187 protein-coding genes, 3 tRNA genes, 2 other RNA genes and 2 pseudogenes (2 of these 194 only partly in view) are annotated in these 230686 nt (G+C 57.0%); 186 read left to right on the forward strand and 8 right to left on the reverse strand.

Translation table 11 applies throughout. From position 1 onward, the window contains the following. The 29 genes from hemW to E0E20_RS03025 form a co-directional block, all read left to right on the forward strand. Nucleotides 1-701, forward strand: the 3' portion of a protein-coding gene (gene hemW / locus E0E20_RS02890) for a radical SAM family heme chaperone HemW (RefSeq protein ID WP_130836586.1). The gene continues 538 nt to the left of window position 1, outside the view; the window shows 701 of its 1239 coding nt (coding positions 539-1239); its start codon lies beyond the left edge, outside the window; it ends in the stop codon at nucleotides 699-701. A 215-nt stretch (nucleotides 702-916) separates the two neighbouring features. Further along, a complete protein-coding gene (locus E0E20_RS02895) occupies nucleotides 917-2233 on the forward strand; it encodes a glycoside hydrolase family 25 protein (RefSeq protein ID WP_165443948.1) in 1317 nt (438 codons plus the stop codon). 432 nt (nucleotides 2234-2665) lie between these two features. Next, nucleotides 2666-4237 (forward strand): YifB family Mg chelatase-like AAA ATPase, encoded by a 1572-nt coding sequence (locus E0E20_RS02900; protein ID WP_130836588.1) that lies wholly within the window; start codon nucleotides 2666-2668, stop codon nucleotides 4235-4237. Between the two features lie 14 nt (nucleotides 4238-4251). Continuing rightward, nucleotides 4252-5442: a DNA-processing protein DprA gene (gene dprA, locus E0E20_RS02905; protein ID WP_165443949.1), complete on the forward strand. Its 1191-nt coding sequence runs from the start codon at nucleotides 4252-4254 to the stop codon at nucleotides 5440-5442. Nucleotides 5443-5585: 143 nt separating this feature from the next. Beyond that, the gene (locus E0E20_RS02910) at nucleotides 5586-6713 is read left to right on the forward strand and encodes a sodium ion-translocating decarboxylase subunit beta (protein WP_442911471.1); all 1128 of its coding nucleotides are present in this window, start codon (nucleotides 5586-5588) and stop codon (nucleotides 6711-6713) included. Between the two features lie 96 nt (nucleotides 6714-6809). Further along, nucleotides 6810-6947: an OadG-related small transporter subunit gene (locus tag E0E20_RS13835; protein ID WP_165443950.1), complete on the forward strand. Its 138-nt coding sequence runs from the start codon at nucleotides 6810-6812 to the stop codon at nucleotides 6945-6947. A gap of 144 nt (nucleotides 6948-7091) precedes the next feature. After that, nucleotides 7092-9434 carry a carbamoyltransferase HypF gene (hypF, locus tag E0E20_RS02915; RefSeq protein WP_165443951.1) on the forward strand — a complete coding sequence of 781 codons (2343 nt, stop codon included), beginning with the start codon at nucleotides 7092-7094 and terminating at the stop codon, nucleotides 9432-9434. Between the two features lie 5 nt (nucleotides 9435-9439). Beyond that, entirely contained in the window at nucleotides 9440-9733 is a 294-nt protein-coding gene (locus tag E0E20_RS02920) for a HypC/HybG/HupF family hydrogenase formation chaperone (RefSeq protein ID WP_130836591.1), read from the forward strand. Next, complete coding sequence (gene hypD, locus E0E20_RS02925; RefSeq protein ID WP_130836592.1) at nucleotides 9714-10766, forward strand: hydrogenase formation protein HypD; 1053 nt, start codon at nucleotides 9714-9716, stop codon at nucleotides 10764-10766. Before E0E20_RS02920 ends, hypD begins: the two co-directional genes overlap by 20 nt. A 4-nt stretch (nucleotides 10767-10770) precedes the next feature. Further along, entirely contained in the window at nucleotides 10771-11805 is a 1035-nt protein-coding gene (hypE, locus tag E0E20_RS02930) for a hydrogenase expression/formation protein HypE (RefSeq protein ID WP_130836593.1), read from the forward strand. 136 nt (nucleotides 11806-11941) lie between these two features. Then, nucleotides 11942-13210 (forward strand): histidine--tRNA ligase, encoded by a 1269-nt coding sequence (gene hisS / locus E0E20_RS02935; protein ID WP_130836594.1) that lies wholly within the window; start codon nucleotides 11942-11944, stop codon nucleotides 13208-13210. Between the two features lie 30 nt (nucleotides 13211-13240). Then, on the forward strand, nucleotides 13241-15028 hold the full coding sequence (gene aspS, locus E0E20_RS02940) for an aspartate--tRNA ligase (protein WP_278045053.1): 1788 nt from the start codon (nucleotides 13241-13243) through the stop codon (nucleotides 15026-15028). 67 nt (nucleotides 15029-15095) lie between these two features. Next, nucleotides 15096-17411 (forward strand): protein translocase subunit SecD, encoded by a 2316-nt coding sequence (gene secD / locus E0E20_RS02945; RefSeq protein ID WP_130836595.1) that lies wholly within the window; start codon nucleotides 15096-15098, stop codon nucleotides 17409-17411. 101 nt (nucleotides 17412-17512) lie between these two features. Continuing rightward, complete coding sequence (gene recJ / locus E0E20_RS02950) at nucleotides 17513-19375, forward strand: single-stranded-DNA-specific exonuclease RecJ (RefSeq protein WP_130836596.1); 1863 nt, start codon at nucleotides 17513-17515, stop codon at nucleotides 19373-19375. A 35-nt stretch (nucleotides 19376-19410) separates the two neighbouring features. Next, entirely contained in the window at nucleotides 19411-20385 is a 975-nt protein-coding gene (locus E0E20_RS02955; protein WP_165443952.1) for a 1-phosphofructokinase family hexose kinase, read from the forward strand. 189 nt (nucleotides 20386-20574) lie between these two features. Continuing rightward, the gene (locus E0E20_RS02960; RefSeq protein ID WP_130836598.1) at nucleotides 20575-22101 is read left to right on the forward strand and encodes a UDP-N-acetylmuramoyl-L-alanyl-D-glutamate--2,6-diaminopimelate ligase; all 1527 of its coding nucleotides are present in this window, start codon (nucleotides 20575-20577) and stop codon (nucleotides 22099-22101) included. Between the two features lie 57 nt (nucleotides 22102-22158). Next, a complete protein-coding gene (priA, locus tag E0E20_RS02965) occupies nucleotides 22159-24477 on the forward strand; it encodes a replication restart helicase PriA (protein ID WP_242622633.1) in 2319 nt (772 codons plus the stop codon). A gap of 50 nt (nucleotides 24478-24527) precedes the next feature. After that, a complete protein-coding gene (def, locus tag E0E20_RS02970; protein ID WP_130836599.1) occupies nucleotides 24528-25073 on the forward strand; it encodes a peptide deformylase in 546 nt (181 codons plus the stop codon). 18 nt (nucleotides 25074-25091) lie between these two features. Further along, nucleotides 25092-26027 carry a methionyl-tRNA formyltransferase gene (gene fmt, locus E0E20_RS02975; protein WP_130836600.1) on the forward strand — a complete coding sequence of 312 codons (936 nt, stop codon included), beginning with the start codon at nucleotides 25092-25094 and terminating at the stop codon, nucleotides 26025-26027. 34 nt (nucleotides 26028-26061) lie between these two features. Next, a complete protein-coding gene (gene rsmB / locus E0E20_RS02980) occupies nucleotides 26062-27477 on the forward strand; it encodes a 16S rRNA (cytosine(967)-C(5))-methyltransferase RsmB (protein ID WP_130836601.1) in 1416 nt (471 codons plus the stop codon). An 18-nt stretch (nucleotides 27478-27495) separates the two neighbouring features. After that, complete coding sequence (gene rlmN, locus E0E20_RS02985; RefSeq protein WP_130836945.1) at nucleotides 27496-28530, forward strand: 23S rRNA (adenine(2503)-C(2))-methyltransferase RlmN; 1035 nt, start codon at nucleotides 27496-27498, stop codon at nucleotides 28528-28530. Nucleotides 28531-28539: 9 nt separating this feature from the next. Next, nucleotides 28540-29283 carry a Stp1/IreP family PP2C-type Ser/Thr phosphatase gene (locus E0E20_RS02990; RefSeq protein ID WP_330508763.1) on the forward strand — a complete coding sequence of 248 codons (744 nt, stop codon included), beginning with the start codon at nucleotides 28540-28542 and terminating at the stop codon, nucleotides 29281-29283. Between the two features lie 68 nt (nucleotides 29284-29351). Further along, nucleotides 29352-31532, forward strand: coding sequence for a Stk1 family PASTA domain-containing Ser/Thr kinase (gene pknB, locus E0E20_RS02995; RefSeq protein WP_130836602.1), 2181 nt, complete (start codon nucleotides 29352-29354; stop codon nucleotides 31530-31532). A 9-nt stretch (nucleotides 31533-31541) separates the two neighbouring features. Continuing rightward, nucleotides 31542-32444 (forward strand): ribosome small subunit-dependent GTPase A, encoded by a 903-nt coding sequence (gene rsgA, locus E0E20_RS03000; protein WP_130836603.1) that lies wholly within the window; start codon nucleotides 31542-31544, stop codon nucleotides 32442-32444. Nucleotides 32445-32683: 239 nt separating this feature from the next. Beyond that, nucleotides 32684-33064 carry a GntR family transcriptional regulator gene (locus tag E0E20_RS03005; RefSeq protein ID WP_130836604.1) on the forward strand — a complete coding sequence of 127 codons (381 nt, stop codon included), beginning with the start codon at nucleotides 32684-32686 and terminating at the stop codon, nucleotides 33062-33064. Then, nucleotides 33039-33725, forward strand: a complete 687-nt coding sequence (locus E0E20_RS03010; RefSeq protein ID WP_130836605.1) for an ABC transporter ATP-binding protein — start codon at nucleotides 33039-33041, stop codon at nucleotides 33723-33725. The genes E0E20_RS03005 and E0E20_RS03010 overlap by 26 nt, the downstream gene beginning before the upstream one ends. Before the next feature lie 31 nt (nucleotides 33726-33756). Then, the gene (locus tag E0E20_RS03015) at nucleotides 33757-34521 is read left to right on the forward strand and encodes a hypothetical protein (RefSeq protein ID WP_130836606.1); all 765 of its coding nucleotides are present in this window, start codon (nucleotides 33757-33759) and stop codon (nucleotides 34519-34521) included. Between the two features lie 435 nt (nucleotides 34522-34956). Further along, a complete protein-coding gene (locus E0E20_RS03020) occupies nucleotides 34957-36861 on the forward strand; it encodes an EAL domain-containing protein (RefSeq protein ID WP_130836607.1) in 1905 nt (634 codons plus the stop codon). A gap of 144 nt (nucleotides 36862-37005) precedes the next feature. Beyond that, on the forward strand, nucleotides 37006-38031 hold the full coding sequence (locus E0E20_RS03025) for a LacI family DNA-binding transcriptional regulator (protein WP_130836608.1): 1026 nt from the start codon (nucleotides 37006-37008) through the stop codon (nucleotides 38029-38031). 30 nt (nucleotides 38032-38061) lie between these two features. Here E0E20_RS03025 and E0E20_RS14730 read toward each other — a convergent pair whose 3' ends face one another. Next, nucleotides 38062-38289 (reverse strand): hypothetical protein, encoded by a 228-nt coding sequence (locus E0E20_RS14730; RefSeq protein ID WP_442911469.1) that lies wholly within the window; start codon nucleotides 38287-38289, stop codon nucleotides 38062-38064. A gap of 157 nt (nucleotides 38290-38446) precedes the next feature. Here E0E20_RS14730 and E0E20_RS14735 point away from each other — a divergent pair. From E0E20_RS14735 to E0E20_RS03065, 8 genes and pseudogenes are all read left to right on the forward strand, one after another. After that, nucleotides 38447-38506: pseudogene (locus E0E20_RS14735) on the forward strand (hypothetical protein); the annotation flags it as partial. Between the two features lie 139 nt (nucleotides 38507-38645). Continuing rightward, the gene (locus E0E20_RS03035) at nucleotides 38646-39545 is read left to right on the forward strand and encodes a carbohydrate ABC transporter permease (protein ID WP_130836610.1); all 900 of its coding nucleotides are present in this window, start codon (nucleotides 38646-38648) and stop codon (nucleotides 39543-39545) included. Nucleotides 39546-39594: 49 nt separating this feature from the next. Beyond that, nucleotides 39595-40368 carry a carbohydrate ABC transporter permease gene (locus E0E20_RS03040; RefSeq protein ID WP_242622634.1) on the forward strand — a complete coding sequence of 258 codons (774 nt, stop codon included), beginning with the start codon at nucleotides 39595-39597 and terminating at the stop codon, nucleotides 40366-40368. Further along, nucleotides 40368-42329, forward strand: a complete 1962-nt coding sequence (locus tag E0E20_RS03045; protein ID WP_130836612.1) for a glycoside hydrolase family 31 protein — start codon at nucleotides 40368-40370, stop codon at nucleotides 42327-42329. The genes E0E20_RS03040 and E0E20_RS03045 overlap by 1 nt, the downstream gene beginning before the upstream one ends. Nucleotides 42330-42579: 250 nt before the next feature. Then, nucleotides 42580-43344 carry an L-2-amino-thiazoline-4-carboxylic acid hydrolase gene (locus E0E20_RS03050; RefSeq protein ID WP_130836613.1) on the forward strand — a complete coding sequence of 255 codons (765 nt, stop codon included), beginning with the start codon at nucleotides 42580-42582 and terminating at the stop codon, nucleotides 43342-43344. Next, nucleotides 43341-44102 carry a class I SAM-dependent methyltransferase gene (locus tag E0E20_RS03055; protein WP_130836614.1) on the forward strand — a complete coding sequence of 254 codons (762 nt, stop codon included), beginning with the start codon at nucleotides 43341-43343 and terminating at the stop codon, nucleotides 44100-44102. The genes E0E20_RS03050 and E0E20_RS03055 overlap by 4 nt, the downstream gene beginning before the upstream one ends. Before the next feature lie 19 nt (nucleotides 44103-44121). Next, nucleotides 44122-44997, forward strand: a complete 876-nt coding sequence (locus tag E0E20_RS03060; RefSeq protein ID WP_130836615.1) for an MBL fold metallo-hydrolase — start codon at nucleotides 44122-44124, stop codon at nucleotides 44995-44997. Nucleotides 44998-45128: 131 nt separating this feature from the next. Then, the gene (locus tag E0E20_RS03065; RefSeq protein WP_130836616.1) at nucleotides 45129-45482 is read left to right on the forward strand and encodes a hypothetical protein; all 354 of its coding nucleotides are present in this window, start codon (nucleotides 45129-45131) and stop codon (nucleotides 45480-45482) included. 1 nt (nucleotide 45483) lies between these two features. Here E0E20_RS03065 and E0E20_RS03070 read toward each other — a convergent pair whose 3' ends face one another. Next, on the reverse strand, nucleotides 45484-46869 hold the full coding sequence (locus tag E0E20_RS03070) for an ATP-binding protein (RefSeq protein ID WP_130836617.1): 1386 nt from the start codon (nucleotides 46867-46869) through the stop codon (nucleotides 45484-45486). A 311-nt stretch (nucleotides 46870-47180) separates the two neighbouring features. On the opposite strand from E0E20_RS03070, the gene E0E20_RS03075 reads away from it, so the two are divergent. The 54 genes from E0E20_RS03075 (at nucleotide 47181) to E0E20_RS03335 (ending at nucleotide 113660) form a co-directional block, all read left to right on the forward strand. Further along, nucleotides 47181-47726, forward strand: coding sequence for a CAP domain-containing protein (locus tag E0E20_RS03075; protein ID WP_165443953.1), 546 nt, complete (start codon nucleotides 47181-47183; stop codon nucleotides 47724-47726). A gap of 23 nt (nucleotides 47727-47749) precedes the next feature. Beyond that, nucleotides 47750-49804, forward strand: coding sequence for a clostripain-related cysteine peptidase (locus E0E20_RS03080; RefSeq protein ID WP_130836619.1), 2055 nt, complete (start codon nucleotides 47750-47752; stop codon nucleotides 49802-49804). Nucleotides 49805-49942: 138 nt separating this feature from the next. Continuing rightward, a complete protein-coding gene (locus E0E20_RS03085; RefSeq protein ID WP_130836620.1) occupies nucleotides 49943-50422 on the forward strand; it encodes a hypothetical protein in 480 nt (159 codons plus the stop codon). Between the two features lie 41 nt (nucleotides 50423-50463). Next, nucleotides 50464-51495 (forward strand): glycosyltransferase, encoded by a 1032-nt coding sequence (locus tag E0E20_RS03090; protein ID WP_130836621.1) that lies wholly within the window; start codon nucleotides 50464-50466, stop codon nucleotides 51493-51495. Between the two features lie 86 nt (nucleotides 51496-51581). Beyond that, the gene (locus tag E0E20_RS03095) at nucleotides 51582-53003 is read left to right on the forward strand and encodes an exopolysaccharide biosynthesis polyprenyl glycosylphosphotransferase (RefSeq protein ID WP_130836622.1); all 1422 of its coding nucleotides are present in this window, start codon (nucleotides 51582-51584) and stop codon (nucleotides 53001-53003) included. Beyond that, the gene (locus E0E20_RS03100) at nucleotides 52996-54039 is read left to right on the forward strand and encodes a polysaccharide biosynthesis protein (RefSeq protein ID WP_130836623.1); all 1044 of its coding nucleotides are present in this window, start codon (nucleotides 52996-52998) and stop codon (nucleotides 54037-54039) included. The genes E0E20_RS03095 and E0E20_RS03100 overlap by 8 nt, the downstream gene beginning before the upstream one ends. A 3-nt stretch (nucleotides 54040-54042) precedes the next feature. Continuing rightward, nucleotides 54043-55359, forward strand: coding sequence for a glycosyltransferase family 4 protein (locus E0E20_RS03105; RefSeq protein WP_130836624.1), 1317 nt, complete (start codon nucleotides 54043-54045; stop codon nucleotides 55357-55359). A 35-nt stretch (nucleotides 55360-55394) separates the two neighbouring features. Continuing rightward, complete coding sequence (locus E0E20_RS03110; protein ID WP_130836625.1) at nucleotides 55395-56618, forward strand: polysaccharide biosynthesis C-terminal domain-containing protein; 1224 nt, start codon at nucleotides 55395-55397, stop codon at nucleotides 56616-56618. A gap of 45 nt (nucleotides 56619-56663) precedes the next feature. Then, nucleotides 56664-58532 (forward strand): asparagine synthase (glutamine-hydrolyzing), encoded by a 1869-nt coding sequence (gene asnB, locus E0E20_RS03115; RefSeq protein WP_130836626.1) that lies wholly within the window; start codon nucleotides 56664-56666, stop codon nucleotides 58530-58532. 131 nt (nucleotides 58533-58663) lie between these two features. Continuing rightward, complete coding sequence (locus E0E20_RS03120) at nucleotides 58664-59506, forward strand: 6-hydroxymethylpterin diphosphokinase MptE-like protein (RefSeq protein ID WP_165443954.1); 843 nt, start codon at nucleotides 58664-58666, stop codon at nucleotides 59504-59506. Further along, nucleotides 59503-60495 (forward strand): WcbI family polysaccharide biosynthesis putative acetyltransferase, encoded by a 993-nt coding sequence (locus E0E20_RS03125; protein WP_130836628.1) that lies wholly within the window; start codon nucleotides 59503-59505, stop codon nucleotides 60493-60495. Before E0E20_RS03120 ends, E0E20_RS03125 begins: the two co-directional genes overlap by 4 nt. 120 nt (nucleotides 60496-60615) lie before the next feature. After that, on the forward strand, nucleotides 60616-60858 hold the full coding sequence (locus E0E20_RS03130; RefSeq protein ID WP_130836629.1) for an acyl carrier protein: 243 nt from the start codon (nucleotides 60616-60618) through the stop codon (nucleotides 60856-60858). A gap of 23 nt (nucleotides 60859-60881) precedes the next feature. Next, nucleotides 60882-62432, forward strand: coding sequence for an amino acid adenylation domain-containing protein (locus E0E20_RS03135; protein WP_130836630.1), 1551 nt, complete (start codon nucleotides 60882-60884; stop codon nucleotides 62430-62432). Beyond that, nucleotides 62429-63124, forward strand: coding sequence for an acylneuraminate cytidylyltransferase family protein (locus E0E20_RS03140; RefSeq protein WP_130836631.1), 696 nt, complete (start codon nucleotides 62429-62431; stop codon nucleotides 63122-63124). Before E0E20_RS03135 ends, E0E20_RS03140 begins: the two co-directional genes overlap by 4 nt. Next, nucleotides 63121-64152 carry a hypothetical protein gene (locus E0E20_RS03145; protein ID WP_130836632.1) on the forward strand — a complete coding sequence of 344 codons (1032 nt, stop codon included), beginning with the start codon at nucleotides 63121-63123 and terminating at the stop codon, nucleotides 64150-64152. The genes E0E20_RS03140 and E0E20_RS03145 overlap by 4 nt, the downstream gene beginning before the upstream one ends. A gap of 10 nt (nucleotides 64153-64162) precedes the next feature. Further along, nucleotides 64163-64696 carry a thiamine pyrophosphate-binding protein gene (locus tag E0E20_RS03150; RefSeq protein ID WP_130836633.1) on the forward strand — a complete coding sequence of 178 codons (534 nt, stop codon included), beginning with the start codon at nucleotides 64163-64165 and terminating at the stop codon, nucleotides 64694-64696. Next, nucleotides 64650-65759, forward strand: a complete 1110-nt coding sequence (locus E0E20_RS03155; RefSeq protein WP_130836634.1) for a thiamine pyrophosphate-binding protein — start codon at nucleotides 64650-64652, stop codon at nucleotides 65757-65759. Before E0E20_RS03150 ends, E0E20_RS03155 begins: the two co-directional genes overlap by 47 nt. Before the next feature lie 252 nt (nucleotides 65760-66011). After that, on the forward strand, nucleotides 66012-66848 hold the full coding sequence (locus tag E0E20_RS03160) for a sulfotransferase (protein ID WP_165443955.1): 837 nt from the start codon (nucleotides 66012-66014) through the stop codon (nucleotides 66846-66848). A 76-nt stretch (nucleotides 66849-66924) separates the two neighbouring features. Beyond that, nucleotides 66925-68628: an ABC transporter ATP-binding protein gene (locus tag E0E20_RS03165; protein ID WP_165443956.1), complete on the forward strand. Its 1704-nt coding sequence runs from the start codon at nucleotides 66925-66927 to the stop codon at nucleotides 68626-68628. Beyond that, complete coding sequence (locus E0E20_RS13840; RefSeq protein ID WP_165443957.1) at nucleotides 68625-69530, forward strand: YhcH/YjgK/YiaL family protein; 906 nt, start codon at nucleotides 68625-68627, stop codon at nucleotides 69528-69530. The genes E0E20_RS03165 and E0E20_RS13840 overlap by 4 nt, the downstream gene beginning before the upstream one ends. 27 nt (nucleotides 69531-69557) lie before the next feature. Further along, on the forward strand, nucleotides 69558-70574 hold the full coding sequence (locus E0E20_RS03175) for a glycosyltransferase family 2 protein (RefSeq protein WP_130836637.1): 1017 nt from the start codon (nucleotides 69558-69560) through the stop codon (nucleotides 70572-70574). A 32-nt stretch (nucleotides 70575-70606) separates the two neighbouring features. After that, nucleotides 70607-71680, forward strand: a complete 1074-nt coding sequence (locus E0E20_RS03180) for a glycosyltransferase family protein (protein ID WP_130836638.1) — start codon at nucleotides 70607-70609, stop codon at nucleotides 71678-71680. Beyond that, entirely contained in the window at nucleotides 71677-72837 is a 1161-nt protein-coding gene (locus E0E20_RS03185; protein WP_130836639.1) for a glycosyltransferase, read from the forward strand. The genes E0E20_RS03180 and E0E20_RS03185 overlap by 4 nt, the downstream gene beginning before the upstream one ends. A 192-nt stretch (nucleotides 72838-73029) precedes the next feature. After that, nucleotides 73030-73806, forward strand: coding sequence for a DUF2971 domain-containing protein (locus E0E20_RS03190; protein WP_130836640.1), 777 nt, complete (start codon nucleotides 73030-73032; stop codon nucleotides 73804-73806). Nucleotides 73807-74008: 202 nt separating this feature from the next. Beyond that, nucleotides 74009-75304: an ATP-binding protein gene (locus tag E0E20_RS03195; RefSeq protein WP_130836641.1), complete on the forward strand. Its 1296-nt coding sequence runs from the start codon at nucleotides 74009-74011 to the stop codon at nucleotides 75302-75304. A gap of 90 nt (nucleotides 75305-75394) precedes the next feature. Next, nucleotides 75395-77191, forward strand: coding sequence for a phosphotransferase (locus E0E20_RS03200; protein ID WP_130836642.1), 1797 nt, complete (start codon nucleotides 75395-75397; stop codon nucleotides 77189-77191). Between the two features lie 15 nt (nucleotides 77192-77206). Continuing rightward, nucleotides 77207-78727, forward strand: coding sequence for a BCCT family transporter (locus E0E20_RS03205; RefSeq protein WP_130836643.1), 1521 nt, complete (start codon nucleotides 77207-77209; stop codon nucleotides 78725-78727). 22 nt (nucleotides 78728-78749) lie between these two features. Further along, a complete protein-coding gene (locus E0E20_RS13845) occupies nucleotides 78750-78926 on the forward strand; it encodes a hypothetical protein (RefSeq protein WP_165443958.1) in 177 nt (58 codons plus the stop codon). Further along, entirely contained in the window at nucleotides 78890-80116 is a 1227-nt protein-coding gene (wecB, locus tag E0E20_RS03210; protein WP_130836644.1) for a non-hydrolyzing UDP-N-acetylglucosamine 2-epimerase, read from the forward strand. The genes E0E20_RS13845 and wecB overlap by 37 nt, the downstream gene beginning before the upstream one ends. Next, on the forward strand, nucleotides 80062-82143 hold the full coding sequence (locus E0E20_RS03215; protein WP_130836645.1) for a hypothetical protein: 2082 nt from the start codon (nucleotides 80062-80064) through the stop codon (nucleotides 82141-82143). The genes wecB and E0E20_RS03215 overlap by 55 nt, the downstream gene beginning before the upstream one ends. A gap of 97 nt (nucleotides 82144-82240) precedes the next feature. After that, nucleotides 82241-83383, forward strand: coding sequence for an acyltransferase family protein (locus tag E0E20_RS03220; RefSeq protein WP_165443959.1), 1143 nt, complete (start codon nucleotides 82241-82243; stop codon nucleotides 83381-83383). Further along, a complete protein-coding gene (locus tag E0E20_RS03225) occupies nucleotides 83368-85128 on the forward strand; it encodes an ABC transporter ATP-binding protein (protein WP_165443960.1) in 1761 nt (586 codons plus the stop codon). The genes E0E20_RS03220 and E0E20_RS03225 overlap by 16 nt, the downstream gene beginning before the upstream one ends. Before the next feature lie 106 nt (nucleotides 85129-85234). Then, complete coding sequence (locus E0E20_RS03230; RefSeq protein WP_130836648.1) at nucleotides 85235-86086, forward strand: LicD family protein; 852 nt, start codon at nucleotides 85235-85237, stop codon at nucleotides 86084-86086. Continuing rightward, nucleotides 86083-87984, forward strand: a complete 1902-nt coding sequence (locus E0E20_RS03235) for a GT-D fold domain-containing glycosyltransferase (RefSeq protein ID WP_165443961.1) — start codon at nucleotides 86083-86085, stop codon at nucleotides 87982-87984. The genes E0E20_RS03230 and E0E20_RS03235 overlap by 4 nt, the downstream gene beginning before the upstream one ends. A gap of 37 nt (nucleotides 87985-88021) precedes the next feature. Continuing rightward, nucleotides 88022-89167 carry a glycosyltransferase family 4 protein gene (locus tag E0E20_RS03240; RefSeq protein ID WP_130836650.1) on the forward strand — a complete coding sequence of 382 codons (1146 nt, stop codon included), beginning with the start codon at nucleotides 88022-88024 and terminating at the stop codon, nucleotides 89165-89167. Then, a complete protein-coding gene (locus tag E0E20_RS03245) occupies nucleotides 89148-90329 on the forward strand; it encodes a glycosyltransferase (RefSeq protein WP_130836651.1) in 1182 nt (393 codons plus the stop codon). The genes E0E20_RS03240 and E0E20_RS03245 overlap by 20 nt, the downstream gene beginning before the upstream one ends. Then, nucleotides 90319-91299: a deacetylase gene (locus tag E0E20_RS03250; RefSeq protein ID WP_130836652.1), complete on the forward strand. Its 981-nt coding sequence runs from the start codon at nucleotides 90319-90321 to the stop codon at nucleotides 91297-91299. The genes E0E20_RS03245 and E0E20_RS03250 overlap by 11 nt, the downstream gene beginning before the upstream one ends. Beyond that, a complete protein-coding gene (locus E0E20_RS03255) occupies nucleotides 91283-92170 on the forward strand; it encodes an NTP transferase domain-containing protein (protein ID WP_130836653.1) in 888 nt (295 codons plus the stop codon). The genes E0E20_RS03250 and E0E20_RS03255 overlap by 17 nt, the downstream gene beginning before the upstream one ends. Further along, entirely contained in the window at nucleotides 92167-93342 is a 1176-nt protein-coding gene (locus tag E0E20_RS03260; protein ID WP_130836654.1) for a glycosyltransferase, read from the forward strand. The genes E0E20_RS03255 and E0E20_RS03260 overlap by 4 nt, the downstream gene beginning before the upstream one ends. Continuing rightward, nucleotides 93339-94265: a glycosyltransferase family 2 protein gene (locus tag E0E20_RS03265; RefSeq protein ID WP_130836655.1), complete on the forward strand. Its 927-nt coding sequence runs from the start codon at nucleotides 93339-93341 to the stop codon at nucleotides 94263-94265. The genes E0E20_RS03260 and E0E20_RS03265 overlap by 4 nt, the downstream gene beginning before the upstream one ends. After that, nucleotides 94258-95943 (forward strand): hypothetical protein, encoded by a 1686-nt coding sequence (locus tag E0E20_RS03270; protein WP_130836657.1) that lies wholly within the window; start codon nucleotides 94258-94260, stop codon nucleotides 95941-95943. The genes E0E20_RS03265 and E0E20_RS03270 overlap by 8 nt, the downstream gene beginning before the upstream one ends. A gap of 50 nt (nucleotides 95944-95993) precedes the next feature. Then, the gene (locus E0E20_RS03275) at nucleotides 95994-97607 is read left to right on the forward strand and encodes a DUF6056 family protein (RefSeq protein WP_130836659.1); all 1614 of its coding nucleotides are present in this window, start codon (nucleotides 95994-95996) and stop codon (nucleotides 97605-97607) included. After that, complete coding sequence (locus E0E20_RS03280; protein ID WP_130836661.1) at nucleotides 97604-98836, forward strand: hypothetical protein; 1233 nt, start codon at nucleotides 97604-97606, stop codon at nucleotides 98834-98836. Before E0E20_RS03275 ends, E0E20_RS03280 begins: the two co-directional genes overlap by 4 nt. Beyond that, nucleotides 98826-100430: an amino acid adenylation domain-containing protein gene (locus E0E20_RS03285; protein ID WP_130836663.1), complete on the forward strand. Its 1605-nt coding sequence runs from the start codon at nucleotides 98826-98828 to the stop codon at nucleotides 100428-100430. The genes E0E20_RS03280 and E0E20_RS03285 overlap by 11 nt, the downstream gene beginning before the upstream one ends. A 143-nt stretch (nucleotides 100431-100573) precedes the next feature. Next, nucleotides 100574-100804: an acyl carrier protein gene (locus tag E0E20_RS03290; protein WP_130836665.1), complete on the forward strand. Its 231-nt coding sequence runs from the start codon at nucleotides 100574-100576 to the stop codon at nucleotides 100802-100804. Then, a complete protein-coding gene (locus tag E0E20_RS03295) occupies nucleotides 100804-102003 on the forward strand; it encodes a diaminopimelate decarboxylase family protein (RefSeq protein WP_130836667.1) in 1200 nt (399 codons plus the stop codon). The genes E0E20_RS03290 and E0E20_RS03295 overlap by 1 nt, the downstream gene beginning before the upstream one ends. A 14-nt stretch (nucleotides 102004-102017) precedes the next feature. Continuing rightward, nucleotides 102018-103304 (forward strand): hypothetical protein, encoded by a 1287-nt coding sequence (locus E0E20_RS03300; protein ID WP_130836669.1) that lies wholly within the window; start codon nucleotides 102018-102020, stop codon nucleotides 103302-103304. After that, on the forward strand, nucleotides 103301-104845 hold the full coding sequence (locus tag E0E20_RS03305; protein ID WP_130836671.1) for an MBOAT family O-acyltransferase: 1545 nt from the start codon (nucleotides 103301-103303) through the stop codon (nucleotides 104843-104845). Before E0E20_RS03300 ends, E0E20_RS03305 begins: the two co-directional genes overlap by 4 nt. 23 nt (nucleotides 104846-104868) lie before the next feature. Next, entirely contained in the window at nucleotides 104869-105276 is a 408-nt protein-coding gene (locus tag E0E20_RS03310) for a hypothetical protein (RefSeq protein ID WP_130836673.1), read from the forward strand. Beyond that, nucleotides 105266-107572 carry a hypothetical protein gene (locus tag E0E20_RS03315; protein ID WP_130836675.1) on the forward strand — a complete coding sequence of 769 codons (2307 nt, stop codon included), beginning with the start codon at nucleotides 105266-105268 and terminating at the stop codon, nucleotides 107570-107572. Before E0E20_RS03310 ends, E0E20_RS03315 begins: the two co-directional genes overlap by 11 nt. A 162-nt stretch (nucleotides 107573-107734) precedes the next feature. After that, nucleotides 107735-109285 (forward strand): ribonuclease Y, encoded by a 1551-nt coding sequence (gene rny / locus E0E20_RS03320; RefSeq protein ID WP_130836677.1) that lies wholly within the window; start codon nucleotides 107735-107737, stop codon nucleotides 109283-109285. A gap of 70 nt (nucleotides 109286-109355) precedes the next feature. Then, nucleotides 109356-110384 (forward strand): 3-deoxy-7-phosphoheptulonate synthase, encoded by a 1029-nt coding sequence (locus tag E0E20_RS03325; RefSeq protein WP_130836679.1) that lies wholly within the window; start codon nucleotides 109356-109358, stop codon nucleotides 110382-110384. Nucleotides 110385-110478: 94 nt separating this feature from the next. Beyond that, complete coding sequence (glgA, locus tag E0E20_RS03330; protein WP_130836682.1) at nucleotides 110479-111924, forward strand: glycogen synthase GlgA; 1446 nt, start codon at nucleotides 110479-110481, stop codon at nucleotides 111922-111924. 41 nt (nucleotides 111925-111965) lie between these two features. Beyond that, nucleotides 111966-113660 carry a putative polysaccharide biosynthesis protein gene (locus E0E20_RS03335; RefSeq protein ID WP_130836684.1) on the forward strand — a complete coding sequence of 565 codons (1695 nt, stop codon included), beginning with the start codon at nucleotides 111966-111968 and terminating at the stop codon, nucleotides 113658-113660. Nucleotides 113661-113701: 41 nt separating this feature from the next. On the opposite strand, the gene E0E20_RS03340 is transcribed toward E0E20_RS03335, so the two are convergent. After that, entirely contained in the window at nucleotides 113702-114838 is a 1137-nt protein-coding gene (locus tag E0E20_RS03340) for an SGNH/GDSL hydrolase family protein (protein ID WP_165443962.1), read from the reverse strand. A gap of 68 nt (nucleotides 114839-114906) precedes the next feature. Continuing rightward, on the reverse strand, nucleotides 114907-116742 hold the full coding sequence (locus E0E20_RS03345; RefSeq protein ID WP_130836688.1) for an Rqc2 family fibronectin-binding protein: 1836 nt from the start codon (nucleotides 116740-116742) through the stop codon (nucleotides 114907-114909). A gap of 123 nt (nucleotides 116743-116865) precedes the next feature. Between E0E20_RS03345 and E0E20_RS03350 the strand changes: the two genes are divergently transcribed. From E0E20_RS03350 to rpsA, 76 genes and pseudogenes are all read left to right on the forward strand, one after another. Next, complete coding sequence (locus E0E20_RS03350; RefSeq protein WP_130836947.1) at nucleotides 116866-117234, forward strand: nucleotidyl transferase AbiEii/AbiGii toxin family protein; 369 nt, start codon at nucleotides 116866-116868, stop codon at nucleotides 117232-117234. Nucleotides 117235-117377: 143 nt separating this feature from the next. Next, nucleotides 117378-118274 (forward strand): YicC/YloC family endoribonuclease, encoded by an 897-nt coding sequence (locus E0E20_RS03355; RefSeq protein WP_130836690.1) that lies wholly within the window; start codon nucleotides 117378-117380, stop codon nucleotides 118272-118274. A 222-nt stretch (nucleotides 118275-118496) separates the two neighbouring features. Continuing rightward, nucleotides 118497-119153, forward strand: a complete 657-nt coding sequence (gmk, locus tag E0E20_RS03360; protein ID WP_130836692.1) for a guanylate kinase — start codon at nucleotides 118497-118499, stop codon at nucleotides 119151-119153. 57 nt (nucleotides 119154-119210) lie between these two features. After that, nucleotides 119211-119621 (forward strand): DNA-directed RNA polymerase subunit omega, encoded by a 411-nt coding sequence (gene rpoZ / locus E0E20_RS03365; RefSeq protein WP_242622637.1) that lies wholly within the window; start codon nucleotides 119211-119213, stop codon nucleotides 119619-119621. A gap of 54 nt (nucleotides 119622-119675) precedes the next feature. Beyond that, nucleotides 119676-121115, forward strand: a complete 1440-nt coding sequence (gene rimO, locus E0E20_RS03370) for a 30S ribosomal protein S12 methylthiotransferase RimO (RefSeq protein ID WP_130836694.1) — start codon at nucleotides 119676-119678, stop codon at nucleotides 121113-121115. 40 nt (nucleotides 121116-121155) lie between these two features. Further along, nucleotides 121156-121692: a CDP-diacylglycerol--glycerol-3-phosphate 3-phosphatidyltransferase gene (pgsA, locus tag E0E20_RS03375; protein WP_130836697.1), complete on the forward strand. Its 537-nt coding sequence runs from the start codon at nucleotides 121156-121158 to the stop codon at nucleotides 121690-121692. A gap of 22 nt (nucleotides 121693-121714) precedes the next feature. Beyond that, nucleotides 121715-122185 carry a GtrA family protein gene (locus E0E20_RS03380; protein WP_130836699.1) on the forward strand — a complete coding sequence of 157 codons (471 nt, stop codon included), beginning with the start codon at nucleotides 121715-121717 and terminating at the stop codon, nucleotides 122183-122185. 420 nt (nucleotides 122186-122605) lie between these two features. After that, on the forward strand, nucleotides 122606-123340 hold the full coding sequence (locus tag E0E20_RS03385; protein ID WP_130836701.1) for a thiamine diphosphokinase: 735 nt from the start codon (nucleotides 122606-122608) through the stop codon (nucleotides 123338-123340). Continuing rightward, nucleotides 123334-125160, forward strand: a complete 1827-nt coding sequence (locus E0E20_RS03390; RefSeq protein WP_130836703.1) for an LIC_10190 family membrane protein — start codon at nucleotides 123334-123336, stop codon at nucleotides 125158-125160. Before E0E20_RS03385 ends, E0E20_RS03390 begins: the two co-directional genes overlap by 7 nt. An 87-nt stretch (nucleotides 125161-125247) precedes the next feature. Then, nucleotides 125248-127038, forward strand: a complete 1791-nt coding sequence (locus E0E20_RS03395) for a hypothetical protein (RefSeq protein WP_130836705.1) — start codon at nucleotides 125248-125250, stop codon at nucleotides 127036-127038. Nucleotides 127039-127040: 2 nt separating this feature from the next. Next, nucleotides 127041-128606, forward strand: a complete 1566-nt coding sequence (gene gpmI / locus E0E20_RS03400) for a 2,3-bisphosphoglycerate-independent phosphoglycerate mutase (RefSeq protein WP_130836949.1) — start codon at nucleotides 127041-127043, stop codon at nucleotides 128604-128606. A gap of 270 nt (nucleotides 128607-128876) precedes the next feature. Continuing rightward, nucleotides 128877-129257: a GntR family transcriptional regulator gene (locus tag E0E20_RS03405; protein WP_130836707.1), complete on the forward strand. Its 381-nt coding sequence runs from the start codon at nucleotides 128877-128879 to the stop codon at nucleotides 129255-129257. Next, on the forward strand, nucleotides 129250-130155 hold the full coding sequence (locus E0E20_RS03410; RefSeq protein WP_130836950.1) for an ABC transporter ATP-binding protein: 906 nt from the start codon (nucleotides 129250-129252) through the stop codon (nucleotides 130153-130155). Before E0E20_RS03405 ends, E0E20_RS03410 begins: the two co-directional genes overlap by 8 nt. Next, the gene (locus E0E20_RS03415) at nucleotides 130127-132379 is read left to right on the forward strand and encodes a DUF6449 domain-containing protein (protein WP_130836709.1); all 2253 of its coding nucleotides are present in this window, start codon (nucleotides 130127-130129) and stop codon (nucleotides 132377-132379) included. Before E0E20_RS03410 ends, E0E20_RS03415 begins: the two co-directional genes overlap by 29 nt. 112 nt (nucleotides 132380-132491) lie before the next feature. Next, a complete protein-coding gene (gene secG, locus E0E20_RS03420) occupies nucleotides 132492-132764 on the forward strand; it encodes a preprotein translocase subunit SecG (RefSeq protein WP_130836712.1) in 273 nt (90 codons plus the stop codon). A 99-nt stretch (nucleotides 132765-132863) separates the two neighbouring features. After that, a complete protein-coding gene (gene rnr / locus E0E20_RS03425; RefSeq protein WP_130836715.1) occupies nucleotides 132864-135029 on the forward strand; it encodes a ribonuclease R in 2166 nt (721 codons plus the stop codon). Next, entirely contained in the window at nucleotides 134974-135444 is a 471-nt protein-coding gene (gene smpB, locus E0E20_RS03430) for an SsrA-binding protein SmpB (RefSeq protein ID WP_130836717.1), read from the forward strand. The genes rnr and smpB overlap by 56 nt, the downstream gene beginning before the upstream one ends. A 105-nt stretch (nucleotides 135445-135549) precedes the next feature. Further along, nucleotides 135550-135914: a transfer-messenger RNA gene (ssrA, locus tag E0E20_RS03435) on the forward strand. Nucleotides 135915-136126: 212 nt separating this feature from the next. After that, complete coding sequence (locus tag E0E20_RS03440) at nucleotides 136127-137428, forward strand: aminotransferase (protein ID WP_130836719.1); 1302 nt, start codon at nucleotides 136127-136129, stop codon at nucleotides 137426-137428. A 248-nt stretch (nucleotides 137429-137676) separates the two neighbouring features. Then, nucleotides 137677-140676, forward strand: coding sequence for an insulinase family protein (locus E0E20_RS03445; RefSeq protein ID WP_165443963.1), 3000 nt, complete (start codon nucleotides 137677-137679; stop codon nucleotides 140674-140676). A 24-nt stretch (nucleotides 140677-140700) separates the two neighbouring features. Further along, entirely contained in the window at nucleotides 140701-141882 is a 1182-nt protein-coding gene (locus E0E20_RS03450; protein ID WP_130836723.1) for a DUF4349 domain-containing protein, read from the forward strand. A gap of 48 nt (nucleotides 141883-141930) precedes the next feature. Next, nucleotides 141931-142887 (forward strand): GTPase Era, encoded by a 957-nt coding sequence (gene era / locus E0E20_RS03455; protein ID WP_130836726.1) that lies wholly within the window; start codon nucleotides 141931-141933, stop codon nucleotides 142885-142887. Beyond that, a complete protein-coding gene (gene recO / locus E0E20_RS03460; RefSeq protein WP_130836728.1) occupies nucleotides 142877-143584 on the forward strand; it encodes a DNA repair protein RecO in 708 nt (235 codons plus the stop codon). The genes era and recO overlap by 11 nt, the downstream gene beginning before the upstream one ends. A 115-nt stretch (nucleotides 143585-143699) precedes the next feature. After that, nucleotides 143700-144509, forward strand: coding sequence for a hypothetical protein (locus E0E20_RS03465; RefSeq protein ID WP_130836730.1), 810 nt, complete (start codon nucleotides 143700-143702; stop codon nucleotides 144507-144509). A gap of 60 nt (nucleotides 144510-144569) precedes the next feature. Continuing rightward, the gene (locus E0E20_RS03470) at nucleotides 144570-145961 is read left to right on the forward strand and encodes a glycine--tRNA ligase (RefSeq protein WP_130836732.1); all 1392 of its coding nucleotides are present in this window, start codon (nucleotides 144570-144572) and stop codon (nucleotides 145959-145961) included. A 53-nt stretch (nucleotides 145962-146014) separates the two neighbouring features. Beyond that, on the forward strand, nucleotides 146015-148717 hold the full coding sequence (gene alaS, locus E0E20_RS03475; RefSeq protein ID WP_130836734.1) for an alanine--tRNA ligase: 2703 nt from the start codon (nucleotides 146015-146017) through the stop codon (nucleotides 148715-148717). A 103-nt stretch (nucleotides 148718-148820) separates the two neighbouring features. Then, nucleotides 148821-148997: a 30S ribosomal protein S21 gene (rpsU, locus tag E0E20_RS03480; protein ID WP_130836736.1), complete on the forward strand. Its 177-nt coding sequence runs from the start codon at nucleotides 148821-148823 to the stop codon at nucleotides 148995-148997. A gap of 96 nt (nucleotides 148998-149093) precedes the next feature. Then, on the forward strand, nucleotides 149094-150161 hold the full coding sequence (locus E0E20_RS03485; RefSeq protein WP_165443964.1) for a metallophosphoesterase: 1068 nt from the start codon (nucleotides 149094-149096) through the stop codon (nucleotides 150159-150161). Between the two features lie 48 nt (nucleotides 150162-150209). Then, complete coding sequence (locus tag E0E20_RS03490; RefSeq protein ID WP_130836740.1) at nucleotides 150210-151034, forward strand: segregation and condensation protein A; 825 nt, start codon at nucleotides 150210-150212, stop codon at nucleotides 151032-151034. Between the two features lie 40 nt (nucleotides 151035-151074). After that, nucleotides 151075-151656 (forward strand): SMC-Scp complex subunit ScpB, encoded by a 582-nt coding sequence (scpB, locus tag E0E20_RS03495; RefSeq protein WP_130836742.1) that lies wholly within the window; start codon nucleotides 151075-151077, stop codon nucleotides 151654-151656. 235 nt (nucleotides 151657-151891) lie between these two features. Next, nucleotides 151892-153310: a carboxyl transferase domain-containing protein gene (locus E0E20_RS03500; protein ID WP_130836744.1), complete on the forward strand. Its 1419-nt coding sequence runs from the start codon at nucleotides 151892-151894 to the stop codon at nucleotides 153308-153310. A gap of 38 nt (nucleotides 153311-153348) precedes the next feature. After that, nucleotides 153349-154101, forward strand: a complete 753-nt coding sequence (locus E0E20_RS03505; RefSeq protein WP_165443965.1) for an OadG family protein — start codon at nucleotides 153349-153351, stop codon at nucleotides 154099-154101. Nucleotides 154102-154203: 102 nt separating this feature from the next. Next, nucleotides 154204-154593 (forward strand): acetyl-CoA carboxylase biotin carboxyl carrier protein subunit, encoded by a 390-nt coding sequence (locus tag E0E20_RS03510; RefSeq protein ID WP_130836748.1) that lies wholly within the window; start codon nucleotides 154204-154206, stop codon nucleotides 154591-154593. A 54-nt stretch (nucleotides 154594-154647) separates the two neighbouring features. Continuing rightward, nucleotides 154648-155799: a sodium ion-translocating decarboxylase subunit beta gene (locus E0E20_RS03515; protein ID WP_130836750.1), complete on the forward strand. Its 1152-nt coding sequence runs from the start codon at nucleotides 154648-154650 to the stop codon at nucleotides 155797-155799. A 58-nt stretch (nucleotides 155800-155857) separates the two neighbouring features. After that, nucleotides 155858-157273 carry an oxaloacetate decarboxylase subunit alpha gene (locus E0E20_RS03520; protein WP_130836752.1) on the forward strand — a complete coding sequence of 472 codons (1416 nt, stop codon included), beginning with the start codon at nucleotides 155858-155860 and terminating at the stop codon, nucleotides 157271-157273. A 282-nt stretch (nucleotides 157274-157555) separates the two neighbouring features. After that, a complete protein-coding gene (locus E0E20_RS03525; protein WP_130836951.1) occupies nucleotides 157556-159640 on the forward strand; it encodes a glycogen debranching protein in 2085 nt (694 codons plus the stop codon). A 21-nt stretch (nucleotides 159641-159661) separates the two neighbouring features. Next, entirely contained in the window at nucleotides 159662-160351 is a 690-nt protein-coding gene (locus E0E20_RS03530; protein ID WP_130836754.1) for a response regulator transcription factor, read from the forward strand. Between the two features lie 13 nt (nucleotides 160352-160364). Then, nucleotides 160365-161963, forward strand: coding sequence for a sensor histidine kinase (locus E0E20_RS03535; RefSeq protein WP_130836756.1), 1599 nt, complete (start codon nucleotides 160365-160367; stop codon nucleotides 161961-161963). A gap of 150 nt (nucleotides 161964-162113) precedes the next feature. After that, nucleotides 162114-162743 (forward strand): imidazole glycerol phosphate synthase subunit HisH, encoded by a 630-nt coding sequence (gene hisH / locus E0E20_RS03540; RefSeq protein WP_130836758.1) that lies wholly within the window; start codon nucleotides 162114-162116, stop codon nucleotides 162741-162743. 1 nt (nucleotide 162744) lies between these two features. Then, entirely contained in the window at nucleotides 162745-163557 is an 813-nt protein-coding gene (gene hisF / locus E0E20_RS03545) for an imidazole glycerol phosphate synthase subunit HisF (protein ID WP_130836761.1), read from the forward strand. 89 nt (nucleotides 163558-163646) lie between these two features. After that, a complete protein-coding gene (locus E0E20_RS03550) occupies nucleotides 163647-165107 on the forward strand; it encodes an aminoacyl-histidine dipeptidase (protein ID WP_130836763.1) in 1461 nt (486 codons plus the stop codon). 40 nt (nucleotides 165108-165147) lie between these two features. After that, nucleotides 165148-165843: a uracil-DNA glycosylase gene (gene ung / locus E0E20_RS03555; protein ID WP_130836765.1), complete on the forward strand. Its 696-nt coding sequence runs from the start codon at nucleotides 165148-165150 to the stop codon at nucleotides 165841-165843. A 30-nt stretch (nucleotides 165844-165873) separates the two neighbouring features. After that, nucleotides 165874-167145, forward strand: a complete 1272-nt coding sequence (locus tag E0E20_RS03560) for a diaminopimelate decarboxylase family protein (RefSeq protein WP_130836767.1) — start codon at nucleotides 165874-165876, stop codon at nucleotides 167143-167145. 87 nt (nucleotides 167146-167232) lie between these two features. Then, nucleotides 167233-167315 (forward strand) — tRNA-Leu (locus E0E20_RS03565). 120 nt (nucleotides 167316-167435) lie between these two features. Next, nucleotides 167436-168641, forward strand: a complete 1206-nt coding sequence (locus tag E0E20_RS03570; protein WP_130836769.1) for a hypothetical protein — start codon at nucleotides 167436-167438, stop codon at nucleotides 168639-168641. A 95-nt stretch (nucleotides 168642-168736) separates the two neighbouring features. Next, nucleotides 168737-169081: a zf-HC2 domain-containing protein gene (locus tag E0E20_RS03575; RefSeq protein WP_165443966.1), complete on the forward strand. Its 345-nt coding sequence runs from the start codon at nucleotides 168737-168739 to the stop codon at nucleotides 169079-169081. 58 nt (nucleotides 169082-169139) lie between these two features. Next, nucleotides 169140-171869, forward strand: coding sequence for a DNA polymerase I (polA, locus tag E0E20_RS03580; RefSeq protein WP_130836773.1), 2730 nt, complete (start codon nucleotides 169140-169142; stop codon nucleotides 171867-171869). After that, nucleotides 171866-172543 carry a dephospho-CoA kinase gene (gene coaE / locus E0E20_RS03585; protein WP_242622638.1) on the forward strand — a complete coding sequence of 226 codons (678 nt, stop codon included), beginning with the start codon at nucleotides 171866-171868 and terminating at the stop codon, nucleotides 172541-172543. The genes polA and coaE overlap by 4 nt, the downstream gene beginning before the upstream one ends. An 8-nt stretch (nucleotides 172544-172551) precedes the next feature. Continuing rightward, nucleotides 172552-173349 carry an MBL fold metallo-hydrolase gene (locus E0E20_RS03590; protein ID WP_130836775.1) on the forward strand — a complete coding sequence of 266 codons (798 nt, stop codon included), beginning with the start codon at nucleotides 172552-172554 and terminating at the stop codon, nucleotides 173347-173349. A 54-nt stretch (nucleotides 173350-173403) separates the two neighbouring features. Further along, nucleotides 173404-173679, forward strand: a complete 276-nt coding sequence (locus E0E20_RS03595; protein WP_130836777.1) for an ACT domain-containing protein — start codon at nucleotides 173404-173406, stop codon at nucleotides 173677-173679. 15 nt (nucleotides 173680-173694) lie between these two features. Then, nucleotides 173695-175059, forward strand: a complete 1365-nt coding sequence (locus E0E20_RS03600; protein WP_130836779.1) for a PFL family protein — start codon at nucleotides 173695-173697, stop codon at nucleotides 175057-175059. A gap of 79 nt (nucleotides 175060-175138) precedes the next feature. Continuing rightward, nucleotides 175139-175209 (forward strand) — tRNA-Gly (locus E0E20_RS03605). Between the two features lie 67 nt (nucleotides 175210-175276). Then, the gene (gene nrdR, locus E0E20_RS03610; RefSeq protein WP_130836782.1) at nucleotides 175277-175756 is read left to right on the forward strand and encodes a transcriptional regulator NrdR; all 480 of its coding nucleotides are present in this window, start codon (nucleotides 175277-175279) and stop codon (nucleotides 175754-175756) included. Nucleotides 175757-175918: 162 nt separating this feature from the next. After that, a complete protein-coding gene (locus tag E0E20_RS03615) occupies nucleotides 175919-177466 on the forward strand; it encodes an ABC transporter substrate-binding protein (protein WP_130836785.1) in 1548 nt (515 codons plus the stop codon). Nucleotides 177467-177495: 29 nt separating this feature from the next. Next, nucleotides 177496-178437 (forward strand): ABC transporter permease, encoded by a 942-nt coding sequence (locus E0E20_RS03620; protein ID WP_130836787.1) that lies wholly within the window; start codon nucleotides 177496-177498, stop codon nucleotides 178435-178437. A 6-nt stretch (nucleotides 178438-178443) separates the two neighbouring features. After that, nucleotides 178444-179328 carry an ABC transporter permease gene (locus E0E20_RS03625; RefSeq protein ID WP_330508766.1) on the forward strand — a complete coding sequence of 295 codons (885 nt, stop codon included), beginning with the start codon at nucleotides 178444-178446 and terminating at the stop codon, nucleotides 179326-179328. A gap of 54 nt (nucleotides 179329-179382) precedes the next feature. Further along, nucleotides 179383-180975, forward strand: a complete 1593-nt coding sequence (locus E0E20_RS03630) for a dipeptide ABC transporter ATP-binding protein (protein ID WP_130836789.1) — start codon at nucleotides 179383-179385, stop codon at nucleotides 180973-180975. 8 nt (nucleotides 180976-180983) lie between these two features. Next, nucleotides 180984-181616: a YqeG family HAD IIIA-type phosphatase gene (locus E0E20_RS03635; RefSeq protein ID WP_130836790.1), complete on the forward strand. Its 633-nt coding sequence runs from the start codon at nucleotides 180984-180986 to the stop codon at nucleotides 181614-181616. An 18-nt stretch (nucleotides 181617-181634) separates the two neighbouring features. Next, the gene (aroE, locus tag E0E20_RS03640) at nucleotides 181635-182564 is read left to right on the forward strand and encodes a shikimate dehydrogenase (protein ID WP_242622639.1); all 930 of its coding nucleotides are present in this window, start codon (nucleotides 181635-181637) and stop codon (nucleotides 182562-182564) included. Between the two features lie 24 nt (nucleotides 182565-182588). Beyond that, complete coding sequence (locus E0E20_RS03645; protein WP_242622640.1) at nucleotides 182589-183155, forward strand: shikimate kinase; 567 nt, start codon at nucleotides 182589-182591, stop codon at nucleotides 183153-183155. Further along, nucleotides 183152-183598, forward strand: coding sequence for a type II 3-dehydroquinate dehydratase (aroQ, locus tag E0E20_RS03650; RefSeq protein ID WP_130836792.1), 447 nt, complete (start codon nucleotides 183152-183154; stop codon nucleotides 183596-183598). Before E0E20_RS03645 ends, aroQ begins: the two co-directional genes overlap by 4 nt. 217 nt (nucleotides 183599-183815) lie before the next feature. Beyond that, a complete protein-coding gene (gene efp / locus E0E20_RS03655; protein ID WP_130836794.1) occupies nucleotides 183816-184373 on the forward strand; it encodes an elongation factor P in 558 nt (185 codons plus the stop codon). A 151-nt stretch (nucleotides 184374-184524) separates the two neighbouring features. Then, nucleotides 184525-185445: a DUF5688 family protein gene (locus tag E0E20_RS03660; protein WP_130836796.1), complete on the forward strand. Its 921-nt coding sequence runs from the start codon at nucleotides 184525-184527 to the stop codon at nucleotides 185443-185445. 94 nt (nucleotides 185446-185539) lie between these two features. After that, nucleotides 185540-185611: transfer RNA gene (locus tag E0E20_RS03665), tRNA-Arg, on the forward strand. 131 nt (nucleotides 185612-185742) lie between these two features. Then, nucleotides 185743-186810: an SH3 domain-containing protein gene (locus tag E0E20_RS03670; RefSeq protein WP_130836798.1), complete on the forward strand. Its 1068-nt coding sequence runs from the start codon at nucleotides 185743-185745 to the stop codon at nucleotides 186808-186810. An 82-nt stretch (nucleotides 186811-186892) separates the two neighbouring features. Then, nucleotides 186893-187819: pseudogene (locus tag E0E20_RS03675) on the forward strand (Gfo/Idh/MocA family protein); the annotation flags it as partial. A gap of 169 nt (nucleotides 187820-187988) precedes the next feature. Then, entirely contained in the window at nucleotides 187989-188183 is a 195-nt protein-coding gene (locus E0E20_RS03680; RefSeq protein ID WP_130836800.1) for a DUF6472 family protein, read from the forward strand. 34 nt (nucleotides 188184-188217) lie between these two features. Continuing rightward, nucleotides 188218-189309 (forward strand): tRNA 2-thiouridine(34) synthase MnmA, encoded by a 1092-nt coding sequence (gene mnmA, locus E0E20_RS03685; RefSeq protein ID WP_130836802.1) that lies wholly within the window; start codon nucleotides 188218-188220, stop codon nucleotides 189307-189309. Nucleotides 189310-189494: 185 nt separating this feature from the next. Then, the gene (gene gap, locus E0E20_RS03690) at nucleotides 189495-190523 is read left to right on the forward strand and encodes a type I glyceraldehyde-3-phosphate dehydrogenase (protein ID WP_130836804.1); all 1029 of its coding nucleotides are present in this window, start codon (nucleotides 189495-189497) and stop codon (nucleotides 190521-190523) included. A 368-nt stretch (nucleotides 190524-190891) separates the two neighbouring features. Next, on the forward strand, nucleotides 190892-192133 hold the full coding sequence (locus tag E0E20_RS03695) for a phosphoglycerate kinase (RefSeq protein ID WP_130836806.1): 1242 nt from the start codon (nucleotides 190892-190894) through the stop codon (nucleotides 192131-192133). Between the two features lie 39 nt (nucleotides 192134-192172). Next, nucleotides 192173-192925 carry a triose-phosphate isomerase gene (gene tpiA / locus E0E20_RS03700; RefSeq protein ID WP_130836807.1) on the forward strand — a complete coding sequence of 251 codons (753 nt, stop codon included), beginning with the start codon at nucleotides 192173-192175 and terminating at the stop codon, nucleotides 192923-192925. Between the two features lie 178 nt (nucleotides 192926-193103). Then, complete coding sequence (locus E0E20_RS03705) at nucleotides 193104-194471, forward strand: NCS2 family permease (protein WP_130836808.1); 1368 nt, start codon at nucleotides 193104-193106, stop codon at nucleotides 194469-194471. A gap of 125 nt (nucleotides 194472-194596) precedes the next feature. Then, nucleotides 194597-195874 carry an NAD(P)/FAD-dependent oxidoreductase gene (locus tag E0E20_RS03710; RefSeq protein ID WP_130836809.1) on the forward strand — a complete coding sequence of 426 codons (1278 nt, stop codon included), beginning with the start codon at nucleotides 194597-194599 and terminating at the stop codon, nucleotides 195872-195874. Nucleotides 195875-195911: 37 nt separating this feature from the next. Continuing rightward, on the forward strand, nucleotides 195912-196595 hold the full coding sequence (gene cmk / locus E0E20_RS03715) for a (d)CMP kinase (RefSeq protein WP_130836810.1): 684 nt from the start codon (nucleotides 195912-195914) through the stop codon (nucleotides 196593-196595). 44 nt (nucleotides 196596-196639) lie between these two features. Next, entirely contained in the window at nucleotides 196640-197506 is an 867-nt protein-coding gene (locus E0E20_RS03720) for a 4-hydroxy-3-methylbut-2-enyl diphosphate reductase (RefSeq protein ID WP_130836811.1), read from the forward strand. Further along, nucleotides 197484-198632: a 30S ribosomal protein S1 gene (rpsA, locus tag E0E20_RS03725; RefSeq protein ID WP_130836812.1), complete on the forward strand. Its 1149-nt coding sequence runs from the start codon at nucleotides 197484-197486 to the stop codon at nucleotides 198630-198632. The genes E0E20_RS03720 and rpsA overlap by 23 nt, the downstream gene beginning before the upstream one ends. A gap of 89 nt (nucleotides 198633-198721) precedes the next feature. Here the strand turns inward: rpsA and E0E20_RS03730 are convergent, their stop codons facing one another. Then, the gene (locus E0E20_RS03730; RefSeq protein WP_130836813.1) at nucleotides 198722-199840 is read right to left on the reverse strand and encodes a ribonuclease H-like domain-containing protein; all 1119 of its coding nucleotides are present in this window, start codon (nucleotides 199838-199840) and stop codon (nucleotides 198722-198724) included. 258 nt (nucleotides 199841-200098) lie between these two features. On the opposite strand from E0E20_RS03730, the gene rsxC reads away from it, so the two are divergent. The 10 genes from rsxC to queA all read left to right on the forward strand — a co-directional run bounded on the left by rsxC (nucleotide 200099) and on the right by queA (nucleotide 212968). After that, nucleotides 200099-201448 (forward strand): electron transport complex subunit RsxC, encoded by a 1350-nt coding sequence (gene rsxC, locus E0E20_RS03735; RefSeq protein ID WP_130836814.1) that lies wholly within the window; start codon nucleotides 200099-200101, stop codon nucleotides 201446-201448. After that, nucleotides 201445-202569, forward strand: coding sequence for an RnfABCDGE type electron transport complex subunit D (locus E0E20_RS03740; protein WP_130836816.1), 1125 nt, complete (start codon nucleotides 201445-201447; stop codon nucleotides 202567-202569). The genes rsxC and E0E20_RS03740 overlap by 4 nt, the downstream gene beginning before the upstream one ends. 21 nt (nucleotides 202570-202590) lie before the next feature. Next, the gene (gene thrC / locus E0E20_RS03745) at nucleotides 202591-204078 is read left to right on the forward strand and encodes a threonine synthase (protein ID WP_130836818.1); all 1488 of its coding nucleotides are present in this window, start codon (nucleotides 202591-202593) and stop codon (nucleotides 204076-204078) included. 50 nt (nucleotides 204079-204128) lie between these two features. Then, on the forward strand, nucleotides 204129-204476 hold the full coding sequence (locus E0E20_RS03750) for a hypothetical protein (protein ID WP_130836820.1): 348 nt from the start codon (nucleotides 204129-204131) through the stop codon (nucleotides 204474-204476). A gap of 4 nt (nucleotides 204477-204480) precedes the next feature. Further along, nucleotides 204481-206322 (forward strand): aminopeptidase P family protein, encoded by a 1842-nt coding sequence (locus tag E0E20_RS03755; RefSeq protein WP_130836823.1) that lies wholly within the window; start codon nucleotides 204481-204483, stop codon nucleotides 206320-206322. A 3-nt stretch (nucleotides 206323-206325) separates the two neighbouring features. After that, nucleotides 206326-206520, forward strand: a non-coding RNA gene (gene ssrS / locus E0E20_RS03760) — 6S RNA. Between the two features lie 364 nt (nucleotides 206521-206884). After that, nucleotides 206885-207934, forward strand: a complete 1050-nt coding sequence (gene pheS / locus E0E20_RS03765) for a phenylalanine--tRNA ligase subunit alpha (RefSeq protein WP_130836825.1) — start codon at nucleotides 206885-206887, stop codon at nucleotides 207932-207934. Nucleotides 207935-207992: 58 nt separating this feature from the next. Further along, complete coding sequence (gene pheT / locus E0E20_RS03770; protein ID WP_130836828.1) at nucleotides 207993-210413, forward strand: phenylalanine--tRNA ligase subunit beta; 2421 nt, start codon at nucleotides 207993-207995, stop codon at nucleotides 210411-210413. Nucleotides 210414-210457: 44 nt separating this feature from the next. Then, nucleotides 210458-211891 (forward strand): aminopeptidase, encoded by a 1434-nt coding sequence (locus tag E0E20_RS03775; protein WP_130836830.1) that lies wholly within the window; start codon nucleotides 210458-210460, stop codon nucleotides 211889-211891. A 6-nt stretch (nucleotides 211892-211897) separates the two neighbouring features. Then, nucleotides 211898-212968 carry a tRNA preQ1(34) S-adenosylmethionine ribosyltransferase-isomerase QueA gene (queA, locus tag E0E20_RS03780; protein ID WP_278045054.1) on the forward strand — a complete coding sequence of 357 codons (1071 nt, stop codon included), beginning with the start codon at nucleotides 211898-211900 and terminating at the stop codon, nucleotides 212966-212968. Here queA and aroA read toward each other — a convergent pair. Both aroA and E0E20_RS03790 read right to left on the reverse strand, forming a co-directional pair. Continuing rightward, a complete protein-coding gene (gene aroA / locus E0E20_RS03785) occupies nucleotides 212937-214265 on the reverse strand; it encodes a 3-phosphoshikimate 1-carboxyvinyltransferase (RefSeq protein ID WP_130836832.1) in 1329 nt (442 codons plus the stop codon). The two genes, queA and aroA, sit on opposite strands and share 32 nt — an antisense overlap. 118 nt (nucleotides 214266-214383) lie before the next feature. Beyond that, nucleotides 214384-215487, reverse strand: coding sequence for a prephenate dehydrogenase (locus tag E0E20_RS03790; protein ID WP_130836834.1), 1104 nt, complete (start codon nucleotides 215485-215487; stop codon nucleotides 214384-214386). Nucleotides 215488-215832: 345 nt separating this feature from the next. Here E0E20_RS03790 and E0E20_RS03795 point away from each other — a divergent pair, with 345 nt between their 5' ends. From E0E20_RS03795 to E0E20_RS03815, 5 genes are all read left to right on the forward strand, one after another. After that, nucleotides 215833-217926 carry an elongation factor G gene (locus tag E0E20_RS03795; protein ID WP_130836836.1) on the forward strand — a complete coding sequence of 698 codons (2094 nt, stop codon included), beginning with the start codon at nucleotides 215833-215835 and terminating at the stop codon, nucleotides 217924-217926. 235 nt (nucleotides 217927-218161) lie between these two features. Beyond that, entirely contained in the window at nucleotides 218162-220564 is a 2403-nt protein-coding gene (gene leuS, locus E0E20_RS03800; RefSeq protein ID WP_130836838.1) for a leucine--tRNA ligase, read from the forward strand. 231 nt (nucleotides 220565-220795) lie between these two features. Further along, on the forward strand, nucleotides 220796-222208 hold the full coding sequence (locus E0E20_RS03805; RefSeq protein ID WP_130836841.1) for a 2-isopropylmalate synthase: 1413 nt from the start codon (nucleotides 220796-220798) through the stop codon (nucleotides 222206-222208). A gap of 30 nt (nucleotides 222209-222238) precedes the next feature. Beyond that, nucleotides 222239-223000, forward strand: a complete 762-nt coding sequence (locus E0E20_RS03810; protein ID WP_130836843.1) for a GntR family transcriptional regulator — start codon at nucleotides 222239-222241, stop codon at nucleotides 222998-223000. A 36-nt stretch (nucleotides 223001-223036) separates the two neighbouring features. Continuing rightward, the gene (locus E0E20_RS03815) at nucleotides 223037-224257 is read left to right on the forward strand and encodes an NADP-dependent isocitrate dehydrogenase (protein ID WP_207302823.1); all 1221 of its coding nucleotides are present in this window, start codon (nucleotides 223037-223039) and stop codon (nucleotides 224255-224257) included. A 7-nt stretch (nucleotides 224258-224264) separates the two neighbouring features. Here the strand turns inward: E0E20_RS03815 and abc-f are convergent, their stop codons facing one another. Then, nucleotides 224265-226280 (reverse strand): ribosomal protection-like ABC-F family protein, encoded by a 2016-nt coding sequence (gene abc-f / locus E0E20_RS03820; protein ID WP_130836845.1) that lies wholly within the window; start codon nucleotides 226278-226280, stop codon nucleotides 224265-224267. 176 nt (nucleotides 226281-226456) lie between these two features. Here abc-f and E0E20_RS03825 point away from each other — a divergent pair, with 176 nt between their 5' ends. From E0E20_RS03825 to E0E20_RS03840, 4 genes are all read left to right on the forward strand, one after another. Beyond that, nucleotides 226457-227101 (forward strand): redox-sensing transcriptional repressor Rex, encoded by a 645-nt coding sequence (locus E0E20_RS03825; RefSeq protein ID WP_130836847.1) that lies wholly within the window; start codon nucleotides 226457-226459, stop codon nucleotides 227099-227101. 104 nt (nucleotides 227102-227205) lie between these two features. Further along, a complete protein-coding gene (locus E0E20_RS03830; protein WP_165443967.1) occupies nucleotides 227206-228873 on the forward strand; it encodes an NAD(P)H-hydrate dehydratase in 1668 nt (555 codons plus the stop codon). 5 nt (nucleotides 228874-228878) lie between these two features. Then, on the forward strand, nucleotides 228879-230048 hold the full coding sequence (gene alr / locus E0E20_RS03835) for an alanine racemase (RefSeq protein ID WP_130836851.1): 1170 nt from the start codon (nucleotides 228879-228881) through the stop codon (nucleotides 230046-230048). Nucleotides 230049-230136: 88 nt separating this feature from the next. Further along, nucleotides 230137-230686 carry the 5' portion of a YebC/PmpR family DNA-binding transcriptional regulator gene (locus E0E20_RS03840; protein WP_130836852.1) on the forward strand. Its footprint extends 191 nt past the window's final position, so only the first 550 of its 741 coding nucleotides appear in the window; the start codon lies at nucleotides 230137-230139; its stop codon lies off the right edge, out of view.

Genomic DNA, 230686 nt, shown 5'->3' on the forward strand with positions numbered 1-230686 from the left:
CCGACCGCTGGGAGGAAACACTTTGCGGGGCGGCGGAGCTGGAGCCGGATCATATTTCGGCGTACAGTCTCATCATTGAGGAGGGGACTGTTTTCGGCAGCCTCTATGCCTGCCCGGCACCAGGAGGAGACAGCTTTCCGTCGCTCCCGGATGAAGAAACCGAGAGAGAGATGTACCGGCGGACGAGGGAGGTGCTGCGGGAATACGGCTACGAGAGGTATGAGATCTCGAGCTATGCCCGCCCGGGACGTGTGTGCGCACACAATATCGGCTACTGGACGGGGCATCCGTATCTGGGATTGGGGACGGGAGCCGCCTCTCTGGCTGTGGGACCCGGGCCGGGAGCGAGCCGTCTGCGATATGCGAATACCTGCGATATGAATCGCTATCTGGGGAGAAAAAGACTTTCGGAGATCCGTGAGGACCTGCAGGAGCTTACGGACAGGGAGCGCATGGAGGAATTCATGTTTCTGGGGCTGCGCCTTGCTCTGGGGGTCTCGGAAACGGAATTTTTTGCCCGTTTCGGGCGGCCGCTTCCGGAGATTTACGGCGATGTGTTGGCGCGTCACGAAGCGCTGGGACTCGTCCGGCGGGAACGTGGGAGGATCTTTCTCACGGAATACGGAACGGATGTCAGCAACAGCGTCATGGCAGACTATCTTCTGGATCCGGAGAGCGCAGCTTCTGGGCGGGAGGAGTAAAATACGGTAAAATACGGCAGCGAAATACCTGTCTTTTCATTGACGGAAGAGGATTCCATGCATAGAATAAAAAACAGCCTCGTCTGATTTCGGGGCTGCGGCGGCTGTATGCTGCGCCGCATATCGGCATGGCGCTCTGTTTCACAGGGCGGAGCGAAAGACAGGAGAGAGCGGTGATCGCGCTTCGGAAGAAGCGCCCGGCGTGGAGGAGCAGCTTGAGAGACTGGAAAAAGAAACTGAAATACCTGATGATCAGCGCGGCAGCGCTTGTTTTTGCGGCGGCAGGAAAACCGCAGAGCACAGAAGTGCAGGCGGCGCAGAAAGGAATCGACGTGTCGCAGTGGCAGGGGACCATCAACTGGGGCGCTGTCAGAAACAGCGGCATCAGCTTTGCCATGATCCGCTGCGGAAATATCAAATATGGCATGGATGCCAGCTTTCCGTTTAATATGACGGCGGCGAACGCGGCAGGCATCCGCACCGGCGTTTACTGCTATACCTATGCGCTGAATCCGGCGCAGGCCATGCAGGATGCGCAGTTTGTCGTGGCGGCCTGTCAGAATTTTACGGTGTCCTTTCCGATTGCCGTTGATTTTGAGGATAAAACCCAGGTGGGGCTTTCGCCGCAGCAGCAGGCGGAGATTGTCAATGCGTTCTGCGCTGTGATCTATAATGCAGGCTACACACCGATGGTTTATACCAGCCGGAATTGGTTTGTCGAGCGGATGGGGCCGGTGAGCTGGGATCACTGGGTCGCGCAATACAACTCGGTCTGCGATTATCCGGGCGCCTATGCGATGTGGCAGTATACGAGCAGCGGCCTTGTTCCGGGCATCAACGGCCGTGTGGACATGAACTATCTCTACAAGGACTATTTCACACTCATCAAGCAGAACGGCTTTGATACCCGCAATGGAAATACCTATTACTATCAGAACTACAAGAGAGTGGTCGGCCTCCAGAATATAGAGAGCAGACTGTATTTCTTCGATGGAACCGGCGCTATGCAGACAGGCTGGCTCGGCGCGGGCCCGGCGAAGTATTATTTTGATCCGTCGGACGGCGGAGCGGCGGTATTCGGGTGGAAAACCATCGACGGTTTCCACTATTATTTCGGCGCGAACGGTTTCGCGTCTGTCGGACTGACCGCCGTGGACGGCGCCAATTACCTCTTCGACGGAGAGGGCCGGATGACGACCGGCTGGGTGAGCGCGGCGGGAGCGACGCTGTACTTCGCCGAAGACGGGCGGCAGGCGCTGGGACTCACGCAGATCGACGGCAGCAGCTATTATTTCAATACGGACGGCGCGATGGTAGCGGGGCTTTTCACTCTCCCGGACGGAATGACCCGCTTCTTCGGCGCAGACGGCAGGATGGCTGTCGGCTGGCAGGAGATCGGCGGAGGCTGGTTCTTCTTCGGTGAGGATGGTGTGCTGGTGCGTGACGCGATCTTTAACGATAATGCGGGCATCGGCGTGCAGGTCGATGCCAACGGACTTCTGGTGGCTCCGCTCGGGTATGTGCCGCAGTAAGCGCTGCGGGGAGAGGAACGTCCGGGCCGGCGCTTTGAGGACGGCGCTTCGGCGGGCGGCAAATTCGTTCTTGCCGGAACAGGAAGTTTGTTTTATAGTCTCTATATCGGCTGCTCATGCGGGGAGGGTCATCCCCGCATGAGATAAAGCCGGAGCTTTCTCTTTTTCTTTTCTGTTTTCCGTATTTTCTTTATTAATCACTATTTTTTCATTTGGTTTCACTGATTTTGTTCTGTTTTGCTTTTTCTGTTTTTCTCTGTTTTTTCTTTCTCTGTTTTTCTTTTTCGGTTTTTGGCATTTCCCATTTTTGCTGTTATCTGTTTCTCGTTGTTTTGTTTCGCGTCTGCTTTTCTTATTCAGTTCGGACTTTCTGCTTTTTCAGGCAGCTTTTTGAAAAAGCGGCCAGGAGTATATCTCGCGGGAGGATTTTCTATGTTCAGCAGGGTCGTGACAGGAGCGGTATTCGGCATCGTAAGCTACTGCATGTGCGTGGAGACGGACATCTCAAAGGGGCTTCCGGTGTTTTCCATGGTCGGATTTCTGAGCAATGAGATGAAAGAGGCGGGAGACCGCGTCCGGGTCGCTTTGCGCAATGCGGGTGTGGAGCTGCCGCCATCCCGTATCGTGATTAATTTTTCTCCGGCGGATATTCCAAAGCGGGGAATGGTGGTCGATCTTCCGGTGGCGGCGGGAATTCTGGCTGCGCTGGGGGTGGTGCGGCAGTCGGATATGGAAGGGCTCCTGATTGCCGGAGAGCTGGGGCTGGACGGGGAGGTAAAGCCCATACGCGGGGTGCTCCCCATTGTCCGGAGTGCAAGGGAGAGGGGAATCAGAACCTGTCTTCTGCCGGTAAAAAATGCGGCAGAGGGCGCGGTGTTCAGCGATATGCGCATCATCCCTCTCTCTTCGCTCCGCCAGATGATACGCTATCTGCTGGAACCGGCGGAGGGACGGGATGCGCTGATCCCGCCATTTCATATGAAAAGCGGGGCGGCGGCTCCGGCAGGCGGAGAGGCGGGCGGAAATGATTTTTCGGTGATTCACGGGCAGGCCGCCGCAAAGCGGGTTCTCGAGATTGCCGCTGCGGGCTTTCACAACACGCTGCTGATCGGCGCGCCGGGGAGCGGCAAGAGTATGCTGGCCCGCTGTATGCCCGGGATCATGCCCCCGCTCACACAGGAGGAGAGCATGGAGGTTTCGGCGATATACAGCATCGCAGGGCGGCTTCCCCCGGAGCAGCCGCTTATGACAAGGCGCCCGTATCTTTCGCCGCATCACACCATCACGAGGGCGGCTCTCACCGGAGGCGGTGCGGTGCCTGTACCGGGTGCCATCACGCTCGCCAACCGGGGCGTGCTGTTTCTCGATGAGCTGCCGGAGTTCGGCAGGGAAAAGCTGGACCTGCTCCGGCAGCCTCTTGAGGATCATCAGATTCCCCTTTCCCGCCGCTGTGGAAGCTTTGTCTATCCGGCCCGTTTTCTTATGCTGGGGGCGATGAATCCCTGTCCCTGCGGAAGCTATCCGGATCGGAGCCGGTGCCGCTGCACGGAGCCGGAGATCCGCAGGTATCTGGGGAGAATTTCGGGGCCTTTTCTGGATCGTATGGATTTGTGCAGCGAAACCTCGCGCATGGGAGCGGAGGAGCTGATCGGCGCGGGAGCGGAGGAGAACAGCGAGACGGTTCTGGGGCGCGTGATGGAGGCAGCGGAAAGACAGGCGCGGCGCTTTCGGGGAACGGAATTTGTCTTCAACGCCGATATGGATGCGCGTGCGGTAGAGCGGTACTGCATGCTGGGAGATGCGGAGCGCCGGCTGATGCGGCGCATGTTTGACAGGCTCGGACTGACAGCGCGGGGGTATCATCGCATGCTCAGGACGGCGAGAACGATTGCGGATCTGGCGGGAGAAGAGAGAATCAAGGAGATACACCTTATGGAGGCGGCAGGATATCGCGCCGCGGACCGACGATATTGGGGAAAAGAGGGAGAGGAGGCACAGCTTTGACAAGGAGGATGGAAATGAATCGTTATGCCTGCTGGCTGTACAGCATTCCCGGAATCGGCAGAATCCGAATCCATGCGCTGCGGCGCGCCTTTCTTCGCTGTTACCGCGCGGATCCCCGGCTGTTTCCCTCCTCCGTGTTTCGGATGTCGGAGAAAGAGCTCCGCGCGCTGTGCCAAAACGGCGCGGAAGAGGGGGAAGAAGGTGCGCGTGACAGGGAGACGTTGCAGCGCGCCTGTCCGTACTTTCTTGCCGGGAGACAGCGGGAACCGGAGCAGGCGGTTTCCGCGTGTCGGCGAGCCGGATTGTTCTTTGTTTCCTATGATGATCCGGGTTTTCCGGAGCGGCTGAAGAGGATTCCGGAGCCGCCGTATGCCCTTTATTTCCGCGGCAGTCTTCCAGAGGAGCAAAGACCGTCGGCCGGAGTCGTCGGCGCGCGGCTGTGCTCTGCCTACGGGCGGGAGCAGGCAAGGCGCTTTTCTGCGGCGCTTGCGGAGAACGGGATACAGATCGTGAGCGGGATGGCGCGCGGCGTGGACGGGATTGCCCAGCGGGCGGCCATGGATGCGGGCGGCAGGAGCTTCGCCGTGCTGGGATGCGGCGCGGACATCTGCTATCCTGCGGAGAACGGCGCGCTGTATGAGAGGCTCCGGGCAGAGGGCGGAATCATTTCCGAGTACCCGCCGGGAACGCGGGCGGAGCCGGGACTGTTTCCGGTCAGGAACCGGCTGATTGCAGGATTTTCCGATCTCGTGCTTCTTGTCGAGGCAAGGGAGCGGAGCGGGAGTCTTATTACCTGCGCGCGGGCTCTCGAGCAGGGAAAGGAGGTCTATGCTGTTCCGGGGAGAGTGTGCGACGCCCTGTCTGTCGGGCCGAACCGCCTGATCCGGGACGGCGCTGGGATTGCGACGCAGGCGGAGGATGTGATCGAGGTGCTTTTGGGCATCCGGGGAGACGCCGGGGCCGGGGAGCGGAATCCAGAAGTGGAAGAGGAAAAGGCGTTGTCTCTGCCGGAGCCGGAGGCTTCGCTGTACCGCGTGCTGGAGGAAAGAGAGCCCTGCGGACTGAGTGAGATGCTGCAGGGCGCGGGGGAGAGCCTTCGCAGAGAGCTCCGTGCGGAGGAGGCGATGGGCTGCATGATACGGCTTGAGCTGAAGGGCCTTGTGGAGGAGGCCGGCGTGGGGCAGTATATCCGGCGCCGCTCATAGCTTTTGCAGGATCTTAGCGCCGGATTAACGCGATGTTTCATAAAGAGAGCAGATTCCGGTTGACGCATCGATTCCTTATTGGGTAGAATAGGCCCGCACACTGGTGAAACGGTCCGGTCAAGGAGGGGAAAATTATGCAGCAGCTGGCGGGACTTTTGGGAAATGCGGCGGAGACGACGCCGCAGATGGCTGTGATGTGGATCATCGGCGGAATACTGATGTATCTGGGGATTGTGAAAAAGATGGAGCCGTCGCTTCTCGTTCCGATGGGCTTCGGTGCGGTTCTGGTCAATCTTCCCTTTTCGGGGGCCGTCACGCAGACCATTGCGGGTGTTGTGGAGAAAGGACCGCTGGATGTGCTGTTTCAGGCGGGAATCTCGAATGAGCTGTTTCTGCTTCTTCTGTTCATAGGAATCGGGGCGATGATCGATTTCACGCCGCTTCTTTCCTGTCCGCAGATGATGCTGTTCGGCGCGGCGGCGCAGTTCGGCATTTTCTTTACGCTGAGTCTTGCGACGCTGTTCGGCTTTTCCCTGCAGGATGCCGCTTCGGTTGGCATTATCGGCGCGGCGGACGGACCGACCTCCATTTTTGTCGCCAATTATTTTCATTCCGGGTATCTCGGGGCGATCATCGTGGCGGCCTACTCCTATATGGCGCTTGTGCCGATCATCCAGCCGCCGGTGATCCGTCTCGTCACCACCAGGAGGGAGCGCAGAATCCGTATGGAGTACAGCCCCCGCAGCGTATCACGGACGGCAAAGATTCTGTTCCCGGTCTGCATTACGATTGTGGCGGGGCTGATCGCGCCCCGTTCCGTCGCGCTGGTCGGCTTCCTTATGTTTGGGAATCTCATTCGTGAGTGCGGTGTGCTGGATTCGCTTTCCGAGACGGCGCAGAGTTCTCTCGCCAATATCATTACGCTGCTTCTCGGCATCACAGTGGCGTCGCAGATGCGGGCGGAGGATTTCCTGAATGTCCGCACACTGTTTATTCTTCTTCTGGGGCTTGCCGCATTTGTGTTCGATACCATCGGCGGCGTCCTGTTCGCGCGGCTTCTGAATCTGTTTCTGCGCAAAAAGATCAATCCCATGATCGGGGCCTGCGGGATCTCCGCATTTCCCATGTCGGCGCGTGTCATCACGCAGATGGGGCTGAAAGAGGATTCCTCCAATGTGCTGATCATGCAGGCTACAGGAGTCAATGTGTCAGGGCAGATTGCCTCGGTGATTGCGGGAGGGCTGATTCTGAGTCTGATTCCCAGACTCTGACAGCCGGCGGCGCAGCGGATATGATGAAGAAAATGGCCGCGCAGGGTGAGCCGGGCGCGCGCCGTGCCAGGGAGTGGTATGAGAATCAATCTTTTTATGGAATCGTTGAAAATTATGGGACTTGGCATGCTGGGAATCTTTCTGGTCGCGGCGGTGCTGATTGCCGTTATGGTGGTGCTGACAAAGCTCTTTCCGGCAAAGAAAGAGCAGAGCGAAGACAGGCAGGACTCCTGAGGGGGAGGCAAAGCGCGGGGAATTGGTTATTCTGTTGAAAATACGCGCGCCGCGGCGGGAAGCTTTGTTGTATTTTCCGGTTTGCTGTGCTAAAGTATTTCCTGTGAACTGCGGGGGAGCAGGGACAGGATGACAGGAAATCGGATGCTGAGACTACATATCAGAGTAACGGGGGCGGTACAGGGAATCGGGTATCGCCCCTTTGTCGTCGGACTGGCGGAGCGTCTCCATGTGCGGGGGACGGTCCGCAATGCCGGCGGCGTTGTGGAGATCGAAGCGGCGGGCGAGTCCGCCGCGCTCCGTCAGTTCCGTCGGAGCCTTGTGCAGGAGGTTCCGCCGGGCGGCGTCGTGCTGGGAGCAGAGGAGACGCCGGGAGAGGGAGAGCTGCCGCCGGGCTTTCGGATTGAGGAGAGTACGGAGGATACGCTTGAGGAGGGGGGCTCTGAGCTTCCGGTGTTTCCGCCTGATCTGGCGCTCTGCCGCGCCTGTGAGCGGGAGCTGCTCTCTCCTGGAGACCGGCGATACCGTTATCCTTTGATCAGCTGCGTTTCCTGCGGGCCTCGTTACAGCATTCTGAAGCGTTTTCCGTATGACCGGGAGACAACTGCCATGACGCCGTTCTCCATGTGTCCGTCCTGCGGGGCGGAATACCATGCCGCCGGAAGACGGCGGCATGCGCAGACGATTTCCTGCCACGGCTGCGGGCCGCAGATGCTTCTGCGGCGGTACGGCGTCGGGGAGGACATCTCCGGCGAAGAGGCAATGCGGGAGGCGGTTCGCCTGCTGCGGGGCGGGGGGATTCTCGCCGTGAAGGGAATCGGCGGCTATCAGCTCCTGTGCCGGGCGGACGATCGCGCAGCGGTGTTCCGCATCCGGGAGCTCAAGGGCAGGGAGAAGAAGCCCTTTGCCGTCATGGTGCCGGATCTTCGCGCGGCGGAGGCTCTTGCCCTGCTGAGCGAGAGGGAAAAGGAGCTGCTTTCCTCTGCGGCTCGTCCCATTGTTCTCGTTGAAAGAAGCTCCGAGGAGACCGATGAGGCCGACGGCGGGGAGGACGTGGTGAGCAGCGGCAGCCGTTTTCTCGGACTGATGCTTCCCTCTACGGGTGTCCATCGCCTCCTTGCCGGAGAAATTCCGGCCATGGTCGTGACCAGCGCCAACCGCACGGGAGAGCCGATTCCGATCCGGGACGAGACGTTTCTCGGGCCGGTCTGCGCGGTGCGGCCGGACGCTGTGCTGTATCACCGGCGGGAGATTCTGCGTCCGCTCGACGACTCGGTGATCCGGGCGGAGGAGGACGGCGGAATCTGCATGATCCGGAGGAGCCGGGGCTACGTACCCTTTCCGGTCTTTCTCCGGGAGCTGCCCGGAGAGGGGGACGCCCCGCAGAGGAGCAGGCGGACGATCTTTGCGGCGGGAGGCGATCTGAAAAGCGCCTTTGCTCTCCGGCGCGGCGTCCGCGCGATTCTCTCTCAGTATTTTGGCGATCTGGAGCACTATGATATTTTCCGGAATTACAGCCGGGAGGAGAGAGCGATGGAGGCTCTTTTTTCCGCGGAGCCGGAGCTTGCGGTCTGCGATCTGCATTCGGGCTACCACTCGTCGGCCTTTGCGGAGCGCTACGCCCGGGCGCGCGGCATCCCGCTTGTCCGGGTGCAGCACCATCACGCTCACTGTGCCTCGGTGATGGCGGAGCACGGGCTGCTCTCCGCGCTGGGCATCGCCTTTGACGGAACCGGATACGGCACGGACGGCGCGCTCTGGGGCGGTGAGTTTCTCCTTTGCCGCGGGGGGACGATGGAGAGGAGGGGGTCGCTTTCTCCGGTTCTTCTTATGGGGGGCGACAGCGTTTCTTTCCGCGCGTCTCTGGCGGCGGACTGCTACCGCGCGGCGCTGGGAGAGAGGACGGCAGAGCCTCTGACGGCTGCGGCCCTCCGAAGCGGCGAAAATACGATCCGCAGCACCAGCGCGGGACGGCTCTTTGACGCGATGAGCTCCCTCCTCGGGATACGGCAGGAAAACAGCTATGAGGGAGAGTGTGCGTCCGCGCTTGAAAAGGCCGCGTGGGAATATGAAAGCCGCGGACCGGGCGGGGGAGGAAGAGAATATCCGCTTCTTCCGGAGGTGAAGCTTTTTCGTTCTGCGGAGGACGGCCGCTGGCTTCTGGATCAGCTGTCGCTTGTGCATAGGATCCTCTCTCTTCGTGAATCCGGCGCTACGGCCGGCGAGTGTGCTCTCGAGTTTCATGAGGCGCTTGCGCGCGCGGCGGGGGCGCTTGCGGAGCGCATTGCCGGTGAAGCGGGAGAGCGGCGGATTGTCCTTGGAGGCGGGGTGTTCGTCAACCGGCTGTTTTTAAGGCGGCTGTCGGCATATCTGCGGGGGCGGGGATTTTCCGTATACCGGAATGAACAGATTCCGGGAAACGACGGAGGACTGGCGCTCGGACAGGCGTGGCTCGCCGGTTTTTACAGCGGAGAAAAGGGAGAGTAGGACATATGTGCGTTTGTTATCCGGGAATTGTCCGTGAAGTGCGTCCTCACAGCGCGGTTGTGGATTTCACGGGGACGGAGGTGGAGGCCCTCACCGGCCTTGTTCCGGTCCGCGCGGGGGATCGGGTACTGGTGCACGCGGGCTGCATTATGCAGGTTCTTCCGCCGGAGGAGGCGGATGAGACGGAAAAGCTCTTTGCGGAGCTTGCGGCGCTGACGGAAGAGGATATGAAAGAAAGACCGGGACGGTATGGGGACCGGTCGGAGAACGGGGCCGTACATGATGCGTACGCTGGATGAAATTACGGAATTTCTCCGGACGTACGACGGTCCGGAGATGCGCATCATGGAGGTCTGCGGCTCCCACACGGCCGCCATTGCAAGAAACGGGATCCCCTCGCTCCTGTCTCCGGGGATCCGTCTGATTTCGGGGCCGGGCTGTCCTGTCTGCGTGACGGTGTCGTCCTATATCGACCGCCTGACCGAGCTTGCCATGGAGCCGGACACGGTCGTTGTGTCCTTTGGCGATCTTCTCCGGGTGAAAGGCTCGGGAAGAAGCCTTGCGGAGACAAAGGCGGACGGAGGAAAGGTGATCGTGGTCTATTCCCCGGCGCAGATGCTCGATCTTGCGGCGGCGGATCCCGGGCGCTGTTATGTTTTTGCCGCGGTGGGCTTTGAGACGACGGCTCCGGTCTATGCGCTGCTCCTCGAGGAGGCGGAGAGGAGGGGCATACGGAATATCCGGCTTCTGACCTCGCTGAAAACGATGCCGGCGGTCATGGAGCGTGTCTGCCTCGATGCCGGGGTCTCAATCGGCGGCTTTCTCGCGCCGGGACATGTCTGCGCCGTGACGGGCTATGAGCTGTTCCGGGGGACGGCGGAGCGCTTCGGCGTGCCTTTCGTCGTCTCGGGCTTTACGGGGGAGCAGCTTCTGGCCTCGATCTGCCGCCTTGTGCAGCTCCGGGGCAGGGGGACGGTCGAGAATCTGTACCGGACGGTGGTGAAGCCGGAGGGAAACCGGGAGGCGCAGCAGCTTATCCGGCGGTGGTTCCGGCCCTGTGACGCCGTGTGGCGCGGCATGGGAAACATTCCCGGCTCCGGACTCTGTCTCAGGGAGAGCGCCCGGGACAGGGATGCCGGCAGTGCGGGACTCGTGGAGGATCGGGCCGGGAACGGCTGTCAGTGCGCGTCGGTTCTTACGGGACGGATCCCGCCGACCGGCTGCCCGCTGTTCGGCGCGGCGTGTACGCCGCAGGATCCCCGCGGGGCCTGCATGGTCTCGCAGGAGGGGGCCTGCTTCAATTACTTCATTTCGGGAAGAAAGGGGAAATAAGGTCATGCAGGAGCCGGTGATCACCATGGCGCACGGGAGCGGAGGCGATGCGACGGGCCGCCTCATTGCGGAGCTGTTCGCAGAGGCCTTTCACAACGAATATCTTGACCGCATGGAGGATGCGAGCGTTCTTCCCGGCTCTGGCAGGATTGCCATGACGACCGACAGCTTTGTGGTGTCGCCGCACCGCTTTCCGGGCGGCGATATCGGGAGACTGAGCGTCTGCGGCACCGTCAACGATCTTCTGACGAGCGGTGCGGAGCCCCGGTATCTCACGGCCGGCTTTATTCTTGAGGAGGGACTGGCGCTTTCCGAGCTCCGGGCCGTCGTGCAGTCCATGGCGGAGACCGCGAGGGAGGCCGGCGTTCTGATTGTGACGGGGGATACTAAGGTGGTCGAGCCCCGGCGGCAGCGGGGCGGGATTTTGCAGAGCGGACTTATGATCAACACGGCGGGTGTCGGCTTTATCCCGGAGGGACGGACCGAGCTCGGCGCGGCGCATATCGAGGACGGCGACGTCATTCTGGTGTCGGGGACGCTGGGGGAGCATCACGCGGCGATCATGGCCGGACGGATGGGACTGGAGAACGCTTCTCTTTTCAGCGACAACGCGCCGCTCGGGGATATGGCAGGGCGTCTCCTCCGCTCCGGAGTGCGGGTCCATGCGATGCGCGACGTGACGCGCGGCGGACTGGCGACGGTGCTCGGCGAATCGGCACGGGCCGCAGGTCTCCAGATCACGGTGGAGGAAAACCGGCTGCCTGTGCAGCGCGAGGTTGCAGATTTCTGCGGGATCATGGGCCTTGATCCGCTGTATATGGGCAACGAGGGAAAGCTGGTGATCGCCGTCGCTCCCGAGGACGCGGAGCGAGCGCTGGCGCTTGTCCGCGGCAGCCGGTACGGGGAGCGCGCGGAGCGGATCGGCTTTTGCCGTGCGGTCCCCGAGGGAGAGGAGCCGCTTCTCCTCCTGCAGACAGCGATCGGGGGGCGCAGAGTCCTCGGCCCGCTCTACGGGGAGGGACTGCCCCGGATCTGCTGACAGAGTCTGTCCGGAGCTTCCGGCGGGCAGGCGTTGCACCGGCCGGAAAATCATTGTAATATAGTACGGTGTCCGCGGACCGGCGTTGTGCGTAGCGCCGCGGCGGACTGGTTCTGTTTTCTGGAAGAGGGTGGAAATGGCATTGACGAAAAAGCCGGTCACCGGCATGAAAGATATTATGCCCGGAGAGATGGAGATCCGGGATTATTGTATTTCTGTCATCAAGAAAACCTACGCGGAATTCGGCTTTCAGGGCATTGAAACGCCCTGCGTGGAAAGCATTGAGAACCTGACGAGCAAGAGCGGCGGCGACAATGAGAAGCTGATTTTCAAGATTCTCAAGAGAGGCGAAAAGCTGAAGCTCGATGCGCAGCCGACGGAGCAGGAGCTTGTGGACGGGGGACTTCGCTATGATCTCACGGTTCCGCTGGTCCGCTACTTTTCGGCGCATGAAAATGAGCTGCCGTCCCCGTTCAAGGCACTGCAGATGGGAAATGTCTGGCGTGCTGACCGGCCGCAGAAAGGCAGATACCGTCAGTTTATGCAGTGCGATATCGACATCATCGGCGAGCCGACGAATCTTGCGGAAATCGAGCTGATTCTCGCCACGACGACGACGCTCGGGCGTCTCGGCTTCCGGGGGTTCCAGATCCGCATCAATGAGCGCCGCATCCTGAAAGCGATGGCCGGATACAGCGGCTTTCCGGAGGACCGCTGTGACGAGGTGTTCATCATCCTCGATAAAATGGATAAGATCGGACGGGACGGCGTGCGGGAGGAGCTGATCGCGGGGGGCTTCGGCGAGGAGAGCGCGAACCGCTATATCGCGCTGTTCTGCGGGATGGACGGCCTTGAGAGCGCGGCGGATAAGCTCGCTTTTCTGGAGAGAGAGCTCGCGGGCTGCATCGGCGGGGATGTGATACCGAATCTCCGGGAGACCATCGAGACGGTTGAGGCGACCCGGCAGGCGGAGTTTTCGCTGGTATTTGACCCCACGATCGTCCGGGGGATGAGCTATTACACGGGAACGATCTTCGAGATCGCCATGCCGGAGCTCGGCATAAGCTGCGGCGGGGGCGGGCGCTACGACGGCATGGTCGGGAAATTCATCGGGCGGGAGGTTCCGGCCTGCGGCTTTTCCATCGGCTTTGAGCGGATCATCCTGATTCTGATGGAACGGAATTTCAAAATCCCGGGAGCCGCGGAAAAGATCTGCTATCTGCTGGAAAAGGGGCTTCCGGTGGAAAAGCTCCGGGAGGCGATAGCCCGGGCGCAGAAAGAGCGGGAGGCCGGACGGAGCGTTCTGGTTGTCCGCATGAACAAGAACAAGAAGTTCCAGAAGCAGGCGCTCACGGAGCAGGGCTATACCGGCTTTGAGGAATTCTATGCGGATCCGATCCGCTGAAAAACCGCTGTTGTCAAGGAGGAGAAAGCAGTGCAGAGCAGAACACATACATGCGGAGAGCTGCGCATGGCCGATGCGGGAAAGGAAGTCGCGCTCGTCGGATGGCTCGAAAATATGCGTGCCGTCGCGGGAACGCTGGCGTTTATCGTTCTGCGTGATTTTTACGGAACCACACAGATCGTCGCGGAGACACCCGAAATGATGGAGGCGTTCCGCGACATCACGAAAGAATCCACAATTCAGGTGACGGGGACGGTCCGGGAGCGCTCCAGCAAGAATCCGAAGCAGGCGACCGGAGATATTGAGGTGCTGCCCTCGTCCGTAAAGGTTCTCGGGCGCTGCCGCAATGCGGAGCTTCCTTTTGAAATCAATCACAGCCGTGAGGCGGATGAGTCGCTTCGTCTTCGCTATCGCTATCTCGATCTGCGCAACCCGGAGGTGAAGAAAAACATTCTGCTTCGCTGCCGGGTGGTTTCTGCGCTCCGGCAGGCCATGACGGAGCACGGCTTTCTGGAAATCACGACGCCGATTCTCACGGCAAGCTCTCCGGAGGGGGCGCGGGATTATCTCGTGCCGGCCCGCAAGCACCCGGGAAAGTTCTATGCTCTGCCGCAGGCGCCGCAGCAGTTCAAGCAGCTTCTTATGACGGCGGGCTTCGACCGCTATTTTCAGATCGCTCCCTGCTTTAGGGATGAGGATGCGCGGGGGGATCGTTCGCCGGGAGAGTTTTATCAGCTCGATATGGAGATGGCGTTCGCCTCGCAGGAGGATGTCTTTTCCGTGATCGAGGATGTTCTTCCCCCGATCTTTGCGGAATATGGGATTTATGACCGCGCGTCCGGCGCGCCGTTCCGGAGGATTCCGTATCTTGAGGCGATGGAGAAGTACGGCTCGGACAAGCCGGATCTGCGTATCGATCTGACCGTGCAGGATGCCACGGAGCTTCTTTCGGGCTGCGGCTTCGGGCCCTTTGATGAGCCGGGTGCCGTGATCAAGGCGGTCGTCGTCTCCGGCTTTGAGGGGACGCGCAAATTCATTGACAGGACGCTGGGCGAGGTCGAGGTGCAGGCCGGCGCGAAGCCTTACTGGTTCCGTGTGGACGAAAACGGCGTTCTGACAGGGGGCGTCGCCAAATTTGCGGAGCCTGTAAAGGATGCCGTTATTCGGGCGCTCGGCCTGAAAAACGGTGATTTTGTCGCGCTCTCCGCAGGAAAGCGCACGCAGGCGCAGAAGACGGCCGGCGTGCTTGTCAAAACGCTGGGAGCGGCCGTGCCCGGCCATATGGACAAGGAACAGTACGCATTCTGCTGGATCGTCGATTTCCCGATGTATGAAATGGGAGAGGAGTCCGGCGAGCTGGAATTCTGTCACAATCCGTTCTCCATGCCGAGCGGCGGCCTTGAGACGCTGCTGCGGGCGGAGCGCGGGGAAATCGATCCGCTTGCGATCACGGCGGATCAGTACGATCTGGTTGTGAACGGCGTGGAGCTGTCCTCCGGCGCCGTGCGGAACCATGATCCGGAGATCATGGTCAGGGCTTTTGAGATGGTGCGGCTCGGAGAGGAGGATGTCCGGCAGAAGTTCCCGGCCATGTATCATGCGTTCACCTACGGCGCTCCGCCGCACGCCGGCATTGCTCCCGGAGTGGACCGGATGGTCATGCTGCTGGCGGGTGAGGATTCCATCCGCGAGATCATTCCGTTCCCGATGAACAAAAACGCGCAGGATATCATGATGGGAGCCCCGTCGGAGGTTACGGACGAGCAGCTCCGCGAGCTTCATATCCGCTGTGCGGACGACGGAGCAGAGGAGCTTTGAGACGGACGGCGCGGCAGCGCGTCCCATATATCGCATCAACATTTTGTACCGGAAATGGAGACTGGAAATGAAAAAGAGAAATGCAGTCATCGCTCTGCTTCTTGCGGTTGTGCTCTTTATCGGCGCGGGATATCTTGCGCTCGTGGGTATCGGCCTCGAGGGCAGCGGATCCATCTATGACATCAGGCTCGGCCTCGATCTGGCGGGCGGCGTCAGCATCACCTATCAGGCGGTGGGGGAGGAAACGCCCTCGGCCGAGGATATGGATGACACCGTCTACAAGCTCCAGAAGCGTGTGGAGCAGTACAGCACGGAGGCGCAGGTCTACAAGGAGGGTGACGACCGGGTCAATATTGAGATCCCGGGCGTGACGGATGCAAACTCCATTCTGGAGGATCTGGGAAAGCCGGGCTCGCTGTATTTTATCCGGCAGACGGACGCGGACGGAAACGCCAACTACCAGATGAATTCGTCGACCTATCAGTACGAGCTGACGCGAAGCCTTGACGATATCATCGAGACCGGCGACGCCGTTCTCTCCGGGACGGATGTCGCGGATGCGCAGGCGGGATATCAGAACGACTCCATGAGCAATCAGGAAATTGTCGTGGAGCTGACCTTTACCGACGACGGCGCGAAGAAGTTCGCGGACGCGACTACGAGCGCGTACGGAAAAGGCGAATCCATCGGCATTTATTATGATGGGGAATTCATCAGCGTTCCGAGAGTGCAGGCGGCCATCACGAACGGGCAGGCGGTGATCACCGGCGAATCCACCATCGAGGACGCGAGGGAGCTGGCGTCCACCATCCGCATCGGCGGTCTCAAGGTGGAGCTGGAGGAGCTTCGATCCAACGTAGTCGGCGCGCAGCTCGGTCAGAACGCGATTGATACCTCTCTCAAAGCGGGCGTCGTGGGACTCATTCTGGTCGTGGTGTTCATGTGCGTGGTGTACTGGCTGCCGGGACTGTGCGCAAGTCTCGCCCTGCTGTTTTATACGTTCCTGATGATTCTGATTCTCAATGCCTTTGAGGTGACGCTGACCCTCCCCGGCATAGCGGGAATCCTGCTTTCCATCGGTATGGCGGTCGACGCGAACTGCATTATCTTCGCCCGCATCCGCGAGGAGCTGGCAACCGGCAAGACGGTGTCCTCCGCGATGAACATCGGTTACAGCAAGGCGCTGTCCGCCATCATTGACGGCAATGTCACAACGCTGATCGCGGCGGCTGTGCTGGGACTGCGCGGCTCCGGAACGGTCAAGGGCTTTGCACAGACGCTTGCCATCGGTATCATCCTTTCCATGTTCACCGCTCTGTTTGTGACAAAGCTCCTGATGAAAGCCGCTTATGCGCTGGGCTTTAAGGATCTCCGTTTCTACGGCGTCGGCAGAGAGCACGATCCGGTGAAATTCATCGGCAGACGCAGGATATTCTTTGCGGCCTCCGCGCTGGTCATTCTGGCCGGCTTTGCCGGCATGTTCTTCCATGCGGCAAGAGGGGAACGGGCGCTGAATTACAGTCTGGATTTTGTCGGCGGAACCAGCACCAGCGTCACCTTTGACAGACAATACACGCTGGACGAGTTGGATGCCGAGGTTGTTCCGGTTTTCCAGAGCGTGACTGGAGACGCCAATGTGCAGGTGCAGACGGTGGCGAACAGCAATCAGGTCATCTTCAAGACCCGCACGCTGCGTGTGGAGGAACGCGAGAAGCTCGATTCCGCGCTGGAGGAGCAGTTCTCTATTCCGGAGACGGATATCCAGTCCGAGACCATCAGCTCGACCATCAGCAGGGAGATGAAGAGCGACGCACTCTCGGCGGTTCTGATTGCCATGGCCCTGATGCTGCTCTATATCTGGTTCCGCTTTAAGGATGCGAGGTTCGGCGTCTCATCGGTGGCGGCTCTTGCGCATGATGTTCTGGTCGTGCTTGCCTGCTATGCGCTGCTCCGGGTTCCGGTCGGCAGCACCTTTATCGCCTGCATGCTGACCATCGTCGGATATTCCATCAACGCCACGATCGTCATCTTCGACCGTGTCCGCGAGAACCTGCAGATTTACGGCAGCGGAGATCTTGAGACCATCGCGGACAGAAGCATCACGCAGACGCTCTCGCGGAGTATTTTCACCTCGCTGACGACGTTCTTCATGGTCTTTGTGCTGTATATTTTCGGTGTGTCCTCCATCCGTGAATTTGCACTCCCGATCGGTGTCGGCGTGATCAGCGGAACCTATTCCTCCATCTGTCTGGCGAGCGCGTTCTGGTTTGTGCTTCGGCGTCATGCGGCGAAAGTCAGGGCAAAGAAGCCGGCCGCGGTCGCTGCTTCGGGAGAAGCCGGCGCAGGCGGAAAAGACGGCAGGAAAGATAAGAAAACAAAGTAAGCGGAGGCTGCCGGCAGAGAGCAGCGCATCCGCAGAACACATGGACTGTCGGTACGGGGGATGCAGCTTCTGCAGCCCCCTTTTTACCGTAAAGGAGGAGCATGGCCAAATGGTTTATCGCCCGCCGGGGCGGCGACTTTGCGGCGATCGGCGCAGCCTGCGGAATTTCGCCGGTGCTGGCAAGACTGATACGGAACCGGGGAGCGGTCGGTGAGGAGGAAACCCGCCGCTATCTGGAGGGTGGGACGGAGGCTCTGATTGATCCGCTGCGGCTTCCGGACATACCTTCCGCCGTGCGCCTGCTCAGGGAAAAAATAAGCGCCGGGGAGCCGGTCCGCATCATCGGAGACTACGATGTGGACGGGATCTGTTCATCCTACATACTGCTGCGCGGGCTCCGGGAGCAGGGAGCCCGCGCAGACGCAGTGCTTCCGGACCGTATCCGGGACGGCTACGGCCTGAATACGGAAATGATCGAGCGGGCGGCCGGCGAGGGCATACGCATGATCATCACCTGCGACAACGGAATTGCGGCGGCAGAGGCAGTTCATCGGGCAAAGGAGCTCGGCATGACGGTGATTGTGACGGATCACCATGAGATTCCTTTTGTGACCGATGCGGACAGGCAAAGGGAGTACTGTCTGCCGGAGGCCGATGTCATCGTCGAGCCGAAGCTCAAAAAGCCCGGGACCGAAGAAAATCTCTATCCGTTTCCGGAGCTCTGCGGCGCGGCCGTGGCATGGAAACTCATCTGCGCGCTGCGGGGAGAGAGCGCGGGACAGGCGGGAGCCCAGGGACTTATGCGGGAGCTGCTCGCATTCTGTGCGATCGCGACGGTCTGTGACGTCATGCCGCTCCGGGGAGAAAACCGCATTCTTGTCCGGGAGGGGCTGCGGGCGGCGGAAGAGACGGAAAATCCGGGCCTCCGGGCGCTGCTTCGGGCCAATGAGCTGGAGGAGAGCACGCTTCGCCCGTTTCATGCGGGCTTTATCCTCGGCCCCTGCCTCAACGCCTCCGGAAGACTGGACTCGGCGCAGCGCGCCCTCAATTTGTTTGACAGTAAGGAGAGCGGCGTCGATCCGGTGACGGCTGCCGCAGAACTTCGCAGGCTCAATGAGGAGCGTCGTGCCATGCAGGAAAAGAGCATGGAGAGCGCGGAGGAGTACATTAAGAGAAAGCGGCTGCTCCGGGATTTTGTGCTGGTGCTTGTTCTGCCGGACTGCCATCAGTCCCTCGCGGGGATCGTCGCCGGGAAGCTGCGCGAGCGCTACGAAAGACCGGTGTTTGTTCTCACGGACAGTGCGGAGGAGGGAATGCTCAAAGGCTCGGGGCGCTCCATCGAGGCCTATGACATGTATGCGGGAATGCAGGCCTGCAGGGAGCTCCTGATTCAGTTTGGAGGGCACAGAAAGGCCGGCGGACTCACGCTCCGGGCGGAAAACGCCGAAGCGCTCCGCCTCCGTCTGAACGAATGCTGCGGCCTTTCCGAGGACGATCTGTGCACGGAGCTGCATCTCGATCTGGAGCTGCCGCCCGGGCAGGTCACGCCTGCGCTGGCGGAGGAGCTGGGGCGGCTGGAGCCCTGCGGGAATGAGAATTCTCCGGCGCTTTTTGTCTGCCGGAATATCCGTATCATCGGCGCGGCGCTCCTCGGGCACTCCGAGCGGGCGGTGCGCTTCTTAGCCCGGGACGAGGGCGGGGAGGCGAGAGAGTTCATCTTTTTCGGCAATGCCGGGATGCTTGCCGCGCGCTTTGACGGCGCCTGCGGGCAGGGCGCGTGGGAGAGGCTGCTTTCTTTTTCGTCTCCATCCGCTTTCGCTTCGCGCGGGCAGGGAGACGGTGCGGTCTGCGCCGCCAATCTTGCCTATGAGCCCCGCATCAACGAATGGAGGGGGCGCCGATCGGTTCAGCTTGTGGTGAAAGACTTTCAGTTTTTAGACAGGAAACAGGCAGACAGGGTATAATTTCTCTTGAAGACGCCACAGAGCGGGAGAGCGCTATGATTACGACGGTTACGCTGAATCCGGCGATTGACAGAACCATGACGGGAGCATCGCTCCTCCCCGGCAGGGTGAACCGCATGGAAACCGTGCGGGAATATGCGGGCGGCAAGGGAGTCAATGTCACCAAGATGCTCCGCCGGCTCGGGGAGGAGGTCACGGGCGTGGGCTTTCTCGGGGGCTTTACAGGGCGGTTTATTCTGCATTACCTGAGAGAGCTCGGCGTCCTCTGCGACTACACGGAGGTTCCGGGTGCGACCCGGACGACGCTTAATCTTCTCACGGCGGACGGCTACGTGACGGAAATTCTGGAGCCGGGAGCGTCGGTTCCCGCGAACTGCGAGGAGCGCTTTCAGCGCTCCTTCAAGAGAGCGCTTGCCGGTTCGCGGGCGGCGGTTCTGTCCGGGAGCCTCCCGGCCGGTCTTCCGGAGGATTATTACGCGGGGCTGATCCGCTTCGGAAAGGAGCAGGGCGTGCGCATGTTTCTTGATGCGAGCGGCGCGGCGCTGGCAAAGGGCGTGCGGGCGGCGCCGTTTCTCATTAAGCCGAACACAAAGGAGCTGGAATACCTGATGGGAAAGCCGCTCCGGCGGCAGGAGGAGCTGGCGGAGGCCATTGTCACGCTGATGGAGAGAGGACTTCCCTGCGTCGTGGTCTCCCGCGGCTCCCGCGGACTGATGACGGCGGTGAAGCAGCCGGAGGGCTATGAAATCATCACCGCGTCAGCGCCGGAAGTTCCGGTTGTCAACACGGTGGGGAGCGGGGACGTCTCGGTGGCGCTTCTTGTGCAGGAACTCGCGGACGCGCCGGACAGGCCGGACGCGGTGCGGATGGAGAGAGCGCTTCGCCGGGCGGCGGCCTATGCCTCCGCGAATGTGACGACCATGGAGAGCGGTGTTGTTTCAGAGGAGACTGCGGAGCGGCTCATGGGTGACGTGAAGACGGAACGGTTTCCGTTTTGCGGGAAGAGCTGAATACCACGAGAGCCACCCGGAAGTCCGGATGGCTCTCAATGGTTTCTTATGAGGGGGGAGATAGTGAATTTCACTTCAACTATCTGATTAATACAATATCCTATAATTGTGACGCAGTTGTGTACATGAGATAACGATTCCCTAAAATTTCTAAAGTATTTATAAAAATAACACAGGATGGGACGACGGATGAAGAAACTTTCAGAACTGCTTGAGACATTGGAATACCGGCTTGAGAGAGCGGACGGCAGCCCGCTTTCGGGGAGCGCGGCGAAGGAGGCCCTTGGCGCCGGAATCATCGATATCACGAACGATTCCCGAAGCGCTGCGGAGGGCACGCTGTTTTTCTGCATCGCCGGGGCGAACCGGAACGGTCATGATTTTGCCGCCGAGGTGACGGAGCGGGGGGCGAGAGCACTGGTGATCGGGAGGGATGTCGAGCTTGCCTCGGTTTCCGAGGAGAAAAAAAGAGATCTGATTCTCGTAAGAGTACCGGATACCCGCTATGCCATGGCGTTTATATCCGCCGCGTGGTTCGGACATCCGGCGGAGCGGCTGCGTGTCATCGGCGTGACCGGAACCAAGGGAAAGACGACGACGACCTATCTCATCAAAAGCATTCTGGAGAAGGCGGGGCGCCGGGTCGGGCTCATCGGAACCATCGAGACTGTGATTGGGGACAGACATATCCCCGCGGCCAATACGACGCCGGAATCGCTGGTTTTGCAGAGAACCTTTGCGGAGATGGCGGAGGCCGGGATGGAGATTGTCGTGATGGAGGTCTCCTCGCAGGCGCTCATGCTCCACCGGACGCAGGGCTTCCGCTTTGATATCGGCGTATTCACGAATCTGGAGCCGGATCATATCGGGCCGAACGAGCACCGGGATTTCCATGAATATATGCACTGCAAGAGCCTGCTGTTCCGTCAGTGCCGCATCGGCATTGTCAACGGGGACGACGGGCATCTCCCCGGAATTCTGGAGGGACATCTCTGTGAGGTGGAGACGTTCGGACTGGGGGAGGGAAATGATCTGCGGGCAAAAGATCTGCGCCTCCTGCACCGGCCGGGCGAGCTGGGGATCGCCTTTTCTACGGAGGGCCTGCTCGCCCTTTCGGCGGAGGTTCCGACGCCGGGACGCTTCAGTGTGTATAATGCGCTGTGCGCGATCGCCGTGGCGCGCCGTTTCGGCGTCTCGGCGGAGGAGATCCGGGCGGCTCTCCCCGGCGTGAGAGTGCGGGGACGGATCGAGATGATTCCGGTGAGCGATACGTTCACGCTGATGATTGACTATGCGCACAACGCGATGGCGCTGGAGAGCCTCCTCACCACGCTCCGGGCCTATCAGCCGCACCGGCTGGTCTGTCTCTTCGGCTGCGGGGGCAACCGGAGCCGCCAGCGGCGCTATGAGATGGGGGAGGTGAGCGGGCGGCTCTCGGACCTCACGGTCATCACCTCCGACAATCCCCGGAACGAGGAGCCCATGGCGATCATTGCGGATATCCGCACGGGCATCGGGCGGACGGACGGCGCGTTTGTGGAAATTCCCGACCGACGGGAGGCGATCCGCTATGTGATAGAGCACGGGGAGCCGGGAGATATCATCGTGCTTGCGGGCAAGGGACATGAGGATTATCAGGAGATCCGCGGAGTGAAATACCCGATGGATGAAAGGGAGATCATCGCGGAGATCCTTAAGGAAAAGCCGGAGGAGTGAGGGCGGCCCGTTTCCGGGTCCTCCGGGACGGACGCCGGAGCCGGAGAAAGGTGCGGGATGAAGCGGATGGAAGAGCGGGAAGAATTTGCGGATATCATCATTGACATATCGCACGAGCGGCTGGATCATCCGTTTACCTACCGCGTGCCGGAGGCTCTCCGGGGGCGTCTTTCTCCCGGAGACCGCGTCCGCATTCCGTTCGGAAGAGGGAATACGGAGCGGTTCGGCTACTGCATTGAATTAAAGAGCGAGTGCGGATATCCGGCATCCGGAATCAAGGAAATCCTCTCCGTCTGCGAAGACGGCGGGAATGCGCCGGACGGGGCGGGAGCCCGGGATCCGAGAGAGACGGCGCTGCGGCTCGCGCTGTGGATGAAAGAGACCTATGGGAGCACAGCCATCACGGCGCTGAAAACCGTTCTCCCGATCCGGCGTGCGGCCCGCCCCGAGGAGCGCCGCAGGGTGTGTCTCCTCCTTTCCCGAAAGGAGGCTGGGCAGGCTCTGGAGCTCTGCCGCAAAAAACATCAGACGGCAAGAGCGCGTCTTCTCGAGGGGCTTCTCCTGTCGCCGGAGCAGCCGTATTCCCTCCTTGTTTCTCGGCTTCATCTCACTGCGGCGGTGATCCGGGCGGCGGAAAAGGCGGGACTCATACAGATTGAGACGGAGCGGTCGCTGCGGAATCCGGTCCGCGGGATGGAGGCAGCGCGGACGGCGGAGGTGCTGAGCGCCGGCCAGCAGGCGGCGGCGGACGGCGTGCTCGCGGATCTGGATGCGGGAAAGACGACGGTGTCTCTGCTTCACGGCATCACGGGCAGCGGCAAGACAGAGGTCTACATCCGGATCATCGAGGGTGCCGTGGCAAGAGGACGGCAGGCGATCATGTTGATTCCGGAGATCGCGCTCAGCTACCAGACGCTGCTGCGTTTTTACGGACACTTTGGCGACCGGGTCACGGTTATGAACTCCACGCTGTCCGACGGGGAAAAATACGATCAGTTTGAGCGGGCCCGCCGCGGGGAGGTCGATGTCGTGATCGGCCCCCGCTCCGCGCTGTTTACACCGTTTCCGAATCTGGGGGTCATTGTCCTCGACGAGGAGCATGCGGGGAGCTACAAGAACGAGACGATGCCGAAATACCATGCGCGGGAGACGGCGATCCGGCTCGCCGGGCTGTGCGGTGCCTGCGTCGTGCTGGGGTCGGCGACGCCCTCCATGGAATCCCGCTACCAGGCAGAGTGCGGCAGCTACCGGATGTACCGCCTCGGGGAGCGCCTGACGGGAGGGAGTCTTCCGGCGGTCCGGATTGCGGATATGCGGCGCGAGCTGGCGCAGGGGAACCGGACGATTTTCTCGGAGGAGCTGCAATCCCTCATGGAGGACCGGCTTCGCAGAAATGAGCAGATCATGCTGTTTCTCAACCGGAGAGGGGTGGTCGGCTCCGTCTCGTGCAGGGCCTGCGGGCATGTTCTGCTCTGCCCGCACTGCGCCGTCTCGCTTACGGAGCACGGCAGGGACCGGCATCTGGTCTGTCACTACTGCGGCTATACGCAGCCGGCAGTCCGGCGCTGTCCGGAGTGCGGCTCTCCCTATATCGCGGGCTTCCGTATCGGCACGGAGCGCGTGGAGGAGAACGTGCGGGAGCTCTTTCCCGGGACGCGGGTGCTGCGGATGGACGCCGATACGACGGCGCAGAAGCATTCCCATGAGCAGATTCTCTCCCGCTTCGCGGACGGCGAAGCGGATATTCTCATCGGGACGCAGATGATCGTCAAGGGACACGATTTCTCCGGGGTCACGCTGGTCGGCGTTCTGATGGCTGATCTCTCGCTGCATGCGGGCGATTACCGGGCGGCGGAAAGAACCTTTCAGCTTCTCACGCAGGCTGCGGGACGCGCAGGCCGGGGAGAGCGCCCGGGTGAGGTGGTGATCCAGACATACGATCCCGGAAATTATGCGGTGCGCTACGCGGCGAAGCATGACTACGAGGGCTTTTACCGGGAGGAAATGGGCTACCGCAGGCTCCTTGGCTATCCGCCGGTCTGCCATATGCTGGCCGTGCAGGTGCAGGGCGAGGATGCGGATGCCGCCCTCGCCATGGCCGGAGAGATCCGGGCTGCGGCGGAGCGGGAGAGGGAGGAGAGCGGCGGGGCAGATGCCGTGCTGCTCGGGCCGTCGGAGGCCGCGCTCGCCCGTGCGCGCGACCTGTACCGCTATGTGGTCTATATCAAACACCCGAAATATGATACACTTGTTCGGTATAAGGACAGGATTGAGAGCCGTCTGGGAACAGGCGGAGAGGGCGGCAACGTCACGTGCGCTCCCCGCGGCAGAGCCTGCCAGATCCAGTTTGATTTTGATCCGATGAATCCGTTCTGAGGCTTCGGGCGCTCTGCGGGACGGCTTGTTTTGAAAAGGAGAGTATGATTATGGCAATTCGCAGTATCCGTGAGGAGGGGGACCCGGTTTTGTCCAAGCGGGCAAAGGAAGTGGCGGAGATCACGCCCCGCATCCGTGAGATGGCGGCGGATATGCTGGAGACCATGTATGACGCGGGCGGGGTCGGCCTCGCCGCGCCGCAGATCGGCGTGCTGAAGCGCATGGTGGTGATCGACTGCTCGGAGGAGCAGGATCAGCCGCTTGTCCTGATCAATCCCGTGATCGTGGAATCCAGCGGGGAGCAGACCGGCTATGAGGGCTGTCTTTCCGTTCCGGGAAAGTCCGGGGTGGTCACGCGGCCGTCTTATGTCAGGGTAAAGGCTATGGACCTCGAGGGCAGGCCGCTTGAGCTCGAGGGCACGGAGCTTCTGGCGAGGGCGTTCTGTCATGAGATCGATCATCTGGACGGTCATATGTACACAGAGCTGGTCGAGGGTGAGCTCATCGACAATGAGCTGCTTACGCGGCAGAACGAGGCGCAGGAACAGAATTCGGAGCAGAATCAGGCTCAGCAGCAAAATCAGAATCAGGAGTAAGGGCAGAGAGGTCAGCAAATGAGAATCATCTTTATGGGAACGCCGGATTTTGCCGTGGCGCCCCTCGAGGCCCTGATGCAGGCGGGAGAGGAAGTCTGCCTTGTCGTCACGCAGCCGGATCGGGCGCGGGGACGGGGGCGTGAAATGGAGAAGACGCCGGTCAAGCGCTGTGCGGAGAAGTGGGGCATTCCGGTTTTTCAGCCGGACCGCATCAGGAATCCTGAGGCGGCGGCGCGTCTCCGGGAGGAGGACTGCGATCTCATTGTGGTCGCAGCATTCGGTCAGATTCTTTCGCAGGAAATTCTGAATATTCCGCCGCGGGGGGCGGTCAATGTACACGCCTCGCTCCTGCCGAAATACCGGGGTGCGGCGCCGATTCAGCAGGCTGTCATCGACGGGGAGAAAGAGTCCGGCGTGACCATCATGCAGATGGACGCGGGGCTCGACACGGGGGATATCCTGTTTCAGGAGAGGATCCCGCTTGCACCGAAAGAGACCGGTGAGAGCCTGTATGAAAAACTGGCGGCGCTCGGCGGGGAGCTTCTTGTGAAAGCCCTCCCGGCCATCGCCGCGGGGGAGCTTACGCGGATTCCGCAGGATGAAAGGCTCTCGAGCTACGCCGGAATGCTGCGCAGGGATATGGGGACGGTGGACTGGAACGAGTCCGCCGCCGTCATCGAGCGGCGGATCCGTGGGCTCAATCCGTGGCCCTGCGCCTGCACGGTGTTCCGGGGGAAGAAGCTCAAGCTCTGGGCGGGAGATGCGGGAGAGCAGACGGAAGAGGATGCGCTTCTGCCCGGGACGGTCGCCGGAACCGACCGCGGGCACATCTATGTCAGCACCAGCGACGGCGTGCTTGCGCTCACGGAGGTGCAGCTTGAGGGGAAAAAGCGGATCTCCGCGGAGGAGTTTCTGAGGGGATACCCGGTGAAGCGGGGAGAACGGCTCGGCTGACCGCGGGAAACAAGAGAAAGCGGAGAGAGGACTCATGGAACGGAACAGCAGAAATACGGTTCTCCGCATTTTGATGGAGACGGAGCGCGATCCGGTTCGCTTCTCCGCGGAGCTCCGGCGGGCGCTCGATGAGCGCGCGGAGCTGCCGGAGAACCAGAGAGCGTTTCTCAAGCGGCTTGCGGAGGGGTGCCTCGGCGACCGCCTGCGCCTTGATGCGGTGATCGATCGCTTTTCAAGGCAGCCTGCGGCTCGACTCCGGCCCGCCATACGCTGGATTCTGCGCATGGGAATCTATCAGATTCTTTATATGGACGCGGTGCCCGATGCGGCGGCCTGCAACGAGCAGGTGAAGCTCGCGAGGCGGTATGGCTTTGGAAACCTCGCCGGCTTCGTCAATGCGGTGCTGCGGCGCGTGGCCGCCGAAAAAGAGAGCCTGCGCGCGGAACTCTCCTCCGGGCGGACGGATATCCGCTATTCGATTCCGGACTGGATCCTTGCGCTCTGGCGGGAACAGCAGGGCGGGCAGCGCGCAGAGGAGATTGCGGAGATGATGAACCGGATCCGCCCCGTCACGATACGGCTCCGGGAATTTCTGTCTCCCGCCCGACGGGAGCGTCTCCTTGCAGAGCTCGCGGCAGCCGGTGCGGAGCCCGTCCCCTCCCGCTGGCTCCCGTATGCCTTTTCTCTGCGCGGCACAGCGGATATCCGGAGGCTCCCGGGCTTTGCCGAGGGGGCTTTCACGGTGCAGGACGAGAGCTCGCAGCTCTGCGCGGAGGCGGCGGGCATACGGGGCGGGGAGACCGTCTATGACGTCTGTGCGGCGCCGGGCGGCAAAGCCATGCACTGCGCGGATAAGCTCCTTGCCTGTGCGGCGGCAGGCAAGGACGGCGGAGGCCTTTCCGGCGCGGGTGGACTTCCGGCGGGCGCTTTGCATGCGGGCCGGGTGTTTGCCTTTGATCAGTACCCGGGAAAGCTTCGCCGCATCGAGGAAAATCTGGAGCGCATGGGGCTTTCGTCTCTGGTTACGGCGGGAATACGGGATGCGCGTGCCAAAATCCCGGAGAGCGAGAGGAAAACTGCGGATCTTGTGATCTGCGACGCTCCCTGCTCCGGGCTTGGCGTCATGGGGCGCAAGCAGGGTATCCGCTACCGCGTGACGCGGGAGGATCTGGATGTACTGGCGCACCTGCAGAGGGAGATTCTGCGCCGGGCCGCCGGCTACGGAAAGCCGGGCGGCGTTCTGATTTACAGCACCTGCACGATCAACAGGATGGAGAATGAGGAGAACGCGGAGTTTATCGAGCGCGAGCTGGGACTGCTCCCGGATCCGCTGAAAGGGCTGCTGCCGGAGGGACTTCCAGGGATCCGGGGCAATACCGTGCAGCTTATGCCGGATATTCACGGGACAGACGGCTTTTTCATCGCCAGATTCCGTTTTCCGGAACGGTAGGGCCGCTCCGCTGTGGAGATGCGTATGACGGATATCAAATCACTGACGCCCGGGGAGCTCCGGCTCTATCTGGAGAGCTTTCATATGCCGCGGTACCGCGCGGATCAGATTTTTCGCTGGATCCATGTGCAGCTTGCGCGGAATTTTGATGAGATGACCAATCTTCCCGCTACGCTTCGGACGGGGCTCCGGGAGAGCTTTGCGTGGAACACGCTCCGCATGGAGGACAGGCAGATCTCGGCGCTTGACGGTACGCAGAAGTTTCTGTTCGCCCTTCCCGACGGAAATTTTGTCGAGAGCGTGTTCATGCGCTACCGCTTCGGCAACAGCGTCTGCATCTCCTCGCAGGTCGGCTGCCGCATGGGGTGCCGGTTCTGTGCGTCCACGCTGAACGGCTGGGAGCGGAACCTCGCCGCCTCCGAGATGCTGGAGCAGATCTATGAAATACGGCGGATCACCGGGGAGAAAATATCGCATGTGGTGGTGATGGGAACCGGGGAGCCTCTGGACAATTACGACAATCTGGTCCGCTTTCTCCGTCTTCTTTGCTGTGAGGAGGGGATGAATCTCAGCCAGAGGAGCATCACCGTCTCTACCTGCGGCATTGTTCCCCGGATCCGGAAGCTTGCCCGCGAGGGGCTGCAGATCACGCTGGCGCTCTCCCTGCATGCGGTGACGGATGAGAGGCGGCGGGAAATCATGCCGGTCGCGGAGACCTATACCATCGAGGAGACGATGTCCGCGCTGCGCTTTTATTATGAGACGACCGGCAGGCAGGTGACGTTTGAGTACACGCTGATCCGGGGCGTGAACGATTCCGTCTCCGATGCGGAGGGACTGTCCGCGCTGGCGCTCTCCCTGCGGGCGCATGTCAACCTGATCCCGGTCAACCCCGTAAAGGAGCGCGGCTATGTGGAAACGGGCGCAGAGGCCGTGCAGGCGTTCAAAAACAGACTTGAAAAAAGCGGCGTTAATGTTACTATTAGGAGAGAGATGGGCAGAGACATTGACGGTGCTTGCGGGCAGTTAAGACGCAGGCACATTTTGTCGTAACGGAGAATTATGCTGAAATCGGCCGCGATCACCAATATCGGACAGAAACGAAAACTGAATCAGGACAGCTTCTACACCTCGGATGCCCCGGTGGGCAGATTTCCAAATCTGTATATCGTGGCGGACGGCATGGGCGGCCATCGGGCCGGGGACTTTGCCTCCCGCTATGCGGTGGACCGGGTGGTGGAGGCGATCCGCAGCTCCGACCGCGGGGAGCCGCGGGAACTGGTGCAGCGGGCGTTGGCAGAGGCAAACCGCGGACTTCGCGATACGGCGGCCGAGCATGAGGAATATTACGGCATGGGAACGACCTTTGTGCTGTGCACGGTGGACGGGGACCGGATGATGGCCGTCAACGTCGGGGACAGCAGGCTGTACATTGTCTCGGCGGACGGAACGATCCGGCAGGTGACGGTGGATCACTCTCTTGTGGAGGAAATGGTTCTTGCCGGGGGGCTTGATAAGCGGGTTGCGAGAACGCACCCGGACAAGAACATCATCACCCGGGCGGTCGGCGCGGAGGAGGAGCTTATGCTCGACTATTTTTCCGAGACGATCCGCAGCGGCGACACCATACTGATGTGTACCGACGGCCTCACCAACATGGTCGAGGATGAACGGATCGCGCAGATTGTTCATGAGGACGGCACGGAGGACGAGCGGGCCAGAGAGCTGGTGAATGAGGCGAACCGGAACGGGGGACGGGATAATATTACGGTAATTCTGATTGAACCATATCCGATGGGAGAGTAGCCCTGCCGTTTCTGCGGGAGGCAGCAGAAGAGCCGGCGCTGCACAGCAGCCGCGCAATGAGGTTTTGAATGATTAAGATAGGAATGTTGATCGCCGATCGTTATGAGGTTCTTGAAAAAATCGGAACGGGCGGGATGTCGGATGTCTATAAGGCGAAAGACCACAAGCTGAACCGCTTTGTCGCCGTCAAGGTCATGAAGCAGGAGTTTGCGGACAATGCGAATTTCGTCTCCAAATTCCGCGTGGAGGCGCAGGCGGCCGCCGGGCTGATGCACCCGAATATTGTCAATGTCTATGACGTCGGAGAGGAAAAGGGCGTCTATTACATTGTCATGGAGCTGGTCGACGGGATCACGCTCAAAAAATATATCGAAAAAAAGGCCAGACTCTCGGTCCGGGAGGCGGTCAGCATCGCGATACAGGTCTCCATGGGACTGGACGCGGCGCACAGAAATCATGTCATTCACCGGGATATCAAGCCCCAGAACATCATCATTTCCAAAGACGGCAAGGTCAAGGTCACGGATTTCGGCATTGCGAAAGCGGCGACCAGCAATACGATCACATCCAATGTCATGGGCTCCGTTCACTACACCTCGCCCGAGCAGGCGCGCGGTGGGTACAGCGACGAGAAGAGCGACATTTATTCTCTCGGCATCACGCTGTTTGAAATGCTGACCGGGCGTGTCCCTTTCAACGGGGAGACGACGGTGGCGATCGCCATCAAGCACATCCAGCAGCCGATGCCCTCTCCCTGCGGCTTTGTCCCGGAAATCCCCCGCAGCGTGGAACAGATTGTCCTGAAATGCTGCGAGAAGAGTCCGGACCGCCGCTATCAGAGCATGCCGGAGCTCATTGCGGATCTGAAAGAATCGCTCCTCCATCCGGAGGAGGACTTTGTTCAGCGCGTGGATCCCGATGAGGAATCGGCGACACGCATGGCGACGGAGCGCGACCGCAGAGATATCCGCGGACAGTATGACCGGCGTCCCGAGCGTCCCGCTCCGGAGGAGCTGGACGACCCGGAGGAGATCGCACCCAGACGGCCGCGCGAGGGACGGCCGCGCAGCGCAGAGCCGATGCGGCTTGAGCGCGATGTGCGCCGCCGCTACGAAAAGGATGATTACGGGGACGACTTTAATGACGACGAGGACGATTACAGCCCCCGCATGGAGCGGCTTACCACCATTCTTTCCGTGCTGGCGGCGCTTCTCATCGGTCTTGTGATCATTTTCCTCGCGGGCCGCGCCATGGGCTTTTGGGGAAATGCCTCCGGGACGGATGACACCCGTGCGGAATCCGGCATGGTGGTCTTCCCGGACGGGATCGTCGGCAAGGATGTGGAAACGGCGAAAACAGAGCTTGAAAATCTGGGGCTTGTGCCGCAGGTGATCTATGCGCAGTCTTCGGAGTACGAATCCGGGAAAGTCATCTCCGCAAGCGCGGAGGCGGGGGCGGAGCTTGCCTCCGGCACGGCGGTGGAGCTGACGGTAAGCGCCGGGACAGACGGAACCATGGTCGACGTTCCGGATGTAAAGGGACAGGACAAGGCGGTCGCCAAGTCCCAGCTTGCGCAGAAAGGCTTTAAGGTCAATGTGCAGGAGCTGCCGAGCGCGGATGTAGAGGCAGGCATCGTGATATCGCAGGATCCGGAGGGGAACAGCACCGCGCTGAGCGGAACGGTGGTTACGATCACTGTCAGCTCCGGCGAGGATACGACCGGCAAGGTGGCGGTGCCTACGCTCACGGGAATGACGGAGGAGGACGCTATGGCGCTCCTCGTGGAATCCGGTCTGGCGCTCGGCGAGGTCACGGAGGTGGACAGCGACGACAACAATCTGAAAGGGCTTGTGACGGAGCAGAGCGAGAAGCCGCGCAGCTATGTCGAGGAGGGGACGAAAGTCAACATCACGGTCGTCCGGGACAAGGCTGCGACATACAGTTACAGCGGAGACATCGCGGCGCCCTCCGCGGCGGAGAATCCGAATTACCGCCCGGGAACGCCGGTCTATGTCGTGATCATTGCGGCGGACGGTACGACGCTGCTCAATACGACCTACGACAGCTTCCCGCAGGCGTTCAGCATTCTCCATGTCTCCTCCGCCACGGCGACGCTTCAGATGACATGGGCCTATACGGCGGATTCGACGGTGACGACGGATCCCTCCACCGGTGCGGCGGTCACGGCGCCGGGCGGCACCAGTCAGCAGACAATCACCCGGGCGCTGACATTTACACCGGATACCTGAGGAGGCGCTTTGCAGGGAAAGATCATCCGAAGCCTCTCCGGCTTTTATGAAGTGCATACCGGGACGGAGCAGTACCGCTGCCGGGCGAGGGGTGTGTTCCGTTCGATGGGCGTAAAGCCGTTAGTGGGGGACGATGTTCTTTTTGACGTGACGGATCTTGCTTCCGAGCCGAAAGAGGGGAATGTGACGCGCATCCTGCCCCGGAGGAATCAGCTTCTGCGTCCGAGCGTGGCAAATGTCGATCAGGCGCTTCTTGTCTTTGCCATTACCCGGCCTGCGCCGAGCTATAATATGCTTGACCGTTTTCTTATCGCGATGCAGGAGGCGGGGCTGCCCGCCATGCTCTGCTTCAATAAGGCCGATCTCGCCGGTGAGGCGGAGAGGAATGAGCTGCGCGAGATTTATGAGCACTGCGACGCGTCCGTCCTGTTCATGAGCACGCGGGATCCGGCGGACGTAGAGCGGCTCCGGGAGCGGCTCGCGGGAAAGACGACCGTTTTTACCGGTCCCTCCGGCGTCGGAAAGTCGACGCTGATCAATCTTTTGTGCCCTGACGCGCAGATGGAGACCGGCGAGCTCACACGCAAGATTCAGAGAGGAAAGAATACCACGCGTCATGTGGAGATTTTCTCGGCGGGGGACGGCGCCTATGTCTGCGATACGCCGGGCTTTACCTCGCTTTTTCTCGAGGGGATCGGCGCAGAGCAGCTGCGGGACTGCTATCCGGAGTTCGAGGGACCGGCGGCGCAGTGCCGCTTTCACGGCTGCCGGCATCTGGAGGAGCCCGGATGTGCCGTGCGGCAGGCCGCCCGGGAGGGAGCGATTTCAAGAATCCGCTACGAGAATTACCGTGAGCTGTATGAGGAACTGAAAAGCAGAAAACCGGTATACCGGAAAGATGCGCCGCGCTGACCGCCCTGAGGGGGACGCCGTCCGCGCCGGGCTGCGAATGCGAAAATTCTGAATGTAAAAGTTCTAAATATAAAAGCTCTGAATGTGAAAGCTCTCCCTGCGGGGAGGGTTTTTTGCGGCTTACAGGACAAAACGGGCTTATAGGAAAAATGTGCCGGCAATTTTTTACGTATCGCTGTTGACGAATACTTTCCTAGCGCACTAATATAATAGTGCACTAGGAAAGAGAGGAGGACAGAATGAATTATGACGCATCCATTCCGATCTACCTGCAGGTCGTGACCGCGATCCGAAAGGACATTGCATCCGGCGTGCTTCGGGCCGGCGACAAGCTGCCGTCCGGGCGCGATCTGGCAATCCGCTATCGGATCAATCCCAACACTTCCGTCCGGGTATATCAGGTACTCGAGCAGGAGGGAATCTGTCACACAAAGCGGGGGCTGGGAACCTTTGTCAATGAGGATCCCGGTCTGGTCGACAGGATAAGGCAGGAGATGGCGGATGAGCTGCTCGCATACTTCATGCAGAATATGCGGGAGCTCGGCTTTACGACAGAGGAAATTACGGACATGATACGGGAGGAGGAAAACAACGATGCTGGAAAGCAGAGCAATCAGTAAATATTTTTTGAATAAGAGGGCGCTGGAGGATGTGACGCTTCGGATCGAGCCGGGCAGAATCTATGCGCTTCTCGGACCGAACGGGAGCGGAAAAACGACATGGATGAAGATCGCCGCCTCGCTCACAAAGCCGAGCGCGGGAGAGATGCTCTTTGACGGAGATCCGGTCGGGATCTGCAGCCGCCGTTCTGTCGCCTATATGTCCACAGAGCCGTATTTCTATTCATGGATGACAATCCGCGACGTCGGGCGCTACTATGAGGACTTTTTCGAGGACTTTTCCATGGAGCTCTTCCGTGAGCTTTTGGGGAAAATGGAGCTCTCAGAGGAGCTGAAAGTAAAGAATCTTTCTTCGGGAATGATGGCAAAGCTGAAAATCGCCGTCACGATTGCACGGCGTGCGAGGGTATATCTTCTGGACGAGCCGCTGAACGGCATCGATCTGATCGCCAGAGACCGCATTATGGAGACGATTGTCGGCTCTCTCGAAGAGGGCGTCTCGCTGGTGCTGTCGAGCCATCTGGTCGAGGAAATCGAGACGGTTGTGGATACAGCGGTATTTATCCGCGGCGGGAAAATTGTGGAAATCTGTGATACGGAGAATCTGCGCTCGGAGCACGGGCAGTCGCTTGCGGACCGCTACCGGGAAATCATGCAGTGAGACGCTTCGGCGGATACAAAGGAGGATGTTTATGTTAACGCTGTTCAAATATGAGGTTCGGAAAACCCTGTCTCTTAAAATCGCTGTCATCGTGCTGACCTTTGTCATGGAAGCGATCTTTCTGATCGGTTTTCTGTCGGGAAAGGGGACGAATTTTCAGAACGACGGGAGTTATGTGGGATTCCTTATGGCGGGAACCATAGGGCTGATGTTCTGCGGACTGCTGGGGCCGCAGCTCTGGGCCCTGCAGAGTATTCAGCTTCTTTACAGGGAACTGAATTCCAAGCAGAGCTATATGCTGTTCATGACGCCGAACAGCAGCTACTCGATTCTCGGGGCGAAGTTCCTTGAGAGCATGCTTTCTGCTGTTGCCGGCGGTCTTTTCTTCATCGCGCTCGCCGCTGTCGATGTACTTCTTCTTGTTGTGAATACGGCGGGTATTCCGGGAGAGGCGTACCGCATGCTGCGGCTCGAGCTCGCTTCCGAGGGCCTGACGGCAAATGCGGCGCTCAGCGCTGCTCTGGGAATCCTTGTGTGGTGGATCAGCGTCATTGCAGCGGCATTTTTCTCCGTCGTTCTGCAGGCGGCGATTATGAACGGGAAGCGCTTCGGGGCGCTGATCAGCTTTGCCTTTTTTGTGGCCGTGTCCGTGCTCTGGGGATATCTGAAAGGCTTTGTGCTTCCGCACGGAAACGGACTGTCGGGACTGCTTCTTTTCATCGGCTTTGATGTTGTCATTGTGATCGCGCTTTACCTCTCGGCCGGCTGGATTATGGACCGGAAGCTGAGCGTATAAGCGTTCGGAGAACGGCGGTTTGGGCCCGCGCCGGAAGAAGCTGCCGAGAGCCGCCCGAAACAGAAGCTCATCGGCAGCCGGAACCAGAGGCTGCCGCCGCGGCGCAGGACCGCCGTTTACCTCTGCGCGGCGGTAAGACCGGCTGTTGTGCGGAGAGAAAGACTATGTTATTTTATAGACATATGGCAGAGGCGGGGAGACAGCGGTCTGTTTTTCCGCTGTCGGCGGAAAGGAAATCACATAGAATAGATGGAATATCACAGCAGGACAGAGCAGGCAATGGATCATTTCATAAAATGTCTGAATTTTTCGGGGGGGGGGTGGGCAGAATTGTAAGATTTTGCGCCTTGTTTTGTGTCTCTTTCTTTGCGAATCGAAAGCTTCCTGTGCAGAATTTCTGGATGCGCGGAAACAAAGCTGAGAGGGAGACGGGAAATGATCTTTCTATTTGCTGCGATTGATGTTCTGGTCATGCTGGCGCTTTTTGCAGATCGCTTTATGCGCAGAAAGCTGCCGGTCCGCCGCAGCCGGGTTTTTAATATTCTGATGTACAGTCATGTTCTCACCATGACGGCCAATCTGCTGTCCGCGCACATGAATGCCGGGCACAGACAACATTCTGTTGCACTTCTTGTTTTTCTGAATACTCTGTACATTCTCTGCATCGTGTTCAGGGCATACTTTTTTTATTACTATTCCATTCTGCTCTTCGGTCTGACTGCGCGGACGGAACGAATATTTGAACGAGCGGGACAGCTTCTGCTCGTCCTGCCGATTTTTGTGACGCTGGCGGACATGTGGAGGACGAGGGTATTTTATTTTGATCCTCTGGGTTACCGGCGCGGCAGCTTGATGTATCTGATTTTTTCCCAGACGATACTCTATGTTCTGATCTGCATTGTTCTGCTCTGGAAGCAGAGGAAACGCTTTACCGTATTCCAGATATATTTTGCCGCGCTGTATCTGCTGACGCTCTTTGTCGGGACTCTTGTGCGCGCGATGATGGAGCGGAACGTCGGCATGGGAATGTTCGGGAATCTGGCGATCGCCTTTGTATTCATCGCCTTTGAAAACCCGGATATTTATCAGCAGGGCAATACGGAGATGTTCAACGAGGATGCGCTGGAGGAAGCCCTTGAGGAGAGGCTGCCACGGGGCGCATACTGCTTTTTTGCGTTTAAGATAAGTCTCTATTACGAGAATATCGAGATCTGCGGGAAGGCGCAGGTCGACGCCGCCGTCATGGAGGTGGGACGCTTCCTGCAGGACCGCTATCCCGATGTCAGCATGTTCTATGCGGAGGGCAGGTTCTGCCTGCTCGGAGGGGCGGACTTTGATGCGGGAAAGACGGTGACGGAGCTGAAAGAGCGCTTCCGCCGTCCGTGGCGCTTCGGAAACTGGGAGTTTTATCTGACGCCGGTGTTTGCCGTGACCGATGATCGCTGCGGGATAACGTCTCATCTGGAGCTGATTCAGAGCATGAAGTCGATTCTGCTCCGGAGAGAGCGCGCCGGCTGCCGGGGATTCATGGTGACGCCGGAGGAGCTCGCAGAGGTCAAGCGGGACTGGCATGTCAAGCAGCTTCTTGCGGGCGCGGCACGGCAGAATATTGTGGAGATGTTCCTGCAGCCCATTGTGGATGCAAGGACGAGGAAGCTTGCGGGTGCAGAAGCTCTGATGCGCCTGCGTGATACAGACGGGAGCTGTGTGCTCCCGGATCAGTTTATTTCCCTGGCGGAGCAGAACGGAGCAATCGAGAGTCTCGGAAAACAGATTTTTGACCGCGCCTGCGCGTTCTTTGCGGAGCACAGCGAGAGACTCGGACTGCAGTGGATCAACGTCAATCTTTCCCCGGTGCAGTGCCTGAATCCGACGGTGCCCGGCGAGTTCCGCGCGATTGCCGGCCGATACGGGGTTCAGCCGGGACGGATTCATCTGGAAATTACCGAGGAGTCCTGCATTGACCGGCAGCGGCTCCTCCGGTTCATGAAGCAGATGGAGGAGGCGGGATTTATTTTTGCGCTGGATGATTACGGCAGTGGGTATTCCAATGCGTGCCGGATCAAGGAACTGCCTTTCCGTAACATCAAGCTGGATAAAGAGCTGGTATGGGATCATTTCCGGCAGCCGGACGCGATTCTCGAGATGACAATCAGCGCGTTTCGGAGTCTTAGCTACACCGTCACAGCGGAGGGCGTGGAGACGCGGGAGGCCGCGGATGAACTGGAACGGCTGGGCGTCGACTTCCTTCAGGGCTTTCTCTTTTCCAGACCGCTTCCGGTGGAAGAATTTCTGAGCGCCTGTGAGTCGCTTCATGCTCATACCTGTTGTCGTCGCTGATGTCCCTGTCCGCCGGTGAGCAGGGCCTCCGTGGGTCAGGATCATCGCGGCTGGACTTTCACCGTAAATTGCGGCAGCAGTATTGAAATTTGAAGCGGATCGATGTATTATCAATTTAACCGATTAAATAAGTGAGGATACAGCATGAAACGAGCCACACTGAAAGATGTTGCCGAGAGGGCGGGCGTATCGAAAGCGACAGTGTCATATATTCTGAACAATGCCGATAGGCCGATCACGGAAGAGACGAGAGCAAAAGTAAAAAAGGCAGTCGAGGAGCTCCAGTATGTTCCCGACCTCGGCGCGGCCTCGTTGACGAATAAGATGTCGAGAATGGTGGGCGTGGTGATACCGCAGACAGAGCCCGGCAGTCAGCTGATGTTTCAGAACAGCTTTTACAGCGAGATCATCAGCGCGATCGAGTATCACGCCCGAAAGATCGGATATCACATACTGATTTCCGGGACGGATGTGGATGAATCCTACCGGAAGCTCGTGTATGAAAGAAATCTGGACGCGGTGATCGCCATCGGCGTTTATCCCGACGAATTTTTCGAGCAGTTCAAAAAAATAGGGATTCCAGCCGTGCTGATTGACAGTTACTGCAAGGATGAGCATTTTCACAACATCAGGATTGACGATGAGCTCGGCGGGTATATGACCACAAAGTATATGCTGGAAAAGCATCATACAAAAATCGGCTTTTTGTCCGGGAGGATGAAAGAGGACGGCGTGATCAAGAAGCGCCATGAAGGGTATAAAAGAGCGTTGTCTGAGTGCGGGATTCCATATGACGAGGCTCTGATTTTTGAGGGGGAGGTTGACTTTGACAGCGGAGTGGAAGCGGCGGAAAAAATCGTAAGGGACGGAATACCGGTCACGGGGATTGTCACGACGGCGGATGTTTTAGCCATCGGCGCCATCAAGGGCTTTTACCGGATGGGGAAGCATGTTCCCGCTGATTACTCGGTGATCGGCTTTGATGATCTGGAAATATCCGGATATATCACGCCTGGACTGACCACAATCAGGCAGGATATTTATGGCAAAGGGAGAATGGCGGTCGAGATTTTGGCAAGAACTCTCGAGAACAGGTCTTATCCAAGGCAGGATATCGCCATGCAGTTTGAGGTGGTGGAAAGAGAAAGCGTGAGGGAGCCGGTGCGATAAATCCCGCGGCGCCTTTCGGCATGGCGATATTCATGACGGCATGGTGATATTCATGATACGACTCGATACAGGAAAAAGCAGCGAAACAATTAAAACAGGCAAAAGGGACACAGCTGTATCAATCGGGTTGAGGAAAAGTTCTGCAATCAGGGAGAGAAGACTTATTGCAGCATCCCGTTCTTTTTTACGGATTCCGGGTGGGGACTGTTTGTCGAGACGGATTGCGAGACGGCCTTTGCGTTTGACGATGACATTCAATGCAGCGTTCCGCTGAGCGCTTCGCTGCTTTTGTTTCAGGGGGACCCGGCGGATATTGTCAGGGAATTTAACCGCTATATCGGCGGGATAAAGGCGCCCCCCCAAATATGCCTTTGGTCCATGGGTCTCGGCAAATCGGTGGAATTCGCAGAGGGCTGTGGAGGAGGTCGTCAAAAATCTGGGAAAATACGATCTTCCCGCCACGGTCATGGTTCTCGAGGCGTGGAGTGATGAGGCCACATTTTATATATGGAACGGGGCGAGGTATAAAGAAAAATGGACTGCAGGCTCATTTTTTACACGGCTGCCCCGCTGCGTGGTGCCTCTTCGGGGGCACTTCGGCATTGGAGAATACTATGTCAAAGGAAAAGCAAAAAATAGTTCAGGCGATACCGTTCATGCTTCCGAGCATCGTGGGAATGATGATATTCAGTTTTTTCCCGATTCTTATGGCGACCGCGCTCAGCCTGACAGACTGGAGCGGTCTGGAAAAATTCACGATTCACACGATACCGGATCATTTTGTGGGATTTCAAAACTATATCCGGCTGCTGACGCATAAGGAGTTCTGGAATACGCTTCTGCATGTTCTGTATTATATCGTGCTGTATATTCCTCTCGGATTTATTTTTTCCATGATCATTGCGCTTATTTTGCATACGGACAAAAAGCTGACAGGCGTCATGCGAGTCCTTTTTTATGTCCCGGTTTTAACCTCATGGGTGGCGGCCAGTCTCATTTGGAAGTGGGTGCTCAGCTCGCAGTATGGGGTTATCAATTCCATCATAGGGATATTCGGGATGAAAGGGCCGGACTGGCTGACCAATCGATATTGGGCTATGCCCGGCATCGTGCTGGCTTCCGTATGGAAAGACATGGGATATTACGGGTTATACATTTTCAGAGGCCTCAGAGGAATCGATCCGACCTATTACGAGGCGGCCAAGGTGGACGGCGCAGGAAAACTGAGAACCTTGTTCAGCGTGACGATGCCCCTTTTGTCTCCGACGTTATTCTATTGCCTGATTATGTCCCTGATCAACGCCTTTCAGCTGTTCCCGCAGGTGCTGATTATGACGGAGGGAGGACCGAACGGCGCGACGCAGGTAATGGTTGAACGAATCTATACATACGCATTCAGCTATTTCAAAATGGGATATGCCGCGGCATACTCGTGGCTGCTGTTTGTGATCATACGGATATTGACTCTGGCCCAGCTTAAAATGCAGAAAGTGTGGGTGCATTATGAATCGTAAGACACAGAAGGCAGTTTATAATATCTTATTTTACATAGGGGCAGCCGCATTGACGGTTATCGTCACCATTCCTCTGTACTGGATGATTTCGACCTCGCTGAAATCAAAGGGAGCCCTGATGGCTCTTCCCATCCAATGGATTCCCGAGCATCCCTCGCTTAATTCGTATAAGAAAGTGTTTACCCTGTTCCCTTTTGCCAGAGCCATCGCGAACAGCGCGTTCATTACCGTCATGTATGTTGCGATCACCGTGCTGTCCGCGTCTATGGCGGCGTTTGCGATCGCCAAAATCAGATTCCGGGGAGCAAAGCTGATCTTTGCATTATATTTGACCTCGATGATGATCCCGGTTCAGATAACGCTTATCCCGATGTTCATCATTATGAACAGGCTTTCGCTGATCAATACCTATACAAGCGTCATTTCTCCGCCTGTTTTCAAAGCGTTTGCAGTATTTTTGCTTGTGCAGAATATGAGGGCGCTGCCGGATGATTACATGGAGGCCGGCAGGATCGACGGTGCGGGGCTGTTTCAAATCTATAAGGATATTATCATGCCGATGATGCTTCCTGCGCTGGCGACGCTTTCCATTACTACGTTTATGGAAGCATGGAATGATTATTTATGGCCGCTTGTCATGCTGTCCGACAAAAATAAAATGACGCTCACTTTGGCGTTAAATACGCTGAACGGACAGTATGATACGGAGTATAATGTTCTGATGGCAGGCAGTCTGATGTCTATGCTGCCCATCATTATGATATATATCGCCGCACAGACGCAGATGAAGCGGGGAATCACAGTAGGAGGAGTGAAAGGATAATGATCAGAAAATACCGTATTGGGAATCCGATAGAGACAGACTCTGTCGTCGCCGATCTGCCTGTCGAGGACGGGCCGGTTCCTTATTATGAAAAAGTAAACGGAAAGAACGAAATGGTTCTTCCGATGGATAAAAAGGACAGAGTATACGGTCTTGGTGAAACCGTACGGGGAATGAACAAAAGGGGCTTCATTTATACAAGCAACTGCTCGGATGATCCCGTTCATACAGAGGATAAACGGTCCCTGTACGCGGCGCAGAACTTTTTTGTCTTATGGGGAAAGGACAGAGGCTTCGGAATGTATGTGGATACTCCGGGGCAGGTATCCTTTGATATCGGATATACGGCAAAGGATTTCTTTTCCATATGCTTTGAGGATTTCGATGCGTATCTATATGTCATCGAGGGCAGAAGCATACTGGACATTGTAAAACAATTCAGGGCGATCATCGGGAAAAGCTATGTTCCTCCCCTGTGGGCTTTCGGCTTCGGGCAGAGCAGGTGGAGCTACATGAATGAGCAGCAGGTCCGGGAGGTCGTCGATCAGTATGAAAAAGCGGATATCCCGATAGACAGCGTTTACTTGGACATTGATTATATGGACGGCTACAAGGATTTTTCCGTAAGCGAGGAGAGATTCCCTGATTTTGAAGCGTTTGTAAAGGAGATGGCGGAGAAGAATATCCATCTTGTTCCGATTATCGACGCCGGAGTAAAAATTGAAAAGGGCTACGATATTTACGAGGAGGGCATAGCGGGCGATTATTTCTGCAAAAAAGAAAACGGGGAGAATCTGGTCGCGGCCGTCTGGCCGGGCAAGGTTCATTTTCCGGATTTTCTGAATGAAAAGGCCAGACGATGGTTCGGGGATAAGTACAAGCTTCTTTTAGACTGCGGAATAGACGGCTTCTGGAACGATATGAACGAGCCGGCCGTTTTTTACACGGAGGATCACCTGCATGAGGTGTTTGAACAGATCAGGGAGCTTGAGGGAAAAAATCTGGATATCCGGTCCTTTTTCAGGCTGCAGGATATGGTGACCAGCCTTGCGAACAACGAGGCGGACTATAAACGCTTTTATCATGACTACAAGGGCGCAAGATACCGGCATGACAAGGTTCATAATATATTCGGCTACAACATGACGAGAGCGGCGGGAGAGGCGTTTGAGAGGCTGTCCCCTGATAAGAGAATACTGATGTTTTCCCGCTCCTCCTATATCGGGATGCATCGTTATGGCGGCGTATGGTGCGGCGATAATAAGTCGTGGTGGAGCCATCTGCTCCTGAATATCCAGCAGATGCCCGCGCTGAATATGTGCGGATTTCTGTACAGCGGCGCGGATGTGGGAGGCTTTGGAGCGGATGTCACGGAAGACCTGCTGATGCGATGGACGGAATTCGGGATTTTCACCCCTCTTTTCCGGAATCATTCTGCGGAGGGCACACGGAGACAGGAGCTCTACCGGTTTACGGATACGGAGAGCTTCCGGAACATCGTGAGGCTCAGATACTCGCTGATTCCGTATCTCTATTCGGAGTTTATGAAAGCCGTAAGCAATGACGACATGCTGTTTAAGCCGCTGTGCTTTGCCTATCCGGAGGACGATATGGCGTATGAGACGGAGGATCAGCTGCTTGTCGGCGAGAGCCTTATGATAGCGCCTGTCTATAAACAGAATGCCGGCGGAAGATATGTGTATGTTCCGGAGGAGATGAAGCTGTGCCGGTTCAGGAGCTATGACGACTATGATACGGAAATTGTGGAAAAGGGACATCATTACATTGCCGCGGCGTTAAACGAGGTTCTGGTGTTTATCAGAAAGGGACATGCTCTTCCCATGGCGGTTCCGGCGGGCAGAACCGGTCGGATTGATTATTCCGCTCTTCGGTATGAATGCTTTGACTGCGGGAGCGATGCGTACAGCCTGTTTGCGGACGACGGGATTTCCCGGTTATAAATCAGCATAAGAAAGCCACTGTGGCCGCTTCCGGTACGGAACGATGTCCGCAATACTTTTTGAATGCGGCAATAAACTGTTGTTAGCTAAGACAAACCGTGTTATTCTGAAGCATATAGAGACGCTTCACGATAAGGATGCGGCAATATGGGAGCATGGAGAAAGCATCTCTGTGCTCCTTTTTGCGTGGACAGGGCGCGAGAGCGGATAAGAGAGCTCATCGCTGTCAGGTGCGGAGGTGCGCAGACAAATGCTGAGCGAAAAAGAGAAGCAAAGGATCACAAAGAAGTATCAGAGGATGATGGAGCCTGCGTGCCGGAATGCGCTTGCAAAGCGGTATGGAGCGGATAAGGCTGATTTCTACTGGCATAAGACAAAGCAGACGTACAGCCGCATTTTGAGCGAAGCACCGGATATCGGCGGGGCGGCCAACAGGATGAGCCATAACCTGTATCAGGCCGCATGGATGCTTGCTCTCTATGAGGTGATGGAACGAAAGCTCAGCGAAGAGGAAATCAATGCCCTCATGCACGGCGTGATGGATAAGCATTTGAATCTGCTGCGAAAGCTCCCGGGCCGGTTTCTGATCAGCAGAAAGCTCTCGCGGAAGCTGTTTATCAGGCGTCTGGAACGCTACCAGATAAAACTGAAGCCCCATCTTCATAAGGACTGGCATAACACATGGGGGATGGAAGTATACCGCGATACAGGCGAGGGGATTCATTTCGGACTTCGAGGCTGTCCGATCTGCGATTACTGCAGGGAGCATGATATGATGGCAATTCTGCCGTATCTCTGCAACATGGATCATTGGCTGATACAGGCGATGCATCTGTATCTGATCCGTCCGACGACCTGCTCGAACGGGGATGCGGTGTGCGATTACATGATCGTTGCGGACAATAGTCCCTTGGCAGGGACAAATCCCGTCGCGGAGATGGACAACGGACTGCTGCTGACGAAAGAGGACAGAACGCATGTGATTTCAGGAATACGGAGGAGGCCGGCAAAGTGAAAGCGGATTATAAAAACTGGATGCCGAAAGGGATGATTTTGATTGTCGCGGCGGCCGCAGCATTGGCGGCTGTGACCGGCATATGGGTTTCATACGTTCCCGCACGGATCGCGGCAGGTATTCTATGTATTGTTTTTTCGGCTGTACTGCTGTGGATGATTGCCATGTACAGAGCATTTGATTACCGGGGAAAAAGGCAGATGTCCCGTCAGATCATTGAGGGGATTGCGGAATATGTCAACGTGCCTGCCGGCGGAGCCTTGCTGGATGTCGGATGCGGGAGCGGTGCGCTGACAATCGCCTGTGCAAAGAGAAATCCGGCTGCGGTGATCACGGGGCTTGACCGCTGGGGAAAGGACTATGCTTCTTTCAGCCGGGAGCTCTGTGAGAGAAATGCAGAGGCGGAAAGCGTGACAAATACCCGCTTTGTGCAAGGGGATGCCGTCTCGCTGAACTTCCCGGATGAAAGCTTTGATGCCGTCGCCAGCAATTATGTGTATCACAATATTCCCTCAAAAAACCGGCAGGAGCTTCTTCTGGAGGCGCTGCGCATATTGAAGAAAGGCGGTACCTTTGCCATTCATGACATTTTCTCGAAGTCAAAATATGGCGATATGGATGCCTTTGTGGAGAAGCTGAAAGATATGGGCTGCAGCGAAGTGCGGTTGATCCCGACGACGGACGGGCTGTTTATGACCCACTCGGAGTCGCGGTGGATGGGACTTGGCGGCTCGGCTCTTCTGCTCGGGAGAAAATAAGAAAGGGGGGGAAGAGGCCATGTCAAAGAAAGCGACGGAGTTCCAGAGAAAAGCGATGTCCCGCAGCTACCGGGGAAAAGGAATTTTCAAGCCCCTGAATACGGGATGGATCGACGGCCGTGTCTGCACGGTCCGGGAGTGGGTCGCAAATATTTTCTTTTACAGGAAAGGCGGTCAGCTGCTGATGATCGACGCCGGGTACAATTATGACCGGCTGGAAGAAAAGATGGGCTGGCTTGATCTGAAGCCATCCATGGTTCATGAGATCCTGATCACTCATCAGGACACCGACCATGTCGGTGCAGTGGAGCGCGACAGCCCGGGCTTGTTTCGCGGCGCAGCGCTGTATATCGGCGAGACGGAGAACCGATATCTGACAGGGGAAGAGAAGCGCCGGGTTCTGTTTCATCTGTACACGCTTCCTCCGGTTGTCATCGACAACCGCAAGAGCCTTTTGAAAGATGGAGATATATTTCGCATCGGAGACATCAAGGCGGAAGCGATTCTGTGCCCGGGGCACACCAAAGGCCATATGGTTTACCTTGTGGATGACAGCTATCTTTTTACCGGAGATGCGTTATGGCTTGGCGCCGATGGAGGATATGGCTTTATTAATGGGCTGGCCGATGATATAGAGGAACAGAGCCGCTCATTATTCAAGCTGCGGTCTATTCTGCGTTCCCGCAATTTACGGCCGGTCATATGCACAGGCCATACAGGCTGGACGGACGACTTCGATTTTGCCTTTCGCCATATCGACAAGGCCTGCAGCGTATGGAAGAGAAAGCAGAAGCCGATCGATCCGACAGCTCCCTTTGACGGTTACGATGAATCGGACGATACAGAGGAAAAAGCGAGAACCATACGTCTTCCCAAAGCGTATGAAGCCGGGTGAAGCCTATGGCGCGCCGCCGGGCGGCGTACTTCTTTCCGGAGTCGGGTGAGGAGAGGCAAAAAGGTACGTATATGAAAATGCCGAGACAGGATATTCAGAGTGGATCAGAATCCGTAATCAGGCTTGAGGGAATGAGCAGCAAGCAGATAGAGGAAATTTCCCGTCAGGTTGCGGACGCTTTTTATGAATACAGATATAACGAAGAAGATACCGGCCTGATCGGCTTCCTCCCCACAAGAGAGGCCGTGTTTACCTATATCCATGCGATCGTGCAGGCTGCGTATAAGGGCGGCGTTCTCTATGCCGCGTCGGATCATCATGAGGGATATCTCATACTGTCCGGAGAGGGGGCCGGCGGCAGAATCGGCTTTTTTGATGGAATGAGGATGATCTTTGCAGAGAAGAAAGCGCTCGGCGGGTTCAGGAACATGAAAAAGTTCATCCGCGCCTGCTTCAGCGATGGCGGAACGATTGAAACATATTGAATCAGTCTTGATACATTTCCCGCAGTGAAATTAACTTGATTCTGGCATCTTCTGATTCGTCAGCATCATATCCGCTTCGGGAAAAGAAGCCATAACGATACGCTTTTAATCCGCTATGATTCACCTGCTCGATTTCCTTTTTAATGATCTGCTCTGTAATAGGCTTTGTTCTGAATTTTGCTTCATAGAAGAAGTATCCGTTTTTGTCTTCCGTGACTACATCGAATTCCCCGTTCTTTCGTTCTTTTGGCAAATCATAGTAGTATTTGCCGATCCTCTCAAACGATTCTTCTATGGTTCCCATTTTATTCTGCCGGATCAGATATTGCCTGCAGATGATCTCAAACCGGTTTGGTACATATCTGGATTCAAAATCTTCTGAGATATATCTGTCATAAAAAATATCCGGGTTCATAATACTTCTTTGAGAGGCGAAACGAAAAATATAACGGAAGAAGAACAGTGAGAGATTATCACTGATATGGTAACTGGTTTTCTTCCTGTTATTTTCGTCATTGATCGGCGTTTCTTTGACGACGACCTCCATATGTACAAGCCGTTTCAGTACATCGGCAAGAGCAGGTCCGCTGGATACGTGCGACTGGTCAAGAATGTCTTTGTACTTGGAATATCCTTTTGCAAGAGTCTCGAACACTTCGTTCGCATTTTCGATTTTGCCTATTTCTGTCTGCAGATAATTTGTAACCTCATCTTCAAACCGCGATCCCGGCTCTACGATCAGATTCATCATATTCTCACGTACGCTCAGCGAATCATCGATCTGTCTGTTGTAATATGGGATACCGCCAAAGACGCTGAATATGCGAACCTTATCCTCTGGAGAATAGCGCGGATAAAATTTCTGTGTATCAAAGTAGTCCATTGATTTTAGTTCAATGGCAGTCATTCTTCCGTATAGCGGATTTTCTTTTTCAATCATAGAACGCATGATATCTACAAATGAACCGCAGATAATCAGCTTCATTTTTGAAGTATCTTTATATTGATCGATCAGCACCTGAAAGATGCTGTCCAGCCCCTCTGTCTTTGCCCGAAGATAGGGATATTCATCGATCACAAGAATAAATGGGTCGATTTGCGATTTCTGAAAAAGAAAATGCAGAGTATCCTCCATGGTTGCGAAACCGAGCGGCGGCATATTCATTTTTTCAGAAATAATGGATAAAAGGCTTACAATATTGTTCTTCTCGGAAGTCTGTTTGCACTCATAATAAATTCCCATAAGATCTGAATCACGCAATGCCTGTTTGATTAATTCACTTTTGCCTATTCTTCGGCGGCCATAAATTATGAAAGCATCAAATGCATTCTTTTTGAATGCCTTGGATAATTTGGTAAGCTCCTGCGTACGTCCAATAAATTTCATTTTAGTCAATCCTTTCTGACTCAATGAGCTCTGACTAAAGCATACGCTTAGTCCTGCAAAAATGCAAGTTGAGTCAGCCATGGGAACGCTTCGGGAATCATCCGTTTGGCGGATGCCGCCGGGCGCAACGCGATTTTATACTGTATAATGAAGTAGCGTATGTTATAGCCCGCTGCGAGGGGAAACGGATCTGATCTGCGGCGGCTATGAGGGGCATGCAGGCATGACGCTGACCTGCTGCCTGCATGTGAATCAATCGGCATGGCTGCGGCCGGAAAGGTGAAGAGATGAAAACGGCGGGAAAGAGGAGAATGCTTATCATCAGCATCCTTGCGGCGATGTTGATTTTCTTTGCCGCGCTGATCATATGGAATGTGGCCCATGGGAGCGCGGGCCGGGCCGACGATGAGGCGGCCCGCCGGAAAAAGACCAAGACGCCGGGCGCGGTGACGATGGATTCCGGCGCCCTCACCGGCGCCGTCTGGCAGAGCGATGCGTATTACGGCGCCGGAACGGCGGCGCTGACGCTGGTCAATGAGCAGCGGGCTGCGGCGGGACTATCACAGCTTGCATGGAGTGATCCGCTCGCGCAGTGCGGACTGGTGCGCTCGGCGGAGCTGCCGGCGGCATTCTCTCACACACGGCCGGACGGAACAGACTGGTATACGGTGAACAGCGATCTCATGTACGGGGAAAATCTGGCCATGGGATACAACAGTGCGGCGGAGGTCGTCGCGGCGTGGATGGCTTCGCCCACCCATCGGGACAATATCCTCACGCCCGGCTTCAAGACCTGCGGAATCGGCGTAATAGAGATCGGAGGGGTCTGGTACTGGTCGCAGGAATTCGGATATTGAACGCCCGGGAGAAAAATGTGGATATGAGAAAAGCGCAAATGACGGATATACCGGGGATCGTAATGTTTCTGCTGATGATGAGTCTGCTGCTGTCCTCCTGCGGGAGGAGCGCAGGCTCTTTGCATGAAGCGCCGGGGGCGCCGTCTGCCGATGCGGCGGTTTCTTCGGACGGCACAGCGGGGGCGCCCTCCTTTACGCTGCTGGTGTATATGATCGGGTCGGATCTCGAGTCGGAATACGGAGCAGCCTCCGAGGATCTCATGGAGATGCTTGCGGCCCCGGCTCCTGACTTGGGTGCGAATGCGGCCGAGGAGACAGGGGAAGATGAGGGAGGACTGCATATTCTGATTCAGACCGGTGGCGCAAAAAAGTGGCTGTCGCAGGGAATCGCCCCCGAGGTGCAGCGCTATCAGGTCAGAGACGGAAAGCTGGAGCTGCTCGAAACGGTCGGAGACCGGAGCATGGCGGATGCGGAAACGCTCTCGGACTTTATCACATTTTCCAGAGAGAAATATCCCGCGGAGCGCTATGGGATCATACTCTGGAATCACGGCTGCGGCACACTGAACGGCTACGGCTACGATGAGCGGTATCCGCAGGAGATGCTCTCTCTTTCGGCGCTTCGTCAGGCGTTTTCAGACGGCGGCGTGCATTTTGATTTTATCGGCTTTGACGCCTGCCTCATGGGGACGCTGGAGACAGCCATGGCGGTTTCACCCTATGCGGACTATCTGATCGCCTCGGAGGAGACGGAGCCCGGAACGGGATGGAGCTATACCGGTATTCTTGAGGCTCTGCGGGAGAATACGGGGATGGAGACAGAAGCGCTCGGACGGAGGATCGTGAATGATTTTGTCCGCGGAGAGGATGTCAGCATCTGGGACGGGAATACGCTCTCCGTGATCCGGCTGGCGAAGATACCGGCGCTCTGCGGCATGCTCTCGGACTATCTGCAGGAGGCGGCCGGGGATCTGGACGGGGGTTATCCGGCCTACTCGCATGCGAGGGGAACGATCCGGGGCTTCGGAGAGGGAAAGTTTGAGCAGATCGATCTGATCGGCTGCCTTGAACAGATGCCGGGTGAGCCGGAGAAACGGGATGCCGTGATCGAGGCGGTAAAGAGCGCGGTTGTGTACAGCGATGCGCTGGAGGAGGGGATTCACGGTCTGGCATTCTATTTTCCCTATGAACAGCCGGAGCGCTTTGAAGAGCTGACGGGAATGCTGAGAGGGCTGGGCTTTGAAGAAAGCTATTTTGACTTCTACACGCGCTTTCTCAATTCCATGCTTGTAGGACAGGCGGCGGCAGGCGGGGGCAGCGCCTTGGGCGCGGATAGCCCCGCGCAGGCGTTCCGGACGGCGGACTGGTATGATCCGGAGGCCGCAGCGGCGGTCGAGGAAGAGGCGCTTCTTGACGCCGCGGTTCTGCGCATCACGAAAAAGGACGCCGACTACGCTCTTGACCTGCCGGACCGGCAATGGGAATACATCAATGACATCCGCATGGACTGCTATCTCGACAATGGGCAGGGGCTGATCGATATGGGGACGGATGTGCGGTATCATATTGATTACGACGGAGATATCGTGTTCGATTACGACGGGAGGTGGCTGGCGCTGAACGGCCTGAACGTTCCGTTCTATTTTGAATACGAAAGGAGCGAAAGCGAGGGAGGACACTGGTATCAGTACGGCTACGTGCCGGCGATGCTCGGGGAAGAGCATATTCTGATCATGCTCTGCTGGGACGAGGATCACCCGGACGGAACGGTGGCCGGGTACCGAAAGAGCGGCGAGGATATGCCGGAGGTTCCGTCCAAGGGACTCCGTACGTTCAAGGAGGGAGACGAGCTTCGCTTCTACTATTATTTCATTGATTATGAAAACAGCGCTTATCAGGCGTATTACATCAATGACGAGCCGCTGATCTACGACGGGCTGCTTGAGGTTTCCTACGAGCCGGTCACGGAGCAGGAAGCGACGTGCTATCAGGGACTTGCGGGATATCAGGTTCAGTTTGAGCTGACGGATATTTATCGGAACCGGTATGATACGGAGTCGCTGTGGATGGGATTCTGATAAAGCGAAGCAGGCGGGACAGTTCAGCCGCACAGGAGAAGTCTGGCTGATAGCAAGAGTCAGATTCATAAAATGCGGCTGAAATATGATATAATGCTGCAAGTATTGAGTGAAATCCCGGCTTGTGGAGATGAAGCTATGATTGTATTGGAATTAGTCTTGTACTGCCTTTTATTTACCATAATGGTGAGATATGCTGTGAGAGGCGGAGCGATTGATGTGCTGTATTTTTATCCGAAGACGGTGCAGGATCGGGCCATTGCAATAGGCCTGACCACAAAAGAAGCGATGCGGCGCAAACAGAAGATCTTCATGACGGAATTCTGCATTGTTATGCTGGCTGCGCTGGTGCTTATCATCGGTGTGCGGCACAGAGCATCAGATTTCAAAACAGCGTATCTGCTGGCATTGTTGTTTTTAGAGGTGATGAACTGGTATGATGGCATCGTAATTGACAAACTGTGGGTAGGGCACAGCAGGTTCTGGATACTGGCAGGCTGCGAAGAACTGCCGTTTGTTCAGACTTGGAAGCAGGTGTTGAAAAAGCGAGGCTTTCTTACCTTGATTTGGGCTGCCGGTGCAGCAATTGTCGCAGGAATCGTCGTGCTGGTTTTTTAGCATATCGCGGGAATAAAATTGCGGGACAGAGGGGCGGAGCAATGCAGCGGGTCGGCGTAGTGGTTCTTAATTTCAACAATTATGAGGAGACAATCCGCTGCACGGACAGTCTTCTTGCGCAGAGAGGGATTGTGCTGTCCCTCGTCATCGTGGACAACGGCTCGGCCAATGATTCCTGCGGCCGCCTGCGGGAGCGCTATGAAATGCCGGCCGCCCGGGAAGCGCGGACGGATGAAGAAAAGCAGCCTTGTCATGAAATTCCGGCGGAGCACAGGGCGGCTGTCACGCTGATTCATTCCCCGGAGAATCTGGGCTTTGCCGGCGGAATGAACCTTGGAATCGACGAGCTGCGCGGACGCAGAAGACGCACAGATACGGAAATTCGTCAGCTCCGTCTTCCGGAGACGGTACTTCGGGAGAGCGGGGAGCCGGCGGATTTTATTTTTCTGGCCAATTCGGATCTTGTCTTTTCCGATCCGTATATTCTGCAGCAGATGGTGCGCGCATGGGAGCCGGGGGTCGGCGTCGTCAATCCGATGGTGGTGAACACGGACGGCTCGCCGGCGCTGCGCGTGCATTTCAGGGCAAAGTACCTCTGCCTCCGGATGCTGAAGACGTATTTTCCTGTACTGGAAACACTTCGGAGCAGGCGGAGGAGAACGGCGGAAAAGGAGGCCGGAAAAGAGGCCGGAAGAAGCCGGATCGAGCGGGGAGAATATACGGTCGTCGGCTGCGGCTATATGTATGGCCCGGACTTCTTCCGCCATTATGACCGCATGTACCCGGAGACCTTTCTTTACGGGGAGGAATACGCCACGATCCTGTATCTTCATAAGGCAGGTCTTTGCACGATGCTGGCGGAGACCGCGCCGATCATACACCGGCACGGCGCGTCGACGCCCGCTGATCTTCACAGCGACCCGGCATTCCGGGAGAAAATGAGGCGGCGCGGGCATAATGTGCTCGTCCGTCTCATGCTGCGGAGCGAGCAGTCGATACAGAAAAAATACGGCAGCGTATCGCGGAAAGAAAGTGGCGGCGAACGGTGGGAGAGCAGCGGGGAGTGGCGGTGAGTTCCTCGGAGAATAAAAGCGGAATCAGACTTCACGGCGGATTTGTTCTGTCAATTTCAGGACAAAAAAGGTATAGTAATAGAGATATGAAACGGAGAGCCGGACTGGAGGGAAAATATATATATCGTCGGATCTGCTATCTGATCCTTTCCGCGCTGGCTGCTGTCGGCTTTTTTGCGGTATGGTTTTCGTTTGTTGAAGAGAATAACCAGACGGGACATCTTACCGGGACTGGCAACCTTGCAATGGCGGTGGGAATTTACATTGCAACGTATCTCTATATCGGACGCGGACTGAATGCGTTCCGGATCGGGGTGGAAAGAAAGACGAATTTGTTGGCATCGCAGGTGATGACGCTGTTCTGTGTCGATGTTCTGGAGCTGTTCGTCTCGATGGCTATTACCGGTCAGTTCCGTTTTTTTAATGAATTTCTCATTAGATATCTTCCGCTCTGGCTGCTGCAGTCGTTCGTGCTGTGTATTTTGATTCTCCCCATGGTGAACCTCTATCGAAAGCTCTTTCCTCCGCTTCAGGTACTGGAGATCATCGGCGATCATCCAAACAAGCTTTTCGGAAAAATGAACAACCGGCCGGATAAGTATCATATTGCAAGGACGATCAGCTTTCATGAAGAGGAGGCGGAGTTCCGCCGGGAATTTGAGCGGTACGATGCGGTTCTGATCAATGATATCCCGTCGTCGGCAAGAAACCGGCTTCTCAAGCTCTGCTTTGATATGGACAAACGGGTATATTTTACGCCCAAGATATCGGACATCATCGTGAAGAGCTCGGAGGAGCTCAACCTGTTTGATACGCCCCTGTATCTTTGCCGGAACCGGGGAATGGGCATCATACATGCAGGGATCAAGAGACTGTCGGATATCGTGTTGTCCGGGCTGGCGCTGATTGTTCTGAGTCCCGTCATGCTTGTTGTCGCTGCGGCGATATATTTTGAGGACAAAGGCCCTGTATTCTTCCGGCAGCAGAGACAGACGGCCGGGGGCAGGGAGTTTTCGATCATCAAGTTTCGTTCCATGGTTGTGGATGCGGACAAGAGCGGGGGTGTTCGTCCTGCAGGAGCAGAGGACGACCGCATCACGCGCGTGGGTCGCGTGATCCGTCCGGTACGTCTCGATGAGCTGCCGCAGCTTATCAATATTTTCCGGGGAGAGATGAGTCTTGTCGGTCCGCGTCCGGAAGCGCTTCCCATGATGGAGCAGTATACCAGAAGCATCCCGGAGTTCAGCTATCGTCTCAAGGTCAAGGGCGGGCTGACGGGGTATGCGCAGGTGTATGGAAAGTACAATACGCTGCCGCTTGATAAGATTAAAATGGATCTGTTCTACATCATGAATTATTCTGTTCTGCTCGATGTACAGATCATGTTTGAGACGCTCCGCATTCTGTTCCAGAAAGAGAGTACAGAGGGCTTTGCCTCGCAGCAGACGGCAGCAGGTGCGGAAGCCGGCAGAGCGAATGACGAAAGGGAGACGGACGGGAATGAGTGAATTCAGAGGGAAAACACTTCTGATTACGGGAGGAACCGGAAGCTTCGGTCACTGTGTTCTGAAACGCTTTCTTTCCGGAGATATCGGTGAAATTCGGATCTTTTCAAGAGATGAGAAGAAGCAGGACGATATGCGGCATGAGCTGCAGGCAAATTATCCGGATTATTACGGGAAAGTCAGGTTCTATATCGGCGACGTCCGGAATATGCAGAGCCTGCGAGACTGCATGACCGGGGTCGATTATGTTTTTCATGCGGCGGCTCTGAAGGAGGTGCCGAGCTGTGAGTTCTTTCCGATGGAGGCGGTCCGGACGAACATTGAGGGCACGGACAATATGATCCACGCTGCGGTCGAGAACGGGGTCAGGCATGTGGTCTGTCTCTCTACGGATAAGGCGGCATATCCGATTAACGCCATGGGAATTTCCAAGGCGATGATGGAGCATGTGGTTTATGCAAACGCACGGATGGCAGCGCTGAAAGGCACCATACTGAGCTGTACCCGTTACGGTAATGTAATGTGCAGCCGGGGCAGCGTGATTCCTCTGTTTATAGAGCAGATCCGAAACGGGCATCCGATTACCATCACTGACCCGAACATGACGCGGTTTATGATGAATCTGGATGAAGCGGTTGAGCTTGTGCTGTTTGCATTCCGGCACGGCAATCCGGGTGATCTGTTCATTCAGAAAGCAGATGCCAGCAGCATCGGAGATCTGGCCTGTGCAGTGCAGAGGCTTTTCGGTGATACCGGTACCCGCGTCATTGGCTCCCGGCACGGCGAGAAGCTTTATGAAACGCTGATGACGAGGGAGGAAAGGCTTCGGGCCGAGGACATGGGCGGCTATTATCGCGTCTGTGCAGACGGCCGGGATCTCAATTACGACAAATTTTATGTCGACGGAGATGTGCAGACAGCGGCGGAGGAGGCATATACCAGCCATAATACAACGCGGCTGGACGTGGATGGGACGGTGCAGAAGCTCCTTACCGCGGAGTATGTTACGGAGCAGCTGAAACGGATGAAGAGTATCTGATTCATGAGAGAGGAAAGCAGGAAAGCAGACAATCGGACCGGCTCCGCAGCGCTTCGCATTCTTGTCGTTACGGAATGCTTTTATCCGGATATCTATGCGGTTAATGACATTGTGGCGGCTATGGTGCGGCGCGGGCATCGCGTCACGGTTCTCACGGGACTCCCGGATTATACGACCTCCCGGATCCCCGAGGAATATCGACACGGACGTAACCGTCACGAGCATTACAGGGGAGCGGATGTCTATCGTGTTAAAACCATTGCGAGGCGCCGCGGCCCAATCTGGCGAAGCCTCAGCTATCTGTCCTTTGTGGTATCGGGGAGCGTTCGGGCAAGAATGCAGGACTGGCTCCATACGGAAGCATGGGGAATGGAGGGCTCCGAAGAATGTGGAGACTTTGATGTTGTCTATGTCTGGGAGGTTTCTCCCGTCACGATGGCGGTTCCAGCCATTGTATTGAAAAAGCGGTATCATAAGCCTCTGTTTCTGTACTGCATGGATATCTGGCCCGAGTGTGTCAAGGCGATGAATATACGAGAGGGCAGCTTGGCTTATCGCCTGATCCATCAATGGAGCAGTCATATTTACCGTCAGTGTGACCATATTGCCGTATCGTCCCGGCCTTTTTTTCAATATATGGAGGAGATGAACAGAGTTCCGGCGGACCGCATGAGCTACCTGCCGCAGTATGCGGGAGAGGAAATGCTGGAGAGGGATTTCCGGCGCAAAAGATTTCCGAAAGAAGAGGCCGTCGTTTCCTTTCTTTTTATCGGAAACATCGGCAGGGCGCAGAATCTCGATACGCTGATACAGGCCATGACGGTGTTCCGGGATCGGACGGATGCCGTGCTGCATATGGTAGGAGGGGGCTCGGAGTTGGAGCGGATCCGAAAGCTGGTTTGTGACCTGAGGCTTGATCGGCAGGTGTTCTTTTATGGACCGCGACCGGGAGCGGAAGCGCAGAAATTTTATGAAAAGGCGGACGCCTGCGTGCTTACGCTCGACGGGAGCACGCATATCGGAGATACTCTGCCGGGAAAGCTCCAGACCTATATGGCGGCGGGCAAAACGGTGCTGGCGGCGGCAAACGGAGCGGCAGCCGAGGTGATCGCCGAGAGCGGCTGCGGGGCCTGTGTTCCGGCAGGAGACGCCACAGCGCTGGGAGAGCTTCTTCTTGATTATGCGGAGCAGCCGGAGAAATACGAGGCCTGCGGAGAAAAAGCAAGAGAGTATTTCAAAAAGCATTTTACGGAAGAAAAGCATTTCCGGGAGCTGGAACAGAAGCTTTATCAGCTGGCAGAGAACGGACGAGGGCTGTGATCAGGATGCCGCAGAAAATGCGGCGGAGGATGGGGATGAAAATACTGGTGACCGGTGCCAGGGGCTTTGTCGGGAAAAATCTTGTGGAGAATCTGAAGAATATCCGGGATGGCAAGGATCGGACCAGACCGGGTCTGGAAATAGAGGGAATTTTTGAATATGACAAAGATACCGATCCGCTGCTTTTGCAGGACTGGTGCCGGGAGGCAGATTTTGTGTTTCACCTCGCGGGGGTAAACAGGCCTGAGGATCCGAAGGAATTCATGGAGGGAAATTTTGATTTTTCTTCAAAGCTTCTGGACACGCTGCGAAAATTTGGCAGTCAGGCTCCGGTGATGCTGGCGTCGTCGGTTCAGGCATCCCTGACGGGACGTTTTGCAGAGTCTGCATACGGGAAGTCCAAGAGGGAGGGGGAGAATGCCTTTTTCCGCTACGGGGACGAACAGCATGTAAAGGTGCTGGTGTACCGTTTTCCCAACCTTTTTGGGAAATGGTGCCGTCCGAATTACAATTCTGTCATTGCGACGTTCTGTCATAATATTGCGCGCGGGCTTCCGATTCAGATCAATGATCCGGGCACGGTACTTGAGCTTGTATATATCGACGACCTGATCCATGAGATGCTGGATGCCCTGGAGGGGAATGAGCACTGCTGCGAGTATGACGGTGTTCGTGCGCTGCCCAGAGAGGACGGCCGCTATTGCTTTGTTCCGGTGTCTCATGAGGTGAATCTGGGGCAGATTGCAGAGCTTCTGTATCAGTTTGAAGACATGCCGAGAACCCTGATGATGCCCGATATTCCGGAGGGAAGCTTTGCAAAGAAGCTGTATTCCACCTACCTGTCATATCTTCCGGAGGAGAAAGCGCTCTATGATATTCCTATGGCGATCGATGAGAGGGGGAGCTTTAACGAGCTGCTGAAATCAAAGAGCTTTGGACAGGTCAGCATCAATATTTCCAAGCCGGGGAAGACCAAGGGACAGCACTGGCATAACAGCAAGTGGGAGATTTTTATTGTTGTGGCGGGGCATGGCCTGATACAGGAGAGGAAAATCGGCACGGATCCGGAAACGGGAGCGCCCTATCCGGTGCTCAATTTTGAAGTCAGAGGGGAACGTCTTCAGGCGGTGCAGATGCTGCCCGGTTATACGCATAATATTATCAATCTTTCCGAGACGGAAGATCTGGTTACGGTGATGTATGCCAATGAAATTTTTGACCCGGACAGGCCGGAGACGTATCGGGAGATTGTGGAATAACCCGGAATGCAGTATAAAGACGGGATGAGCTGACGAGAACAAAATATGTGTGGAATAGCGGGATATATCAGTAAAGAGCATATAGATCCTCAGATTCTGGTTAGAATGGCGGATCGCCTTGCCCGCCGCGGACCGGATGGGAGCGGATATTATTATGACAGCGATGCGGGCTGTGAGATAGGTATCGCGCACAGACGGCTTTCTGTTATGGATCCCTCAGAAAACGGAAGTCAGCCGATGGTGTCGGAGAACGGCGCGGTCGTACTCAGCTTTAATGGTGAGATATATAATTTTAAGGATCTTCGCAGAGGACAGCAGGCCAGAGGGTGCTCTTTCCGATCCGAATGCGATACAGAAGTTCTTCTGAATTCTTATCTGGAGGATGGGATCCGCAGCGCAGAGAATTTTCATGGGATGTTTGCATATGCTGTTTATGATAAAGAGCAGAAGAAGCTGTTTCTCGTCCGGGACAGAATGGGAGAAAAACCTCTCTATTACAGCTTTTCGAGCCGATATTTTTGCTTTGCGTCTGATTTGAATGCTCTTCGGGAATTTTCTTTGTATCGTCCCGAGTTGAATGTTCAAGCACTTCAAAGCTATATGTGGAATCAGTATATCCCCGCGCCGCAGACGATCTATCAGAATACCTACAAATTACGCTCCGGGAGTATTCTGTCCTTCGATATGAAAACGGGAAAAGTCAAGGAAGAAGTGTACTGGGATCTGCTGCGGCTTCATGAAGAGACAGAGCCATGCAGGAGAGAGAAGAAGAACGAGACATACTATATCGACGGCCTTCATGAAGTTTTGAAAAAAGCGGTAAGAGAGAGAATGGCAGCGGATGTTCCGTTAGGAGTGTACCTGAGCGGAGGCATCGACAGCTCTCTGGTTTCAGCACTGGCCAGACAGCGCGGAAAACAGATCGATACCTATTCCATCGGTTTTAGGGAAGAAGGCTATGATGAAGCGGGATATGCCAGACAAGTGGCCGGGGCCTTGGGAACCAGACATCATGAGCTGTATATTTCCATGCAGGACGCGATGGAACTGGTGCAGCAGACTGCGGAATGTTATTCGGAGCCGTTTGCGGATAACTCGCAGCTGCCGACCATGCTTTTGAGCCGGTTTGCGAGACAGGATGTCACGGTGGCTCTTTCGGGGGATGGAGGAGATGAGCTTTTTTGCGGATATCCGAATTTCATTCAAAAGCAGCGGATGTATCTGACGAGGCATGCGTCAAAATTGCTTCGGGCAACGACAGGCAGAGAGCGGATGAAAAAACCGTATGCCTACCGGGACTGGATTCTGGCCAAAGCGTGTACGGCGTACAGTGCGGAGAATATTATTAATCTTGATTACATAACGGCAGAGCAGATTACAGGCGGGCTTTTTCTTGAAAGAGAGGAGAAAAATCAAAGATATTTTGATGCTATTCCGGATTCCGGGAAGCTGGCGGAGCGTTGCATGACACAATTCATGCAGTTATATCTTCAGGAAGATATCATGGCGAAAGTGGATCGTGCCAGTATGTATTATTCATTGGAAATGCGCGCTCCTTTTTTGGATCAGGATGTTGTGGAATTCAGCCTCGGGATGCCGCTTTCCATGAAATACAGGAAGGGAGAGCTGAAGTATCCGCTGAAGAAAATTTTGTGTCAGTATATTTCAAAAGAGCTTATTGACAGACCCAAGAAAGGCTTTGGCGTCCCGATCAGTCTATGGCTGCACGGGGAATTTCAGAAGCTGCTTTCCGGATTCTTCGACAGGGATTTTCTGCGGAGTCAGAATATTTTCAATGTCGAAGAAATGGAGTGCTTCTATCGTGCTTTTATGGAAAAACCGACGGTGATACTGGACCGTATCATGTGGTCGGTCATGCTGTTTCAGCTTTGGTACGGGAAACAACATTTGTGATGTAATCGACAGGGAGTATAGGTTTGAACGTTCTGCTGATGCAGAACGTTCAAACCCCGACATCGGTGCGGGGTACCGAGTCGCAGATTACATCGGCGAATCCGAAATTCGCCTCGCGGAAAAGAGGAAAAATGAATCTGAAAAGCTGTCTCAGAAAGATTCCGGGACTTATGCAGCTCAGAAATATACAGCTGGCGTTTCATGCGCCGTTATCTGAGCAGATCAGGAGTCACAGGGTAATTTGTCAGTATAGAAATCTGTATGAGGGAAAACGCTGCTTTATTATCGGGAACGGACCCAGCCTTTCTGCTGAGGATCTGGATAAGCTGCGGGATGAGATTACTTTTGGTTTTAATAAGATATATCTGATCTTCCCGAAAACGGAATGGAGGCCCACCTTTTACTGCGTACAGGATGAGCAGGTTCTTTGCGGAATCGAGGATCACATGCTGGCGGAGGTTTCCGGGAGGAGTCAGGCGACCTTTGTCCGGATGCAGTCTTTCGGGAAAATTTCCGGACGGGGCATCCGGGCGGAAAAGCTGATCAGTGTTCCGATTTGGAATCGTATCTCCGGGGATGGCAGAATTCGTTTTTCAAAACGTGCAGATCGTTTCACCTATGACGGCTCCACGGTCTCCTATTTTGCTTTGCAGCTGGCGGCGTACATGGGGTTCCGGGAAATATATCTTCTGGGTGTTGACAACAATTTTCCATATCGGATGAAACGAACAGGGGAGATTGTGGCCAACGATACGAGTCTTAAGGCGCATTTTTTTGATGGAACAAAGGATGATTTTGCCAGGGATTCTCTGATCAATCGATCCAACAATTATGAGGTCGTAAACAGTGCATACCGGTCTGCGGAGGCGTTTAGCAGAGCTGACGGCAATTTCCGGATATTTAATGCCACCAGGGGAGGGATACTCGAGACTTTTGAAAGGGTGGATATGGACGAGGTGCTGAGGAACAGATGAATATCGTCAGGCGAGGTGTATATAAGCTGCTCCGCATCCGGGAGTTTCTAAAAGACAGAGCGGTGTACTGGTGCCTGCTTCATGATGCGGGCAGAAAGTACAGCTTGTCTCACTTTGTGCTGTGGCTGCTCCGCAGAGGCAGAAAGCTGGTTTATTTCTACGGCGAATGCCATATCAATATTTATCGGGAAGCGCTTGGACATAATGCGGAATTCAGAAAGCGCTATCTGATGGTGGGAGCGCGGGACACGGAGTATCTTGCCGCAAAGCACGGGGATCGTCTTCTGCGGAGAGAGTCGTGGAGTAAAGCAGACGTTCTGATTTATAATTTCGGCGTACCGGAGCGGCCGGATGTGCCGGCTCTTTCGTCTGTACTTGAATGGATTCCGGAAACCTGTTTTCAAATTTCCGTTACGAATGCAGTATTTAAGGGATATATGCCGCAGCATACGGAGCGGGTATTTGCAAATGAAGGGTATTTCGTATGGGGTGACAAAAATCTGAACCATATTCTGTCGTCAGAGGAAGATCCGGAGGAGGAGCTCTCTCATCTGGCCGGGGAGGATTTTTATGATCCGGATTATGTCGATCGCTATTTCTCTAAGTCTCTCAGACATTTGAAGCTGTATGAAAAGGGGTGCGATATCGGGATTGCCGATTATATTGAAGAGCATGGAAAAGAAAGGATTCTGTATTATTCCGTCACGCATCCGGAGCAGGAGATCATGCTGGAGATATCGCGCCGTCTCGCGCTGAAGCTGGGGATTGCTCCGGCAGGGAACGGCGGGCCTGACGCGGCGGATATCATGGAGCTGCACAGCCATGGTGAGGTGGTATATCCGAGTGTCTGCAAAGCTCTCGGGCTGCCCGGGGAATGTAAAAAAAGGGCGATCAATCCGGGAAACTATAATGCTCTCTATACATTTTCAGAATATATGAGAGAATATGTTCGGGCATATAGGGAGAGTGCTTTCGTCGGAAGCGAGTGAGACGAAAAACAGGAGAAAAGGAGTACGGAATAAGGATGCGCCGGCCGAAAGAAGCACCGAAGCAAAACATTATGGAACTGCGGACGAGATTGACGCTATAATAAACGGAGCGGATGTACAATGAGCAGAGCGGAGATACTTGAAAAACTGATTCCGATTTTTCGCGATATTTTTGATGATGATGACCTTACTGTCACAGAGGAAACCAGACGGGAGGATATAGAGGATTGGGACAGCATGGGACATATTTATCTGATTGTTGAGATTGAGGATGTTCTTGGTGTCAAGCTGGAAGACAGTGCAGCTGCAAAGATTAGGAATGTGAGCGATATGATTGATTTGCTGTTGAAGCAAGGGATTTAACTGCCGGTCAGCGCGGAGGAAAGATGGCTAGAATCGTGACGGATTATCTGGAGGAGGCGTATAGCCGGTATCCGGATAAGATTGTAATTGCAGAGGAAGGAAGAGCGGTTTCTTTCCGGGAACTCAGGGACAGCGCAATGCGCATGGCTTCTTTTTTTATTTCGGCGAAGATATTCAAGAAGCCGATTGCGGTCTACCTTGATAAAGGTGCGGATGTGGTCTCCTCGTTCATGGGCTGTGCGTACAGTGGAAATTATTATACGGCGATTGATCCGCAGATGCCACCGGCAAGAGTGCAGAGCATTATACATACGCTGCATCCGGAGTATATAATTACCAGTCGGAAATATGCAGATTGTGTCCGGGAGCTTGTTCCGGGAACTTCTCTTTTACTGTTTGAAGAGGCGCAGGAGCTGGAGGCTGATGAGCAGGAAGTAAGGCAGTGTACGGCTCGTATTATTGATACAGACGTGCTTTATGTTTTGTTTACATCCGGGTCTACCGGCGTGCCGAAAGGTGCCATTATCAGTCATCGGGCAGTTATCACTTATATCGAATGGGCCTCTGAGACATTTTCCATTCATTCCGATGAAATTCTGGCCAATCAGACACCGTTCTATTTCAGCATGTCTGTATTTGATATTTATGTGAGTCTCAGGAATGCCTGCACGATGTTTCTTGTTCCGCGACAGCTTTTTTCGGAACCGCTTGCTCTGCTTGAATATCTTGACGTCAATCGCATCAGTCTTCTGTATTGGGTTCCGTCAGCCCTTATTCCGGTCGCGAATTCCGGGGCTTTGAAGCAAAAGTCTCTCCCCTGCCTTAAAAAGGTGCTGTTTGCGGGAGAAGTAATGCCGATGCGGCAGCTCAATCTATGGAGGGAAAGCCTGCCGGAAGTTTTGTTTGCCGATTTATTCGGTCCGACAGAGGTGACAGATATCTGCACTTATTTTGTGGTGAATCGACAATTCGCGGATGAGGAGTCGCTTCCCATTGGTTTCCCCTGCAGAAATTCAGATATTCTGGTGCTTACGGATAAGGACTGTCTTGTGGAGAGCAGCCGGACGGATCTTATCGGAGAGCTGTGTGTGCGGGGGAGTACGCTTGCATACGGTTATTACAATGATCCGCTCAGGACGGCGGAGGTTTTTGTGCAGAATCCGTTGAATCCGTTTTATCCTGAGACAATATACAGAACAGGAGATCTTGTCCGTTATAATGACAGGGGAGAACTGGAATATATCGGCAGGAAAGATTTTCAGATCAAAATAAACGGTTATCGGATTGAGCTTGGAGAAATTGAGACCGCGATATCCTCACTCTCAGAAATTGAAGAAAGCTGCTGTGTTTTTGATGATGAAAATAAGCTTATTATATGTATTTATTCTGGAAAGGCAGAGAAGCAGAGTATTCGGAAGAAGCTGCGGGGATTGCTGCCGAGATATATGATGCCCCATCGTTATATGAAGCTTGATCATATGCCGCATAACAGCAATGGAAAAATTGACAGGACGCTGCTAAAGCAAAAGGCAGTCAGTGACGGTTTGTCTCGAATGGGAGAACAAGAATTATGATCAATGGGAAAAAAGTGGTGTCGATGATACCGATTAAACTGAACAGCGAAAGAGTAAAAGACAAAAATATCCGCAGATTTTTTGACGGAAAATATCTGGTAGAATTTATTGCCTCTGCTGCAATGGGAAGCCGATATCTTGATGAGGTATATGTATATTGCAGTGATGAGCGCATCAGGAATTATATTCCCCAAGAGGTGCGCTTCCTGCAAAGACCCGGATTTCTGGACGGCAATGACCGGAACTGCAATGACATCATCCGTGAATTCATCAAAGCTGTCGATGCGGATATTTACTGTGTCAACCATGCCACGGCGCCGTTCACATGCAGCGGCAGCATTGATCGATGCATAGAAGCAGTGGGGAATGATAATGAATATGATTCTGCTTTTCTTGTAAGAAAAATACAGACATTTTTCTGGAGCGACGGAAAACCGGTCAATTTTGATCTGCAGCATTTTCCGAGGACACAGGATCTGGAACCGGTGTATACGGAGACATCCGGAGCGCATGTTTTCACAAGAGAGGTATTTGAGCGTTTTGACAGAAGAGTAGGGGAGCATCCCTGCCTTGTGGAGACAGGTGAGCTTGAGAGCCTTGACATTGATACAGAGGAGGAGATGACAGAGGCACAGGCGATCTATTGGTATATGCAGCAGCAGAAAAAACAGCAGGGGAGGAGCGCAAGGTGAGCATACAGATATCGGACTGCACAATTCGCGACGGCGGATATCTTCTTGCAAAAAATTCAGATCCGGAATTTGTCAAAGGCGTAATTGAGGGTCTTACAGCGGCAGGAATAGATTATATTGAAACCGGATTTCTGCAGGACGTTGTCATGGGGGAATCCATTGTCTATGAAAATTCAAAGGGAGCCAGGCGATATATCCCGGACGATCGCAGACGCTCGGAATTCGTGGGCTTCTGTGATAACAGCAGGTATTCGAACAGAAATCTGGATCTTTGTGACGGCAGCTCTTTTACGAATCTTCGTATTTCCTTTGCAAAGCACGAATGTGATGATGCACTCCGATTCTGCGCAGAGGCAAAAGCAAAGGGATATCATGTATTTGTGCAGCCGATGGATGCGGTCGGCTATTCTTCAAAAGAGCGGGAGCAATTAATAAAAACGGTGAATGAGTTTCAGCCGGAGGCTTTGGCCATCGTAGATACGTTCGGTGCGATGTACATGGAAGATCTGGAGAGCATTTTCCGGCAGATGGATAAATATTTAGATAAGAATGTGAAGATTGGTCTTCATACGCATAATAATCTTCAGCTGTCCAGTGCTCTGGCGGAAAGGCTGATTGCCATGGCGGCAGAGACAGATAGAAGCGTTGCGGTTGACGGCTCCCTGCTCGGGATGGGCAGGGGGGCCGGAAACGCTCACACCGAGATTGTGGCGGATTATATCAATAAATATTACGGCGGCCATTATGATATGGAGCTGCTGCTGGAGACAATCGAGAGATATGTTGCGCCGCTTAAAGCGACTGTTCAGTGGGGGTATGATATCCCCATGTTTATCTGCGGAACAGAGGGCGCTCATGTTGATAACGTAGAATATCTCAAAAAGCACACGGATTGTAACTGGGTTGATATTCTTCGCGTGATCGACCGGCTGGATAAGGATAAGAGAAAGCGGTACGGTAAAGGCTATTCAAAAACGGATTTTTCTTTGATAGCGGAGGAGTACAGGCGGCTCAGGAATCATGAGTGAGGCGGGATGGATGAATTGCTCAGAATATTTGGTGGATTTTCTGATACATAAAGGCGTGACGGATGTCTTCGGGTATGCCGGAGGGTATATCGTACCGTTTATGGATGCTCTCCATGATCGGAAGGAAGAGATTACCGCGCATGTCTGTTACAATGAACAGGGGTGTTCTTTCGCGGCGAATGGCTATGCACGTCTCAAGGGCGAGCTGGGAGTGTATTTTACGACTTCCGGTCCCGGAGCGGTCAATGCGCTGGGAGGTTTGGCGGATGCCTGGTTTGACAGCGTCCCCCTGCTTGGAATATGCGGAAATATTCCCACAAATGAACAGAAAGGCTATTCCGGAATACGCCAGAACGGTTTTCAGGAAATGGATATTGTTTCTGTGACACGAACGATAACAAAGTATGCGGTTACGCCCAATAGTGCGGCTGAGTTTCCGGAAATTATAGAGCGGGCATACAATATAGCGACTCTGGGCAGAAAGGGAGGAGTTATCATTGATTTTCCATTTGACATCCAAAAAGCCGATATTAGTTGTCGGTAACGGCGTTCGCTCTGCGGAGGCAAAGAAGCTACTGCTGGAATTTGCCGAAAAGACGTCGATCCCTGTTCTGACGACAATGAACGGGGTCGATCTGATACAGGATGAACTCAGAATCGGATTTATAGGCGTTTACGGCAATCGCGCAGCCAATATGATCGTTAATTCAGCGGATCTTGTCATCGCGGTCGGTGCTCGATTGGGACTCAGACAGGTTGGAAATGCGAAAGCCTTTTTTGCGCCGAACGCAAGGCTGATCCGTGCAGATATTGATCAGTATGAGCTTTCGCGATCCATTAAGGAAGATGAAGAAAAATATCTGATTGATGCCGCAAAGTTTCTTCAGGAGCTGCTTGGGGAGGAAATTCCTCGCTACGATGCGTGGAAGAGAAGATGCTTTGCGGTGAAAGAGCTCCTGGCTGAAACAGATCAGGAGCCCGGCAATCTGTGTATTAGAAAAATAGCGGAGCTGCTTCCGCCGGATCCGGTGATTGCAGTCGATGTCGGACAGAACCTTTGCTGGTCGGCACAGTCTTTTTCGCTCAAGGGGCAGAGGGGACGGATACTGATCGGCGGAGGATATGGCTCCATGGGCTGCGCATTACCGTTTGCGATCGGCGCATCCATTGCGGAAAGTAAAGGGACCGTATATTGCGTTACCGGTGATGGCGGTCTTCAGATGAATATTCAGGAGCTGCAGGTGGTTGTGCGGGAGCAGCTTCCGATCAAAATTCTTGTGCTTAATAATCATGTTCTCGGAAAGATAAGCGAGATTCAGCAGTTTTCCTATGACTGCCGTTATGCTCAGACGACGCGGGAGAGCGGATACACGGTGCCGGATTTCAGGAGAATTGCCGAAGCCTACGGGATCAGGGCGGTTTCTGTTGACAGTTTCATGGAACTGGAAAATTATCGCGCGTGGCTGTCGGATAAAACGCCCTGCCTGATTGATATCTGTCTGGAAGAGGACAGCCGGTTGATTCCTAAAGTCAACTGGAACTCCAATCAGATTCTGCCCGAAATTGATGCGATGCTGCAAAAAAAGGCAGAGGAACTTTTGATGTGAGGATATATGAAAATCGTTTCTTCTACAGGACAAGGGTTTACCGGATCTACGGCAATTACCGATCTGATCAGTGAATATTCTTCGGCAAGAACATGTGAAAGCCATGGCTATGAACTGAAATTTTTTCATGATCCGCAGGGGATTTTCCATCTGTATCAATATCTTGTAAAGTGCTCGATTCCGGGAGCAAGGTATGCGGCTGTTAGAGATTATTACCATAGGTGCCAGACATGGGCAGCTTCCGGAGCGCGCATGAATTACGAGATTTTTTTTGATGGGCATTTTATGGAGTACACAAAAGCTTATTTAGAGGATCTCGGAGGTGAGAGCTACTACCTGATTCATGACACGTCGGGGATGACACAGTTGCAGCAATTCATATCCAGAGTTGTAAATAAACTGTATTACCTGCTGGCCGGGCTGCGCTATAAGAAAGAATATGGAAAACAGCCGATCAGACCCTTGAATCTCTTTTCCCGAATGGAAAAGAATTATATGTATCTTCTGGATGAAAAATCCTTCGAGGAAAAGACGCGAGCATATATGATGCGCCTGTTTGAAAATATTTCCGACAGGGAGTTTTTTAATATTCATGAATTGATCCCGGTACATATGATTGACGAATGCGGCAGATATTTCCGCGATCTGTATGTTATTGCGACAGAACGGGACCCGAGAGATATTTTTCTGACGGCGCGGCATCTCTGGCTGACGCCGGATTATCCCTGCTACGATGTTGAGGTATTTTGCAAATATTACCGCTGGACAAGAACTTTGATTCGGAAAGCGGAAAATATCAGAGTTCTGTATGTACAGTTTGAGGACCTCGTTTTTGCATATGATGCGACAGTGAAACAGATTGAGAATTTTCTCGGGCTCAGGGCAGAGGATCATATTTATCCTAAAAAATTTTTCATTCCGGAGGCCTCGGGCAGAAATTGCAATCTGAAAAACAAATTTCCGGAGGAAGCGGAGAATATACGGATCATTGAACGGGAATTATCGGAATGGCTGTATAATTTTGACGAGCAGAATACGACGGATGCTGCCGTAGGGGAAAATAATGATGCTGATTCGCGTTTTAAATAAATTCAGGCGCATTCTTTCCGGAAAACAAAAGAAATATATCATATTTCTTGTATTGATTATGATCCTGGGGAGTTTTTTGGAGACGGTTTCCGTCTCGTTTATTCTTCCCTTTGTAGAGGCGATCATGAGCCCGCAGGAGATCATGTCAAATCCTGCTGTCCGTTCCTTCTGCAACCTGTTTTCTGTCAGGGATTACCGGCAGCTGCTGATGCTTATGTCGCTGGGGATGGCGCTGGTTTATCTTTTGAAAAATGCCTTTCTTCTGTTTCAGCTTACCATTCAGAATCGTTTTGTATTCGGCAGTATGTTTGAAATGCAGAAAGAATTGCTGCGCACTTATTTGGCACGTCCTTACGAATATTATCTGGGGGTCAATTCGGGAGAAATTCTCCGGGTCATCGGAAAGGATACCGAATTCGCGTTCAATAATCTCTCATATGGTCTGACACTTCTTTCGGAGCTGGTTGTTTCTTTTGCTCTGATGCTGACAGTTTTTGTGATTTCTCCGAAGATTACACTTGCAATCGGCGGCCTGATCCTGCTTTTGGTGCTTCTGCTTCACAGAATTATCCGGCCCTTTTTGAAGAGTGCGGGTGTCACATATCAAAATTCTTATGCCGGGATGTATCAGTGGATACTGCAGTCAATTCAGGGGATCAAAGAGGTTAAAATTTCTCAGAGTGAAAACTATTTTGAGAAGAAATTCGAGCAGGATGGGAGAGCTTATGTAAGAAGCCGGTATCTGCATCTGACACTGAGCGTTACCCCCCGCTATGCGATTGAAGCGATTGCCATGAGTGTTTTTTTTGTGGCGATGTATCTTATGATTGCGGATGGTGTTGTGGTGAAAGAAATCCTGCCGGTCATCTCTGTCATTGCGATGGTCGCGATACGGCTTTTGCCTGCGGCGAATAAAATTTCAAACAGCATGGCAGGAATGACGTTTGGCGAACCGGCTCTGGATAAGCTGCTGCTGAATCTTAACCGCATTGAAAGCTACAACTCGGATAAGAAGCACGGATTCCGTGCGGGGGCAGGAGAGGAAAAAGAGCAGGGATCAGAGAGGAAAGCGAAGACGCAGAGAAGCATCTGCGGTTTTTCTGACAGGATTGAGTTGCAGGATATCAGCTATGCTTATCCGTCGGGAGCAGAAAATGTATTGGAACATGTCAATGTCACGCTGAAGCGAGGGCTTTCTTTCGGCATTGTGGGTGCGTCGGGAGCGGGAAAGACTACGTTGATTGATATTGCCTTAGGTCTTTTGGAGCCCCAAAGCGGTCAGGTTATTGTCGATGGAACGGATATCCGGGAGGACATCAGCGGCTGGCTTGCGAGGATCGGCTATATTCCGCAGTCGATTTTTATGCTGGACGGGAGTATACGGGAGAACGTAGCGTTTGGCTGTTCTGAAGATGAGATCAGCGATGAGAAAATCTGGAGGGCGCTTCGGGAGGCCTCTCTTGAGACTTTTGTCCGTTCACTTCCCGACGGACTGGACACACAAATCGGAGAGCGGGGAACGCGCCTCTCAGGAGGGCAGAGGCAGAGAGTCGGCATTGCGAGGGCTCTTTATGCTGATCCGGAGATTCTGTTATTTGATGAAGCAACATCTGCACTGGACAATGAAACCGAGTCAAATATCATGGAGGCTATCCATGCACTGCAGGGAAAAAAGACCATGATTATCATTGCCCACCGTCTTTCAACGATTGAGGGCTGCGACGTGGTTTTACGGGTTGAGGGCAAAGGAATTCGGGTGGAACGGAAAGAAGAGCGATGATTGAATACTTAGTGATGGATGTCGATGGGAGTTTGACAGACGGGAAAGTATATATCGGGAATGAGGGGGAGTTGTTTAAGGCGTTTTCCGTCAAAGACGGATATGCATTCCGCTATCTCTTAGAGCCGAGCGGGATAGAGCCGGTTGTCATTACTGCCCGGGAAAGCCGTATAGTAGAGAAGCGCTGTGCAGAGTTGGGAATACGACAGGTACTGCAGGGGAGAACTGATAAGATGGAGGCTCTCAGGAGCGTTTTGCCCTCCGCAGAGGCGTTGCAGAGATGCGCATACTTCGGAGACGACAGTTTGGATCTCGTATGCATGAAAGTGCTCAGAGAGGCCGGGGGAGTATCAGGCTGTCCCGCGGATGCGATTCCGGAGGTGAGGGCTGCGGCCGACTATGTATGCTTTTCCAGGGCAGGAGACGGAGCGCTTCGTGAATTTGCCGAGTGGCTGGTTTCTCTTCGGGAAAAAACGAATGAAAGAAAGATATCTTCGCGAGTTGAACAGGCGATTTCTTTTCTGGGGAATCTGGATCGGACGAAATTGCAGCCGGGTCGCTTCACAGTGAATGACGACTTTTATTATACAGTACAGGAGTATGATACACGGGAGAGTGCGGAGTGCCGGCTGGAGTCGCATCGGAAATATATTGATATTCAGTGGATTATCCGGGGAACTGAAGAAATTGATATTGCCCCTACATCGACACTTCAGAGGAAAACGCCATATGATCCGGAGAAAGATATCGAATTTTGGAACGAACCGGTAAGGATGGCACAAATTGTTCTCCGCGAGGAGGGATATGCTGTTTTTTATCCGGGAGATGCGCACAGAGGCTGCGTGAAGGTCGGAAAATCCTGCAGAATCCTGAAGCTGGTAGGCAAGGTGAGGTGCTGTTAAATACCGGAAGAGGAGTGGTTTTATCGCATGGAAAAATGTTTGTCAATCTGTATTCCGGCTTATAACAGACCGGCAGAGCTTTTGCGTCTTCTGCGTTCGATTGACTCTGTAATGTATCGGGATCGGATTGAAGTGGTCATACGGGAGGATCAGTCTCCGAAAAGAGAGGAGATTCGGGCATCTGTGAAGAGCTTTCAGACGGAGAGCAGTCTGGAAGTTCGTTATACGGAAAACCCTGAAAATTATGGCTATGACAAGAATCTCCGTACACTTGCAGGAAGTGCACAGGGGCGCTACGTCCTTATCATGGGAGATGACGATGTTTTCTGTCCGGGAGCATTGGATCCATACCTTTCATTCATTGAAGAGCACTCGGATATAGGATATATTCTGCGGAGATACCGGGCGCAGTATGCGGATGGCACGGTGGAGGATTACCGCTATGCAAAGCAGAATGTGTTTTTTGAGCCCGGTGAGGACAGCTATGTTGAGTTGTTTCGCAGAAGCCTGTTCATTTCGGGATTTACTTTCAGAAAAGCGGATTTCAATGATTTCGGGCAAAAAGCATTTGATGGTACTCTGCTGTTTCAGCTCTATATAGAGGCGACGGTCTGTCTGAACAGGAGAGCGGCTTATTGTGATATCCCGCTTACCATGTCGATAGAGGGTGGTATTCCGTATTTCGGGAGCAGTAAAAACGAACAGGCACTTTACACCTCCGGTTCGAATACGGTCGGCAACAGTATCAATTTCATGAAACAGGTGATATATACCTCGGAGCAAATTGATCGTATTTTTCAGATAAAATGCAGCCGGCGTATTGTGGAGAGCTACTCCCGCTATTCTTATGGATTTTTGCTGGAACACAGGCAGGAAGGAATACGGGTTTTTACTCGCTATGCACGGGAGCTACGCGAGCTCGGCTTTGGCTGTACACTGTATTTTTATCTTTATTACCTGATGCTGCTGTTTCTGGGCAGAAAAGGAACCAGAAAACTGATTGTTTTTGTAAAAAAGCTTTGGGGGAGGACTCCCCGCTTATAGCGTGATGAATCTGCCGCAGGCAGGGAGGAAATATGCGGAAGCTTGCAGAAACCGACCCGATTCTGATTGTCGGAGCCGGTGATTATCCGATTTATGAGACGGCACTCTATGAGGGGCTGATTGCGCTGGGATATGCAAAGACCTCACTCTTCACATGGAATTCATATTATTCCGGAGACGGTATATTACGCGCACTTATTAAAAGGGCGGAGATCAAGGCGTCATATGGATTCATTGCAGCAAGAATAAATAAAGAGCTTCTGGAATACTGTGTCCGGATTCATCCTGCTCTGGTTTTTCTTTATACCTGCCGTCTGATTTATCCGGAGACGGCAAAGCGGATACATGACATGGGGATATGTCTTGTGAGCTATTGTAACGATAATCCGTTCTCGGATTATTTTCCCTCGTATTTTTGGAGAAATTATATCAGGGCACTACCGTATTGTGACATCAATTACGGATATCGAAAGGAAAACTTGGAGGATATTCGGAAGAAAACAGGGAGAGCGGGAAAGCTGCTGCGATCCTATTATATTGCGGGCAAAAATTACCCGTGCATGGAAAAGGAGCTGCTTCCAGATACGCCAGAGGTCATATTCCTCGGGCATTATGAGGATGATTACAGGAAAGAATATCTGGAGGCGCTGCGGGAGGCCGGTATTACGGTAGGACTTCCGAAGCAGGAGTTCTCTTCATGGGCAGAGGGCAAAAAGGGGATTATCCTGCTGGAGGATACGCGAAGACTGTACAATAATTATCTGTGCAGCTGTAAGGTTCCGATTACCTTTCTTTCTACACTGAACAGGGATACGTATACCAGGCGCTGTTTTGAGATCCCCGCGGCAGGAGCGCTTCTTTTCAGCTTATATACAGAAGATCTGGCATCTCTTTTCGACGAAGACAAGGAGGCGGTTTTTTTTCGAGGGAAACAGGATTTTATTCAAAAGCTGCAATATTACCTGGTGCATGACGAGGAACGGAAACGCATCGCAGAGGTGGGCCGGCAGAGAATTCTGAAAGATGGCCATGAGGTAAGAGACCGGGCAAAGCAGATCCTGAGAGACGTCGGTGAGCTGCAGCAGAAAGGGCGCGGAAAAGAGTGAGGCTTGTCATTATCAATTCTGTGTATGGTTATGGCAGTACCGGAAGAATTTGTGCGGCACTTGCAGAGGAGTACAGAAAAAAGGGCTATGAGGTCAGAGCGGCCTATGGTCGGAGCATGTCCGGAATGGTGCAACCGGAAGCGGAGACGGTTCGCATCGGAACGGATGCAGATGTACGCCTGCATGGAGTTCTCACACGACTGACAGATCGCCATGGACTTGGTTCAGCGAGGGCGACGCGGAAATTTCTTCACTGGCTCGATGATTTTGCACCGGATGAGCTCTGGCTTCATAATCTTCATGGCTATTATATTCATTATGAGCTTCTCTTTGCGTGGATAAAAAAACACCCGGGTCTTCGTGTGACGTGGACCTTACATGACTGCTGGGCCTTTACCGGACATTGCTCACATTTTATGGCGGCAGACGGAGGACGCGAATGCGCCAAATGGAAGACCGGGTGCTCCTGCTGCCCGGCGAGGAAAGAGTATCCGGCGAGTCTGATGCTCGATCAGAGCCTGAGTAATTACATGCGAAAGAAAGCGGCATTTAGCGCTGTGGGCGGACTGCATCTGATTGTTCCGTCGAAATGGCTCAGAGATCAGGTGAAGCAAAGCTTTCTCGGCGGATATCCTGTCGAGGTCTGCTATAACACGATCAATAAAGATGTTTTTCGCCCGCGCGGCAGCGATTTCCGAAAACATTATCATTTGGAAGACAGAATCATGATTCTGGGTGTGGCGAGCGTCTGGTCAGATAAAAAGGGTCTGGATGATTTTGTCCGTTTAAGTCGTTTTTTGGGAAACGAGGCCGGCCGTTTCTGCATTGTTCTGGTAGGTATCCCGAAAGAGCTTGCCAAGGTGCTCCCTCCGGACATTCTTTGCATCGGGCGAACGGAAAGCGCAGAGACACTGGCGCAGATTTATTCTGCGGCTGATATATTTGTGAATCCGACCAGGGAAGATAATTATCCCACGGTGAATCTGGAGTCAGAAGCCTGCGGAACGCCGGTGATCACTTATGATACAGGGGGGTGCCGCGAAACGCTGCATCTGCCGGAGAGCTCAGCCATCAGGCCGGAGTTCGGTGCTCTTGTGGAGGAACTGGAGCATAGGTACGGAGTTCTTACTTTATCTTGTTCGAAAACAGAACAGTAAAAAGGAACGCGATGAGATGATAGGGAAAGCTAGAATGTTTTTGGGATAGAGGTATGGGGAAGTACATTGACGATATGGTAAGAATTCCTGCACTGGAAGCAGGTGATAAGCTATATCACGATACTTCTGCGGCAGGATTAAAGGGGATTACTGAGGGCTGAGGGAAAATTCTGGGCGACGGAAAGGCATTTTTTGAATGATCCGACGGAATTTCAAGTGGCGACAGAAATATTCGAAGAGATTATTCGTAAGCATATAAAGAGCAAATCTGGAACATATAAATTTGTCAGAAAGTTTAAAAAATTCATCGAAAAGGACAGTTCTCTAGATCATATGAATTCTGAAAGAAAACTGAGTGGGGAATATGTAATTTCGTTTTCGTTGAAAGAGGACAGTCCGCTTATGTGGTCTGAATTTTCGGATTTCTATGGATACTGTATTCGATTTGATTTTGAAAAAATGTATAAAGCCATGGGTGGGCAATTCATATTCCATGGCAAGGTTATATATGATCATGATGAACAGATACAGATTGCCCCAAAGGCTCTGAAAACGTCGCTGTTTTGCTCTGAAGAATATCCTGCTATTGTGGATTGGGTAAGTTTGGAGTCAGCAGAAGATGAACAGATGGATCGCATGGCAGACTGGGCATCGGCTATCTGTATGCTTTGTAATATGTTTTTTAAGAAGAAATGCTTTGAGGGCGAGGCTGAATATCGTTTTGTATTTATGGAATTGCATGAGAAAATCGGCGGAAAAATGGATTCCTTGCCTATACGGTTCAGAATACGTAATGAGAGTCTTGTCCCTTACGTAGAGAAAGCATTATCGGATATTTCCTGCATTGAGTCGGTTACGGTGGGACCTAAGAACAACACTGATATTTCAATAGAGGGATTGAGATGGTTTTATCGGAGCAAGCACTTGGAGGTTGAGATCAAACGGTCAGAGATGCCGCTGCGGTATTGAAAAAAGAGGTCATGCGGGAGCACAGAGAACTTTTAAAAATTCGGAAAAGATCGGTTTCTAGTCCGATGGATAAAGTTGAATAAAATGCAAAAAAAGATGATTAAATCACTCGGAATAATGTAAATTTTATGATAATGTTGCATTAAACGCGCTGATGTGTTTTTATAGAATAAATTATTCTTATACAGAAAGGCATCGCGGAATGTATCGGAAGATCTATGAAAGGTTGAAAGAATGGAAAAATAGCAAATATCGTAAGCCACTTATTCTGCAGGGACCGAGACAGGTTGGAAAAACGTATTCCGTGTTGGAATTCGGAAGACTTGAGTATGAGCAGGTGGCTTATTTTAACTTTCAGACCGATCAGAAACTTCTGCAGACCTTTGAGGAAAGCCTGCATCCGGATTATCTAATTCCGCTGCTTTCGAGAATTGCGAAAGTGACAATTACTAAGGGGCAGACTCTGATCGTGTTTGACGAGGTGCAGCTCTCGGAACGTGCACTGACGGCGCTGAAATATTTCTGTGAGGCCGCGCCGGAGTACCATGTCATAGCCGCTGGAAGTTTGCTTGGCGTTGCCGTCAATCGGGAACAGTTTTCGTTCCCTGTCGGTAAGGTTGATATATTGGATATGTATCCCATGGACTTTGGGGAATTTCTGCTTGCGATGAGAGAAGAAGAACTCCGTAAAGAGATTGCGGAGCACTATGCCTCCGATGAGCCAATGCCGCTGGTGTCGCATGATGCGGCGATGCAGATGTACAGGGAATATCTTGTTGTGGGCGGTATGCCGGAATGTGTCGGCAAATATGCTGCTACAAAGGATTTTGTCCTGATCAGACAGACGCAGGACGAAATCCTGACTGGATATATGAATGATATGAGCAAATATAACAAGAATACGGAAATACAGAAGACGAGGCTTGTTTATAACTCGATCATCGTGCAGCTGTCCAGAAAAAATACGCGCTTTCAATATAAGCTTGTGAGAAAGGGGGGACGTGCCTCCGAGCTGGAAAATGCCATTGAGTGGCTTGTGCTGTCAGGAATTGTTTCCAGAATTTACTGCATTGACAGGGCGTGGAAACCACTGGAGAATTACAAGAACATAGACGCTTTCAAAATCTATATGTCTGACACCGGACTGCTGTGCGCAAAGCAGGACGTGGTTCCTGACGACGTGCTGTATATGACCTCTGAGTTGGATGAGTTCAAGGGAGGTATGACAGAGAATTATGTCAATTGTCAGCTTGCGGCAAATGGTTATCGAAGCTATTGCTGGTCGCCCGATTCGAATACGGAGGTAGATTTTGTAATTCAGAAAGCCGGAAAGATTATACCGCTTGAGGTCAAGGCGGGGGAAAATGTCGGAGCAAGGAGCCTGAAAAAGTATATGGATATGTATACCCCGGAATATGCGATCCGTCTGTCTGCGAAAAACTTCGGTTTTGATGATGGGAAAAAGAGCGTGCCGCTCTACGCCACATTTTGCATCTAAATGCAGGGCTGGCAAAATTTGTTTTTTGTTTTATCATATCATTCATAAAAACTCATTTTTTGAATTTCATGAAAATGTACGGTGAGAATTATGGAAACAACAGCACTTACCAAATATGAGCAGGACGTTCTTTTGTCTCTGTTTACAGAACGCTATGAGACGCAGCGCATTCTGTCGGAGCGGACGGGCTTTTCCATCGGCATTGTGAACCGCGCGCTGAAGCGGCTGAAAGCGGCCGGCTGTCTCAACGAGGACATGGAGCTCACGGCGCGCGCGCGCGAAATGCTGCGGGCGGGCGCGCCGCGAGCTGCGGTCATTCTGGCGGCGGGCTACGGCATGCGGATGACGCCGGTCAGCATGGAGCTGCCCAAGGCGCTGCTCCGTGTGAAAGGGGAGGTTCTGATCGAGCGGATCATACGTCAGCTTCACGAGGCAGGCATTTACGATATTTCTGTCGTGGTCGGCTTCATGAAAGAGCGCTTTGAATATCTGATCGATGAATTCGGTGTCTCTCTGATTGTGAATTCGCTTTATTCCGTCCGGAATAATCTGTATTCTCTGAGCCTTGCGGCAGCCCGGATCGGCAATACCTACATTATTCCGGCGGATATACGGGCGGAGCGCTCCCCCTTTTCCAAAGCAGAGGCGTATTCATGGTATATGATTTCAGAAGCTCCGGACCGGGACAGCTCTGTCCGTTTGACGAGGGGACAGGAGCTGGAGGAGACGGACGGCAGAGACGGCAGCGGGAACCGGATGATCGGGATTGCTTATCTGGAGGGCGGGACGGCGGACAGGGTCCGTGCCAGAGTGGAAGCGATGGCGGAAGATCCCCGTTTCGATGACTGCTTCTGGGAGGAGGCGCTGTATCCGCCCCGCGCCGATCACCGCCGCCCGCGCAGGATGGAGCTCTGGGGGAAGCTCGTGGATGAGGAGGCTGTGATTGAGATCAATACCTGCGAGCAGCTGCGGGAGCTGGATGCCGCCGCAGAGGCTCTCAGGTCGCGCGCCTTTTCGACGCTTGCCGGAATTTTTCATGTGCCGCCCGAGGAGATCAGGGACATCGACGTCCTGAAAAAGGGAATGACGAACCGCTCCTTTCTGTTTTCCTGCGGCGGCGTGAAATATATTATGCGCATTCCCGGAAAGGGGACGGAAAAGCTGATCGACAGAGAGCAGGAGGCGGCGGTCTACCGCGCGATATCCGGGCGCGGGCTGTGCGATGATCCGGTTTATATCGATGCTCGCACCGGCTATAAGGTGACGCGTTACCTGCCCTCGGTGCGAAGCTGCGATCCGCATTCAGAGGAGGATCAGAGGAAAGCGATGGCCATTCTTCGCAGGCTCCATGAGATGAAGCTCAGCGTGGATCACAGCTTTGATCTGTTTGCGCAGATGGAGCGCTACGAGGCGCTGTGGGGCGGAGAGGCGTCGGTTTTCCGCGATTACGAGAGAACGAAGAGGCAGGTGCTGTCGCTGAAAGACTATATCGCCTCCTGTCGGCCGGAATATGTGCTTTCGCATATTGACGCGATACCGGATAATTTTCTTTTTTATGCGGATGAAGCCGGAGAGGAGCGGGTTCAGCTCACCGACTGGGAATACGCGGGGATGCAGGATCCGTATGTGGATATCGCCATGTTCTGCATTTACAGCGCGTACAGCCGGGAGGAGAGCGATCATCTGATGGAGCTTTACTTCGGCGGAGACTGCGGGCCGGCGATACGGGCGAGAATATACTGCTACATGGCGGCGGGGGGACTTCTCTGGTCGAACTGGTGCGAGTACAAACGCTCGCTCGGGGTGGAGTTCGGGGCGTATTCGCTGATGCAGTACCGCTATGCCAAGGAATTTTACCGTCATGCCGCAAGGCTGATACAAGGCTGATAAAGGAGATGAGCCATGTCTGATGAGAAAAATAGGAGAGCGGGGGGGCGTATCGACTGGCTGATCACACTTCTCCCCATGCTCTCGATTACACTGCTCGGCGTCCTGTTTTTCCTGTTCCCCGCGGGCGCCAATCGTGTGCTGGGGGATATCCGCACATTGCTCGGCGATACGTTCGGGGTATATTATCTTGCCGTCGGTGTGTTCATCTTATCCGTGACGCTCTATATGGCGTTTTCAAAGTACGGGAACATTGTATTGGGAGAACCGGGAGAGAAGCCGAAGTATTCTTTCTTTACATGGGGCGCGATGATGTTCACCTGCGGGCTTGCCGCCGATATTCTGTTCTATTCGTTCTGCGAGTGGATTCTCTACGCCGCGGATCCTCATATCGGCGAGCTCGGCAGCATACAGGACTGGGCGAGCGTGTTTCCGCTGTTTCACTGGAGCTTTATTCCGTGGGCGTTTTATCTGGCGCTGGCGGTGGCGTTCGGCTTCATGCTGCATGTGAGGAAGGGCAGCAGGCAGAAGTATTCCGAGGCCTGCCGGCCGCTGCTCGGCAGGCTTACGGACCGGTGGCCGGGGCGGCTCATTGACCTGCTGGCGGTGTTTGCGCTGATCGCGGGCACGGCGACGACGTTCAGCGTGGCGACGCCGCTGATGGCGGGCGCGATCGGAGAGCTGTTCCATGTCCCGCTCGGCAGAACCGCAGTGACGGTGCTGATACTTCTGGTTACCTGTGTGATTTATACGTATTCGCTGCTCAAGGGAATCCGCGGGATCAGTATTCTCGCAAAAGGCTGCATTTATCTTTTCTTCGCGCTTCTTATCTATGTTCTGCTGCTTGGAGGGGAGACGCGCTATATTGTGGAAACGGGATTTTCGGCCATGGGCCGGCTTTTTCAGAATTTTATCGAGCTTGCGACCTTTACGGATCCGCTCCGCACAACCGGGTTCCCGCAGAGCTGGACCATCTACTACTGGGCCTACTGGATGGTCTGGTGCGTGGCGGCACCGTTCTTTATCGGGAGCATATCGAGGGGGCGCACGATCCGGCAGACGGTGCTCGGGGGCTACGGCTTCGGCGTGGGCTCGACGCTGATCAGCTTTATCATTCTGGGAAATTATTCGATGGGAAAGCAGCTCTCCGGAGCCTGTGATTTCATCGCCGCATATCGCGAAAACGGCGATCTCTATGAGATCATCATAAGCATGATCCGGACACTTCCGTTTCCCGCGCTGGTTCTGGCGCTTCTCCTTGTCACCATGATCGCGTTCTACGCGACCTCCTTTGACTCGATCGCGCTGATCGCGTCCTGTTACAGCTACCGGCGTCTGGAAGAAAACGAGCAGCCGGACAGACGGATTGAGCTGGCTTGGTGTATACTGTTAATAGTGCTGCCGATCGCGCTGCTCTTTTCCGAGAGCTCGATGAGCAATATCCAGTCGGTGAGCATCATTGCGGCATTTCCGATCGGGATCGTGATGCTGCTGATCGTGTTCAGCTTTTTTAAGGATGCGAAGCGATATCTCTGATTCTGTCTTTCGGGAGAATAGTGTGAAAAATCACGCTGATGCGCTGATTTTTTACACGGCTATTTGTGCCGAAGCCCAAATAGCCCCTGATCGCAGCAGCAAAACCGCCTGCGCGGATTTTGCGCTGCGTGCCTCGCACAAAGTGCTTCGGTATGGGGAATTATGTCAAAGAATTATTTTGCGGATAACGGAAAACTGAAGCTCCTCATCATTGTCGGCACCCGTCCGGAGATCATCCGTCTCTCGGAGGTGATCCGGAAATGCCGGCGCTGCTTCGATACGGTGCTGGCACACACGGGGCAGAATTATGACTACAATCTGAACGGCATCTTTTTTCATGATCTGGAGCTGGCGGAGCCGGAGGTGTATCTGAACGCGGTGGGAGCCGATCTCGGAGAGACGATGGGAAATATCATCGCGTATTCCTATCGGCTGATGCGGGAGCTCCGCCCGGATGCCGTGCTGGTGCTGGGCGATACCAATTCCTGTCTCTCGGTGATCAGCGCGAAGCGTCTGCATATTCCGATTTTCCATATGGAAGCGGGCAACCGCTGCAAGGACGAATGTCTTCCGGAGGAGACGAACCGGAGAATCGTGGACATCATTTCCGACGTCAATCTGGCGTATTCCGAGCATGCGCGGCGATATCTGGCGGACTGCGGACTGCCCCGGGAGCGCAGCTTTGTCACGGGCTCCCCGATGGCGGAGGTGCTCCGCAGAAATCTGCCCGGCATCGAGGCGAGCGACGTGCATCAGCGGCTTTCGCTGGAGAAAGGCAGATATATCCTCCTGTCCGCCCATCGGGAGGAGAATATGGATACCGAGGCAAATTTCCGTTCTCTGTTCACGGCGGTCAACCGGATGGCGGAGAAATACGATATGCCGATCCTTTACTCCTGCCATCCCCGCAGCAGAAAGCGTCTGGAGGCGTCGGGCTTTGCGCTGGATGAGCGCGTGATCCGCCATGAGCCGCTGGGCTTCCACGATTACAACTGTCTGCAGCGGCATGCCTTTGCGGTGGTATCGGATTCCGGGACGCTGCCGGAGGAGAGCAGCTTCTTCCTCAGCATCGGGACGCCCTTTCCGGCTGTGTGCATCCGGACGAGCACCGAGCGCCCGGAGGCGATGGAAAAGGGCAATTTTGTTCTGGCAGGAATCCGTACGGAATCCCTCCTGCAGGCCGTGGACACGGCGGTCCTGATGAACCGAAGAGGCGACTGGGGCGCGCCGGTGCCGGACTATGTGGATGAAAACGTCTCGGATAAGGTAGTGAAGATCATCCAGAGCTACACGGAAATCGTGAACCGCGTGGTATGGAGAAAGCCGGCGGAGGAATGCAGTCAGCAGCAGGAGGCTGCGGAACAGGAGCGTGCGGCATGGGTATTCTGATTCCGCTGCCGATCGCGCTGGTGATGGCGCGCCGGTGCCGCAGGAGCATGGCGGAGACGCTTCCGGTCACGCATATCCTGATGATTTTCTGCCTCTTTTTCTCCGGTGTTCTGGGAAGCTTTCTGCCGGGGCTGTGGCTCCTCTGCGTGGGCTCGGGGCTCTGCCTTTTGTATCTTGCATGGACCTGGCTTCGGGAGAAAGCGGCTCCGGCAGAGGGAGCGGGGGCTGATCTTGCGCTGTATTTCCTGTATGCGGCGATCTTCATGGCGTTCAGCTACGGGCGCTCGATCAACGACAGCGATGAATTTGCGCACTGGGCGCTGGCCGTCAAGGACTATTATCAGTATCATCGCTTTTCAAATATTTTTCCGGCGACGGATATGTCGCCGACCTATCCTCCGTTCACGACGATCTGGGAATATTTTTATACCCGGACATGGATTACGTATTCCGAGGGCTTTTCCTATCTGGGGCTGCAGATGCTGATGGTGTCCCTCATGCTGCCGGGACTGCGCGGGGGACAGCGCGAAAATAGAAATAGAAATGAAAATGGAATGGTCCGCACCGCGGTTTTTGTGCTCGGATCGCTCCTCCTGCCGCTCATGTCCTATGCGGACGGCTTTACGACGCTTCTGCCCGATACCTTTGCCGGGATTCTGTCGGCGTATATTTTCTGGATGTTTTATCGTGCCGAGACCGATGCCTCGCCGCGCTTTTATGAGGCGGGGGCGATGCTCGGGACGGCGGCGCTGGCTGTTTCAAAGAACAACGGCACGGTGCTCTGCGCGGCGCTTGTCGGAGTCCTGCTCTGTGCCCGCGCACGGCGCCATCTTGCGGCAGGACGCCCGTTTTCGGAGTATCTCCGGGGGACGCTGGGGTATCCTGCGGCGTTTTCCGCCGGATACTATTCATGGAAGTGCTATCTTTACTGCTCGAACGGGCAGGGCCCTGTCTGGCGGGGGATGGTTCGGTATACGGGCAGAGTGCTTCTCATCATTCTGGTATTTGAAGTGCTGTCGTGGATTTTTGCCCGGCTTTTTTACCGCTGCCGCAGGCACAGGTGGGGGCTTGCCGCCTTGGGAGCTTCCGGCGCGCTTTCCTATCTTGCGGTGCTTCTGCTTGCGGTGCGGCATTATCAGATGCCGGCGCACTATGTCAGAGCTGTCTCCAGCATGTTTCTGAAGCACTTGTTTCTCACGGAGAGAAACAGCATCGGAAATCTTCTGCCGGTGTCTCTTTGTGCGTTTCTGATCCTCTCGGCGCTCGGCATCGCAGCCTTTTTTGCCGTGCAGAAGCGGACGGTAGCCGCACAGGAGACGCCCGGGACGGGAGAGGAGGCGGCGGATGCGGAGGCAAAGCGCCTGTTTCTTCTTGCCTATCTGATGATCGGGCTGTATCTGGCGGTGCTCCTCATCATGTATATTATTTCCATCGGCCCGTCCAATGGAATGAGCATCTGGCTGCCGTCCTTTCACCGCTATCTTGTCCCCTGCATGACCATGCTGATGCTGATCGGCCTGTATCTTGTTCTGGACCGGTACCGGGGAGGGGGCAGGGCCTTTTATGCGCTGCTCGCGGCGGTGATCGTGCTGTGCTCCGACCCCGGAGCGGTCGTCTCGCTGGTTCTTGACAGAGAGCCGGAGACGGTGTACTGGGCGATCCCTCACTCCGGGATTGCGCTGTCTTCCGGGGACCGCTTCTATCTGATCGATCAGGACTGGGACAATCCGGATCAGTGGCGGCAGTTCCATTACTGCGTGTGGCCCGGGCGGGGGATTTTCACGCCGGAGGGACGTCTTCGGGAGGACGGAGCGGAGGACGGGGCAAAGATCACAGTCTCGGCGCTCCGCAGCGATATCCTTGCGCAGGACTGCAATTATGTCTATATCAACGAGCTGGAGGATGCCGAAGAAGTCAGACGGCGCTATGGGGAGCTCTTTGCGGCGCCCGGCGAGATCGGCGACTGCACGCTGTTCCGGGTGACGCAGGAGGACGGCAGGGTGATCCTTAAGCGGATCGGGCAGTAGCAAAGCCGAGCGGGCGACTTGTATATCCGGTGATGCCGGTATCATGACGCGGGGGTTGGCAGAGTATTTCTTGCGGAGAGAAAGGAAAGCGCGCGCTATGCAGGAACACGCTTTTGACAGGGAGGACAGCCATGTCATGAAAGGCATCGGCATTGTCCTGATGCTGATGCACCATCTGTGGGGATTCCCGGATCGAATCGCGGGCGGCGGGCTTCGCTCGCTCCTTACATTCGGCGATCAGAGCGCGGCGGTCTATCTGGGGACGTTCGGCAGGATCTGCGTGTCACTGTTCTTCTTTCTGGGCGGCTACGGGCTGGCCTGCCGGTACAGAGGCCGGCGCTTTGATCTCATCGGGAGAATACGGGGCCTCTATCTCTCTTATTGGAAAGTTTTTCTGATTTTCATTCCCATTGCGTTCCTGTTCTTCCGGCATCAGCCGGTCTACTGCGGGAATGAGGGAATCTGCAGCCGCTATGCGGTGTTCAGCCGGGAAGAGCTGTTTCAGAACTTTCTGGGGCTCAGTACCTCGTACAACGAGGAGTGGTGGTTTCTCCAGAGTTATGTCGGAGCGATCATTCTGTTCCCCGTGATCCGTTTCCTCTGCGACCGGTTCTCTGCGGCGGGGGCCTTTGCGCTCACGCTGGCGGCGTCGGTTCTGATGCAGAACGTTTTTCCGGCGCTCGGGAATCTGTCCTCACTGGGTTCTCCGAACGGCAATTATCTGTATTATGCGCTTCTGGGGCAGGGCGGGCCGCATTTCATCTGCTTCTGGATGGGGGTGCTGATGGCAAAGGACGGCCTCCTGCTCCGGCTGCGGGCTTCCATGGAGAGCCATGCGCTCCTGCGGCCCCTGCCGGAGCTGCTCCTTATCGCGGGGATCGTGTATCTTCGCGAGTCCGGGCCGGGCGATACGCTGGATTTTCTGTATGTGCCCGTTCTGACGGTCGTGTCGCTCGATCTGCTGCGAAAACTCTCGCCGCTTCGCCGTGTTGCCCGGCGTCTCGGAGAGGAAAGCACAAATATGTGGCTTATTCATACCTTTCTTTGCTATTATTTCTATCAGACGGCCCGGCTCGTCGCCGCGCCGGGATGGGCGGTGCCGTCTCTTGCGATACTGGTGGCGGCGAGCTATGCGTGCGCTGCCGCGGTGACATATTTCTGGAGGCTTGCAGGACGGATATCCGGGGCGGCCCGAAAGACGCCGATGAACAGGAAAGAGGGATCATGCTTGCAAAAATAGGATATATTCTCACAGCAAGGGAAAAGCGGAGACTGGTGCTGATGTTTTTCATGGTGGCGGTCGGCAGTGCGCTGGAGCTTCTGGGCGTCACGATTTTCATGCCGTTTATTGAAATCATCACCGATCAGAGCAAGATCCACAGCAACCGGTATCTCCGCCTGCTGTATGAGCGGCTGGGCTTTCACGAGGCGACGGGCTTTCTTGCGGCGCTGGCGGGCTTTATTATCTTTATCTATATCGTAAAAAACGCCTATCTGATTTTTGAGAAGAACATCCTGTATAAATTCACCTACGGGATCCAGCAGCGAATCTCCGTGAGCCTCCTGTCGGCCTATATGAAAGAGCCCTACACCTTTCATCTCAATAAGAACATCGCCGTGCTGCAGAGAAGTCTTCAGGAGGACACCGATCAGTTCACGAAAGCGATCAATCATGTGATCGAGCTCAGCATCGAGCTGCTGGTGTGCACGGTGCTCGGCGTTTATCTCTTCATTGTCAGCAAATCCATCACCATCATCGTGCTGGTGATTCTTGTGGTGTTGGTGGGCGGCTTTACGCTCCTCACAAAGAAAATCACAAAGGCGCTGGGACTCCAGAATCAGAAGCTCAAGGCGGAGCTGTATCAGGGGATGAATCAGGCGCTCGGCGGCATCAAGGAGGTCAAGGTTCTGGGACGGGGAGACTTTTTTATCGATCGCTACCGGAGGACCTTTGACGAGTTCATCCGGGGACAGAGGAAGACGAGGCTTCTCGGCATCCTGCCGAAATACTGCGTGGAGGCCACCTGCATGACGGGGCTCCTCGCGGCGATCATTGTGAAGCTCTATTTCGGGCAGAAAGATCTGATCGCGTTCATCCCTCAGCTTGCGGTCTTTGCGGTGGCGGCGTTCCGCATGATGCCGTCTGTGGGGCGGATCAACGAGTATATTACCTATATTGTCTATGAAACGTCGTCGGTGGATCTGGTATATCATGATCTGCGGGATATCGAGCAGCTTGATCTGGATCAGAGCGTCCGGGACGAGAGCTGGAAGCTGAAAGACCGGATTGCGGTCCGCCATGTGAGCTATCACTATCCGGACATTGAGGAATGTGTGATCGAGGATGCGAGCTTCGATCTGCAAAAGGGGAAAACCATCGCCTTTGTCGGCAGCTCAGGGGCCGGAAAAACCACGATGGCGGATATTATTCTGGGGCTGCTGGTTCCGCAGAAAGGGCATATCTATGCGGATGATCTCGATGTGATGAAGAACCTCCGCACATGGCAAAAGGAGATCGGCTATATTCCGCAGGTGATCTACCTGTCCGACGACACCATACGCAACAATATCGCATTCGGCGTTCCGGAGGAGGAGATCGACGAGGCGAAAGTGCAGGAGGCGGCGGAGAAAGCGCAGCTCTCCTCCTTTATCGAGACGCTTCCGGACGGCTTTGACAGCTATGTGGGGGACCGGGGCGTCAGACTGTCCGGCGGACAGCGGCAGCGCATCGGCATTGCCAGAGCGATGTATCACGATCCGGAGGTGCTGGTGCTTGACGAGGCGACATCTGCCCTTGACAACGAGACGGAGAACGCGGTCATGGAGTCCATCGACCGGCTGCGCGGACAGAAGACCCTGCTCATCATTGCGCACCGTCTGTCGACGATACGGAATGCGGACGTGATTTACGAGGTCAGCGGGGGCCGGGTGACGGAGCGCACGAAAGAGGAGGTTCTCGGCGGAGTGCCGGGAGGAGAGGTTTGAACGTCCTGCTGATGCAGTCCTTTCAAACTCCGGCCCCGGTGCGGGGCACCGGGGCGCAGATCGCATCGGCGAATCTGAAATTCGCCTCGCGGAAAAGAGGAGAAGCATGAAAAAGCTGAGCATAGAGGAGGAGCAGTCAATTCAGCTTGAAATGCTGGATTATCTGGACGCCGTCTGCCGGGAGGAGAAGATTCCGTATTATCTGGCATATGGAACGCTGCTGGGAGCGGTCCGCCACGAGGGCTTTATCCCGTGGGACGACGACATCGATCTGTTTATCCGCCGCACGGATGCGGAGCGTCTTGCCGAGGCGGTGAAGCGCCGCCCGGACCCGCGCTTCTTCTTTCAGGACGAGCATACGGATCCGTTCTATCTGTACCCGGGGATGTTCCGGCTGTGCCGGGACGGGACGCTGAAAATGCCGGAGACGTACTGGGATGCGCCGTTTCACAAGGGAATGTATCTGGATATTTTTGTGCTCGACGAAGCGCTGGCCGACCGGCAGCGCGACCTCGCGGCCTATCGGCGCTGCGCTCTGGCAAAAGTTCTCCTCCGGACAAGGTTCAAGAAATTCCGTGAAAATACCAGCCTCAGGGGAGCGGCGGCGTGGATGCTGGCCCACACACTTCCGTACGGCATGCTGCAGCGTTATGCCGTGCGCCAGATTACGGGGAGAAAAGGCCGAAGAGATGAGGAGACGCTGATCACCTACCTTGGCATGGAGGACGATCCGGCGGAGGGAATCTGCCCGTCTTCGTGGTTCGCACGGACGGAGGAGGTGAATTTCTGCGGCAGGCGCTGCCCGGCGCCGGCCGGAGCGCATGAATTTCTCCGCTTTCTGTACGGGGATAACTATATGACCCCGGTAAAGACAAAGGATCATTTCTATCCGGCGTATCTTCTGGACGAGGAAGAAAGAAAGAGCTTCGAGAGGGCGGAATGGGGAGCAGACGGTTGAAGCAGAGAAATACGGCGATGAACCTCGTCAAGGCGCTGGCGATGTTCATGATCTTTGCCATTCATTGTCCGTTCCCCGGCGTGTTCGGCGAGTATCTGAAATCGGTGGCAAGCTATGGGGTTCCGCTGTTTTTTGCCGTCTCCGGATTTTTCAGCGCCGGCGTGAGCGGAGCGGGGCTGAAACGGCGCATGGGACGGCTCTTTCGGTGGATTGTTCTGTACAATGCCGTCTATCTGGTCTGGGACGTTCTGTATTACCGCGCGCAGGGCGTGGCTCCCGCAGAATTTCTCTCCTCCGTGTTCTCTCTGAAAAAGCTGGCGGTCATGCTGCTTCTCAACGAGTCACCGGTCCGGGGACATCTGTGGTTTCTGGGGGCTCTGCTGTACTGCTATGCGGCGAAGCTCCTCTTTGAAAAGCTGTCCGGCGGGCAGGCGTGTCCTGCGCGGCTCATGGCTCTCCTGACCGGGCTCCTCCTTGCGGCGAACATCGCGGGCTCTCTGCTTCTCCTGCATACGGGGAGAGGCGACAAGATCGCAAGCTACATACGCAACTGGGCCCTCGACGGCCTCCCGTTCTTTATGCTGGGAGAGCTTCTGGGAAGAAACGAGGCGAGGTTTCGCCGGATTCCGAGGCCGGAGCTTTTTTTTCTCGCGCTGCCGCCGGTCATTGTCCTGAACCTGCTGGAAACCGGACCGGCCGGTCAGGGGAGGGTGGTCTATGCCGCGACGGTGCTGCTGGTGGCGCTGCAGCTCATACTGGCGGCGGCCTTTTCCGGGCGCCGCTTCGGGGCGGGGCTTAAAAGGCTCGCGGCATATGCCGATCGCCTTGCGCTGTCCATCTATATTTTTCAGATCATGGTACTCAAGACGATGGAGCTGTTCCCGCGGGCGGATCGACTTCTGAAAGAGGCCGCGGGCGGCTGGCTGCGGACGATTGTCCTGTTTGCGCTGACAGTTCTCGTGGCCTGCGCAGCGGACGGAGCGGGCAGGATGATAAAAAAGGAAGAGATCAAATTACAGAAAGAGAAAATCAAGCGGTGCATCGCGCGGCTTAGCTTTGCATGGAACCGCCGCTTTCGGAAAGCCGGGGCTCTGCGCGTGGAGAGCATCGGCGACACCATAAAACGGGTCGGAGAAGAGGAGCGTAGTCTTGTCCGCTTCGGCGACGGCGAGCTGCAGCTTATCCGCGGGCGCTCCATTCCGACGCAGGCCTATGATTCGGTGCTGGCGGGACGCCTTGCCGGGCTCCTCGCCTGTCCGGAGGAGAAGCTGGTGGTCGCGATTCCGCAGATTTTTGACGACCTCTCGCTGTTTGTTCCGGCCTCCCGTACGTTCTGGATGGATCATCTGCTGTTCTGCCGCCGGTATTATGAGCGCTTCTGCCGCCGGGACAGGGTGTACGGAAACGCCTTTTTTTCCCGCTGCTATCTCACGGTGCAGGACCGGACGCCCTGCGAGCGCTGGTTTCGGGATATCCGCCGCCTGTGGGCCGGGGCGGAGCTCGTCGTGGTAGAGGGGGAGCGGTCGCACAACGGCGTCGGCAACGACCTCTTCGGGGAGGCGCGCCGGGTGAGGCGCATTCTCTGCCCGTCGGTCAATGCGTTTGCCGTGTATGACAGAATTTTGAAAGCCTGTCTGGAACAGCCGGAGGGGACGCTCTTTCTTCTCTCCATCGGCGCGGCGGCAAAGCCGCTTTCGTATGACCTCTTTCAGAGCGGCTTCCGCGTGATCGACATCGGCAACATGGACGGGGAGTATGAGGCGTTTCTGCACGGCGTCGGGGGCAAAAACGAGCTGTCCGCGGACAAGTATGAGCTGCGCGGGAGGCAGGCGCATGTGAAAGCCGGATACGGCGCGTACTGGGATGAAATTGTGTGCAGGGTCACGCCCGGAGAATAATTCCCTGCCGCGCATGGCGGAGAAATAAGGAGTGCATTTGCGTATTTTGTATATTGCGCCGCGGTATCACACCAATCAGACCGCGGTCATTCACGGCTGGCAGCTTCACGGAGACGAGGTCTTTTTTCTCGCGCGTGCGGTCGGGCCGACGGAGGATCACCGCTTTCTTGTTCCGGATATCATCCCGTATTCGCCGCTGTTCCTCGCCGTGGAGCGGCTCTATGAGGCGCTGCATCAAAGGAGCGAGAGCGCGCACGACATCGGTCTTCATTATGGCTTTCCCTCACCGCCGAGGGTCCGTGCCTATATCCGGGAAAAGAAGCCGGATATTGTGGTGCTCCGGGAAAAATCGGTATACTCCATGATCTGCTATTCCATATGCAGGTGGCAGGGGATCCGGACGGTCATCTATAATCAGACGCCGCTGCTTCTGGAAAAGGAAAAGCTCCGTCGCGGGCCGCTGCACCGCCTCGTGGACCGGCTTACGCCGGCGCGGCGCTTTACGCCGGTGCGTTCGCTGGGCGGCACGGAGAATAAGGAAGCGGATCCCCATGCGTTCTTTGTCCCGTTCATCGCGGAGCCGATGTGTGCGCCGGGGGAGCGCCGGTACATGCCGGAGGGCGTCGTGAGGCTCCTCGATATCGGGCGCTTTGAGAGCCGGAAAAACCATCTTCTCATGCTCCGGGTCTTTGAGAGGCTCCGGTGGGAGCATCCCCGGCTTCACCTCACGATCGTGGGGGAAATATGCCGGGTGCAGTATCAGGAATACTATGACGCGGTTCTGCGCTTCATCGAGGAGCACGCGCTCGGAGAGTGCGTTTCGGTAAAGAAGAATCTGAGCACGGAGCAGATGGCGGAGGAATACCGCCGGACGGATCTCTATGTGCTCCCGAGCACGGGGGAGCCGGCCGCGATTTCGCCTCTCGAAGCGATGTCATACAGCATTCCGGCGGTGTGCAGCGACGGCAACGGGACGGCCGACTATATTCTTCCCGGAAAAACGGGGGACATCTTCCGCGACGGCGACGAGGAGGATCTGTATGAGAAGCTCTCGGCCATTCTGCGGGAGCCGGAGCGGATCCCTGAGCTCGGCCGGGCGGCCTATGAGCACATTTGCAGGGACTACTCCTTTGCGGCGTATTATGATGCGCTGATGACATGGTATGAATCGGATGCGGAATGAGGACGGGAAAAGAAAACTGAGAGTTCTTGCGCTGATCTGGAGCATGGGGGACGGCGGGGCGCAGCAGGTTCTCCTCAATCACCTGCGCGCCTTTAGCGGGGACGACGCGATCGACTTTCACGCGGCGGTGTTCTGCGGCCCGCAGGAGAACCGCTACTGCGAGGAGATACGCCGGAACGGGTATCCGGTCGACTTTCTGGGAAATCCGAGGAGCCGTCTGTCCGTGCCGTTTCTCCGGTGGCCGCTGAACCGGCTGGCGGCCCGCCGGGCGTGGGAGCGTTACCTCCGGGATTTTCAGCCGGATGCGGTGCATGTGCATATCTCCGGCCTGCTTGCGGATGTTCTTGTGCCGGTCTGCCGCGCCGGTATTCCGCTGCGCTTCGATTCTCTGCACAGCAGTCCGTACCGCTATCGCGGGCGGGAACTGCGCGCGATTCAGAGAGCCTTTCAGAGAGAGCGCTTTGTGGGTCTTTGCCTGAATGAGCGGCAGGCCGCGCAGGCCGCGGAATATTACGGCATGCGCCGCTTTGAGATTCTGCACAACGGCATCGACATGGCGGCGATTCGGAGCCGCCTCCTGCCGCGGGCGGAGGCGCGGCGAAGCCTCGGGCTTCCGGAGGAGGCGTGCGTTCTTGCCGGCGTGGGACGGCTCGATCCCGTGAAAAACTACCCGTTTATGCTGGCGGTTTTCCGGGAGGTCCGGCGGCGCAGGGAGGATGCTCTTCTCGTGATTGCGGGGGACGGGCCCGAGCGGGAACGGCTCCGGGAGCTTGCGCGGGAGCTGGGGCTGGAGCAGGCCGTGCGCTTCCTCGGAAACCGCAGGGATGTCGTCCCGGTATACTGCGCGGCGGATCATTTTCTCATGACCTCGGACAGCGAGGCCTCGCCGCTGGCGCTGCTGGAGGCGCAGTGCTGCGGTGCGCACTGCGTCGTATCGGAGGGCGTGCCGGAGGAGAGCGTGATTTCGGACGGCGTGTATCGCTTTGTGTCCGGCGAGATGAGGCCGGAGCGCTGGGCGGAGGCCGTCCTTGGAAGCGAGGTCAATACAAGGCCGCGCTTTACGGCGGAGGACTATGATATCCGCACGGCGGCCGCGCAGCTTCGGCGCTGCTACCTGAAGCACTGGGAAGAATATCAGAGGAGACGGGAGCTTGCAGAATAAGATGGACAGACAGCGCTGCTTCATGATTTCGGTGGATACCGAGGGGGATGATCAGTGGGACAATCAGCATGAGATCACGACGGAGAATGCCGCGTTTCTCCCGCGCTTTCAGGAGCTGTGCGAAGCGCACGGACTGAAGCCGGTCTGGCTCACCACCTACGAGATGGCGCAGGATCCGGCGCTTGTGGACTTTCTTGCGGACCGGCAGGAGAGAGGACGGTGCGAGGTGGGCATGCACCTCCATGCGTGGAGCACGCCCCCGGAGGCGCCGCTTGCGCGGAGCACGCCGGCGCGGGAGTTTCTCATTGAATATCCGGAGGAGGTCATGGAGGCCAAGATCCGCACGATGACGGAGTGCCTCACGGCGCGCTTCGGCGTGCGCCCGGTTTCCCACCGGAGCGGGCGCTGGATCATGGACGAGCGCTATTTCCGTCTGCTCAGGCGCTTTGATTATCTGGTCGACTGCTCCGTGACACCGCTGGTTTCATGGGAGAAAACGCAGGGCGCGACGGGGCGGGGCGGCTGCGATTACCGCGGGGAGAGTCTGCTTCCCTATTTTCGGAACGACGGCATTCTGGAGATTCCGGTCACGATACGCAGGCTCCGTTTTCTCGACCGCGCGCGGATCCGCTCTCTTCATTCCGCGCTGCGGGAGCTCCGGAATCTGGCGACGGGCGTAGCGCAGTGGCTCCGTCCCTTTGACGTATATTCGGAGCAGGGGATGCTGACGCTCCTTAACAATCTGGAGCGCAGCGAGCCGGACAGCGACCTGCTGTTCACGCTTCATTCCTCGGAGCTGATGCCGGGCGGCAGCCCGTCCTTTCCGGACGAGGCGTCGATCGAGGCGCTGTACCGGGAGATGGAGCAGGTGTTTTCGCGGGCGGAACGCGCAGGGTACCGGGGCGTGACCATGCGGGAATATTATTCGATGAAACAGAGGGAAAGGGAGAGCCATGTACAGGGTAGATAACGCCGTGATCCTCGCGGCAGGGATGTCCAGTCGCTTTGCCCCGCTCTCCTATGAGCGCCCCAAGGGGCTCGCGGAGGTAAGAGGGGAGCGCCTCATTGAGAGGCAGATCAGACAGCTCCGGGAGGCAGGCATCCGCGATGTTTTCATCGTGACGGGGCATCAGGCGGAGCAGTTCGATTATCTGCGCGGGAAATACGGCGCGACGCTCCTCTATAACAGCGAGTACCGCGCGCGGAACAACCATTCGTCCATTTATGCGGCGCGGGAGGTTCTTGGCGGCAGCTATATCTGCTCGGCGGATGATTATTTTACGGTTTCTCCCTTTGCGGCAAAGGAGGAATGCAGCTATTATGCCGCGGTGTACGCAGAGGGAGAGACGCAGGAGTGGTGCCTTACGGCGGATGCCGGGGGATATATCCGCTCTGTCCGGATCGGCGGCCGCGATGCGTGGTACATGCTCGGACAGGCGTTCTGGGACGGGACGTTCACCCGGCGCTTTCTGGAAATCCTCGAGGAGGTCTATGACCGGGAGGAGACGAAAGGAAAGCTCTGGGAGAGCATCTACGCGGAGCATCTTGACGCGCTGCCGATGAAGATCCGGAAATATCCGCAGGGGCAGATCATGGAATTTGATACGCTCGATGAGCTGCGGGCCTTTGATCCCAGCTATGAGGACGACACCCGCTCGGAGGTCTTCCGGGACGCGGCCCGCCGCCTCGGCTGCCGGGAGAGCGAGCTCCGCGCGGTTCTGCCGCTTTTGGGGGAGGACGGTGAAGCCGCGGGCTGCTCCTTTTCGGCCCGCGGACGCCGGTATGAGTACCGCTATGAGGGAAAGCGCCTTGCAGAGGCACCCGCGGGAGGGACGGCTTGACTGGTCAGAAAAAAAACATTCTGTTCTTTACCCATCATCTGGGGCACGGAGGCGCGGAGAAAGCGGTCCGCACGCTGGCGCGGTATTTTCACGGGCAGGAGGGCTACGAGAGCTATGTCTGCGTCGTCTACGACGATCCGGAATTTCACGGTGAGGTGGACAATCTCATCGTGATGGAGCACCGCTCCCGCCCCGAAGACGGAAAAATGCGAAAGGCCTGCCGCGTACTGCTTCAGATCGCGGAGCTCCGGCGCATCAAGAGGCGCTATGCCATCGACTGCTGCATCAGCTTTCTTCCGGGAGCGGATCTCATCAACGTGAGCTCCGGGGCGGGGGAGAGGCAGATCGTCTCGGTGCGGAACCGGGAGTCCCTGTTTGTCAGTTCGGTTTTCAAGAAATGGTACGTGCAGTATTCCTACCGCCGCTGCGATCATATTGCCGCGGTGACGGAGCTGGTGCGCCGGGACTGCATGAAATGCTTCGGCGTTCCGGAGAACCGGATCACGACGATCCACAACGCCGTCCCGGAGCTCCGCCGCGGAGGGGAACCGCTCCCGGAGGAGGAGCGGCGGATGGAAGAGGAGGCGGAGCGCTTCTGCCGCGGGCATGAGGTGTTTGTCAATGTGGCGAGACTCGCGCCGGAAAAGGGGCAGGACACCCTGCTCCGGGCGCTGGCGGCCGCATGCCGGACAAGACCGGGGCTGCGCCTTATGATCCTCGGGGAGGGCCCCCGCCGGGAGGAGCTTACGCGGCTCGCCTCGCAGCTCGGCCTTTCGGAGCAGGTGCTTTTTGCGGGGAACCGTCGGGCTCCGCAGCGCTTTCTGCGCATGGCGGACGTCTTTGTGCTCTCCTCCGTGGTGGAGGGGATGCCGAACGCGCTGCTGGAGGCCATGCAGTGCGGACTTCCCTGTATTTCCACGGAATGCGGCGCGCGGGAGATTCTTGCTCCCGGAACGGACTGCGAGGAGACGGCAAAGACGATGGATATCGCGGAGTACGGGATCCTCGTTCCGGTCGGCGAGGAGACGGCGCTTGCCGGCGCGATGCTCCGCATGCTGGAGGAGCCGGCCCTGCGGGAGCGCTTCCGGGAGAGGGCGGCGGATTGTCTCCGGCCGTTTGCAACGGAAGCGGTCGGGGCGCAGTGGGCGGATGTCATCGAGGGACGGGTATGACGGCGATGCGGACAGGTTTTCTTGCAATTCTCACCCCGAGTTATGAGAGGGCGGACCGCCTGCCGAAGCTCTATGAGTCGCTGTGCCGCCAGAGCGATCCGGATTTTGTCTGGGTCGTGGCGGACGACGGGAGCACGGACGGGACCGGACGGCTGATCCGGGGATGGCAGGAGGAGGGACGGCTTGATATCGAGTACCTCTTCAAGGAAAACGGCGGCAAGCACACCGCGCTGGCGCTGGGGATCCGCCGCATCGCGGCGCTGGGGGCACAGCTGACCTTTATTGTCGACAGCGACGACTGGCTCACGGAGGATGCGGTGGCCTCGATCCGGGCGATGCAGGGCAGGGAATGGACGTCGGAGCGGCGCATCGGCGGGTTCTGCTTTCTCCGCAGGGGGAGCGACGGAACGATCAACGGGGGCGCGTTCCCGCAGGATATCATGACGGGGAACTACACGGAGCTCAGGATCAACCGGGGCGATCTCGGGGACAAGGCGGAGGTCTACGATACGCGCGTTCTGGAGGAGTACCCGTTCCCGTGCTTTGGAGAGGAGCGCTTCCTCCCGGAGGATGCGGTCTGGATCCGGATGGCCGCGCGCTATGACATGGTCTTTGTCAATCAGGCGATATACTACTGCGACTATCTGGAGGGGGGGCTTACAAGATCCGGCAGACGGATGAAGCTCCATTCGCCCTGCGGGATGATGTATCGCTCCGCCGGGTATCTCGAAAACCCGCGCGTGAACCGGAGGACGCGCCTGAAAATGCTGCTCCTCTGGCACATCTACCACAGCTTTGCCGTGAAAAACGGGATGGACGCCGAAACAGAGAGGCTCTGCGCGGTGCGGAAGAATTTCTGGTTCTATCTGCTGCTTCTCCCGGGGAGGCTTCTCGGCCTTGTATGGAAATGGAAATATGCGTGAAACGAACATGATGCAAAAAACGGAGGGCTGTACGCCGGAGGAGCTTCTTTTTTATATCTATTTTGCCGTTATGCTGCTCTGCAAGGGGCTCGGGCTCGTGGACGGGCCGCTGTACCGGCTGTGTCTTGCCGGCAGCTCTCTTCTGGTGCTGGCAAAGCTCCTCGTGGATAAGTATACGGCGGCGGAATATGCGCTGTCTGTGCTTCTTCTCGCGCTCGGGGCGGCCGTCATGCTGAGCTCGCACAATCAGGGTGTGCTCCTTTGCGTGCTCCCCGTCGTCGCGATGAAGCACATCGACCTGCGGCGCTGCTGCAGGGAGGCGGCGCTGTTCTGGGGAGGAGCGTTTGTTCTTCGGGTCCTGACGCAGCTTGCCGGTCTCGGAAGTCGCGATTTTGTGATCCATGACAAGCTTCGTCTGGGCTATGTCATACGCTGGGCTCTCGGCTACTCGCATCCGAACGTTCTGATGATCGCCTATGTGGTGCTCCTGTTCTATCTGGGGTGCACGCTGCGTCCGGAGGGGCGGGAGCTCTGGCGTTTTCTGACCGCGGCGCTCCTTGGCGGCGGCTATATTTTCCTGTATTCCCTGAGCGTTACCGGCCTCCTGTTTCTCTTCATTTTTCTTGCACTGGCATTCCTCTTCGATGCGGTTCGCCGCCGTGAGGAGAGGGTGCAGAGCGGGCGGCAGGGGACAGGCCACCCGTCGGCGCTTCTTGCCGCAGAGCGCCTGCTGATCCGGCTGGTGTTTCCGGCGGCCGCCGGCATCTCGGTGATAGGGCCGCTGACGTTTAAGGGGCGTCTCTTTGATTTCTTCAACCGGCTCCTCAATACCCGCTTCTTTTTGTCGAAGTATATGCTGACGCGGGAAAATCTGTCGCTTTTTGGCAGGGATCTCTTTGACGCGACGCTGACGCTCGACTGCTCCTACACGAATCTTCTCATCAGCGGCGGAAGTATCGCCTTTGTATTGATGGCGGCCGCTTACCTGCTTCTCATCCATGATATGATAAAGGATATGGATACGGCGGAGGGGTGCTTCGCCATGGCGGGGACGCTGGCGCTGCTCGTCGCGGGGATGTCGGAACCTTTTCTCTTCAATACCTCCTTTAAGAATGCGACGCTGCCGTTCATGGGCTGTTATCTGTACCGCCGCCTTGCCCGCTCCGGCGGGAGGGAGTACCGGATCATCCGGCTTCCGGAGATGCTCCGCGCCCTGATCCGGAGGAAAACGGCAGAGCTCTCCGTCTGGATCATGAAAAAACAGCTGCGGCTCCGCGATGCGGCGCTGCGTCTGCGTGCGGCGCTTCTTCGGAGGAAAGGAGCTGCGGCGGCGCTTTTCCTCGCGGGGGCGCTCTGCGGTGTCTGGGCAGGGCTCTGCCTCGTCCGGGTTCCCTCCGTGGTTTACGCGCCGCGGAGCAGCAGCACGGCGGACGATACCAGAAAGAATCTTTATTTTACGCGGGAACAGGTCGCCGCGCTCGAGCAGACGCAGGGAGCGGCGGTTCTCGGCTACCGGGATGAAATGACGCCGATGCAGGAATTTGCGGATCCCGGACTGGCGCGTATGGAGAGACTCCGGGCCGCGGGGAGTCTGGCTCTTGCCGGGGGCTGCGCGGGGCTTCTTATCACGGGAATCTGTCCAGCCTGTCCGCGCCGCAGGACCCGGAGAAAATCGTGAAAACGCAATGACAACAGAGATGTGGTAAGGAGCGCGGAAAAGAGGAAAGCATGAAAATCGGAAAGCCGGTGAAAACCGCCGGAACGGAGGTCCTTGCCGCCGTTCTCCTCTGGGGGATGCTGGCCGGGGCGGTCATATGGTTTCTGTATCCGGTGTTCTTTGCCTTTCCGGCGGAGGATGACTATTATTATGCCGTTTTGCTGCTCCGCCGGCTGCGCGCGGGGGCGGCTCTCCCCGGCGCGGTTCTTTCGTCCGTCGCGGAGACCTATATGACGTGGCAGGGGAATTATTTTTCCTTTCTCGTCATCTATCTGCTTGCGGCGGCAGACGGGCTGCATCCGGCGTGGGTGAGGCTCTTTCTTGCCGTCAGCATTTTGATCTTTTTCGGCGGCCTCCTTGCGCTTCTCAGGGAGCTTCTGCGGCTTCTCGGGGGGGGGCGGACCGGGGGGCTGCTCCCGCTCGCGGCGCTGTGCCTCATCGTGACAGGCCTCAACCGGGCGTCCCCCGGTGAGGCGTTTTACTGGCAGAATGCGGTCTGTGTGTATACATTCCCGTTCGCGCTGTCCCTTTGGGGACTGGCCTTTCTGCTCGCGTATCGGAGAACGGGCCGCCGCGCCGCCCTTGCGGGGAGCGCTGCGGCAGGGGTCTGCGCCGCGGGAGGCTCACTGATGATTGCGGGCTTTGCAAGCGGAGCCTGTCTGTTTGTTCTGCTCGCATCCCGGTATTCTGCATGGCGGAAACAGAGGCGCGCATCGCACCGAAGTGCGCCGCCGTTTCCCGGAGCGGGGGCGGCGAAACCCGGACCTGCGGAAGAAAAAAGCGCCGGAGCGCGCCGCCTCTGGCTGCCGTTTGTCTTTGCCTTTACGGGCTCCGCGATCAATGCGGCGGCGCCGGGGAATTTCCTGCGGCAGCGTGAGATTTCGTCACAGGGCGTGGAGCCGCTCCGGGCGCTTGGCGATACGGCGCAGGCAATTTTGCCGAGGATGAGCTGGGCCCTTCGCAAGGGCTATCTGATCCCGATTCTTTTCCTTCTGCTGGCGGTGCTGCTCCGGAGGCGGGAGAGGGGGACGGACGAGCGCCCGCAGGGAGGCTTTTCTCCGCTTCTGTGGTGGGCGGGAGGCTTTGCGGTTCTGTTCGTGACGGCCTTTCCCGTGATTCTCGGCTACGGCAGCGCAGAGATCACGCCGTGGCGCTTCTGCACGGTCTTTGACCTGCTGTTTGCGCTGTATTTTGTCGTGGGCGCCGTCTGCACGGCGCTCCCTGCTTTGGAGAAATCCCTGCGGGGACGGCGGGGAGCTGCGGTCTGCCTTGCGCTCGCGGTGCTTTCGCTGGGGCTCGAATACGGTTATGCCGGCACGGGAGAAATGGCCATCCGAACGACGCTCTATGAGGCGAGACGGGGGATTCTTGCGGAATATCGGGAGAGCGAGCAGCGGATCCTCGATGCGATGGAAGCGCTGCCGGCTCACAGGGACGTAGTGATCCTGGGGAGCCGGTACGAGTGCTTTACGCTGAAGCACACGCAGCTGTCAGAGGATCCGGACTACTGGACGAACCGGGCGATGGCCGAATATTTCGGATGCCGCTCGGTGACGCTGCTCCCGGAAAACGGAGACGGCGGGGACGGAAGCGAAGCGGAAGACAGAAAGGAAAGAGGCGAATGAAGCACACGGAAAAACAGAATCAAAGACCGGAGGAACGGGCTGTTTTTCCGGTCGACAGGGCCGTTTTTGCGCTGCTCGACCGGTATCTCTTTCCTATTGCCGCACTGTTTCTTTTCATAGGCTCTCTGTATATCCGCCGCTCGATGATCTATTTTGCTTCGGGCGACTATCTGGACTGCATCGTGGTGTGGGTTGAGCAGTACCGGGCTCTGGGACTGCGGCAGGGGCTTGCCTCGACCATCGGGGATTACTATGTGCCGTATAATCTGATCCTTGCGCTGGCGTCCGTATCCGGGCGGGAGCCCTACGCGGTGGTGGGAGGCTTTTCCGTTCTCATGGAATACGTCGGGGCGGGAGCGGCGGCGGGGATATGCCGCGGCCTCCTAGAGGAAAAGGGGGTAACGCATGCGCGGCGTCTGTCCGTCCTTGCGGCGCTCGCCCTGCTCTACATTCCGGAGGCGGCGATGAACGGGGCGCTCTGGAAGCAGTGCGACGCGGTGCACACCGGCTTTATTCTGGTCAGCCTCTATTTCCTCCTCCGGGAGAGGTATTCGCTCAGCTTTGCCTTTCTTGCGCTCGGCTTTGTGTTCAAGCTGCAGACGCTGTTTGTGCTTCCGTTTTATCTTATATTCTATGCGGTGCGGCGGCGCTTTTCGATTCTGCAGTTCCTCTGGCTCCCGGCGATGTACCTGCTTGCGGGGCTTCCGGCCATTCTCCTCGGACGAGACGCGGCGCAGACCTACGGCGTCTATTTCTCGCAGACGGGACACTATCAGCTGATGACGCTGAACGCGCCGAATATCTGGAGCTTTGGCATGACGGATTATCCGAGCCTCAAGAGCTTTGCGCTGGTGCTGACAGCGGCGGTGTTTGCCTGTATGCTTATATTTATTGCGGGGCACGCGGAGAGGCTTTGGGGCGAGCATTGCCTGCTGCTCGCCGGCTGGTCGGTCATGACCTGCTTCATGTTTCTCCCCGCGATGCACGAGCGCTATGATTATGCGGCGATTGTGCTCCTTACGGCCTATGCGCTCCTATTTTGCAGGAAAATGCTGATCCCCGCGGCAGGAATGATCGTCTGCGGGATGGTATCCTACGGCAATGCGCTGTTTGCTTCGGAGGCCGGCATCGGGCTTCTGCCGTTTGCGGCGCTCTACTGCGCCTGCTGGGCGGCGGTCACCGCGGGGATGATACGGATTTTCGGTCGGAGAGATGAGAATGCAGAGTAATGTACTGGAATGGCTGGACCGCACGGCGGACCGGCAGGCGGAAAAAATATGCTACCGGGATGATCGGGAGAGCATCACGTTTGCGGAAGCAAGACAGGAGGTGCGGCGCATGGGCGAGGCGCTCGCGGAACGGCTCGAAAGCGGAAGCGGAGGCGACGGGTCGGCGCTTGAGGTTTCGCCCGTGGCGGTGATGCTGGGCCGAAGCGTGCGCACGATTCTCGGCTATCTTGCGGTGGTGTATGCGGGGCACTGTTATGCGCCGGTCGACGCGGCGCTCCCCGCGGAGCGCATACGGAGCATGCTGGATACGCTCCGCGGCGCTCCGGTCCTCACGGACAGGGAGCACGCCGGGGTTCTGAGGCAGCTCGGGTTTACAGGGACGGTGCTGCTCATGGAGGAACTGGCAGCGGGATGCGAAAAGGCAGGATGCAAAGAAGCGAACATCAAAGAAGCGAATAGCAAAGAAGCGGAAGCCGCGGGCGGCGGGACAGGACTCTCTCTCGCGCGGGGGCGTTCGGCGTCTGACCCGCTCTATATCATCTTCACGTCGGGATCGACCGGCCGGCCGAAAGGGGTTATCACCGCGCATGCCTCGCTCATGAACTACATCGAGGCCTACCGGGAGGTCATGAACATCGGCGCGGACGATATTCTCGGCAATCAGTCGCCGCTTGACTACATCGCGGCGATCCGGGACATCTATCTGCCGCTTCTTACGGGCTGCTCGAGTTATCTCATCCCGCGGGAATATTTTATGGAGCCGGAGAGGCTCTTCGACTGTCTTGAAAAGAACAGGGTCACGGCCGTGGGGTGGAGCGTTTCCGCGTTCACGGTGCCGGCGGCGCTCGGGGCCTTTGCGGAGCCGGGCGGTCTGCGGCTCTCCGCGCTCCGCAAAATCTGCTTTTCCGGTTCTGTCATGCCGGGCAGGGTGCTGCGCCTGTGGCAGACGGCGCTCCCGTGGGCGCGCTTTGTAAATCAGTACGGGCCGACGGAGGCGACGGCCTCCTGCACCTATTATCCGGTCGATCATCCTGCCGGGGAGGACGAGACGCTTCCCATCGGCGTCCCCTACCGCAATTACCGGGTCTTTCTCCTTGGAGAGGACGGACGCGCCGTCCCGCAGGGGGAGGAGGGCGAGATCTGTGTCGGAGGGCCGGTGCTGGCGCTCGGCTATTATAATGATCCGGATCGGACAGCGCGGGACTTCATTCAGAATCCGCTGAACCGGAGCTTTTTTGAACGGATCTACCGGACCGGAGATTACGGCGTTTTCCGTGCGGACGGGATGCTCGAATTCCACGGGCGCAGGGACAGGCAGATCAAGCACATGGGGCACCGCGTCGAGCTGGACGAGATCGAGACGGCCGCCATGAAGCGGGACGGCGTCGGCGAGTGCGCGGCTCTGTATCAACCGGATAAGGAGATCATCTATCTGTTCTATACCGGCAGCTTATCGCCCCGCGAGGTCATTCTGGGGCTGCGGGAGAGCCTGCCCGGCTTTATGGTTCCGCGGAGGGTAAAGCAGCTTGGCGCGCTGCCGAAGCTCCCGAACGGAAAGACGGATATGGCGGCCCTCCGGGAGCGCATGCGATAAAGCGGGAGCGCATGCAGTAAGGGAGCGCATGCGGTAAAGCGGGAAAGACTGCGGTAAAATATTGCCGTGCGGGAGACGGCGGCATGCTATAATGATCGGGAATTCAGAACGCATAGAAATTCGTTGCAGTGGAGGATAAGTCAATGAGAGAAGAGCTTCTGGAAATTCTGCAGGATGTCCGGCCGGATGTGGATTTTGAGAAAGAGCAGAAACTGATCGGCGACGGGATACTGGAATCCTTTGATATCATTTCTCTGGTTTCGGAGCTGAATGACGCGTTTGACATCGAGATCACGCCGAGGGAGCTTAAGCCCGAGAACTTCAACAGTCTTGACGCGATGCTGGCGCTGATCCAGAGACTGCAGGAGGAGTGATGGGCGCGGCGGTGATCGGCGCGGCGCCGGAGACGCCGGCCTATATACTGGACGAAGCTGTGTTCCGGCGGCGGGCCGCCGCGGTCAGCGCAGCCTTTGAGGGGCGCATCCCGCTTGTCTACTCCATCAAGGCCAACGCCTTTTTGCTGCATGCGCTGCCGGAGGAGCTGAGACATGTGGAGGTATGCAGCCCGGGAGAGCTGGCGCTCTGTGAAAGGCTCGGCGTCGCCCCGGAGAAAATCATTTATTCCGGTGTGATGAAAGAGGCGGAGGATATCGCGCGGGCGATCCGGTACGGCGCGGATATTCTGACGGCGGAGAGCCCGGAACATTACCGCCTCATCTGCGAGCAGGCGGCCGCCGCGGGGATTACGGAGGATCAGCCGCTTCGCCTGCTTCTGCGGTTTACCAGCGGAAACCAGTTCGGGATGAGCGGGGAGGAGCTCTGCCATATTGTGAAGAACCGGCGGGAGCATCCGGAGCTTGCGCTGATTGGAATTCATTATTATTCGGGGACACAGAAAAAGCTGCGTCAGATCGAGAAAGATCTGGCGCGGCTTGAGGCGCTTCTGACCTCGCTCAGGGAGGAAGCGGGCTTTGAGGCGGCGCTCGTCGAATACGGACCGGGGCTTCCGGCCGATTATTTTGAGGGAACGGACCTGGGCGCGGCGGCGCTCGCGGAGGAATGGGAGATGGGGGCGCTGCGCGATGCGGCGGCGCGGCTTCTCCCCTTTGCGGGAAAATATCCGCTGTCCGTCGAACTGGGACGTTTTCTGGCCTCGCCCTGCGGAGAATATCATACAGCCGTCCGGGATATCAAGCGGAACGACGGGACGGATTATGTGATCTTGGACGGAGGCATCCATCAGCTCCGCTATTACGGGCAGACCCTGTCCATGCAGGTTCCGGAGCTTCATGTGCTCCGGAACGGCTGCGAGGCGGAGAGCCCGGCGGAGCGGAGGCCGTACTGCCTTTGCGGGAGCCTGTGCACCGTAGCGGATGTCCTCGTCCGCGAGGCACAGCTCCCGACGCTCGCTGCCGGGGATGAGCTGGTGTTCGGCCGCTGCGGGGCCTATTCGCTGACGGAGGGCTCGGCGCTGTTCCTTACAAGGCAGCTTCCCGCCGTCTATCTGCGGCGCGCGGACGGCACACTTGAAAGAAAGCGGGCGATGACGGAAACCTGTGCGCTGAATGCCTGAGCCCGGTGTGATGAATGAACGGAACTGAGAAACTGAAAAAACTGCTTCGCGCGGCTTTGTTTATCTGTATTCTGCTGTCGGCGGAATTTGCTGCGAGATATGCCATGAGCGACGACCGCTATGCGGTCTCGCGTTTTATGCTGCATGAAATGTACACCGGCGAGGAGGATATCGACGCACTGTTCATCGGCGCGTCGCATGTGCAGCTCGCCTTTGATACCGGTCTTCTGGATGAGCTGCTGGACGGGGAGACGTTCAATGCGGGCAGCTCCATGCAGAACCTCGGGACAAGCTATGCGCTGCTTCGGGAGATCGGCGCGCATCACCGGCTAAAGCGCGTTTATGTGGATCTGGATCCGTCGATGCTGCTCTCGGACGATGTCAGTCTGGAGAGCATTTTTGCGATATCGGACTATATGCGGCCCTCTTTCCGGAAGCTCGGGTATCTGCTTGATGTCACGCCGGAGGGGAACCTCATGAATACGCTCATGCCCTTTGGAAAGGGACGGAGCTATCGGAAAGAGCCGGCTGCGGTGCTGGAAAACCTCCGCTACAAGCTGTCCGGGGACTATCTTCATTACCGGGAGCCGGACGGCTCGTATGCCGGCAAGGGGTATATCGCGAGCCGCGTCCGTCTTCCGGGCGACAGCTTCGGGACGGGAGGCAGCTTGTCCCCGCTGTCCGGCAGGATCACGGAGCGGAATCTTGCCTATCTTGAAAAAATCATCCGCTACTGCCGTAAGGAGGGGGCGGAGCTCTCCTTTGTGGTCGTCCCCATGTCGGATTTCCTGCTTCTGGGAGAGGGAAATTATGACAGCTATGCCGCGGAACTTCGGGAGGCTCTCGCGGGGAGCGGCGTCCCGCTCTATGACTTCAATCTCATGAAGCCGGAATATCTCGATCTGCGGGAACAGCGGTATTACTCGGATATGGAGCATCTGAACCGGGGGGGTGCGGAGCGCTTTGCCGCGGCCTTTGCCGCGCTGGTCCGGGGAGACGCGCCGGCAGAGGATATGTTCTTTGGCTCTTACGGGGAAAAAATACAGGAAGAGACAGAAAACGGAGATCAGAGCTACTACGGCGTCGCTCTTCAGTCGGAGGAGCACGGCTTCCGGCTCACTCCGGTCGCGGCCTGCACGGAGGAGGAAAGAGCCCGCATCCGCTACCGTGTGCGCTATGATGCGGAGGGAGATTATATCACCGCGGAGCTGGACGGAACGATACTCGGCGAGAGCTTTGTCGGCGCGGAGGAGATCAGCGGTGAGAACCGTTTCCTTGGAGAGGAGGGCGCGGCGCCATGAGCATCACCTCTCTGCCATTTTACCTTTTCGTCTTTTTATTGCTCGCGCTGTACTACACCGCGGGTCGGCATTTTAAGTGCCAGTGGGGGATTCTTCTTGCTGCAGGAATGCTTTTTTATGCGTATTCCGGAGGCAGGAACATCGCCCTGATCATCTTCACCGCGGGCTCCTGCTGGTGCGGCGGGCTGTGGCTCGAGCGCTTTGATGCGGGAACAGGAAGCGCAGCCGGGGAAAATGAGAGCCGGGAGCTGCGGAAGCGGAGAAAGGAGCGTCTACGGAGACGGAAAAAGCTCCTGCTGATGCTGCTTCTCCTTTTGAATCTCGGTATTCTTGCCGCTTTGAAATACTGGAAGCTCGGAAGGCTCGGCATACTGCTCCCTCTGGGAATTTCTTTCTATACCTTTCAGTCGCTCGGATATCTCCTTGATATCTATTACGGGAGATGCCGGGCGGAGAGGAACTTCCTCCGGTTTCTCCTGTTTGTTTCCTTTTTCCCGCAGCTTCTTCAGGGTCCCATCAACCGCTATGATGCGATGAAAGAGTCCCTCTTTTCGGAGCACAGCCTGTCGTGGGACGAGCTGAAGCGCGCCGTGCTGCAAATCGGGTTCGGCCTTGTCAAAAAGCTGGCGGTGGCCGATCTCCTCGCGCAGCCGGTCGCGGATGTTCTGGACGGGGATGTCTCCGGCCGCTCCGGCGCGCTGATCGCCTTTGCGGTGCTCCTTTATTCCGCGCAGCAGTACTGCGATTTCTCGGGAGGAATCGACGTCGTCATAGGGGTGTCCCGTCTGTTCGGCGTGACGATGGCTCCGAACTTCCGCCAGCCCTATATGGCGGTGTCTCTGGCGGATTTCTGGCAGCGCTGGCACATTTCCCTCGGCGCATGGATGAAAGACTATGTGTACTATCCGTTTGCCCTGAGCAAAACGGCGCAGCGGCTGCAAAAGCGGGCGGCAGGGCGCTTCGGGCGGCGGATGGGCCTTGTACTCGTCGGCGCTCTGGGAAATCTGCTGGTGTTTTTCCTCGTCGGGCTGTGGCACGGGGCGGAGCTTCATTATATTCTCTGGGGGCTGTATAATGGACTCATCATTGCGCTGGGAACGCTGCTGGAGCCGGCCTTTGCGGGCTGGAGAGCGCGGCGCGGCATAGCGGACGGCGCGGCGTGGCTCCGGGGCCTGCGCATTGTCAGAACCTTTCTCATTGTCAATATCGGCTGGTATTTTGACCGGATCGCCGACGCGGGCATGGCCTTTGCTGCGCTTCGGCAGACGGCGGTGCATTTTTCGGCGGCGCCGTTTCTGCCGCAGTACCGGACGCTTGTCGGGGAGGACCTCTCCGGACAGAAAATCGTCCTTGCGGCGGCGGGACTTCTGCTGGTGCTGGCGCACAGCATACTGCGTGAGAGGAAAACGGATGCGGCGGCGCTCCTCCTGCGCTGTCCTGTCGTTCTGCGCTGGGGTTTTTATTACGGCATGATTCTGCTGATTCAGATCGCCTGTGATATCAGCTCCGGGGCGGCGCCGTTTTTATATGCGTATTTCTGACGCGGGAGGAAAATGAGGCGGATATGAACCGAAGACGGATAGGGATCTGCACCGCCCTGATCCTGATGGCGTTTGCTCTCTCGAAGAGCCCGTGGTATGCAGGGTATATGGCGGAGGCGGAGCGGCTGGGCTGCGCCGGCGCGCGGGAATGGATCGCGGAGCGCTACGCTGCTGCGGCGGAGGCGGAATGGGCGGAGGGCGAGAATGTTTCCCCGGAACAGGCGATGGAGCTCCTTGGCGAGGTGCTGCAGACCTCCTTTGACGGGAGAAGCATTGAGCTGGACAGAGAGAACGGAACAGCGGGAGGGCTCTGCCGCGGCGGCGGGACGTTTTTCTTTTCTTTCGATTCCGACCTGCGCCGCCTTTCGGTGCGCTGCGGTCTTGGGGAGCATGGGGACGGAACAGGAGAACAGGCAGGCAATGAGGAATAGGGTCATAAGAGTGACGGAACTCCTGCTTGCGGCGGCGGAGCTGCTTTTTTTGCTTGTCACCGCGCGGGCTTTTCTCGTCCGGACGGAGGAGCACCGCTTTTTGCAGGAGGATATGGAGCTGCAGCGGGAGGGCGTGGAGACGCAGCCTGCCTTTTATGTCGACGATTCCTTTGACGGCATGGGCCGCAGCATAGTGAGTCCCGTGATGGAGCTGGACCGGGGAATCTATGCCGTGACGGTGGAGTATCTCACGGATAATCCGGAGGACGGGAGAACGGGGGTCTGGTCCGTCGCGGAAGGCGGCAGCGCCGTTAAATCCGACGAGAACCGTCTTCCCGCGCAGGGAAATACGCTCCGCTACCGGGTGTATGTTTATCAGGGAAAGCAGTCCGTCTGCATCCGGAATTATATTCACGACGACCGGGAAAATTATCTGCTGATTCACGCGGTCACCGTGACCTATCTGCGAAAGCTGTCGGCCGCATATGCGCTGGTGCGGCTCCTGTTTTTCTTCCTGCTTCTGGATCTGCTGCTCTATTTTTTCGTCGTCCGCGGGAGAAGAACGAGGGGGCTTCTGAGGAAAAACGCGCTGGTGACCGTCGTGTTGGCCGCGGTGCTGTTTCTTTCGCAGTATGCACTGCTTGTCGATTACATTCCCTACGGGGATGATCTGATGTATCACGGCTATCGGCTGCAGCAGCTCGGGGAGGGACTGAAAAACGGATATTTCCCGGTGCGTCTGCAGCCCGGGTGGATGAATGGCTACGGCTATGCTCCGGGTATCTTCTACGGAGATCTATTCCTGTATCCGGCGGCGCTGCTCTCGGCCTGCGGGGTTCCCACGGCGTCATGCTACCGGCTGTACATTCTGCTCTGCAACGCGGCGACCGCAGGCGTTTCCTATTTTGCGTTCCGGAAGATGAGCGGGCGGAAAATAACCGCGCTGCTTGGTTGCGTTCTGTATTCCCTCTCCATGTACCGCCTCGCAAACCTGTATACCCGGGCAGCGGCGGGAGAGTTTACCGCGATGATATTTCTCCCTCTTCTGGTGCTTGGCTTCTGGACGCTCTGCGCCGGGGAGGAAGAGGACAAGGCTGCGGCGAAGCGGCCGGATACGGCGGGCTGGCTGTATCTCACGGCCGGAGCGACGGGGGTTCTGGAGTCGCACATGCTCAGCGTGCTGATGGTGGCTCTGTTCGGGCTGCTGTTTGGGATTCTTGCATGGAAAAGAATGCTCCGGAGACGGACGCTGCTTTCGCTGGGAAAGTTTGTCCTTGCCACGCTGCTGCTGAATGCCTCGTATATCGTCCCGTTTCTTGATTATTACATTCATCTTGATATCCGGAACTCCCATATGGTGAGGAACCTCGCCGGGCGCTCCATCCAGATCGCGGATCTGTTCGCCGTGTTCCCGCAGACCTCCGGTGTGTCGGAGAGAACGCCGTTTACGCTGGGGCTGGCGCTCGGGGCCTGCGTTCTGCCGGCTGTTCTGATGCTGCTTCTGCGTGCGTTCGGAAAAAATCAGGGCCTCGTCCGAAGCGTCCTGTGTCTGAATGCACTGGCGCTTTTGATGTGCACAAGAGCGTTTCCTTATGAGTGGATCCGCAGCAATGTGCCTCCGCTCTATCATGTGCTGCAGAATCTTCAGTATCCTTGGCGGCTGCTGGAAATTGCGACCATTCTTTCCGTCACGCTGTTTGTGTACGCCATGCCGCATTTTGAGGACCGGTACGGGAGGAGCTGCCTGCTGATCGCAGGAGGGTTTCTCTGCATGACGGCCGTCTATCAGGGCGTGTCCTATCAGAGCGCCTTTCTGAATGAAAATCCGCGGGAGGAGACTCTCTATTATTTTTCGGACAGCTTCTGTCAGTCCGGGGGCGAGTACCTCCTCGAGGGGACCAATGTGGAAAGGCTGAAAACCGATACGGCGGTCCGGGCCGTCCGGGAGGGAGCGGTTCTTCTTGGATCCGTGGGACGAAAAGGGCTTTCCATGGAGGTGGAGGCGGAGAATCTGACCGATCAGGAGGAGACCGTCGAATTTCCGCTTTTTGCCTATCCGGGGTATCGCGCGGAGGAGGCCGGAACGGGGCTTCGGCTCGAGACGGGAGAGGGGGACAACCATCGCGTGGCGGTGCGGATCCCGGCGGGTTTTCAGGGCAGGATCCGGGTGTTCTTTCAGGAGCCGGTGCTGTGGAGGGCGGCGGAGTTGCTGACGCTTGCGGCGTGGATTGGAGGAATCGTATATCTGAAACGGGTCCGAAAGTGCAAAATTGTAGAATCCGTAGAAATTCATTGACTAAATCGGTTAATAAATCTATTATATAAGAGATGCGGCATCATCTGACGGTCACTGTATATTGTGGTATCTGCTTTGCCTGAGGCGATATCATGTTGATATGCGGGTGTCCGGGGAGCGAGGCTGCACAATGACAATTTTATAAGGAGGTGCTCCTGTATCATGCTGGAAATTATCATCGCTACAGTGATAGTTTCCCTGTTGATCGCGGTCCCTGTGACCTTTGTGCTCGCCCGCAATTACGTCAGAAAGCAGAATGACGAAAAGCTCGGCAGCGCGGAGGAAAAGGCGAGAGCGATCATCGACGAGGCACTTACGACTGCGGAGACGAAGAAGCGCGAGGCGCTTCTTGAGGCGAAAGAGGAGAATATCAAGGCCAGAAACGACCTTGAGAAAGAAATCCGGGATCGCCGCGGAGAGGTTCAGCGCAATGAACGCCGTGTCCAGCAGAAGGAAGAGGCCATCGACAGGAAGTCGGATACTCTGGAACGCAAGGAACAGAGTCTGGCTTCCAGGGAAGATTCACTTCACAGAAAGCAGGAAGAAATTACCAGAATCCATGAGCAGAAAGTACAGGAACTCGAAAGAATTTCAGGTCTGACCTCCGAACAGGCAAAAGAATATCTGCTCAAAACTGTTGAAGAAGATGTAAAGCACGATTCCGCCATCATGATCAAGGAAATGGAGGCGGAGGCAAAGGAAGAAGCGGACAAGAAAGCAAGGGAATATGTGATCGCGGCCATTCAGCGATGCGCGGCAGATCATGTTTCCGAGGCGACGATCTCTGTCGTGCAGCTTCCGAATGATGAGATGAAAGGCAGAATCATCGGCCGTGAGGGGCGCAACATCCGCACCCTCGAGACGATGACCGGCGTCGATCTCATCATCGATGACACCCCTGAGGCAGTCGTTATTTCCGGCTTTGATCCGATTCGCCGCGAGACGGCCCGAATCGCCCTCGAAAAGCTGATTGTGGACGGAAGAATCCATCCCGCCAGAATCGAGGAGATGGTCGAGAAAGCAAAAAAGGAAGTGGAATCAAAGATCAAGGAGGAGGGCGAGGCGGCGACGCTTGAGGTCGGTGTGCACGGCGTCCATCCCGAGCTCGTAAGACTTCTTGGAAAAATGCACTACCGCACCAGCTACGGACAGAATGCGCTCAAGCATTCCATCGAAGTAGCGCAGCTCTCCGGACTCCTTGCCGGAGAACTCAGTCTGGACGTCCGCATGGCGAAGCGCGCAGGCCTCCTGCACGATATCGGCAAGGCGGTGGATCATGAGATGGAGGGCTCTCACGTACAGCTCGGCGCAGATCTGTGCCGCAAGTACAAGGAGAACCCGATTGTCATCAATGCCGTCGAGTCCCACCACGGGGATGCGGAGGCCACCAATCTCATTTCCTGCATCGTGCAGGCGGCGGACACGATTTCCGCAGCCCGTCCCGGTGCAAGAAGAGAGACGCTGGAGACCTACACGACCAGGCTCAAGCAGCTTGAGGATATCACCAACAGTTTTAAGGGAGTTTCTAATTCTTATGCCATTCAGGCAGGCAGAGAAGTTCGCGTCATGGTAGTTCCTGAGCAGATCAGTGATACTGATATGGTTCTGCTCGCCCATGATATTTCCAAGCGCATTGAGGGCGAAATGGAATATCCGGGGCAGATCAAGGTCAATGTGATCCGCGAATCGCGGGTTACGGACTACGCAAAGTAAAAAGCAAGAGGAGAGGGCGGTTTGCTGTGAACGTGCGGCAGCCGTCTTTTTTGTAAGAGAGGAAACCGGGATGTCCTTTATTTATAATCAGAAGCTCCCCACGCCGGAGGAGATACAGGAAGTGCTCCCCATGTCCACGGAGCTGAAAGAGCAAAAGCGCAGGAGAGACGCGGAGATCGCGGCGGTGCTGACAGGGAAAAGCGACCGCTTTCTTGTGATCACAGGGCCCTGCTCGGCCGACAACGAGGATGCGGTCTGCGATTATGTGAGCCGTCTTGCACGCGTGAACGACAGGGTGAGCGACAGGCTCATTCTGATTCCGCGCGTATATACGAACAAGCCCCGCACGACCGGCTCGGGATACAAGGGGATCGCCTCGCAGCCGGACCCGGAGGCAAAGCCGGATCTGCGGGCCGGTCTGATTGCCATGCGCCGGATGCACATCCATGCCATCGAAGCGTCGGGAATGACTGCGGCGGACGAGATGCTCTACCCGGAGAACTGGGGCTATGTGGAGGATATGCTTTCCTACGTGGCGATCGGCGCGCGCTCCGTGGAGGATCAGCAGCACCGCCTTACGGTCAGCGGCTTTGATGTCGCCTCGGGCATGAAGAATCCGACCTCCGGTGATGTGACGGTCATGCTGAACTCGGTGTATGCGGCGCAGCATCCGCACAGCTTCACGTACCGGGGCTATGAGGTGAGAACCTCCGGCAATCCCCTCGCGCACACAGTGCTGCGCGGCTCGGTCAACGCCTACGGGCGGAATTATCCGAACTATCACTATGAGGATATCATGCGGCTGTATGAGCTCTATGCGGAGATGGACCTCGCTAATCCGGCCTGTGTGATCGACACCAATCACTCCAACTCGGGCAAGCGCTTCGGGGAGCAGATCCGTATCGCGAAAGAGGTGATGCACAACCGCAGGATCAGCCGGGAAAACCACGAGCTGGTGAAAGGGCTGATGATCGAGAGCTATATCGAGGAGGGGACGCAGCGGATCGGCGAGGGCGTCTACGGGAAGTCGATTACAGACCCCTGCCTCGGCTGGGAGGATACGGAGAGGCTGATTTACAGCATTGCGGAGCAGTGCTGACGGGAGCGGCCGAAGTGAGCTATAATAAGAGCGGTGTCCAACGGCAGCGTCGCTGCCGTTTGTCTCAGTCAGCCGGTAATGGGGGAGGTCAGGCATGAAGAATATACTTTTTATTGCGTCCGAGGGAGTTCCGTTCATCAAGACCGGGGGACTTGCGGATGTCGTGGGGTCTCTTCCGAAAGAGCTGGATGCACGGTATTATGATGTGCGCGTCATACTGCCGAAATATTCCTGCATGAAGCCGGAGCTGCGGGACAGACTCGAATACATCACCAGTTTCTACATGGATTTCAACTGGAAAAACGAGTATGTCGGCCTGCTGAAAGCAAAGGCGGACGGCATCACCTATTATTTTATCGACAACGAGCACTATTTCACCAGCTTCAAGCCCTATACCGAGGATCCGCTCTGGGAGATCGAGCGCTTTGCCTATTTTTCCAAGGCGGCGCTGAGCGCGCTCCCGGTTCTGGATTTCCGGCCGGATCTGATTCACTGTCATGACTGGCAGACCGGCCTTGTTCCGGTTTATCTGAAAGAGCGCTTTCAGGAAAATCCGTTTTTTCAGAGAATCCGTACGGTGATGACGATTCATAATCTCAAATTTCAGGGGCGCTGGAATGTGAAAGAGGTGGAGGAGATCACCGGACTGTCCGGGTATTTTTTCTCCCCGGACAAGCTGGAATTTCACAAGGATGCGGATCTTCTGAAAGGGGGTCTGGTCTACGCGGACGCCATCACGACGGTCAGTCCGACCTATGCGCAGGAGATCCGGACGGAATTTTACGGAGAGGGGCTCGACGGCCTGCTGAACGCCCGTGCAGGCGATCTGCGGGGCATCATCAACGGCATCGACTACGACAGCTTTGATCCCGAGAAAGACGCGCTGATCGCAAAGCCCTACAATGCCGTCAATTTTCGCAAGGAAAAAATAAAGAACAAGCGCGCGCTGCAGGAGGAGCTCGGCCTTGCGCGCGACGATAAGACCATGATGATCGGGATGGTTTCAAGGCTCACGGATCAGAAGGGCTTTGACCTCATCGCCTATGTCATGGAGGAGCTCTGCCGGGATGCGGTGCAGATCGTCGTGCTCGGGACAGGCGAGGAGCGCTATGAAAATATGTTCCGCTACTTTGACTGGAAATATCAGGACAAGGTCTCGGCGAACATCACCTACAACGAAGCACTGTCGCACAGGATATACGCGGCCTGCGACGCCTTTCTGATGCCGTCTCTCTTTGAACCCTGCGGCCTGTCGCAGCTCATGGCGCTCCGCTACGGGACGATTCCGATCGTGCGTGAGACGGGCGGCCTGAAAGACACCGTGGAGCCCTACAACGAGTATGAGGGGACGGGCACCGGCTTCAGCTTTACCAATTACAATGCCCATGAAATGCTCCGCACCATCCGCTACGCGGAGCAGATCTACTACGACCGCAGGCGCGAGTGGAACCGGATGATCGACCGCGCCATGGCTGCGGATTTCTCATGGAAGAAGAGCGCCGTGAAGTATCAGGAGATGTATGACTGGCTGATCGGCTGAGCGCGCAGCGGAAAAGGAAAGGAAGCAGGGGAATCGGCCCTATGGCAAAACGGATCAATCGGGATTCTCTTCGGCTCCGGGATCATAACGGGAGCGGTCAGCTTGCGCTGCAGGCGGGTATTCTTGCGGCGGCCTCGATTGCGGTGCGCATGATAGGGCTCCTCTATCAGTCGCCTCTGACGGCGATCATTGGGGATGAGGGGAACGGCTATTACAGCCTTGCCTATAATATTTACACGATCATTCTTCTGATCTCATCGTACAGCATTCCCTCTGCGATTTCCAAGATCATGGCACAGAAGCTGGCTCTGGGAGAGTACCGGAATGTCCAGCGTATCTTCCGCGTGTCTCTGGCCTATGTCTGCGTGATCGGGACGGCCTGCGGCCTGTTCATGTACTTCGGGGCATCCCTCCTTGTGGGCGCCGGCTCGGTGCCGGTGCTCCGCGTTTTCGCGCCGACCATCTTTCTTTTCGGCATTCTGGGGGTGTTCCGGGGGTATTTTCAGGCGCACTCCTCCATGCTGCAGACCTCTATCTCGCAGATCATCGAGCAGATCATGAACGCGGGAATGTCCATTCTCGCGGCGTGGCTCCTCATGCAGCGCGTGCGGGGGGCGGATCACACGACGCAGGCCGTGTACGGCGCGGCGGGGAGCGCGCTGGGAACCGGCTGCGGCGTGCTGGCGGGGCTCCTGTTCATGCTCTGGGTCTATTATCTGAGCCGCCGCCGGATCCGGCGGCGCTGCGAGAACGACAGCACCGGGAGGGAGGACGCCTACGGGACAATTCTCCGCACGGTGATGGCGGTGGTGACACCGTTTGTTCTTTCGAGCTTCATTCTCAATCTTACGACTTCTCTCAATCAGACCATCTATACCAGAATATTCACGAGTGCGCGCGGCCTCGACGAGGCGGCGGTCACGATGGCTTACGGCATTTTTTCCCGCAAGGCGACGGTGATCACGAATATTCCGATTTCGATTGCGACGGCGACCTCGGCGGCGGTGATTCCGAGCATTTCCTCCTCCTTTGCGGGCGGAGACAGGAGAGAAACGCTGCGGCGATGCCGGAGCGCCGTGCGCCTGACCGCGTTTGTCGCGCTGCCCAGTGTGGTGGGACTCATGGTGCTGGCGGAGCCGATCACCATGCTGCTCTTTCCGCAGAGGGCGTCTTTGGAGCAGGCCTCATGGCTTCTCGCCGCGCTCGCTGTCACGGTGTTCTTTTATTCCATCTCGACGGTGACGACGGCGATTCTGCAGTCGACGGAACATATGCGGCTGCCGCTTGTCAGCGCGGTGCTTGCTCTGGTGATACAAACGGCGGTGCTCATCGTGCTGCTGCTTTTTACCCGGGCGGACGTCTATGCCCTCGTGATCGCCAGTGTGGTCTACTCGGTTCTCATCTTTGCGGCCAATGAATTTTTTATCCGGAAATACCTTGGCAGGCATGCCTTTCCGTCGTACCGGAGCTATGGGAGGACGCTCATCTCGGCGCTGATCATGGGAGCGGGAGCGTTCAGCAGCTACCGTCTGCTCTGCTTTGTCCTCGGGCTGCTTGGTATGGAGGAGACGCGTTATCTGACCAACCTGCTGGCGCTGCTGCCGGCTCTTGTGATCGCTGTTTTTCTGTACGGCTTTATGCTGGTCAGAACCGGAGCAATCAAAGAGGCGGATCTTCTGAGCATGCCGAAAGGCAGCTCGCTGATCCGCCTCATGAAGCGTCTGCGATGGATATGAGACAGGAGAGCAGGGGAGTGTAAAAAATTTCCGCCGTCTCCTCAGTTTCTTGTCAGGGTACTGAAATCAAGCTCGTCGAGGTTTTTGCCCTCCTCCACGGAATAGCCCATTTCCCGGAGGATGATGCGGCAGACCGCCTGCGCGTACATGCGGCGTCCGGCGGCGTTCATGTGAATGCCGTCCAGCAGATACTCGTCATAGTTGGCGTTGGTGATGCCGCTGACATCATAGGCGTCAAAGCAGTCCACGCCGAGCTTCTGCGTCAGGCTCTCGACTGCCCCGGCGTAATCGGCCAGAGTGGCATAGCCGTTGCTGACCATATTGGAATCGCCCTGCAGCGACCGGTTGTTGGACTTATTGAATACTGCGTAGGTGGGCGTGCAGATCAGAATTTTCGCATTCGGGTAGGTGTCTTTCAGAACCGTGACGGCATTGGTGATCGCTCCGGTGTAGGAGTAGGGGTCCGCATTATATGCACCCACATGCGGGTGCTTTGCCAGAAAATCGTTGACGCCGTATTCGATCACAAACACATCTGTCTTGGAAAAATCACATTCCGAAAACTGTCTGTGCGCCTCAAAGCCGTCAAAGAAGCTGTCGTTCACCTTTCCGGCGACGGCTCTGGCGATGCCGAGCCCGCAGCGGGCATTCCAGTTCTCATCGCTGGTATTGTCCACCTTGTCGAGGGAAAAGGTCGTTCCGCCCATGGAGAGATTGTACACATCCGCCTGCAGGTAGTGCATGACGAGATAGGCGATCCCGGTGTCGTCGCGGAAGTTGTCGAGCTGGCTGTCCCCGAGGAAGACGACCTGCAGCTGCTGGCCGTTTTTGTTTGTGACATAGCCGTCAAAGCTGGGCCTCTCGGATTCCTTGTTTTCCGTCGGCTCGACCTCGGGCTCGATCAAGTCATGTTCATCCGCGACAATGACTTCTGTCTTTGCTGTATCTGCGTTCTCGCCCTCGGCTTCTGCCGTCTGCTCTGCCGAAGGCGTTTCCTTGTCCGTCTCTTCTTCGGCAGCGGTGGTTCCGGCCGAGGCCTCCGTGTTTTTGGGGGGCTCGGAAGCGGAGCCGGCGTCCTTTTTGCTGCTGCCCAGGGCATAGCCTGCAAGAAGCGCGGCGCACAGCGCAAGAGCGGCAATACAGGACAGCATGATATTCTGCTTTGTTTTCTTATTCATAGCTTGTCTCCTTGGATTCGGATACATTTCCGAATGCCTGTATTATAACACCGCAGGGCGGATGTGTATCAGGAAGATATGACTTCTTTGATTCCCGAAATATCCGTCCCTGCCATCATGGAATAGTTGCTGTGGTAGATGACGAAGCCCGGGCGGGAGCCGGCGGGCTTTTTCACCTCGCGGCGAAGAAGATAGTCGATCTCCACGCGGCCCTGCGTCCGGCCGCTGGAATAATAGGCGGCGAGAGCGGCGGCCTCCTCAAAGGTTCTGTCGGGAATTTCCTCCATTTTCTGTCCGTTTGTCTTCAGAATCACATGGGAGCCGGGCATGTCGTTCGCATGGAACCAGATGTCATTTCCTCCGGCGAGCCGGAACGTGAGCGCGTCATTCTGCAGATTGTTCTTTCCGACATAGATGTCATACCCGTCGCTGCTCCGGTAATGGAAAGGATGGCTCTGCGGTGCGCGCGTCTTTTCTTTTTTGGCGCCTTTCCCGGTCTTTGCCGCGCGGCTCCGGTGAAGCAGGCCGCTTTTTTCGAGCTCCTCCCGAATCTCGGAAAGAGAGGCCTCGTCGGCGGAGAGCTCAAGGGAAACTTGTATATTCTGAAGCTGAACGATTTCGGCCTGCGTGTCTTCAAGGAGCGGCAGCAGCGCGTCGGCGGTCCGTTTCAGTTTATTGTAGCGGTCGAAGCAGCGGCGCGCGTTGGCGGAGACGGACAGCGCGGGATCAAGCGGGACGGTGAGCTTTTCGCCGGTATAATAATTGTCGAGTACGGCGGAGCGGGAGCCCTCCGGGATGTTGTAGCCGTAGGCGTTCAGAAGCTCGCCGAAGATCCGGTATTTATCCCGCTTTTCCGTATCTTTCAGCTGTTTTGTCTGGAGCTCGTGCTTGTGGAGATCCCGCTCAAGGAGGGTCTGCACGGTGCGGCGAAGATCGGCGGTACGCTGCCGGATCCGTGTGAATTTGTTTTTTTCGCCGTAGTAAAATTCCAGCAGCTCCGACATGCTCTCAAAGCGGCGCGAGGCGGCAGGGCTGTCCGTTTCGGCAGCGCTCTCCACGGAGAGCAGGGAAAAGGGAGAAAAAGCGGACGGCCGGAACGCGTCGGCGCTTCCCGGAAGCGCCTCCCGCACACCGTAGACGGTCGGCTCGAAATCCCCGTTTTGAATCGCTGTCCGGAGGGCGCAGAACGCGGCCCAGAGGCGGTCCTTTTCCTCCCGCGTCATTTCGCCCGCACAGAGATCGTGTTCGATGCCGGCGCGGAAAACCAGCTCCTCTCCGGTGATATCAGAGAAGCCGGTGTAGCTTCTGACGAGGAGCGCCGCGGGCGGCCGCTCGCTGTTCAGCATGGCGTAAAAAGCAGGCTCCGTCTCGGTGAGCGCGTCGCGCTTGTTCTGGGTGTCCGGGACGAAGTAGGGTCTTCCGGGCAGCACCTCGCGGACGGAGCTCACCATGGAGGAAACTCTTTTGATGCTGTCTACGATTTCTTCATGCTCATCGAGGAGAATGAGATTGCTGTACTTGCCCATCAGCTCCAGCACAAGCGTATGAAAGCAGAGATCGCCCATCTCGTTCCGGTGCTCGATGCGGAAACGCAGAATGCGCTCAAGACCGGGCTGCGAGACCGACGATATCTTTGCATTTGAAAGATGCTTGCGCAGAAGCATGCAGAATGCCGGGGCCTGCGCCGGCGAGGGCTTTGCGAGCTCCGTAAAGTAGCACAGTGGAAGAGAGGCGTCCGCCGAGAGCAGAAGCCGGAGCTGGCCGCCGCCGCGGGATATCTCGGGGCGGATGGTGAGAATGATCTCGTCGCTCTCGGTCTGCGCGATTTTATAGATCCGTCCGCCGGTCACTCTGTCGGAAATCTCACGGCAGAGGGCGGCAACGGTAATACCGTTGAATGCCATAGAAATCACCTCATGGAAAGGACTGCTGCCTGCGGCAGCGTTCGACTGCCTTGCGACCCGGATTACGATCTAAAATGATACGCCATCGCCGGGAATAACACAAACGCAACGTGGACCGCATTGATGTTTGAGGACCGCACGATTTTACTCTGGACATATAATCTGGAAACGCTGTTGGCTGAGAAACTGGAAACGATTATGGCACGAGGGACAGCAAACACAAGAATGCGTGATTTCTACGATATTCATGTCATTAGTCGGCAGGAGCCTTTGAACCCGACAATCCTTAAGCAAGCCCTTTTTGCCGCGAGCAGTAAACGGAATACCACAGATCAAATCAATAATTTCAGGAGCATTCTGGTGAATGCAGAATCAGACGATGCTATGAGGAGACAGTGGGAAAACTTCCGGAAAGAATCTTTCTTTATTGATGAGCTGATGTGGGATGAAGTCATGGAAAGTGTAAAGCTGCTGGCAGAGTCAGTTCTATGAGACTCATGAGGTGGGGCCTGCTGATAAAAATCAAGTATGAGATCAAGCGAGAAAGTAAATTTCTTGACGCGGCCCATGGCGGCACCTATAATTCAATATGTATGTCCGCAGGATAATCATATGATACAGGAATAAGGAACACCATGATCAGGAGCATGACCGGCTTCGGCCGCAGTGAGATCAGCCGGGACGGCCGCCGGGCAGCGGCGGAAATCCGTACGGTCAATAACCGCTATCTGGATCTCTCGATCCGGATGCCGAGAAAGCTGAATGCCTGTGAACCGCAGATTCGCAATGAGCTGAAAGCGTATTTGCGCAGAGGCAAGGCAGAGCTTTCCATTACATATGAGGATCTGTCGGACGCGGGGGTTTCTGTCCGCTACCACAGGGAGGTTGCGGCAGAATATGTGAAATATCTGCATCAGATGGGAGAAGATTTTGATCTGGATAATGATATCCGGGTCTCCTCCCTGTCGCGTTTTCCGGAGATATTCACGATCGGAGAGAGCGCTGCGGCAGAGGATGAGGAGCTTTGGCCCCTGCTCCGGGAGGCGGTCTGCGGTGCGGCGGCGGAGCTTTTGCAGGCAAGAAGCCGCGAGGGAGAGTTCCTGCAGCGCGATCTGCTCGGAAAGCTCGGGGAAATGAGCGCCTGCGTCGCTTTCATTGAGGAGAAGTCGCCGGATATCATCGCGGCCTATCGGGAGAAGCTGACGCGAAGAGTGCAGGAGCTTCTCAGCGATGCCGGGGTGGAGGAAAACCGGATTCTGCAGGAGGTTGTGATCTATGCGGATAAAATCTGCGTGGATGAGGAGCTGGTGAGGCTGAGAAGCCATATCGGGGCGATGGAAACTGCGCTGCGGAACGGAGACGGCGGCACCGGCGACGGAATCGGCCGACGGCTCGATTTTCTCGCACAGGAGATGAACCGCGAGGCTAATACCATACTCTCAAAAAGCGATGATCTGGAAGTCTCGGATCGAGGGATTATACTTAAAACTCTCATTGAACAGATCCGCGAACAGGTTCAAAACGTGGAATAGCATCAAGCCATGCACCTCCCGGCATTCGGGTTCACCGGTCGAGTGCTCGCACTCAAGCCGGCGGACCCGAATGCAGGGAGGTATACGGCGCGAGCCGTCCATCGAGCGGAGCGCTCCGCGCCGCGAGATGGTTCATGGCTTGTCGGCATGAACCGAGCGAATCAGGGAGCGGAGCGCTCCGCGCCGCGAGATGGCTGATAGATGACAGTGGGAAAGGAACACATGGCGGAAAAAGGAAGTCTTGTAGTCATATCCGGTTTTTCCGGCGCAGGAAAGGGTACGGTCGTAAAGGAACTGGAAAAGCTCGGCGGTAATTACTGGACATCGGTTTCCATGACGACGCGCCGCCCCCGTCCCGGCGAGGAGGAGGGGCTCTCTTATTATTTTGTCACCCGGGAAGAGTTTGAAAAGACCATTGAGGAAAACGGCTTTCTTGAGTATGCGGCCTTTGTCGACAATTATTACGGAACGCCGCGAAAATATGTCGAGGAAAAGCTTGCGGAGGGGCGGGACGTCATTCTTGAAATCGAATCGAACGGCGGCTCGCAGGTCAAGACGTTTTTTCCGGAGGCCATTCTGATTTTTATCACCGCGCCGAGCGCCGGCGAACTGGCGCAGCGTCTCCGGGGGAGAGGCACAGAGGCCGCGTCGGTGGTCGAGGGGAGGCTTCGCAAGGCTCGTGAGGAGTCTTTTATTATTGATCAGTACGATTATCTTCTGGTCAATGAGAACGGAAAGGCGCGTGAGTGCGCAGAGCAGATCCATGAGATCATCAGAAAAGACCGATACGCGCCGCGGCGTCAGCAGGCGTTTATCCGTAAGCTGCAGGACGGCTTTGCAGAGCTGATCGAACGGCATCTGCAGGAAAACGGACCGTAACGGAACAGAAATACAAGAGAATCACAGCAGACAGGCAACAAGAGGAGAAAACAGACAATGAACATGCTGCATCCGAATTATGTGGAACTGATGAAGGTCGTCAATCAGGAGGTCGAGGAGGGAGAGGAGCCGATTATCAGCAGCCGCTATTCGGTCGTCATGGCGGCGGCCAAAAGAGCCCGTCAGATCGTCCTTGGCGCGGAGCCGCTTGTGGAGGCGGACAGCAAGGTGAAGCCGCTCTCCGTAGCGGTCAACGAGCTGTGGCAGGACAAAATCAGTATTCTGCCGAACGATGGCGGCGATCTGGAGGATTACGGCGTGACCTATCAGTCCGGAAAAATTGTTTCGGTCTCGGAGGATGATCTCAATGAGGATCTGGAGCCGGATGTGTCCGAGGACGAGGAGCTCGACAGGGAAGAACTGCGTGAGGAGGACGATGCCATCGCGGAGAACGTGGATGCCAACTGAGAATCGGGCCGTTTCGCTCTGCCGGAACGAGGCGCTTCGGCATGAGGAATTTGTATGAAGATTTACTTTGTCTCTCTCGGCTGTGATAAAAATCTTGTCGATGCCGAAAAAATGCTTGGCAGTCTCGCAGAGCATGGCCATAGCTTTACCGATGATGTGGAAGCAGCAGATATTGCCGTGGTCAATACCTGCTGCTTTGTTAAGGATGCGCAGATGGAGAGCGTTCAGGTGATTCTCGAGATGGCGGAACGCCGCCGCGCGGGGTCCCTTTCCGCCCTCATCGTAGCCGGCTGCATGGCGCAGCGCTACCGGGATGAAATCCGCAAAGAGGTTCCGGAGGTCGATGCGGTCATCGGCACCTCGGCCATCGATGCCATTGTCCGCGCAGCGGAGGACGTGACGGGGGACTTATCCCGGGACAGCACGCCGGGAAGCGGGAACAGCTTATCCCGGGAAGCGTTGCCCGCCGGGACAAAGAGCGCTTCGGAGCGGATTTACATGCAGCCGCTGGACCGGCCGGAGCATGGCGGCCAGAAACGGATTCTTACCACCGGGGGACACATCGGATATCTTAAGATCGCGGAGGGCTGCAGCAAATGCTGTACCTACTGTGCCATTCCCAGCTTCCGTGGGCCGTATCGGAGCGTGCCGGAGGAGGAGCTTCTGACGGAGGCGCGCGCGCTGGCCGCGGAGGGCGTGAAAGAGCTGATTCTTGTCGCGCAGGAAACGACGGTCTACGGAACGGACCTTTACGGAGAGAAAAGGCTGCCGGAGCTGCTGCACGCGCTTTGCCGGATCGAGGGCTTTCGCTGGATACGGATTCTTTACTGCTATCCGGAGGAGATTACGGACGAGCTGATTGAGACGATGGCATCGGAGCCGAAGATCGTTCATTATCTTGATATGCCGGTTCAGCACGCCTCGGATGAGGTTCTCCGGCGCATGGGAAGAAGAACGAACCGCAGGGAGCTTGAGGACATCATCGGGAGGCTCCGGGAGAGGATTCCCGATATCTGCCTCCGGACGACGCTCATCACAGGCTTCCCCGGAGAGACGGAGCAGGATCACCGGCGTCTTCTGGCCTTTATCCGCAAAATGAAATTTGACCGTCTCGGCGTCTTTACGTATTCTAAAGAGGACGGTACGCCCGCGGCAAAGCTCCGGCCGCAGATACCGGCTCGGGTGAAAAAGCAGCGGCAGAAAGAGATCATGCTGCTCCAGCAGGAGGTTGCGTTCCGGAAAGCCCGCCGGATGAAAGGGCAGATCATGGACGCGATGATCGAGGGGCGCCTTGCAGACGACGGAACGGTCGGGAAACGGGCGGACCGGTGGCATGAGGTTTATACCGCACGTACCGGACGTGACGCGCCGGAGGTGGACGGCATTCTGTTCATCGAGACGGAGCCGGGAAAAGAGTTCGTGACGGGCGATTTTGTCAGGGTGCGCATCACGGGCTCGGAGGGCTATGATCTCATTGGAGAACCGGCGATGTAGAAACAGGACGTCCGGCTCTGCGGAAAGGGAGGAGTATTCTATGAATCTGCCGAACAGGCTCACGGTTTTCCGTGTGATTCTGATACCGTTTTTTGTTTTCTTCATGCTGGCTCCGGTTGGCGGGGCCTATGCCGGATGGATCGCGCTTGCGATTTTTGTGATCGCAAGTCTCACGGATCTTCTGGACGGACAGATCGCCCGCCGGTGTAATCTGGTCACGGATTTCGGCAAGTTTATGGATCCGCTGGCGGATAAGATGCTGGTGATATCGGCCATGGTCTGCCTCGTGGAGCTGGGGAGGATTCCGTCATGGATCGTGATCATCATCGTGTGCCGTGAATTCATCATCAGCGGCTTCCGGCTGATCGCGGCGGAGAAGGGCGTCGTCATTGCGGCAAGCTACTGGGGCAAATTCAAGACGGTCTTCCAGATGGCAATGGTGATTCTTATGATTGCCGATCTTGCGCCGCTCCGCATGCTGACCCGTATTGTCATGTGGATTGCGCTGGCGCTTACGGTGGTCTCTCTGGCGGATTATCTTGTCAAAAACAGAGCTGTTATGTCGGATGTGAAATAAACCGTTCCGGCAGGGTGTATGTATGCGTAAATTAGTAGGACAGATCGTAAAGTTCGGTGTGGTCGGGGTGATCTGCTTTTTTATTGATTACCTGATCGGTCTTGCGGCGGTCAATCTGATTCTCCGTTTCCGCCTTTTCGGGGAGAGCTCCTTTATCATAGGCTCGCAGATCGGCGCGGCGCTCGGCTTTGCGGTGTCGGTCGTCGTCAATTATATTCTCAGCTTCAAATTTGTGTTTGCCCGGCGGGAAGAGATGGATCGCCGTGCAGAGTTTATAATTTTTCTCGTACTGAGCGTGATCGGTCTCGGAATCAATCAGCTCATCATCGGGATCGCGACCGGGCCGCTGTACAGCGGCGTGCGCTGGCTCAGGGAAACGCTGGGGTACAGTATGATGTACACCGGTGCGAAGATTCTGGCAACCGCCGTGGTCATGGTCTATAATTTTGTGACGAGAAAAATATTTCTGGAGCAGAAAAAAGCCGCGCAGTGAATAAGGAATTTCAGGGATCGTGATGTCCCCAAAAGCAGCGGCACAGTCGTATTTCGTGACTGTGCCGCTGCTTTTGAGCTTTCAGAGGAGTGGTGTATTACAAAAAATCATTTTTGCAATCCTACACATATCGTTCCGAATTGCATGATATCCATATTGTGACTCTCCATAAAGAGCAGTCCTTTCATCATAAGCTCTGCACAGAAACACATATTTTTTGCCGCCCGTGCAATCGTCAAAGCCGGCAACAAAAGTTATATATCTCCTATGAGCGGGTATATCGGGTATATATTGATAAATATTGTAGCACAGATCAGGAATATGATTGATAATGAAAATACGAATGATATTCAAAGCGGCATAGAGCGTATGCAGCTATTGACAGAGAAATAAATTATTATGATATGAGGGAAACGGTTCATGGACGGCAGAAACGGGAAATGTATTCTGATGTGCGCCGGCGCATTTGTGCCGATGGAGATCGATGTGGAGGAGGCGGATACGGTCATCGCGGTGGACGCCGGTCTGCGCTATCTTGAGATGCTGGGAATTCGCCCCGACTATCTGATCGGGGATTTTGATTCCATGCAGGAGACCCAGTTCCGGACGGTGATGGAGTTTATGGAATATTCTCCGGAGCGCGTCATCCGTCTTCCGGTGGAAAAGGACGACACCGATACGATCTATGCTCTGAAATTCGGTATGGAGCTGGGGTACCGCAGATTTTTCCTCTATGGAGCCATGGGAGCGCGTCTGGATCATACGGTGGCGAATCTGCAGACGCTCCTCTATGCAAAGCAGCACGGTGCGGACTGTTATCTTCTGGACGAACGCTGCATGGCCTTTGTGATTGCGGAGGAGACAAAGCGCTTTGCCAAGAGACTGACCGGAATGTTCTCTTTGTTTGCCATAAGTGATCGATGTGATGATGTCACCATCACGGGAATGCATTATAATCTGGAGCATGGAACGCTGACCAATGCGTTTCCGCTGGGCGTCAGCAATGAGTTTGACCCCGGGGCGGAGGACGGAACCGGTCATGGTGCGGCGGTGACGATCGGCCGGGGGACGGCGCTTGCGATTGTCACCTATGAAGTGGAACCGAAAACAAGGCCGGGGGAAAAACAGGAGACGGAAAGAGGTCAGTTATGCTGATGGTGCTTCTCAGCTGGGTCTATATCGGAATATTCTGCCTGACGGCGGGAACGGCTGTTTTTACCCTGATCGAGAGAATGACGGGAGTGAGAGCCGCTGGCTTCCGTTCGGTCACGGCGACGGTGATGTGCGGGCTGACCGCGCTTACGGTCGCGGCGGAATGGTTCAGTCTCTTTGCCGGGATCGGAGCGCTCTGTCATCTTGCGTTTCTTTCTCTTCTTCTGCTGTGCGTGATTTTCTCACGAAAACTGCGCGGAGAACTGCGGGAGAGGGCGCGGCGGGTGATCCGTCTCATGCGGCTCCGGGAGGGCGCGTTCTGCGTTCTTCTGCTTTTTGTGATTGCTTTTTTCTCCTCACGGGGAAGCTTCCACACGGATACCAATATTTACCACGCGCAGGCGATCCGGATCATCGAGGAGTATGGAGCCGTCCGGGGAATTGCCAATCTGCAGCTTCATTTCGGCTACAACAGCGCCTATCTTGTGCTCTGCGCGTTTTTTACGCTGCGCTGGCTGCTGCCGCAGGCTCTGCACACAGTCACCGGATTTCTTGCGGCGCTGCTTCTGTGCTATGCCTGCCGGGGATTGCTCCGTTCGGTGCGGAGCAGGGGGCTGCGCGCGTCGGACGGAGCGCGGACGGCCCTGCTTTTCTATGTCATGACCAATCTGACGGGGCTGATGTCGCCGGCGACGGATTACGGTACGCTGCTGTTTGTGCATTATCTCCTGTGTGCGTGGCTGGAGCTGAAAGAGAGGGAGCAGGCGGCAGGAGCCCCGGCCGCCCGGACGGAAAAGGCGAGCGGGGACGAGCTCCCCTCCTACTGTGCGCTCTCGGTGCTCGCGCTGTTTGCCGCCGGTTTGAAGCTGTCGTCTGCGCTGCTTTCCCTGCTTGTGCTTTATCCGGTCTGCATCGGCATCAGGCGGAGAAAAGGAAAGTGGCTCGTGCCGTTTTTTCTTATGGGAATGGTCAGCTTCATTCCTTTCCTTATCCGGAATGTCGTGCTGTCGGGCTGGCTTGTGTACCCCTTTGAGGCGCTGGATTTCTTTTCCGTGCCGTGGAAGGTGCCGGCCGAATATTCCCGGGTGGATTCTGCGCAGATCAAGGTATGGGGGAGATGCCTCTATGATACGGCGCTTGCTGACACGCCGTTGCGCGGATGGCTGCCGGTCTGGTGGGAGGCGCAGCCGCACTATGCGCAGATGCTGATTTATGCGAATTTCCTGTCCCCGGTGCTTCTGGCTTCGGCTTTTTTTCTGCGGCTTCGCCGGATACGGCAGGAAAGGCGCGGGGGGACGGCGGACAAAGCGGCCGGCGGAGAACGGATTTTTCAGGGAAGCCTTGCGGTTTATCTGCTTGCGGTGACGGCCTCCATGGCGCTCTGGTTTTTTACAGCACCCTTTGTCCGGTATGGACTGGCTTTTCTCCTGACGCTTCCGCTGGTTTCCGCAGGGGATTTTATCGAAGAGCTCCGCGGTACGCCGGGGACGCTGTGGCGGATTCCGGGCGTGTTTGCCGCCGTGTGCACCGGGATCTGCTTCGGCGCGTGGATTGACAACTATGCCATGGATGCGCTGGTATTTATCAAGGGAAATCTGGCAGAGCCCTATTATGTTGTACAGAAGCCGTTTGAAAACCGGCCGGAGGAGGCGATTGCCCTTACCGGCGCTTCGAAGGCGGGGGAGGGCGGCATTGTCGTCTACTGTCCTCTGGAAGAGGAAATGAACAGCTATTATGTCTTTCCGAGCTCGGCATACCGTTTCATGATCGACCGGACGGAGCCGATGGGAGAGACGGTGAGGGATGGCTTCCGGGCAAAGTGAAGAACTTCCGCACGGTCCACAGTCTCCGGCCGCGCCGACAGAGAAAGGACGGGACAGGGTACGGATATGAAAAGCGTTTTCGGAGGAATGTCAAAGCTTATTGCCGTTTTCTTTCTGATCATCAATGCCGTTCTGTTTGTCCGGTCGCTGTTTTGTTACCGGAGCGTCAATTTTCTAAGCTATGAGCTGATGACGGCCCCGGTGTACCGCAGCCCTCTGGCAGTGCTTCCTGCGCTCGTGCTTTTTGCCGCAGCGCTGCTCCTCCTGCGCGGTGTTCCCCTCCGGGCGGCGCGGTGCCTGGTTCTGCTGGAGGCGGCAGCGGAGTTTTGTCTGGCGCTCCTTTGGTGCAAGCTGAATACCTATCCGGCGCTTTCGGATCAGAAGACCGTATGGGCGAACGCGGGGCTCATTGCGACGGGCTACGGGCCGCATTTTGATGCGGAATATTACAGCTTTTATCCGCATCAGCGAAGCATGACCATGGTCTTTTCGTGGCTGATTAAAATGACGGGGCGGGAATCGGAGGCGCTTCTCAATGTGGCCAATGCCGCTGGTGCGGCTCTGATTGTCGTGATGACGGCGCTTCTTGTAAAGGAGCTTACGGGGGAGGAACGGCTCGCTCCTGCGGGGAGCACGCTGGCGTTCAGCTTTGTCTCCTTATTGTTGTACTGCTCATATATCTACGGAACCGTACTCAGTCTTACCTTTGCGGCATCGGGCTTCTGGTTTGCTCTGCGGCTTCGGAGAGCATTTATGCGGGGAAAGCTTCCGCGTCTCCGCTTTACTCTTGATGCGCTCGGGGCGGCCGGGAGCCTTGCATTGTCCTGCGCGCTGTATTCCTCCATGCGGATTGCGGTGCTCGCGGCGGTTATCTTTCTTGTGTCCGCGCTGCTCCCGGAGCTGCACAGGGAGCGCGCCGGAAATGCCGGAGAGGAAAGCCGGGGGCTTGTTTCCGGCCGGCTTTTTGCTGCTTTTGCCTCGCCCATGCTGATACTTCTGCTGTCCCTGGGACTGCCGGGGCTGGCTGCTTTGCAGTTTGATCGATGCACCGGTTACCGGAGCAATGGCGGTTTTCCAGTCTCGACATGGGTCAGTATGGGGATTTCGTCCAATGCCGCAGATCCGGAGAGCATTCCCGGGGGTTATGACAAGAGTCCGGTTCGCCTCTATGAGGAAACGGGAGGGGATATGGAGCAGATGGACCGGATTGCGAAGGAACGCATCCGGACGGTGCTTGCGGAATATCGGAGCGGAGAGCGGTCGGCGGATTTTTTCCGCAAAAAGCTTGAATATGAATGGCTGGACCCCTGGTTCGGAGGGGCCCAGATGACCTGCTCGCTCTGGATGGGAGATGACTTTCCGATCAGCGCGGCTTTCCGGGCGCTGCTGACCGGCCCCGTGATGCCGGCCCTGCAGGGCTTTCTTGCCATTCTTCTCTCTTTTGTTTATGGTATGGCGGCGGTGAACGCGCTGTTTCAGCTCCTTGACCGTTCGGCGGAGGGGATGCCGGCGGATTTTCTGCCGGAGCTGTATTTTCTCGGCGGTTTTCTGTTTCAGATTGTATGGGAAGCAAATTCCCGATATTGCCTGCCGTACTATGTCCTGCTTTTCCCTCTGGCGCTCCACGGACTGGAAAGGCTGCGGACAGCTTTTTTTCATCACGGCAAATTTCATCATGGCGGTTTCCGCCGTGGCGGTTCCCCTAAGTTGAATCATCCCGGCCGATGTAGTAGAATAAGCCCGGTTTCCATTCGTGAAACCGGATTTATGCTTGCGATTGTGCGCCGCGTATGTTCTGCGGCGGGTGAATGGAGCGCGCTGCGGCAGGAAGCGTCTGCGCGGCGGTTTCAGAACAGAACGAAGGAGAGATATTTATGACAATGGAACACAGACCGGTTGTTCTTCTGATCCTTGACGGCTATGGCCTCAGCGATGAGAAAGAGCACAATGCAGTGGCGCTGGCAAATACGCCGGTGATGGACGAGCTCGAGCGGAGCTGTCCCTTTGTGAAGGGCTATGCGAGCGGCATGTCGGTCGGACTTCCCGACGGGCAGATGGGCAATTCGGAGGTCGGCCACATGAATATGGGGGCGGGCCGCATCATTTATCAGGATCTGACTCGGATCACCAAGGAAATTCAGGACGGGGATTTTTTCCGGAATCCGGAGCTGCTGGCGGCGATGGAGAATGTGAAGAAGACCGGCGGCGATCTTCATCTGTTCGGGCTTCTCTCGGACGGCGGCGTTCACAGCCACAATACGCATGTCTATGCTCTGCTGGAAATGGCGAAGCGTGAAGGCCTCTCGAACGTCTATGTGGACTGCTTCCTCGACGGCCGCGACACGCCCCCGAAGAGCGGCGTGGATTTTCTTGCGGCGCTGGAGAAAAAAATGGCGGAGATCGGCATCGGACAGATCGCGATGATCAGCGGACGCTACTATGCCATGGACCGGGACAATAACTATGACCGTGTGGCGATCGCCTATGATGCGCTGACAAAGGGCGAGGGCGTAACGGCGGCATCCTCAAAGGAAGCGATCGAGCAGTCCTATGCAAAGGATGAGACGGATGAGTTCGTGCGGCCGACCGTGATCATTCGTGCGGACGGAAGCCCGCGTTCCGTGATCAAGGACGGGGACTCCGTGATTTTCTTTAATTTCCGCCCGGATCGTGCCCGTGAGATCACGCACTGCTTCTGTGATGATGCCTTTGATAAATTCGACGCGCTGGAGAGAGGCCCGCGCGGCCGCCGGCCGGAGGTCTGCTTCGTCTGCTTCAAGGATTACGACCCGACGATCCCGAATAAGAGCATCGCGTTCAAGAAGGTCGAGATCAGGAATACGTTCGGCGAGTGGCTGGCGGCAAAGGGCTACACGCAGCTTCGCCTCGCGGAGACGGAGAAGTACGCGCATGTCACATTCTTCTTCAACGGAGGGGTGGAGGAGCCCAATCCGAATGAGGATAGGATTCTTGTCAATTCGCCCAAGGATGTTCCGACTTACGATCTCAAGCCGGAGATGAGCGCGCCGGAGGTCTGCGATCATCTGGTCGAGGCCATCGGCGGCGGAAAGTACGATGTGATCGTGTGCAATTTTGCAAACCCCGATATGGTCGGACACACCGGCGTCGAGTCGGCGGCGATCAAAGCGGTCGAGACGGTCGACGAGTGTGTCGGCCGGGCCGTCGCGGCGGTAAGAGAGCAGAACGGCGTGATGTTCATTCTCGCGGATCACGGCAACTGTGAGAAGATGTGGAATGAGGAGACGGGCGCTCCGTTCACGGCGCACACCACGAATCCGGTTCCGTTTATTCTGGTGAATGCGGACGAGGGGACGACGCTCCGTGAGGGCGGTGTTCTGGCGGATGTGGTGCCGACGCTGATCGAGCTCATGGGAGAGGATCAGCCGGAAGAAATGACCGGCAGGAGCCTCCTTGTGAAGCGCTGATTCCGGCGACACTGATCCGAAAGACTTTATTTTTATAGAAGAAAGAACTGCCGGCAGCCCGGTGAAACGATCACAGCGGCTGTCCGGGAAAGAAAAGCTCTCTGTATGCTCCGATGTGAGGATACAGAGGGCTTTTTGATGCGAAATGGAGGCTGATGGGCGATTTTTATGATGTGCTTGCATATTATTGGAATTCTGTTATGATTATGTGTACTAGGACAACTAATACACGCAAGACGTATGCTGTTTTACGGAAAGGAGGCCGTGCAAATGTCGATTCGACTGAACTATCAGGACGGTCGGCCTATTTACGAGCAGATTGTTGAGGAGTATAAACGTCTGATTCTGAAAGGAGTGCTGCTACCGGACGAGCAGATGCCGTCGGTGCGGAATCTTGCGGTGGAGCTTTCCGCGAACCCGAATACCGTACAGAAAGCCTATACAGAGCTGGAGCGGCAGGGCTTTCTGTATGTGGTCAAGGGGCGCGGCAATTTCATCAGCGGGGACAGCTCTCTGCGGGAGGCCAAGAAACGGGAGATGCAAAAACAGCTGAATCGTCTGCTGGAAGAGGCGGACGAGCTGGGAATCGCAAGAAGCGAGCTGCTGGAGGGAGTTCGGCAGCATGCAGGAGGATTGGATTGCCATGATTGATATGATTGATCTGGAGAAAACATTCGGCGGAATCAAGGCCGTCAATAAGGTCTCTCTGCAGATCAGAGAGAAAGAGGTATTCGGCCTCATCGGGACGAACGGGGCAGGAAAATCCACACTGCTTCGCATCATTGCCGGTGTGCTGCGCCCGGATGCGGGGACGGCTCTCGTGGACAGGGAGCTCGTCTACGACAATCCGGGGATAAAGGAGAGGATGTTTTTCATTGCGGACGAGCCTTACTTTTTCGCGAATGCGACCGGTGAGGACATGAAGAACTATTACAGCAGCGTCTACACGACCTTCGACAGAGGGCGCTTTGACCGCCTCATGAAGGATTTCGGTCTGGAACCGCTGCGGCGCATCGCCAATTATTCCAAGGGAATGAAAAAGCAGCTTGCGGTGATCTGCGGGATCTCGGCGGGCACGAAATACCTGTTCTGCGACGAGACCTTTGACGGTCTTGATCCGGTCATGCGGCAGGGTGTCAAGTCCATTTTTGCGGCGGATATGTCGGAGCGGGGGCTGACGCCGGTCATTGCGTCGCACAATCTCCGGGAACTTGAGGACATCTGTGATCATGTAGGACTCCTCCATCAGGGCGGCGTGCTTCTCTCCGAGGATATGGAGGCCATGAAGCTGGGGATCCAGAAAGTGCAGTGCGTGTTCCGCAGCGATCAGGATGCGGCCGCGGCGCTGGAGGGGATCGAGGTGATGAACCATGAGACCCGCGGCAGGCTGCATACCATCACCGCAAGAGGAACCAGAAGTGAAATTCAGGGACATTTTCAGGGAGTGGAGCTGACGTTCTTTGAGGTTCTGCCGCTCACTCTGGAAGAGGTATTCATCAGTGAAACGGAGGTAGTCGGCTATGACGTTAAAAAGTTCATCCTCAGCTAATTTGATTCGTCACGGGGGGAGCGTGACGCAGCGTGAAATCACGCGCAGACGGGTGTGGCCCGCGGCTCTCTCGGCTCTGTTCTACCTTATTTACAATGTAGCCGGCGTGGTCATGGTGCTGACCCGCACGCGGACGTTCGCACAGATGTACAGTTACAGCGAGACGCAGATTCGTGAGGAGATGGAGGGCTCGGTCAGCCGGCTCCTCGGGCTTCGCCAGCAGGGGTATCTCTTTGTTATTCTTCTTGCGGTTGTGCTCGCCATTCAGGGATTCTCGTGGCTGGATTCCCGGCAGAAGATCGATTTCTATGAGAGTCAGCCGATTTCCCGCAGAACAAGATTCCGTGCGCTGTTTGTCAACAGCTTTCTCATCTTTGCCGTGCCGTATCTCGTGACGCTGGTTATCGGTATCGCTATTGCGTCCGCCATGGGCGCGATGGAGGGGAGCATCCTGCTCGAGATCGCCTATGTATCGCTCCGGCTGATGATACTCTTCCTTGCGGTGTATGCGATAGCGGTGCTTGCGACGATACTTACGGGACACGTCATTGTGGCGGTCATAGCGGCGGCGGTTCTTCTCTTTTATGAGCTGGCGCTGTGCTTTGTTCTGCGGCAGTATATGTCCGCTTTCTTTGCGACCTATTACTACAACAGAAGCGCGCTTCTGCCGAAGCTGTCTCCGATTTTTAACTATCTCAGAATCGTGAATACGAGTTCTTCGTTTTTGAGGACGCCGGTAATGGACGCCGGATTTTACTACGGAAGCTATTCTGGTGCTCTTACGATGGGAGAGCTGCATCGTTATCTGAAAGCGGGCATTCCGGGAGACATCGTGAGCGTCCTGATTTTTCTTGCCGTCGTCGGCCTTGCATATCTCTGTTACAGACGCCGCGGCAATGAGGCCGCAGGGACGGCGGTTCCTTTCGCATGGGTTCGCATCACGGCAAAGCTGGCGGTTTCGGTGCTCGGCGCTCTGATGACAGGGCTGATGGTTCTGGTGGTATTTGAGGCGAGCCGGAGCCGTGAGGTAATGATCATTCTTGTGGCGTCGATGCTTTTTGCGGCGGCGGTGATCTGCTGCGTCATGCAGATCATCTATGAATTCAACTTCCGCGCCGTGTTCCACAGCGCATGGATGATCGCCGCGGCGGGGATGCTTACCGTCGCCGTGTTCTGTGTCTTCCGCTATGATTTGGTCTGCTATGACAGCTTTCTGCCGGATCCGGATAAGGTCGGGAGCGCGGCGTTCATGCCGCAGGAGTACGCCTCTGCGTATTTTGACGAGGACGGCAGCCCGGTCTACGATACGGATCGCTATTTCAGTGACAATATGTTTCTTACGGATGTCACGGCGGTGGAGGCTGTCGCAAGGATCGCGCAGGAGTATACCGTTGAAATGAAAGCAGCTGCGCCGGGAACGGAGTCGGAGGGAGGCTATCCTGCTGTCATTCTCTACCGCATGAAAGACGGCAGGAAGATATACCGCTCTGTCACGGTGCCGCTTACCATCGACGAGGGACTGATGAATGCGGTGGTCGGAAGCCGGGAGTTCCGGACGGCCTATTTCTCCTGCTACGGCGACGATGCGATGATGGAAAAGACCAAAGCGGGAACGATGGTATACAGCAACGGGCACGGCAATGTTTCCGCAAAAGATACCGACTATCCGGAGTTCCGCGAGGCCTACCAGAGAGATCTGGAGCATTTTGACTATACAGTGGCGCGCGATACGGAGATTGTCGGAACCCTCTCCCTGAACCGGACGCCGGGGGCGGTGACGGACAGATCGTACGGCGGATATTATACAGAGACGTTCCCGATCTACGAGTCCTTTTCCCATTCGGTCGCATGGCTGAAAAAGGCGGGGCTGTGGATTGAAACGGAGCTGAATGCAGAGGATGTGATCAGCATCGCCGTGACCAATTATCACAGCGAGGTCTATGAGGACAATCCGTCCTATGTCGGAGAACCCACGGTTTCCAAAATTTATACGGATACCGGAAAGATCCGGCAGCTTCTGAAAGTGATCAAGGCTCCCGGCAGCTTTTCGCGCTACTGGAAAGGGGAGGATCAGGCAGACTACGACTATGATGTTCAGGTGACCATCGATCCCGAGAAGAACCGGAACAGCAACAGCGCCTACATCAACAATAATGTCTATTCGTATCAGTTCATGGCGAACGAGGTTCCGTCCTTTGTGGAGAAAGATACGGCGCTCCGCTGACCGTCTTGTCACGGGGAAAAGGATATGATATCATAACAACCGTTGCAGAGCGGAGGTATCGGAAAACAATTGCGTTGCGTGCCTGCGGCTTGTCTGCGGGCGGGAGAGAAGCATGGGCGTTATTCGTTGGGTCTTTACCATTTTGATGATTTTGGACGGCGTCGCGCTGGCGTCTGTCATTCTGTTTCAGCAGGGGCGGGATCAGAATCTGGGGGCTATCAGCGGTGCGGCGGAGATGATCGCGCAGTCGGCGATCGGCGGCGAGGATAAGTCGAAAAGCGTATGGAAGCGGCGCACACCGGAGGCAAGGCTCAAGAAAGCCACGGTCGTTCTGTCTGTCTGTTTCTTTGTGTTCGCGATTCTGCTTAACATGAAGTTGTTCTGAGGTTCGGATCAACGCTTGTCCGGCGCCCTTTCGAGAGGAGAGGGCGCCTTTTTCACTTTGCCGGCCGCGGACGGGAATACAGCGGCGTGAGGAGATTTTTTGCGAGGGCGGAAAAAAGCAGAGTATAATACGGAGCGCCGCTATACCGGCGTGTTCCAGAGCAATATCCGGGGCTTCGGCTTCGTTGTGGTGGAAGGGCTGGAGCAGGACCTTTTTGTCCCTGCGGGCCGGACGGGAAATGCGTTTTACGGCGACACGGTGGAGGTCCGCGTTCTCGGGGAAAAGGGAGGAAAACGGCAGGGCCGGGAAAAGCACCGGACGGAGGCGGAGATTCTTCGCATTGCGGAGCACGGTGTCACGCGAATTGTCGGAACCTTTCGCAGGGACCGCGGGCACGGCTGTGTGACGCCGGACAACAGCCGCATTCCCTTTGATTTTCATGTGGCGGGAAAAGACAGCGCAGGCGTGGCGGACGGCGACAAGGTCGTGCTGGACATCACGGATTACGGCTCCCCCGCAAGGAGTCCGCGGGGGCGGATCACGGAGGTGCTCGGTGCAGCGGATGCCCCCGGCGTGGATATTCTGTCGATCATACGGGCGAATGGCCTGCCGGAGGAATTTCCGGAGGAGGTCCGCAGGGAGGCTCAGCGTGTGCCCCGCTCTCTTGGCCCGTCTGCTCCGGACGGCCGGGAGGATCTGCGGCGTCTTACCATGGTGACGATCGACGGGGAGGACACAAAGGATATCGACGATGCGGTGTCTCTTGAAAGGACAGAGGACGGAGGCTGTGTGCTCGGCGTGCACATCGCCGATGTCTCGCATTATGTGACGGAGGGAAGCGCGCTGGACGCAGAGGCCGCGGAGCGGGGAACCAGCATTTATCTTGCGGACCGCGTCATTCCGATGCTTCCCCGTGAGCTTTCCAACGGGATCTGCTCCCTGAATGAGGGAGAGAATCGCTGTGCGCTGAGCTGCATCATGTATTTCGATGCGGCGGGAAACCGCACCGGTTTCCGCATCGCGGAGTCTGTTGTGAGGATAGACGTCCGCTGCAGCTACAACGGGGTGCAGAGGCTTTTTGACAGCGGTGATGCCTCGGAGCTTCGGCTTCGACTTGAGGGGCAGCACGGCGGCTCCGCCTATCGCGGAGAAAAAACGGCGCTCACGCGGATTGCGAGAATGCTGCGCAGAATGAGAAAGCTCTCCGCCGTTCTGACAAGGAAAAAAGAACAGAGAGGAGCGATTGATTTCGCTTTTCCGGAGGCGAAAATCATCCTCGATTCCAAGGGGCGGCCGACAGACATTCGTCCCGGGGAGCGGAGCGAGGCGACGGAGCTGATCGAGAATTTTATGCTGGCGGCCAATGAGTCGGTGGCGGAATTCTGCTCAGGGAAAGAGCTTCCCTTTGTCTACCGGAGCCACGGAGCGCCGGAGCCGGAGAAAGTCCGGGGGCTCCTTGATTTCCTGCGGGGCACGGGACTGGCAAAGCCGGGAGAGGACAGCGTCTCCTCCGGGATATCGCCGGAGCGCATCTCGCCCCTGCAGGTTCGCCGGATCCTTGAGGAGGCCCGCGGGACGGCGGCGGAGGCCACGCTGAACCGGATGGCGCTCCGCAGTATGCAGCAGGCGAGATACACGACGGAGTGCGAGGGACATTTCGGACTGGCACTCCGGTATTACTGTCATTTCACCAGCCCGATCCGCCGCTATCCCGATCTGCAGATTCACCGGATCATAAAGGAATTTCTGCATGCGCAGGCGGCGGGAAGAAAAAAACTTGCGCCGGAAAGAACGGAGCACTACCGCGGGCTTCTGGGAGATGTTGCGCGCCGATCCTCGAACCGGGAGCGCCGTGCCGACGACGCGGAGCGGCAGACGGAAAAGCTGAAAAAGTGCGAGTATATGGCGCGCTTTATCGGAGAGGAATTTGAGGGGACGATATCGGGGGTGACCGGCTGGGGGCTCTTTGTCGAGCTGGAAAATACCTGCGAGGGCCTGCTTCCCGTGAGCTGCCTGAGTGATGATTACTATGTTTTTGATGAGAAATCCTATATACTGAAAGGCGAGCGGCGCGGCAGGAGCTACGGTCTGGGGCAAAAGCTCCGGATACGGGTTGCCGCGGCGGATACGGCGAGCCGCACTGTCAGTTTTGTGCCGGCGGAGAATCAGGCGGCAGAGAGGCCGGGAAACAGACCGGCGGGAAAAGGACATGGCAGAAAGAGAACCGGTAAAGCTGGTCGCAAACAACAAAAAAGCATATCATGATTATTTTATTCTCGAAAAGCACGAATGCGGCATGGCGCTGCTCGGCACCGAGATGAAATCCATCCGGCAGGGGAAGTGCTCGATCAAGGAGGCACTGATCACCATCGACCGGCGCGGCGAGGCGTGGGTCGAGGGGATGAATGTGAGCCCCTATGACCACGGGAATATCATGAACAAGGATTCGCTCAGAAAGCGCAAGCTCCTGCTTCATAAGAAAGAGATCCGGAAGCTGGCGGAGCAGGCGGCGGAGCAGGGGATGACGATTGTTCCGCTGCAGGTTTATCTGAAAGACGGGCGGGCCAAGCTGGAGATCGGTCTGGCCAAGGGCAAAAAGCTCTATGACAAGCGGGAGGACACGAAAAAGAGAGAGCTCCGGCGCGAGGTGCAGCGCGATTTCCGCATGTCGCTGAAATGACTGACTGAAATAACCGGCTGAAACAGCAAATAGTCGGGTGCGGCGCCTGCGCGCTGCCCCGGCGGCTATGCAAAGCGCCTCCGGAGTGCTATACTTTTCACACAAGGGCCTGTAATGGTTTCGACGGGCGGATGGAACTGAATGAAGCATGCCGTAGCGAGCAGCCTACGTTAAAAGGCTCACCAAAATAAACGCAAATAACGTTGAACTTCAGGCAGCCTGAGTATAAAGGCTCCCCGGATTTAATCCGGCTAAGGTTACGGGATATAGACGCCGTACTCCTGTAACTTCAAAAGAGGCATCTGCGCCATGAAGACCAAGCTGTCAGGAAACATGGCTAAGCTCACTGCCAGACCGTCCGGAAAGAGTTTGCGGATTTGCTTCCCGGGCAGGCACAAAGATCCGATAAGCATGTAGAAGACTCAGGGAGTCGCGTTCGGACGCGGGTTCGACCCCCGCCAGGTCCATGGCTTTATTCTGCAAAGCGAGCTTCGCCGTATGCCGGCGGGCTCGTTTTTAAGTTTGCCCGCTGATAAAAAGAGCAGCTGTCCCGGCATGAAAATTTGTGGAAAATCACGGATGGCAAAGCAGGCGGGGATTGTGTATTATTGTATACAGGCATCCGGAAAAGGAATACCGACGGAGCAAGGAGCAGTAAGTATACAACAGTTCGGAGGGAAGCATGAAAGCCTATCAGGAAATGACAAGAGAAGAGCTGCAGGCGGAGTATAAGGCGCTGCTTGGAGAATACCGGCGCTATCAGGCGATGGACCTGAAGCTCGATATGTCCCGCGGAAAGCCCTGCCGGGAGCAGCTGAATCTCTCGATGGAGATGATGGACACGCTGACCTCCGATGCGGACATGACCTGTGAGGACGGGACGGACTGCCGCAATTACGGCGTGCTGGACGGCATTCACGAGGCCAAGGTTCTCATGGGCGACATGATGGAAAACAATCCGGACAATATCATCATCTACGGAAATTCCTCATTGAATGTCATGTACGACACGGTTGCCCGCGCGTACACGCATGGGATCATGGGCAATACGCCGTGGTGCCGGCTGGAGCGCGTCCGGTTTCTCTGCCCGGTGCCGGGCTATGACCGTCACTTCGGGATCACGGAGTTTTTCGGCATTGAGATGATCCCCGTTCCGATGAGAGAGGACGGCCCGGACATGGATCTGGTGGAGGAGCTGGTTTCCTCGGATGAGTCCGTAAAGGGGATCTGGTGCGTGCCGAAGTATTCCAATCCGCAGGGCTATTCCTATTCCGACGCGACGGTACGGCGCTTTGCAAGGCTTCGTCCTGCGGCAAAGGATTTCCGTATTTTCTGGGACAATGCCTACGGGATTCATCATCTGTATGACGATCATCAGGACTATCTGATTGAAATTCTTGCGGAGTGCAAGCGGGCGGGCAATCCGGATATGGTGTACAAGTTCGCCTCGACCTCGAAGATCACCTTTCCGGGGAGCGGCATTAGTGCGATCGCGACCTCGGACAACAATCTGGTGGATATCAAGAGCCAGCTGAAAAATCAGACCATCGGTCACGACAAGGTCAATCAGCTCCGGCATGTTCGCTTTTTCGGCGATATTCACGGGATGGTCGAGCATATGAGAAAGCACGCGGACATCATCCGGCCGAAGTTCGAGGCGGTCGAGGAAATTTTGGGGGAGAAGCTCGGTGGTCTGGGAGTCGGGACGTGGACGAAGCCGAACGGCGGCTACTTCATCAGCTTTGACGCGCCGGAGGGCTGTGCCAGAGAGATCATTGCGGAGGCGAGAAAGGCCGGCGTCACCATGACGGAGGCCGGCGCGACGTGGCCCTATCACAAGGACCCTCACGATGCGAATATCCGCATCGCTCCGACCTATCCCTCGCTGGAGGATCTGCGGACGGCAGCCACCCTGTTTACGGTCTGTGTGAGACTGGTCAGCGCGAAAAAGCTGCTGGCGGATATGAAAAAGAAAGCGGGCTGAGAGAAAACCGCCGCCCCGGGTTCCGGGGAAAGCAGCATATCGGAAAACGGCACATCGGGGAGCGGACTCCCCGGGTGCCGCTTTTGCTTTGCATAAAGTGCTTCGGAATGGTTATTATTTATGCTAAAATAACAAAAAGCTTCGTGAGAGGTCAGCAATTTGTGCCGAAGTCCAAATCGCTCGTTGCTCGCAGCCGCAAAATCGCCTGCGCGGACCTTTACAAAGCGTTTTCGGCGTGGAGGATTAATATGAGTGCAGAATTTGAGGGCGGCGAGGCAGCCTGCCGCGGCGCGGCGGGCAGGCTGGTGATTCCGCCGCAGTATGAGCTTGTCCGGCAGGAGTTTCTGGAGGATATTCAGACAGAGGCCTGTCTCCTGCGCCACAGGAAAACCGGCGCGCGCCTCATTTGTCTTCCGGCGGAAGATAAGAATAAGGTGTTCTTCATCGCGTTCCGCACCCCGCCGGAGGATTCCACCGGCGTTGCCCATATCATTGAACATACGGTGCTTTGCGGGTCCCGGGATTTTCCGGTGAAGGACCCTTTTGTTGAGCTGGCCAAGGGCTCGCTCAATACCTTTCTGAATGCGATGACCTATCCGGACCGGACGGTCTATCCGGTGGCGAGCTGCAACGATCAGGATTTCCGCAATCTGATGCACGTATATCTGGATGCGGTGTTCTATCCGCGCATCTACGCCGAGCGCCGCATCTTTGAGCAGGAGGGGTGGCATTACGAGGCAAAATCCCGTGAGAGCGGCATCACAATCAACGGGGTTGTCTATAATGAAATGAAAGGGGCCATGTCGGATGCCGACTCCGTTCTGGAGCGGGAGGTGATGCGCTCCCTGTTTCCCCATACGCCTTATGCGGTGGAATCGGGCGGAGATCCTGTGAGTATTCCGGAGCTCAGCTACGAGGCCTACCTCGCGTTTCACAGGCGCTATTATCATCCGTCCAACAGCTACATCTATCTCTACGGCGATATGGACATGGAGGAGCGTCTCCGCTATCTGGATGACGCGTACCTCAGCCGTTTCGACATGCAGAATGCGGCATCCGAGATCCCGCCCGAACCCTGCTTTGCCGAGCCGGCGGAGGTGTCCGGCTGCTATTCCATCATGGCGGACGAGGACGAGAGCGGTAAAACCTACCTTGCATTCAACGTCGCACTGCCGGCGGATCTGAATGCGGAGCGGAGCGCCGCGTTCCGGGTTCTCGACTACGTGCTCTGCGACGCGGAGGGAGGACCGCTGAAAAAGGCGCTGCTTCGAAAGGGAATCGGGACGGATGTCTCCTCGAGCTTTGACGCGGGGCTGCACCAGCCGCTGTGGTCGGTGGTCGTCCGGGGCGCGGAGCCCGGGCAGAAGCAGGCGTTTCTCGACACAATTACGGAGATGCTGCGGGATATTGTGTCCCGGGGCTTTGATCCGGATGCGCTGGCGGCGGGGATCAATTATCATGACTTCCGGTATCGGGAGGCTGATTTCGGCGCCTATCCCAAGGGGCTGGTGTTCGGACTGAATGCGCTGGAAACGTGGCTGTATGACGATGAAAAGCCGTGGGACGGCCTCAAGGACGGCGCGCTTTACGAGGCAATGAAGAGCCGCATCGGCGAGGGCTGCTTCGAGGCGCTGGTAAAGGACTTTATTCTGGACAATACGCACAGGAGCTTTGTGATGCTCCGTCCGAAAAAGGGCCTGACGGAGGAGCGGGATGCGGCGCTTGCGGAGCGCCTGAACCGCTTTGCCGGCTCCCTGTCGGACGAGGAATTCGAGGAGATCGTGCGTCGCACGGAGCGCCTCCGCGTATGGCAGGATACGCCCGATGCGGAGGAGGATATGCGCCGGATCCCGATGCTGTCCCGCGAGGATCTGGGGAGGGAGCCCCTGCCCTATCGGAACGAGTTTCGGGAGCTGGGCGGAGGAGCCGGCAGGCTTCTTGCTCATCCCGTCGCCTCGGGAGGAATCTGCTACGTCTCGCTTCTCTTTGATATCCGGCAGCTCCCGCAGCACTTCTATCCGGTGCTTCCGGTGCTGCGGACGGTGTTCGGGGCGCTGGGAACGGAGCATTACGACTATGCGGCGCTGAACAATCAGATCAACATCGCGACCGGCGGCATCAGCGCCGGACTGAAGGTATATCCTCTTCCGGAGAACGGAGAATACCGCTTTGTGTTCTCTGTTTCCATGAAAGCGCTGCGGACGGAGCTTTCCCGTGCGTTTGCGCTGCTGGAGGAAATTCTTACCGGAACAGACTGGCATGACAGGGATCAGATCCGGGACATCATTGCGGAGGAATATTCCAGCGCCCGTATGGAGCTCCCGGCGGCCGGACATTCCACGGCCGCAAACCGGGCGGCCTCCTATTTCAGCGAGGCGGCAAAGGTACAGGACGATCTGAACGGCATCGGCGGTTATCGTCAGCTGAAAGCGTTTCATGAGAGCTTCTCCGAAACGGGGGAGGAGCTGATGGATACTCTGGCGGAGGGAGCCGGCTGGATTTTTGCACGCGAGCGTTGCATGGTGGCGGATGTGACGGCGGATGAGGCGGCGCTCGGCGAGCTGGAGCAGAGGATCGCTGCGCTTCTTATGAAGCTCCCCGACCGGAGCGCTCTGCCGGCCGGAGCGGACGGGCTTGCGGAATACCGCCCGTACCATCTGACGGTCCGAAGCTGCAATGAGGGCTTCGAGACGGCCGGGCAGGTACAGTATGTCTGCCGCGCGGGGAACTTTCTGCGCCGGGGACTTCCCTATACCGGCGCGCTCAAGGTTCTGCGCGTGATCATGGGCTATGACTATCTCTGGAGCCGCATCCGCGTGAGGGGAGGGGCCTACGGCTGCATGTCCAGTTTTGGCAGGGACGGGACCTCCTGCTTTGTATCGTACAGGGATCCGCATCTCATGGAAACGGTCCACGTCTATGAGGAGGCGGCCGATTACCTGAGGAGCTTTGATACGGACGAGCGCACGATGACGCAGTATATCATCGGAACGATCAGCGGCATGGATGCGCCGCTCACTCCGGCGGCGCTCGGCCGCTACTCGCTGACGGGATATCTTTCCGGGATCCGTTCCGAGGATCTGGAGCGGGAGAGACGGGAGGTTCTTTCGTGCACGCCGGAGGATATCCGTGCTCTGGCGGCGTATGTGGAGGCATTCATGGCCGACGGGAGCTTCTGCGTCGTCGGGACGCAGGAGCAGATCGCCGGGAACCGGCCGCTGTTTGACCGGGTGGAGAAGCTGCTGTGACAACAGCGGAAGGGAGGAAAGGATATGAGGGCAACAGGGAAGATGCGTGGGCTGACGGGAGCTGTGCTTTTTGCACTTTCTCTCAGTCTGACGGCCTGCGGGTCGTCAGGCAGCGATTACAGCGGAAATTCATACGCTGCCGCAACCCCCGCCGCAGAGGCGGCGTATGATTACGACTATGCGTATGACGCCGAGGAAAATGGTGCCGGTCTGGACGGCTCCTCCATGCGGACGGGCAGCCAGGAGGACAAGAGCGCGGAGCTTCAGGACGAGAGCGGCGGGGCCGTGGAGCGCAAGCTCGTCAAGACCGTAGATATCCGGTGCGAGACGGACAATCTGGACGCCTTTGAGGAGGCGATCATCGCGCAGATGGAAGAGGCCGGCGGCTATATCGAGAGCTCGAACCGGGGCGGGAGCTCCTCCATGGGTGACTACTCCTATGGGAGAACCGGCGGGCGCTGGGGAAATTACACATTCCGCGTTCCCGCATCGAAGCTGGACGGCTTTGTGGATACGGTGACCGGCTCGTCGAACGTGCTCTCCCAGAGCTCGAACGTCGATGATATCACGATGCGCTACATCGACACGGAGAGCCGGATCAAGGCGCTCCGCATCGAGCAGTCGCAGCTCCTCTCCATGCTTGAGCAGGCGGAGTCGGTCGAGGATATGATCACCATTCAGTCCCGCCTTTCGGATGTGAACGCGTCGCTTCAGGAGTATGAGTCCTCGCGGAAATATATGAACAATCAGGTGAGCTATGCCACGGTCAATGTGGATGTTGAGGAGGTTGTGGCCTATACGCCGGTGGTGGAAAAGGATGCGTTCACCCGTATGCGCGAGGGCTTTATCCAGAGCTGCAAGGATGTGACATATCAGGTCCGGGAGTTCGTGATCTGGATCGTCATCAATCTGCCGCGCATCGTGCTGTGGCTGGTCATTCTCTTCCTGATTATCCTGATTTTCCGTTTTGTTGTTATCCGCGGGAACAAAAAGCGTCTGGCCCGTGCGAAAAAGGAGAAAAAAGCGTCGTCCGGAGCCTATTACAGCGGACAGGCGTCAGGGCAGTACGGTCTTTCTCCGAGCTCCGGCGCAGGAACGGACGGCGAGCAGAAAGCGCAGGAAGCACAGGCGGCAGCGGCTTCGGATCAGGCCGCGCCGGGCAGGGACGGAAATCCGGAGACGAAAGAAAAAGAGAACGGAGTCTGACCACTGCGGGAGCTGTCCCGCAGCGGAACAGACGGCATGGAGGAAGTGATGGCAAAGGCAGGGTTTGTGACTATTATCGGAAAGCCGAACGTCGGGAAATCGACGCTGATGAATACGCTGATCGGACAGAAGCTCGCGATCACTTCCTACAAGCCGCAGACGACGAGACGCCGGATGCGGACGGTATTCACGGAGGAGAGAGGGCAGATTGTGTTCCTCGACACGCCGGGGATGAATGCGGATAAAACCGGAAGCGCGGCGGGAACGGGATATACCGGATACTTCAACACACAGCTCGGAAGCTATATGGAGGAGGCCGCGGAGGGAACGCTCCGGGATGCAGACGTCATTCTGATGCTGACGGAGCCGAAGCCGAGGACTGCCGCCGAGGAGCGCGCGATTCTCGGACTCCTCCCGGACGCGGGGCAGGTTCCGGTATTTCTCATTATCAACAAGATCGATTCGGTCTCGAATGAGACGCTGGGGAAAGTGATCGCGGCCTATTCCGAAATCTATCCCTTTCGTGAGATCATTCCGGTCAGCGCCCGCACGGGTAAGGGGACGGATGATCTGATTTCGACGCTTTTTGACTATCTGCCGGAGGGTGAGCCTCTGTATGACGGGGATACGGTCACGGACGTCCGGGAACGGGATATCATCGCGGATATCATCCGGGAAAAGGCTCTGCGTCTTCTGCAGGATGAGGTTCCCCACGGGATCGCCGTGTCTGTCGACAGCATGAAATACCGGGAGGGCAGGGCCGGGACGATCTGCGATATCAATGCGTCGATTGTGACGGAGAAAGAGACGCACAAGGCGATCATCATCGGAAAGGGCGGCGAGATGCTCAAGAAAATCGGCACGGCGGCCCGGATCGACGCAGAGCAGCTGATCGGCAGCAAGGTGAATATGAAGCTGTGGGTGAAGATCCGCAGAGACTGGCGCGATAATGAGCAGCAGCTCAAAGCGTTCGGATATGACAGCAGGGAGCTACATGAACACTGAAGGAAGCGGAGCGGGTTCGCTCCTTACGGTCACCGGCATGGTGCTGCAGGCCGCGCCCGCCGGGGAGTATGACCGGCGGGTTGTGCTTCTTACAAGGGAAAACGGCAGGATCGCGTGCTTCGCGAGATCGGCGAGAAGACAGGGGAGTCCGCTTATGGCGGCGTGCTCCCCTTTTGTGTTCGGCTCTTTCCGGCTGGCGGCTGCCCGGACGAGCTATGTCATCACGGAGGCGTCCGTCAAGAACTACTTTGAGCGTCTGCGCAGCGATATTGTGACCGCCTATTACGGCATGTACTTTCTGGAGGCGGCGGAATACGTGACTCGTGAGAACAACGACGAGTCGCAGATTCTGCTGCTTCTGTACCGGAGCTGTCAGGCGCTGGGAAGCCCGAGCTTTTCAAACCGGCTGGTGCGGGTGATCTTTGAGTTGAAGCTCGTGGTTCTGGAGGGAGAGTTCCCGGGGCTTTCCGAGGCGGAGCGCGCGCTTTGCAGCGAATCCATGCAGTATGCGGTTCATTATATCGCATCGTCCGGAATCGCGGAGCTTTACCGCTTTCAGGTCACGGAGGAGGTGCTCTGCGAGCTGGAACGCTTTTCCGCCTCTGTGTGCAGACGTTTTTTTGAGCGTGAGTTCCAGAGCCTTGCCATTCTGAAAACCATGGAGGAGGGTGCGGACCGGGGAGGGACGGACGGCTGATGCCGGAGCGGGATGCTGTACCGGCGCAAGCCGCCGTTGCGCGGCCTCCTGTTTTCACTTATAATATGAGGCCGAGAGCTTTTTTTCAGAATGCCCGATGCAAAGGTTGAGAATCATGGGGAAGCAGAAAGACGAGTTTTACGATGATGAGCTTTTTTGGGATGAGGAGCCGGCAGAGCCCCTCCGGAGCTCCGCAAGGACGGGGAGGAGGCGCCGCGGCAGACAGGAGGGGCGCTCCCGCTTCGGCGGACGGACGGCGGGAGGCGCCGGATGGAGACGATTTTTCATCCCCGCGGCGGCTCTTATTCTGCTGGTAATTCTCGGTTTTCTTGCAAGGAGTCTCCGCGTGCAGAGCGGCGCAGCGGGGGGAGGAGACAGCGCCGGGACAGGCATGGGCGACGTGCTGTTCTTTCATGGCGACGGGTCGCTCACGGCCCGGACGAGAGAAAGCTTCGCGGAGGACTATTACAGCGAGGCGGAGCTCCGCGAGATGATACAGCGCAGCACCGGGGAGTATAACGGCGCGGCGTCCGGGACCGGAGAGGAAGCGGTGAGAGCCGGCGAGCTCACGGTAGAGGACGGTGAGGCGGAGCTCGTGATGGAATATGCCTCGGCGGCCGATTACGCGGCCTTTAACGATGTGGAGCTGTACTGCGGAACGGTGAGGGAGGCCAGCGCGGCCGGCTATGATCTGACGCCGCTCCTTTCGAGCCCGTCGCTCCGGGACGGAAAGAAGCTCCTCACCAGCGAGGAGCTCGATGCGCTTTCCGAGCACACAATCATTATTCTGACGCAGAGTACGGTTCTGCACACGCCGTCGGCGATGCTCTACTGCACCGGAAATCTCGTTCCGGACGGGAAAAAGAGCGCGGCGACGACCGATACGGTATCCGCATCAAACCCGGCAATGCTGATTCTGAAATGAATGATATCCCGGAAATAGGGGTTTCAGTATAGAAACGGAAACATCGGCAAGGAGGCTAATATGGCAAAATCAATGGAAAAAATCGTCAATCTGTGCAACGGCCGCGGCTTTATCTATCCGGGCTCCCAGATTTACGGCGGTCTTTCCAACACATGGGACTACGGCCCTCTCGGCGTGGAGCTGAAAAACAACGTGAAGAAAGCGTGGTGGCAGAAGTTCGTGCAGGAATCCCCGCAGAACGTCGGCGTGGACTGCGCGATTCTCATGAATCCGAAGACGTGGCTCGCCTCCGGGCATCTGGCCGGTTTTTCCGATCCGCTGATGGACTGCAAGGGCTGCGGCGAGCGCTTCCGCGCCGATAATCTGATCGAGGATTACGCCAGGGAGCATGAGCTTACGCTGGACGGAAGCGTCGACGGCTGGACGGCGGACGATATGATGAGCTTCATCAACAAGTTTTCCGTGCCCTGTCCGTCCTGCGGCAAATTCCACTGGACGGACATTCGTCAGTTCAATCTGATGTTCAAGACGTTTCAGGGCGTCACCGAGGACAGCACGAACGAGATCTATCTGCGGCCCGAGACGGCGCAGGGAATTTTCGTGAACTTCAAGAATGTGCAGAGAACCTCACGCAAGAAGCTGCCGTTCGGCATCTGCCAGATCGGCAAATCGTTCCGGAATGAGATCACACCCGGGAATTTCACGTTCCGCACGCGCGAATTCGAGCAGATGGAGATGGAGTTCTTCTGCAAGCCCGGCACGGATCTGGAGTGGTTCCGCTACTGGAAGGATTTCTGCATCCGCTTCCTGAATACGCTGGGACTGCCCGAGGAGCATCTGCGCTACCGGGATCACGATCCGGAGGAGCTGGCGTTCTATTCCAAGGCGACAACCGATATCGAGTACGCGTTCCCGTTCACTGAGTGGGGCGAGCTCTGGGGAATTGCGGATCGGACGGATTACGATCTTTCACAGCATCAGAATATTTCCGGCGAGGATCTGAGCTATTTCGACGAGGAGGCGGCGGAGCGCTATATTCCGTACGTCATCGAACCCTCGCTCGGCTGCGACCGTGTCGTGCTGGCGTTCCTCTGCGAGGCCTATGACGAGGAGACGCTCGAAAACGGCGATGTGCGCACGGTCATGCACTTCCATCCGGCTCTCGCTCCGGTGAAGATTGCGGTTCTTCCGCTCTCGAAGAAGCTCGGGGAGGGCGCGGAGAAGATTTATGCGCAACTTTCCAAATACTACAACTGCGAATTTGACGACCGCGGCGCGATCGGCAAGCGTTACCGCCGGGAGGACGAGATCGGAACTCCGTACTGCATCTGCTACGACTTTGAATCGGAGAACGACGGCTGCGTCACGATCCGCGATCGCGACACCATGCAGCAGGAGCGCGTGGCCATTGCGGAGCTGAAGTCGTGGTTCGCGGGCAGATTTTCGTTTTGATCTTTTCGTGAATGACTTTTCGTGAATCACGGATAACAGGAGATTCTTTGAGTATGCAAAACTATGGCGTCAATGAACTGCGCGAAATGTTTCTCTCCTTTTTCGAGGAGAAAGGCTGCCTGCGCATGAACAGCTTTTCGCTGGTTCCGCACAATGACAACAGCCTGCTGATCATCAATTCCGGTATGGCCCCCTTAAAGCCTTATTTCACGGGGCAGGAGATCCCTCCGCGCCGCCGCGTTACGACCTGTCAGAAGTGCATCCGTACCGGCGACCTTGAAAATGTCGGCAAGACGGCGCGCCACGGCACCTTTTTCGAGATGCTGGGGAACTTTTCGTTCGGCGATTACTTCAAAAAGGAAGCGATCCCGTGGGCGTGGGAGTTTCTGACGGAGCGCGTGGGACTGGATCCGGAGCGCCTGTATCCGTCGGTCTACGAGAGGGATGACGAGGCCTACCGGATCTGGCGCGACGACATACACATTCCGGAGGAGCGCATCTACAAATTCGGCAAGGCGGATAATTTCTGGGAGCACGGCTCGGGCCCCTGCGGCCCCTGCTCTGAGATCTATTATGACCGCGGCGCGAAGTACGGCGATGGGCCGGAGGACGTCATGGGCGGCGAGGGCGACCGCTTCATGGAGGTCTGGAATATCGTCTTTACGCAGTTCAATAACGACGGGAACGAGAATTATACGGATCTGAGCCAGAAGAACATCGACACCGGCATGGGGCTCGAGCGCCTCGCCGTGGCGGTGCAGGACGTCGGCTCGATCTTTGATGTGGACACCGTCAAGGCGCTCCGCGATCATGTGTGCCGTCTGGCGGGCGGCGTGCAGTACGAGGCGGGCGGAGAGACCGGGGAGACGGACGTCTCCATCCGCATTGTGGTCGATCATATCCGTTCGGCGACGTTCATGATTTCCGACGGCATCATGCCCTCCAACGAAGGGCGAGGCTATGTGCTGCGCCGCATCATCCGCCGCGCGGTGCGCCATGGGCGGAAGCTCGGCATCGGCGGCTCTTTCCTGCCCGAGCTGGCCTGCACGGTCATCGCCGGCTCCCGGGACGGCTACCCGGAGCTGGAGGAGAAGAAAGACTTTATCCTGAACGTGATCCGTCAGGAGGAGGAAAAATTCGAGAAGACCTTTGAGCAGGGGCTTGCTATCCTCGGCGAGATGGAGGCGGCGCTCGCGCAGAGCGGGGCAAAGCTCCTTTCCGGAGAGGATGCGTTCCGTCTGTATGACACCTACGGCTTCCCGGTGGATTCGACAAAGGAAATTCTGGAGGAGCACGGCTTTACGGTCGATGAGGATGGCTTCCGCAGGGCCATGCAGGTTCAGAAAGAGACGGCCCGGAAAGCCCGCCGGGTTTCCAATTATATGGGAGCGGACGCGACGGTCTATGAGGAGCTGGATCCGGCGCTTCATTCGGAATTCATCGGCTATGATCGTACCTCCGCCGAGTCGGAGATCATCGCCATGGCGGCGCTGTGCCCGGAGGATTCCGATGAGGAGAATGCGCTGACGAAAGCGCTCTCCGACGGACAGACCGGCGCGGTGATCACGGCCGAAACCCCGTTCTATGCGACCATGGGCGGACAGATCGGAGACCGGGGTGTGATCGAGACGGCAGGCGGCCTCTTTGAGGTGCGGGAGACGCTCCATGTCGCGGGCTCCAAGATCGCCCACATCGGGCGCGTCGTCCGCGGGATGCTGCGCGAGGGCGACCGCGTCCTACTCCGCGTGGATGAGGAGTCGCGCATGGCGACCTGCCGCAATCACTCGGCGACGCATCTTCTTCAGAAAGCGCTCCGCGAGGTGCTGGGAACCCATGTCGAGCAGGCGGGCTCCTATCAGGACGCCGACCGCACACGTTTTGATTTTTCCCATTTCCGGCCGATGACGGGCGACGAGCTCCGGCGCGTGGAGGAGATGGTGAATGAGGAGATCGGCAAGGGCCTCGCCGTCCGCACGGAGGTCATGAGCCTCGACAAAGCGAAAAAGTCGGGAGCCATGGCGCTCTTCGGAGAAAAGTACGGCGACGAGGTGCGCGTGGTGCGTATGGGTGGGTTCTCCACCGAGCTATGCGGCGGAACGCATGTGAGCAACACCAGTCAGATCGGCCAGTTCAAGATTCTTTCGGAAAACGGCGTGGCGGCCGGCGTGCGCCGCATCGAGGCCATCACGGGGGACAATGTCCGCCGCTATTACGAGGCGATGGAGGAAAAGCTCCTTGCGGCGGCGGAGCTCGTGAAAGCGACGCCGGACACGCTGGCGGATCATATCCGGAAGCTTCAGGAGGAGCTGCGGGCGGCCCGGGCGGAGAATGAGTCGTTAAAGAGCCGGCAGGCGAAAGAGCAGCTCGGCGGGGTTATGGATCAGGTGCAGGAGATCGGCGGCGTGCGGCTTCTCTCGGCAGCGCTGCAGGAGGTCGACATGAACGGCCTGCGGGAGATGGGCGATCAGCTCCGGGCGAAGCTCGAGGCGGAGGCCGGGCAAAGCGGCGCGGTTGTGGTGCTTGTTTCCTCAAAGGAAGGAAAGGTCTCCCTGATGGCGATGGCGGACGACGCGGCGGTGGCGCGCGGCGCGCACGCAGGCAATCTTGTGAAAGAACTCGCCGGGCTTGTCGGCGGAGGCGGCGGCGGCCGGCCGGGCATGGCGCAGGCCGGCGGAAAGAACCCCGCGGGGATTCCCGAGACGGTCCGGAGGGCGGCGCAGGCTCTGGAATCGCAGATCCATGGAAATGGTTCTTGACGCAAAGCCGGAAAGCCGCTATAATTTCACTTGTGTGCAGATGAATTGTACATAGAAACCCAGTCAGTCATGATCTGAAGGGACTGAAGGGAGGGTAGAAGAGATGTCTAGCGTAATTGTCAAGGATAATGAGACTCTGGACAGCGCGCTCCGCCGCTTCAAGAGAAGCTGTGCGAAAGCCGGGATCCAGCAGGAAATCCGCAAAAGAGAACATTACGAAAAGCCGAGCGTAAGACGCAAGAAGAAGTCCGAGGCTGCGAGAAAGCGCAAGTATAACTGATCCCCGCCGCGGCGAACAAGCTTTTTGTAACAGATGGAAGTCAGCCCTTGGTTTTATAAATCAAGGGCTTTTCTTTATGTACCGGGAGGGAACGGAATGGAGAGAGTTCTGCCGGCTTTGATATGCCTTGCGCTTCTTGTGACGGCGGCTTTTGTCTTTTTGCTGCGCGGAAGCCGGCGCTTTCTTCTCCGTGAGTACAGAATACGGTCGCCGAAGCTGAAAGGGGAACACTGTTTTGTGTTTCTCAGCGATCTGCACAGCCGCGTCTACGGTGACGGCAACCGAGAGGTCGTCTCGGCGATCCGGGAAATTCATCCGGATGCGGTGCTCGTCGGAGGGGATATGATCGTGGGCGCGTTCGGCGACTGCTCCCGCTCGGACTGGTATGCCGCGGCGGCGAAGCTGCTTCGGGACATCGCTGCGGAATTTCCGGTGTTCTGCGCGAACGGAAATCATGAGCTGCGGCTTGAGACACCGCGCCCCGGCGACCGCTTCGACGGCGGCTGCTATAAAATTTATGAACGTTGTCTGGCAGAGGCCGGCATCCGTATTTCGAGGAACGAGCGCAGGCCCCTGTCCGATCTGACCGGGAACCCGGCCGATCAGGAGCTTGCACTGTACAGCTTTGAGCCGGATATTGAGAAATACCGCAAGTTCCGGCGCCATACGATACCCTCGTCCTATGTGCAGGAGAGGATCGCAGCGCATCCGGAGGACGGGTTCCGGCTGGTTCTGTCGCATCATCCGAAGCATTTTGACGCCGTGGCGTGCTGGGGTGCGGATCTGGTGCTCTCCGGACACATTCACGGAGGAATCCTCCGGCTCCCGCGGATCGGCGGTGTGATCTCACCCGATCCGGAGCTCTTCCCCCGGTATTCCGGCGGGCTCTATGCGCTGCGGGGAGAACAGATTTCTGCCCGGGCCGCCGCCCCGGAGGAGGAATGCCGCCCGGCGGGCGCACGGATTTTCCCGGAGCATGGCGCGCGGTTTCCGAGAGACGGAGCGCCCGAGGTCATACCTGTGCGGAACGGCGGGGAGCTCCTTCTTTCGGAGGATGGGTTCCGTTCCGCGATGGTTTTAAGCCGCGGGCTCGGAATGCACACCATTCCCGTCCGGGTATGCAATACGGCGGAAATTTCGGTGATACGTCTTCTGCCGGAGTAAGCAGAGCATATGCGGGACGCGGAGCGCCCCGCACTGAGGAAAGGGAATATGGCGATTCCTGTAAAGCTCGAGCAATTCGAGGGTCCGCTGGATCTTCTTCTGCATCTGATCGACATCAATAAAATTGATATCTACGATATTCCGATCGTCCTGATTACGGATCAGTATTTGGCTTATGTGTCCGGGATGGAAGAGACGGACATGAATATCACGAGTGAATTCATGGTCATGGCGGCGACGCTCCTCGACATCAAGTGCCGGATGCTTCTTCCGAAAGAAAAGGACGAGGAGGGGAACGAGCTGGATCCGCGGGATGAGCTCGTCGAAAAGCTCCTTGAATATAAGCTCTGCAAGGCGATATCCTGCGCCCTGCGCGAGCGGGAGGAGGGCGCCTCGTTTCAGTATTACCGGAAGCGCAGTCTCCCGAAAGAGGTGCAGGAATATGTCCCGCCGATCGACTATGAGCGGCTGATCGGGGAGCACACGCTGCTCGGCCTGCAGCGTTTGTTCGACGAGGCGCTGCACCGCGCAAGCGACAGGGTGGATCCGGTGCGTTCCACATTCGGCACCATTGAAAAGGAAGAGATCAACATGGGGGAGAAAGTTCTGTATATCAAGAATTTTCTCTACGAGCATCGGAGCACGGATTTCCGCTCTCTGCTGGAACAGGGGCGGTCAAAGGAGGAGATCATTGTCGCCTTTCTTGTGGTCCTCGAGATGATGAAGACCGGCGTCATTGTGATCTCGCAGGAGGGGACGTTCGGCCCGATCATGATCCGCGTTCCGGATGCGGAGGCTCTGCGGGCGCTGAATATCGGGGAGTTCACGGGCGAGGCGAATTTTACGGAGCCGGAGTCAGATACCCCGCGGTAAGCCGCGGAGTAAAGGCAGGAGAGAGACGGAGGTGTTCGGAATGGATTTACATACGGCGATGGCGGCGGCGGAGGCGATCCTGTTTGCCATGGGGGATTCGGTGGAGCGGTCAGCGCTTGCCAGAGCGCTGGAGATTTCGGGAGAGGATCTCTCGCGGGTGCTTGCCGGGCTGTCCGACAAGTATGACAGGCCGGATTCGGGGCTTCGCCTCGTGGAGCTGGAGGAATCGGTCCAGCTTGCGACCCGCACGGAGCTGTATGATTATCTGATCCGCATCGCGCAGGCGCCGTCGCGCCCGAAGCTCACGGATACGATGCTCGAGACGCTCTCCATCATCGCCTACAAGCAGCCGGTCACCAAGACGGAGATCGAAGCCATCCGGGGTGTCAACTCGGATTTTGCCGTGGACAAGCTGCTCTCCTATGATCTCATTCAGGAGCTCGGACGAAAAGACGCGCCGGGGCGGCCGATTCTCTTCGGAACTACCGAGCAGTTTTTGCGGTCTTTCGGCGTGAAGTCCGTGGAGGAGCTCCCGGCTCCGAAAAAGGAACAGATCGAGGAGCTCAAGGAGGAGGCGGAGCAGGAAATCGATGCAAAGCTGTCGGGACCTGTCGGTGTCTGATGCGGGGAGAAAGCGCGTCGGACGGCGGAGAAAACGCCGGGGAAACGTCCTGCCCCAAAATCCGGAAAACGTGATAAATACAGCGTTTTGCGGTGTTCAGGAACGGTTAAAATTTTGTCGCTTTTACTATTCCTTTTGACATTTCTATGCTATACTCTCAAATAGCGCGATTACGGGAACTCAACTCGGATTCCGTTTATCCATTTATTACATTTCAGAGATGGAGGTCTAAAATATGAGCAGTTCTTCCAAAGCGGGCATAAGAATCACTTCTTTGCTCGATGAAAACAGTTTCGTTGAAATCGGCGCGCGCGTTACGGCCCGTACGACGGATTTCAATCAGAAACCGGAGCAGGCGCCCTCCGACGGCGTGATTACGGGCTACGGCGTGATCGACGGGAGCCTCGTCTACGTCTACGGTCAGGATGCCTCCGTTCTCGGCGGCTCCGTCGGCGAGATGCATGCAAAGAAGATTGCGAATCTGTATGATCTGGCGATGCGCACCGGAGCTCCGGTCATCGGCCTGATCGATTCCGCGGGGATCCGTCTCCAGGAATCCACGGATGCGCTGAATGCCATCGGAAGTATTTATGCAAAGCAGGCGGCGGCCTCGGGCGTGATTCCTCAGATCACCGCGGTGTTCGGAAGCTGCGGCGGCGGCCTGTCCCTGTTCCCGGCCCTGACGGATTTCAGCTTCATGGCGGACGATGCGAAGCTGTTCGTCAACGCGCCGAATACGCTTGCGGGGAACGTGGAGTCAAAGAATGACACGGCGAGCGCGAAAGCCAAGGCGGCGTGCGGCAGCGTCGATGTCACCGGCACCGAGGAGGAAGTGATCGCGGCCATCCGCGAGCTGGTTTCTTTCCTGCCCTCGAACAACGATGAGATTGCCTTTAACGACTGTGAGGATGATCTGAACCGCGCCAGCGAGAATGTCGCGGCGGGCAGAAAGGACCCCTCGGTCGCTGTTGCGGACGTCGCGGACGACGGCGTGTTCTTCGAGGTGAAGAAAGCGTTCGCCCCCGAGATGGCGATCGGCTTTATCCGCCTGAACGGAACGACGGTCGGCGTGGTGGCGAACCGCAGCGCGTCCTTTGATGAGAACGGGAAAGAGGCGGAGACCTACGAGGCGGTGCTTACGCCCGGCGGCTGCTACAAGGCGGAGCGCTTCGTGAGCTTCTGCGACGCGTTCAATATTCCGGTTGTTTCCTTTACAAATGTGCAGGGCTTCAAGGCCTGCGAGAGAGCGGAGACGAAGATAGCCGACGCGGCGGCGAAGCTGGCGTTTGCTTTCGCCGATGCCGATGTCGCCAAGGTTAACGTGATTCTGGGAAGCGCGGTGGGAAGCGCCGTCAACGTCATGAACTCCAAGGCTCTGGGTGCGGACCTCACGATTGCGCTTCCGGATGCAAAAATCGGTATCATGGACGCGAAGCTCGCGGCGCAGATCATCGCGGACGGAAAGAGCGCGGAGGAGATCGCGGAGACCGCGAAGAAATTCGATGCGCTGCAGAACAGCATCGAGAGCGCGGCGGCCCGCGGCTATGTGGACGAGATCGTCGAGCCGGCTGATCTCCGCAAATATCTGATCGGCGCGATCGAAATGCTGTATACGAAGCAGACCGTGGTCGAGAAGAAGCACGGCACGGTATGACCGGTCCGCAATCAAATACATTAAGGAGACACAGTTATATGAAAAAACGGTTTTCTATTCTGACGGCTGTTATCGCCTGTGTCCTGAGCTTTATGGTGCTTTCTGCGAACGTCCGGGCAGCCGGAATGTACGATGCTCTGACAGAGGAGCAGGCGGTTCAGTACGGGCAGCAGCTCGTCCAGCAGATTGCAGAGCTTGAGAAATCAGGGCAGACCGCACAGTACGAGGACGGCGGCGTCTTTTCCGGAGCCTTTGATTCATGGGAGACGGCGATGGAGACGCTGAAATCGTATCAGGGGCTTTCGGATGCGGCAAGCGCGACGATCAGCGCCGACAGTCTGGTTATCAATATCGGGATTCTCGGGGAAAACAACCGCACGGCCACCGTTACGATTTCGGCGGATGAGAGCGGGCAGTATACCTCGATTTCCGTATCTGCGGACGAGACGTTCAGCGAGAAGATGGAGCATGCGGCGCTGAATACGGTGCTCGGCATGGGCATGGCGTTCTTTGTCCTTATCCTGATCGCTCTGGTCATCAAGTTTGCATTCCCTCCGATTGCAGCTTTCGGAAAGCGTGCAGAGGAGAAGAAAAATGCGCCGGCCGCAAAGGCGGCGGCTCCTGCGGCATCGGCATCCGGTGCGACAGCGGTCACGGCGGCTCCGGCCGAAGAGCTCACGGACGACGGGGAGCTCGTCGCCGTCATCGCAGCGGCGATTGCTGCTGACAGCAGGACCGGAACGGACGGCTTTGTGGTGCGTTCGATCCGCCGCGCAGGCAGAAGAGCATAAGACAATTATTTCAGGCCAGCGCAGGACGCGGGGCCTGCGCCGCGGAGGCAGACAGGATCTGCCGGCGGCGGCCATCCCAAATACTCAGTGGAGGAATTAAAAATGAAAAACTATACCATCACCGTAAACGGCACCGCTTATGATGTAACTGTTGAAGAGAATGCAGCGGGAGCAGCTCCCGCAGTTCCGGTGAAGAGAGCGGCGGCTCCTGCGGCGCAGGCCCCCAAGGCGGCTCCTGCTCCTGCGGCAGCGGCCCCGGCGGCGGCAGGAGCACAGGGCGGCATCAAGATTGAAGCGGGTGCGGCAGGCAAGGTATTCAAGATCGAGGCGCCGGTCGGAACGGCTGTCAAAAAGGGCGATCCGGTCGTCATCGTCGAGGCGATGAAGATGGAGATCCCCATGGTCGCGCCGCAGGACGGCACGGTTGCGAGCATCGACTGCACGGTCGGCGATGCGGTGGAAGCGGGCACGGTTCTGGCGACCCTGAACTAAAAAGCGGCTCTGATATTACGAAGCGAAAACTTTTCTGGAGGTCTTGAATAAGTTATGGCATATATTGCGAATGTTCTTGAAAACTTATTGAAACAGACCGCGTTCAACAATCTGTACTGGGGCAATTACATCATGATTGCCGTGGCTCTGATCTTCCTGTATCTGGCGATTGCCAGAGACTTTGAGCCTCTTCTCCTCGTACCGATTGCATTCGGCATGCTTCTCGTGAATATTTACCCCGACATCATCATGTCGATCGAGGAGTCTCCGAACGGAACCGGCGGTCTGCTGTATTATTTCTACCTGCTGGATGAATGGGCGATTCTGCCGTCCCTGATCTTCATGGGCGTCGGCGCGATGACGGACTTCGGTCCGCTGATCGCGAACCCGATCTCGTTTCTCATGGGTGCGGCGGCGCAGTTCGGCATCTTTGTCGCTTACTTCGGAGCCATTGCTCTTGGCTTTAACGGAAAAGCGGCGGCGGCAATTTCCATCATCGGCGGTGCGGACGGCCCCACATCCATCTTCCTTGCTTCCAAGCTGGGGCAGACGGATCTGCTGGGACCGATCGCTGTGGCGGCATATTCCTATATGTCTCTGGTGCCGATCATTCAGCCCCCGATCATGAAGGCCTTTACCACCTCGAAAGAGAAGCGAATCAAGATGGGACAGCTTCGTCCGGTTTCCAAGCTGGAGAAGATCATGTTCCCGATCATCGTCACGATTGTGGTCTGCTTTATTCTTCCCACCACGGCGCCGCTCGTCGGTATGCTGATGCTGGGAAATCTGTTCCGCGAGTCCGGCGTCGTCCGTCAGCTTACGGACACGGCCTCCAATGCGCTGATGTACATTGTCGTCATTCTGCTGGGCACATCGGTCGGTGCGAAGACGAGCGCGGAGGCTTTCCTGAATATCGCGACCATCAAGATCGTTGTGCTCGGGCTGTCCGCCTTTGCATTCGGAACGTTCGCCGGTGTCATGCTGGGCAAGCTCCTGTGCGTCATCACCCGGGGGAAGATCAACCCGCTCATCGGCTCGGCCGGAGTCTCCGCCGTTCCCATGGCGGCCCGTGTGTCGCAGAAAGTGGCGGCGGAATATGATCCGACCAATTTCCTGCTGATGCATGCTATGGGCCCGAACGTCGCCGGCGTTATCGGCACGGCGGTCGTCGCCGGAACATTCATGGCGGTATACGGAATCTTCTGATCCCGGAATCACAATGAAATAGTGCCTGCGGCGCTGCCGCAGAGGCATGGAGGAAAATATGTCTGAAGAACAGGTGAAAAGACCCGTAAAAATTGTGGAGACCGTGCTGCGCGATGCGCACCAGTCTCTGATTGCAACCAGAATGCCGATCGAGGAAATGACTCCCATTCTCGATAAGATGGACCGCGTGGGCTACCATGCCATCGAGTGCTGGGGCGGTGCGACCTTTGACGCCTGCCTGCGCTTCCTGAAAGAGGATCCGTGGGAGAGACTGCGGACGCTCCGGAAAGGCCTGCCGAATTCAAAGCTGCAGATGCTGTTCCGCGGCCAGAATATTCTCGGATACAGTCATTACAGCGACGATGTCGTCGAGTATTTTGTTCAGAAATCCATCGCGAACGGCATCGACATCATCCGTATCTTTGACTGCCTGAACGATCTCCGCAATCTTGAGACGGCGGTCAAAGCGACGAAAAAAGAGGGCGGGCATGCGCAGATCGCTCTGTCCTACACGCTCGGCGATGCTTACACCGAGGAGTATTGGGTCAATATTGCGAAGCAGATTGAGGAGATGGGCGCTGATTCCATCTGCCTTAAGGATATGGCGGGACTTCTTGTCCCCTACGAGGCGGACAAGCTGGTGCGCGCGATGAAAGCGGCAACCGGACTTCCGATCGATCTGCACACTCACTACACCTCCGGTGTCGCATCCATGACGCAGCTCAAAGCGGTCGAGGCGGGCTGTGATATCATCGACTGTGCCATCAGCCCGATGGCTCTGGGAACCTCCCAGCCGGCCACAGAGGTCATGGTCAAGACGTTTCAGGGCACGCCCTATGATTCCGGCCTTGATCTGGATCTGCTCTGCGAGATCGGAGACTACTTCCGCCCGTACAGAGAGAAATGCCTTGCCGACGGCCTGCTGAATCCCAAGGTGCTCGGCGTCAATATCAAGACCCTGCAGTATCAGGTTCCCGGCGGCATGCTCTCCAACATGGTGAGCCAGCTCAAGGAGCAGAACGCCGAGGACAAGTACGAGGATGTTCTGAAAGAAATTCCGCAGGTCCGCAAGGACTTCGGCGAGCCGCCGCTGGTTACGCCGTCCTCGCAGATCGTCGGAACGCAGGCCGTCATGAATGTGCTCATGGGCGAGCGCTACAAGATGGCGACCGGCCAGACCAAGGATCTGCTGAGCGGCAGATACGGCCAGACCGTGAAGCCGTTCAACGCAGAGGTGCAGAAGAAGATCATCGGCGACGGAGAGGTCATCACCTGCCGTCCGGCGGATCTGATTCCTCCGATGCTGCCTGAATTTGAAAAAGCGGTGGAGCAGTGGAAACAGCAGCCGGAAGATACCCTCAGCTATGCGCTGTTCCCTCAGGTTGCGGTTGAGTTCTTCAAGTACCGGCAGGCACAGCAGGAGAAGGTGGACGTCACCAAGGCGGACACAAAGAACGGCGCATATCCTGCATAAGGATACGCCCTTAACAAGGACTTTTTCGGACTCCCCAACTGCGCGTCGCGCGGCTGGGGAGCTTTGCGGTTCCGCTGCGATAACGGCAAGATACGAAACAGGATATTTATGAAACGACTGAATGCGGTAAAACGGCTGATGGAAGAAGAAAAGCCGGAAAAAGAGGCTCAGGGAAAGAACATCTTATTCCCTTCGGATCTGAAAAAAATAATCGGTGCGTCGGAGCCTGGCGAATGGACGGGGGAGCGGCCCGGTGCGTGCGAACATAAGATCAAAGAGATCATGCAGCAGGAATTTGCGCCCACGGAGAAGATAGGGGACTACTGGGTGCGGCCGGGACTTTACGATATCAGCGGGGCCATGCCTATCCCGGGAGGCGCTAATTTTACCATGCATTCAAACGGTGCAGCCGCGGCGGAGCTCTGCCTGTTTCATCGGAAAGCGGCGGAGCCTTTCGCTGTGATTCCTTTTCCGGTGCATTTTCGGATCGGCTATACCTATGCGATGATGGTGTTCGGGATTGATATCGAGGAGATCGAATACTGCTACCGTCTGGACGGGCCGTGGAATCCGGCGGAGGGTCTGCTGTTCGATAAGCGGAACAATCTTTTGGATCCCTATGCCATGGCAGTGGTCGGACAGAGCGCGTGGGGCAAGCGCCGGAACGGGCCCGGAGACTACCGGGGGCGGGTCGTCAACAATACCTACGACTGGAAAGCCTCTCGCTTTCCACTGATCTCCATGCAGGATTCCGTGATCTACGAACTGCATGTGAGGGGCTTTACCGTTGATCCGAGTTCGGGTGTGCAGTACCCCGGAACCTTTGCCGGGCTCATCGAAAAGATACCGCATCTTCGCGAGCTGGGCGTCACCGCCGTGGAGCTGATGCCCATCATGGAATTTGACGAGACGATGAATTCCCGGGAGTACGGCGGCCGCAAGCTCCTCGAATACTGGGGCTACAATACGGTTTCTTTCTTCGCTCCCAACACCTCTTATGCCGCCTCCCATGAATACAATTATGAGGGGCTGGAGCTCAAGAACATGGTCCGCATTCTCCATGAGAATGGGATAGAGGTGATCATGGATGTCGTGTTCAACCACACGGCGGAGGGCAACGAACAGGGGCCGATCATCAATTTCAAGGGCTTCGGCAACAACATCAGCTATATGCTGGATCGAGACGGTCGTTACTACAATTTCAGCGGCTGCGGCAATACATTCAACTGCAATCATCCCCTGATTCAGAAATACATCATGGAATGTCTCCGCTACTGGGTCACGGAGTACCGCATCGACGGCTTCCGCTTTGATCTGGCGAGCATCATGGGAAGAAACCGCGATGGCTCGCCGATGGAAAATCCGCCCCTCCTTGAGAATCTGGCGGACGATTCCATTCTGGGGAAAACAAAGCTCATCGCGGAGGCATGGGACGCGGGCGGGCTCTATCAGGTCGGAAAGTTTCCCGCCTACAAGCGCTGGGCGGAGTGGAACGGCTCGTACCGCGACTGCCTGAGAGACTATCTCAAGGGAAATTACTGGAACGCGAGAGAGACGGCCGACCGCATCATCGGCTCGCCCGATCTCTATCACGGCGTCTATGAGGGCTATACCTCCTCCGTCAATTTTCTGACCTGCCATGACGGCTTTACGCTGCGGGACCTCTATTCCTATAATGAAAAGCACAACGAGGCCAACGGCTGGGGCAATACTGACGGCGCGAACGACAACCGGAGCTGGAACTGCGGCGCAGAGGGAGAAACCGACGATCCCGCTGTCAATGCGCTCCGCCGGAAGATGATGTGCAATGCGATCACGGTGCTCATGTGCAGCCGGGGAACGCCGATGATCCTTGCCGGCGATGAGTTCTGCAATACACAGTTCGGCAACAACAATTCCTACTGTCAGGACAACGAGATCAGCTGGCTTAACTGGCGGCAGAAAGACGAAAACCGGACATATTTTGAATTTTATCGCAACATGATCGCATTCCGCAAAAAGCATCCCTGCATTTCAAGGACGCTTCTGGAGGCAGCCTGCGGCCTCCCGCCGGTCATGACTTGCGGGATCGACGCGGAGCATCCCTACGTAGATGAGAATACGAGTACCCTCTGTGTGCTGTTTTCGGGGCGGCAGCACGAGGATGCGCCGGACGATGGAGTATTTCTTGTGATCAACAGCTACTGGGAGCCGTGCGAGGTGATTCTTCCGGCGCTGCCCGGAGGATATCACTGGCAGATGGAGGTCAATACGGGGGGTGACGACGGCGCCCGTTTTTTTGCGCGGCCTCTCTCCTTTGAGGGGAGAGTGACGGCGCTGGCAGAGCCCCGCAGCGTGCTGGTGTTTTCACTCTATCAGGGATGGTAGCTTTCGGAGGTTGCGGCTCTTATGGAAAAAAAGATTCTTGTGGTGGACGATGAGGAGCGCATGCGCACGCTGGTTCGTGATTTTTTCAGACGCAGCGGATATGCGGTGCTGGAGGCGGGAGACGGTCTGGAGGCGCTGGAGCGGCTGGACCGTCACCGGGATATCGGGCTGGTAATTCTCGATGTCATGATGCCGCGGCTGGACGGCTGGGATACTGCGCGGGAGATACGGAAAAACTCGTCGGTTCCGATTATCATGCTGACAGCGAAATCGGATGAGAGCGATGAGCTGCGGGGCTTTGAGCTGGGGATCGACGAGTACGTGACCAAGCCGTTCAGCCCACGGACGCTCGTCGCCCGCGCCGAGGCGCTGCTGCGGCGGACCGGAAACGGAGAGGCCGGGAACGGGCGCCTTGAGACGGCGGGAATCGTGGTCGACCAGAACGCGCATACCGTGGCGATAGACGGCCGCCCGGTCGAGCTGAGCCTCAAGGAATTCGAGCTTCTCACATATTTTATGGAGAACAGCGGCATTGCGCTCAGCCGGGAGCAGATCCTCAATAATGTCTGGAACTATGACTATTTCGGGGATCCGCGGACCGTCGACACGCATGTCAAAAAGCTGCGCAGCAAGATGGGAGAAAAGGGTGAGCTTATTCAGACGATCTGGGGAATGGGATACCGCTTCACCGCGCCGAAGCCGCAGCCGTAGGAAGCCCGGAGAAATGCGGTATTCGATCCGCGTGCAGTTTATTCTTTTTCTGTTCGGGCTGATGATGCTGACGGTGCTTCTGTGCATTGTCCTCAATACGGTCTTTCTGCCGGGGTATTACCTGCGTGAAAAGGAACGGGCGCTGGAAAAGACGTTCCGCAGCATCAACACCGCGGCAAGCAGCGGGGATATCAGCTCGGACGATTTTGACGTGGAGCTGATGAAAGCCGTGGGGCGCGACGGCGTGAGCGTCATTGTGATGGATCCGGATTCCCGGACGATCAAATCGTTCTCCGTGGACACGGCTCTTATGACGCGGCGTCTCTACGACAATCTTCTGGGGGAAAACGAGAGCATCTCGAGCGAGGATGCGGCGGCTCTGGAGGAGGGGAGGCTGCGCCGTTCGGAGTCCGCGTCGGCGTCGTACATACCGTCCGCCTATCTGATTTCCGTGCTTTATGCAGCGGGAAACGGCACCATGCAGGTGGTTCTTGACAGCGCGACGAATACCCGCTTTCTCGAGCTCTGGGGAACGCTGGACAGCGGCGACTTCTTTCTCCTGCGGACAGCGCTGGAGAGCATCGAAAACAGTGCGGCGATCGCAAACCGCTTCTTCGTCTATGTTGCGATTCCGTCGACGCTGCTGGGTATTCTGCTCGCTCTGTATCTGGGAGAAAGGGTGACGCGGCCGATCCGGGAGCTCACCGCGATTTCTGAGCGCATGAAGCGGCTGGATTTCGGCGCGAAGTATACCGGGAGGGACCGGACGGAGGTGGCGGAGCTTGGCGCCAATATCAACGAGCTTTCCGAGACGCTCGAGCGCACGATTTCAGAACTGAAGACGGCCAACAGCCAGCTTCGCAAGGATATCCGGCGCAGAGAAGAGCTTGACGCGGCGCGGCGTGAATTTCTGTCGAATGTGACGCATGAGCTGAAAACGCCGCTGGCTCTGATTCAGGGCTATGCCGAGGGGCTGATTGAGGGCGTGAGCGAGGACGCGGAGAGCCGGAGCAGCTATGCGGGCGTGATCATGGATGAAGCCAAAAAGATGAACGTCATGGTGCAGAGACTCCTTGCGCTGGATCATCTGGAATCCGGAGCGGAGGCCGTCCGGATGGAGCGCTTTGATGTGGCGGAGCTGATCGGGCGCTACCTGTCCTCGGCGGAGCTCCTTGCGGGCTGCCGGGATGTGACGGTCCGGTTTGCACAGCGGGGGGAGCGCATCGACGTCTGGTCCGATCCTTTTCTTGTGGAGGAGGCATTCACCAATTATTTCAGCAATGCCTGCCATTATGTGGAGTCGGCGGACGGAGAGAAATATATCGATATCCGGATCGTTCCCTGCAAGGAGGATGCCGGCCGGGTGCGAGTGAGCGTATTCAACAGCGGGCTGCCGATTCCGGAGGAAAGCCTGCCTCATATCTGGGAAAAGTTTTATAAGGTCGACCGGGCGCGCACCAGAGCCTACGGCGGATCCGGGCTCGGCCTGTCGATCGTCCGGGCGGCCATGGAGCTTCTGGGACAGGATTACGGGGTGAGAAACTACGATAACGGGGTGGAATTTTACCTGACGCTGGATGCCAGAGCGGTGGAAGAGGATGCGGCTTTGTGATACAGTAATCGAGTCGGAAGAACCGTATGAAAATCACACGGCTATTTGTGCCGAAGCCCAAATAGCCTCTGATCGCAGCCGCAAAACTGTCTGCGCGAATTTTGCGGCGCGTGCCTTGCTGGCTGGGGCGCTTCGGCATGGAGGATTATTATGATCGCAGTGATTGATTATGACGCCGGGAACACAAGAAGTGTTCTGAACGCGCTGCATGCGCTGGGACAGGACGCGGCGCTTACCCGCGATCCGGCGGCGATTCGTGCGGCGGAGCGGCTTATCCTCCCCGGCGTGGGGGCCTTTGGCGAGGCGATGGAAAGGCTCCGATCCTTTGGACTCGATACGCTTCTTTGCGAGGCGGCGGACTCCGGCAGGCCGCTCCTTGGGATCTGTCTGGGGCAGCAGCTTCTGTTTGAAGAGAGCGAGGAGAGTCCCGGCGTTCGGGGACTCGGCATCCTCGCGGGACGCTGCCGGAGGCTTCCGGAGACCGGAAAGCTCAAAATACCGCAGATCGGCTGGAATGATCTCAGCTACCCGGAAAAGGAAGCGGGAGGCGATCCGGCGGGGCGGCTGCTGTGCGGCGTCCCGGAGCATTCGTACGTCTATTTTGTCCATTCCTATCATGTCGTGCCGGAGGACCGGTCGGTCATTGCCGCCACGGTGGAATACGGAATTACGGTTGCCGCGGCGGTGGAACAGGGCAATGTCTTCGCCTGCCAGTTCCATCCGGAGAAGAGCGCAGAAGCGGGACGGCAGATACTGAAAAATTTTCTGGAGATCGGATAACATGCTTACAAAACGTATCATTCCCTGCCTCGACGTCAAGGACGGCCGCGTGGTAAAGGGGGTGAATTTCATACGGCTGCGCGACGCGGGAGATCCGGTGGAATGCGGCGAGGCCTATGCGGCCGCCGGCGCGGATGAGCTGGTGTTTCTGGATATTACGGCGACCAGCGACGCGCGGGAGACGGTGGCGGATATGGTGCGCCGCGTGGCGGAGCGGGTTTTTATTCCTTTTACCGTCGGCGGAGGGATCCGAAGCACGGAGGATATGCGGGCGATTCTCCGCGAGGGTGCGGACAAGATTGCAGTCAATTCCGCGGCGCTCCGGCGGCCGGAGCTGATCCGGGAGGGAGCGGAGCGCTTCGGCAGTCAGTGCATTGTCGCGGCGATCGACGCGCGGCGGCGGACGAGTCATCCCGATGGAACGCTGATTTCCGGCAGGGGAGAGGATGTCTGGACGCCGGAGGACGGCTGGACCGTATACCGGAACGGAGGGAGAATCGATACCGGGCTGGACGCGCTCGAATGGGCAAAGGAGGCCTGTGCGCTGGGAGCGGGGGAGATCCTGCTCACCAGCATGGACTGCGACGGAACAAAGTCGGGCTATGATCTTCCGCTGACCAGAGCGGTTGCGGACCGCGTCGGCGTGCCGGTTGTGGCCTCCGGCGGCGCGGGCTGCGAGAAGCATTTTTTGGAGGCGCTCACGGAGGGCGGCGCCGACGCGGCGCTTGCCGCGTCGCTGTTTCACTATAAGGAGCTCGAGATCCCCGCGCTCAAACGCTATCTTCGCGGGCAGGGCGTGCCGGTCAGGACATAATGCTCGTTCATTGAAGTCAGACGATTGAAATCCGGTGATTCAGAATATAAGTTCACTCATGAGAATGGAAATCAGGAGGAATAAGCGATATGCAGTATAAGCTGGCAGGTAAGGAGCCGCGGGCGGTGCTCCGCTATTTTGAAGAGATTGCGGCGATTCCGCACGGCTCCCGCAACACAAAGGCGATCAGCGATTATCTGGTCCGCTTCGCAAAGGAGCACGAGCTGCGCTATTTTCAGGACGAGGTCAACAACGTGGTGATTTTTGCGGATGCCTCGCCCGGCTATGAGGAGGCGGAGCGCATTGTCCTGCAGGGCCATATGGACATGGTATGCGAGAAAAATGCGGACGTCGTTCTGGATATGGAAACGGAGCCCATCGTTCTTGTTCTGGACGAGGATGGAGACACGCTCCGGGCGGACGGCACGACGCTTGGCGGCGACGACGGAATCGCAGTCGCCATGATGCTCGCAATTCTGGAGGACAAAACGCTGCCCCATCCGGGACTTGACTGTATTTTCACGGTCGACGAGGAGGTCGGTATGGACGGCGCGGAGGCGCTCGACTGCGCCGCGATCCACGGGAGAAAGCTGCTGAACCTCGATTCGGAGGAGGAGGGCGTGTTCACTGCAGGCTGCGCCGGCGGCGTGCAGCCGCATATCACCTTTCCCGTCGAAAGAAAGGAAAAGAAAGGTCTGCCGTTTATGATCCGCGTGAGCGGACTTCGCGGCGGCCATTCGGGGGAATGCATCGGACTCGGAAGAGCAAATGCGAACCAGATTCTAGGACGGGTGCTCTGCGTGCTCGGCAAAGAGTTTTCGTTCCGTCTGATCCGCATGGACGGGGGCTCCAAAGACAATGCGATCACCCGGGAGGCGGAGGCGGAGCTTCTCTTCCCGTGCGGAACGGACAGAGCGGCCGTCACAGCATGGCTCGACGGCTTTGCGGAGCTTCTCCGGAATGAATATCAGTTTACGGACGCAGGGATCTCGCTTGCCGGAGAATGGGGAGAAGAGACGGCCCGGCGCGTGATGAAAAGGAAGAGCGCCCGCGCGGTGCTCTGCTTCCTTGCCGTTTTTCCCTACGGGGTGCAGGAATTCAGCCCGGCGTTCGCGGGGCTCCCCCAGACATCCCTGAATCTGGGAATCCTGAAAACGGAGGAGAACGCAGTCCGCGCCGTATTCCTTGTGCGCAGCTCGGTGAACAGTCAGAAAGACATGATGGCGGACCGGGTCGTGAGTCTCGCTGAGGCACTGGGCGGGAGCGCCGAGCTTTCGGGCTGCTATCCTGCGTGGGAATATCAGGCACAGTCGCCGTTCCGTGACATCATGGCAAGGCTGTATGAAGAGCAGACCGGGAAAAAGCCCCGCATCGCCGTCATTCACGGCGGACTGGAATGCGGACTGCTCTCCGGAAAGCTGCCCGGGCTGGATGCGGTTTCCATCGGTCCGGATATGAAAGATATTCATACGCCGAATGAGCATTTCAGTCTCCGGTCGGCGGATCGGGTATATCAGTTTGTGCTTTCGCTGCTCCGCGAGTCCCGCTGAGGGATTCGTCCGGGCGGGCATCTTTACAGGAGGCCGCAGTATGTCTGCCATCAGCAATGACTGGCTGCCCGCGCTCGGCGCGGAATTCAAGAAGCCGTATTACAGGGATTTGTATTTTTTCGTAAAAAAGGAATACTCGGAGAGAGTGATCTATCCTCCGTCGGAGGAAATCTTCAACGCGATCCATCTGACGCCGCTCAAGTCGGTGCGGGTCGTTATTCTCGGGCAGGATCCGTATCACAACGCCCATCAGGCGATGGGACTCAGCTTTTCCGTGAAGCCCGAGCTCCGGGAGCTGCCGCCGTCGCTCGTCAACATTTTCCGGGAGCTGCATGACGATCTCGGCTGCAGGATGCCGGACAACGGGGATCTCACGCCGTGGGCGAAGCAGGGGGTTCTTTTGCTCAACACAGTGCTGACGGTGCGCGCACATCAGGCGTTTTCCCACAAGGGACACGGCTGGGAGGAATTTACGGACGCGATCATCCGCACGGTCAACGCCGAGGACAGACCGATCGTGTTTCTTCTGTGGGGGACTCCGGCGCAGCAGAAGTCGCTGATGCTGGACAACCCGAAGCACCTCGTTCTGAAAGCGCCTCATCCGAGCCCTCTGTCGAGCTATCGGGGATTTTTCGGCTGCCGGCACTTTTCCCGCTGCAACGCGTTTCTGGAGGAGCACGGGGAAAAGCCGATCGACTGGCAGATCCCGGATGTGTACGGCGCGGCGGAGAGCTGACGGCAAAGAATCATATTTTTCGGAGGTAGTATGCAGAAAAAGCCATTTATAACCAGCCGGCAGGCAGAAGAGATTGCGGCGCAGTATCCTACTCCCTTTTATCTGTATGACGAAGCGGGGCTGCGCAGAAACTGTGAGGCGATCCGCGAGGCATTTGCGTGGAATCCGGGATTCCGCGAGTTTTTTGCCGTCAAGGCGACGCCGAATCCCTGTCTCATGCAGATCATGCGGGAGTATGATTTCGGCTTTGACTGCTCCTCGGATGCGGAGCTTCTGCTGTCCCGCGCGGTCGGAGCGGACGGCGCGCATATCATGTACTCCTCGAACGATACGCCGGAGAACGAGTTTGCCATAGCCGCAGAGCTGGGAGCGATCATCAATCTGGATGACATCACCATGATTGAGCATGTGGAGCACGCGCTTGGCGGCAAATTTCCGGAAACCATGTGCTGCCGCTACAATCCCGGCGGCGTGTTCCGGATGAGCAACGGCATCATGGACAATCCTGGGGATTCCAAGTACGGCATGACGAGGGCACAGATGTCGGAGGCATTCCGCCGGCTTAAGGAAAAGGGCGTGCGCAGCTTCGGCATTCATGCTTTTCTTGCGTCCAATACGGTAACGAATGAATATTATCCGGAGCTTGCGGGACAGCTCTTTGCGCTCGCGACGGAGCTGCAGAGCGAGACTGGGGCGCGTATTACGTTCATCAATCTGAGCGGAGGTGTCGGGATTCCGTATACGCCGGAACAGGCGCCCAACGATATCCGTGCGATCGGCGAGGGCGTGCGCAGACGCTTTGAGGAGATTCTTGTCCCGGCGGGGATGGGCGATGTGGTGATTTACACCGAGATGGGGCGCTTTGTGACGGGGCCCTACGGCGCGCTGGTGACAAAGGCGATCAACGAGAAGCATATCTACAAGGAATATATCGGGGTGGATGCCTGCGCCGCCAATCTGATGCGGCCGGCGATGTACGGGGCCTACCATCACATCACGGTGCTGGGGAAAGAGGAAGAGTTCCCCGATCACCGCTATGATATCGTAGGGTCGCTCTGCGAGAACAATGACAAATTTGCGGTGGATCGCGAGCTCCCTGAAATTGCCATGGGGGATTTTCTCTTCATTCATGATGCCGGCGCGCACGGCTTTTCCATGGGCTACAATTATAACGGCAAGCGGTGGTGTGCGGAGCTTCTTCTCAAGGAGGACGGCACAGTGCAGCAGATACGCCGGGCGCAGACTCTGCGGGACTATTTTGCGACTCTCGACAGTACGCTCTACTATGAGAGGCTTGTCTGAAGGAGAAGTCTTCCGGCTCCGGCGGAGTTCCGCCGGTTGACCGGAGCTGCCGCAGATGATAAGATACAGACTTACAGAGGCGGTTTTGCAGGAATGGCGGAATGGCAGACGCGACGGACTCAAAATCCGTTTTCAGCGATGAAGTGTGGGTTCAAGTCCCATTTCCTGCATGAGGCATAAACGGCGGTTTTTCGGTACAATGGCGGAAACCGCCGTTTTGTGTGATAAACCGGAAAGAGTGTACGTGCACATTCCGAGGGGACACAAAGAACGCGGCAAAGGGTATCAACATGAAAAATCATTCTGCTAAGAATATGGCAACGGCGCTGACAGCGATTGCGATTTTTGCCGCCTCAATTGCAGGCTGCGGCAAAAAAGCGAATCCGCAGGCGGATGCCGGAAAGACGGGATGGACCGCAGCGGAGCAAACGGCTGCGGTGGAAACAGAACCGGATGCCGGTAAAGCGGGGCAAACCGCTGCGGGAATGGAACCGGATGCTGCAGAAGCGCAGAAAATATCCGGCACGGCGGAAACAGCGGGTGAAGAGGACAGGGAGAGGACAGAGGACAGCTCGGCAGATGCGGAACCGGAAAGCCTTGATCGTGAGGCTGTTTTTCGGGCATTTATGAATAACGAAGTAAAAGCGTTAAACAAAATCGAACGATTAAAGGATCTTCCCTACGATGAGTATAAGGCTGTATTCGGCAAAGAGTATTCCTTTGATGAAATGACGGCCATAACAGAAGCCAAAATGGAATACTATTATGGAGACACTGTTTCATCGGTTGCATTTGCGTATGTAGACTGCATGAACGATGGGGTAAAAGAACTTGCTCTTCGTGTTACCGGCGGTAAAGCAGATATAGAGGATTGCACGGTTTATCAGATATATCGGGTTACGGACGATGGCAGGCCTGAGCTGGACGACGAATTTATCGGCTATTATCGTTCGTTTGCCTCGATTAACAAATACGGCGTTGTGAATTGCAGCGGAGCGGGCGGCGCAGCCACATTCGTCAATCATTACATGACCATTGACCCGAACGGAAAAGAAACCAGTATTTACTATGAGGAGGAGACCATGTCTCTCGCGTATCCAAGGCTTAGCTACAATGATCTTCCCTCCGATTTTCCGGGAAGAGAGGCTGTGCAGGATGCGACTTTGTACGCATCTGACACTGACCGGACATATAATAAATTTCGATATAATTTCGGCGCGGAGTATCCGGATTACGATGATCCGGATTATGACAGAAAAATAGATGAATATCGGAGAAATCAGTATTATCGCTTTGAGGATTATAAAGGGAACGATGCGATTGGCGCACTTGGGGATTTTCTGGTGGCATACGTGAACTTCGGCCTGCACATTGAGGCAAAGGAGGACCTCGATGCCATCATTAAAGAGAGAATAGCAGATCTTGGTCTGACCGAGGAAATCGTATATTCCAAAGAGGAACCGGAATGGACGGTAATCCGGCCGCGGAAACCGTAACGGCTGCTTTTGCCGTGCTGCGGACTGCAGGACAGCCCGGCAGAAAGCAGGTCTGCCGGCGGGGATAATATGATGACAAGATGCGAGGCTTGTTTATGAAAAAAAGGCGGGAGATTGTCTGCAAACGCTTTGAAGAGCTGATCCCTGCTTTTCTGGAGGATCGTCTGAACGATGCGGCGGCGGAGGATTTTCTCTCTCATTTCGACAGCTGCAGGAGCTGCCGGGAAGAGCTCAGCATACAGTATCTTGTGTATGCCGGGCTCCCGAAGCTGGAGACTGGTGAGACTTTTCATTTGAATCGCGAGCTTGCGGAGACGATCACTGCGGCAAGGGAGCGCATCCTGCGCAGGAAGAAGCTCGGCTTCTGTGCATATTCCATGGAGATACTGACAATTGTGGCGGTAGGAATATCCGCGGCACTGATGGTGTTTTTCTTCTGACGGATCATTTTCATGCGGTTTTGGCAATCGGATTTTGCGGAAGAAAAGCGGAGGAAACATGGCGGAAAAGGAAAAACTGGTTCTTCTTGACGGACACAGCATCATCAACCGGGCCTTTTACGGTATGCCGGATCTGACCAGCGCAAAGGGCGTGCATACCGGAGCGGTATACGGCTTTCTGAATATTATGTTCCGGATCCTCGATGAGGAGGAGCCGGACTATCTTCTGGTGGCTTTCGATACGCACGCGCCCACGTTCCGCCATGCGATGTACAGTGCCTACAAGAGGACGCGCAAGGCGATGCCGGAGGAGCTGCGCAGTCAGGTTCCGCTTCTTCAGGAGGTGCTCGGCGCCATGGGAATCGCCATGTTCAGCCGGGCGGGGCTTGAGGCGGACGACATTCTCGGCAGCTATGCGGTGCGGGCAAGGGAGAAAGGGATCGAGGTCTCGCTGGTTTCGGGGGACCGCGATCTTCTGCAGGTTGCGGACGAAAGCATCATGGTGAGGATTCCCAAGACGCTTCGCGGTCAGACGACCATCCTCAATTATCACGCAAAAGAGGTGGAGGAGCAGTATTCCATCACCCCGGCGCAGGTCATCGAGCTGAAAGGCCTTATGGGGGACAGCTCCGACAATATTCCCGGCGTTCCCGGCGTGGGCGAGAAAACGGCGCAGCAGCTCCTTGCCTCCTACGGGACCGTGGCGGGTGTCTACGAGCATCTGGAGGAGATTACCAAAAAGGGACTGCACGACAAGCTGGAAGCAGGGCGCGAAAAAGCGGAGCTCTCGCGCGAGCTTGCGAGGATCCGCACGGACTGCGATGTTCCGTCGGATTTTGAAGCGCTGCGGAAAAAGGATTTTTATACCAAGGAGGCGTTCGCTCTGTTCTCGGAGCTGGGCTTCCGCAATTTTCTCGGCCGTTTTGATGACGCTGCCACCGCGCCGGAGGAAGACGGCCGGCCCGAGCTCATCCGGATCGGAGAGTATTACGCCGCGGAGGATGTGTTTGCTGTCGTCAGAAATTTCATGCAGAAAGGGACCGGGGAGGAGCCTGCTGTCGTCGGGATCTATCCGCTTTTTGACAGGGAGGCCGGCCTTTACGGCACGGCGCTCTCCATCGGCTTTCGCCTCTATTATTTTGACGCGGCGGAAATTTCCGCGGGGCAGGAATATCTGACCCGCAAGCTGGGAGTCCTCCGGCGTCTTGCGGCAGAGCTCCCCGGAGCCATGCTCGCTCTGTTTGATATTAAAAGCCTATATCCTTATCTCGATATACAGCCGCAGGAATTTGACGAGGGCGGAATCCGCCTTGCGGGCTGCTTTGACGGGCTGCTCGGCTGCTATCTCTGCAATCCGCTCAAAAATGATTATACGGTGGAGGACTGCGCCGGCGAATATCTCGGGGCGACGCCTATGGCATGGGTGCAGCTCTTCGGCAAAAAGAGCGCCGCAGAGATCATGTCGGAGGGTGATGAGGAGAGGGAAAAGCTGATCCGCTACGCGGCGTCCGCGGCGGAGCATCTGCGGCAGGCGGCGCCGAAGATCCGCCGGCGTCTTGCCAAGGAGAATATGCTCCGGCTCTACGAGGAGATCGAGCTTCCGCTGTCGTTTATTCTCTATGACATGCAGCGTCTGGGGATCCGCATTCTTCCGGAGGCGCTCCGGCAGTACAGTGCCGAGCTGGGGGAGCAGGCAGAACGGCTCGAGAAAAAAATATACGAGGCGACGGGAGAGACATTCAATATCGCCTCTCCGAAGCAGCTCGGAGAAATCCTTTTTGAAAAAATGGGGATCCCCGGAGGAAAAAGAACCAGAACCGGCTGGTCCACGGCGGCGGACATCCTCACAAAGCTCGCGCCGGACTATCCGGTGATTCAGGATATTCTTGACTATCGTGCGGTTACCAAGCTGAAATCCACCTACGCCGACGGCCTTGCGGCATTTGTGGGAGAGGACCTCCGGATTCATACAAGCTTTAATCAGACGATCACGGCGACCGGACGGATCAGCTCAAACGACCCGAACCTGCAGAACATTCCGATGCGCACGGAGATGGGACGGCTGATTCGGCGCGCCTTTGTTCCCCGGGACGGATATATTTTCACCGACAGCGATTATTCACAGATCGAGCTGCGCATTCTTGCCAGTATGTCGGGCGATCGCGGGCTGATTGAAGCGTACCGGCAAAACCGGGACATTCATGCGATTACGGCCTCAAAGGTATTTCATGTGCCCTTTGAGGAGGTGACGCCGCTGCAGAGGAGAAACGCCAAGGCGGTCAATTTCGGCATCGTCTACGGCATCAGCTCCTTTGGCCTTTCACAGGATCTCTCGATTTCCCGCGAGGAGGCGCAGCGCTATATTGCGTCGTACTTTGAAACCTATCCGGGCATTCGGGAGTATCTGGACCGCGCGGTGGCAGAGGCGAGGGCAGACGGCTTTTCCAAGACGCTGTACGGCCGCAGGCGCCCGGTTCCGGAGCTCTCGAGCTCAAACTTCATGACGAGGCAGTTCGGGGAGAGGGTCGCCATGAACGCGCCGATACAGGGGACGGCGGCGGATATCATGAAGATCGCCATGATCCGCGTATGGGAACGAATCCACAGAGAGAAGCTGGCCTCGAGCCTGATTCTCCAGATTCATGACGAGCTTCTTGTCGAGACGGCTTCGGGGGAGGAGGAGCAGGTCCGCAGAATCCTCGCGGAGGAAATGCAGGGCGCGGCGGAGCTGCCCGTTGCGCTGGAGACGGATATTCATACCGGGCGGGACTGGTACGAGGCAAAGTGAGCGGAGAGAGGGTGACGCTCTTGTATGTGATCGGAATTACCGGAGGCGTCGGCTGCGGAAAGTCGGCGGTACTGGATTTTCTCTCGGAATACTGCTCCTGCCGCATTCTGAGGGCGGATGAGGCGGCGGAGGAGCTTACGGCGCCGGGAGGCGCGTGCTATGAAGCCATGTGCCGTCTCCTGGAGGCGGCGGAAAAGTCCGGAGACGGGCCGCTCTTTCCCGAGGGACACGGAAAGCCGTTTGACCGGCGCGAGGCAGCGGGCCGGATGTATCGCAGCCCGGAGCTTCGCGGCAGGATCGACGCGCTGATCCATCCTGCGGTGATCCGGAGGATTATGGAGAGCATCGAGGAGGAACGGGCGGAAGGGCGCAGCGAGTTCTTCTTTCTGGAGGCGGCGCTTTTGATCGAGACCGGTTTTCTTAAAATTGTGGATGAAATGTGGTATATTTACTGTCCGGAGGAGTTGCGCAGGCACCGTCTCAGGCAGAGCCGCGGGTACAGCGACGAACGGATCGACGCGATGATCGCCTCGCAGCTCTCTGAGCGTGAATTTCGTGAGAACGCGGATTTTGTCGTCGACAACGGCGGCTCTTACGAAGAAGCGCGGCGTCAGGCCGCCGGCCGCGTCGACATCCTCAGAGAGACAGGCAGAAAAAGAGCTGAGAAAGGCTGAAACCTTACATGAGATTTGTTCCCATTGCCAGCGGAAGCAGCGGCAACTGCGTGATGCTGGATTCGGATGCCACACACTTTCTTGTGGATGTCGGCATCAGCTGCAAGAGGACGCTGGATGCGCTGAAAACGCTGGAGCTCGCGCCCGGAGATATCAGCGGCATTTTTATTACCCACGAGCATTTCGATCATATCGCGGGGCTTCCGGTGATCGCCAAAAGGACGGAAATGCCGATCTATGCGACGGCAAAAACTATTGCCGCCATTCTGGCGATGCCGGCCTGCTCCTCCATTGATCCGTCCCGCTTTGTTGCGGTGCGGCCGGACGAGAAGCTGCTCGTGGGCGACATCACGGTGGAGCCGATGCATATTTCTCACGATGCGGCGGACCCGGTCGGCTACCGCTTCTGCTGCGGGAGGAAAAAAGCCTGCGTCTGCACGGATCTGGGCTGCTATGATGAGTATACGATCGACTGTCTCAGGGATTCCGATGTTCTTCTGGTGGAGGCAAATCACGATGTGAACATGCTTCAGGTGGGACCCTATCCGTACCATCTCAAGCAGCGCATTCTCGGAACGCGCGGGCACCTGTCCAATACCAATTCCGGGCAGGTGATCGGGCGTGTTCTGAATGACCATATGAAAGGAATCTGCCTCGGACATCTGAGCCACGAGAACAACCTTCCCGAGCTCGCCTATGAGACGGTCCGGGTGGAAATCATGATGGGGGATTCGGGCTACCGCCCGGAGGATCTGCCGATCACCGTGGCAAAGCGCAGCGAGCCGTCGGACGTCATCGAGTTCTGATACTGATTTATATACTGAGCCGGCGCAGGAGCTGCCCGGAGAGCGGAGGAAAGCATGCAGAAAGCTGTCATCACGGTAGTGGGAAAGGATACGGTCGGCATTATCGCGGCGGTATGCACGTATCTTGCGGAAAGGAATGTGAACATTCTGGATATCTCACAGACCATTGTCGGAGGATATTTCAACATGATGATGGTGGTCGATATCGCAGGGCTCAATATCAGCTTTGGCGAGCTGCAGGATCGGCTCGCGGCGCTGGGGATAGAGAGGATCGGTGTGCAGATCCGCTGCCAGAAGGAAGAAATTTTTGACGAGATGCACAGGATCTGAGCGGGAGGCCGGCTTATGATAAACTTCACAGAGGTCAGTGAGACAAACCGGATGATCGAGGAGGAGAACCTCGACGTGCGGACCATAACCATGGGCATCAGCCTGCTGGACTGCGCCGATCCGGATCTCGGCCGGCTCTGCGCAAAAATCCATGACAAAATTTATGACAGCGCAAAGGATCTCGTCCGGATCGGGGAAGAGATTTCGCGGGATTTCGGAATCCCGATTGTCAATAAGCGGATCTCCGTCACGCCGGTCGCGCTCGTGGCGGGAGAGGCCTGCCGCACGACGGAGGATTATGTCCGTGTCGCGGAAACGCTGGACCGGACGGCGCGTGAGGTGGGAGTGAATTTTCTCGGCGGCTTTTCCGCGCTGGTTTCCAAGGGCATGACGGCGGCGGACGAGCTGCTCATCCGCTCGATTCCAGAGGCTCTCTCGAGGACGGAGCTGATCTGCGCCTCGGTCAATCTGGGCTCGACGAGGACGGGCATCAATATGGATGCCGTCCGTCTGATGGGGACGATTTTCCGGGAGACGGCGGAGCATACAAAGGACCGCGATTCCCTCGGCTGCGCAAAGCTGGTGGTGTTCTGCAACGCCCCGGACGACAATCCGTTCATGGCCGGCGCGTTTCACGGCGTCACGGAGGCGGACCGCATCATCAATGTCGGTGTCAGCGGCCCCGGCGTGGTCAAAACGGCGCTGGAATCGGTGCGCGGGGAGAGCTTTGAGGTTCTGTGTGAGACCGTGAAGAAGACGGCGTTCAAGGTGACGCGGGTCGGCATGCTGGTGGCGCGGGAGGCGTCGGCCCGCCTCGACGTTCCGTTCGGCATTGTGGACCTTTCGCTCGCCCCCACGCCGGCTGTCGGAGATTCCGTGGCGGATATTCTCTGCGAGATGGGACTCGAAATGGCAGGGGCGCCCGGAACCACGGCGGCGCTCGCGCTTCTCAACGATCAGGTGAAAAAGGGCGGCGTGATGGCCTCCTCCTATGTCGGCGGACTGTCCGGCGCGTTCATTCCGGTCAGCGAGGATCAGGGGATGATCCGGGCGGTGGAGTGCGGCGCTCTCACGCTCGAAAAGCTCGAGGCCATGACCTGCGTCTGCTCCGTGGGGCTCGACATGATCGCAATTCCGGGAGATACCGCGGCATCGACGATCGCAGGGATCATTGCCGACGAGATGGCGATTGGAATGATCAATTCCAAGACGACGGCGGTGCGCATCATTCCGGTCATCGGCAAGGGCGTCGGGGAAAGAGTGGAATTCGGCGGGCTTCTCGGCTATGCGCCGATCATGCCGGTTAACCCGTACTCCTGCGAGGCGTTTGTAAACCGCAGAGGCAGAATCCCGGCCCCGATTCACAGCTTTCGGAATTGATAAATTTTATTGCATTTTGCATTTGGATTCTGTATACTGTTTTATGTCCGACGGAGCGAGGTCAGCCGGGCGGGCATGTGCAGACATAGTACATCGGTAGTATGCGACCTTCCCAAGGTTGAGAGGCGGGTTCGATTCCCGTTGTCTGCTGTTCCGGGGATCCAATCGGTGATTGGATTCCTTTTTTGTTTCTGCCACACAAAGGTGCTTACCGATCATGAAATGTCCATATTGCGGAAAAGAAGATACCAGAGTCATTGATTCGCGTCCCGCCGACGGCGATACCTCGATACGCCGCCGCCGCGTCTGCGACGCCTGCAGCAAGCGGTTCACAACCTATGAAAAAATCGAGACCATCCCCGTGGTGGTCGTAAAAAAGGACAACAACCGCGAGCCCTACGACCGGGCGAAGATCGAGGGCGGGATTCTCCGCGCCTGCCACAAGCGGCCGGTCAGCGTCAATCAGATCAAAAAGGCGGTCGACGAGATCGAGACAGAGATTTTCAGCCGCGAGGAGAAAGAAATTTCCACCTGCGAGATCGGCGAGCTGGTTATGCGCAAGATTCAGAATTTGGATCCGGTGGCCTATGTCCGTTTTGCCAGCGTGTATCGCGAATTCAAGGATGTCGAGACCTTTATGGACGAGCTCAAAAAGGTGCTCCGCACGGAGGCGGAGGAGAAGAAGCGGGGGAAATAACACGTTTTCCGCGTGCTTTCTCTTCCCGACAGACCGGTTATCCTGTGTCCCTGCCCGGTACAGGGCCGCGATAACATATACAGACGATGCACCGCCGCAGCTTTTTCTGCGGAGGGCGTCAGTCGCAAACCAACAATTTCATATGTATACAAGGAGAAAAACATGAAAAAGCTTCGAGGATATGCGGTGCTTATCCTGATGATTCTGTCGGCAGGAGCTGTTGTACTGAGCGGATGCGGCGCAGGCGGCAGGCAGGGGACGGATACTTCCTCCATCACCGTCGGCGTGGCAAACGACATCGACAGCATGGATCCGAACAAAACCGTATCGGCAGGCACGCGGGAGCTCCTGTTCAACGTCTACGAGGGGCTGGTAAAGCCGGACAGCGACGGGAATCTTGTCCCGGCGGTGGCCAGTGCCTATACCGTGAACGAGGATGCTTCCATATATACCTTTACGCTGCGGGACGGCGTCACATTCCATGACGGAACCCCTGTCACGGCGGACGACGTGGTTTACTCCATTGAACGCTGTGCCGATGCCAGTTCCGGAAATCCTCTGGCGCCGGCATTTTCTTCGATTGCGTCGGTCGAGGCGGCGGATGAAAAGACGGTGGTGATCACCCTGCATGAGGGAGACAGCGAGTTTCTCAGCTATCTTACGACGGCCGTCGTGCCGAAGAACGGCAGCGACTATGAAAATCATCCGATCGGGACCGGCCCCTATCGCTTTGTCTCGAGAACGCCCGGTGACAATATCGTTCTTGAAAAGTATGACGGCTACTGGGGCGACGGGACGAACGGAGGAAACCCGGCGCAGATCGCCTCCGTTACGGTCAAGATCGTCACCAACGCCGACACCATCGTGACCAACCTCAAGGGAGGCAGCATCGACCTTTTTCTGCATCTGAATTCCACGCAGGCCTCCCAGCTCGGCGACGGCTTTACGGTCGCGGAGGGAACGATGAATCTGGTGCAGGCGCTGTATCTCAACAATGCGGAGAAGCCCTTTGACGATGTCCGCGTGCGGCAGGCCCTGTGCTTTGCCATGGAGCGCACACAGATCATGGAGGCGGTTTCCGACGGCGGCGGTACGGCGCTCGGAAGCTCGGTCTACCCGGCATACCGGAAATATTTCATGCCGTCTCTTGCGGACGCCTACCCGACGGATACGGAAAAGGCAAAGCAGCTTCTTTCCGAGGCGGGCTATCCCGACGGATTCCGCTTCACCATCACGGTTCCGTCCAATTACCGGCAGCATGTCGATACGGCGACGGTTCTGAAAGAGGAATTCAAGAAAATCGGCGTCACGGCGGATATCGAACAGGTGGAGTGGGAGACATGGCTCAGCGACGTCTACCAGAACCGCTCTTTCAGCGCGACGGTCATCGGTGTCGATGCGGGCACGCTGTCCGCGACAGCGCTGCTCGGCCGCTTTGAGAGCAGCGCGGAGAACAATTTCATCAATTACTCCAATGCAGATTACGATAAAACCTATGCGGAGGCGCTTGCCGAGACGGACGATGAGGCGAAGACGGCGCTGTTCATGCGCTGCGAGGAGATTCTCTCCGAGGATGCGGCCAATGTCTACATTCAGGATCTTCCGGATTTTGTCGGATACAGCAGCCGTTTTACCGGCTACCGCTTCTATCCGCTGTATGTATGCGATCTGACCATGATCCGCCCGGCCGGCGACGCCGCGGCGCAGTGATGTGATATAAGCAAAGAGGAGGACGGCGGATGCGATATGCAGCCCGAAAAATAATCATGCTTGTTGTCACGGTTCTCGCCATCTCATTCGTCGTGTTCCTTGCGTTTTCTGTGATACCCGGGGATCCCGCGCTGACCATCCTGGGGGGTCAGACGGATCCCGCAAGGGTGGAGGCGCTCCGGGAACAGATGGGACTGAACGCCCCTCTGCCTGTCCGCTATGTTCGCTGGCTGCGCTCGTTTCTCGCCGGTGATTTCGGGATGTCCTATCGGTATTCCGTCCCGGTGAGCCGGCTTCTGGGGGAAAAAATACCGATCACGCTGATTCTCACGCTGGAATCCTTTCTTTTCATGCTGCTCATATCCATTCCTCTCGGCATTTACTCGGCCCGGCATGCGGGCGGACGGGCGGATCGGGCGCTGGTCATTCTGAATCAGATTATCATGGCGGTTCCGCCGTTCTTTTCCGGTATTCTCATCACGTTTTTCTTCGGAATGCTGCTGCACTGGTTTGTTCCCGGGGGCTATGTCTCATGGCGGGTCAGTCTTTCCGGCTGCGTGGGATATCTGGTTTTTCCGGCGATTGCTATTGCACTGCCCAAATCGGCCATGGTGGTGAGCATACTGCGGAGGAGTCTTCTGAAAGAGGCGCGGCTCGACTATGTCCGGACGGCATACAGCCGCGGGAGCCGTACGAATTACGTTCTGTACCGCCACATGCTGAGGAATGCCATGGGTCCGGTCGTCACCTTTCTCGGCATGGCGGCGGCCGATATGGTTGCGGGCTCGATCATCATCGAGCAGGTATTCGGCATCCCCGGCCTCGGCAGGGCTCTTCTGACGGCGATTGCGAACCGGGATTATCCGGTGGTCGAGGCGATTATCGTGCTGATCTCCGTTCTGGTCGTGGCGTCGGGGGCGGCGGTGGATCTCATCTGCCGGCGGCTGGATCCCAGAATCTCTCTGGACTGAGGAGAGGTGCGCGGACAGAAGACGACGGCATTTGGCATGGTGATTGATATGACGGGAATTCTGAACTGGAAAACCGAATCGGGAAAGACAAACTGGTATCTGGTGCTGGGAACGGGCATCACCGGCTTTGTTCTCTCGCTCATTTTCATCGGTCTTCTCCATCCGCCCTATGATATTGAGGCGATGGACACCGCGCATAAATTTGCGGGAGGATCGCTCCGGCATCTGTTCGGAACCGATAATTTCGGGCGGGACGTATTTTCCCGCGTGCTTGCGGGCGGCTTCACCACCATGAAGATTGCGGCGGGCACGGTTGCCGTCGGGCTCCTCGGGGGCGTGCTCATCGGCGCGGTCACAGGCTATTTCGGCGGTCTTACGGATGAGCTTCTGATGCGGATCAACGACACGCTGTTCGCCTTTCCGAGCGTTCTTCTGGCTCTGGTGATCGTCTCCCTCTTCGGGAGCGGAACCAGTCACGTGATCTGGGCGCTCGGGATTGCGTTTGTTCCGAGCTTTGCGAGAATGGTGCGGAGTGAATTCCTGCGCTACAAGAACAGTGATTTCATTGCGGGGGCAAAGCTTCAGGGCGCCGGCGCGCTCCGGATCATGACGCATCATATTCTGCCGAATGCGGCGCCGGTTCTTATGAGCTCGGTGATGATCGGCTTCAACAACGCCGTACTTGCGGAGGCCGGTCTGAGCTATCTGGGCATCGGCGTGCAGCCTCCGGAGCCGAGCCTCGGGAGCATGCTCTCCGAGGCGCAGTCATATCTTGTCTCGGCGCCGCTCTATGCGGCGGGGCCCGGGCTAATGATCATTTTCATGGTGCTTGGCTTCAGTCTGCTGGCAGAGGGAATGAGCCGGGAGCAGCTCTCGGGGGCATGGTTTTAACCGGCGTCAAAGAGAGCGGCGCTGCGGAAAATCTCGCTGGGAGAAAGGGCGGCAATGAGCGAACGGATTCTTGAGGTTTCCGATCTGAATATTGAATTTCATGATCACAGTCTGCCGGAGACGGTGGTCTATGATTTTGATCTCACGCTGCATGAGGGCGAGATCGTCGGCATCGTGGGCGAATCCGGATCCGGAAAATCCATGAGCGCCATGGCGATCGCGGGCCTGCTCTCGCGGCATGAGATTCGCAAGCGGGGGCAGATTCTGTACGATGGAAGAAATCTTCTCGACTGTGACAGGGATACGCTCCGCCGGTATCAGGGAGAGGATATCGCCGTGATCTTTCAGGAGCCGATGACGAGCCTTGACCCCGTCCGTCGGATCGGCTGGCAGGTAGAGGAAAGCGTCCGCCTGCATCATCCCGAAATTCCGGCAGAGCGCCGCCGGGAGATGGCGCTCCGGAACCTTGCGGACTGCGGACTGGCTGATCCGGAAAAAGTGTACCGGCAGTATCCGTCGCAGCTCTCGGGAGGTATGCGGCAGCGCGTCATGATCGCGGCGGCCATGATGGGAAATCCCCGCATTCTGATCGCGGACGAGCCGACCACGGCGCTGGATGTACTGGTGCAAGAGCAGATCATTGAGCTTCTGCGCCGGATCAATCGGGAGCGGGGGACGGCGATTCTATTTATTTCTCATGATCTCAGTCTGGTTCGCCGGCTCTGCAGCCGCGTGCTGGTTATGCGCGAGGGGCGTATTGTAGAGGCGGGTCCGGTCGAAGATATTTTCAATCATCCGGCAGAGGATTATACCAGAGCGCTGATCCGGGCTATTCCCCGCGTTTTTTCGGAAAAAAGAGGCGGGGAGGCTGAGGGAGAGGGGACGGCTGCGGCCGCGGCTCCGGTGCTGGATGTGGAGCATCTTGACGTGTTCTACCAGGAAAGCGGTCAGGGAATCGGGGAGCTCTTTCGCCGGAAGAGGGCGGAGCCGGTGGTAAAGGACATCTCGTTTTCGCTGAGGCGCGGGGAATGTCTTGCGCTTGTCGGCGGCTCGGGCTGCGGAAAATCAACGCTGGCGAGAGCCGTGGCCGGTCTTACCCGCAGCTATACGGGAACCGTCAGCCGGCCGGGCGTCCAGCCGCAGATAATTTTTCAGGATCCCTACAATTCTCTCAATCCGATGCATACGGTCCGCTGGATTCTGGAGGAACCCCTGCGGCTGACGGGGGAAAAAAACGCGCGTGTGCGCGAGAAGAGGATTCTCTCGATGCTGGAAAAGGTCCGTCTTTCGCCGGAGCTTCTGGGGCGCTATCCGAGTCAGCTTTCCGGAGGACAGCGCCAGCGTGTATGTATCGGCAGCGCTCTGATGCAGCAGCCGGAGCTCCTCATTGCGGACGAGCCGGTTTCGGCGCTGGACGTCACGATTCAGGCGGAGATTCTCGAGCTGCTCGGCGAGCTGCGGCGGGAGATGGCGCTCTCGGTTCTGTTTATTTCTCACGATCTGCGCACGGTCTATCAGCTCTGTGATACGATACTTGTCATGGAAAAGGGAGAGATCGTCGAGCGCGGAGCGGTGGATGAGGTCTATCGCAGGCCGCGGAGCAAGTATACGAAAGCGCTGCTGCGCGCCGCCGGCATTTCATCATGAGGATTTGTATGAATCATCTTCTTTTTCCGAATGAAATCGTTCCCTCCGCCTATCATATTGATTACGGCCGGCTGTATGATGAGGGCTTCCGGGCTGTGATCTATGATATCGACAATACGCTGGTGCCGCACGGCGCGCTGCCGGACGGCCGTGCCGCGGCGCTGTTTGCCCATCTCCATTCGCTCGGCATGAAAGCGGCCCTTGTTTCCAACAATAAGGAGCCGCGGGTGCGCCGCTTTGCGGAGGCCGTGGATGCCTCATATGTGGCAAAAGCGCACAAGCCGTCGCCGTCGGGCTATCGCCGCGCGATGGAGCTTATGGGGACGGACCGGACGAACACGCTCTTTGTCGGGGATCAGATCTTTACGGATGTGCTGGGTGCAAGGCGCGCGGGACTTTATTCCGTTCTCACGAGGCCGATTCATCCGCGGGAGGAGATTCAGATCATCGTGAAGAGGCTGCTGGAAAAGCCGGTTCTGTGGAGCTATTCCGCTTATCGCAGGCGGCATCCTCTGCCGCGCGGCGAGTCCGTGCTGCTCCCCGGAGGTGAGGAGGCCGCGCTTGCCTTCTACGGCGCATACTCCGGAGAGACGGGATCCCTGCGGAGTGAAAAGCGGAACGGAAACGGACAGAGTCATTGATTTTGATCGCAGGGGAGAATGCGTCTGTGTGACATTCTTTCCGCAGCGGCCGCAACGAGCGCGGCAAAGGATATCATCATGGAAAAAATATCTGAAATCAGCGGAAAGACAAGGCTTTGCGGCCTGATCGGATGCCCTGTGGAGCATACGCTCTCGCCGGCGATTCACCACGCGCTGGCCGCGCAGTTTTCTCACGATCTCATCTATATGCCGTTTCTTGTCGAACGCGATCTGGAGGCAGCGGTGAAAGGAGCCTATGCCCTGAATGTGCTGGGTCTTAACGTCACAGTGCCCTACAAGCAGGCGGTCCTTCCTTTTCTGCGGGAGACAGACCCTCTGGCGGCCCGGATTGGCGCGGTGAATACGCTGGTCCGCACTGACGGAGGATATTGCGGCTGCAATACCGACATTTCGGGACTGCGCAGAGCGCTGGAACTCCGGCAGATTTTTCTGGAGGGACAGGCCGTTATTATCATCGGAGCCGGCGGCGCGGCGCGGTCGGCCGCCTATCTCTGCGCGGAGGAAAAAGCCCGCAGAATCTATATCCTGAACCGCACGGCGGAGCGTGCGATCGCCCTGCGGGAGGAGCTGTGCGCCGTTTATCCGGACATCCGGATTACAGCGGGAGGATTGTCGGCCGCCGCGGAGCTCCCTGAGCGAAACGCGGTTGCCATTCAGTGCACCAGCGTCGGGCTGTTCCCTCACGCCGAGGAATCGCCCGTCGAAAGCGAAGTCTTTTTTGACCGGATACGCTTTGCTCTCGATCTCATTTACCGCCCACGGGAAACGGCGTTTCTTCGGAAAGTAAGGGAGCACGGCGGGCAGACGGAGAACGGGCTCCAGATGCTGCTCTGTCAGGCGATCGAGTCCTATGAGCTCTGGAACGGAGTGAGAGTTTCCCCGGCTGCGGCGGAACGTGTCCGGGGCGTGCTCGAGCGGACTGCGTGATGCCGATGCGGGGAGCACTTCGGCATGGGGATTGATATGGAAAAGGATGCCAAAAAAAAATTTGTCCTGATCGGCTTCATGGGCTGCGGAAAGACCACAGTCGGACGGCTCCTCGCAGAGCGAGAAAAGCTTCGCTTTATGGACACGGATCAGCAGATCGAGGCGGAGGAGGGCCGGACGGTGTCGGAGATCTTCGCCTCGGACGGGGAAGAACGCTTCCGGGAGCTGGAAACGGCTCTTCTTGCGCGTCTTGCCGGAGAAGCGGCCGGGGGCTGCGTGTACGCTGTGGGAGGCGGGACGCCTCTTCGGGAGGAGAACCGCGCACTTCTGCGGAAAATGGGGGAGGTGATCTGGCTCTCCGTTCAGCCGGATACCGTTCTGAAGAGGCTTTCTCATGACAGGAGCAGACCGCTGCTTCAGGGAGCGGACAGAGAGCAGAGGGTCCGGGAGCTGCTGAAAAAACGGGAGGACTGCTACCGGGCGGCCGCCGACCGGGTGATTCCGGTGGATGGGGCGGACTCCGGAGGCATTGCTGCGATCATTGCGGGAGACGCTGCCCGCACAGGGCGCTCTGGCGCGGAGGAAAAATGAAAATACTTGTTATCAACGGTCCGAATCTCAATTTTCTCGGCATTCGGGAAAAAAATGTCTACGGAAGCGACAGCTACAATACGCTGATGACGATGCTCCTCGAGAAAGGAAAGGAGCTCGGCGCGGAGGTGGAAACCTTTCAAAGCAATCACGAGGGCGCGATCATCGACCGACTTCAGCAGGCATACTACGACGGAACGGACGGGGTTGTGATCAATCCCGGAGCCTATACGCATTACAGCTACGCAATTCACGATGCGCTCCGGAGCGTGTTTGTCCCGAAAGCGGAGGTGCATATTTCGGACATCGCGAGCCGGGAGGAGTTCCGGCAGGTATCCGTCACGGCCCCGGCCTGCGACACGCAGATCTGCGGACACGGACTTGCTGGATATCTGGAAGCGATGGATTTTGTTGCAGGTCAAATACCCCGCAGTAAGCTATGAGGCATGACTTAGCTTGCTTCTGATTTGTACGCCCCAAGGGACGGGGTATCCCGCTCTCGCGGCATTCACCAAATGGATGTGCTCGTACATCCATTTGGCCTATTGCTCGCGGAAATAAATCCCAATGCGGATAAAATGCGGAAAATCCTTGAAAAGTTGCGCTTCATAAGATAAACTTACCAACGTATTGTGACGTGAAAATTTCAGGAGGCTTTTTATGATTTCTGCAAGTGATTTCAGAAACGGCGTGACGCTTGAAATCGACGGACAGGTATGTCAGATTGTCGAATTTCAGCATGTTAAACCTGGCAAGGGCGCTGCTTTCGTAAGAACCAAGCTCAGGAACGTCATCGGCGGCGGCGTGACGGAGAGAACGTTCCGCCCCACAGAGAAGTTCCCCGCGGCGCGGATTGATACCAAGGAGTATCAGTATCTGTACGCGGACGGCGATCTCTTCAACTTCATGGATACCGAGAGCTATGAGCAGATCGCGCTGACGGCGGATATCGTCGGCGATGCGCTCAAGTTCGTCAAAGAGAACGAGATGGTCAAGCTTTCTTCTTACAACGGCAATGTCTACGCCGTGGAGCCTCCTTTCTTTGTGGAGCTTGAGGTTACGGAGACGGAGCCCGGCGTAAAGGGCAATACGGCTACCGGCGCCAGCAAGCCTGCGACCGTGGAGACCGGAGCAACGCTGAATGTGCCGCTGTTCGTCAACATCGGCGACAAGCTGAAGATCGATACCAGAACAGGAGAGTACCTGTCCAGAGCATAAGGCAGAGCCCCTCCGGCATCGGAGCACTTCATACAGACATCATGGAAAGAGACAGCAGATCCGCACAAGGTGATCGGTTGTCTCTTTTTGTTGCGGCGGAACAGGCTGTTCTTCGGCGGAGCCGCAAAATGAAAATTTATGGAGGGAAGCTATGCTCGGGCAGATGGAAACGGCAATGACAGACGGCGATAGAAAACAATCAGTCAGAAAATTTTCGGAGGCGCTCGGACAGACGCTGCAAAGCCGCTCGGCTCCGGGGGAATCAGTCTGTCTGTCGCCGGTATTTCAGAATAACGGCGTCCGGAGAGAGGCATGCATCGTTCGGAGGAGAGAGACATGCTGCTCGCCGGTCTATTATCTCGACGATTTTTATGAGGAGTATCTTTGCGGAGACTGCCGGCTGGAGGAACTGGCGGATCGCATTCTCGGAGAGTCGCGGGAACAAGTGTACGGAGGGAATGAGGAGCTTCGCTTTTTCAGGGATTATGAGCAGGTGCGGGAAACGCTGAGCGTCAGGCTGATCGGAACGGAGAAAAACCGGGAACGGCTGAGGGAGATCCCCTATGAATGTGTGGAGGATATGGCAGTGGTGTGCTGCTGCCGGATTCCGAACGGGGCTATGAAGAACGGAAGCATCATGATCCGCCGCGAGCATCTGGAGGCATGGGAGATTTCCGAGGAAACGCTCCGTGCCGATGCGTTCCTTGGCAGCATACGGCGTTTCCCGCCCGTGATCACCGGAATATCGGAAATCTTGGGTTCTGTGCCGGAGACGAAAGAGGAAAAGCTGTACGTGCTCACCAATGCGGAGGGGAGGCACGGCGCGGTGTGTTGTCTGTATCCGGGGGTACTGGAAAAATTTTCCGCGGATCGGGGAACGAATCTGTTCGTTCTTCCCTGTTCGGTGCATGAGGTACTTCTGCTCCCGGAATGTCCGGGAACGGAGACGGCCGCAGCTCTGCGGGAAATTGTTATGGAAATCAACCGCACGGAACTTGCGCAGGAGGAGATCCTGACGGATTCCGTCTACTATTTTGACCGCAGGGAGGGGCGTCTTTGCCGCTGCGTGTAGCGCGCTGATTTTGCGGAGATCGGACTTGAAAAGCTGTGAGTGCATGTGTTATGATACCCGTTGTTGAGAAATTGCATATCGGCACCATACACATGCACTCGTAGTCTAATGGATAGAACGAAGGCCTCCGACGCCTTTAATGCAGGTTCGATTCCTGCCGGGTGCATTTTTCATATTCTTTTTTCGCTTTCAAAAAATTTTTTATGCTTTTGCAATGAAAGCGGCTCCCGCGGCGGAGAAACGAGTGGCGGTCCGGAAGCCGCGCCGACGGACCATGAAAGAGGATTCGGATTACAGATGAAGCACCGCAGCAAGCGTCACAATGACTGGAGCCTGACGGAACGGGCAGAGGAAGTATTGCATACGGCAAAGGATATCGTGATGGATCACCGCGGCATTGTTCTGCCGGCCGTGCTTTTTACCGCGGTGTTTCTGACGGTGATTCTCGCGCTCACGGCGCGGCGTTTTTCTGAGAGCCGCCGCGCCAAAGCAGAGGCGGCGGAGGCTCTTTCCGCGCCGGAAAACAGCATGATCCCGCTGGAGGAAAACCAGTATCCGGAGGTCAATGCGCTCATGGAACGCTATTTCCGGGCGGTGGCGGACGGAGACGTCGGGACGATTGAAGCCATCAGCACCAGCATGGATGAGACGGAAAAGATACGGGTCCGCAAGCTGGGGGATTATATTGAGGAATACCCCTCGATCGATGTCTACACCAAGGCCGGACCGGAGGAAGGCTCGTTCATCTGCTTTGTCGTCACCAAGGTGCGCTTTGCGGGTTATCAGGCTGAAATTCCGGGCATGCAGACCATGTATGTCTGTCCGGACGGAGACGGGGGACTTTACATCAATGAGGATGAGTCCTCTGCAGAGACGACGGAGTATATCCGTGAGGTATCTCTTGAGGATGACGTTGTGGATCTGAACAATAAGGTCACGGCGGAATACAATGATCTTCTGGCGGAGGATGAGACGCTGAGTCCTTTTCTTGATTCCCTGTCTTCCCAGATTGAAGTTTCGATCGGCGAGGCGCTTGCGGATGCCCGCGCTGCAGCGGAGGAGACAGAAAAGACAGACGGAGCCGAAGAGAGCGGTACATCGGGAGAAGAGGACGAAACGGCGGGAGAGACCGGCACAGGAAACGACCGGGAAAGCTCCGCTGCTCCGGAGCAGAAGGCAGACACCGCGATTGCCAGAGAGTCGGTGGCTGTCCGCAGCGCCGACAGCACCTCCGGAGATCAGATCGGATCCGTGTACAGAGGAGATCGTCTGGAGGTGATTGAAAAACAGTCAAACGGCTGGACAAAGGTCCGGTATGACGGACAGACGGCTTATGTGAAGTCGGAATTTTTTGATTATGAATGAGGCAGCGTGCGCGCAGGAGGAGGCTTCCCATGTTCGGTAAAAAAATGTGGCGATTCTCGGAACCGGAAGTATAGCGGGAACCATGGCAAAAACCATGAAAGGCCTTTCCGAGGTAAAGCGCTATGCCGTCGCATCCCGGGATGCAGGGCGGGCGGAGCGCTTTGCGAAAGAATATGGCTTTAAGAAAGCGTACGGCTCCTATGAGGAGCTGGCGCAGGACAAAAAGGTAGATCTCGTCTACATTGCGACGCCGATCTCAGAGCATTACGCGAACATGAAGCTCTGCATCGAAAACGGCAAGGCGGTGCTCTGTGAGAAGTCCTTTACGCTGAACGAGGCGCAGGCAAAGGAAATTCTGTCGCTGGCGGCAGAAAAGAACGTCCTTGCCGCGGAGGCAATGTGGGTCCGCTATATGCCGATGCTCCGGACGATGCTTGATGTTCTGAGCAGCCGGGTGATCGGCGAGCCGGTCATGCTGACGGCAAATCTCGGCAGCAATATCAGTCAGGTGCGGCGCATGCGGGATCCGGCGCTCGGCGGGGGTGCACTGCTCGATGTGGGCGTTTATCCGATCAATTTTGCATCCATGATGTTCGGGGATGATATCATCTCCATCGATACAAGCTGTACGTATACGGATACGGGCGTGGATGAGCAGGACAGCATCACGTTCCGCTACCGGAACGGCCGCATGGCGGTTCTTGCCGCCTCGATGACGGGGGTGAGCGACCGGCTCGGCATCATTTACGGAACCAAAGGCTATATGGTCGTCGGAAATATCAGTAATTTTGAATCGCTGACAGTCTACAACAGCGATCACGTGAAGCTGGCGTTCTATAAGCGGCCGAAGCAGAAGACCGGGTATGAATATGAGCTGCTCTCTGCGGTCCGGGCGCTTCGTTCGGGCTGGCTGGAATGTCCCGAGATGCCTCATGTACAGACGCTGGCGATTATGCACGAAATGGACGCGATCCGCCGCATCTGGGGAATTCAGTACCCGCAGGAGAAAGCGGCAGGCGCCCTCCCGGAGATGCAGGAGGCACCTGCACCGGAACCTGCAGAGGAGACAGGCGGACCGTCGCCGGAGAATGGAGAGACGGCAGCGGCCCCGTCGGAGCCGCTGCAGCCGCTTCCGGAGGAGCCGCGGCCCGTGCTTCCGGAAGAGCTGGAGGAAGAAGATGCGTGACAAAAAGCTGCCTGCCGTAAGCTGTGATTTCTGCTGCTTTAATGAGTATGATGAAGAGGATGACAGCTGGAGCTGCTCGGTGAACATGGATGAGGACGACCAGTACCGCTTTTTGACGCAGCGGGGCTTTTCCTGCCCGTATTACCGCAGCGGCGATGAATACGAGGTCGTCCGTCATCAGATGTGATTTGCTGTCAGAGACTGTCTGAAAGAGAGAATATTTGAATAAGAAGAAAGTTGTCGTGGGAATGTCCGGAGGTGTGGATTCCTCCGTGGCGGCGCTTCTCCTTAAGGAGCAGGGCTTCGAGGTGATCGGCGTCACCATGCAGATATGGGACAGCAGCGATCCCTGCCGTACCTCAAGGGAGGGAGGCTGCTGCGGACAGAGCGCCGTAGAGGATGCGAGGCGTGTCGCGGGCGTTCTGGATATTCCTTATTATGTAATGGATTTCCGCGAACCGTTCCGGAAGAAAGTCATGGACTATTTCGTTGAGGAGTATCTTGGCGGGAGAACGCCGAATCCCTGCATTGCCTGCAACCGCTATGTGAAATGGGAGTCTCTCCTTGAGAAAAGCATGGATCTCGGTGCGGACTACATCGCAACGGGACACTATGCGCGCATTGAAAAGCTCGCAAACGGACGCTTTACGATCCGAAACTCGGCGGCTGCGGCCAAGGATCAGACCTATGCGCTGTACAATCTGACCCAGTTTCAGCTCGCCCATACGCTGATGCCGGTCGGCGGATACCGCAAGGAGGAGATCCGGACCCTTGCGAGACGGGCGGGGCTTCCGGTGGCAGACAAGCCTGACAGTCAGGAGATCTGCTTTATTCCCGACGGAGATTATGCGGCGTTCATCGACCGCGAGGCCGGGGACCGCGTGCCGGGGGCGGGCCGCTTTGTTGACGCGGGCGGAAGAGAGCTTGGGACGAGCCGCGGCATCACGCACTATACGGTCGGTCAGCGCCGGCATCTGAATCTTTCTCTGGGACATCCGGTCTTTGTCACGGAAATACGGCCGGAGACAAATGAGGTTGTCGTAGGAGAGAATGATGAGGTGTTTTCCGATACGCTGCGATGCGCCGGACTCAATTTTATGGCGATCGACGATCTGCGCGGTTTCTGCGATGCCGTCGGAAAGATACGCTATTCCCACCGCGGCGCGCCGTGCCGGATCACACGGACCGGCGAGGATGAAATCACCGCCGTGTTTTTCGAAAGGGTGCGTGCCGTCACGCCGGGGCAGGCGGCTGTTTTCTACGACGGAGAGCGTATTCTCTGTGGGGGAACGATCATCCGGGATCGGAAATAATCTTCGTGCTTCGGGTCGGAGCCGGCCGGGCGAAGAGCGGCGGGACCGGTGAATTTTGCGGGAATACCTTGAAATTTCAAAGGTGATTGATTATGATAAAGGTGTTGACAAAAGTTTGACAATTCCTTATCAATATCGAAGCGTCGAACATATGCAATAAACTCACATTATGGAGGAGACTTAACATGGCAGTAAAAGTAGCTATCAATGGGTTCGGTCGTATCGGCCGTCTGGCGTTTCGTCAGATGTTCGGGGCTGAGGGATATGAGATCGTTGCGATCAACGATCTGACTACCCCTTCCATGCTCGCACACCTTCTGAAGTATGATTCTTCTCAGGGCAGATACATCGCTGTCGGTGAGGAAGATCAGGTTACTGCTGACGACGAGGCGGGCACCATCACCGTTAAGGGCAAGACCATCAAGATCTACAAAGAGCCCGATGCAAACAACTGCCCTTGGGGCGAGATCGGTGTCGACGTCGTGCTTGAGTGCTCCGGTTTCTATACCAGCAAGGCAAAGGCGCAGGCTCACATCAATGCCGGCGCGAAGAAGGTTGTTATTTCCGCTCCTGCAGGAAATGATCTTCCGACCATCGTTTACAACGTCAACCATAAGACGCTGACCAAGGATGACACCATCATTTCCGCGGCGTCCTGCACCACCAACTGCCTCGCTCCGATGGCAAAGGCTCTGAATGACCTCGCTCCGATCGAGTCCGGCATTATGTGCACCATCCATGCGTATACCGGCGATCAGATGATCCTTGACGGACCGCAGAGAAAGGGCGACAAGAGAAGAAGCCGTGCGGGCGCGATCAACATCGTTCCCAACAGCACCGGCGCTGCCAAGGCGATCGGCCTTGTCATCCCTGAGCTGAACGGCAAGCTGATCGGTGCTGCGCAGCGCGTTCCCACTCCTACCGGCTCCACTACGCTTCTGTTCGCAGTGGTGAACAAGGCCGTGACCAAGGAGGAGATCAATGCACAGATGAAAGCGGAGGCTACGGAATCTTTCGGCTACACGACCGACGAGATCGTTTCCTCCGACGTTATCGGCATGAAGTTCGGTTCCCTGTTTGATGCGACCCAGACCATGGTCAGCCCCCTTCCGGACGGCAAGACGCAGGTCGAGGTTGTCTCCTGGTATGACAACGAGAACTCCTATACGAGCCAGATGGTTCGTACCATCAAGTACTTCGCAGAACTTGGCTGATCACTGAGCCATGCAGCTCCGCTCTCAGCGCTCCGCCGCGAGCTTGCTCGCAGCGCGGAGTGCATGAGAGCGGAGCTATACGGCGAAGCCGCGCCAGCAAACAGCGCGAAGCGGTGTGTGCTGGCGGCATGGCTTGAGGCCGCCTGACGGCTTGTGTGCGAAGCCGCGCCAGCAAACAGCGCGAAGCGGTGTGTGCTGGCGGCGATGTGAAGAAAATACGCTTGAACACCGGGGTCCGGCCTTTTGAGAGGGCCGGACCCCTTTTCTGTGAACCGCGGCACAGACAGGCGGCGGTTCGCGGTTTTATCAAACAGAAGAAAATAAAAAACAATGCCCGCGGTAGGAAACGCGGACGGAAAGGAATCATCATGGCAGCATTGAATAAAAAAACGGTTGATGATTTTAACGCAGCCGAAAGAAAAGTTCTTGTAAGATGTGACTTTAATGTTCCACTCAAGGACGGAAAAATCACAGATGAGACCCGTATCACGGCGGCGCTTCCGACGATCAGCAGACTGATCGGCGAGGGAGCAAGGGTCATTCTCTGCTCCCATCTGGGTAAAGTGAAGAACGGTCCCAACGAGGCGGAGTCCCTTGCGCCGGTCGCGGTTCGTCTCTCCGAAAAGCTCGGCAGGGAAGTGAAGTTCATTGCGGATGATAACGTAACCGGCGAGGCGGCAACAGCGGCCGTGGCGGCAATGCAGGACGGAGACGTGATTCTTCTGCAGAATACCCGCTTCCGCGGCAAGGAGGAAACCAAGCCGCAGGAGGCCGGCGAGGCATTTGCCAGGGAGCTGGCGGCGCTTGCGGATGATTATGTCTGCGATGCGTTCGGGTCCGCGCACAGAGCGCACGCCTCGGTTGCGGTTGTGACGAAGTATATCCGTGAAAAAGGCGGAAACTGCGCTGTCGGATATCTGATGCAGAAAGAAATTCAGTTCCTAGGCAATGCGGTAGAGGATCCGGTTCGTCCTTTCGTTGCGATCCTCGGCGGCGCCAAGGTGGCGGACAAGCTGAACGTCATCTCGAATCTTCTCGAGAAGTGCGACACGCTGATCATCGGCGGCGGCATGGCGTACACCTTTGTCAAGGCGCAGGGCAGGGAGATCGGAACCTCGCTCTGTGACGAAACCAAGCTGGATTACTGCGGAGAGATGCTGGCAAAGGCGGAACGCCTCGGCAAAAAGCTGCTTCTCCCTGTGGATGCGGTCACGACCGCTGTGTTCCCCGACCCCATTGATGACCCCTCCATTGAGACGGCTGTCGTGGATATTGACAGTATTCCTGCGGACAAGATGGGCATGGACATCGGACCGAAAACCAGAGCAATCTACGCGGAGGCGGTGAAGTCCGCGAAGACGGTTGTATGGAACGGACCGATGGGTGTGTTCGAAAATCCGGTTCTGGCAGAGGGCACAAAGGCGGTTGCTGCGGCTCTCGCAGAGACCGAGGCGACGACCATCATCGGCGGCGGAGACTCCGCGGCGGCGGTTAATCAGCTCGGCTATGCCGATAAGATGTCTCACATTTCTACTGGCGGCGGGGCTTCTCTCGAGTTCCTTGAGGGGAAGGAGCTTCCGGGCGTTATTTCCGCAGACGATAAGAACTGATAGTAAAAAGACAGAGCGTAATTATGGAGGAATTACATCATGGCAAGAAAAAAGATCATTGCCGGCAACTGGAAGATGAATAAGACTCCCAGTGAGGCGAAGGAGCTGGCGGCGCTGCTTGCGCCGCTCGTGAACAATCCGGACGTCGACGTCGTCTACTGTGTGCCGGCCATTGACATTGTCCCGGTCGCGGAGGCGATCCGCGGCACGAATGTACAGCTCGGCGCGGAGAATCTTTCCGATCAGAACAGCGGCGCCTTTACCGGTGAAATTTCTGCGGATATGCTGCTTGATGCCGGCGTAAAGTATGTCATCATCGGCCACTCCGAGAGGAGACAGTACTATCACGAGGATGACGCATTCCTCAACAGAAAGGTTCTCAAGGCTCTGGAAAAGGGACTTATCCCGATCCTCTGCTGCGGGGAGACGCTGGAGCAGCGTGAAGCCGGCGTTACGCTTGACTGGATCAGTCTGCAGATCAAATCGGATCTGCAGGGCGTGACGGCAGAGCAGGTTGCGGGCATGGTGATCGCCTATGAGCCGATCTGGGCGATCGGAACCGGCAGAACGGCGACCTCCGATCAGGCGGAAGAGGTCTGCGCGGCGATCCGCAGGACGATTGCGGAGATTTATGATGCCGGCACAGCGGAGAAGGTCCGCATTCAGTACGGCGGCTCCATGAACGCCGGGAACTGTAAGGAGCTTCTCGCGAAGCCGGACATTGACGGGGGACTGATCGGCGGCGCGGCGCTGAAAGAAGAGTTCGGCAGGATTGTCAACTACAACAAGTGAGCGCTGCATGATCTGACTCTGTCGGCAGACTGATCTGCAAGCAGTCTTTTTACAGGGCTGTTGCATCTGAAATATTCTATTGGCTGCCCTGCGGTGCGACAGTCCTGTACATTTTTCTTATTTCTTATGAGGAACCGATGCAGCCGGAGCGTGAGCCGCTTCGGCAGGGGAGAAAATTATGTTTGAAAAAATGTTTCATCTGAAGGAGCATGGCACGACCGTGAAAACGGAAGTGATCGCCGGTCTTACCACGTTTCTCACCATGGCGTATATTCTGGCGGTCAATCCCAATATCCTCGGAACCGTGATGGATCGGAGCGGCGTTTTTGTCGCCACGGCGCTGGCATCTGCCATCGCGACGTTCATCATGGCATTTTTGGCCAATTACCCGATCGCGCTTTCCGCCGGTCTCGGACTGAATGCCTATTTTGCCTACACCGTCTGCCTCGGAGAGCTCGGCGGAGAGGCGAACGCGTTTCAGGTTGCTCTGACGGCGGTTCTGGTTGAGGGTGTGATCTTTGTTCTTCTTTCGGCGCTCAAGGCGAGAGAGCAGATCATCAACGGCATTCCGGTGAACCTCAAGAACGGCATTTCCGCTGGCATCGGTCTGTTTATTGCTTTCATCGGCATGCAGAACGCCGGCGTCATTGTGGCGAACGACGCGACGATTGTCGGACTCGGGAGCTTTGGTGAGGCGCAGGTGTGCCTTGCACTCATCGGTTTTCTGATTATTCTGATACTGGCGCACTACAAGGTTCCGGGCTCGGTTCTGATCGGTATTCTTGCGACATGGGTTCTGGGCATCTGCGCGGAGAAGCTCGGCTGGTATCATGTCGATGCGGAGGCGGGCGTCTACAGCCTGATTCCGAATTTCTCACAGGGACTTCAGCTCGGCGGCATTCGCAATACGGCATTCCAGTTCGACTTCGGCTGGGTGGCAAAGCATATGATCCAGTTCGTCGCGATCACGTTTTCTTTCCTGTATGTCGACCTGTTTGACACGGTCGGCACAGTGGTCGCCGTGGCGGACAAGGCGGATCTCCTTGACAAGGACGGCAAGCTTCCCCGTGTCGGAAAGGTTCTGATGTCGGATGCGGTAGGCACCATCGCCGGCGCCTGCCTCGGAACCTCCACCATCACGAGCTTCGTTGAATCCAGCGCCGGTGTAGCGGCTGGCGGACGCACCGGCCTTACGGCGGCGACGACAGGGCTTATGTTCCTTGTTTCTCTGATTCTCAGCCCTATCTTTCTTGCGATTCCCGGCTTTGCCACGGCTCCGGCTCTTCTGTACGTCGGCATGCTGATGCTGAGCTCCGCGAAGAAGATCAGCTTTGACGGAGATATCGCGGACGTTGCGGGAGCCTATATGGCGATTGTGATGATGCCGCTTGCGTACAGTATTGCGACCGGAATCATGTTTGCCATTCTTACATGGGTCATTATCAAGGTTGCAGAGGGCAAGTTCAGGGATGTCAGCCCGGTCATGTGGGTGGTGTTTGTACTCTTTGCGCTCCGTATCGTGACGCTGGTGACAAACTTCATGTAATATTCATGCGGCTCCGGGGCTGCGGCTCCGGAGCGGAACACACGGATGGGTCCGGTGCGGGGAGGCTGGTGCTTTCTCTGCACCGGGCTTGCCTTTTGTCCGGGAATATTGTTTTATAAATAATTATGAGCAGAGTGATTGTAATCGGAGCGGGGGCGGCCGGTCTGATGGCGGCCTGCGCCGCAGCGGATCAGGGACACCGGGTCACGGTGATCGAAAAGAATGAGAAAGCCGGGAAAAAGATTTACATTACCGGCAAGGGTCGCTGCAATCTCACCAATGACTGCAGCACGGAAGATTTTTTTGATCGTGTGGTGCGGAATCCTAAATTTTTATACAGCAGTGTGTACGGCTTTGACCACGAGGCGGTGAAGCGTTTTTTTGATGAAAACGGCTGCCCTGTGAAGACGGAGCGGGGACTCCGGGTATTCCCGGCTTCCGATCACGCCTGTGATGTGACGGACGCTCTGATGCGGCATTTGAAGAGAAAGCGGGTGTCCGTGCGCTTTCATACGCCGGCGCAGAATCTTGCCGTGGAGGCGGAGAACGGGGCTCGAAAGAAAATCACGGGCGTCTGCCTCGGGGACGGAAGTGTTCTCCCGGCAGACAGTGTCATTTTATGCACCGGAGGCCTGTCCTATCCCTCAACCGGTTCTACCGGCGACGGCCACCGCATGGCGGCAGAGGCGGGGCACGATATTACACCATGTCTGCCCTCGCTGGTCCCGATGGAGACGGCGGAACGCTGGCCTCTTGAGCTGCAGGGGCTCTCATTGAAAAATGTCTCTGTCTCTATCCGGCCTCTGGAATCGGAGGCGGAGAGCGACGGAGGGAAAAAGCGCCGCCCCGTCTATTCTGGCTTCGGTGAAATGCTCTTTACACATTTCGGACTCAGCGGTCCGCTGATTCTGACCGGTTCCGCGAACTGTAACTTTTCGCAGTATCCGGGCGGCTTCCGGCTTCTGATCGATCTCAAGCCTGCGGTTTCACAGGAAGAGCTTGAGAGCCGGATCCGGTCGCTTATTGAGGAGGCGCCGGAGCGTCGCTTTTCCAATGCAGTCGCCGGACTGTTCCCCCTGCGTCTCCGGGATGCGGCGGTGCAGCTCTCCGGGATTTCGCCGGAAAGGGCAGCGAAGAGCATACAGGCGGGTGAGATACGGGCGTTTACCGCGCTGTTGAAGAGCATACCGCTCACACTCCGGGGGAACAGGGGGTTCCGCGAGGCGATTGTCACGCGGGGCGGCGTCAGTGTGCGGGAGGTCGATCCCTCCACCATGGAATCCAGACTTGTCCGCGGGCTCTTTTTTGCCGGTGAAATTCTGGATGTCGACGCGGTGACCGGGGGCTTCAATCTGCAGATTGCATGGTCGACCGGACATCTTGCGGGAGAGAGCGTGCGGTAAAAAGGACGGCGCAGCGCCGCTTGTTTATGGAGGAAATATGGCGTTCAGTATTGCGATTGACGGACCTGCGGGCGCGGGGAAAAGCACCATTGCAAGGCGGGTGGCGCGGCAGCTCGGCTTCATTTATGTGGATACCGGGGCGATGTACCGGGCAATGGCGGTGTTTCTTCTCCGGAGGGGAATTTCACCGGAGAACGCGGAGGCGATCGGAAAGGCCTGCGGTGAGGCGGATATTTCCATCTGTTATCAGGATGGAGAACAGATAGTTCTTCTGAACGGGGAAAATGTCAATCCGCTGCTCCGCACGGAGCAGGCCGGCAATATGGCATCTGCCAGCAGTGTGAATCCCTCTGTCAGGGAGAAGCTCGTCGAGCTCCAGCAGAAGCTCGCTGCGAAGACGGATGTCGTCATGGACGGGCGGGATATCGGCACGGTCGTTCTTCGGGGTGCGGACTGCAAGATCTATATGACGGCCAGTGTGGAGGTGCGGGCCGCCCGGCGTGCGGCGGAGCTCCTCGCCAAGGGGGAGCCGGCGGACACCGCTGCCATCGGACGGGACATTGCCGCTCGGGATCACCGGGACATGACCCGGGAAACTTCTCCGCTCCGGCAGGCGGAGGATGCGGTGTATCTTGATACCTCGGATATGACGATCGAGGAGGTCTCGGATCGTATCATCGCCGTATTTCGGGAAAAGACCGGAGCCTCACAGAAAGGATAATAGCGCGTTCTTCGCTGGGGAACGCTTCGGCATGGAGGATTATTATGAAAAAACCGCATTATCAGGTGATCACGGCCGAGTCGGCAGGGTTCTGCTTCGGCGTGCAGAAGGCGGTGGATGCGGTCTGCAAGGAAATTGCCCGCGGAGAGAAAATTCACACCTACGGCCCGATTATTCACAACGAAAGAGTGGTGTCCGATTTTGAAAAAAAGGGCGTCCGCGTTGTGGAAACGCCGGAGGAAATCGACGGACTCACAGGGGGAACGCTTGTGATCCGGTCGCATGGGGTTTCCAAGGAGCGTTTTGAACAGATACAGAGCAGCAGAGTGCGCTGCATCGATGCAACCTGCCCCTTTGTCAAGCGGATTCACCGTATTGTGGAGGAGGAGAGCGCAAAGGGGGCGCAGATCGTCATTATAGGAAACGCGGGACATCCGGAGGTCGAGGGAATCATGGGATGGTCCTCCACGCCGGCGGCTGTCATCGGGAAAGCGGAGGAGGCGGAAAGCTACCGCGGGGATCCGGAAAGACCAGTGTGCGTTGTTTCGCAGACGACGTTTCAGGTCGAAAAATTCAATGAACTTATTGCTATTTTGCAGAAACGACGTTACAATATGAGTATTGTCAATACCATCTGTAATGCGACGCGGGAGCGTCAGGAAGAGGCCCGCAGGATCGCGAAGATCGCAGATGTAATGATCGTTATAGGTGGGAGGACAAGTTCCAATTCTGCAAAGCTGTATGAGATTTGCAGAAAGGAATGCCCGAACACTTTTTTCATACAGACGGTAGAAGACCTTGCTCTGGAACTGACCGGAGAGGAAAAGGTGATTGGCATTACCGCAGGGGCATCGACCCCAAAAAATATCATTGAGGAGGTTCAAAATCATGTCCGAGATGGAAAATTTTGAACAGATGCTGAATGAGTCATTCAGGACAATTCGCAACGGAGAGGTCGTAGAAGGCAAGATTATCGACGTCAAGCCGGAAGAGGCCGTACTGAACATCAATTACAAGTCCGACGGTATTCTTACGCGCAGCGAATATAGCACCGACCATTCGCTTGACCTGACAACCAAGCTGAATGTCGGGGATTCTCTCGAGGTCAAGATCATCAAGGTCAATGACGGTGACGGGCAGGTTCTTCTGTCCTACCGGAGACTGGCGGCCGACCGCGGCAACAAGCGCATCGAGGAGGCCTACAACAGCAAGGAAGTGCTCACGGCGAAAGTCGAGCAGGTGCTTTCCGGCGGCCTGAGCGTCAGCGTGGACGGCGTCCGCGTATTCATTCCGGCGTCTCTTGTTTCCGATACCTATGAGAAAGATCTCACAAAGTATCAGGATCAGGATATTCAGTTTGTGATCACCGAGTACAATCCGCACAGACGCAGATACATCGGCGACCGCAAGCAGCTTCTGCTTGCAGAGAGAGCGGAGCTTCAGAAGAAGCTCTTTGCGACGATTCAGCCCGGCGATGTCGTCGAGGGCACGGTCAAGAACATCACTGATTTCGGTGCGTTCGTTGATCTGGGTGGCGCCGACGGCCTGCTTCATATCTCCGAGATGAGCTGGGGCCGTGTCGAGAATCCGAAGAAGGTCTTCAAGGTCGGCGAGAAGCTGAGAGTTCTGATCAAGGATATTCAGGGCACGAAGATCGCGCTGTCCCTCAAGTTTCCCGATGAGAATCCGTGGGCGGGCGCCGCAGAGAAGTATGCGGCGGGCAATGTTGTGACCGGAAGAGTGGCGAGAATGACCGATTTCGGCGCGTTCATCGAGCTGGAGCCTGGTATCGATGCCCTGCTTCATGTCTCTCAAATCGCGAGAGAGCATATCGAGAAGCCCTCGGATGTGCTTCGCACCGGCGACGAGGTCACGGCGAAGATCGTGGAATTCAACGAGGCCGAGAACAAGATCAGCCTTTCTGTCAAAGCGCTGCTTCAGGACGAGGAGCGCCGCAGCAGAAGAAATGATATGGATGCGGATGTTGTTTCGGTCGACGTCGAGGCGGCGATTGCGGCGCAGAGCGACGAAAAATAATATTTGCACAGTCATTGATTCGTATGTTGAAAAGGACCCTGCCCCTGCGGCAAGGTCCTTTTTTGAAGCTGTCCGGAGCTTTTGAGCCTTTACCGGCAGCCGTCGATGATATGACGGATGGCGTAGGCGGCATATTCGGACAGAATGCGGCGGCTTGTCTTGACCTCCGGCGTGAGCTCGAAGAAGAGGGCCGCGCTACGATAATCCTTTTTATAGAACGGCGTCCGGAAGAGATCCCATTCCGGGAGAAAAGCTCCGGTTTTCCGTGTATAGCAGTTGTCAGGCCGGGCCGGAAACCGGTGCGTCCGGTCGGCGTAGACAGCGACGGATTTATGCAGAGCCTGATCCTGCTCCGGGAAGTAGTAGTAATCGTGATAATCGGCGTAAAAATATTTCAGCTCTCCGGAAAAGAGAGGAATCTTGACAATTCCCTCCGTTCCGTCTCCGCCCGCCTCCGCCTTGAAAAAGCAGGCGTCCCGGGAGCCGAATACCGGTCTGGGAACGGGAGTCCGGAAACGGAAGCGCAGGATGACCTCGTCCCGGGATTCTCCGAGATAATCGGTGTACGAGGAGGCCTCCGCGCGATAGACGACCGGGATCTCCTCCGGCAGCGCATCATAGGACAGCATGGGGATCAGCCTCATAACACCGCGGAGATCCGCCTCGTTGTGTGCAAGAATCGCCTCGAGGAACTGCGGGTTTCGGTCTTTCAGCCAGCTGCTGTGCATGGCGGCAATATCCCGGCCGCTGGTGCTTTCGGTGCGCCCGGTGCCGAGAAACGCCTCGGCGGTCTGCTGCTTCCCGTCGGTCAGACCGAGAAGATTGCGGAAGCGCGCTGCAGTCCGGTAGATATCGACGGAGCGCATCGCCGTGAAAGGATCCGGCATGCCGCAGCGCAGAGCGTGCTCCCGCAGGAAAGGCAGGTCAAATTTCTGACCGTTGTAGTGGACGAGCGTCCGCCTGTCTGCTGCAAGAGAACAGAATCCGGATAGGAGCAGAGGCTCCTCCTCCGGGGAATCCGCAAAAAACTGAACCAGTTCGCCGTTTTTTCCGTCGGAATGGAAGATGATGCAGCCGATCAGAAATACGGAGTGATTCCGTGCGCTGAGACCGGTCGTCTCAATATCGAAAATCATGAGCTCCTCCGGAGAGCTGGAGACCGGGCGCAGATCCGGAACAGAATCGATGGTCTTGCGAATGGTGCGCATAGCTTACCTCATTTCGTGGTGTTGTTTCATTTCTTCGTGCTGTTTGTTTTGCAGCATGGTTTTATGATGCTGTGCTTACGAAATACATATTTCAATTCATTTTAACATATCCGTGACAGAGACGGCGCGCGATATATCGGTACAAAACCGTCGGCCGGTATGATACAATATGGAGCGCGGACCGGCAGTTTTTTGCCGTGCATGCCGCAGCTTGCGCGGGGCCTGAGACAGACGGCGCCGCGGACGATGAGGACGACTATGGCGATCGGAACCTTTCGCGGAGGAATTCATCCCTATGACGGCAAGGAGCTGTCCCGGCACACCAGAATCCGGACGGTGGTGCCGCACAGCGATATTGTCGTGTTTCCTCTGAAACAGCATATGGGACGGCCCGCGGTTCCGGTGGTGGCACCCGGTGATCCGGTGCTCACCGGGCAGAGGATCGCCAAGGCGGACGGCGAATTTTCGGCGGATCTTCACGCCTCCGTATCCGGGGTCGTCACGGCGATCCGGGACTTTCACGTCGCGGGGGGAGGAACGGAGCGCAGCATCATCATCCGCAACGACGGGCGCTTCAGCGAGATTCCCTATCCGGAGCCGCGCCGCTTCGAGGAGCTGACGGACGCCGTCATTATCCGCGCGGTAAAGCAGGCCGGAATTGTCGGCATGGGCGGAGCGGGACTTCCCTCCCATATCAAGCTCTCTCCCGAGCATCCGGAGCAGATCGACTATGTGATCGCCAACTGCGTGGAATGCGAGCCGTATATGACCTCCGATTACCGGCGTATGGTCGAGAATCCCGGCAAGCTCATCAACGGCCTGCGGATTGTGCTTAAGGTATTCCCGCGGGCGAGAGGGATCCTTGCGATCGACGAGCAGCTCCGGGATGTGATTCGGGAGCTCCGCAGCATTACCCGGGATGATCCGCGGATTTATGTAAAGCGGGTTCAGACCAAGTATCCGCAGGGCTCCGAGCGGCAGCTGATCTATGCGGTCACCGGGCGCACGCTGAACGGAAAAATGCTGCCCTCCGACATCGGCTGCATCGTTCATAATGTGGATACGCTGGTGGCGGTTAATCAGGCGGTCATGCTGTATGAGCCTCTCCTCACGAGACTGATCACCGTATCGGGGGACTGCGTCGCGAAGCCGGGGAATTTCCGCGTCCGCATCGGCATGAGCTACGACGAGCTGATCGAGAGGGCGGGCGGCTTTGTGCGGGAGCCGGCGCTGATTCTGGACGGAGGAACCATGACGGGGCGGCGCATCAGAGATCTTCATGTGCCGGTCACGAAAATGAGCTCACAGATCGTGGCGCTGTCAAGAGACCGGGCAGAGGTGATGCGGGAGACCGCCTGCAGCCGCTGCGCCAGATGCGTCGAGGCCTGCCCGAATCATCTGGTCCCGATCCAGCTGCTGCGCGATGCGGAGCGTCAGAATGAGGATGCGTTCATCACGCACAACGGGCTGGAATGCTGTCAGTGCCAGAGCTGCAGCTACATCTGTCCCTCCAAGCTTCCGCTGTCCCTGCGGATCACGGAGATGAGAGAGAGCATTGTTTCCCGGCCGGAAAAGGCGGGAGATTACAGCAGGAGATTGTTCGGATGACAGAGGTCAGGCCCTTTACCAAATCAGCGAATACCACGATGGGAATGATGTTCCTTGTGCTGCTGGCGCTGCTCCCGCCGGCCGGGGCGGGGATCTTTCATTACGGCGCCCGCGCGGCCCTGATCATGGGAATCTCCACGCTGACGGCGGTCCTCTGCGAGCTGCTCTGGGAGCTGCTTCTGCGCAGGCCGGTCACGGTGAATGACTATTCCGCGGCGGTCAGCGGCCTGATTCTGGGGATGATTCTCCCCCCTTCGGTTCCTCTGTATTTTCCCGTGCTCGGAAGCGCGGCGGGAATGCTGCTTGCAAAGCTCCCGTTCGGAGGGATCGGGCGAAATCTTCTGAACCCGGCCATGACGGGAAAGCTTCTTCTACTGCTGCTGTTCCGGGATGCAATGAACGATTTTTCCGTATCCGGAGAGGAAGCGCTTACGCCGCTCAGGCAGCTTGCCGGAGGGGACGCGGTCTCTCTTTCCGATATGCTGACCGGAAATACGGCGGCGTGCATCGGCACGGGCAGCACCGCTGCCGTTCTTGTGACGGCGGCTTTTCTGCTCCTGACCGGGATCACGGATCTGATGATTCCGATGGGCAGCTTTATGAGCTTTACGCTTCTTATGATTCTTTTCGGCAACAACGGCTGGAATCCGGTATTTCTCGCGGTGCAGTATATGGGCGGTGCATTTCTGTTCACGGTCTTTGTCATGGCGCAGGATTATTCCACCCGTCCGCTGACCAGAAAGGGCCGGTTTCTGTACGGCTGCGGCCTCGGCGCGGGGATCGCGGTCCTCCGTCTTTTCGGATATGCGGAGCAGGCGGCGGTATCCGCTCTTGCGGTGATGAATCTGACGGTTCCGTTTCTGGATGCGCACACCATGCCGCGGCCTTTCGGGATCCGGCAGAGCCCTATGGAGACGCGGCGGATCCGGAGGCGCGACCGCCGGGCTCTGCTCAGAAAGAGGCGGGTCCGGGCGGAGCTTCCGGAGGACGATTTCGATTCCGATATTCTGGAATCCGATATCGGCGTCTCTTTTGAAGACGCGGAGGAGGTCCGGATGAAAGCGGAGGAGTCTGTCCGGGACGGCGCGGAGCAGGCGGCATGGCAGGAGAAACACGAATAGCAAACGAATGTGAGGAAAGCGATGAAAGAAATTCTCTATCGAAGCACAAGGGGCGCCGCGGCGCCGGTCACGGCATCGCAGGCGATTCTTCAGGGGCTCGCCGGGGACGGAGGGCTGTTCGTTCCGGCAGAGCTTCCCCGGTTTGACCGTTCGCTTGAGGAATTTGCCGCCATGGACTATCAGGAAACGGCCTATCAGGTGATGAAGCTGTTCCTCACGGACTACACGGAGGCGGAGCTGCGCTCGTGTATTGCAGGAGCCTATGACAGCCGTTTCGATACGCCGGAGATCGCCCCGCTCGCAGAGGCGGACGGAGCCTATTACCTCGAGCTGTTTCATGGCAGGACGATCGCGTTCAAGGATATGGCGCTCTCGATTCTTCCGCATCTGATGATCACGGCGGCGAAGAAAAATCATGACGGCAGGGAGATTGTGATTCTCACCGCAACCAGCGGCGATACCGGCAAGGCGGCGCTCGAGGGCTTTGCGGATGTCCCCGGGACCAAAATTCTTGTGTTCTATCCGAAAGACGGCGTTTCGGCGATTCAGAAGCGTCAGATGATTACGCAGAAAGGAGACAATACCTGCGTTGTCGGGATCGAGGGGAATTTTGACGATGCGCAGACCAGCGTGAAGAAAATGTTCACGGATCCCGTGCTGCGCGTAGCGCTCGAAAAGAACGGCTACCATTTTTCTTCGGCCAATTCCATCAACATCGGCCGCCTCGTCCCGCAGATCGTCTACTATGTCCACGCGTATTCCACACTGCTCCGCGAGGGCAGGATCCGCGCCGGAGAGGAGATCAACGTCGTTGTTCCCACCGGAAATTTCGGCAATATTCTGGCCGCCTATTACGCGAAGCGGCTGGGGCTCCCGCTGCACCGGCTGATCTGCGCTTCCAATGAAAACAAGGTGCTGTTCGATTTTTTCCGGACGGGAAGCTATGACCGGAACCGGCCGTTTGTTCTGACCTCCTCCCCGTCCATGGACATCCTGATCTCGAGCAATCTGGAGCGCCTTATCTACCATATTGCGGGTGATGATGCAAAGGTGAATGCGGCCCTCATGCGGGAGCTCTCGGAAAAAGGGAGTTACTCCATTACGGAGTCCATGCAGGGGAAGCTGGAGGAATTTTGGGGCGGCTACGCCGGAGAGCGGGAGACGGCGGAGGCTATTTCGTCGCTCTATGAGAAAACCGGCTATGTCATCGATCCGCATACGGCGGTCGCCCGTCATGTGTACGGGCTTTATACTGCGGAGACGGGGGATCCCCGGCCGGCGGTGATCGCGGCGACGGCCAGTCCGTTCAAATTTGAATCGTCCGTCATGCGGGCGCTGGGACAGCCGGAGGCGCAGACGGATCTCGATATGGCGGACGCGCTGGCAGCGCTCGCCAATGTTCCGGTTCCGGAGGCGGTGGAAAGCCTCAGGGATGCCGAGGTTCGCCATACGGCGGTCTGCTCCCGCGACAGAATGGAGGCGGGGCTGCGCCGGTTTCTCGGGCTCTGACCCGTTTTCGGAACGCTTATCGCACAAGGTTCTTTGGCATGGAGGCTGCCATGAATGCATTCAATTATGTACTGATCGCGGCGGGTGCGTACGTGCTCTACGCCGCCGTCATTTTGAAGACGCGGGGAAAAATCACCAAAAATCTGATGCTGTCCCCCGGCGTGTCGGAGAACATGATCGGCGACAGGGAGGGCTTTGCCCGTTATATGTTCCCCCGGACGGCCGTGCTGGGCGCGGCCGTGGCTTTCGCAGGCGGCTGGGATGTTGTCTTCCCGGGGGTGGCCGGAACCGGACAGATCGAGCTCGCCGTCATCGCGGTGTTTACGATTCTCCTGATACGGTATCTCAGAGCTGTCAAAAAAGCGGAAAAACGCTTTGCGAATCGCAGAAAGGACTGATTTCATGAACACGCATATCGAGCGACTTGACGCGCTGCGCGCCCGGATGAGGGAGCAGGGCGTTCACTACTATATGATCCCCACCTCGGACTTTCACAATTCCGAGTATTCCGCGGATTACTTCAAGGAGAGAGAGTTTTTTTCCAATTTCAGCGGCTCGAACGGAACGCTTGTCGTCGGGGCGGACGGCTGGGCGGGGCTCTGGACGGACGGACGTTACTGGATACAGGCGGAAAATGAAATGCGTGGAAACGGCATAGAGCTCTTTAAGATGCAGGAGCCGGGTGTTCCCACGATCCCCGAGTATCTGCGGCAGAATATGAAACGGGGAGAGGTTCTCGGTTTTGACGGGCGCTGCATCAGCAAGCAGGAGGGGACGTCTCTGGCGGAGCTTCTTGCGCAGGCGGGGGCCTCTGTCTGCGGAGAGAGAGATTTGGGAGACGCGGTCTGGACGGACCGCCCGGCGCTCCCCTGCCACCCGATGTTCCGCCTTGGCGATGAGCAGGCGGGAGAGAGCTTTTCCCACAAGCTTGCGCGGCTCCGGGAGAAAATGGAGGAGAAAGGCTGCCGCTACTATGTCGCTTCCCGTCTGGACGATCTGATGTGGATTACCAATTTCCGCGGAAACGATGTGGAATACAACCCGGTGGCGCTCAGCTACGGCTTCTTTTCTGACAAGGAGGCGCATCTCTTTGTACAGGAGGCCGAGCTTACGGAGGAGATTCGCTCCGCGGCGGAAGAAAGCGGTCTTGCGCTGCACCCCTATGAATCGTTTGCGGATTTCCTGAAGACATACCGCTATCAGGGCAGGGTGCTTCTGGATCCCGCTTCGGTCAGCTACACGCTGTATCTTGCACTGTGCGAGGGGCTTGGCGATAAGGACGCCGTGACGGAGGCGGACAGCCCCATCGAATGGATGAAAGCCGTCAAGAACCGGACGGAGCAGAAGAACATCCGGGATATATACCGGGAGGATTCCGCCGCGGTCTGCCGTTTCATTTACTGGCTCACGCAGGAGGCGGATATTGAAGCGCTGACGGAGCTCGATGCCGCGGAACATATGGATGGCCTGCGCCGGCAGATCCCGGATTTCATCGAGCTGTCCTTTGGCACGATTTCGGCCTACGGACCGAATGCGGCGATGATGCACTATGAGCCGTCCGAGGGACATTGCGCAAGGCTTGAGCGGAAAGGAATGCTGCTCATCGACTGCGGTGGCACCTATCTGCGCGGCACGACGGACGTCACCCGGACCATGGCGCTGGGGCCGGTGACGGAGGATATGAAGCGCTCGTATACCCTGACGGCGGCAGGAAACTTAGCGCTGCTGAATGCGGTCTTCATGGAGGGCTGCACCGGGCGGAATCTCGATATTCTCGCGAGGGAACCGCTCTGGAGAACCGGGAGCGACTACAAGTGCGGCACCGGTCACGGCATCGGCTATGTCCTGAATGTTCATGAAGGGCCGCAGAATATCCGCTGGCGCGCCTCGAAAGGGCCTGACACTGTGGCGCTTGTGCCCGGCATGGTCGTTTCGGACGAGCCGGGCGTCTACCGGGAGGGCGAATACGGGATCCGGATTGAGACGATTCTTCTGTGCACCGAGGACAGAAAAACCTCCGACGGCCGGTTCTATCGCTTTGATCCGCTGACCTTTGTCCCTCTGGACCGCAGTCTGATCGACCCGCGGTATCTCAGCGACCGCGAGCTTTCGTGGCTGAACGGGTACCATCGGCGCTGCCGGGAGGAGATGAGCCGGTACCTGTCCGGCGCGGAGCTCGCGTGGCTGAACGCCGCCACGGAGGAGATCCGGCCTGTTGTGATTCCGGATGGGAGCGTGCTATAATATCGTTGCCTGGGGTGTTCGATAACTCCTGTGTTTTTGAACCTACATTACTTTAAACGGGATTTCAATATTGCTGCCGCGGCTGTCACGCCTTCGGCCTCCGGGCTATGGGAGAGGAAGACAAAAACGACGCTGTGATAACCCACCTGGCAGAACTGCTAGGAGTCAAGAGCAGGAAGCGGCACATCCGGGCTTTGCAGTCATTTTTATACATAAAAAGGCAGAGATGGTGTTCGGGAACCGTCTTCTCCGCAGAGAGCGGATCTCATGGGCTGAAAGGATCCGCGGAGTAAGAGGCTGTTCTTATTTTCGCACCGGAGCTGCGCAGGGGAACTTCTTTTTACCGGAAAGAACAGTAGTCTGCGACGTGAGCACGCGTGAGCGGCATTGAGTGTCTGCGGCGGAGGAAGCGCTTTCCGCTCGGCAGAAATCGGGGTGGTACCGCGGAATTGATTTTTCGTCCCCTTGGACAGAGCTCTCGGGCTGCTGTCCGGGGGCTTTTTTATGCTCCGGGCGCCCGGACGTCGGTGTCGTCTGCGGAATACAGGCGGGAAAGGAAAACATGGCAGATTTAAGTGGGCTTAAGGAACGTGTCCGGGAGATCCGGAACGAGATACTGAGCAGCTCGGGCGCTCTGGAATCCTCCAGAGCGGCCTATGAGAAGCGCAAGGAATTTCTGGATTCCAAAAAGGGAAAGATCGGACAGCTGATGAAAGAGATGCGCGAGGTGCCGGCGGAGCAGCGCGCGGAATACGGTCAGATGGTCAACGAGCTCAAGCAGTGGGCAGCGCAGCGCTTTGAAGAGATCGACCGCAGCATGAAAGAAAAGGAGCTGGCGATCCGATGCAGGGCAGAGGCAATCGACGTCACGGAGCCGGCGGTCAAAGCGCTTCCGGGACGTCTCCATCCCGTCACGCAGGTGAGGGAGGAGCTGATCGATGTGTTCGCCTCGATGGGCTTTGAGGTCTATGAAGGGCGCGAGATCGAGACGGAATACTATAATTTCACCGCGCTGAACACGCCGCAGGATCATCCGGCGAGAGACATGCAGGACACCTTTTATCTTTCTCCTGAATTTCTTCTCCGGACGCAGACCTCTGCGGGGCAGATTCATGTCATGGAGACAAAGAGGCCGCCGATCAAGATCCTGTCCCCCGGCCGCGTTTTCCGCTCGGACGACGACGCCACGCATTCCCCCATGTTTCATCAGATGGAGGGACTGGTCGTCGACCGGCATATCACGCTCGGAGATCTCAAGGGGATGCTCGATACCTTTGTGAAGAAAATGTACGGAGAGGACGCGGTGACGCGGCTTCGGCCGTCGTATTTCCCGTTCACGGAACCCTCCGTCGAGGTAGATGTGAGCTGCTTTGCCTGCGGCGGAAAGGGCTGCGCTCTGTGCAAGGGAACCGGCTGGATCGAGGTGCTGGGCGCCGGAATTGTCAACCGCAGAGTGCTGGAAAACTGCGGCATCGATCCGGAGGAGTACAGCGGACTGGCGTTCGGCATCGGTCTTGAGCGAATCGCGATGCTCAAATACGGAATCGGAAACATCAAGCTTCTGTTTGAGTCGGACCTGCAGGTGCTGAATCAGATCGGAGATCAGGAATGAGAGATCAGGCTGCGAAAAAGCCGCTTCGGATGGAAAGCTGCTTCGGATGGAGGGAAAAATGTTAGCACCGTTGAGCTGGTTAAAAGATTTTGTGGATATTGATGTGACGCCCGAGGAATTGCAGGAAAAGCTGTTTTCCTGCGGATTTGAGGTGGAGGAGCTGCGCGAGCTGGGCGCCGAGGTGAGCGGCGTCGTGACAGGGCTTGTGGAGAGCTGCGAGCCGATTCCCGACACGCATCTGTATGTGTGCCGCGTGAATGCCGGCGCGCACGGCGTGTTTCAGGTCTGCTGCGGCGCAGACAATGTTGCGGCGGGCAGAAAATTTCCGCTGGCGCTGGTCGGTGCACAGGTCATTGAGACGGCAAGGGATCATGTAACGGTCATCGGCACGGCAAAAATTACTAAGGGAAAGCTCCGGGGCTACGACTCGGAGGGCATGCTCTGCTCCGGAACGGAGCTCGGTGTCACGGAGGACATGTATCCCGGCGCGGGCTATAACGGGCTGCTGGAGCTCCCGGAGGACGCGGAGCCGGGGGCGGATGTAAAGCCCATTCTCGGCCTCGACGACTGGATCTTTGATATCGCGGTCACGGCGAACCGCCCGGACTGTCAGAGCATTCTGGGCATCGCCCGCGAGGTCGCGGCCGTTCTCGGCAAAAAGCTGCGGATGCCGGCGCTGGATTATACCGAAACCGACGTCCGGAGCGACGGCTTTGACGTCTCCGTGGAGGCGCCGGAGCTCTGTCCGCGCTACATCGGGCATTACGTGTACGATGTCCGGATCGCCGGGTCGCCGGCATGGATGCGGCGGAGGCTGGCGCTTGTGGGCCACAGTGCGATTTCCAATATCGTGGATATCACAAACTATGTCCTTACGGAGATCGGACAGCCGATGCACGCGTTCGACAGCCGGTATCTGAGGGGAAACCGCATTGTCGTCCGCCGGGCTGCGAAGGGGGAGAAAATCGTCACGCTCGACGAAAAGGAATTTGTCCTGAATGATCAGAATCTTGTGATCTGCGACGGAGAGGGACCGGTGGCGCTGGCCGGCATCATGGGCGGGCTCCATTCCGGCATCCGGGAGGATACGGAGAGCGTTGTTTTTGAGGCGGCCTGCTTTGCCCGCGACAACATCCGCAGAACCTCCCGCGCGCTCGGCCAGTCCTCGGATTCCAGTGCGGCGTTCAGCAGGGGAATTTATGAATATACCGCGGAGCTCGGCATGCGCCGCGCGCTTCATCTCATCGAGGAGCTCGGAGCTGGAAAGATTTCCGCGACCCATGAGGACAAGAGCGCCGGCTGCCTGCCGAAGTCCCGCAGCATGGAGGCGAGTCTCGAAAAAATATGCGGCGTTCTCGGCATTGCCGTGCCGGAGCGGGAGATTATTCGCATCCTCACAGACCTTGATATGAAGCCCGAGCTGCAGGGAGACCGGCTGACGATACAAATACCTCCCTACCGCGAGGATATGGAGGCCTATCCGGATATCGCGGAGGAGATCATACGCATGTATGGCTATGATCATGTGGAGAGCACGTTCCTGCGGGAGGCGCAGGTCACCATGGGCGGACGGAATCCGCGCCAGAAGACGGAGCTTAAGCTGAAGCGCATGCTCTGCGCGGCGGGAGCCTGTGAGTGCATGCATTATTCGTTCTTTTCTCCGTCGGATCTGGAGCTGCTTGCTCTGCCGGAGGAGGCGCCGGAGCGCCGCGCCATCGGGATCGTCAACCCGATCAATGAGGATCTGTCTCTCATGCGGACGACGCTGATCCCGCAGATGATCCGCGCGATTTCCCGGAATCAGAAAAAGGCGACGCTCGAAGGACGCCTCTTTGAAATGGCGAACCGCTTTGAGCCGAAGAACCTGCCTCTTTCGGAATATCCGGAGGAGAAGCCGGCGCTGGCCATCGGAATCTGGGGAGAACAGGAGAGCTTCTTTACGCTCAAGGGGCTCACGGAAACCGTGGCGGACACGCTGCTTCTCCATTTTTCCTATGAACCGGCAGGGCGTTCATTCCTCCATCCCGGCCGCTCGGCAAGGATACTGTGCGAGGGCGAGGAGGTCGGCTGTCTCGGTCAGCTCGCCTATCCGATCGGCGAAGAGACGGATATGAGGGTCCCCGCGTATCTGGCAGAGCTGGATCTCGACCGGATCTCGAAATGGTACGGAAAGCCCGCGCGCTTCCGCCCCCTGCCGAAGTTTCCGGAGGAGAAGCGGGATCTTGCGCTGGTGATGGAAAAAAACGTGCGTTGCGGAGAAGTCGAGGAGGTGATCCGGAGCGCCTGCCGCTTCGTCACGGATGTGCGGCTGTTTGACGTCTACGAGGGACTGCCGATTCCGCCCTCCATGAAGTCCATGGCTTTTACCGTGACCTTTACCCCCGAAGAGGAGGCATTCGGCGCGGATACCGTCGACGGCTATGTGAACAAAATACTCAAGAAGCTGAAATTTACCATGGGAATCGAGCTTCGGAGCTGATTCCCGCTGCGATTGATCTGTACACAAAGAAAGGGGCAAAGAAAATGGACCGGATGAACGTATGGATGACCTATGATCTTGCAATGCAGAAAGCCTGCTATGATTTTGCAGAGCGCTATAAGAAGTTTCTCAGCGAGGGAAAGACGGAGCGCGAAGTCGTCGATCTCGTTGTGAACGAGGTGGAGGCAAAGGGATTTGTCGAGCTTGGCCGCGCCGCCGCGAAGGGCAGGAAGCTGAAGCCGGGAGATACGGTTTACAGCGTATGGATGAACAAATCCATTGTCCTGTTCCGCATCGGCAGCGAGCCGCTGGAGAACGGTCTCAATATCCTCGGCGCGCATATCGACTCCCCGCGCATCGACGTCAAGCAGAATCCGATGTATGAGGCGGGCGGCTTTTCCCTCATGGACACGCATTACTACGGAGGGATCAAAAAGTATCAGTTCGTCGCGATGCCTCTTGCCATTCACGGCGTCGTGGTGAAGAAGAGCGGAGAGACCGTCGTCCTTAATATCGGAGAGGATGAAGACGATCCGGTGTTCTTCGTCTCGGATCTGCTGATTCATCTTGCGCAGGAGCAGATGGAGAAAAAGGCGGGCAAGGTCATAGAGGGCGAGGCTCTTGATATCATCGTCGGGAACAAGCCGCTCATCATCGACGCAAAGAGCACGGCCGGCAGCAAGAACAAGAAAGCGCCGGCAAAGGATGCGGTTAAGGACGCCGTTCTCGCAATTCTGAAAGACAGCTACGGCTTTGAGGAAAAGGACTTCGAGTCCGCCGAGCTGGAGATCGTCCCGGCGGGAAAGGCGAGGGATGCCGGCTTTGACAGGAGTATGGTGCTGGGCTACGGGCACGACGACCGTGTGTGCGCCTATCCCTCTCTGGAGGCGCTGATCGACACCCCAGACGTGTCCCGCACCAGCGTGTGCCTTCTCGTGGACAAGGAGGAGATCGGTTCTGTCGGCGCGACGGGGATGCAGTCCCGCTTCTTTGAAAACGCGCTGGCGGAGCTCATGAACCTCACCGGCGAATACAGCGAGCTGAAGCTCCGCCGCTGCCTTGCGAACAGCTGCATGCTCTCGAGCGATGTATCGAGTGCCTATGATCCCAGCTACGCATCGAGCTTTGACGAGAAGAACGTCGCGTACCTCGGCCGCGGCATGGTGTTCAACAAGTTCACCGGTTCGCGCGGAAAATCAGGCTCCAACGATGCCAATGCGGAGTATATCGCCCACCTGCGCAGCATTCTGGAGGCGGCGGATATCCAGACCCAGACGGCCGAGCTCGGCAAGGTGGATCTGGGCGGCGGCGGAACCATCGCCTATATTCTGGCGCTCTACGGCATGAACGTCATCGACAGCGGCGTTCCGGTCCTCAACATGCACGCGCCCTTTGAGGCGATCAGTAAGGCGGATCTCTATGAGGCGTACCGCGGGTACTGCGAGTTTCTTAAAAGCTGCTCCATGCGGAACGAGTGAGCCTCGATGATGATGCAGAACAATAACAATATCCCTGCGGTTCCGGCAGGCTATTCCACGGCGGATTATGCCTTTGATCTGCCAAAGGAGCTGATCGCGCAGGATCCGTATGCCCGGAGAGACGAGGCGAGGCTCCTTTGCCTCCGCCGTGAGAGCGGCGCTCTGGAGCATCGGATCTTCCGCGATGTCATCGACTATCTGAATCCCGGAGAGACGCTGGTTCTCAACAATACGAGAGTGATACCGGCGCGTCTTCTCGGGGCCAAGGCGGACACCGGCGCGGCGGCGGAGCTCCTTTTGCTGAAGCGCCGTTCGGGCGATGTGTGGGAGACGCTGGTCCGCCCCGGGAAAAAGCTCCGTCCCGGCGCGCGGGTCGTCTTCGGAGACGGGCGCCTCACGGCGGAAATTCTCGATGTGATGGAGGAGGGAAACCGCCTCGCGCGTTTTCAGTACGAGGGCATCTTTGAGGAGGTGCTGGATCAGCTCGGAGAGATGCCGCTTCCTCCCTACATCACGCACCGGCTCGAAAATCCCGCCATGTACAATACCGTGTACGCGAAATACGACGGCTCTGCCGCCGCGCCGACAGCGGGGCTCCATTTCACGGAGGAGCTGCTGGACAGGATTCGCGCAAAGGGCGTGAATATCGTCTATGTCACGCTTCATGTGGGGCTCGGCACGTTCCGTCCGGTCAAGGTGGACGACGTGCGGGAACATCACATGCACACGGAGTGGTATAAGGTTGCGCCGGAGGCGGCCGGACTCATCAATCGCACACGGGCGGCGGGCAGGCGCGTCATCTGCGTCGGCACCACGAGCTGCCGGACCGTGGAGAGCGCGGCCGGAGAGGACGGCATGGTGCGCGCCGGAGCCGATAACACATCTATTTTTATCTATCCCGGCTACCGTTTCCGGGTCATGGACGGGCTCATCACCAATTTCCATCTGCCGGAATCGACGCTGATCATGCTGGTCTCGGCCTTTGCCGGGCGCGAAGCCGTGCTGAACGCGTACCGGACGGCCGTGGAGCAGCGCTATCACTTTTTCAGCTTCGGGGATGCGATGCTGATACTCTGAGCGAGGCCATATCCGCAAAAAAATCCGGATAGCTTATGGCGACGCAGCGTTCGTTGTCGAGCGTTGTTTCGCCCTCCGCAATGAGCGAGGCGACGGCAAAGCTCATGGCGATACGGTGGTCGTCCCGGCAGCGGATCAGAGCGCCGGAGAGGGGACGTCCGCCCTCGATGATCATGCCGTCGGCGGCGGCTTCGGCCCGGCAGCCCATGGAAAGAAGATTTTCCGTGACGGAGGCGATGCGGTCCGATTCCTTGACACGGAGCTCGGCTGCGTCGTGGATGACGGTTTGCCCCTCCGCGGCTGCGGCCGCCACGGCAATGACCGGAAGCTCGTCGATGAGCGTCGGGATGAGCTCTCCCTCAATCACTGTCCCATGGAGCGCGCTGTGCCGGACCAGAAGATCGCAGACCGGTTCGCCTCCGCTGTTTCTTTCATTCAGCGCGGTGATATCGCCGCCCATGCGGCGGAGTACTTCGAGGATGCCGCTGCGGGTCGGGTTCACGCCGATATTTTTAAGAAGCAGCTCGGAGCCGGGAACGAGGAGGGCCGCCGTGATGAAATAGGCGGCGGAGGAAATGTCTCCGGGAACCTCTATATCCCGGGTGGAGAGCCGGTCCGCCGGCTCGATGGTGATGTAAAAGCCATCCTCCCGGCGCTCGGTCGTCACCGAAGCGCCGAGCGCCTGCAGCATACGCTCGGAGTGATCGCGGGACAGTGCGGGCTCTATGACCGTGGAGGCGCCGTCCGCGTAGAGACCGGCGCAGAGCACGGCGGACTTGACCTGCGCCGAGGCGACGGAAGAGCGCCATGTGATTCCGTGCAGGGGCGAGCCGGAGATGCGGAGCGGGGCGCAGTTTTCCTGTCTGAGGCCGACAATTTCCGCGCCCATCTGCGTCAGCGGCTCGATCACGCGGCGCATGGGCCTGCGGCAGATCGACTCGTCTCCGGAGAGAATGGTGGTAAACGGCTGGGCTGCGAGGACACCGCAGAGGATACGGGTGGTTGTCCCGCTGTTTCCGGTAAAGAGCTCCTGCGGATCGGAGGAGGGAAGCAGACCGTGCAGCCCTCGACCGAAGACTGTGACCTCGCCGGAGCCTCTGTCTGCCTCGATCGCGATGCCGAGCCTCCGGAAGCAGTCGATGGTCGAGAGGCAGTCCGCTCCGCTCAGAAAATTCATGATGCGCGTCCTGCCGTCTGCGAGCGCGCCGAAGATGACCGCGCGGTGCGAGACGGATTTGTCTCCGGGGACGGACAGCCCGCCCCGCAGAGGAGAAGCAGCTTTCTGAAGTCTTATCATAATCATCACCATGCCGAAGCACTCCCGGCGAGGCACGCGCCGCAGGCACCCCGCGCCGAGGTTTTGCGGCTGCGGTGGGGGTTGTTTGGCTTCGGGACAAACAGCCGTGTGAAATGTACTATGCCGTGAAGCGAAAGTTCTGTCCGGACAGAAGCTCCTTTGCCTGCTCCATCCCCTCCCGGGTGTGGAATTCCAGCGTCAGGACGCCCTCCTGATATTCCCGGCTGTGCACAATGCCGAGGTTTTTGATGTTGATGTCCTTTTCGGCGATGAGGCCGGTGACCTCCGCGATGGCATGCGGCCTGTCGGGAATGCTGATGTGAAGCGCAAAGCTCTGCATGATGGGGCCGCTGCAGCTTCCGAAAAAGCTGTCCCGGTATTCCCTCGCCCCGTCAAAAAGCCGGAAGAGAGCGTCGTCGTCTCTGTCTGCAATGTTTTCTCTGGCCTGTGCGAGTTCTGCGATATAGCGATCCAGCAGGGGCAGTATGCTGTCCCTGTTGGAGAGACAGATCTGCTGCCACATGACGGGGGAGGAGGATGAAATTCTGGTGATGTCCTTAAACCCCCCGGCCGCGATCATCTTCATGATGCCGTCCGGCGTGTCGGCATCACGGACAAGGTTGACCAGCGCGGCGGAAACGATGTGCGGCAGATGGCTCACCGCGGCGGTGGCATAGTCGTGCAGCTCCTCCGGAAGAACCAGCGGGAGCGCGCCGAGCGACTGCACGAGCTCCCGCAAAAGCCGGCGTTTTTCCTCCGGCACGGCGGGCTCCGGCGTGAGGATATAATATGCGTTTTCAAGAAGCTCCGCCCGGGAGTTCCGATATTTGGTCCGTTCGCTCCCCGTCATGGGATGCCCGCCGATAAACTGCTTTTCCAGCCCCGCGTCGCGGACGGCGCGGTGGATATCCGTCTTGACGCTGCCGATATCGGTCAGTATCGCGTCCGGGGAGAGATACGGCAGAATCGCTGCAACATTCTCTTCATTGCAGCGGACCGGCGCGCAGAGGAATATGACGTCGCAGTCGGCAAAGCGTTCATCCGGAGAGGCGGCCGCCGCATCGGCTACGCCGTCCGCGAGCGCCTCGTCAAGCGAGCTTCTGCTCGGATTGCAGGCGATGATGCGAGCATCCGGGTGACAGCGGCGTATCGCCTTTGCGATGGAGCCGCCGATCAGTCCCAGTCCGATGAAGCCGTAAGTATTTCCGCTGCGTTCCGGCATGCTTTCCCTCCAAAAAATGAGCAATAAAAATATTCGGAAATCCGATTTTTCAATTCTCTTTTCTGATTTTCAGTTCTCTTTTGTATATCACTTTAACGCGGTAAAGTCAATGCCGGAGGCCGTGTGCCGAGGGAAACTCCCATGAGATCGGAGGAGCACTTTTTGTATGAATTGATGAGCCTTGCTTTTCACCACGGGCCGGACATGACGTGAATATGCATAATATTACTTGTCTGCGGGATATTATTTTAGTAGAATATCCTCATGGGCCTGCCGCAGGAACCGGCCGTTGCCGGATGAATGCCGCGGAAAGTGCTCAATTTCAGCGACTGGAGGAAAGTCATCATGAAAGTGTACACCACAGACAGGATACGGAATGTCGTACTGCTGGGCCACGGCAGCGCCGGCAAGACGACGCTCTGCGAGGCGATGTGCTATCTGGCGGGAGTGACGTCCAGAATGGGGAAGATTGCCGACGGAAATACGGTCAGCGATTTCAATAAGTTGGAGCAGAAGCGCGGCATCTCCATCAACACCTCGGTCATTCCTCTGGAGTGGAATGATTATAAGATCAATATTCTTGATACCCCCGGTTATTTCGATTTTGTCGGAGAGGTGGAGCAGGCACTCAGCGTCGCCGACGCGGCGATCATCGTCGTCTCCGGCAAGGACGGCGTGCAGGTCGGCACGGAAAAGGCATGGGAGCTCTGTGAGAAGTTCCATCTGCCCCGTATGTTCTTTGTGACGGAAATGGATATCGACAGCGCCTCCTACCGCGAGGTGGTCGAGGCTCTGACGGCGGCCTACGGAAAGAAAATCGCACCGTTCAATCTTCCGATCCGCGAGAATGAACAGCTGGCGGGCTATGTCAACGTCATTCAGGAAAAAGGCTTCCGCTATGAGGGAAAGGATGCCGTCCCCTGCGACGTGCCCGATTACAGCGTGCAGTACATGAACGACTACCGCGACACGCTGATGGAGGCGGTCGCCGAGACCTCCGAGGAGTTCATGGACCGCTATTTTTCGGGCGAGACCTTTTCCGAGGCTGAGATCCGCTCGGCGGTCCGCGGCAACATACTCGACGGCTCGATCGTGCCGGTGGAGATGGGCTCGGGCATCGAGTGCAAGGGCGTCTACACGCTGCTCGACGACATCGTGAAATATCTTCCGTCGGCGGAATCGCGCAAGATGAACGGCATCAATCTCAAGACCAATGAGATTTTTGAGGCGAATTTCGATTTTGCCAAGGCGAAGACAGCGTTCATTTTCAAGACGATTGTCGACCCGTTTATCGGCCGTTATTCACTCATTAAAGTCCGCTCCGGCGTCTTCAAGACCGACGATCTCGTCTACAATTCCCGTACCGGCGAGGAAGCGAGAATCGGCAAGCTCTTTGTCCTTATGGGGAACAAATCCTCCGAGGTTTCCGAGCTTCACGCCGGCGATCTGGGCGCGCTGGCGAAGTTCGGCGACGCCATGACAGGGGATACGCTCTCCACCAAGGCGGTCCCCGTACAGTATGCGCCGATGGATCTTTCGACGCCCTATACCTATATCCGCTACCGCGCGAAGAACAAGGACGAGATCGACAAGGTTCAGCAGGCTCTCGGGAAGCTGATGGCCGAGGATCCGACGTTCCGGGCGGTCAACGATTCGGAGAACCGTCAGACCCTGCTGTACGGCATCGGCGATCTGCAGCTCGACGTCGTCCGTGAGCGCCTGAAAGAGGAGTACCGTGTGGAAATCGAGACGGAGCGGCCCAAGGTGGCGTTCCGCGAGACGATACGAAAGACATCGGACGTCGAATACAAATATAAGAAGCAGACCGGCGGCCACGGCCAGTACGGACATGTCAAAATGAAATTCAGCCCCTCCGGAAATCTGGACGAGCCCTATGAGTTCGATGAAGAGGTGGTGGGCGGCTCCGTCCCGAAGAACTTCTTCCCGGCGGTGGAAAAGGGCATTGCCGATTCGGTGGAGCGCGGGCCTCTGGCGGCGTATCCCGTGGTCGGCGTCCGGGCCGTTCTGTACGACGGCTCCTATCATCCGGTGGATTCCTCGGAGATGGCGTTCAAGACAGCGGCGAGACAGGCATTCAAGCAGGGCTTTATGGAAGCGGGTCCGGTTCTGATGGAGCCGATCGTGAGTCTCCATGTGACGATACCGGACAGCTATACCGGCGACGTCATGGGCGACCTCAACAAGCGCCGCGGCCGTGTCCTCGGCATGACGCCGGTGGCGGGCGGCAGGCAGACCATCGACGCCGATGTTCCGCAGATGGAGCTGTTTGATTACTGCACCGTGCTGCGTTCCATGACGGGAGGACGGGGCGACTACGCCTACGAATTCTCAAGATACGAGCAGGCCCCCTCGGAGATACAGACCGCGGAGGTGGCGGCGAGAGCGGCCAAGGTGGCGGAGGGCTACGCGGAGGACTGATCCGATCCGGTGCGGCCGGGCGGAAATATCGCGAAATCCCGAAATATCGGAAAAACCTGAATGGATACAGGGGAGCGGACCGGGCGACCGGCCCGCTCCTTTTGCCGCGGAACTCCGGCGGATGTCGGCGGGGCGTCTGCCGCGGGACTCCGGCCGGAATAATTGACACCGCCCGGATGGGTGGTTAGAATGAAATGAATTGCTGTATCTATAATATCCCGCATGGAGGCTGGAAATGACGGAACCATATAATCATCTGGAAATTGAGGAGAAATGGCGCAGAAACTGGGAGGAAAACCCGGTCAATGTAAATGACGGCAAAAAGTCCAAATATTACTGTCTGGACATGTTTCCGTATCCCTCCGGCGCAGGACTCCACGTCGGTCACTGGAGAGGCTATGTGATCTCGGATGTGTGGAGCCGCTATCAGCTCATGCATGGGAAGTATGTGATCCATCCGATGGGCTGGGATGCGTTTGGCCTGCCTGCGGAAAACTATGCGATCAAAACCGGTCAGCACCCCTCTGTTTCCACGGCGGCGAATATTGCGGGCATTAAGAAGCAGGTAAAGCAGATCGGCGCCATCTATGACTGGGATATGGAGCTGAACACGACGGATCCCGCGTTTTACCGGTGGACGCAGTGGATTTTTGTCCAGATGTTCAAAAAAGGACTCGCCTACGAAAAGGAAATGCCCCTCAACTGGTGTCCAAACTGCAAGGCGGTTCTGGCCAACGAGGAGGTTGTAAACGGGAAATGCGAGCGCTGCGGCGCGGAGGTCACCAAAAAGAATCTGCGCCAGTGGATGCTGAAGATTACGGCCTATGCGGATCGGCTCCTCGAGGGCCTCGATTCTCTCGACTGGCCGGACAAGGTCAAGAAGATGCAGAGCGAATGGATCGGCCGCTCCTACGGGGCGGAGGTGAACTTTGGTCTTGCGGGCCGGGAGGAGAGCATCACGGTTTATACGACCCGTCCCGATACGCTCTGGGGAGCGACCTTTATGGTGCTCTCGCCCGAGCATGCACTGGTGCCCGTCATTACCTCTCCGGAGCAGACAGCGGCGGTCGAGGCTTACTGCGCGGATGCGGCGAATAAATCGAACGTCGACCGCGTGCAGGCCAAGGACAAGACCGGCGTGTGGACCGGCGCGTATGCGGTCAATCCTCTGAACAATGCAAAAGTTCCGGTGTGGATCTCGGATTATGTGCTTGCCGATTACGGTACAGGCGCAATCATGTGCGTTCCGGCGCACGATGAGCGGGACTGGGATTTTGCAAAGAAATTTGATCTGCCGATCATTCCCGTCATCAGCCCTGACGGAAACGATATGCAGAATATAACGGAGCCCTATGTCACGGCGGTCGGGACGATGATCAATTCCGGAAGCTGGAACGGCATGAAGTCCGAGAAGCTCAAAAAAGAGGCTCCTGCAATAATTGAAAAGCTGGGCTATGGAAAGAAGACGGTAAATTACAAGCTGCGCGACTGGGTGTTTTCCCGGCAGCGCTACTGGGGCGAGCCGATCCCGATCATTCACTGTCCTCACTGCGGGGCCGTGCCGGTGCCGGAGGATCAGCTTCCCGTCATGCTTCCGAACGTAGAATCCTACCAGCCCACCGACAATGGGGAATCGCCGCTCGCGGCCATCGATGACTGGGTCAACACGACCTGCCCCTGCTGCGGCGCGCCGGCGAAGCGGGAGACCAACACCATGCCCCAGTGGGCGGGCTCCTCGTGGTATTTCCTGCGCTATGTGGACGCGCACAATGAGGATGCTCTGGTCAGCCGGGAAAAGGCCGATGCCTTTCTTCCGGTAGACATGTATATCGGCGGTGTGGAGCACGCGGTGCTTCATCTCCTGTATTCGAGATTCTACACGAAATTCCTGCATGATATCGGAGCGCTTGACTTTGACGAGCCGTTCCAGCGGCTGTTCAATCAGGGCATGATCCTCGGACCCAAGGGAATCAAAATGTCGAAATCGCTTGGCAACGTCGTCTCGCCGGACGATATGATCCGCGATTACGGCTGTGATTCGCTGCGGATGTACGAGCTTTTTATCGGCCCGCCGCAGCAGGACGCGGCATGGGACGACCGCGGAATCGACGGCGTGAACCGTTTCCTCCGCCGCTTCTGGAATCTGTGCGGCGAGCAGTACGCGCAGGATTATCCCGAGACAGCGGAGACGCTGCGGATCCGCAACGGTCTGATCGCGGATATCACGGACCGGCTGACGCGCTTTAATCTCAATACCGCCGTATCGGCCTTTATGGAATGCACAAATCGCATGGCGGCTGCCGGCAACATGGACAGGAAGACGCTCCGCACGGCCGCGCAGCTCATTGCTCCCTTTGCTCCGCATATCGGCGAGGAGCTGTGGCAGAGGATGGGAGGAACCGACTCTGTATTTCACAGCCGCTGGCCTGAGGCGGATCTCGAGGCGATTCGGGAGGATGTGAAAGAGATTGCGGTTCAGGTGAACGGAAAGCTCCGCGGAAAGATCACGATTCCGGTGGATATGGCAAAGGAGGAGGTCATCGCAGAAGCCCGAAGAGAGCTCGACGACCGCCTGACGGGAACCGTTGTCAAGGAAATTTATGTTCCCGGAAAGATCGTCAATATTGTTGTAAAGTAAAATTTTCTTTTTAGAAATAAGAGATAAAGGAAAAAGAGATAAAGAAAAGGCTGACAGAGAAACGCGGAAAAGCGAATCTGTCGGCCTTTCTGACTTGACGGGATATGTTCCTGTGTATACAATAATACAAAAGTGGGTGGAGACGCTGCCGGAGCGTATGTCGTTCCGGGAATGCGCCGTGAAAGAGTTGCAGTGCGGCATGCCGCACTGCAACAGGGAGGATTCGGATATATGCACAGAGATGCGGATGCTTTTGAGAACCGTCCGGTAACCATGAACCGCAGCAACCATCTGCTCTCCATCGAAGAGCACATGTACATCCTTGACGACGTCAAAAAGCCGAACGTGTTCCGGAATATGTTTCCCTATGAGGAGATTCCCAAGATCCCGTTCAACGACCGCATCGTCCCGCACAACATGCCGGAGGATATCTGGATCACGGATACGACATTCCGCGACGGCCAGCAGTCGAGAGCGCCGTACTCCACGGAGCAGATCGTCCATATCTACGATGAGCTGCACCGGCTCGGCGGTCCGAACGGCATGATACGGGCGTCGGAATTTTTTCTGTACAGCAAAAAGGACCGGGACGCCGTTTACCGCTGCATGGAGAGGGGCTACCGCTATCCCGAGGTGACCAGCTGGATCCGCGCGAGCGAGGAGGATTTCCGGCTTGTCCGGGAGATCGGCATGAAAGAGACGGGGATTCTGGTTTCCTGCTCGGATTACCACATCTTTCTGAAGCTGAAGATGACGAGGCGGCAGGCGATGGAGCACTATCTGACCATTATCCGCGACTGCCTCGAGCAGGGCATCAGCCCCCGCTGTCATATGGAGGATATCACGCGGGCGGATATCTACGGCTATGTCGTGCCGTTCTGCCTTGAGCTGATGAAGCTGCAGGAGGAGTACAAAATTCCGGTCAAGATCCGCGCCTGCGATACCATGGGCTACGGCGTGAACTATCCCGGCGCCGTGATTCCGCGTTCTGTGCCGGGCATCATCTACGCGATCCATACGCACGCCGGTGTGCCCAACGAGCAGATCGAGTGGCACGGACACAATGATTTTTACAAGGCGGTCGTCAACTCCTCGACGGCTTGGCTGTACGGCTGCTGCGGGGTCAACACCTCGCTCTTCGGAATCGGCGAGCGCACCGGCAACACGCCGCTGGAGGCCATGGTGTTTGAGTACGCGCAGTTCAAGGGCGGCCTGAACGGCATGGACACGACGGTCATCACGGATCTCGCGCAGTATTACGAGAAAGAGATCGGCTATCCGATCCCGCCGATGACGCCGTTTGTCGGAAAAAACTTCAATGTGACAAGAGCCGGCATTCACGCGGACGGCCTGCTCAAGAACGAGGAGATTTACAATGTATTCGATACGGACAAATTTCTGAAGCGCCCTCCGGTCGCGGCGGTCTCGAATACCTCGGGACTGGCCGGGGTGGCGCTCTGGATCAACAACAATTACAGTCTGCCGGAGGAACGGCAGGTGAGCAAGTCCGACGCGCTGGTCAGGCGCGTAAAGGAGTGGGTCGACGACCAGTATGCGGGCGGCCGTGTGACGGTGCTGACCGATGCGGAGCTGCAGATTGTGGTCGATGCCTGCGCAAGGGAGCTCGGCGTGGAGCTGGTCTGAGCGGCAGGAAAAGCAGGAGAAGAAAGAGCGATGCGGGAATATAATGTAAAAAATGAGGTTTCGGACAGGTATTCGCTCCGGGGACGGGTCTTTACCCGTATCCGGGAGGATATTCTGAACGGAAAATACCAGGAGCATGAAGAGCTGAAAGAGCTTGCGATCGGCGAGGAGATGGGAGTTTCCCGCACGCCGGTCCGCGAGGCGTTCCGCCAGCTCGAGCTGGAGGGTCTGATTCAGATCATTCCCAACCGGGGAGCATACGTCACCGGAATCAGCGCAAAGGATGTCCGGGATATCTACATGATACGCTCCCGGCTCGAGGGGCTGTGCGCGCGCTGGGCCACCGTCAATATCACAGGGGAGCAGCTCGATGAGATGGAGGAGAACGTCTATCTTGCGGAATTTCATGCCGGAAAAGGGCATATGGATCAGATCACGGAGTTGGACAATCGTTTTCATCATATTATGTATGATGCCTGCGGCTCCAAGATGCTCCAGCATCTTCTGATCGACTATCACCAGTATGTGCAGCGCGTCCGGAAGAAGACCCTCTCGACCGTCTCTCGCAGCACCGAGTCCAATAAGGAGCACCGGGCCCTGATGGAGGCGATCCGGGCGGGAAACGCCGATCTCGCGGAACGGCTGGCCCATGAGCATATGCTGAACGCTTACGCCAATATGGAGCGCAGCGGGCTTCTGGACGCGGTCGGAGAGAGCACGCCTGCCGGTGAGAAAAGGAAGAGCGGAACAGGAAAGCAGGACACAGCTCAGGATAGCGATTCCGGAGAGTAAACTTTCCTGAGAACAGATTTCCCGAATGGAGGAGCTATGGACAAGACAGGAACAAAAATAGCGATGAAGACGCCGCTCGTCGAGATGGACGGCGATGAGATGACCCGAGTGATCTGGAGAATGATCAAGGAGGATCTCCTCCTGCCTTATATCGATCTCCGGACGGAATACTATGATCTGGGGCTGCCGCACCGGGACGAGACGGACGATCAGGTCACGGCGGACTCCGCCGAGGCGGCGAAGAAATACGGCGTTGCCGTGAAATGCGCCACCATCACTCCGAATGACGCGAGAGTGAAAGAGTACGGGCTGAAAAAGATGTACAAAAGCCCGAACGGTACGATCCGTGCCGCTCTTGACGGCACCGTATTCCGCGCGCCGATTCTCGTAAAGGGCATTGAGCCGTATGTCCGGAGCTGGAAAAAGCCGATCACGCTTGCTCGCCACGCCTACGGAGACATCTACCGGAATACGGAGCTGCGCGTGCCGGGACCCGGCCGGGCGGAGCTGGTATTCACCGGAGCAGACGGACACGAAGTCCGTCAGCCTGTCTTTGATTTTGCGGAGGCCGGCGTGATTCAGGGAATGCACAACCGCGATTCCTCCATCGAGAGCTTTGCGCGCGCCTGCTTCCGCTACGCGATCTCTGTCCGGGAAGATCTCTGGTTTTCGACCAAGGACACGATATCCAAGATCTATGACGGCCGGTTCCGCGATGTGTTCCAGTCGCTTTATGAGAGGGAATACCGGGAGGAGATGGACCGCATCGGAACAAAATATTTCTACACCCTGATCGATGATGCCGTGGCGCGCGTGATCCGTTCCGAGGGCGGCTTTGTCTGGGCTTTGAAGAATTATGACGGCGATGTGATGAGCGACATGATGGCGGCGGCGTTCGGCTCCCTTGCCATGATGACCTCGATCCTCGTGAGTCCTGACGGCGTTTATGAATACGAGGCGGCTCACGGGACGGTGCAGCGCCATTACTACAAATACCAGAAAGGCGAACCGACCAGCACCAATTCGGTGGCCACAATTTACGCGTGGACCGGCGCGCTCCGGAAGCGGGGAGAACTGGATGCGATCCCGGAGCTGATTCGTTTTGCCGATGCGCTTGACGCCGCCGTGTTGGAGACCATCGAATCGGGCCGCATGACGGGAGACCTCGCGTCGATATCCACGATCCCGGATGCAAAGGTGCTCGGGACGGAGGAGTTTATTCTGGCTGTGCGTGATACGCTGGAGCGGAAGCTCTGAGGGCCGCTTACTCCTCCTGAAGCTCCTCCCACTCTTCATAGAGGCCGGAAAGCTCCGCCTCATTTTCATCCCGCTCTTTCTGAAGACGGGAGAGCAGGACAAGGTCTGTGCCGTTTTCTGCCATTTCTTCGTCGATTTTCCCGTTCCGGGCTTCGAGCTCCGCGATGCGCTCCTCGCATTGCCGGAGCTCGTTCTGTCTCCTGCGGAGCCGGGCCTGTTCTTCTTTCTGCGCTTTCCAGTCCTGCGCGGCGGCGCCTCCCTCCGCGGCGCCGCAGGAGAGGGAGGCCGTGCCCGGGCTTCCCGACGCTTTGGCATCTCTTCCGGGGACGTCCGTCATCCCCGTGACGGCAGCGCCGGCCTTTGCAAGAAGCGCATGTTCCACCTCGGCGGATTTTTCCAGATAAAAGTCATAATTGCCGAAATAGCAGGCGGGCGGCTCCGCATCGCTGTGTCCCGGATAGTCCAGCACAACCCCGCGGGTGAGAGAGAGGATGCGGCTCGCCGTCCGGTTGATGAAATACCGGTCGTGGGACACATAGAACACGGTGCCCTCATAGGAATTCAGTGCGTTTTCAAGAACCTCCCTGGATACCATATCAAGATGGTTTGTCGGCTCGTCGAGAATCAGGAAATTGCACTGGCTGAGCATCAGCTTGGCCAGCGAGACACGGCCCTTTTCCCCGCCGGAGAGCGCAGAAATCTGTTTGAATACTTCCTCTCCGGTAAAGAGAAATGCGGCGAGGAGGTTCCGGATCTGCGTGTTTGTCATGTCCGGATAGGCAAAGGCGATCTCCTCAAAGACCGTGTTCCTGTCGTTCAGAACATGGTGCTCTTGGTCGTAGTAGCCGATGTGGACATTGACGCCGGTTCGGATGAGCCCCTCAAGAGGAGCAAGCAGACCGTTGATCAGGCGCAGCAGCGTTGTTTTGCCGCTCCCGTTGTCTCCGATCAGTGCGACATGCTCTCCGCGGCGGATATCAAAGGAACTATTCCGGAAAAGCGTGTTGTCCCCGAACGCCATTCCCAGCTCCTCGATATGAAGCACGTCGCGGCCGCTCTGAATGCAGGGCTTTAATGTAAAGCGCATCTTGTCGCTTACTTCCTGCGGGCGGTCGAGCACCTCCATCTTTTCCAGCAGCTTTTCCCTCGATTCCGCGCGGCGGATCGATTTTTCCCGGTTGAATTGCCGAAGCTTGCTGATAACCTCCTCCTGACGGCGGATCTCCGCCTGATTGTTCAGCCATGCGTGCATCTGCTCCTCGCGCAGCTTTTTCTTCCTCTCTGCGTAGGAGGAATAGTTCCCGGAAAAAACCATGGAATGCGTATGATCAAGCTCAATGACCTTGGTGACGATGCGGTCAAGGAAATACCGGTCGTGGGAGACGATGAGGACGGCGCTCTTCGACGACAGGAGAAAGCTCTCCAGCCAGCGTATGCTGGCCATGTCAAGGTGATTTGTCGGCTCGTCGAGGATGATGAGATCTGGGCGCTGGAGGAGGAGCTTTCCCAGCGCAACGCGGGTTTTCTGTCCCCCCGAAAGCGTCGAGATGCCCTGATCCTGTTCCTCCCCGGAAAAGCCCAGTCCGTTCAGCACCGCGTTTACCTCGCCGCGCCAGCCGTAGCCGTTTTCGTTCCGGAACTGATCCTGCAGCAAAAGATATTCGTTCATAAGAGAATCCAGATCCGCGCCGGACACCTGCGCCATGCGGGCTTCATATTCCGTGAGCCGCCGCTCCATATCGATGACCGGCTGCTTTACCGCGGTGAGCTCCTCCCGCACCGTGTGTCCGGAATCGACGTTCTGCCTCTGCGCGAGATAGCCGACGCTCAGATCCCTGACGCGGGAGACCGTGCCGGAATCCGGCTCCAGCTCGCCCAGAAGAATCTTAAGAAGCGTGGTTTTTCCGGCGCCGTTGATGCCGATTATGGCGGCCTTTTCTCCTTTTTCGAGCTGAAAGCTGACATCCTGAAGAACCGGCTTCTCAAGAAATGCTTTATGGATATGATGTGTTGCGAGAATCATGAAAAAATACCGTTTCCTTTCAAGCCGGCGGGCTTCTGATCGGGCCGGCGTGCGTTCTGCATCCTAATGTACATGCTGCACTCCGGGGTGTCAAACACATTGACAACAATTTAACAGACGATTATACTAATTGTCAGGAAAATCGGCACAGTTTCACCGGACGGAGGGTTCGCACGTTGGATGAAAAAGAGATTTCACAGGCGGTCATCGGACGGCTTCCGCGGTACTACCGCTATCTGGGCGAACTTAGGAGCGAGGGGACCGAGAGGATATCCTCGCGGGAGCTGAGCCGGCTGATGCATGTCACGGCCTCGCAGATCCGTCAGGATTTCAATAATTTCGGAGGCTTCGGCCAGCAGGGCTACGGCTATAACGTGGAATATCTCTATCAGGAAATCGGGAAGATTCTCGGACTGGATAAGCTCCACAATCTGATCCTTATCGGAGCCGGAAAACTGGGACAGGCGCTGGTCAATTATATGAATTACCGGAACAGAGGCTTTATTTTCCGCGGTGCGTTTGACGTGGGCGAGTCTGTCGTGGGGCGCAGCATCGGTTCGGTGCAGGTCTATCCCATGGAGAAAATGGAGGCCTTTATCCGGAGCCATGATATTGACATCGCCGTTCTCACTGTGCCGAAGACGGAGGCTGCCGCCATTGCGGAGAGGCTCGTGAAATGCAATATCAAGGCGATCTGGAACTTTGCGCATACCGATCTCCCGGTTCCGGAAACCATTCAGGTGGAAAATGTTCATCTGTCGGACAGCCTCATGAAGCTGTCCTACAATCTGCATCGTTTTGAGAACGAGGGCGGAAAATGAACCGGCGAACCGGGCGGGGGAGAGCTTCTGCGGCAGAAAAAACGTGTCTGTCTGCGGCGGCTCTCCTTTTTCACACAGGAGCGGAGAGCGGGACGGAGCGGCTTATGGAATATTTACTGAGCGGAACAGAGATGAGCGCAGCCGATCAATATACGCAGAACGTCATCGGCATCCCCGGCATGGTTCTGATGGAAAGGGCGGCGCTGGCGACGGCGGAGGAGATCGCCGCAAGGCTTCCCGCGAAGAGGCAGGGCCGGCGCAGCAGAGTATGGATCGCTGCGGGCGGCGGAAGCAACGGGGGCGACGGTCTTGCCGTCGGACGTCTCCTCTTAGAGCGTGGATATGAGGTGAGCATTACCGTGCTTCGCAGCGGAGGGCCGCCGGGCTCTCTCTTTGAAAGACAGCGGCGTATTCTTGCGCAGCTTTGCATCCCCTGCGGGAGGGCGGATGCCGAAACACTGGATGGGATTCCGGCAGGCGTTCCGGACGCTGTGGTGGACGCCATATTCGGTACGGGCTTTTCGCGGACGCCGGCGGGTCTGGCTGCTGCCATGATCGAAGCCGTGAACGAGTGCAGAGAGCGGGGCGCAGTGGTGTTTGCCGTCGACATTCCCTCCGGCGTCCGTGCCGGAAACGGAGAAATTCCCGGGGCGGCAGTACAGGCCGATATCACGGTTACCTATGGCTTTCGCAAGCTCGGGCAGCTTCTCTATCCCGGCGCCTCTGCCTGCGGAGAGGTGATACTCCGCGATATCGGCATTCCCGGGGCGGCGGTCCGCGGCGTGACGGAGGACGGGCGGCCCGGCGGCCGAAGCGTTCAGCCGTGCTTTACCATGGATCGGCAGGATATTTCCGCCCTCCTGCTGCGGCGAGGAGATTTTCACAAGGGAAATTACGGAAAAGTGCTGTTTCTTGCGGGGAGCAGAGGCATGGCGGGCGCCGCGCTTCTCTGTGCCGCAGCGGCGTTTCGTTCCGGCGCGGGCATGGTGAGGCTCGTCACGCCGGAGGAGAACCGGGCTGTCCTGCAGGCGGCTCTCCCGGAGGCGACGCTTCACAGCTACGACGGCAAAATAGGCAGGAGCCGCGAGGCAAGAGAGCGCTTCTATGAGGCGCTGCGTGAGGATGTTGACTGGGCGGACTGCATCGCGGCCGGACCGGGAATCGGAAGAAACGAGGTGTCAGCCAAAGCGCTCCGTGCTATACTGGAGCTCGTGGATGAACCGGCCTTTTCCGGCAAAACGCTGGTGGCGGATGCGGATGCCCTGTATTTTCTTGCGTCCGACCCGGGGCTTTTTTCACTCCTTGCGCAGCGGCCGGAATCGGTCTCGCTGATTCTTACGCCTCATCCGGGGGAATATGCCGCGCTGACGGGCCGGGATATTTCCGAGGCCGCGGCGTACGGGGACGCCGGGGAAGAAGCGCTGGTCTCACAGCTCCATGCCGTTCTGGTGCGCAAGAATGCAAGAACACGGATCACGGAGGAGAAGGGCGGACGATTTCTTGTCTCCGCGGGGAACGACGGCATGGCGACCGCCGGCTCGGGAGATGTTCTCTCCGGAATTACTGCGGCGGTCTGCGCAAGGCTTCGTCAGCTGGCCGGAAACGGCAGACCGGACGATATGCTGCCCGCGGAATTTAACGGCAGCCGCGCGTTTGCCGCAGCCTGCGCCGCGGCGCAGCTTCATGCGCTTGCCGGAGATGCCGCCGCGGAGCGCCTCGGAAGAGATTTCATGAAAGCGGGAGATATTGCCGAGTCACTGAGAGTATGGTAATTGCTATGATACACAACGAACATCGGAGGATCCGCGCGGTCGTGGATCTGGATGCTTTGCGCTATAATATGGAGAGTATGCACCGGCGTCTTGCGCCGGGCACAAAGATTGCCGCCGTCATTAAGGCGGACGGCTACGGCTGCGGCGCGGTGCCGGTCGCACGGGCGATCGACGATCTGCCGTACCTCTGGGGATACTGCACCGCCACGATTGAGGAGGCGGAGCTTCTCCGGAAAAGCGGAATCAGACGGCCGGTTCTTCTTCTGGGCTACGTCTTTCCCTTCTGCTATACCCAGCTTGCTCTCGAGGAAATCCGTCCCTCCGTATTCCGGGAGGATATGCTGGAGGAGCTGCGCGGCGCGGCGGAAAAGGCGGGGAGAACCATACGGATCTTTATCGCCGTGGATACCGGCATGACCCGGATCGGGATCCGTCCGGACGACAGCGGGCTTGCCTTTGTGCGGAAAGCCGCCGAAACGCCGGAGCTTGCAATTGAGGGGATTTTCACGCATTTTGCACGGGCCGATGAGGCTGACAAGACGAGCGCCCTGCAGCAGCTTGCGCGCTTCAATGCGTTTACCGGACGGATCGAGCGGGAGCTTGGCCTCCGCATACCGATCCGCACCTGCTCCAACAGCGCCGGTATTCTGGATCTGCCGGAGGCGAATCTTGATATGGTGCGGGCCGGCGTCACGATGTATGGCCTGTGGCCCTCGGAGGCGGTGTCGAGAGCTGCCGCGCCTCTCATGCCCGTGATGTCGCTCTATTCCTCCGTGGTCTATGTTCAGACGGTTCCGGAGGGAACGCCCGTAAGCTACGGCGGAACCTTTGTCACGGAAAAAGAGACGCGCATCGCGACGATCTCGGCGGGATATGACGACGGCTATGCGAGATCCCTTTCAGGGCGCGGAGCGTATGTGCTGATCCGCGGGAAGAGGGCGCCGGTTCTCGGGAGAATCTGCATGGATCAGTTCATGGCGGATGTCACGGATATTCCGCGGGTCTGCGAGGGAGACACCGTCACGCTGATCGGGCGGGACGGGGACGAGCAGATTACGATGGAGCAGCTCGGCGATCTCTCCGGGCGCTTCAATTACGAGTTCCAGTGCTGCATCAGCAAACGGGTTCCCCGGGTCTATCTTCGGGACGGCCGCATCCTGCCCTCCCCGGAATAATTGACTGCGGGAGCGGCGCAGTGCTATAATTTCCGGGTTCATAAGATCGCGGACGATCTGTATTCCACGAAAGAGGTGTGAGGTTTTTATGTCAGGACATTCCAAATTTGCGAACATCAAGCATAAAAAAGAAAAGAACGATGCGGCGAAGGGCAAAATCTTTACCATTATCGGCAGGGAAATCGCTGTCGCGGTCAAGGAGGGAGGCCCGGATCCGAGCAACAATTTCAAGCTCGCTCAGGTGATTCAGAAAGCCAAGGCCAACAATGTTCCCAATGACACCATCGAGCGCGGCATCAAAAAGGCCGCCGGCGATACGGACGGCGTCAATTATCAGGTGAACACCTACGAGGGCTACGGGCCAAGCGGCGTCGCCATCATTGTGGAGACGCTGACCGACAATGCGAACCGCACGGCCTCCGATGTACGCGCAGCCTTTACCAAGGGCGGCGGAAATGTCGGAACGCCCGGCTGCGTTTCCTATATGTTCGACCGAAAAGGACAGATCATCATTGACCGCGAGGAATGTGATCTCTCTGCGGACGAGCTGTTCATGATCGTCGCGGAGGCCGGTGCGGACGACATCAGCGAGGAAGAGGATTCCATTGAAATTCTGACCTCGCCGGAGGCGTTTGAGG

Source organism: Lachnoclostridium sp. Marseille-P6806, from assembly GCF_900625025.1.
In the GTDB taxonomy this organism is placed as follows: Bacteria; Bacillota; Clostridia; order Lachnospirales; family Lachnospiraceae; genus CAG-791.

Bases quoted from the DNA above. Each gene is read 5' to 3' on its own strand.
- E0E20_RS02900 (WP_130836588.1), top strand. From the start codon at position 2,666: ATGTTCAGCAGGGTCGTGACAGGAGCGGTATTCGGCATCGTAAGCTAC.
- dprA (WP_165443949.1), top strand. From the start codon at position 4,252: ATGAATCGTTATGCCTGCTGGCTGTACAGCATTCCCGGAATCGGCAGA.
- E0E20_RS13835 (WP_165443950.1), top strand. From the start codon at position 6,810: ATGGAATCGTTGAAAATTATGGGACTTGGCATGCTGGGAATCTTTCTG.
- hypF (WP_165443951.1), top strand. From the start codon at position 7,092: ATGCTGAGACTACATATCAGAGTAACGGGGGCGGTACAGGGAATCGGG.
- E0E20_RS02920 (WP_130836591.1), top strand. From the start codon at position 9,440: ATGTGCGTTTGTTATCCGGGAATTGTCCGTGAAGTGCGTCCTCACAGC.
- hypD (WP_130836592.1), top strand. From the start codon at position 9,714: ATGATGCGTACGCTGGATGAAATTACGGAATTTCTCCGGACGTACGAC.
- hypE (WP_130836593.1), top strand. From the start codon at position 10,771: ATGCAGGAGCCGGTGATCACCATGGCGCACGGGAGCGGAGGCGATGCG.
- hisS (WP_130836594.1), top strand. From the start codon at position 11,942: ATGGCATTGACGAAAAAGCCGGTCACCGGCATGAAAGATATTATGCCC.
- secD (WP_130836595.1), top strand. From the start codon at position 15,096: ATGAAAAAGAGAAATGCAGTCATCGCTCTGCTTCTTGCGGTTGTGCTC.
- recJ (WP_130836596.1), top strand. From the start codon at position 17,513: ATGGCCAAATGGTTTATCGCCCGCCGGGGCGGCGACTTTGCGGCGATC.
- E0E20_RS02955 (WP_165443952.1), top strand. From the start codon at position 19,411: ATGATTACGACGGTTACGCTGAATCCGGCGATTGACAGAACCATGACG.
- E0E20_RS02960 (WP_130836598.1), top strand. From the start codon at position 20,575: ATGAAGAAACTTTCAGAACTGCTTGAGACATTGGAATACCGGCTTGAG.
- priA (WP_242622633.1), top strand. From the start codon at position 22,159: ATGAAGCGGATGGAAGAGCGGGAAGAATTTGCGGATATCATCATTGAC.
- def (WP_130836599.1), top strand. From the start codon at position 24,528: ATGGCAATTCGCAGTATCCGTGAGGAGGGGGACCCGGTTTTGTCCAAG.
- fmt (WP_130836600.1), top strand. From the start codon at position 25,092: ATGAGAATCATCTTTATGGGAACGCCGGATTTTGCCGTGGCGCCCCTC.
- rsmB (WP_130836601.1), top strand. From the start codon at position 26,062: ATGGAACGGAACAGCAGAAATACGGTTCTCCGCATTTTGATGGAGACG.
- rlmN (WP_130836945.1), top strand. From the start codon at position 27,496: ATGCGTATGACGGATATCAAATCACTGACGCCCGGGGAGCTCCGGCTC.
- E0E20_RS02990 (WP_330508763.1), top strand. From the start codon at position 28,540: ATGCTGAAATCGGCCGCGATCACCAATATCGGACAGAAACGAAAACTG.
- pknB (WP_130836602.1), top strand. From the start codon at position 29,352: ATGATTAAGATAGGAATGTTGATCGCCGATCGTTATGAGGTTCTTGAA.
- E0E20_RS03005 (WP_130836604.1), top strand. From the start codon at position 32,684: ATGAATTATGACGCATCCATTCCGATCTACCTGCAGGTCGTGACCGCG.
- E0E20_RS03010 (WP_130836605.1), top strand. From the start codon at position 33,039: ATGCTGGAAAGCAGAGCAATCAGTAAATATTTTTTGAATAAGAGGGCG.
- E0E20_RS03015 (WP_130836606.1), top strand. From the start codon at position 33,757: ATGTTAACGCTGTTCAAATATGAGGTTCGGAAAACCCTGTCTCTTAAA.
- E0E20_RS03020 (WP_130836607.1), top strand. From the start codon at position 34,957: ATGATCTTTCTATTTGCTGCGATTGATGTTCTGGTCATGCTGGCGCTT.
- E0E20_RS03025 (WP_130836608.1), top strand. From the start codon at position 37,006: ATGAAACGAGCCACACTGAAAGATGTTGCCGAGAGGGCGGGCGTATCG.
- E0E20_RS03035 (WP_130836610.1), top strand. From the start codon at position 38,646: ATGTCAAAGGAAAAGCAAAAAATAGTTCAGGCGATACCGTTCATGCTT.
- E0E20_RS03045 (WP_130836612.1), top strand. From the start codon at position 40,368: ATGATCAGAAAATACCGTATTGGGAATCCGATAGAGACAGACTCTGTC.
- E0E20_RS03050 (WP_130836613.1), top strand. From the start codon at position 42,580: ATGCTGAGCGAAAAAGAGAAGCAAAGGATCACAAAGAAGTATCAGAGG.
- E0E20_RS03060 (WP_130836615.1), top strand. From the start codon at position 44,122: ATGTCAAAGAAAGCGACGGAGTTCCAGAGAAAAGCGATGTCCCGCAGC.
- E0E20_RS03065 (WP_130836616.1), top strand. From the start codon at position 45,129: ATGAGCAGCAAGCAGATAGAGGAAATTTCCCGTCAGGTTGCGGACGCT.
- E0E20_RS03070 (WP_130836617.1), bottom strand. From the start codon at position 46,869: ATGAAATTTATTGGACGTACGCAGGAGCTTACCAAATTATCCAAGGCA.
- E0E20_RS03075 (WP_165443953.1), top strand. From the start codon at position 47,181: ATGCTTATCATCAGCATCCTTGCGGCGATGTTGATTTTCTTTGCCGCG.
- E0E20_RS03080 (WP_130836619.1), top strand. From the start codon at position 47,750: ATGAGAAAAGCGCAAATGACGGATATACCGGGGATCGTAATGTTTCTG.
- E0E20_RS03085 (WP_130836620.1), top strand. From the start codon at position 49,943: ATGATTGTATTGGAATTAGTCTTGTACTGCCTTTTATTTACCATAATG.
- E0E20_RS03090 (WP_130836621.1), top strand. From the start codon at position 50,464: ATGCAGCGGGTCGGCGTAGTGGTTCTTAATTTCAACAATTATGAGGAG.
- E0E20_RS03095 (WP_130836622.1), top strand. From the start codon at position 51,582: ATGAAACGGAGAGCCGGACTGGAGGGAAAATATATATATCGTCGGATC.
- E0E20_RS03100 (WP_130836623.1), top strand. From the start codon at position 52,996: ATGAGTGAATTCAGAGGGAAAACACTTCTGATTACGGGAGGAACCGGA.
- E0E20_RS03105 (WP_130836624.1), top strand. From the start codon at position 54,043: ATGAGAGAGGAAAGCAGGAAAGCAGACAATCGGACCGGCTCCGCAGCG.
- E0E20_RS03110 (WP_130836625.1), top strand. From the start codon at position 55,395: ATGAAAATACTGGTGACCGGTGCCAGGGGCTTTGTCGGGAAAAATCTT.
- asnB (WP_130836626.1), top strand. From the start codon at position 56,664: ATGTGTGGAATAGCGGGATATATCAGTAAAGAGCATATAGATCCTCAG.
- E0E20_RS03120 (WP_165443954.1), top strand. From the start codon at position 58,664: ATGAATCTGAAAAGCTGTCTCAGAAAGATTCCGGGACTTATGCAGCTC.
- E0E20_RS03125 (WP_130836628.1), top strand. From the start codon at position 59,503: ATGAATATCGTCAGGCGAGGTGTATATAAGCTGCTCCGCATCCGGGAG.
- E0E20_RS03130 (WP_130836629.1), top strand. From the start codon at position 60,616: ATGAGCAGAGCGGAGATACTTGAAAAACTGATTCCGATTTTTCGCGAT.
- E0E20_RS03135 (WP_130836630.1), top strand. From the start codon at position 60,882: ATGGCTAGAATCGTGACGGATTATCTGGAGGAGGCGTATAGCCGGTAT.
- E0E20_RS03140 (WP_130836631.1), top strand. From the start codon at position 62,429: ATGATCAATGGGAAAAAAGTGGTGTCGATGATACCGATTAAACTGAAC.
- E0E20_RS03150 (WP_130836633.1), top strand. From the start codon at position 64,163: ATGAATTGCTCAGAATATTTGGTGGATTTTCTGATACATAAAGGCGTG.
- E0E20_RS03160 (WP_165443955.1), top strand. From the start codon at position 66,012: ATGAATTACGAGATTTTTTTTGATGGGCATTTTATGGAGTACACAAAA.
- E0E20_RS13840 (WP_165443957.1), top strand. From the start codon at position 68,625: ATGATTGAATACTTAGTGATGGATGTCGATGGGAGTTTGACAGACGGG.
- E0E20_RS03175 (WP_130836637.1), top strand. From the start codon at position 69,558: ATGGAAAAATGTTTGTCAATCTGTATTCCGGCTTATAACAGACCGGCA.
- E0E20_RS03180 (WP_130836638.1), top strand. From the start codon at position 70,607: ATGCGGAAGCTTGCAGAAACCGACCCGATTCTGATTGTCGGAGCCGGT.
- E0E20_RS03195 (WP_130836641.1), top strand. From the start codon at position 74,009: ATGTATCGGAAGATCTATGAAAGGTTGAAAGAATGGAAAAATAGCAAA.
- E0E20_RS03200 (WP_130836642.1), top strand. From the start codon at position 75,395: ATGGAAACAACAGCACTTACCAAATATGAGCAGGACGTTCTTTTGTCT.
- E0E20_RS03205 (WP_130836643.1), top strand. From the start codon at position 77,207: ATGTCTGATGAGAAAAATAGGAGAGCGGGGGGGCGTATCGACTGGCTG.
- wecB (WP_130836644.1), top strand. From the start codon at position 78,890: ATGTCAAAGAATTATTTTGCGGATAACGGAAAACTGAAGCTCCTCATC.
- E0E20_RS03215 (WP_130836645.1), top strand. From the start codon at position 80,062: ATGCAGTCAGCAGCAGGAGGCTGCGGAACAGGAGCGTGCGGCATGGGT.
- E0E20_RS03220 (WP_165443959.1), top strand. From the start codon at position 82,241: ATGCAGGAACACGCTTTTGACAGGGAGGACAGCCATGTCATGAAAGGC.
- E0E20_RS03225 (WP_165443960.1), top strand. From the start codon at position 83,368: ATGCTTGCAAAAATAGGATATATTCTCACAGCAAGGGAAAAGCGGAGA.
- E0E20_RS03230 (WP_130836648.1), top strand. From the start codon at position 85,235: ATGAAAAAGCTGAGCATAGAGGAGGAGCAGTCAATTCAGCTTGAAATG.
- E0E20_RS03245 (WP_130836651.1), top strand. From the start codon at position 89,148: ATGAATCGGATGCGGAATGAGGACGGGAAAAGAAAACTGAGAGTTCTT.
- E0E20_RS03255 (WP_130836653.1), top strand. From the start codon at position 91,283: ATGTACAGGGTAGATAACGCCGTGATCCTCGCGGCAGGGATGTCCAGT.
- E0E20_RS03265 (WP_130836655.1), top strand. From the start codon at position 93,339: ATGACGGCGATGCGGACAGGTTTTCTTGCAATTCTCACCCCGAGTTAT.
- E0E20_RS03270 (WP_130836657.1), top strand. From the start codon at position 94,258: ATGCGTGAAACGAACATGATGCAAAAAACGGAGGGCTGTACGCCGGAG.
- E0E20_RS03275 (WP_130836659.1), top strand. From the start codon at position 95,994: ATGAAAATCGGAAAGCCGGTGAAAACCGCCGGAACGGAGGTCCTTGCC.
- E0E20_RS03280 (WP_130836661.1), top strand. From the start codon at position 97,604: ATGAAGCACACGGAAAAACAGAATCAAAGACCGGAGGAACGGGCTGTT.
- E0E20_RS03285 (WP_130836663.1), top strand. From the start codon at position 98,826: ATGCAGAGTAATGTACTGGAATGGCTGGACCGCACGGCGGACCGGCAG.
- E0E20_RS03290 (WP_130836665.1), top strand. From the start codon at position 100,574: ATGAGAGAAGAGCTTCTGGAAATTCTGCAGGATGTCCGGCCGGATGTG.
- E0E20_RS03295 (WP_130836667.1), top strand. From the start codon at position 100,804: ATGGGCGCGGCGGTGATCGGCGCGGCGCCGGAGACGCCGGCCTATATA.
- E0E20_RS03300 (WP_130836669.1), top strand. From the start codon at position 102,018: ATGAACGGAACTGAGAAACTGAAAAAACTGCTTCGCGCGGCTTTGTTT.
- E0E20_RS03305 (WP_130836671.1), top strand. From the start codon at position 103,301: ATGAGCATCACCTCTCTGCCATTTTACCTTTTCGTCTTTTTATTGCTC.
- E0E20_RS03310 (WP_130836673.1), top strand. From the start codon at position 104,869: ATGAACCGAAGACGGATAGGGATCTGCACCGCCCTGATCCTGATGGCG.
- E0E20_RS03315 (WP_130836675.1), top strand. From the start codon at position 105,266: ATGAGGAATAGGGTCATAAGAGTGACGGAACTCCTGCTTGCGGCGGCG.
- rny (WP_130836677.1), top strand. From the start codon at position 107,735: ATGCTGGAAATTATCATCGCTACAGTGATAGTTTCCCTGTTGATCGCG.
- E0E20_RS03325 (WP_130836679.1), top strand. From the start codon at position 109,356: ATGTCCTTTATTTATAATCAGAAGCTCCCCACGCCGGAGGAGATACAG.
- glgA (WP_130836682.1), top strand. From the start codon at position 110,479: ATGAAGAATATACTTTTTATTGCGTCCGAGGGAGTTCCGTTCATCAAG.
- E0E20_RS03335 (WP_130836684.1), top strand. From the start codon at position 111,966: ATGGCAAAACGGATCAATCGGGATTCTCTTCGGCTCCGGGATCATAAC.
- E0E20_RS03340 (WP_165443962.1), bottom strand. From the start codon at position 114,838: ATGAATAAGAAAACAAAGCAGAATATCATGCTGTCCTGTATTGCCGCT.
- E0E20_RS03345 (WP_130836688.1), bottom strand. From the start codon at position 116,742: ATGGCATTCAACGGTATTACCGTTGCCGCCCTCTGCCGTGAGATTTCC.
- E0E20_RS03350 (WP_130836947.1), top strand. From the start codon at position 116,866: ATGTTTGAGGACCGCACGATTTTACTCTGGACATATAATCTGGAAACG.
- E0E20_RS03355 (WP_130836690.1), top strand. From the start codon at position 117,378: ATGATCAGGAGCATGACCGGCTTCGGCCGCAGTGAGATCAGCCGGGAC.
- gmk (WP_130836692.1), top strand. From the start codon at position 118,497: ATGGCGGAAAAAGGAAGTCTTGTAGTCATATCCGGTTTTTCCGGCGCA.
- rpoZ (WP_242622637.1), top strand. From the start codon at position 119,211: ATGAACATGCTGCATCCGAATTATGTGGAACTGATGAAGGTCGTCAAT.
- rimO (WP_130836694.1), top strand. From the start codon at position 119,676: ATGAAGATTTACTTTGTCTCTCTCGGCTGTGATAAAAATCTTGTCGAT.
- pgsA (WP_130836697.1), top strand. From the start codon at position 121,156: ATGAATCTGCCGAACAGGCTCACGGTTTTCCGTGTGATTCTGATACCG.
- E0E20_RS03380 (WP_130836699.1), top strand. From the start codon at position 121,715: ATGCGTAAATTAGTAGGACAGATCGTAAAGTTCGGTGTGGTCGGGGTG.
- E0E20_RS03385 (WP_130836701.1), top strand. From the start codon at position 122,606: ATGGACGGCAGAAACGGGAAATGTATTCTGATGTGCGCCGGCGCATTT.
- E0E20_RS03390 (WP_130836703.1), top strand. From the start codon at position 123,334: ATGCTGATGGTGCTTCTCAGCTGGGTCTATATCGGAATATTCTGCCTG.
- E0E20_RS03395 (WP_130836705.1), top strand. From the start codon at position 125,248: ATGTCAAAGCTTATTGCCGTTTTCTTTCTGATCATCAATGCCGTTCTG.
- gpmI (WP_130836949.1), top strand. From the start codon at position 127,041: ATGGAACACAGACCGGTTGTTCTTCTGATCCTTGACGGCTATGGCCTC.
- E0E20_RS03405 (WP_130836707.1), top strand. From the start codon at position 128,877: ATGTCGATTCGACTGAACTATCAGGACGGTCGGCCTATTTACGAGCAG.
- E0E20_RS03410 (WP_130836950.1), top strand. From the start codon at position 129,250: ATGATTGATATGATTGATCTGGAGAAAACATTCGGCGGAATCAAGGCC.
- E0E20_RS03415 (WP_130836709.1), top strand. From the start codon at position 130,127: ATGACGTTAAAAAGTTCATCCTCAGCTAATTTGATTCGTCACGGGGGG.
- secG (WP_130836712.1), top strand. From the start codon at position 132,492: ATGGGCGTTATTCGTTGGGTCTTTACCATTTTGATGATTTTGGACGGC.
- smpB (WP_130836717.1), top strand. From the start codon at position 134,974: ATGGCAGAAAGAGAACCGGTAAAGCTGGTCGCAAACAACAAAAAAGCA.
- E0E20_RS03440 (WP_130836719.1), top strand. From the start codon at position 136,127: ATGAAAGCCTATCAGGAAATGACAAGAGAAGAGCTGCAGGCGGAGTAT.
- E0E20_RS03445 (WP_165443963.1), top strand. From the start codon at position 137,677: ATGAGTGCAGAATTTGAGGGCGGCGAGGCAGCCTGCCGCGGCGCGGCG.
- E0E20_RS03450 (WP_130836723.1), top strand. From the start codon at position 140,701: ATGAGGGCAACAGGGAAGATGCGTGGGCTGACGGGAGCTGTGCTTTTT.
- era (WP_130836726.1), top strand. From the start codon at position 141,931: ATGGCAAAGGCAGGGTTTGTGACTATTATCGGAAAGCCGAACGTCGGG.
- recO (WP_130836728.1), top strand. From the start codon at position 142,877: ATGAACACTGAAGGAAGCGGAGCGGGTTCGCTCCTTACGGTCACCGGC.
- E0E20_RS03465 (WP_130836730.1), top strand. From the start codon at position 143,700: ATGGGGAAGCAGAAAGACGAGTTTTACGATGATGAGCTTTTTTGGGAT.
- E0E20_RS03470 (WP_130836732.1), top strand. From the start codon at position 144,570: ATGGCAAAATCAATGGAAAAAATCGTCAATCTGTGCAACGGCCGCGGC.
- alaS (WP_130836734.1), top strand. From the start codon at position 146,015: ATGCAAAACTATGGCGTCAATGAACTGCGCGAAATGTTTCTCTCCTTT.
- rpsU (WP_130836736.1), top strand. From the start codon at position 148,821: ATGTCTAGCGTAATTGTCAAGGATAATGAGACTCTGGACAGCGCGCTC.
- E0E20_RS03485 (WP_165443964.1), top strand. From the start codon at position 149,094: ATGGAGAGAGTTCTGCCGGCTTTGATATGCCTTGCGCTTCTTGTGACG.
- E0E20_RS03490 (WP_130836740.1), top strand. From the start codon at position 150,210: ATGGCGATTCCTGTAAAGCTCGAGCAATTCGAGGGTCCGCTGGATCTT.
- scpB (WP_130836742.1), top strand. From the start codon at position 151,075: ATGGATTTACATACGGCGATGGCGGCGGCGGAGGCGATCCTGTTTGCC.
- E0E20_RS03500 (WP_130836744.1), top strand. From the start codon at position 151,892: ATGAGCAGTTCTTCCAAAGCGGGCATAAGAATCACTTCTTTGCTCGAT.
- E0E20_RS03505 (WP_165443965.1), top strand. From the start codon at position 153,349: ATGAAAAAACGGTTTTCTATTCTGACGGCTGTTATCGCCTGTGTCCTG.
- E0E20_RS03510 (WP_130836748.1), top strand. From the start codon at position 154,204: ATGAAAAACTATACCATCACCGTAAACGGCACCGCTTATGATGTAACT.
- E0E20_RS03515 (WP_130836750.1), top strand. From the start codon at position 154,648: ATGGCATATATTGCGAATGTTCTTGAAAACTTATTGAAACAGACCGCG.
- E0E20_RS03520 (WP_130836752.1), top strand. From the start codon at position 155,858: ATGTCTGAAGAACAGGTGAAAAGACCCGTAAAAATTGTGGAGACCGTG.
- E0E20_RS03525 (WP_130836951.1), top strand. From the start codon at position 157,556: ATGCAGCAGGAATTTGCGCCCACGGAGAAGATAGGGGACTACTGGGTG.
- E0E20_RS03530 (WP_130836754.1), top strand. From the start codon at position 159,662: ATGGAAAAAAAGATTCTTGTGGTGGACGATGAGGAGCGCATGCGCACG.
- E0E20_RS03535 (WP_130836756.1), top strand. From the start codon at position 160,365: ATGCGGTATTCGATCCGCGTGCAGTTTATTCTTTTTCTGTTCGGGCTG.
- hisH (WP_130836758.1), top strand. From the start codon at position 162,114: ATGATCGCAGTGATTGATTATGACGCCGGGAACACAAGAAGTGTTCTG.
- hisF (WP_130836761.1), top strand. From the start codon at position 162,745: ATGCTTACAAAACGTATCATTCCCTGCCTCGACGTCAAGGACGGCCGC.
- E0E20_RS03550 (WP_130836763.1), top strand. From the start codon at position 163,647: ATGCAGTATAAGCTGGCAGGTAAGGAGCCGCGGGCGGTGCTCCGCTAT.
- ung (WP_130836765.1), top strand. From the start codon at position 165,148: ATGTCTGCCATCAGCAATGACTGGCTGCCCGCGCTCGGCGCGGAATTC.
- E0E20_RS03560 (WP_130836767.1), top strand. From the start codon at position 165,874: ATGCAGAAAAAGCCATTTATAACCAGCCGGCAGGCAGAAGAGATTGCG.
- E0E20_RS03570 (WP_130836769.1), top strand. From the start codon at position 167,436: ATGAAAAATCATTCTGCTAAGAATATGGCAACGGCGCTGACAGCGATT.
- E0E20_RS03575 (WP_165443966.1), top strand. From the start codon at position 168,737: ATGAAAAAAAGGCGGGAGATTGTCTGCAAACGCTTTGAAGAGCTGATC.
- polA (WP_130836773.1), top strand. From the start codon at position 169,140: ATGGCGGAAAAGGAAAAACTGGTTCTTCTTGACGGACACAGCATCATC.
- E0E20_RS03590 (WP_130836775.1), top strand. From the start codon at position 172,552: ATGAGATTTGTTCCCATTGCCAGCGGAAGCAGCGGCAACTGCGTGATG.
- E0E20_RS03595 (WP_130836777.1), top strand. From the start codon at position 173,404: ATGCAGAAAGCTGTCATCACGGTAGTGGGAAAGGATACGGTCGGCATT.
- E0E20_RS03600 (WP_130836779.1), top strand. From the start codon at position 173,695: ATGATAAACTTCACAGAGGTCAGTGAGACAAACCGGATGATCGAGGAG.
- nrdR (WP_130836782.1), top strand. From the start codon at position 175,277: ATGAAATGTCCATATTGCGGAAAAGAAGATACCAGAGTCATTGATTCG.
- E0E20_RS03615 (WP_130836785.1), top strand. From the start codon at position 175,919: ATGAAAAAGCTTCGAGGATATGCGGTGCTTATCCTGATGATTCTGTCG.
- E0E20_RS03620 (WP_130836787.1), top strand. From the start codon at position 177,496: ATGCGATATGCAGCCCGAAAAATAATCATGCTTGTTGTCACGGTTCTC.
- E0E20_RS03630 (WP_130836789.1), top strand. From the start codon at position 179,383: ATGAGCGAACGGATTCTTGAGGTTTCCGATCTGAATATTGAATTTCAT.
- E0E20_RS03635 (WP_130836790.1), top strand. From the start codon at position 180,984: ATGAATCATCTTCTTTTTCCGAATGAAATCGTTCCCTCCGCCTATCAT.
- aroE (WP_242622639.1), top strand. From the start codon at position 181,635: ATGCGTCTGTGTGACATTCTTTCCGCAGCGGCCGCAACGAGCGCGGCA.
- E0E20_RS03645 (WP_242622640.1), top strand. From the start codon at position 182,589: ATGGGGATTGATATGGAAAAGGATGCCAAAAAAAAATTTGTCCTGATC.
- aroQ (WP_130836792.1), top strand. From the start codon at position 183,152: ATGAAAATACTTGTTATCAACGGTCCGAATCTCAATTTTCTCGGCATT.
- efp (WP_130836794.1), top strand. From the start codon at position 183,816: ATGATTTCTGCAAGTGATTTCAGAAACGGCGTGACGCTTGAAATCGAC.
- E0E20_RS03660 (WP_130836796.1), top strand. From the start codon at position 184,525: ATGCTCGGGCAGATGGAAACGGCAATGACAGACGGCGATAGAAAACAA.
- E0E20_RS03670 (WP_130836798.1), top strand. From the start codon at position 185,743: ATGAAGCACCGCAGCAAGCGTCACAATGACTGGAGCCTGACGGAACGG.
- E0E20_RS03680 (WP_130836800.1), top strand. From the start codon at position 187,989: ATGCGTGACAAAAAGCTGCCTGCCGTAAGCTGTGATTTCTGCTGCTTT.
- gap (WP_130836804.1), top strand. From the start codon at position 189,495: ATGGCAGTAAAAGTAGCTATCAATGGGTTCGGTCGTATCGGCCGTCTG.
- E0E20_RS03695 (WP_130836806.1), top strand. From the start codon at position 190,892: ATGGCAGCATTGAATAAAAAAACGGTTGATGATTTTAACGCAGCCGAA.
- tpiA (WP_130836807.1), top strand. From the start codon at position 192,173: ATGGCAAGAAAAAAGATCATTGCCGGCAACTGGAAGATGAATAAGACT.
- E0E20_RS03705 (WP_130836808.1), top strand. From the start codon at position 193,104: ATGTTTGAAAAAATGTTTCATCTGAAGGAGCATGGCACGACCGTGAAA.
- E0E20_RS03710 (WP_130836809.1), top strand. From the start codon at position 194,597: ATGAGCAGAGTGATTGTAATCGGAGCGGGGGCGGCCGGTCTGATGGCG.
- cmk (WP_130836810.1), top strand. From the start codon at position 195,912: ATGGCGTTCAGTATTGCGATTGACGGACCTGCGGGCGCGGGGAAAAGC.
- E0E20_RS03720 (WP_130836811.1), top strand. From the start codon at position 196,640: ATGAAAAAACCGCATTATCAGGTGATCACGGCCGAGTCGGCAGGGTTC.
- rpsA (WP_130836812.1), top strand. From the start codon at position 197,484: ATGTCCGAGATGGAAAATTTTGAACAGATGCTGAATGAGTCATTCAGG.
- E0E20_RS03730 (WP_130836813.1), bottom strand. From the start codon at position 199,840: ATGCGCACCATTCGCAAGACCATCGATTCTGTTCCGGATCTGCGCCCG.
- rsxC (WP_130836814.1), top strand. From the start codon at position 200,099: ATGGCGATCGGAACCTTTCGCGGAGGAATTCATCCCTATGACGGCAAG.
- E0E20_RS03740 (WP_130836816.1), top strand. From the start codon at position 201,445: ATGACAGAGGTCAGGCCCTTTACCAAATCAGCGAATACCACGATGGGA.
- thrC (WP_130836818.1), top strand. From the start codon at position 202,591: ATGAAAGAAATTCTCTATCGAAGCACAAGGGGCGCCGCGGCGCCGGTC.
- E0E20_RS03750 (WP_130836820.1), top strand. From the start codon at position 204,129: ATGAATGCATTCAATTATGTACTGATCGCGGCGGGTGCGTACGTGCTC.
- E0E20_RS03755 (WP_130836823.1), top strand. From the start codon at position 204,481: ATGAACACGCATATCGAGCGACTTGACGCGCTGCGCGCCCGGATGAGG.
- pheS (WP_130836825.1), top strand. From the start codon at position 206,885: ATGGCAGATTTAAGTGGGCTTAAGGAACGTGTCCGGGAGATCCGGAAC.
- pheT (WP_130836828.1), top strand. From the start codon at position 207,993: ATGTTAGCACCGTTGAGCTGGTTAAAAGATTTTGTGGATATTGATGTG.
- E0E20_RS03775 (WP_130836830.1), top strand. From the start codon at position 210,458: ATGGACCGGATGAACGTATGGATGACCTATGATCTTGCAATGCAGAAA.
- queA (WP_278045054.1), top strand. From the start codon at position 211,898: ATGATGATGCAGAACAATAACAATATCCCTGCGGTTCCGGCAGGCTAT.
- aroA (WP_130836832.1), bottom strand. From the start codon at position 214,265: ATGATAAGACTTCAGAAAGCTGCTTCTCCTCTGCGGGGCGGGCTGTCC.
- E0E20_RS03790 (WP_130836834.1), bottom strand. From the start codon at position 215,487: ATGCCGGAACGCAGCGGAAATACTTACGGCTTCATCGGACTGGGACTG.
- E0E20_RS03795 (WP_130836836.1), top strand. From the start codon at position 215,833: ATGAAAGTGTACACCACAGACAGGATACGGAATGTCGTACTGCTGGGC.
- leuS (WP_130836838.1), top strand. From the start codon at position 218,162: ATGACGGAACCATATAATCATCTGGAAATTGAGGAGAAATGGCGCAGA.
- E0E20_RS03805 (WP_130836841.1), top strand. From the start codon at position 220,796: ATGCACAGAGATGCGGATGCTTTTGAGAACCGTCCGGTAACCATGAAC.
- E0E20_RS03810 (WP_130836843.1), top strand. From the start codon at position 222,239: ATGCGGGAATATAATGTAAAAAATGAGGTTTCGGACAGGTATTCGCTC.
- E0E20_RS03815 (WP_207302823.1), top strand. From the start codon at position 223,037: ATGGACAAGACAGGAACAAAAATAGCGATGAAGACGCCGCTCGTCGAG.
- abc-f (WP_130836845.1), bottom strand. From the start codon at position 226,280: ATGATTCTCGCAACACATCATATCCATAAAGCATTTCTTGAGAAGCCG.
- E0E20_RS03830 (WP_165443967.1), top strand. From the start codon at position 227,206: ATGGAATATTTACTGAGCGGAACAGAGATGAGCGCAGCCGATCAATAT.
- alr (WP_130836851.1), top strand. From the start codon at position 228,879: ATGATACACAACGAACATCGGAGGATCCGCGCGGTCGTGGATCTGGAT.